At 42.8% G+C, this 230,686-nt stretch carries 200 protein-coding genes, 2 tRNA genes, 1 other RNA gene and 1 pseudogene (2 of these 204 running past the window's edge); 116 read left to right on the forward strand and 88 right to left on the reverse strand.

Annotated features, from left to right (window positions below; translation table 11 throughout):
* The 16 genes from MgSA37_RS10855 to MgSA37_RS10930 form a co-directional block, all read left to right on the forward strand.
* Positions 1–592: the 3' portion of a TlpA disulfide reductase family protein gene (locus MgSA37_RS10855; RefSeq protein WP_096351867.1), read on the forward strand. 554 nt of this gene lie to the left of the window's left edge; 592 of the gene's 1,146 nt are visible here — the last part of the coding sequence; its start codon lies beyond the left edge, outside the window; the stop codon is at positions 590–592.
* A gap of 173 nt (positions 593–765) precedes the next feature.
* On the forward strand, positions 766–1,605 hold the full coding sequence (locus MgSA37_RS10860; protein ID WP_157750532.1) for a DUF4974 domain-containing protein: 840 nt from the start codon (positions 766–768) through the stop codon (positions 1,603–1,605).
* An 88-nt stretch (positions 1,606–1,693) separates the two neighbouring features.
* A complete protein-coding gene (locus MgSA37_RS10865) occupies positions 1,694–5,032 on the forward strand; it encodes a SusC/RagA family TonB-linked outer membrane protein (RefSeq protein ID WP_096351870.1) in 3,339 nt (1,112 codons plus the stop codon).
* 10 nt (positions 5,033–5,042) lie between these two features.
* Positions 5,043–6,506, forward strand: a complete 1,464-nt coding sequence (locus MgSA37_RS10870; RefSeq protein WP_096351871.1) for a RagB/SusD family nutrient uptake outer membrane protein — start codon at positions 5,043–5,045, stop codon at positions 6,504–6,506.
* Between the two features lie 111 nt (positions 6,507–6,617).
* Complete coding sequence (locus MgSA37_RS10875) at positions 6,618–7,385, forward strand: DUF4397 domain-containing protein (RefSeq protein ID WP_096351873.1); 768 nt, start codon at positions 6,618–6,620, stop codon at positions 7,383–7,385.
* A 151-nt stretch (positions 7,386–7,536) separates the two neighbouring features.
* A complete protein-coding gene (locus tag MgSA37_RS10880) occupies positions 7,537–8,466 on the forward strand; it encodes an ABC transporter ATP-binding protein (protein WP_221199381.1) in 930 nt (309 codons plus the stop codon).
* A gap of 10 nt (positions 8,467–8,476) precedes the next feature.
* The gene (locus MgSA37_RS10885) at positions 8,477–9,172 is read left to right on the forward strand and encodes an ABC transporter permease (protein WP_096351876.1); all 696 of its coding nucleotides are present in this window, start codon (positions 8,477–8,479) and stop codon (positions 9,170–9,172) included.
* Positions 9,157–10,773, forward strand: a complete 1,617-nt coding sequence (locus tag MgSA37_RS10890; protein ID WP_096351877.1) for a GldG family protein — start codon at positions 9,157–9,159, stop codon at positions 10,771–10,773. The genes MgSA37_RS10885 and MgSA37_RS10890 overlap by 16 nt, the downstream gene beginning before the upstream one ends.
* Before the next feature lie 49 nt (positions 10,774–10,822).
* Positions 10,823–12,148: a MutS-related protein gene (locus MgSA37_RS10895; protein WP_096357411.1), complete on the forward strand. Its 1,326-nt coding sequence runs from the start codon at positions 10,823–10,825 to the stop codon at positions 12,146–12,148.
* Positions 12,149–12,186: 38 nt separating this feature from the next.
* Entirely contained in the window at positions 12,187–13,503 is a 1,317-nt protein-coding gene (locus MgSA37_RS10900; protein WP_096351879.1) for a MutS-related protein, read from the forward strand.
* A gap of 69 nt (positions 13,504–13,572) precedes the next feature.
* Positions 13,573–14,103 (forward strand): hypothetical protein, encoded by a 531-nt coding sequence (locus MgSA37_RS10905; protein WP_157750533.1) that lies wholly within the window; start codon positions 13,573–13,575, stop codon positions 14,101–14,103.
* Positions 14,104–14,436: 333 nt separating this feature from the next.
* Positions 14,437–17,247, forward strand: coding sequence for a M16 family metallopeptidase (locus MgSA37_RS10910; RefSeq protein WP_096351882.1), 2,811 nt, complete (start codon positions 14,437–14,439; stop codon positions 17,245–17,247).
* Positions 17,248–17,259: 12 nt separating this feature from the next.
* Entirely contained in the window at positions 17,260–18,222 is a 963-nt protein-coding gene (locus tag MgSA37_RS10915; protein WP_096351884.1) for an NAD-dependent epimerase/dehydratase family protein, read from the forward strand.
* Between the two features lie 647 nt (positions 18,223–18,869).
* The gene (locus MgSA37_RS10920; RefSeq protein WP_172885314.1) at positions 18,870–21,524 is read left to right on the forward strand and encodes an outer membrane beta-barrel protein; all 2,655 of its coding nucleotides are present in this window, start codon (positions 18,870–18,872) and stop codon (positions 21,522–21,524) included.
* Positions 21,525–21,570: 46 nt separating this feature from the next.
* On the forward strand, positions 21,571–22,164 hold the full coding sequence (locus MgSA37_RS10925) for a Crp/Fnr family transcriptional regulator (RefSeq protein ID WP_096351887.1): 594 nt from the start codon (positions 21,571–21,573) through the stop codon (positions 22,162–22,164).
* Positions 22,165–22,233: 69 nt separating this feature from the next.
* Positions 22,234–23,016: a sterol desaturase family protein gene (locus MgSA37_RS10930; RefSeq protein WP_096351889.1), complete on the forward strand. Its 783-nt coding sequence runs from the start codon at positions 22,234–22,236 to the stop codon at positions 23,014–23,016.
* A 14-nt stretch (positions 23,017–23,030) separates the two neighbouring features.
* Here the strand turns inward: MgSA37_RS10930 and MgSA37_RS10935 are convergent, their stop codons facing one another.
* Complete coding sequence (locus MgSA37_RS10935; RefSeq protein WP_096351890.1) at positions 23,031–23,498, reverse strand: Lrp/AsnC family transcriptional regulator; 468 nt, start codon at positions 23,496–23,498, stop codon at positions 23,031–23,033.
* A gap of 474 nt (positions 23,499–23,972) precedes the next feature.
* Between MgSA37_RS10935 and serC the strand changes: the two genes are divergently transcribed.
* From serC to MgSA37_RS10955, 4 genes are all read left to right on the forward strand, one after another.
* On the forward strand, positions 23,973–25,073 hold the full coding sequence (gene serC, locus MgSA37_RS10940; protein WP_096351892.1) for a 3-phosphoserine/phosphohydroxythreonine transaminase: 1,101 nt from the start codon (positions 23,973–23,975) through the stop codon (positions 25,071–25,073).
* A 13-nt stretch (positions 25,074–25,086) separates the two neighbouring features.
* A complete protein-coding gene (locus MgSA37_RS10945) occupies positions 25,087–26,253 on the forward strand; it encodes a DUF1015 family protein (protein WP_157750534.1) in 1,167 nt (388 codons plus the stop codon).
* Positions 26,250–27,233, forward strand: coding sequence for an NAD-dependent epimerase/dehydratase family protein (locus MgSA37_RS10950; RefSeq protein WP_096351896.1), 984 nt, complete (start codon positions 26,250–26,252; stop codon positions 27,231–27,233). The genes MgSA37_RS10945 and MgSA37_RS10950 overlap by 4 nt, the downstream gene beginning before the upstream one ends.
* Before the next feature lie 126 nt (positions 27,234–27,359).
* Complete coding sequence (locus tag MgSA37_RS10955; protein WP_096351898.1) at positions 27,360–28,205, forward strand: sigma-70 family RNA polymerase sigma factor; 846 nt, start codon at positions 27,360–27,362, stop codon at positions 28,203–28,205.
* A gap of 442 nt (positions 28,206–28,647) precedes the next feature.
* Here MgSA37_RS10955 and MgSA37_RS10960 read toward each other — a convergent pair whose 3' ends face one another.
* Positions 28,648–28,917, reverse strand: coding sequence for a hypothetical protein (locus MgSA37_RS10960; protein ID WP_096351900.1), 270 nt, complete (start codon positions 28,915–28,917; stop codon positions 28,648–28,650).
* Positions 28,918–29,569: 652 nt separating this feature from the next.
* Here MgSA37_RS10960 and MgSA37_RS29730 point away from each other — a divergent pair.
* Positions 29,570–29,764, forward strand: coding sequence for a GH36 C-terminal domain-containing protein (locus MgSA37_RS29730; RefSeq protein WP_096351902.1), 195 nt, complete (start codon positions 29,570–29,572; stop codon positions 29,762–29,764).
* A gap of 497 nt (positions 29,765–30,261) precedes the next feature.
* Positions 30,262–30,849, forward strand: coding sequence for an RNA polymerase sigma-70 factor (locus tag MgSA37_RS10970; protein ID WP_096351904.1), 588 nt, complete (start codon positions 30,262–30,264; stop codon positions 30,847–30,849).
* 181 nt (positions 30,850–31,030) lie between these two features.
* Here MgSA37_RS10970 and MgSA37_RS10975 read toward each other — a convergent pair whose 3' ends face one another.
* Both MgSA37_RS10975 and MgSA37_RS10980 read right to left on the reverse strand, forming a co-directional pair.
* Positions 31,031–31,450 (reverse strand): nuclear transport factor 2 family protein, encoded by a 420-nt coding sequence (locus tag MgSA37_RS10975; RefSeq protein ID WP_197706121.1) that lies wholly within the window; start codon positions 31,448–31,450, stop codon positions 31,031–31,033.
* 192 nt (positions 31,451–31,642) lie between these two features.
* Positions 31,643–32,539, reverse strand: coding sequence for an NmrA family NAD(P)-binding protein (locus MgSA37_RS10980; protein WP_096351908.1), 897 nt, complete (start codon positions 32,537–32,539; stop codon positions 31,643–31,645).
* Positions 32,540–32,634: 95 nt separating this feature from the next.
* On the opposite strand from MgSA37_RS10980, the gene MgSA37_RS10985 reads away from it, so the two are divergent.
* The 10 genes from MgSA37_RS10985 (at position 32,635) to MgSA37_RS28215 (ending at position 50,539) form a co-directional block, all read left to right on the forward strand.
* The gene (locus tag MgSA37_RS10985) at positions 32,635–32,988 is read left to right on the forward strand and encodes a winged helix-turn-helix transcriptional regulator (RefSeq protein ID WP_096351909.1); all 354 of its coding nucleotides are present in this window, start codon (positions 32,635–32,637) and stop codon (positions 32,986–32,988) included.
* A gap of 131 nt (positions 32,989–33,119) precedes the next feature.
* Complete coding sequence (locus tag MgSA37_RS10990) at positions 33,120–34,295, forward strand: FecR family protein (protein WP_157750535.1); 1,176 nt, start codon at positions 33,120–33,122, stop codon at positions 34,293–34,295.
* Between the two features lie 192 nt (positions 34,296–34,487).
* A complete protein-coding gene (locus tag MgSA37_RS10995; RefSeq protein ID WP_232010840.1) occupies positions 34,488–38,030 on the forward strand; it encodes a TonB-dependent receptor in 3,543 nt (1,180 codons plus the stop codon).
* A 21-nt stretch (positions 38,031–38,051) separates the two neighbouring features.
* Positions 38,052–39,959 carry a RagB/SusD family nutrient uptake outer membrane protein gene (locus MgSA37_RS11000; protein WP_096351912.1) on the forward strand — a complete coding sequence of 636 codons (1,908 nt, stop codon included), beginning with the start codon at positions 38,052–38,054 and terminating at the stop codon, positions 39,957–39,959.
* A 40-nt stretch (positions 39,960–39,999) separates the two neighbouring features.
* On the forward strand, positions 40,000–41,241 hold the full coding sequence (locus tag MgSA37_RS11005) for a DUF5000 domain-containing lipoprotein (protein ID WP_232010841.1): 1,242 nt from the start codon (positions 40,000–40,002) through the stop codon (positions 41,239–41,241).
* A gap of 27 nt (positions 41,242–41,268) precedes the next feature.
* Positions 41,269–42,513, forward strand: coding sequence for a DUF4998 domain-containing protein (locus MgSA37_RS11010; RefSeq protein WP_232010842.1), 1,245 nt, complete (start codon positions 41,269–41,271; stop codon positions 42,511–42,513).
* Positions 42,514–42,682: 169 nt separating this feature from the next.
* The gene (locus MgSA37_RS11015; protein ID WP_096351917.1) at positions 42,683–44,635 is read left to right on the forward strand and encodes a GDSL-type esterase/lipase family protein; all 1,953 of its coding nucleotides are present in this window, start codon (positions 42,683–42,685) and stop codon (positions 44,633–44,635) included.
* A gap of 31 nt (positions 44,636–44,666) precedes the next feature.
* Positions 44,667–47,003 carry a glycoside hydrolase family 95 protein gene (locus tag MgSA37_RS11020; protein WP_096351918.1) on the forward strand — a complete coding sequence of 779 codons (2,337 nt, stop codon included), beginning with the start codon at positions 44,667–44,669 and terminating at the stop codon, positions 47,001–47,003.
* A gap of 37 nt (positions 47,004–47,040) precedes the next feature.
* Positions 47,041–49,104 (forward strand): alpha-amylase family protein, encoded by a 2,064-nt coding sequence (locus tag MgSA37_RS11025; RefSeq protein WP_096351920.1) that lies wholly within the window; start codon positions 47,041–47,043, stop codon positions 49,102–49,104.
* Between the two features lie 958 nt (positions 49,105–50,062).
* On the forward strand, positions 50,063–50,539 hold the full coding sequence (locus MgSA37_RS28215) for a hypothetical protein (protein ID WP_157750536.1): 477 nt from the start codon (positions 50,063–50,065) through the stop codon (positions 50,537–50,539).
* On the opposite strand, the gene ssrA is transcribed toward MgSA37_RS28215, so the two are convergent.
* From ssrA to MgSA37_RS11045, 3 genes are all read right to left on the reverse strand, one after another.
* Positions 50,490–50,856, reverse strand: a transfer-messenger RNA (tmRNA) gene (gene ssrA / locus MgSA37_RS11035). The genes MgSA37_RS28215 and ssrA overlap by 50 nt on opposite strands.
* Before the next feature lie 60 nt (positions 50,857–50,916).
* Positions 50,917–52,152, reverse strand: a complete 1,236-nt coding sequence (locus MgSA37_RS11040; RefSeq protein WP_096351923.1) for a pyridoxal phosphate-dependent aminotransferase — start codon at positions 52,150–52,152, stop codon at positions 50,917–50,919.
* Between the two features lie 145 nt (positions 52,153–52,297).
* Entirely contained in the window at positions 52,298–52,714 is a 417-nt protein-coding gene (locus MgSA37_RS11045; protein ID WP_096351924.1) for a DUF1573 domain-containing protein, read from the reverse strand.
* A gap of 136 nt (positions 52,715–52,850) precedes the next feature.
* Between MgSA37_RS11045 and MgSA37_RS11050 the strand changes: the two genes are divergently transcribed.
* Both MgSA37_RS11050 and MgSA37_RS11055 read left to right on the forward strand, forming a co-directional pair.
* The gene (locus MgSA37_RS11050) at positions 52,851–55,283 is read left to right on the forward strand and encodes an alpha-ketoacid dehydrogenase subunit alpha/beta (RefSeq protein WP_096351926.1); all 2,433 of its coding nucleotides are present in this window, start codon (positions 52,851–52,853) and stop codon (positions 55,281–55,283) included.
* A gap of 384 nt (positions 55,284–55,667) precedes the next feature.
* Complete coding sequence (locus tag MgSA37_RS11055) at positions 55,668–56,465, forward strand: murein L,D-transpeptidase catalytic domain family protein (RefSeq protein ID WP_096351927.1); 798 nt, start codon at positions 55,668–55,670, stop codon at positions 56,463–56,465.
* Positions 56,466–56,511: 46 nt separating this feature from the next.
* On the opposite strand, the gene MgSA37_RS11060 is transcribed toward MgSA37_RS11055, so the two are convergent.
* Positions 56,512–58,068, reverse strand: a complete 1,557-nt coding sequence (locus tag MgSA37_RS11060) for a L,D-transpeptidase family protein (RefSeq protein WP_096351929.1) — start codon at positions 58,066–58,068, stop codon at positions 56,512–56,514.
* Positions 58,069–58,231: 163 nt separating this feature from the next.
* Here MgSA37_RS11060 and MgSA37_RS11065 point away from each other — a divergent pair, with 163 nt between their 5' ends.
* Together MgSA37_RS11065 and MgSA37_RS11070 are read left to right on the forward strand one after the other, a co-directional pair.
* Positions 58,232–59,233 (forward strand): glycosyl hydrolase, encoded by a 1,002-nt coding sequence (locus MgSA37_RS11065; protein WP_157750537.1) that lies wholly within the window; start codon positions 58,232–58,234, stop codon positions 59,231–59,233.
* On the forward strand, positions 59,230–59,742 hold the full coding sequence (locus MgSA37_RS11070) for a DinB family protein (RefSeq protein ID WP_096351932.1): 513 nt from the start codon (positions 59,230–59,232) through the stop codon (positions 59,740–59,742). The genes MgSA37_RS11065 and MgSA37_RS11070 overlap by 4 nt, the downstream gene beginning before the upstream one ends.
* Here MgSA37_RS11070 and MgSA37_RS11075 read toward each other — a convergent pair whose 3' ends face one another.
* Together MgSA37_RS11075 and MgSA37_RS11080 are read right to left on the reverse strand one after the other, a co-directional pair.
* Entirely contained in the window at positions 59,743–60,366 is a 624-nt protein-coding gene (locus MgSA37_RS11075; RefSeq protein WP_096351933.1) for an HAD family hydrolase, read from the reverse strand.
* A 319-nt stretch (positions 60,367–60,685) separates the two neighbouring features.
* The gene (locus tag MgSA37_RS11080; protein WP_096351935.1) at positions 60,686–61,423 is read right to left on the reverse strand and encodes a class I SAM-dependent methyltransferase; all 738 of its coding nucleotides are present in this window, start codon (positions 61,421–61,423) and stop codon (positions 60,686–60,688) included.
* Between the two features lie 177 nt (positions 61,424–61,600).
* Between MgSA37_RS11080 and MgSA37_RS11085 the strand changes: the two genes are divergently transcribed.
* The 15 genes from MgSA37_RS11085 to MgSA37_RS11155 all read left to right on the forward strand — a co-directional run bounded on the left by MgSA37_RS11085 (position 61,601) and on the right by MgSA37_RS11155 (position 77,697).
* Entirely contained in the window at positions 61,601–62,065 is a 465-nt protein-coding gene (locus MgSA37_RS11085) for a DUF1801 domain-containing protein (protein WP_096351936.1), read from the forward strand.
* Positions 62,066–62,080: 15 nt separating this feature from the next.
* Entirely contained in the window at positions 62,081–63,013 is a 933-nt protein-coding gene (locus MgSA37_RS11090) for a hypothetical protein (RefSeq protein ID WP_096351938.1), read from the forward strand.
* Between the two features lie 54 nt (positions 63,014–63,067).
* A complete protein-coding gene (locus MgSA37_RS11095) occupies positions 63,068–64,696 on the forward strand; it encodes an acyl-CoA carboxylase subunit beta (protein WP_096351939.1) in 1,629 nt (542 codons plus the stop codon).
* Positions 64,697–65,034: 338 nt separating this feature from the next.
* Positions 65,035–65,454 (forward strand): DUF3592 domain-containing protein, encoded by a 420-nt coding sequence (locus MgSA37_RS11100; protein WP_157750538.1) that lies wholly within the window; start codon positions 65,035–65,037, stop codon positions 65,452–65,454.
* A 93-nt stretch (positions 65,455–65,547) separates the two neighbouring features.
* Complete coding sequence (locus tag MgSA37_RS11105; protein WP_096351942.1) at positions 65,548–66,723, forward strand: dipeptidase; 1,176 nt, start codon at positions 65,548–65,550, stop codon at positions 66,721–66,723.
* Positions 66,724–66,753: 30 nt separating this feature from the next.
* Complete coding sequence (locus MgSA37_RS11110; protein ID WP_096351944.1) at positions 66,754–67,713, forward strand: hypothetical protein; 960 nt, start codon at positions 66,754–66,756, stop codon at positions 67,711–67,713.
* 83 nt (positions 67,714–67,796) lie between these two features.
* Positions 67,797–68,753, forward strand: a complete 957-nt coding sequence (gene trxB, locus MgSA37_RS11115) for a thioredoxin-disulfide reductase (RefSeq protein WP_096351945.1) — start codon at positions 67,797–67,799, stop codon at positions 68,751–68,753.
* A 186-nt stretch (positions 68,754–68,939) separates the two neighbouring features.
* The gene (locus MgSA37_RS11120) at positions 68,940–69,062 is read left to right on the forward strand and encodes a 30S ribosomal protein THX (protein ID WP_096351947.1); all 123 of its coding nucleotides are present in this window, start codon (positions 68,940–68,942) and stop codon (positions 69,060–69,062) included.
* A 135-nt stretch (positions 69,063–69,197) separates the two neighbouring features.
* Positions 69,198–71,504, forward strand: a complete 2,307-nt coding sequence (locus MgSA37_RS11125) for a family 20 glycosylhydrolase (RefSeq protein WP_096351948.1) — start codon at positions 69,198–69,200, stop codon at positions 71,502–71,504.
* Positions 71,505–71,511: 7 nt separating this feature from the next.
* The gene (locus MgSA37_RS11130) at positions 71,512–72,270 is read left to right on the forward strand and encodes a hypothetical protein (protein WP_096351950.1); all 759 of its coding nucleotides are present in this window, start codon (positions 71,512–71,514) and stop codon (positions 72,268–72,270) included.
* A gap of 139 nt (positions 72,271–72,409) precedes the next feature.
* Positions 72,410–74,461: a BatA domain-containing protein gene (locus MgSA37_RS11135; protein WP_096351951.1), complete on the forward strand. Its 2,052-nt coding sequence runs from the start codon at positions 72,410–72,412 to the stop codon at positions 74,459–74,461.
* Positions 74,462–74,493: 32 nt separating this feature from the next.
* Positions 74,494–75,744, forward strand: a complete 1,251-nt coding sequence (locus MgSA37_RS11140; RefSeq protein WP_096351953.1) for a dihydroorotase — start codon at positions 74,494–74,496, stop codon at positions 75,742–75,744.
* Positions 75,745–75,753: 9 nt separating this feature from the next.
* Positions 75,754–76,425: a hypothetical protein gene (locus MgSA37_RS11145; RefSeq protein ID WP_096351954.1), complete on the forward strand. Its 672-nt coding sequence runs from the start codon at positions 75,754–75,756 to the stop codon at positions 76,423–76,425.
* A gap of 11 nt (positions 76,426–76,436) precedes the next feature.
* Positions 76,437–77,036 carry a DUF4199 domain-containing protein gene (locus MgSA37_RS11150; protein WP_157750539.1) on the forward strand — a complete coding sequence of 200 codons (600 nt, stop codon included), beginning with the start codon at positions 76,437–76,439 and terminating at the stop codon, positions 77,034–77,036.
* 106 nt (positions 77,037–77,142) lie between these two features.
* Positions 77,143–77,697, forward strand: coding sequence for a DUF4199 domain-containing protein (locus MgSA37_RS11155; RefSeq protein ID WP_096351957.1), 555 nt, complete (start codon positions 77,143–77,145; stop codon positions 77,695–77,697).
* A 61-nt stretch (positions 77,698–77,758) separates the two neighbouring features.
* On the opposite strand, the gene MgSA37_RS11160 is transcribed toward MgSA37_RS11155, so the two are convergent.
* From MgSA37_RS11160 to MgSA37_RS11195, 8 genes are all read right to left on the reverse strand, one after another.
* Positions 77,759–78,190: a VOC family protein gene (locus MgSA37_RS11160; RefSeq protein WP_157750540.1), complete on the reverse strand. Its 432-nt coding sequence runs from the start codon at positions 78,188–78,190 to the stop codon at positions 77,759–77,761.
* A gap of 124 nt (positions 78,191–78,314) precedes the next feature.
* Positions 78,315–79,646: an RIP metalloprotease RseP gene (gene rseP / locus MgSA37_RS11165; RefSeq protein WP_096351960.1), complete on the reverse strand. Its 1,332-nt coding sequence runs from the start codon at positions 79,644–79,646 to the stop codon at positions 78,315–78,317.
* Between the two features lie 8 nt (positions 79,647–79,654).
* Positions 79,655–80,872 (reverse strand): 1-deoxy-D-xylulose-5-phosphate reductoisomerase, encoded by a 1,218-nt coding sequence (locus tag MgSA37_RS11170; RefSeq protein WP_221199382.1) that lies wholly within the window; start codon positions 80,870–80,872, stop codon positions 79,655–79,657.
* Between the two features lie 46 nt (positions 80,873–80,918).
* On the reverse strand, positions 80,919–81,296 hold the full coding sequence (locus MgSA37_RS11175; protein ID WP_096351962.1) for a four helix bundle protein: 378 nt from the start codon (positions 81,294–81,296) through the stop codon (positions 80,919–80,921).
* A gap of 44 nt (positions 81,297–81,340) precedes the next feature.
* On the reverse strand, positions 81,341–82,840 hold the full coding sequence (locus tag MgSA37_RS11180) for a GH3 auxin-responsive promoter family protein (RefSeq protein WP_096351963.1): 1,500 nt from the start codon (positions 82,838–82,840) through the stop codon (positions 81,341–81,343).
* 3 nt (positions 82,841–82,843) lie between these two features.
* The gene (locus MgSA37_RS11185) at positions 82,844–83,620 is read right to left on the reverse strand and encodes a hypothetical protein (protein WP_096351965.1); all 777 of its coding nucleotides are present in this window, start codon (positions 83,618–83,620) and stop codon (positions 82,844–82,846) included.
* On the reverse strand, positions 83,620–84,588 hold the full coding sequence (locus MgSA37_RS11190; RefSeq protein ID WP_096351966.1) for a glycosyltransferase: 969 nt from the start codon (positions 84,586–84,588) through the stop codon (positions 83,620–83,622). Before MgSA37_RS11190 ends, MgSA37_RS11185 begins: the two co-directional genes overlap by 1 nt.
* A 151-nt stretch (positions 84,589–84,739) precedes the next feature.
* On the reverse strand, positions 84,740–85,693 hold the full coding sequence (locus MgSA37_RS11195; RefSeq protein ID WP_096351968.1) for a glycosyltransferase family 2 protein: 954 nt from the start codon (positions 85,691–85,693) through the stop codon (positions 84,740–84,742).
* Between the two features lie 287 nt (positions 85,694–85,980).
* Between MgSA37_RS11195 and MgSA37_RS11200 the strand changes: the two genes are divergently transcribed.
* The 6 genes from MgSA37_RS11200 (at position 85,981) to MgSA37_RS11230 (ending at position 92,876) form a co-directional block, all read left to right on the forward strand.
* Complete coding sequence (locus MgSA37_RS11200) at positions 85,981–88,584, forward strand: M1 family metallopeptidase (RefSeq protein WP_172885315.1); 2,604 nt, start codon at positions 85,981–85,983, stop codon at positions 88,582–88,584.
* A 156-nt stretch (positions 88,585–88,740) separates the two neighbouring features.
* A complete protein-coding gene (locus tag MgSA37_RS11205) occupies positions 88,741–89,691 on the forward strand; it encodes an energy transducer TonB (protein ID WP_096351969.1) in 951 nt (316 codons plus the stop codon).
* 407 nt (positions 89,692–90,098) lie between these two features.
* Positions 90,099–90,758, forward strand: a complete 660-nt coding sequence (locus tag MgSA37_RS11215) for an energy transducer TonB (protein WP_096351972.1) — start codon at positions 90,099–90,101, stop codon at positions 90,756–90,758.
* 73 nt (positions 90,759–90,831) lie between these two features.
* Positions 90,832–91,881, forward strand: coding sequence for an energy transducer TonB (locus MgSA37_RS11220; protein WP_096351974.1), 1,050 nt, complete (start codon positions 90,832–90,834; stop codon positions 91,879–91,881).
* Between the two features lie 22 nt (positions 91,882–91,903).
* Positions 91,904–92,467 (forward strand): toxin-antitoxin system YwqK family antitoxin, encoded by a 564-nt coding sequence (locus MgSA37_RS11225; protein ID WP_096351976.1) that lies wholly within the window; start codon positions 91,904–91,906, stop codon positions 92,465–92,467.
* 112 nt (positions 92,468–92,579) lie between these two features.
* Positions 92,580–92,876, forward strand: a complete 297-nt coding sequence (locus tag MgSA37_RS11230; protein WP_096351977.1) for an energy transducer TonB — start codon at positions 92,580–92,582, stop codon at positions 92,874–92,876.
* Between the two features lie 70 nt (positions 92,877–92,946).
* Here MgSA37_RS11230 and mdh read toward each other — a convergent pair whose 3' ends face one another.
* On the reverse strand, positions 92,947–93,885 hold the full coding sequence (gene mdh / locus MgSA37_RS11235) for a malate dehydrogenase (protein ID WP_096351978.1): 939 nt from the start codon (positions 93,883–93,885) through the stop codon (positions 92,947–92,949).
* A gap of 471 nt (positions 93,886–94,356) precedes the next feature.
* On the opposite strand from mdh, the gene MgSA37_RS11240 reads away from it, so the two are divergent.
* Positions 94,357–95,367 (forward strand): glutamine synthetase beta-grasp domain-containing protein, encoded by a 1,011-nt coding sequence (locus MgSA37_RS11240; protein ID WP_096351980.1) that lies wholly within the window; start codon positions 94,357–94,359, stop codon positions 95,365–95,367.
* Positions 95,368–95,563: 196 nt separating this feature from the next.
* On the opposite strand, the gene MgSA37_RS11245 is transcribed toward MgSA37_RS11240, so the two are convergent.
* Positions 95,564–97,882 (reverse strand): S8/S53 family peptidase, encoded by a 2,319-nt coding sequence (locus tag MgSA37_RS11245; RefSeq protein WP_096351981.1) that lies wholly within the window; start codon positions 97,880–97,882, stop codon positions 95,564–95,566.
* Positions 97,883–98,164: 282 nt separating this feature from the next.
* Positions 98,165–98,560, reverse strand: a complete 396-nt coding sequence (locus MgSA37_RS11250) for a gamma-glutamylcyclotransferase family protein (RefSeq protein WP_096351983.1) — start codon at positions 98,558–98,560, stop codon at positions 98,165–98,167.
* A gap of 154 nt (positions 98,561–98,714) precedes the next feature.
* Here MgSA37_RS11250 and MgSA37_RS11255 point away from each other — a divergent pair, with 154 nt between their 5' ends.
* From MgSA37_RS11255 to MgSA37_RS11285, 7 genes are all read left to right on the forward strand, one after another.
* The gene (locus MgSA37_RS11255) at positions 98,715–100,073 is read left to right on the forward strand and encodes a glutamine synthetase family protein (protein ID WP_096351984.1); all 1,359 of its coding nucleotides are present in this window, start codon (positions 98,715–98,717) and stop codon (positions 100,071–100,073) included.
* A gap of 5 nt (positions 100,074–100,078) precedes the next feature.
* On the forward strand, positions 100,079–101,197 hold the full coding sequence (locus MgSA37_RS11260; RefSeq protein ID WP_232010843.1) for a hypothetical protein: 1,119 nt from the start codon (positions 100,079–100,081) through the stop codon (positions 101,195–101,197).
* A gap of 146 nt (positions 101,198–101,343) precedes the next feature.
* Positions 101,344–102,213, forward strand: a complete 870-nt coding sequence (locus MgSA37_RS11265) for a TIGR01459 family HAD-type hydrolase (protein WP_096351986.1) — start codon at positions 101,344–101,346, stop codon at positions 102,211–102,213.
* 134 nt (positions 102,214–102,347) lie between these two features.
* A complete protein-coding gene (locus tag MgSA37_RS11270) occupies positions 102,348–103,382 on the forward strand; it encodes a glycoside hydrolase 5 family protein (protein WP_197706122.1) in 1,035 nt (344 codons plus the stop codon).
* A gap of 19 nt (positions 103,383–103,401) precedes the next feature.
* Positions 103,402–104,577 carry an aldose epimerase family protein gene (locus tag MgSA37_RS11275; RefSeq protein WP_096351989.1) on the forward strand — a complete coding sequence of 392 codons (1,176 nt, stop codon included), beginning with the start codon at positions 103,402–103,404 and terminating at the stop codon, positions 104,575–104,577.
* Positions 104,578–104,636: 59 nt separating this feature from the next.
* Entirely contained in the window at positions 104,637–105,218 is a 582-nt protein-coding gene (locus MgSA37_RS11280; RefSeq protein ID WP_096351990.1) for a zeta toxin family protein, read from the forward strand.
* Positions 105,202–105,390 carry a hypothetical protein gene (locus MgSA37_RS11285; protein ID WP_096351992.1) on the forward strand — a complete coding sequence of 63 codons (189 nt, stop codon included), beginning with the start codon at positions 105,202–105,204 and terminating at the stop codon, positions 105,388–105,390. The genes MgSA37_RS11280 and MgSA37_RS11285 overlap by 17 nt, the downstream gene beginning before the upstream one ends.
* Before the next feature lie 2 nt (positions 105,391–105,392).
* On the opposite strand, the gene MgSA37_RS11290 is transcribed toward MgSA37_RS11285, so the two are convergent.
* Entirely contained in the window at positions 105,393–105,971 is a 579-nt protein-coding gene (locus MgSA37_RS11290) for a nucleotidyltransferase family protein (protein ID WP_096351993.1), read from the reverse strand.
* Positions 105,972–106,144: 173 nt separating this feature from the next.
* Here MgSA37_RS11290 and moaA point away from each other — a divergent pair, with 173 nt between their 5' ends.
* The 5 genes from moaA (at position 106,145) to MgSA37_RS11315 (ending at position 111,199) form a co-directional block, all read left to right on the forward strand.
* On the forward strand, positions 106,145–107,134 hold the full coding sequence (gene moaA / locus MgSA37_RS11295) for a GTP 3',8-cyclase MoaA (RefSeq protein WP_096351995.1): 990 nt from the start codon (positions 106,145–106,147) through the stop codon (positions 107,132–107,134).
* A gap of 18 nt (positions 107,135–107,152) precedes the next feature.
* Complete coding sequence (locus MgSA37_RS11300; protein ID WP_096351996.1) at positions 107,153–108,346, forward strand: molybdopterin molybdotransferase MoeA; 1,194 nt, start codon at positions 107,153–107,155, stop codon at positions 108,344–108,346.
* A 158-nt stretch (positions 108,347–108,504) separates the two neighbouring features.
* Positions 108,505–108,975 carry a cyclic pyranopterin monophosphate synthase MoaC gene (gene moaC / locus MgSA37_RS11305; protein ID WP_096351998.1) on the forward strand — a complete coding sequence of 157 codons (471 nt, stop codon included), beginning with the start codon at positions 108,505–108,507 and terminating at the stop codon, positions 108,973–108,975.
* Positions 108,956–110,125, forward strand: a complete 1,170-nt coding sequence (locus tag MgSA37_RS28795; protein WP_197706123.1) for an NTP transferase domain-containing protein — start codon at positions 108,956–108,958, stop codon at positions 110,123–110,125. Before moaC ends, MgSA37_RS28795 begins: the two co-directional genes overlap by 20 nt.
* A gap of 12 nt (positions 110,126–110,137) precedes the next feature.
* Positions 110,138–111,199 carry a HesA/MoeB/ThiF family protein gene (locus MgSA37_RS11315; RefSeq protein ID WP_096351999.1) on the forward strand — a complete coding sequence of 354 codons (1,062 nt, stop codon included), beginning with the start codon at positions 110,138–110,140 and terminating at the stop codon, positions 111,197–111,199.
* Here the strand turns inward: MgSA37_RS11315 and MgSA37_RS11320 are convergent, their stop codons facing one another.
* The 3 genes from MgSA37_RS11320 to MgSA37_RS11330 all read right to left on the reverse strand — a co-directional run bounded on the left by MgSA37_RS11320 (position 111,200) and on the right by MgSA37_RS11330 (position 113,121).
* Positions 111,200–111,814: a DUF998 domain-containing protein gene (locus tag MgSA37_RS11320; protein WP_096352001.1), complete on the reverse strand. Its 615-nt coding sequence runs from the start codon at positions 111,812–111,814 to the stop codon at positions 111,200–111,202.
* 237 nt (positions 111,815–112,051) lie between these two features.
* Positions 112,052–112,471, reverse strand: coding sequence for a molybdenum cofactor biosynthesis protein MoaE (locus MgSA37_RS11325; protein ID WP_096352002.1), 420 nt, complete (start codon positions 112,469–112,471; stop codon positions 112,052–112,054).
* Between the two features lie 407 nt (positions 112,472–112,878).
* Positions 112,879–113,121 (reverse strand): MoaD/ThiS family protein, encoded by a 243-nt coding sequence (locus tag MgSA37_RS11330; protein ID WP_096352004.1) that lies wholly within the window; start codon positions 113,119–113,121, stop codon positions 112,879–112,881.
* A 125-nt stretch (positions 113,122–113,246) separates the two neighbouring features.
* Here MgSA37_RS11330 and fdhD point away from each other — a divergent pair, with 125 nt between their 5' ends.
* The 12 genes from fdhD (at position 113,247) to MgSA37_RS11390 (ending at position 130,344) form a co-directional block, all read left to right on the forward strand.
* The gene (gene fdhD, locus MgSA37_RS11335) at positions 113,247–114,161 is read left to right on the forward strand and encodes a formate dehydrogenase accessory sulfurtransferase FdhD (RefSeq protein WP_232010844.1); all 915 of its coding nucleotides are present in this window, start codon (positions 113,247–113,249) and stop codon (positions 114,159–114,161) included.
* On the forward strand, positions 114,145–114,513 hold the full coding sequence (locus MgSA37_RS11340) for a DUF7009 family protein (protein ID WP_096352007.1): 369 nt from the start codon (positions 114,145–114,147) through the stop codon (positions 114,511–114,513). Before fdhD ends, MgSA37_RS11340 begins: the two co-directional genes overlap by 17 nt.
* A 300-nt stretch (positions 114,514–114,813) precedes the next feature.
* A complete protein-coding gene (locus MgSA37_RS11345) occupies positions 114,814–117,126 on the forward strand; it encodes an FdhF/YdeP family oxidoreductase (RefSeq protein ID WP_096352008.1) in 2,313 nt (770 codons plus the stop codon).
* Positions 117,127–117,453: 327 nt separating this feature from the next.
* A complete protein-coding gene (locus MgSA37_RS11350; protein WP_096352010.1) occupies positions 117,454–120,285 on the forward strand; it encodes a TonB-dependent receptor in 2,832 nt (943 codons plus the stop codon).
* 65 nt (positions 120,286–120,350) lie between these two features.
* Positions 120,351–121,787, forward strand: a complete 1,437-nt coding sequence (locus MgSA37_RS11355) for a hypothetical protein (protein WP_096352011.1) — start codon at positions 120,351–120,353, stop codon at positions 121,785–121,787.
* Between the two features lie 97 nt (positions 121,788–121,884).
* The gene (locus MgSA37_RS11360; protein WP_096352013.1) at positions 121,885–123,051 is read left to right on the forward strand and encodes a hypothetical protein; all 1,167 of its coding nucleotides are present in this window, start codon (positions 121,885–121,887) and stop codon (positions 123,049–123,051) included.
* Positions 123,052–123,413: 362 nt separating this feature from the next.
* On the forward strand, positions 123,414–124,274 hold the full coding sequence (locus tag MgSA37_RS11365; protein WP_096352014.1) for a fumarylacetoacetate hydrolase family protein: 861 nt from the start codon (positions 123,414–123,416) through the stop codon (positions 124,272–124,274).
* 1 nt (position 124,275) lies between these two features.
* Positions 124,276–125,508: a DUF6786 family protein gene (locus tag MgSA37_RS11370; protein ID WP_221199384.1), complete on the forward strand. Its 1,233-nt coding sequence runs from the start codon at positions 124,276–124,278 to the stop codon at positions 125,506–125,508.
* Positions 125,509–125,601: 93 nt separating this feature from the next.
* Entirely contained in the window at positions 125,602–126,876 is a 1,275-nt protein-coding gene (gene fucP / locus MgSA37_RS11375; protein WP_096352016.1) for an L-fucose:H+ symporter permease, read from the forward strand.
* Positions 126,877–127,097: 221 nt separating this feature from the next.
* Positions 127,098–127,886, forward strand: a complete 789-nt coding sequence (locus tag MgSA37_RS11380) for an L-fucose dehydrogenase (protein ID WP_096352017.1) — start codon at positions 127,098–127,100, stop codon at positions 127,884–127,886.
* A 352-nt stretch (positions 127,887–128,238) separates the two neighbouring features.
* Positions 128,239–129,072, forward strand: a complete 834-nt coding sequence (locus MgSA37_RS11385; RefSeq protein ID WP_096352019.1) for an amidohydrolase family protein — start codon at positions 128,239–128,241, stop codon at positions 129,070–129,072.
* A 108-nt stretch (positions 129,073–129,180) separates the two neighbouring features.
* Positions 129,181–130,344 (forward strand): glycoside hydrolase family 172 protein, encoded by a 1,164-nt coding sequence (locus MgSA37_RS11390; RefSeq protein ID WP_096352021.1) that lies wholly within the window; start codon positions 129,181–129,183, stop codon positions 130,342–130,344.
* Between the two features lie 186 nt (positions 130,345–130,530).
* Here MgSA37_RS11390 and MgSA37_RS11395 read toward each other — a convergent pair whose 3' ends face one another.
* Positions 130,531–132,663, reverse strand: coding sequence for a tetratricopeptide repeat protein (locus MgSA37_RS11395; protein ID WP_172885316.1), 2,133 nt, complete (start codon positions 132,661–132,663; stop codon positions 130,531–130,533).
* Positions 132,664–132,995: 332 nt separating this feature from the next.
* Complete coding sequence (locus MgSA37_RS11400; protein ID WP_096352024.1) at positions 132,996–136,115, reverse strand: tetratricopeptide repeat protein; 3,120 nt, start codon at positions 136,113–136,115, stop codon at positions 132,996–132,998.
* Between the two features lie 564 nt (positions 136,116–136,679).
* Between MgSA37_RS11400 and MgSA37_RS11405 the strand changes: the two genes are divergently transcribed.
* The gene (locus MgSA37_RS11405; RefSeq protein WP_096352025.1) at positions 136,680–137,321 is read left to right on the forward strand and encodes a redoxin domain-containing protein; all 642 of its coding nucleotides are present in this window, start codon (positions 136,680–136,682) and stop codon (positions 137,319–137,321) included.
* Positions 137,322–137,331: 10 nt separating this feature from the next.
* The gene (locus MgSA37_RS11410; protein ID WP_096352027.1) at positions 137,332–138,471 is read left to right on the forward strand and encodes a hypothetical protein; all 1,140 of its coding nucleotides are present in this window, start codon (positions 137,332–137,334) and stop codon (positions 138,469–138,471) included.
* Between the two features lie 201 nt (positions 138,472–138,672).
* Here the strand turns inward: MgSA37_RS11410 and MgSA37_RS11415 are convergent, their stop codons facing one another.
* Positions 138,673–139,794, reverse strand: a complete 1,122-nt coding sequence (locus MgSA37_RS11415) for a metallophosphoesterase family protein (RefSeq protein WP_096352029.1) — start codon at positions 139,792–139,794, stop codon at positions 138,673–138,675.
* Positions 139,795–140,702: 908 nt separating this feature from the next.
* Here MgSA37_RS11415 and MgSA37_RS11425 point away from each other — a divergent pair.
* The 3 genes from MgSA37_RS11425 to MgSA37_RS29515 all read left to right on the forward strand — a co-directional run bounded on the left by MgSA37_RS11425 (position 140,703) and on the right by MgSA37_RS29515 (position 142,547).
* A complete protein-coding gene (locus MgSA37_RS11425) occupies positions 140,703–141,788 on the forward strand; it encodes an aromatic ring-hydroxylating oxygenase subunit alpha (protein ID WP_096352032.1) in 1,086 nt (361 codons plus the stop codon).
* A gap of 223 nt (positions 141,789–142,011) precedes the next feature.
* Complete coding sequence (locus MgSA37_RS29510) at positions 142,012–142,317, forward strand: YceI family protein (RefSeq protein ID WP_317046637.1); 306 nt, start codon at positions 142,012–142,014, stop codon at positions 142,315–142,317.
* Positions 142,318–142,331: 14 nt separating this feature from the next.
* Positions 142,332–142,547 carry a YceI family protein gene (locus MgSA37_RS29515; protein ID WP_317046643.1) on the forward strand — a complete coding sequence of 72 codons (216 nt, stop codon included), beginning with the start codon at positions 142,332–142,334 and terminating at the stop codon, positions 142,545–142,547.
* A gap of 1 nt (position 142,548) precedes the next feature.
* On the opposite strand, the gene MgSA37_RS11435 is transcribed toward MgSA37_RS29515, so the two are convergent.
* Complete coding sequence (locus tag MgSA37_RS11435) at positions 142,549–142,791, reverse strand: hypothetical protein (protein WP_096352033.1); 243 nt, start codon at positions 142,789–142,791, stop codon at positions 142,549–142,551.
* Between MgSA37_RS11435 and MgSA37_RS11440 the strand changes: the two genes are divergently transcribed.
* The gene (locus tag MgSA37_RS11440) at positions 142,790–143,410 is read left to right on the forward strand and encodes an L-threonylcarbamoyladenylate synthase (protein ID WP_096352035.1); all 621 of its coding nucleotides are present in this window, start codon (positions 142,790–142,792) and stop codon (positions 143,408–143,410) included. The two genes, MgSA37_RS11435 and MgSA37_RS11440, sit on opposite strands and share 2 nt — an antisense overlap.
* A 63-nt stretch (positions 143,411–143,473) precedes the next feature.
* Here the strand turns inward: MgSA37_RS11440 and MgSA37_RS11445 are convergent, their stop codons facing one another.
* The 5 genes from MgSA37_RS11445 to trpD all read right to left on the reverse strand — a co-directional run bounded on the left by MgSA37_RS11445 (position 143,474) and on the right by trpD (position 149,361).
* Entirely contained in the window at positions 143,474–145,549 is a 2,076-nt protein-coding gene (locus tag MgSA37_RS11445; protein ID WP_096352036.1) for a response regulator, read from the reverse strand.
* Between the two features lie 102 nt (positions 145,550–145,651).
* Positions 145,652–146,422 carry a tryptophan synthase subunit alpha gene (gene trpA, locus MgSA37_RS11450; RefSeq protein ID WP_096357423.1) on the reverse strand — a complete coding sequence of 257 codons (771 nt, stop codon included), beginning with the start codon at positions 146,420–146,422 and terminating at the stop codon, positions 145,652–145,654.
* A gap of 141 nt (positions 146,423–146,563) precedes the next feature.
* A complete protein-coding gene (gene trpB, locus MgSA37_RS11455) occupies positions 146,564–147,745 on the reverse strand; it encodes a tryptophan synthase subunit beta (RefSeq protein ID WP_096352038.1) in 1,182 nt (393 codons plus the stop codon).
* Positions 147,729–148,370 carry a phosphoribosylanthranilate isomerase gene (locus MgSA37_RS11460; RefSeq protein WP_096352039.1) on the reverse strand — a complete coding sequence of 214 codons (642 nt, stop codon included), beginning with the start codon at positions 148,368–148,370 and terminating at the stop codon, positions 147,729–147,731. Before MgSA37_RS11460 ends, trpB begins: the two co-directional genes overlap by 17 nt.
* A gap of 1 nt (position 148,371) precedes the next feature.
* Positions 148,372–149,361 (reverse strand): anthranilate phosphoribosyltransferase, encoded by a 990-nt coding sequence (gene trpD / locus MgSA37_RS11465; RefSeq protein WP_096352041.1) that lies wholly within the window; start codon positions 149,359–149,361, stop codon positions 148,372–148,374.
* Between the two features lie 376 nt (positions 149,362–149,737).
* Between trpD and MgSA37_RS11470 the strand changes: the two genes are divergently transcribed.
* The 3 genes from MgSA37_RS11470 (at position 149,738) to MgSA37_RS11480 (ending at position 151,366) form a co-directional block, all read left to right on the forward strand.
* On the forward strand, positions 149,738–150,688 hold the full coding sequence (locus MgSA37_RS11470) for an ion channel (RefSeq protein ID WP_096352042.1): 951 nt from the start codon (positions 149,738–149,740) through the stop codon (positions 150,686–150,688).
* Positions 150,689–150,815: 127 nt separating this feature from the next.
* A complete protein-coding gene (locus MgSA37_RS29735) occupies positions 150,816–151,037 on the forward strand; it encodes a DUF433 domain-containing protein (RefSeq protein WP_096352044.1) in 222 nt (73 codons plus the stop codon).
* A complete protein-coding gene (locus MgSA37_RS11480) occupies positions 151,034–151,366 on the forward strand; it encodes a DUF5615 family PIN-like protein (protein ID WP_096352045.1) in 333 nt (110 codons plus the stop codon). The genes MgSA37_RS29735 and MgSA37_RS11480 overlap by 4 nt, the downstream gene beginning before the upstream one ends.
* Positions 151,367–151,392: 26 nt before the next feature.
* Here MgSA37_RS11480 and MgSA37_RS11485 read toward each other — a convergent pair whose 3' ends face one another.
* From MgSA37_RS11485 to recR, 5 genes are all read right to left on the reverse strand, one after another.
* Positions 151,393–152,208, reverse strand: a complete 816-nt coding sequence (locus tag MgSA37_RS11485; protein WP_096352047.1) for an SDR family oxidoreductase — start codon at positions 152,206–152,208, stop codon at positions 151,393–151,395.
* Positions 152,209–152,261: 53 nt separating this feature from the next.
* Positions 152,262–152,597: a type II toxin-antitoxin system RelE/ParE family toxin gene (locus MgSA37_RS11490; RefSeq protein ID WP_096352049.1), complete on the reverse strand. Its 336-nt coding sequence runs from the start codon at positions 152,595–152,597 to the stop codon at positions 152,262–152,264.
* Entirely contained in the window at positions 152,587–152,805 is a 219-nt protein-coding gene (locus tag MgSA37_RS11495) for a hypothetical protein (RefSeq protein WP_096352050.1), read from the reverse strand. Before MgSA37_RS11495 ends, MgSA37_RS11490 begins: the two co-directional genes overlap by 11 nt.
* A 121-nt stretch (positions 152,806–152,926) precedes the next feature.
* Complete coding sequence (locus MgSA37_RS11500; protein ID WP_096352052.1) at positions 152,927–153,763, reverse strand: glycosyltransferase family 2 protein; 837 nt, start codon at positions 153,761–153,763, stop codon at positions 152,927–152,929.
* Position 153,764: 1 nt separating this feature from the next.
* Positions 153,765–154,382, reverse strand: a complete 618-nt coding sequence (gene recR, locus MgSA37_RS11505; RefSeq protein ID WP_096352053.1) for a recombination mediator RecR — start codon at positions 154,380–154,382, stop codon at positions 153,765–153,767.
* A gap of 356 nt (positions 154,383–154,738) precedes the next feature.
* On the opposite strand from recR, the gene MgSA37_RS11510 reads away from it, so the two are divergent.
* Both MgSA37_RS11510 and MgSA37_RS11515 read left to right on the forward strand, forming a co-directional pair.
* The gene (locus MgSA37_RS11510) at positions 154,739–156,226 is read left to right on the forward strand and encodes a sodium:solute symporter (RefSeq protein ID WP_096352055.1); all 1,488 of its coding nucleotides are present in this window, start codon (positions 154,739–154,741) and stop codon (positions 156,224–156,226) included.
* Positions 156,227–156,275: 49 nt separating this feature from the next.
* The gene (locus MgSA37_RS11515; protein ID WP_096352056.1) at positions 156,276–156,983 is read left to right on the forward strand and encodes an LOG family protein; all 708 of its coding nucleotides are present in this window, start codon (positions 156,276–156,278) and stop codon (positions 156,981–156,983) included.
* 44 nt (positions 156,984–157,027) lie between these two features.
* Here the strand turns inward: MgSA37_RS11515 and MgSA37_RS29520 are convergent, their stop codons facing one another.
* Positions 157,028–158,980, reverse strand: a complete 1,953-nt coding sequence (locus MgSA37_RS29520; protein ID WP_096352058.1) for a TlpA family protein disulfide reductase — start codon at positions 158,978–158,980, stop codon at positions 157,028–157,030.
* Between the two features lie 93 nt (positions 158,981–159,073).
* Here MgSA37_RS29520 and MgSA37_RS11525 point away from each other — a divergent pair, with 93 nt between their 5' ends.
* Both MgSA37_RS11525 and MgSA37_RS11530 read left to right on the forward strand, forming a co-directional pair.
* Positions 159,074–160,285, forward strand: coding sequence for a TCR/Tet family MFS transporter (locus MgSA37_RS11525; RefSeq protein ID WP_096352059.1), 1,212 nt, complete (start codon positions 159,074–159,076; stop codon positions 160,283–160,285).
* Positions 160,286–160,416: 131 nt separating this feature from the next.
* Positions 160,417–161,631 (forward strand): TCR/Tet family MFS transporter, encoded by a 1,215-nt coding sequence (locus tag MgSA37_RS11530; protein ID WP_096352061.1) that lies wholly within the window; start codon positions 160,417–160,419, stop codon positions 161,629–161,631.
* Between the two features lie 35 nt (positions 161,632–161,666).
* Here the strand turns inward: MgSA37_RS11530 and MgSA37_RS11535 are convergent, their stop codons facing one another.
* Positions 161,667–162,257 carry a DUF502 domain-containing protein gene (locus MgSA37_RS11535; RefSeq protein WP_172885317.1) on the reverse strand — a complete coding sequence of 197 codons (591 nt, stop codon included), beginning with the start codon at positions 162,255–162,257 and terminating at the stop codon, positions 161,667–161,669.
* 336 nt (positions 162,258–162,593) lie between these two features.
* Here MgSA37_RS11535 and MgSA37_RS11540 point away from each other — a divergent pair, with 336 nt between their 5' ends.
* Positions 162,594–162,812 carry a hypothetical protein gene (locus MgSA37_RS11540; protein ID WP_096352064.1) on the forward strand — a complete coding sequence of 73 codons (219 nt, stop codon included), beginning with the start codon at positions 162,594–162,596 and terminating at the stop codon, positions 162,810–162,812.
* A 34-nt stretch (positions 162,813–162,846) separates the two neighbouring features.
* Here the strand turns inward: MgSA37_RS11540 and MgSA37_RS11545 are convergent, their stop codons facing one another.
* Positions 162,847–165,309: a bifunctional UDP-N-acetylmuramoyl-tripeptide:D-alanyl-D-alanine ligase/alanine racemase gene (locus MgSA37_RS11545; RefSeq protein ID WP_096352065.1), complete on the reverse strand. Its 2,463-nt coding sequence runs from the start codon at positions 165,307–165,309 to the stop codon at positions 162,847–162,849.
* 58 nt (positions 165,310–165,367) lie between these two features.
* Here MgSA37_RS11545 and MgSA37_RS11550 point away from each other — a divergent pair, with 58 nt between their 5' ends.
* The 4 genes from MgSA37_RS11550 (at position 165,368) to MgSA37_RS11565 (ending at position 166,831) form a co-directional block, all read left to right on the forward strand.
* A complete protein-coding gene (locus tag MgSA37_RS11550) occupies positions 165,368–165,850 on the forward strand; it encodes a regulatory protein RecX (protein WP_096352067.1) in 483 nt (160 codons plus the stop codon).
* A gap of 263 nt (positions 165,851–166,113) precedes the next feature.
* A tRNA-Gly gene (locus MgSA37_RS11555) sits at positions 166,114–166,186 on the forward strand.
* Between the two features lie 62 nt (positions 166,187–166,248).
* Positions 166,249–166,333: transfer RNA gene (locus MgSA37_RS11560), tRNA-Leu, on the forward strand.
* A 297-nt stretch (positions 166,334–166,630) separates the two neighbouring features.
* On the forward strand, positions 166,631–166,831 hold the full coding sequence (locus tag MgSA37_RS11565; protein WP_096352068.1) for a hypothetical protein: 201 nt from the start codon (positions 166,631–166,633) through the stop codon (positions 166,829–166,831).
* Positions 166,832–166,945: 114 nt separating this feature from the next.
* Here MgSA37_RS11565 and MgSA37_RS11570 read toward each other — a convergent pair whose 3' ends face one another.
* From MgSA37_RS11570 to MgSA37_RS11610, 9 genes are all read right to left on the reverse strand, one after another.
* Positions 166,946–167,275, reverse strand: a complete 330-nt coding sequence (locus MgSA37_RS11570; RefSeq protein WP_096352070.1) for a hypothetical protein — start codon at positions 167,273–167,275, stop codon at positions 166,946–166,948.
* Between the two features lie 333 nt (positions 167,276–167,608).
* Positions 167,609–167,899, reverse strand: a complete 291-nt coding sequence (locus tag MgSA37_RS11575; protein WP_096352071.1) for a hypothetical protein — start codon at positions 167,897–167,899, stop codon at positions 167,609–167,611.
* Positions 167,896–168,531 (reverse strand): hypothetical protein, encoded by a 636-nt coding sequence (locus MgSA37_RS11580; protein WP_096352073.1) that lies wholly within the window; start codon positions 168,529–168,531, stop codon positions 167,896–167,898. Before MgSA37_RS11580 ends, MgSA37_RS11575 begins: the two co-directional genes overlap by 4 nt.
* 145 nt (positions 168,532–168,676) lie before the next feature.
* Positions 168,677–169,147, reverse strand: coding sequence for a hypothetical protein (locus MgSA37_RS11585; RefSeq protein WP_096352074.1), 471 nt, complete (start codon positions 169,145–169,147; stop codon positions 168,677–168,679).
* Between the two features lie 234 nt (positions 169,148–169,381).
* Positions 169,382–170,470 carry an NHL repeat-containing protein gene (locus tag MgSA37_RS11590; protein WP_096352076.1) on the reverse strand — a complete coding sequence of 363 codons (1,089 nt, stop codon included), beginning with the start codon at positions 170,468–170,470 and terminating at the stop codon, positions 169,382–169,384.
* A gap of 168 nt (positions 170,471–170,638) precedes the next feature.
* Positions 170,639–171,472, reverse strand: coding sequence for a universal stress protein (locus MgSA37_RS11595; RefSeq protein ID WP_096352077.1), 834 nt, complete (start codon positions 171,470–171,472; stop codon positions 170,639–170,641).
* 114 nt (positions 171,473–171,586) lie between these two features.
* On the reverse strand, positions 171,587–172,495 hold the full coding sequence (locus MgSA37_RS11600) for a cation diffusion facilitator family transporter (protein WP_096352079.1): 909 nt from the start codon (positions 172,493–172,495) through the stop codon (positions 171,587–171,589).
* Between the two features lie 89 nt (positions 172,496–172,584).
* Positions 172,585–173,106 carry a lipocalin family protein gene (locus MgSA37_RS11605; RefSeq protein WP_096352080.1) on the reverse strand — a complete coding sequence of 174 codons (522 nt, stop codon included), beginning with the start codon at positions 173,104–173,106 and terminating at the stop codon, positions 172,585–172,587.
* An 18-nt stretch (positions 173,107–173,124) separates the two neighbouring features.
* Positions 173,125–173,370, reverse strand: coding sequence for a hypothetical protein (locus tag MgSA37_RS11610; RefSeq protein WP_157750542.1), 246 nt, complete (start codon positions 173,368–173,370; stop codon positions 173,125–173,127).
* Positions 173,371–173,526: 156 nt separating this feature from the next.
* On the opposite strand from MgSA37_RS11610, the gene MgSA37_RS11615 reads away from it, so the two are divergent.
* Complete coding sequence (locus tag MgSA37_RS11615) at positions 173,527–173,757, forward strand: hypothetical protein (RefSeq protein ID WP_157750543.1); 231 nt, start codon at positions 173,527–173,529, stop codon at positions 173,755–173,757.
* 123 nt (positions 173,758–173,880) lie between these two features.
* Entirely contained in the window at positions 173,881–175,224 is a 1,344-nt protein-coding gene (locus MgSA37_RS11620) for a polysaccharide deacetylase family protein (RefSeq protein ID WP_096352085.1), read from the forward strand.
* A gap of 4 nt (positions 175,225–175,228) precedes the next feature.
* Here the strand turns inward: MgSA37_RS11620 and MgSA37_RS11625 are convergent, their stop codons facing one another.
* Positions 175,229–176,254, reverse strand: a complete 1,026-nt coding sequence (locus MgSA37_RS11625; protein ID WP_096352086.1) for an acyl-CoA reductase — start codon at positions 176,252–176,254, stop codon at positions 175,229–175,231.
* A 100-nt stretch (positions 176,255–176,354) separates the two neighbouring features.
* Between MgSA37_RS11625 and MgSA37_RS11630 the strand changes: the two genes are divergently transcribed.
* Positions 176,355–176,708 carry a 4Fe-4S dicluster domain-containing protein gene (locus MgSA37_RS11630; RefSeq protein WP_096352088.1) on the forward strand — a complete coding sequence of 118 codons (354 nt, stop codon included), beginning with the start codon at positions 176,355–176,357 and terminating at the stop codon, positions 176,706–176,708.
* A 109-nt stretch (positions 176,709–176,817) separates the two neighbouring features.
* Positions 176,818–177,579, forward strand: a complete 762-nt coding sequence (locus MgSA37_RS11635; protein WP_096352090.1) for a C40 family peptidase — start codon at positions 176,818–176,820, stop codon at positions 177,577–177,579.
* Here the strand turns inward: MgSA37_RS11635 and MgSA37_RS11640 are convergent, their stop codons facing one another.
* From MgSA37_RS11640 to MgSA37_RS11710, 15 genes and pseudogenes are all read right to left on the reverse strand, one after another.
* Entirely contained in the window at positions 177,580–178,488 is a 909-nt protein-coding gene (locus tag MgSA37_RS11640; protein WP_096352091.1) for a WD40 repeat domain-containing protein, read from the reverse strand.
* Positions 178,489–178,575: 87 nt separating this feature from the next.
* Positions 178,576–179,178: pseudogene (gene hisIE, locus MgSA37_RS11645) on the reverse strand (bifunctional phosphoribosyl-AMP cyclohydrolase/phosphoribosyl-ATP diphosphatase HisIE); the annotation flags it as partial.
* Between the two features lie 94 nt (positions 179,179–179,272).
* A complete protein-coding gene (gene hisF / locus MgSA37_RS11650) occupies positions 179,273–180,049 on the reverse strand; it encodes an imidazole glycerol phosphate synthase subunit HisF (protein ID WP_096352094.1) in 777 nt (258 codons plus the stop codon).
* Positions 179,998–180,420, reverse strand: a complete 423-nt coding sequence (locus tag MgSA37_RS11655; protein WP_096352096.1) for an endonuclease domain-containing protein — start codon at positions 180,418–180,420, stop codon at positions 179,998–180,000. Before MgSA37_RS11655 ends, hisF begins: the two co-directional genes overlap by 52 nt.
* Positions 180,421–180,472: 52 nt before the next feature.
* Positions 180,473–181,222: a 1-(5-phosphoribosyl)-5-[(5-phosphoribosylamino)methylideneamino]imidazole-4-carboxamide isomerase gene (locus MgSA37_RS11660; protein ID WP_096352097.1), complete on the reverse strand. Its 750-nt coding sequence runs from the start codon at positions 181,220–181,222 to the stop codon at positions 180,473–180,475.
* Between the two features lie 4 nt (positions 181,223–181,226).
* Positions 181,227–181,817: an imidazole glycerol phosphate synthase subunit HisH gene (gene hisH / locus MgSA37_RS11665; protein WP_096352099.1), complete on the reverse strand. Its 591-nt coding sequence runs from the start codon at positions 181,815–181,817 to the stop codon at positions 181,227–181,229.
* Between the two features lie 80 nt (positions 181,818–181,897).
* Positions 181,898–183,049, reverse strand: coding sequence for a bifunctional histidinol-phosphatase/imidazoleglycerol-phosphate dehydratase HisB (hisB, locus tag MgSA37_RS11670; protein WP_096352100.1), 1,152 nt, complete (start codon positions 183,047–183,049; stop codon positions 181,898–181,900).
* Positions 183,046–184,146 carry a histidinol-phosphate transaminase gene (gene hisC / locus MgSA37_RS11675; RefSeq protein WP_096352102.1) on the reverse strand — a complete coding sequence of 367 codons (1,101 nt, stop codon included), beginning with the start codon at positions 184,144–184,146 and terminating at the stop codon, positions 183,046–183,048. Before hisC ends, hisB begins: the two co-directional genes overlap by 4 nt.
* A gap of 29 nt (positions 184,147–184,175) precedes the next feature.
* Positions 184,176–185,477: a histidinol dehydrogenase gene (hisD, locus tag MgSA37_RS11680; RefSeq protein WP_096352104.1), complete on the reverse strand. Its 1,302-nt coding sequence runs from the start codon at positions 185,475–185,477 to the stop codon at positions 184,176–184,178.
* An 86-nt stretch (positions 185,478–185,563) separates the two neighbouring features.
* Positions 185,564–186,415, reverse strand: a complete 852-nt coding sequence (hisG, locus tag MgSA37_RS11685) for an ATP phosphoribosyltransferase (RefSeq protein WP_096352105.1) — start codon at positions 186,413–186,415, stop codon at positions 185,564–185,566.
* Positions 186,416–186,681: 266 nt separating this feature from the next.
* A complete protein-coding gene (locus MgSA37_RS11690) occupies positions 186,682–187,929 on the reverse strand; it encodes a DUF2264 domain-containing protein (protein ID WP_096352107.1) in 1,248 nt (415 codons plus the stop codon).
* Positions 187,930–188,079: 150 nt separating this feature from the next.
* Positions 188,080–189,585, reverse strand: coding sequence for a hypothetical protein (locus tag MgSA37_RS11695; RefSeq protein ID WP_096352108.1), 1,506 nt, complete (start codon positions 189,583–189,585; stop codon positions 188,080–188,082).
* 148 nt (positions 189,586–189,733) lie between these two features.
* Positions 189,734–190,225, reverse strand: a complete 492-nt coding sequence (locus tag MgSA37_RS11700; protein WP_096352110.1) for a D-glycero-alpha-D-manno-heptose-1,7-bisphosphate 7-phosphatase — start codon at positions 190,223–190,225, stop codon at positions 189,734–189,736.
* A 157-nt stretch (positions 190,226–190,382) separates the two neighbouring features.
* Entirely contained in the window at positions 190,383–190,931 is a 549-nt protein-coding gene (locus MgSA37_RS11705; RefSeq protein WP_096352112.1) for a hypothetical protein, read from the reverse strand.
* Positions 190,932–191,121: 190 nt separating this feature from the next.
* Positions 191,122–191,319: a hypothetical protein gene (locus MgSA37_RS11710; RefSeq protein ID WP_096352114.1), complete on the reverse strand. Its 198-nt coding sequence runs from the start codon at positions 191,317–191,319 to the stop codon at positions 191,122–191,124.
* 236 nt (positions 191,320–191,555) lie between these two features.
* Here MgSA37_RS11710 and MgSA37_RS11715 point away from each other — a divergent pair, with 236 nt between their 5' ends.
* Positions 191,556–191,765 carry a hypothetical protein gene (locus tag MgSA37_RS11715; RefSeq protein ID WP_096352116.1) on the forward strand — a complete coding sequence of 70 codons (210 nt, stop codon included), beginning with the start codon at positions 191,556–191,558 and terminating at the stop codon, positions 191,763–191,765.
* Between the two features lie 137 nt (positions 191,766–191,902).
* On the opposite strand, the gene MgSA37_RS11720 is transcribed toward MgSA37_RS11715, so the two are convergent.
* Both MgSA37_RS11720 and MgSA37_RS11725 read right to left on the reverse strand, forming a co-directional pair.
* The gene (locus MgSA37_RS11720) at positions 191,903–192,664 is read right to left on the reverse strand and encodes an oxygenase MpaB family protein (RefSeq protein WP_096352117.1); all 762 of its coding nucleotides are present in this window, start codon (positions 192,662–192,664) and stop codon (positions 191,903–191,905) included.
* 73 nt (positions 192,665–192,737) lie between these two features.
* Complete coding sequence (locus tag MgSA37_RS11725; RefSeq protein WP_096357425.1) at positions 192,738–193,118, reverse strand: ribosomal maturation YjgA family protein; 381 nt, start codon at positions 193,116–193,118, stop codon at positions 192,738–192,740.
* A gap of 115 nt (positions 193,119–193,233) precedes the next feature.
* Between MgSA37_RS11725 and MgSA37_RS11730 the strand changes: the two genes are divergently transcribed.
* The gene (locus tag MgSA37_RS11730) at positions 193,234–193,713 is read left to right on the forward strand and encodes a hypothetical protein (protein ID WP_096352119.1); all 480 of its coding nucleotides are present in this window, start codon (positions 193,234–193,236) and stop codon (positions 193,711–193,713) included.
* Between the two features lie 32 nt (positions 193,714–193,745).
* Here MgSA37_RS11730 and MgSA37_RS11735 read toward each other — a convergent pair whose 3' ends face one another.
* From MgSA37_RS11735 to MgSA37_RS11750, 4 genes are all read right to left on the reverse strand, one after another.
* Positions 193,746–194,870 (reverse strand): C1 family peptidase, encoded by a 1,125-nt coding sequence (locus MgSA37_RS11735; protein ID WP_096352120.1) that lies wholly within the window; start codon positions 194,868–194,870, stop codon positions 193,746–193,748.
* An 83-nt stretch (positions 194,871–194,953) separates the two neighbouring features.
* On the reverse strand, positions 194,954–195,409 hold the full coding sequence (locus tag MgSA37_RS11740) for a MarR family winged helix-turn-helix transcriptional regulator (protein WP_096352122.1): 456 nt from the start codon (positions 195,407–195,409) through the stop codon (positions 194,954–194,956).
* A 100-nt stretch (positions 195,410–195,509) separates the two neighbouring features.
* Positions 195,510–198,077, reverse strand: coding sequence for a DUF5686 and carboxypeptidase-like regulatory domain-containing protein (locus MgSA37_RS11745; RefSeq protein WP_096357427.1), 2,568 nt, complete (start codon positions 198,075–198,077; stop codon positions 195,510–195,512).
* The gene (locus MgSA37_RS11750; RefSeq protein ID WP_096352123.1) at positions 198,074–198,484 is read right to left on the reverse strand and encodes a hypothetical protein; all 411 of its coding nucleotides are present in this window, start codon (positions 198,482–198,484) and stop codon (positions 198,074–198,076) included. Before MgSA37_RS11750 ends, MgSA37_RS11745 begins: the two co-directional genes overlap by 4 nt.
* Positions 198,485–198,806: 322 nt before the next feature.
* Here MgSA37_RS11750 and MgSA37_RS11755 point away from each other — a divergent pair, with 322 nt between their 5' ends.
* Together MgSA37_RS11755 and MgSA37_RS11760 are read left to right on the forward strand one after the other, a co-directional pair.
* Complete coding sequence (locus tag MgSA37_RS11755) at positions 198,807–200,132, forward strand: metallophosphoesterase (RefSeq protein ID WP_096352125.1); 1,326 nt, start codon at positions 198,807–198,809, stop codon at positions 200,130–200,132.
* A 178-nt stretch (positions 200,133–200,310) separates the two neighbouring features.
* Positions 200,311–201,228, forward strand: a complete 918-nt coding sequence (locus MgSA37_RS11760; protein ID WP_197706124.1) for a sugar phosphate isomerase/epimerase family protein — start codon at positions 200,311–200,313, stop codon at positions 201,226–201,228.
* 65 nt (positions 201,229–201,293) lie between these two features.
* Here MgSA37_RS11760 and MgSA37_RS11765 read toward each other — a convergent pair whose 3' ends face one another.
* From MgSA37_RS11765 to MgSA37_RS11775, 3 genes are all read right to left on the reverse strand, one after another.
* Positions 201,294–202,790 (reverse strand): M56 family metallopeptidase, encoded by a 1,497-nt coding sequence (locus tag MgSA37_RS11765; protein WP_096352128.1) that lies wholly within the window; start codon positions 202,788–202,790, stop codon positions 201,294–201,296.
* Positions 202,791–202,818: 28 nt separating this feature from the next.
* On the reverse strand, positions 202,819–203,157 hold the full coding sequence (locus tag MgSA37_RS11770; protein ID WP_096352129.1) for a BlaI/MecI/CopY family transcriptional regulator: 339 nt from the start codon (positions 203,155–203,157) through the stop codon (positions 202,819–202,821).
* Between the two features lie 131 nt (positions 203,158–203,288).
* Positions 203,289–204,344 (reverse strand): virginiamycin B lyase family protein, encoded by a 1,056-nt coding sequence (locus MgSA37_RS11775; protein WP_096352131.1) that lies wholly within the window; start codon positions 204,342–204,344, stop codon positions 203,289–203,291.
* 409 nt (positions 204,345–204,753) lie between these two features.
* Between MgSA37_RS11775 and MgSA37_RS11780 the strand changes: the two genes are divergently transcribed.
* From MgSA37_RS11780 to MgSA37_RS29390, 6 genes are all read left to right on the forward strand, one after another.
* Positions 204,754–205,002: a 4a-hydroxytetrahydrobiopterin dehydratase gene (locus tag MgSA37_RS11780; RefSeq protein WP_096352132.1), complete on the forward strand. Its 249-nt coding sequence runs from the start codon at positions 204,754–204,756 to the stop codon at positions 205,000–205,002.
* A 344-nt stretch (positions 205,003–205,346) separates the two neighbouring features.
* A complete protein-coding gene (pflB, locus tag MgSA37_RS11785; protein ID WP_096352134.1) occupies positions 205,347–207,581 on the forward strand; it encodes a formate C-acetyltransferase in 2,235 nt (744 codons plus the stop codon).
* A 76-nt stretch (positions 207,582–207,657) separates the two neighbouring features.
* Positions 207,658–208,443: a pyruvate formate-lyase-activating protein gene (gene pflA / locus MgSA37_RS11790; RefSeq protein WP_096352135.1), complete on the forward strand. Its 786-nt coding sequence runs from the start codon at positions 207,658–207,660 to the stop codon at positions 208,441–208,443.
* Between the two features lie 432 nt (positions 208,444–208,875).
* A complete protein-coding gene (gene mutS, locus MgSA37_RS11795) occupies positions 208,876–211,485 on the forward strand; it encodes a DNA mismatch repair protein MutS (protein ID WP_096352137.1) in 2,610 nt (869 codons plus the stop codon).
* A 201-nt stretch (positions 211,486–211,686) separates the two neighbouring features.
* A complete protein-coding gene (locus MgSA37_RS11800) occupies positions 211,687–212,253 on the forward strand; it encodes a C40 family peptidase (protein WP_096352138.1) in 567 nt (188 codons plus the stop codon).
* Positions 212,254–212,284: 31 nt separating this feature from the next.
* Positions 212,285–212,410, forward strand: a complete 126-nt coding sequence (locus MgSA37_RS29390) for a hypothetical protein (protein WP_260146635.1) — start codon at positions 212,285–212,287, stop codon at positions 212,408–212,410.
* A 14-nt stretch (positions 212,411–212,424) separates the two neighbouring features.
* On the opposite strand, the gene MgSA37_RS11805 is transcribed toward MgSA37_RS29390, so the two are convergent.
* From MgSA37_RS11805 to MgSA37_RS11815, 3 genes are read right to left on the reverse strand one after another with little or no spacing between them, the layout of a single operon-like run.
* Positions 212,425–214,335 (reverse strand): DUF3857 domain-containing protein, encoded by a 1,911-nt coding sequence (locus MgSA37_RS11805; protein WP_096352140.1) that lies wholly within the window; start codon positions 214,333–214,335, stop codon positions 212,425–212,427.
* Positions 214,332–216,350, reverse strand: a complete 2,019-nt coding sequence (locus tag MgSA37_RS11810; protein WP_096352142.1) for a transglutaminase domain-containing protein — start codon at positions 216,348–216,350, stop codon at positions 214,332–214,334. Before MgSA37_RS11810 ends, MgSA37_RS11805 begins: the two co-directional genes overlap by 4 nt.
* 12 nt (positions 216,351–216,362) lie before the next feature.
* Positions 216,363–218,345: a transglutaminase domain-containing protein gene (locus MgSA37_RS11815; RefSeq protein ID WP_096352143.1), complete on the reverse strand. Its 1,983-nt coding sequence runs from the start codon at positions 218,343–218,345 to the stop codon at positions 216,363–216,365.
* Positions 218,346–218,545: 200 nt separating this feature from the next.
* On the opposite strand from MgSA37_RS11815, the gene MgSA37_RS11820 reads away from it, so the two are divergent.
* A complete protein-coding gene (locus tag MgSA37_RS11820) occupies positions 218,546–219,586 on the forward strand; it encodes a 3'-5' exonuclease (RefSeq protein WP_096352145.1) in 1,041 nt (346 codons plus the stop codon).
* 162 nt (positions 219,587–219,748) lie between these two features.
* On the opposite strand, the gene queG is transcribed toward MgSA37_RS11820, so the two are convergent.
* Positions 219,749–220,681: a tRNA epoxyqueuosine(34) reductase QueG gene (gene queG, locus MgSA37_RS11825; RefSeq protein ID WP_096352146.1), complete on the reverse strand. Its 933-nt coding sequence runs from the start codon at positions 220,679–220,681 to the stop codon at positions 219,749–219,751.
* Between the two features lie 145 nt (positions 220,682–220,826).
* Between queG and MgSA37_RS11830 the strand changes: the two genes are divergently transcribed.
* Positions 220,827–221,192: a SpoIIAA family protein gene (locus MgSA37_RS11830; RefSeq protein WP_096352148.1), complete on the forward strand. Its 366-nt coding sequence runs from the start codon at positions 220,827–220,829 to the stop codon at positions 221,190–221,192.
* 29 nt (positions 221,193–221,221) lie between these two features.
* On the opposite strand, the gene MgSA37_RS11835 is transcribed toward MgSA37_RS11830, so the two are convergent.
* From MgSA37_RS11835 to MgSA37_RS11870, 8 genes are all read right to left on the reverse strand, one after another.
* Positions 221,222–221,701: a nuclear transport factor 2 family protein gene (locus MgSA37_RS11835; RefSeq protein ID WP_157750544.1), complete on the reverse strand. Its 480-nt coding sequence runs from the start codon at positions 221,699–221,701 to the stop codon at positions 221,222–221,224.
* 141 nt (positions 221,702–221,842) lie between these two features.
* Positions 221,843–222,625, reverse strand: a complete 783-nt coding sequence (locus MgSA37_RS11840) for a polysaccharide deacetylase family protein (RefSeq protein ID WP_096352151.1) — start codon at positions 222,623–222,625, stop codon at positions 221,843–221,845.
* Positions 222,626–222,829: 204 nt separating this feature from the next.
* On the reverse strand, positions 222,830–223,906 hold the full coding sequence (locus MgSA37_RS11845; RefSeq protein WP_096352153.1) for a Gfo/Idh/MocA family protein: 1,077 nt from the start codon (positions 223,904–223,906) through the stop codon (positions 222,830–222,832).
* 1 nt (position 223,907) lies between these two features.
* A complete protein-coding gene (locus MgSA37_RS11850; protein WP_096352154.1) occupies positions 223,908–226,085 on the reverse strand; it encodes a GH92 family glycosyl hydrolase in 2,178 nt (725 codons plus the stop codon).
* Between the two features lie 154 nt (positions 226,086–226,239).
* Positions 226,240–227,262: a Holliday junction branch migration DNA helicase RuvB gene (gene ruvB / locus MgSA37_RS11855; protein ID WP_096352156.1), complete on the reverse strand. Its 1,023-nt coding sequence runs from the start codon at positions 227,260–227,262 to the stop codon at positions 226,240–226,242.
* Between the two features lie 236 nt (positions 227,263–227,498).
* Entirely contained in the window at positions 227,499–228,230 is a 732-nt protein-coding gene (locus tag MgSA37_RS11860) for a polyprenol monophosphomannose synthase (RefSeq protein ID WP_096352158.1), read from the reverse strand.
* A gap of 116 nt (positions 228,231–228,346) precedes the next feature.
* Positions 228,347–229,840, reverse strand: coding sequence for a POT-type proton-dependent oligopeptide transporter (locus MgSA37_RS11865; protein ID WP_096352160.1), 1,494 nt, complete (start codon positions 229,838–229,840; stop codon positions 228,347–228,349).
* A 190-nt stretch (positions 229,841–230,030) separates the two neighbouring features.
* Positions 230,031–230,686, reverse strand: the 3' portion of a protein-coding gene (locus tag MgSA37_RS11870; protein ID WP_096352162.1) for a hypothetical protein. Its footprint extends 259 nt past the window's final position; 656 of the gene's 915 nt are visible here — the last part of the coding sequence; its start codon lies beyond the right edge, outside the window; the stop codon is at positions 230,031–230,033.

The raw sequence follows: 230,686 nt of genomic DNA on the forward strand, positions 1-230,686 counted from the left end.
GGATGCCTATATCGGCTTCCAGTTATTGATGGATAGAATTAATAATGAGTCATATCCCGACGCAACTTATTTGCAGGCTCAATTTTTAAAGCTTTCCAAAAATCTTCGTGAAAGCAAAGCCGGAGTAGCTTTTCAGCAACGCCTCGATGTGCTAAATGCAGTTGTGGTAGGCGCCATAGCACCTGATTTTACCCAGCCGGACACTACCGGAACGCTGGTGAAATTGTCATCGTTCAGAGGAAAATACGTATTGCTTGATTTTTGGGCATCATGGTGCGGCCCATGCCGTAATGAAAACCCCAATCTGGTAAAGGCTTATAACAACTTTAAGGAAAAGAAATTCACCATATTAAGCGTATCTCTTGATCAGCCGGGAAAAAAGGACAGTTGGCTGAATGCCATCCATGCCGATGGCCTTAAATGGAACCACGTATCCGACCTGAAATTCTGGAGCAATGACGCGGCGGTGTTGTATGGAGTGCGGGCTATCCCGCAAAATCTGTTGATTGATCCGGACGGAAATATTGTTGCCAAAAACATTTTCGGCGAGGAGCTGCAAAACAAACTGAAGGAGATTCTCGGCGGTATGTAACCTGGTTAAGCGGGCTGGCTGACAACTGGAATTTGATATACTTTTTATTGGAAAAGAAATGGAGTGATCTTTATTCTGAAGCACAGATAGAGCTTACCGTGAGATGATTTACCTTTTTTTACCTGATTAATTTAACTGAACTAATTGATTTAAACTAAAAAACCAAAATGCATATGAAAATTTTTAGACTCTTATTGTTTTTAATTTGTCAGCTCACGACTGTTTCGCTGCTTGCACAGCATATGAGGTTGGGGGTACAGGAGCAGCCACAACCGGCTACTATAACGCTGTCCTTGAAAAATGTGCCGCTTGAAACTGTTTTATCCCAAATCAAAAAACAGGCAGGGATCCGCTTTGTCTACACTAAGGATATATTAAAAATAGCCGGAAAGGTCTCCGTTCAGGCGGAAAAAGCAGATCTGGAAACCGTATTAAAACAGCTCTTTCATAATACCTCAATTAACTTTACCGTGTTCGGGAATACAGTAGAATTATCCACCAAAAAAAACGCGAACGTTAGTGGTAATGTACAACCCGATAATAGTTTTTTTTCAAAAGGCATTGCGCACGGTTTTGTATATACAACCGGGGGCGTAAGACTAAATGGCGCCGGTGTCATTATCAAGCGCTCTCATTCGGGAACGGTCACAAATACCAAACGCCTTGCCATGGTTGAGATCAGCCAGGTCAACGCTAAATATATTGAGCGGCAGCCCGTATCAAACCCCTTGTTGGCTTTGAAAGGTATCGTTCACGGGGTGCTGATACTCCCCGCAAGTGGTTATAGCAATGTCCCGGTAAAAGTAGAAATACGGGGAAGAAACTCAATTGACCCTGCATCAGCCTCCGATCCCTTATATATTATTGATGGTGTACCCCTCATCCAGGCAAACATTGGTGGGGTTCCGTCTTCAAACCACCGGGGAGGTTCCACCGGGCGTCAACAGGCCGGTATTTCCTTTCCGGGTGGAATATGGGAAAAGAAATGGAGTGATCTTTATGCTGAAGCGTAGATAGCGCTTGCCCGGAGATGATTTGTCTGTTTTTTACCTGGTTAATTTAACTGAACTAATTGATTTAAACTAAAAACCCTTGGTGCGTATGAAAATTTTTAGACTCTTATTATTTTTAATTTGCCTGCTAACAACCGGATCTCTGTTTGCGCAGCAACAGCAACAACCGATTACGCTGTCGTTGAAAAATGTGCCGCTTGAAACGGTATTGACACAAATAAAAAAGCAAACCGGCATTTCATTTTTTTACAGTAAAGAAATATTAATCAAAGCCGGTAAGGTATCTGTGCAGGTTGATAAAAAGGATTTGCAAACCACATTAACTACCTGCCTTCAAAATACGCCGGTTACGTATATGGTCGTCGGGAACATTATTGTGCTGGTTGATAAACATGCAAAAAAAAACGCCGATGGCACGCTGGAATTAAATGAAAATATGTTTTCCCAGGTCGCTGTGCATGGGTTTGTTTACAATCTGGCCGGGACGGGGCTCAACGGCGCCAGCGTAGTTATTAAACGCACGCACCTGGGAACCACGACCAACGCGAACGGCGAATTCTCACTTGGAGAAGTGCGCACCAATGATACTATCCGGGTAAGCTTTATTGGTTATGATGCCCAGGATGTGGCGGTTGCACAAGGTGAATTTAACATTAAGTTGAAGGAGACAAAAAACGAGCTGGATGCAGTGGAAGTTCAGGCTTACGGTACCACTACCAAACGCCTTGCCATGGGCGAGATCAGCCAGGTAAATGCCGCAGACATTGAGCGGCAGCCTGTATCAAACCCGCTCCTGGCCTTAAAAAGCATAGTACCCGGCTTATTGATAACGCCTACAACTGGTTTTGGCAACTCCCCCGTACGGGTGGAGATCCGGGGAAGAAATTCCATCGATCCTTCATCCATGTCTGATCCTTTGTATATCATTGACGGTATCCCCCTGGTCCAGACCTCCGCAGGCTTGGTAAACACGGGCTACCAAACCGGCGCCAATCTTCAGCAGGCGGGCATATCCTCGGGAATGAGCCCCTTTGCGGCCCTTAATCCCAACGATATCGAAAGTATTACGGTTCTTAAGGATGCCACAGCAACGGCCATGTATGGTTCCCGGGCCGGAAACGGGGTGATCATCATCACCACCAAAAGGGGTAAAGCCGGTAAGACGGTGGTTGATGTGACGGCCAGCCATGAGATCAACAGGACCATCGGGCACTATGATATGTTAAACACTACCCAATATTTGCAGATGCGCCGCGAGGCACTCAGGAATGACGGGCTTACCGCTTCCACAGCGACCGCACCTGATCTCACCTTATGGGACACTACCCGCAACGTCGACTGGCAAAAACAGCTCTGGAAGTCAACAAGCGGCTCCACCGTCAGGGCAACCATATCCGGCGGTAATGAACTCAGCACCTTCAGGGTCAGCGGCTCCTACCAGTCGTTACAGGATATATCACCTTTAACAAATCAAAATACCGACGCGAAGTCGAACATTGCCTTTAACTTCAGTCATCATAGCCCGGATCAGAAATTAACTGTCGACGTTTCCACCATATTCGGACATAATAAAATTAACCAAATATCCATCGGCGGGGCAACAACTATGGCACCTGATCTGCCGCCCATATTTGATAAAAACGGAAATCTGAATTATACTGACTGGAACGCCGCCGGAATTGGTTCATCATTCCCTTTCGGCTCCCTGCTTCAACCTTTTGTGACCAGTTCAGATCTGTTAAACGGCAGCCTCCGCCTGGGTTATCAGATTATCAAAGGGTTGAACGCAAATATTTCGGTAGGGTACAATCTTGGCCTAATGGATAACAGGGTTACCAATACCATCGCCTCTCAGAATCCGCTGTATAACCCTACCGCGTTGAGCGTATTTGGTAATAGCAGAACAGATGGATGGAACATTACCCCGCAGATAGACTACACGCGCTATATTGGCAAGGGAAAACTGACCGTGCTGGCCGGCGCTAACCTGAATAGTTCATCGGCGAGCGGTTTAAGTACTTACGCGTATGGGTATACGAGTGATGAGCTGATAAAATCTGTCAATAATGCACCTTTCGTCCAAAGTCAGCAGGGATATGCACAAAGCAAGTATGTTGATGTGCATGGCAGCCTCAATTATAACTGGGAAGGAAAATATATCGCCGAAGTTTCGGGCAACCGCGACGGTTCATCAAATTTTGGACCTGGCAGGGAGTTTGGATCATTCGGCGTAGCGGGGGTGAGTTGGGTGGCCTCGGAAGAACAGTGGCTTAAAAAATCATTGCCCTCATGGGTGAGCCTGCTAAAATTGAAGGTATCCTACGGAACCACCGGCAATTACCCGGGAGTGGCATATCAGTACCTTTCGCAATGGGCTAATAGCAGCTTCAGCGGAGGCAGCCCTTTATATACTTACAACGGCATAGTGCCGCAGGTGCCAATCCACGCCGTCAATCAGGACTACCGCTGGGAAACCGATAAAGAATTGAATACCGGTCTGGATATCGGCTTACTGGACGATAGGATCAGCCTGCATGCCGCCCTTTACCGCAAACGGACCAACGATCAGCTGGCTATGATTCCAACCCCTGCCTTTACCGGTTTTAACAATGTGGAGGGCAACTCGCAGGCAGAGGTTCAAAACAGCGGCGTAGAAATAGCGTTAAATGCCAGGATCGTGGATACCAAGGACTTTACCTGGTCTTCGGCCCTGAATTTCAGTCATAACGAAAATAAACTGCTCGCCTTCCCGGGAATACAGTACACCTCCTATTATACCACCCAAAAAGTGGGGTACTCCGTTAATGAGGTGTTCCTGTTACATTATCTGGGAGTTGATCCGCAAACAGGGCAGCGCAGCTACCAGGATTTAGGTGGTGGTGGCTACGTATCCTTAGGTGGCACCACGCCCCCCGGAGGACGTGGGGACAGCCGGAGTGTGGCTATTGACCTGAGCCCGAAATTTGAGACATCATGGGTGAATCGTTTTGCTTATAAAGGTTTTAGGCTTGATTTGCAATTTGCCTACCGCAAAATGATGGCGATGGAGCCGTATGCGTATCTTTTTCCCGGCTCATTTAATAATAACATACCCTTATCGATCTATAACAATCACTGGCAAAAACCAGGCGACATTAGCACCAATCCGCGCTTGACTACATTATATAGCGCAAATAGCGACAATGATTTTGCGCAATCTGACGGTGCTTATACCGATGGGTCTTACCTGCGTTTGCAAAATGTTGCCCTAAGTTATGCCCTGCCAGACAGACTGGCCAAAAAGATGGGCGTGCAGGGAATAAGTTTGATGGTCAGCATGGAGAATGTATTTACGATTACCAAATACCCTGGAATTGATCCGGAGCTGCCCTTTGGCAACCAGCCGCAAGCCAAGACTTTTAATGGCCAACTCACTTTAACTTTTTAAAAATCAAACGATGACAATAGATAGCTTAAAAACCAAAGTAATTTGTCTCCTCTGCTTTTTTGCCCTTACCGCACAAATGGCATGTAAAAAGCTGATAGAGGTTGATGAACCGATTAACACACTGACCACCACGGAGATCTTTTCTACCGATGCTACCGCCACTTCTGCGATGGCCGGCGTGTATTCGGCTATGATCAATGGTACCACCAGCGGGAGCGCGTCGGGTGGATTCCAGGAATTCAGCGCATGCCTTTCCACCCAGCTGGCAGGAATGTCCTCCGATGAGTTTAATACGACGAACGTGTTCGGATACAATTCCATGGCCAACTATAATACGAATCATTTGACGGCAGAAGATGCGGGATCATCTACAAGCTTATGGACTTCTGCCTATGATATTATTTACAAATCGAACTCGGTTATAGAGGGGGTGGCAGCATCGACGTCCGCTTCGCTGCATGATAACGTAAGAAAGGAGCTCACCGCCGAAGCAAAATTTGTCAGGGCTTTCTGCTATTTCTACCTGACTAACTTTTTTGGCGACGTCCCGATGGTGCTCACGGTCGATTTTAATAAAACAGAGAATTTGCCCAGAATGCCCCAGCAGCAGGTTTACCAGCAGATCATCTCAGATTTGACCGATGCGCAGGCCGTTATAGCTACGGACTACTCGGCCGGTAATGGTGAAAGGATCATACCCAATAAATGGGCAGCTACGCTGCTGCTGGCCCGCGTCTACCTGTACACCGGTAATTATTCCGGTGCATTCACTCAGAGTTCCGCTGTTATTAATAATTCTTTGTTCGGCTTGGAGCCTGATTTGAATAACGTGTTTTCGACTAACAGCAGGGAAGCCGTATGGCAGCTGAAGCAAACCATCACCGACTTATCATTAAAAAATGCAACGCCTGAAGGTTACACAACAGACTATACCCTTACAGCACAATTATCAGCCGCCTTTGAACCCGGCGATCAGCGCAAAGTTAAATGGGTGGACAGCACCGGCCTGGCATATTCCTCTTACCCCATACCCAATTCATACTATCCTCACAAATATATCATAGGCCAGTATAACGCCGATGCCAGCCAGCCTCCCCCGCAGTATTATATGGTGTTGCGTCTGGCAGAAGCCTATTTGATACGAGCAGAAGCAGAGGCTAATGGTGCAACCGGCGGCGCTGCATCAGCTATAGCAGATTTGAACGTGATACGGAACCGGGCCGGACTGCCGGATTTAAACAACAATTTAGCGCAGCAGCCGCTGAAAGACGCTGTAGCCAGGGAGCGTCAGGTGGAGCTATTTGCAGAATGGGGGCACCGCTGGTTCGACCTGAGAAGGACAGGGCAAGCGCACAGTGTATTGTCATCTATACCCGCCAAGCAACCCTGGGCCGGCGACTATCAACTGCTGTATCCGATCCCTTTGACTGAGATTAAATTCGATCATAACCTATCGCAAAATACTGGTTATTAACTTGTTGTAAAATTAAAAGGGACTGCAGGCAAAATAATGAAACACAACCACTTTAGTGCTAAAGGCTAGCGGGTGGCAGAAAGAATGACAACAATCTAAAATTTAAAGAATATGTGGAAAATATATTTTAATCTTTTTTCAATACTGGGGCTTTCACTGGTATTGGCTTCCTGCAAAAAGGAATTAACGAACCTTGGAAGCGGAACGTCATCGCTCACCATAGTTAACGCCGTTGTTGGCAATGACTATTTGCTGACAGATTTTAAGCGGGGTCAGTCAACTGGTAATTATCTCCCCCCAATGAATGGTATCCACTATGGCACCGCAACCTATTTTAACAGCTACAGCGGCCAGCAGCCACTGGCCCTATACCACTTACCGGATACAACTGCTACCAGCGCCCCGGTGTTCAAGCTTACGCTGGATTTACCAGTGAACACGATTCATACCCTGTTCCTGATGGGCACTCAAGGTGATCCGGATCAGTTATTGACCACCGACCAATTGCCGTACCACCCGGATTCGGATTCCACCATGGGAATCCGGTTCATCAATATTTCCAAGACCAGTCACCCGGTCAGCGTAAATATAGCGGGGCAGGCCAACGGCTCCGAGGCGACGGGCCTGGCTTATAAAAGCGTTACCCCATTTAAAAATTACAATGCAGGTTCGGCAATAAAAAGCTATACGTTCGAATTCCGCGACCAGGCTACCGGTGAATTGTTGGGCAGTTGCATTGTCGACGGGGTAAATAATGACGGTTCTTCGAGCTCGCCTAATATCCGGCGCTACAAAAACTTTACTATCGCATTGCTGGGAGCTCCCGGGGGAAATGCGCCTAACAGTGCCCTCATTATAAGCGAGGACATAGCTTTCTAATCAGGAAATGGCGCAGGTGAAAAAGGATTTTAACTCTTAGCAGCCCCGGAGCCCGAATATAGATGAATTTGGTTTTGGCCGTCTGCAGTTCGGGCGTTCCGGGGAATTTATTGCCAGTACAATAACAGTATATTTTAAATAATCAACGATAATGAACAGCATTTTAAAAATCGAACAGCTTTCGCACAAATACACCAGTAGCTGGGCCATACGCGATATCAATATGGAAATAGCCCAAAATGGTATCGTGGGTTTACTGGGGTCAAACGGGGCCGGAAAATCGACCACCATGAATATTATTTGCGGCGTATTGAACCACACCGAGGGGGACGTATATATCAATGGCTTTGATATCAGGACCCAGGCCGAATCAGCCAAAAAAGAGATCGGTTTTTTGCCACAGATTCCGCCCTTGTATACCGATCTCACCGTAGATGAATACCTGAGGTATTGCGCCGAATTGCGGTTTATTGAAAACGGTAAGATAAAAAGTGCGGTAGAAGAAGTAAAAGAACGCTGCGGCATAGCCCATTTCAGCAACCGGCTCATCCGCAATCTTTCGGGCGGTTACCGCCAGCGCGTAGGTATAGCGCAGGCCATTATCCATAAACCAAAACTGGTGGTGATGGACGAGCCAACCAACGGGCTTGACCCCAATCAACTGATAGAAGTGAGAAAACTGATCAAAGAAATTGCCCTTGATCATGCGGTGTTGTTATCCTCTCACATTTTATCAGAGATACATATCCTCTGTAAAGAGATCATCATGATTGAAGGCGGCAGGCTGGTGTTTGCTGATACCATGGATGCTTTTGATAATTATATGCCGTCGAACAGTTTAATGATGCGTATGGAAAACCCGCCGCCAATAGGCGATATCTTAAATATACAGGGGGTTACCCGGGCGGAATTGCTTACCGATAAACAGGTCAGGGTATATTTTGAAGGCGGTGAGGAAATAACGGAACGACTGGTAGTTGCAGGCGTACAGCAAAATTGGCAGCTTCGCGAGATCAGCCTTGAAAAGGGCCAGCTTGACGACATTTTCAAAACTTTATCGTCCCCCCAACCTAACTCATAAACTTAAAACAATGAAGATCATACTCAAAATCGCAAAAAACGAACTCCGAAACCTTTTTTACTCGCCGGTAGCCTGGTTTTTGGCTATTGCTTTGTTAGTGCAGTGCGCTATTTTTTATACGTCGATTGTTCATCAGGTTGCCGCCTGGCAAGATATACACTTGGCTAATAACCCGAGATTTAAAGATTTTAGAGTTGACACTACTTTTACAAAGGCCTTTTTCATAGCAGGGGACAGCATTTTTAATAGCGTATTGCAAAATTTGACCCTGTTTATTCCATTGCTTACGATGGGCCTGATTGGCCGCGAAGTGAATAACGGCACCATCAAGTTATTATATTCCTCGCCTATAAAGCTGCGTGCCATAGTTTTGGGGAAATACCTGGCTATAGTGATCTATAACCTGCTAATGGTAGCAATAGTCGGCATATTTATTGTATTGGGAGCGTTTAATATCCGATCGGCGGATATTGCATTGTTATTATCGGCCGAGCTGGCTTTTTTCCTGATGATATGTGCTTACGGGGCCATTGGTCTGTTTATGTCGAGCCTCACCACTTACCAGATCGTATCGGCCATGGGGACTTTTCTGTTCCTTTTTTATTCGCCCGTATTGGCGCCTTATGGCAGAAATATGATTTTATACGCGACCTTACCTGGTTTTTATCGATATCCGGACGAACCTCAAGAATGGTATTGGGGCTGATCACTACCAAAGACGTGTTCTACTTTTTACTCATTATTTTTATGTTCCTGAGCTTTACGCTTTTTAAACTAAAAGGCGAAAAGGAGTCAAAACCATGGTCGGCGAAAGCCCTGAGGTATATCACCGTAATTGTGGTATCCCTGTTGCTCGGTTATATTACCTCGCGCCCTGCCCTCGTAGGGTACTGGGATACAACAGCCCATAAAGAGAATACCATTGATCCGCGTATTCAAAATATGCTGAAGCAAATGGGTAATGAACCCCTGGAGGTAACACTTTATACCAACTTATTGGGTGCGCACGCCGGGCCTGGCTTGCCCGAAGGGCGCAATCCTTATTTAGACGCGCTATGGGAGCCATATCTGCGTTTTAAACCGGACATTACGTTTAAATACGTTTATTATTATGATTACGATGGGGCTTTGGACAATAATAATTTGTACAAAACTTATCCAAACAAAACAGAAAAGGAAGTAGCCGGGATAATGGCCGACTTGCTGGGGACAGATGTATCCATGTTTATGGGGCCCGACGAGATCCACAAAATAATTAACCCCGCCGCTGAACGTGCCCAGCTTTTTATGGCGGTTAAGTATAAGGGCCGTGTAGTTCATCTCCGTACCTTTGATGATGACGAATTTTGGCCTAATCAATCAGAAGTAGCTGCAGGCTTAAAACAGCTTATAAAAGGGGATAACCCAAAAGTTTACTACCTTACAGGCAACCTGGAGCGCAGTATTTATAAAACCGGCGAGCGGGAATATGAATTCCTTACTACAGCCCAACGCGTCCGCGAAGCATTGGTCAACAACGGGTTTGACCAGGATACGCTATCATTGGAAAATCATGATATTCCTGCTGATATTTCGGAGCTGGTGATTGCCGACCCTAAAACTGATTTAAGCCCTAAAACCCTGGGTAAGGTGCAGCAATATATCAACAACGGAGGTAATTTGCTGATTATCGGCGAACCCGGCAAGCAGGCTATGCTCAATCCGGTATTAAAACCGCTGGGCGTTCAGTTAAGGAGCGGTACACTGGTTGAGCTCAGCAAAAACGAAACACCCGATAAGATACAGCCGTATGCCACTGATGATGCCTTTGATCTGGGAGATATTAGGGTACTGCACCAGTTAAAACAAGAGCGAAAAGAGAAAAATTTTGACGATACATTGCCAATCATGATGCCGGGGGCGGCAGCTATTGCTTACGCTGCCAATGGCCCCTTTAAAGTTACCCCGTTGTATACAACTGTTAAACAACGAGACTGGCTTAAGGCAGGGCGGTTGGTAATTGACTCAGTGCCCCCGGTATTTAGCCCTCAGGAGGGAGATATCAAAGACTCCACCTTCGCTACCGTTGTTCAATTAACCAGGCAACTGAACCATAAACAACAGCGGATCATCGTATGCGGGGATGCAGATTTCTTAAGTAATATCAGGTATGACTCGTTCCATACCGTGCTATATAGCTGGCTGGACTACGGAAAATATCCGGTATACATTAATGCTCCTTATTACCACGATAACAAACTCACCATTACGGAGCCAACGGCGGCGTTTGAAAGAATATTTTTGTATGGATATTGCCTGGTGTGTTGATATTATTAGCCGCTATATTATTAATCAGACGCAAAAGAAAATAGAACCTATGTTTTTAAGTACAGACGAACAAACGATAGAAGACCTGGGGCTTTTTGGCAACCGTAATAACGGCGGGATCTATGATATTTACAATGCAGCAAATACAAGGGGCGGCGAAGCCATATTAAAAGATATGTTCCGCAACCCATTGTCTGACAGGGATGCGATCAATCAGCGCAGCAGCATTATTGAACATTTTGCCCGGATGAACATGGCCTTCCCATTCTCTGCCAGCTCATTTGACATGGCAGAGAAATATTTACTGGATAATGTAGAGCAATCAAAAGGGACCAACCAGCAAACCAGTATGCTCAGCGAAAAAGAGATGCTTAACGGGGTATCCGCCGTGATCGACATCTTGTGGACCGCAAAGACATTTATAGAAAACAGGGACGTGGCAAGTGTATTTGCCTATAAAACGGAACGCGACAGCATTGTCATGTTGCTCCGCGATGCTGCCTTTACACCGGCACTCAGGGAAAAGCCCCAGGGCAAATTGCCTTATTCAGCCATAACGGCTTATGATATTTTATTCAGGGTACGTGAGTACGACAAGATCAAAAAGCTGTTAAAACATATTTATACGCTGGATGTGTATTTGTCAGTAGCAAAAGTGGCCGTTAAAAGGAACTTCGTATTCCCCAGCGCCCTTGAAAAAGGCTCGTGTGAATTGGCCCTGGAAGATGTTTATCAACCCGAACTTAAAAAACCCGTTGGTAACTCCGTTTTCATAAGCCCACGGCAAAATATCATATTTTTAACCGGGGCCAATATGGCGGGCAAATCCACCTTTTTGCGTGCGGTAAGCACCGCGGTGTATGTGGCGCACATGGGCTTCCCGGTAGCAGCCAGGTCAATGGCGTTTTCAGTAATGGACGGCGTTTATACCACCATCAATTTACCCGATAAATTAGGCATCGGGGCCAGTCACTTCTATGTCGAGGTGCTGCGGGTGCGAAAAATGGCCACAGAGCTGAGCCATGGAAAATCATTGTTTATCGTATTTGATGAGCTATTCAGGGGCACCAATGTTAAAGACGCCCATGAAGCCACGGTTGCCGTTACCAATGCTTTTGCCGGAAAGAAAACCAGTATGTTCATTATTTCCTCGCATATCGTGGAGGCGGCCGAGCAGCTAAAACTAAAAAGCAATATCGGATTTCAATACCTCCCCACCATTATGAATGGTACCGTCCCTGAGTATACTTACACCCTGAGACAAGGCGTAACCGACGACCGGCACGGGATGATCATCATCAGGAATGAGGGAATACTGGACATCTTAAAAAACGGTCTTAAGAAAAAGGTGAAGCACTTAGATACAGTCAGCTAATCATTCAGCACATATTAGACAAAAACGAGGTAACAATTATGAGTTTTGGTATAGATAAACAAACCCTGGATGAACTTAACCTGCTGGGGAAATTCCGCAGCGGATCGGTTTACAGCCTGTTCAACCAGGTAAAGACAAGGGGCGGCGAACAGCTGCTTGACAGAATGTTTCGTACACCGCTGGAAGATGCACAAATAATCAATGAACGTACAGCCGTCTTCCGGTTTTTCCAGAAGGAGCAGCTCAGTTTTCCTGTTGATGCACAGCAGGTAAATTTGATGAGGGAGTATCTTGATTCCGGCGCAGGAAAAAATATAATAACGGTATTTACCGGTACGATTTTAACAAGAGTACTTTCCAGTTTAACACGCGATGAGCGGTACAAAAAAAACATCCAGGGTTTGCAGGCAGTGATTGTTGTAATGAACAGGTGCCACACCTTTTTAGAAGCGATGCCGCCGATTCCGGGGCCGTATTCCAACAGGATAATGGCTGTAAAAGAAATATTGGCGGATAAGCGGATAGAAAGGTTAAGGAGTATTGATATTTATAAATCATTGTCGCTTAGGACACTGATTTTTTATAATCACCTGATAAAAAGCAGTCTTTATAAAAAAGTAGAAGATCTATTATCCTTTATTTATGAACTTGATGTAAATATTAACGTCAGCGCGGTGGCAAGCAGCAAAGGCTTTGTATTTGCAAAGGCGCTGCAACCCGAAAAAAATGCACTATCAGCCACTGATCTTCGCCACCCCTGCGTAGAAAAGGCGATAGGTAACACCCTGCTGCTGGCAGAAGGAAGCAATGTGCTTTTTTTAACCGGGGCAAACATGGCCGGCAAATCCACCTTCATGAAATCCGTGGGTATCGGTTTCTACCTGGCCCATATTGGGTTCCCGGTGGCGGCGGCCAGTATGGAGTTTTCGGTCAGGGAAGGGCTTTATTCTTCGATCAACGTAGCGGACAATATTAACCTTGGCTACAGCCATTTTTACGCGGAGGTGGTAAGGGTAAAACAGGCCGCGGAGGCCGCCGCCAGCGGCAAACGGCTTTTGCTGATGTTCGACGAACTATTCAAGGGCACCAATGTGAAAGACGCCTACGACGGAACGCTTGCAGTAACAGAAGGCTTTGCCGAATACACCGATTGTCTGTTCATCGTTTCCACCCATATCATCGAAGTTGGCGAGGCATTAAAAAGCCGGGACAATATCAAATTTGGCTACATGCCGACGGTGATGGACGGATCGAGGCCCCGCTATACTTATAAGATGCAGGAAGGGATTACAGAAGACCGCCAGGGAATGATGATCATCCGGAACGAAGGTATTCTGGAGCTGATAGGTGACTGAAGAAGTGTTTTTTTAATAGTGCAGCGCCATAACAATTAATAATAATTAATTAACCCAAAAAATTATAATATGAGAAAGAATATATTAGAAACCATAGTTAAACTCAGTGCATTGATGATCATTTGTTTATTGACTTCAATGCGTTTGATCGAAAAAAAACCGGATTATTCCGGTACATGGAAACTTAATACAGCAAATACTAAGCTCGGCGGGTTACCTTCGACCGGAGTTGGTAAGCAATTGACCATAAAACAATATTCAGATAAATTGATCATCAAACGCTTGCTGGAGGTAAGGGGGCATAACGATTCAGGTGCAATTGACACGTTTAAATTTGATGCCAAAAAGGAGTCGGTTTCAGACATGTTTAAGCATCATATCGCTTATACAGGATGGTCCGACGATGGCAAGCAATTAGCAAAAATTCAATTTATTAAAACCAATATTAAAACTGAAAAGGGTGAAAATATAGCATCTGAACAAAAAGTAATGGTAACCTGGAGTCTATCTAAAGATGGCAAAACCTTAATTATTGATCAGGAAATTACACTTGGTAATTTAGCACGCTTTATAGTAAAGTTGGTTTACGACAAGCAATAAAACGGCAGCAGCATTTCAGAAAGGTATTAACTAACAGACAAATAAAAAAAGTTTAATTCGTGAATACTTCGCAGGCAGGATTTATTAATCAGTTTAAGCCCGGATTAGCTAACCGGAACTTAAAACCGCAGTGGATATCATTAGTATAATACCGGGAAAATTTCTTTAATCCATTACATTCTTAGTTATTATGAATAAATACCTGTTGTTTATTTGCGGGGCGTCCTATGCCTGGTTTTTGCCAGGTACAATACACGGTATCGCCGCCGGAAACCATTCAGAACACAAAGGTATCAATTAATAAATGACCACAATTTAACCATCAGATCAATAATGAACCTTATAAAACCATTCAAAATACTGCTGCTCTTTGCAGCATTGCCACTCGGCGTATTTGCACAAAACATTATCCCGCTCGACCCGGACGTGCGTACCGGTAAACTGCCTAACGGTTTTACTTATTTTATCCGCCACAATGAAGAGCCAAAGAACCGGGTACTGATGTACCTGGTTAATAAGGCCGGGTCCATACTGGAAGACGAGGATCAGCGTGGCCTGGCGCATTTTACGGAGCACATGAGCTTTAACGGCACAAAACATTTTCCGCACAACCAATTGGTAGATTACCTGCAAAAAGCAGGTGTCCGCTTTGGCGCCGACATCAATGCGTATACCAGTTTCGATGAAACTGTTTATCAGTTGCCGATCCCCTCTGATAATCCCAAGTTATTAAAAGGCGGCCTGGAGATCATGCGCGACTGGGCGCAGGAAGCACTGCTCGACCCCGCAGAAATTGATAAGGAACGCGGTGTGGTGCTGGAAGAAAAACGCCTCGGAAAAGGTGCGGGCGAACGAATGCGGACGGTATATTGGCCGGTCATCCTGCAGCAGTCCCGGTACGCAACGCGAATGCCGATAGGTTTAGATACCGTTTTGAATAACTTCAAGCGCCCGGTCATAGCACGTTTTTATCATGACTGGTACCGGCCCGATTTGCAGGCATTAATTATCGTCGGCGACATCGACGTTAACCAGGTAGAACAGTCTGTAAAAGCACAATTTTCAAACCTTAAAAACCCTGAGCACGAAAAAGCAAGACCCCAATTTACTGTACCGTTGACCGGGAAAAACCAATTTGTGGCCGTGACCGACAAGGAAATGACCTCTACGGTTATGGAAGTGATTATAAAGCACAAAGCGCCGCAGCTAAAAACGACAGATGATTTCCGCAATAACGTTATACAACTGCTATTTATGGAAATGTTAGGTGCACGTTACCTTGAACTATCGCGGTTGGCCGATCCGCCATTTGTTAATGGGGGAGCAGGCATTTCCGATTTTATCGGCGGCCTTGATTGCTATGATGCCAGTGTGGTAGCCAAACCAGGTGAGCTGGAAAAGGGCTTTAAAGCTGTCTGGCGCGAAACCGAAAGGGTGAAACGTTTCGGATTTACCGCAACTGAGCTCCAAAGGGCAAAAGCGGGCTTATTGACCAGCGTTGAATCATCCTATAAGGAACAAAACAAAACCAATTCTGAGTTTTATGTAAAACAGTACCAGGAATATTTTTTAAAGAATACCCCTGCACTGGGGATAGCCGCCAGTTACAAACTGGTCAAAAATTACCTGCCAGGGATCACATTAGCCGAGGTAAACAGGCTGACAGCTGAATATATTAGGGATACAGACCAGGATGTATTGATCGAGGCGCCTGATAAGGATAAAAACAGTCTCCCTGACGAAACTATTGTTAAGGCATGGCTAACCTCGGTAGCCAATGAAAAGCTGGAACCCTACAAAGACGAAGTAAGCACCCAGCCCTTGCTGGCGAACCAACCGCTTGCCGGTAAGATTGTGTCAACCGAAAGAAATAACGACCTTAAGTTTACGACAATTACCCTGAGCAATGGCGTTAAAGTCATCTTAAAACCAACCGATTTCAAAAACAATGAAATAATGTTTAATGCGTTTGCGCCGGGAGGTACCTCAATTTATGACGATGCGGATTTCGAAAGCGCCGCCGCCGCCGTCGGGCTGATTACTGCCGGGGGCGTGGGCAACTACGATGCCAACCAATTGCAAAAGTTTATGGCCGATAAGGAATCCGCAGTCAGCCCCTTTATTTCGGATCGCTCCCAGGGGATCAGCGGGAACACCACGCCAAAAGACCTGGAAACTGCATTGGCACTTACTTATGCCTATTTCACTGAACCGAGGAAGGATACGGCCATATTTAAAGGCATCATCGGGAAGAGCAGGGCGAATCTTGCCAACAGGTCGGACGATCCGGGGAGTGTTTTCAGTGACACCGTGAGCGCGGTGCTGAGTAACTATAACGTAAGGCGAACAGGCCCAACAATTGAAAAATTGAATCAGGTGAACCTGGACCGGGCTTATTCAATCTTTAAGGAACGGTTCTCCGACGCGGGTAATTTTACTTTTACCTTTGTCGGCAGTATTGATACCAATACCATTAAACCGCTATTAGAAAAATACCTCGGTTCCCTGCCATCAAGGGGCCTTCATGAACAGGCTAGAGACCTTGGTATCCATATTCCTCCGGGAAAAATCGAGAAAACCGTTTACAAGGGAAGTGAACCTCAGGCGAGCGTTATGCTGGTTTTTTCCGGAAAATATGATTATAGCCCTGAAAGCAATGTTTGCATGGATGCCTTAAAGGAGGCACTGGAGATACGCTTGCTGCAAAGATTGCGCGAGGACGAAAGCGGGGTATACACTCCCAGTGTTTCTAACGTGATCAGTAAATTTCCGCAATCCCGTTATGCATTTATGATCAGGTTCGGCTGTGCCCCGCAGAACGTGGATAAATTGGTGGCCTCCACCCTCGATGAGATCAATAAGCTCCGCACAGAAGGTCCGTTAAAAGAAAATGTTGACAAATGGAGGGCAGAGAGTAAAACAAGTATTGAACCGAATTTAAAGACCAACGGTTTCTGGCTTGGTTACATCAACGCCCAACTACAAAACCAGGACGATTTGGGGATCATTAACCATTACAGTGCTATACTGGATGAGGTAGGCCCGGGTGATGTAAAAACAATGGCCTTAAAATATTTAAGCGGCGATAATTTCATCAAAATTGAATTAAAGCCTGAAGCCGATAACAACACCCGCGGCAAATAGGGCCCTCAATAAATGGAAAAAAAAGAAATCAGCCTCGTGATTGGCTCCAACGGACAAATCGGAAAAGTACTGACTCCGGAATTGCGAAAAAGATATGGGGAAGAGGCCGTTCTTGCTGCTGATTTAGCAGCGTGCAATCCTGAATATTTAAAATCCGGGCCTTACTTTCAGTTGGATGTCATGGAAAAACTGGCCATTGTGGATTTAGTGACCCGCAACAAAATAACCACCATATACCATCTGGGAGAAATTCCCTTTGCCGGTGGTGAACGGAGTGTTGGAAATACCCTGAATTTTAATATATCCGGATTGGTAAATGTTTTGGATGTAGCGAAAATATTTAGTTTGAAGGTGTTTTGGCCAAGCAGCGTTGATGTATTTGGGCCAACCTCGCCAAAACAATCCTGCCCGCAGCATACTATTATCGAGCCAGCCACTTTATATGGAATTACTAAGGTTGCCGGAGAGCATCTTTGTAACTATTATTACGAGCAATACGGCGTAGATGTAAGAAGCCTTCGCTTTCCGGGGTTGATAAGCCACACTGGAAAGCAGGGCGGCAGAACAACTGATTATGCAATAGAAATGTATTACCATGCCTTAAAAAACGAGACATATAACTGTTTCCTAAAAAAGGAAACAACGTTGCCAATGATGTATATGCCTGATGCAATCCGGGCCATTTTGGAATTGATGGATGCAATGCCGGAGCAAGTAAAAATCAGAACAGCTTATAATGTTTCGGCTATGAGTTTTAGCCCTGACAATCTGATAGCAGCTATCACCGGCTATCTGCCCGGTTTTACTGTCAAATTTACACCCGATTACCGGCAAAGGCTCGCTGATAGGTGGCCGGCCAGCATAGATCACAAAGAGGCAGTTAACGATTGGGGCTGGCAGCCAAAATATGATCTGAAAGCAATGACCGAGGATGTGTTGTATATTATTGGCCAAAAAAATACTTATAATAAGTAATGAATACTGCGTCTGCTGTGTGTATTATTATATAGATATATAGATGTTTTTGAATTTGGTTCAATATTAGAAGACCATTAATAATGGTTATTTAAGTCCTTGATCCCTCCGTTCTTTATCTGTTTTTTTAAGTAGTTAATAAAAGAACAGTTAGTAGTTATACCCAAAAGACTTACCTCTTGAGGAAAGGTAAGCTTTTAAGTTTAATAATATGAATTTGTTAATTCAACGTGAAAGCCAGCCGTTTACCAGACGGCTGCTTTTTTTAAACATTACAGCTTAGATTATTTTTCATGGAGGGAAGGTAAAGTAACGGAATAGGGTAGAATATACATTGAGTTCGTTTATGGTTAAAACAGTTGCCCCGGAGACACCCGCGCGGGTAATAGCGGAAGTATTATAAAAATATGGAGTTTACGGATAGGTAAAGGCGTACCACCGTGAACGGTTATTGTGGGATATGAAAAAGGTATATAGACATAAGCAGTGACCAACGAACTGCGGCGGATCGTCATTGCCAGAAAATATATTGCCTAAATAAATTGGTAAAGTTCCGTAATGAGACGTATTGACAATTTAATAACAATTATATAACAAAGGCGGGCTGGGAAGTCAGCCATCTCCCCGATATGAAATACTTGTTTATTATGATATTACTTATAGAAGTTTCAAACGCTGCGATTGCCCAGTCTGCTATAACGCTTAAGGGCTTAATAACAGGGTCAGAAACAAAAAAAACTTTACCGAAAGCAAGCCTTCAGCTGGACCAAAATGGGCGGCGCCTGCTTAATACTGTAAGCAATGACACCGGTCGTTTCGCATTTAATGGCCTTCGGCCTGGAAAATACCAGGTAATCACGTCGTATTTAGGTTTCAAAAGCGATACCCAAAGTGTTGTCATTAAAAGGGATACCCAGGTTTTTATTTGCCTGCAAAGTGAAAGTAAACAATTAGGCGAGGTAAAGATCAAAGCGCCTATAACGCCAATGCGGATAAACGGGGATACTGTAAACTACAATGCACTGGCATTCCCGACGAAGCCTTACGCCACGGTTGAAGATCTGCTTAAAATATTGCCCGGTGTTGAAGTGGATAATGACGGGAATGTTACAGTTAATGGGCAGCGGGTAGAAAAGATTATGATTGGCGGCAGGGCGTTTTATATTGACGACCTGCGCAAAGGGACGCAGTCGTTGCCGGCGGATATTATAGCCCACGTCCAGGTGTTTGATAGCCAGAGTGATATAGCCAGGTTAACCGGGGTAAAAGATCTTAACCATACAAAAACGATCAACCTGGAACTGAAAGACGACAAAAAGAACGGATTCGCAGGTAAAGTTTATGGCGGCGCCGGGAATGATGGCGGCTATGCCGCCGGTGGTGACATTAACGGCATAAGCCCGTCCAGGTTGCTTTTTCTGGGAGCATCAGCTAATAATATCAATAACCAGTTTAACGGAACTGAAAATAATTTAAGGGGTGGCATTGCTGGCAAACAACAGTCGGCAGATCTTAACTTTAATTTCAGAGATGACTTTAATAAAAAGCTTACCCTGCAATTAACTGGTATGTATTCTGATGATCAAATCAACCAGTTGAATAGCTCAGATCAGCAGAATTTCTTAACAGATTCTTCGCAGTTGCAACAGCAGATTAATCAAACGAAAAGTAACCGGGCCATGCTCAATATCGGGATGAACCTTACCTATAAACCCAATGAGCATAATTACATCGTTTATAATTTTTACTACTTACCCACCAGGAGTTCGCAAAATAGCCAGAATTCCTCCGGGGTCACAACGCAAAAAGCGGATACTGCCTATACGGCAAGCCGCGGTAATAACGGCAATAGCAGTGTTTATAATGGGTATAGTGTTAATAATTCATTGATGATAATACATCAATTTTCGAAGACGGGCGGGTCGCTTACCCTGTCTTTTAACCAATCATCAGGTGTAAATAACCAGCAAACCCATATTGATAACCTGATTTATACGTTTAACCCGGCTATGACGGAAGTGACCGACCAAAAGCAATTTGACCCCGTCCGCAATGAAAATTATAATGCCTTAATACAATACTCGAAACCTTTGAGCAAGACCACTGGTTTCAATATTAACTATAACTGGAACGATGACGTCAATATGTCCAATCAGCGGGCTTATGGCTATAATCCTCAAAATGGTCTTTATGATATACCGGATACATTAACCACGAATAATTTTATGAATAAGACAAGCCGGCAGCAGTTAGTGGTGGGATTGGGGGGCGGTTCTTCAAAGTCTGGCTCAGTATTAAACTATACTGTCAGCTTAGCAGCCTTGGAGGCCAGTCAGCAGGATGACAACCTGGCTACCGGGGTGTCCTTGAACCGTACTTATATGAATTGGAACCCTCAGGCAACTTTCGCGTACCAGAATAAAGGCAGAATGTTAAGAATAACGTATTCGGGCCAAAGTAATTCGCCAACCATTCAACAGTTGAAGCCGCTTCCTGATTTAAGCAATCCCTATTTAGTTAATATAGGCAACCCGGCTCTCGGTCAGTCTTTCGATCATAATGTCAATGGCGAATATTTATTTGTAAACGCGGGCAATGCCACAAATTTTCAATTTGACTGGAACGCCGACCTGACCCAACACGCCATCACCGCATCTACTACTACCTTGCCCGGAGGCATCCGGCAGGTTACCTTTGTTAACATCAATGGGGTTTATCACATCAATGCCGGAGCAAGCTATGGTTTTCCGCTACTTAGCCCGGATAATGGCACCGCGAGTATTAAGGCTAACCTATTATACGGGCATGACAAGAGTATTTTGAATGGCGATGCGAACACTACGCAGCAGACTGGCGTCAACGGAGAGTTTAAAATAAACTACCACGCCGGGAAATGGCTGTTTATCGAAAGCGAGGCCTCTTTGAACTACACTGGCAATCATTATTCACTGCCAAATGTGGCTGCCAGTAAAACTTTACAGCAAAATTACGGCCTTGACATTAATGGTACATTGCCGTGGACGATAATGACCGGTTTGAAATTAAGCAGGCAATTTGACCACACCAAAGGCTTGCCTGATCAACAAAATAACCTGCTGACTGCATTTATTTCGAAAGGAATATTCAGGGGCGGTGCCGGACAACTGCGCTTATCAGGCCTTAACCTGCTTAATGCCAAGGCGGCGATCAATGAAGCTATCGGCTCTAATTATATCCTGATTTCCAGGACCAACATCCCTCAGCGGTTGCTATTGCTCAGCCTGGTTTATAATTTTAGTGAATTCTTTAAAGGCAAAGCATAGCACCAAACCTTTTATCCGGGAAACAAAATAACTTAAGAACGCCTATATGCTCAATGCAGCGGATATCAATTTCTATTTGTCTGTTTTTAGGTGGCTTGACCTTAAAGATATGATGGACCTGGCCAGGCTGGCCCATACCAAAGAACTTAAAGCAGGCGAGATTTATATTCAACCAGGTTCCACATCACAAAAACTGGCTTATATCAAAACCGGTCTTATCCGGACCTATAGCCTGAAGGAAAACGGCGATGAGGTGACGCTGATGTTACGCTGGGAAAACCAGTTTGTGGCCTCATTCGACAGTGTTATTCTGGCAAAACCATCGCGTTTTATTTACCAGGCGCTGGAGGCTACCACGCTGGTGGAAGTGGATTACCATAAGGCAAAACACATTATCGGTCAAAGCCCTGAGCTATCGGCTGCCAGCCATACATTTCTGCTGCATATGCTGGGCGACGCCATGGACAGGTTAGAAGGCTTTGTTTTGCTATCGCCCGAAGAGCGGTATTTAAAGCTGGTTCACGAAAAGCCGGATATCAACAACCGGGTACCAGATAAATACCTGGCCACCCTGTTAGGAATTGCTCCGGGTTCGCTCAGCCGCATTCGTAAAAGAATTGCGTTGCAACATAAGCGTTAATTAACCATTGTTAATTTTTGGGGTCGGGCAGTAGTTTAATTTTGTACCGTTAAACAAATCAAAGATCATATGCAGCAATCATCCGAAATATTTTTCCGCATTTTAGGAATCTCAACGCTCAGGTATTTTATCTTAGCCGGGATCCCTTTCATCGTATATTACCATTTAATCACTAAAAGAAAACACGCGGCGAAGATCCAGTACAGGCATGCTTCCCGGGGGGATTTTGCCAGGGAGATACTGCATTCGATGCAAACAACAATTGTTTTTACAGCAATTCTTTATCTTGTTGTCTATACACCGCTGAAGAAATTCACCCTTTTTTACGACGGTATTACAGACTATCCGTTATGGTGGTTGCTGGCGGGGCCAGTGCTGGCACTCCTGATACATGATACTTATTTTTACTGGATGCACAGGCTGCTCCATCACCGCAGGTTGTTTCGCTTTGCCCATTTGCTGCACCACAAGTCCACTAATCCATCACCATGGACATCTTATTCGTTCCACTTTATTGAAGCTTGTACCGAAGGAGCTGTTTTTCTGCTCATAGTGGTGGTCGTACCAATGCACCTTGTCAGTGTCACGATATTTGTCATCACAGCTTTCGTGATCAATGTTTATGGACATTTGGGTTACGAGATTGCCCCGCTATGGTTAAGGAATACTTTTGTTTTTGAAATTGTGAATACATCCGTATACCATAACATGCACCACAGTAAGTTCAAAGGAAACTACGGCTTGTATTTCAGGTTATGGGACAGGCTGATGGGAACCGAACACCCGGACTATGTAAAGGAATATGATGCCATTCAGCAAAGAAGACTAAATAATGACCCTGCTAATGAATAAATGATGCAGGTAATTTACCTGACATCAAATCTGGTTTCGCATTTTCCTTCCGACATGACAAAAAAGGTTTCAAAATGGGGTTTGCCAGGCAGCCTGGCAAGTTTTTTCATTAATATGCTGCTGTATTCAGCCATGTCATTAATGGCAACGCGCAACAGGAAGTCATAGGCGCCTGACATGTGGTAGCATTCTTTTACTTCGCCAAGTTTAATTGCCTCGGACATGAAACTAGTTAAACATTCCTCCGTGTGCTCTCCAAGCTTGGCCTGCACATAGCCGATGAGGCCGTATCCAACTTTTTTTGCATCGAGGATAGCTGTAAACCGTTTGATGTAACCATCTTCAACCATATGCTGTATACGCAGTTGTACAGGCGTTTCGGACAGACCTATTTGCGTGCCTATTTTTCTGCAGGATGTACGGCAATCATTTTGCAAGGCATTGAGGATGCCGATATCAAATTTGTCAAGTTTCTTTTTCATAGAAAATTAAAGTAGTAGAAAGATAGCCCCTGGCAGCACGATTCACTTCCCGGTTGACTTTGCTGGCCGTGATACCGGGGTCTCTCCGCAGTCTTAAAAGTTGACCTTTTGCATAGGGAGGAGTCAGCTTGTTTCTCAATTACAGGCTGATCCGATATTTTGAGGGATTTCAATATCTTAGTGTATTTAATACAATTTATTATGATTTTAAATGGTAGCACGAATTTACATATAAAATGCACAAAATATGAAAGAAGAAAAGGATTTTGCTGAAAAAAATAACACAAAAACCGATCTTGATAGTGTATCGAAATTGGTTATTTACCTGCGATTGCCATGTAATATCAGGTAAAATGGGTATTTCACCTGATATTTTGATTTTTTTTAGGCGAAAACACTAAATATATGATGCGGTATAGGCAATTATTCTAAAACATTGAACCTTTACAGTAGGTAGAATTACAAATTTTAGAGATGAAGAATTTGCATAAACACAATTTTGGAGCGGGCCCCTGTATCCTGCCGGAGGAGGTATTGGACAATGCCGCTGAGGCCGTAAAAAACTGGAGGCCTACGGGGCTGTCTATCCTTGAGATTTCCCATCGGTCGGCGGCATTTGAGGAAGTGGTAAAGGAAACGGAAAAGCTTGTGCGGGACTTGTTGCAGGTTCCGCATAATTATAGTATCCTTTTTTTACAGGGGGGCGCGAGCCTGCAGTTTTGCATGGTTGCGTTTAATTTTTTACACAACAGCGGCAAAGATGCTGTTTACCTGGATGCAGGATATTTTGGGCAGAAAGCAATCAAAGAAGCGCTGTTCTTTGGCCCTGTTAACGTGGCGGCATCTTCAAGGGGAGCCGGTTATACCCATATTCCAAAAGAATACAGTATTTCTGCTGATGCGGCCTATTTTCATTGTACGAGCAACAATACGATTGAGGGAACGGAAATGTTCAGGTTCCCTGAAACAGAAGTACCGGTAATCTGTGATATGTCGTCGGATATTTTCAGCAGGCCGATTGATATCAGCCAGTTCGATTTGATTTATGCGGGTGCCCAGAAAAACACCGGACCTGCGGGAATGACACTGGTTATAGCAAAAAACGATCTCCTTGACTCCGTAAAACATCCACTGCCTTCTATGCTGGATTATCGTGTTTACCGGGATAACGGTTCGATGTATAATACACCGCCGGTGTTTGCCATTTATGCAGCGATGCTCAATTTGCAATGGTTGAAAAACAAGGGCGGGTTAAAAACGATATCGCTGGAAAACAGAGCTAAAGCACAATTGCTTTACGATGAAATTGACCTCAATCCGCTGTTTTACGGAGCAGCCGAACGCTATGACCGTTCGCTGATGAATGTCACCTTCCGGATGCACGATCCCGGCAGGGAAGCGGATTTCCTTGCTTTCGCCGAACAAAATGGTATGGTTGGTATAAAGGGGTATCGTACAGTAGGCGGTTTTCGCGCATCGCTCTATAACGCACTGCCTTATGAAAGCGTGAGGGAACTGGTGAATTGTATGAAAGTTTATGCGGAAAAATACCATCGGCCGGCAATCCTGGTTTAATAAAACTTTATCTATGGCGATAATTAAACCCTTTAAACCGATCCGTCCCAATCCATTTTTTGTGGACCAGTTGGTATTTACAAAGCCTCAGGCAGAGTCTGTGTCGGGACACAGGGTACTACCATTAAAGACCCTTCTGGAAGAAAATGCAAGATTGAGGCCGGAGACCCCGGAAGGGCAGGAGCAGGCCTACCAGGATATCCGGGAGAACCTAAGGCTATTGCTGGCAGGTGGCCAGCTATGGGAGGAAAAAACGGCGGGATACTATGTCTACGAAGTGGTCCACAGGGGTTACCTGCAAACCGGTATCTGGGCGCTGACTGCCCTGACAACAGATGCTGTGCAGAACATCCGCCTGCATGAACTGACATTTGCCGATAGCGTGCGCCGGATCAGGAACTACAGGGAGCATACGGGCCTGGAGGGGAGCCCGATTTTGTTGGCTTATCCGGCTGTTCAGCATGTCAATGCGATGATAGAGCAGGTAAAAGCTGAACAGCCAAAATCCAGCCTGGGTAACCAGCATGGTCTTCACCGTCTGTGGAAGATTGAAGAGACGGGGATGCAACAAGCACTGGCAGACGCCTTCTCGAAAATCCCAACCGTATATCTTGCTGATGGACATCACCGGCTGGAAGCGGCTGCTTTATCGCCATTTAAACATATCTCGTCGCTGTATATGGGCTATGACCAGCTGAGGATTGAACCTTACGATCGCATTGTGATCCCCGACAGGGCTGTGAGTATTGTAGAGCTTTTCGGTTTTTTAAGAAACGATTTTTACCTGCAGGAAGTAACGGGGAATCTGCCGGTGCGCCCCCGCCATCCCGGCAATTTCGGGATGTGCATAAACGGCGAGTGGTATCATCTGAAGGCCAGAGATCATTCGGCTTTTGCTGACGCAGCAATATTGCAGGAGCGTGTGCTGGCTCCATTTTTTGGTATCAGTGACCCGAAAACAGACAGCCGTTTGAAATGCGCCGGTGGTGAAAAAGCGCTGGAGGAAATTGGTGCAATCTTCCAGGCGCACCCCGGGGCAATTGCTTTCACGCTTTGCCCATTATCGGTTGCCGAACTGGTCAGGGCAGCTGATGCAGGTCGGGTGTTGCCGCCAAAATCCACCTGGATCGTGCCAAAAATCCCTTATGGTTTGTTGATACATAACATTGAAAAAATATGAAAAAAGACAAAATACTGGTCATCGGCGCCTGCGGACAGATTGGCACCGAGTTGGTTGCCGCTCTTAGATACCAACATGGAAATGATAAAGTCATAGCAGCTGACAAGGCTACGGAGGCAGATATGGTACTTGATGTTTTAGAACATCAGGCACTCGAAACCGCCGTGAAAGAAAACAGTGTAACACAAATTTACCTGCTTGCGGCAATGCTATCTGCAAACGGTGAACAGAACGCAGACGGCGCCTGGAAATTGAATGTACAAAGCTTACTGTCCGTCTTAAAAATCGCCAGGGAACAAAAGCTTGATAAGGTGTTTTGGCCAAGCAGTATCGCCGTATTCGGCCCCGGGGCGCCAAAATACCATTGCCCCCAACACACACGAATTGAACCCAACACGGTTTATGGTATCAGCAAACGCGCGGGAGAATACTGGTGCAATTATTATTTTGAGAAGCATGGCGTCGATGTCCGGAGCATTCGCTTTCCGGGCCTGATCTCCTATACTGCTCCACCGGGTGGCGGGACAACGGACTACGCTGTGGATATATTCCATAAAGCGCTTGAAAAGCAGCGTTATACTTGTTTTTTGACAGAAGATAACTGCCTTCCAATGCTGTATATGCCCGATGCGATAAGGGCAACCCTGCAATTGATGGCAACACCGGCTGAGCAACTTACGATCAGGACCTCGTACAATATTGCCGGAATGAGTTTCGCACCGTGTGACCTGGCCGCAGCGATAAAAAAGCATATTCCTGAATTCAAGATCAGCTATGAACCCGATTACAGGAACGCCATTGCAAACAGCTGGCCGGCAAGTATCAGGGATGACCAGGCGAGAAAAGACTGGGGTTGGGAACCGCAATATGACATGGCAGGGATGGCAAAAGATATGCTGGAACAATTAAGAAGGATAAAAAAGACGGTCCAGTCGACGGTTATTGCTGCGCCGGTAAACTTCCCGGATTTTGTCGGCTGAACTGCCGGACAGTGAATGTTCTTCAGAAGAACCGAGCAAAGTGATCCTCCATTTATTTTTACTGAACGCAGGCAGGGACGACTCGGCTAGCGGGTTTCACCAGATCTGTTAAATATTTTATTAATGATGAGAAACCTTCAAATTACGCAGGCAATTACCAACCGGGAAAATAAATCTGTTGAATTTTATTTTACTGAGATTAGCAAGGAAGAATTAATAACAGCACAGGAAGAGGTTGTACTGGCACAAAAAATACGGAATGGTGACACGGCGGCGCTGGAAAAGCTGGTTAAAAGCAACCTTCGTTTCGTGGTTTCTGTTGCTAAAAAATACCAATATCAGGGATTGCCTCTTAGCGACCTGATCAATGAAGGTAATCTCGGCCTGATAAAAGCTGCCCATCGTTTTGACGAAACCAGAGGGTTCAAATTTATTTCTTTCGCCGTCTGGTGGATCAGGCAAAGTATTGTATTTGCTATTGCTGAAAATGCGCGTATGATCCGCTTGCCGTTGAATAAAGTTGGGGATATTACAAAAGTTAACAAAGCGATATCGAGGATCGAACAGGAAACACTAAGGGAACCTACCATTGAACAAATCGCCGGCTACCTCGGTGTGAAAGCCGACAAAGTCAGGGATGCGCTGTATTATGCGCCCTGGACGAGCTCAATTGACGCCACTTTTTGCGAGGAAGATGAATATTCGCTTTTGGATAAGCTACCCCTCGAAACAGATGCAGCAGATCACGTGCTTGTAGCGGAATCTGTTCAATATGAAATTGACCGTTTGCTTTGTGGACTAACGTCTAGAGAACGGGAAATTATTGAAATGACCTACGGTATGAAAGGCGGATTCGCCATGTCACCCATAGATATTTCAAAGAACATTGGGATGTGCGCCGAACGAATCCGCCAGATTAGGAACGCCGCCCTTGACAAACTTCGTAACAACGCAACTGTTTCAGCAAGATAACCGGCATTAGGATTTGTTCATTTAACGTGATTTGTATAAGAAAAAATCTTCTTCCCTTATTCCGAACTCAGGTTATTTAAGTTGTTTGAAGAAATCGAGATTCGTAAAAATGAAAAATACTGATATTGGGAAGCACTGTGCCATATGGTTGAAGTCCGATCCTTCTTGGATTCAAGGCGAACCCCAATCGGACTAAACTCGAACCGCTTGGCTAAAAGTATGAGAGTTTCGTCCGTAATTATCTAACGGGTTCGAGCCAGTTCTGGAGAGCCAGAGTGGGCAAGCACTTAAAACGGTCGCGTGCCCTTGTTTTTTTATCACGTAACTCATTGTTCATCATATAAATAAAAGAGTATAATTCAGACACAAAAGCGGTTCGATGGTGCAATTCTTCAAAAGTGATTTTTTTGGGGTACATCGAATCAATTATTTCTATTTTATTCTAAATTATTGATTGTGAGTAGATTACATCAAGTCGGGTCAATCGTTCGATTGCTTTAACCACAATTGGAACAATATCTTCTTTCTGCCTTTTCGCATTGATCGTTTCAGCAAGCTTTACTTCCAAAACTTCTAATTTATGCTCGTTTTCAGACTTGATGGTTTTGTAGTCACTCGCATCAATATCGCCATTGAGAAATAACTCCCGTGCCCTTGACAATTTTTCATTAAGCTTGTTGATCTCTTTTAATAACTCAGCGCGGCTATCCATTTGGCTGTTCTGATTATTGTAAGTGTCAGTTATAACCCTTGTAAACAGCTCCGCATGTTCGGGGGCTAATGATAAACTGTTTTAACTGATCTTCAAATACTTTGTTAACCTCTTCGGCTGTATACCTACAGCCACTGGCAGATGAACAATGGTAATAATAGTAATACCCTTTCCGGTCTTTTGAAGCAGGCCGCATAGCGTACGACTGTATTTAGAACAGCGTATAAAGCCCCTTAAAGGCAACATATCCGGCGATAGAACCTTTGTCTTAACTTCTTTCTCGTTGCCGTTTAAAACGTCCTGAACATCGTAAAACAAAGACTCTGAAATCAACGGTTCGGGTAAACCTTTCACCGTACGGACATCTTCATCCTTTTATTTTACGATCAATATTTTACCGCAATAAACAGGATTACGTATTGCGCAAAGGAAATTATTTCGCTTACTTTTCAGACCCATTTTGGCAGCCTTGTAAAATACTTCCGAGGAAGAATATAATCCTTTAGCCAGTTCCTAAAAAGCCCATTCCATAATTGTGGCCTGTGGGGAATTTAATGCGATATATTTCTAACCGGTTTCATCATGCCGGTTAAGGTAACCAAACGGGGGCCTGTGATATCCAGCGGCCTTCCTTTCCTGCTCTGAGTAAGCCATAAAAAGTCGGCTCAAAGGACTCGACCCTCTAAAGCGATACAAGTTAACAGAGGTTAATCTTTATCCCGGAAAATCGTGCGGTGTCAGTTTGCAAAGTGTCTATTCAGCCGATTTTTTGATGAAAGTTGGCTTTAATCCAGAAGTTGACACCGATCATACCAGTGTTGTTATTACCCTTCATGCCCTTGAGTAAGATTGATCTTTATGATTTAAGGATTACACAAATGTTTACTTATAATACCCAGCATTTTATATCCACTAAGTAACCAGTCTTGAAAAAAGTTCAACGAATATTTCTAAAAATATCCAATTAAAGGCCGGATCTAACTAAGTACTGCTTAAAATCAGTGAACCAGGCTCAAAGCTTGCCTTTTCCCGCCGTTGTGAAACCTCTTTAATCGTCTCAGCAATTCGCAAATAAGAGAAATAAACAAGGATTGTTTATAACAAACCTTGTTTATAAATTGCAACAATTCTCTAACAATTTGTATCCTTGTAAATTATATCTGAATAAAGATTCATTTCAGACGGACCTAATTTAATTTTGAGCTTATGAAAAAAAAATTACCCAAGTGGGCACTTTTTAAGTTCGGGGTGTTTTCTGTTGAAAATAATATATTTCCTTTCCCGGTATTAATCTTATCTTTTTCAATGGATTCTTTTCCTTTAAATGATTCGGTATAGGTATATATGTTGAATTACAACTTATATACCGACGATGAACTTGCATCTTTGCTAAAGGAGGATGATCAGGCAGCTTTTACCGAAATTTATAAGAGGTACTGGAAGAAGATGCTTTTAATAGCATGGAACCATAGCAATGATAAAGACGCATCAAAGGATATTGTTCATGAGATTTTTATTTCCTTGTGGGAACGGCGTCATCAGGTAGAAGTATTAAATCTTGCAGCTTTTTTAGTCACGTCGGTTAAATTCAGCATTTTTAAATACTACCAGCGCGAAAATCGCCGGGCGGAGCTTGCACGGCAGAATTACGAATTTAATGAGTTAACCAGCGATGAAGAGAAACTTGATGCCCTTTTCCTCCAGGAATATATTAACGGCATAGTAGAGGAAATGCCGGAGAAATGCCGGTTGGTTTTCCGTTATAGCCGCGAAATGGGAATGAAAAACAATGAGATTGCCAGCAAGATAAACATTACAGAAAAAGGCGTAGAGGCCAACCTCACAAGGGCCTTGAAAATTATCCGCTCCGAGCTTAAAAACTATGGCTGGATGATACTGATAATTCTTCAAATAGTTTATTTTCTTCTTTAACGGGCATATTTCCGTGTTCGTTTACCCCAATATTGTCATTATTCACAGTTTATCATACACTTTATTTATAAGTAATCATAAACTTTTTGATGACGATAATCTTGGGTGTCCAGTCCGTTTTTAAATAAAAAAGCAGAACTTCATTGAAATCCTGCTTACAGATAGGATATTGAGTTTAAGATCAATCCTTAGTCGAAGAAAGCATCACTGCCAGGGAATCCATGTAATCGCGCCAATGAACAATTTTCCGGTCATGAATGGTAATAATAGAGCAAAAGCGGTTGTCATAGAACTTTCCGGTGGAAGGTACAATGCCATGGACTTCGTACTCCAATATGATAACATTTTCCGGCCGCTGCACTTTGTACACGCCCAAATGATCCGCCGAATGCAGGACATTACTATATCCGCTGAACCAGTCCATATAGGCCCCGCGGCCCTCTATCTTGTTGGTAAAGCCCGGGAAATTGTACCGGAACTCAAATACGGCATCTTCGGCAACCGCGTCCCAAAAATGCGGACCATCCACCTCCCCTTGAAGGCCTTCCATAATAATGCTGAAAAACGGTTCAGCATTTTGGTTAATTAGTTTCTTTTCCATATACATAAATGCTTATTTTAATGCGTTTCTTAATTCTGCGGCAGCCTGCAGCACGGACGATTTTGTTGCAGCGAGGTGAGCGGGCGGGTTGCCATTAATAGTGTTTAATGTAAGTACTGAAATAAAAATGAATTGATTAGCTTTAATGATTTTATGCGTTTCATGATCGTTCGTTTTAAAAAATATACTTTATTAAGCAGCGCGGTATGCCGGAGCGAACACATTCTCGGCGAATAACTCTGCACTCGTCGGTGATGAATTCCAAGCAGTTCGCCGCTGGTAGTTCATGATGCCGTTTTTCAGGGATGTCTCCATGTTAACAATATCTTCGGCCACGTTTTCGGAGATGCCCTGGCTGATCATTCCCGCCTTGGCTTGTTCAACCGGAAATTGTACCAGCTGCAAATCCAGCTTCCCGATCGATCTGCCAATGATGCCGGTGATCTCGTTAAAAGAATAGTTCCTGTCACCGAGAATGGGCCTTACCACTTTGCCCTCAAAATCCAGGTTGGCCAGTTCCTTCGCGGCAACAACAGCGACATCGCTGGTTGCTACCATAGGTATCTGGTGATCTGTATCTGCCGTGGTACCATTGATTCCCATTTTTTTGATCAGGTTGATATTGAGCAATGCATTATCAAGGAAATAAGCCGAACGTAGGTGCATGACATTGACGTCCTTCAATTGATTCAGCTTCACTTCCTGTTCGGCAAGGCCGGCAATAATGCCGTTGCCTTCATGCAATTGCGCACCCGTGCTGCTCAGATTCACTACATATTGAATACCTGATCTTTTGATCGCCTCAATAGTAGCGTCGCCAACTTCCCTTTGGAACTCCCTGTAGTTGACCGCAGTAAAATTGGGTGGCAGTAATATAAAGGCGCTGTGGGCACCTTGAAATGCAGCAGTCAATAGATCAACATCGGTGATATCACCCGCAAGTAGTTCCGCCCTGGTCCCGCCGAACCTTTTTTCGAGGTCTTCCGACCTGGCAATTAATTTAACATAGTGTCCTTCCTTAATAAGGAGGTCTGCGATCTTACCGCCAACTTTGCCGGTAGCACCTAATACAACAATTGTCTTTTTCATGATTTTTTTTCTTTTTGTTGAGGCCAAATTTCTATATTTGATTTCATAATAACCAGTATATACTTATTTGTACTATAGTATCTAAAAAGAAAGTAATGAGAAAAACAACGTCAACTAACTTTTCTAACGAAGAAGCGCTGGCTGCTATTTGCCCCATGCACAATGTGATGCGGGTATTGGGTGGGCGCTGGAAGATCGCTCTATTGTACTTTATCCATCAGGGTCATCACCGGTTTGGTTTATTGCAAAAGAAAATGCCATTTATCACCACGAAAATGCTCAGCGCCCAGTTAAAAGAACTGGAGCGGGACGAACTGGTGAACCGTAAGATATATGCAGAAATGCCGCCACGGGTGGAATATTCATTGACCGAGAAAGGGCAAACCTTATTACCAGTATTGGAAGACCTTTATAGTTGGGGAGAGCAATACATCCCGGCCCAGGCATAAGAATCGCACAGCAATAAGACTACAGACGTGTATGATCAACTATGAATTTTAACAAATATTTAAAAAATATTCTAACAACCATGTAGGGTTAAGCCTTTCCTGTGGTACTCACCTGTATAAACCAACACCAATTGGACCAGGAACGTATTTACATCTTAATTCAGAAGTATCGGGATAATACTGCATCTGAAGCTGAAAAAGAGGAATTGTTAAAATGGTATCGCCTGACGGCATACCAGGATGCTGAATTTCCTGAAAGTGAGGACGCCGCAGGCGATTTTATGCTGTCTCGCCTTCATCGTGAAATAAATGCAACTGCCGGAAGTACCCACTACAAGAAGTGGTTAGCCGCCGCGGCTGTCCTGTTAATCGGCGGCGCATCATGGTTATTTGTTTCAAAATTTTCTGGTGGCGCAGACAAAACCAGCATTGCTTCAATACAGAAAAATGATATTGCCCCCGGTGGCAATAAGGCCATATTAACGCTTGCTGACGGTTCAAAAATATCATTAACCGATGCCGGGAAGGGAAAAATTGCAAGTCAGAGTGGTATTCAGATCACTAAATCAGCTAATGGCGAGTTGATCTATACCATAAAAGTATCCGGAAGCACCAATGCCATACCTGCCACGCCGGGCTTAAATCAACCAATCGCGTTTAATACGATTGAAACACCAAAGGGAGGACAATTCCAGGTGACTTTGCCTGATGGCTCAAAAGTGTGGCTCAACGCACTCTCATCTATTAAATTCCCGGTAAACTTTAATGCTGCGAAGGAACGCCGTGTTGAGTTAAAAGGAGAAGCATATTTTGAAGTTGTGCATAAGGCGATGCTTCCATTCAGGGTAGTAAGCGACAAACAGGTTGTGGAGGATATCGGAACACACTTTAACGTAAACGCTTACGGGGATGAATCAAACATAAAAACCAGCTTGTTGCAGGGCAAAGTTCGCATAACAACTGAAGGTAAAACTGCCGTCTTGATTCCGGGGCAGCAGGCCACTATCGCAAATGGCATCAAAGTTACCGAGGTAAATACCGATGAGGTAATCGCCTGGAAAAACGGCTATTTCAATTTTGATGATGAAAAATTGGAGAACATCATGAAGAGCGTAGCAAGATGGTATAATGTTGATGTTGTTTTTGAAGACGAAAGTTTAAAAAGAGAAACATTTGGTGCAATTACAACCCGTTTCGCCAATATTTCAACATTACTAAAAATTATGGAACAAACCGGCGACGCCAGGTTTAGTATCGAAGGGTCGACTATTAAAATAAGCAGGAGAAAATCACATCAGTCCCTCTGATTAAAAATCAATAATTAAACCAAATTAAACCCAATTAAATGATGAGAAACAGAGCAACCCCACCTTAGAAGATTGAGAAGAGGTTTATTTATAAAGCAGAGCAGGAGCACTCGCGATGCCCCTACTCTAATGGCTTATTTAAACCCAAATGCAATTGTCATAACATTTTTTACTTAAAAACAGCCTTAACAAATGTATAAAATTTTTACTATAAACATTTGTAAGCCTTCGGGCTACGCAAAGAAATTTCTTCGTATCATGAAGATTGCCACGTTTATCCTCTTTCTTGCCTTTATGCACGCAAGCGGAACAGTTTTTTCTCAGAAGATAACGTACAAAGCAGATGATGTCTCCTTAAAAAAGGTATTAACTGAAATTAATAAACAAACCGGGTATAACGTTTTCTGGTCGCCAAAAAGCATAGAAAACACGCACAAATTAAATGTAGATTTTCAAAACAACTCAGTCGAAGAGGCCCTGAATATCTGTTTAAAAGATTTCAAACTTACTTATACCATTGAAGGAAAAACCATCATTATTAAAGATGCATCAATTACCAATACCCCTGCAAATATCCCTTTAGCTTCAATTATAGCTGATATTACGATTACCGGAACAGTAAGAGACAATAAAGGTGCAACGATGCAGGGTGTAACTATTTCGGTAGTTGATAATCCTAAAGTGGGCACAGTCACCGATAATAACGGCAAGTTCATCTTAGACGTTAAAGACGGTGCGGTGATCAGGGTTTCTTTTATTGGCTTTTTTCCACAAACCTTTACGGTAAGCAAGGAGAATAAGCTATTTAATATTGTTTTGCTGGAAGATGTTAAACAGACGGAAGAAGTAGTGATCTCGGCCTATGGCAGAAAGCAGCGCAAGGAGGCTGTAGTCGGATCGGTAACAACGATAAGCCCCGCTGAATTGAAAATTCCGGCAAGTAACCTTACCAACGCCATAGCCGGGCAAGTTGCAGGTGTTATTGCCTACCAGCCAAGCGGCCAGCCGGGACAGGATAATGCACACTTTTTTATAAGGGGCGTAACCACATTTGGTTACAATAACACGCCGCTGATATTAATTGATAACGTTGAGCTTTCAACAGACGACCTGGCTCGTTTACAGGTAGATGACATTGCCAGTTTCTCGATATTGAAAGATGCCAGCGCTACTGCACTTTACGGGGCGAGGGGCGCTAACGGTGTTATCCTGGTTACCACCAAAGAAGGTAAAATCGGTAAAACCACTTTGAATTTCAGGTATGAGAATTCCATATCGCAATCAGCTCAAACATTAAAGCTGGCCGACCCTATTACCTACATGCGCCTTTTTAACGAGGCTACCACAACCCGCGACCCATTGGCACAGTTGCCTTTCTCACAAAACAAGATCGACAATACCATAGCTACGCTGGCAAATGCACCGGGTAGTAATCCCTACGTATATCCTGCAGTTGATTGGCTGAATATGCTGTTTAAAAAATCAACCGTCACACAAAGGGCGGATTTGAGCGTTAGCGGCGGAAATGAACTTGCGAGGTATTATGTTTCAGGGTCATACAGTATTGATCATGGTTTGTTAAGAGAAAACATACAGAATAATGTTGACAATAATGTAAATTTCAGGAACTACCAGATCCGTTCAAATGTTAATGTTAACCTTACCAAAACAACGGAGCTTATTGTTCGCCTGGAAGGCATGTTTAATGAGTATAACGGGCCCATCACTTCGGATGGTTCATTTCAAACTGATTTGTACAACATTGCAGTTCACACCAGCCCCGTATTATTCCCTGCGTACTTTCCGGCTGATTCGACCAACCGGCTAACCAAACATATTTTGTTCGGCAATTCCAGCGGCCCCGGAGGCAGTGCCAGTAATGATATACAGGATAATAACCCATACGCGGCCCTGTTGCGCGGACATAAAAATTCTTCCGAGTCCAGGCTGTCCGCTCAATTGGAACTTAATCAGAATTTAAGGTTCGTAACAGATGGCCTCGCGTTTCATGCTTTATTCCATATCAACAGGTTTTCGTATTGGGAGTCATCCGCTTCCTATTCGCCTTATTACTATAACGTAGCAAGTTACGACAAGACCAGCAATCAATACACGCTTGCCTGGTTAAACCCGCAAACTACCGGTAATAATATTGCAAGGGAATACTTATTATTGTCGCGCGACCCAAACACGGATAACCTTAACTCATTTGCTTTTTTACAGGGTATATTGAATTATGATAAGAAATTCGGGAATCACAGCGTCAGTGCGTCATTAATTTCTACCCAGCAGCAAACAACCTATTCCCAGGTTTCTGATCTCGAAGCTTCATTACCCTACCGTAATTTAACTGTCGCGGGCCGTGCTACCTACTCGTATAAGAGCCGCTATTTCCTTGAGTTTAACTTCGGATATAACGGAACGGAACGTTTCTCGGCGCAGCACAGGTTTGGCTTTTTCCCAACAATAGGCGGAGCATGGGTTATATCAAATGAAAAATGGTGGGATAACGCGTTAAGCAATGTGCTTCAACGGTTAAAATTGCGGGCAAGCTATGGTACTGTCGGGAATGACAATATCGGTTCACAACGATTTTATTATCAATCTAACGTAAATCTAAATGGCGGTAACCCGGCTACTTTTGGTACCAATAATGGATACACACGTAATGGCGTAACCATTTTAAATTATGCCAACCCGGATATTACCTGGGAAACATCGCGCCAGCTTAACCTGGGCCTTGAGTTCACTACTTTAAAGGATTTGAATATAGTAGCGGAGGTATATAAATACCATCGGTATAACATTTTACAAACACGTACATCAATACCGGCAACTATGGGCCTTGAGTCTAATATCGCAGCCAACCTTGGGACTGCAGATACAAAAGGTATTGATATACAAATGGATTATAAACACTCATTCGGCAAGAATTTTTGGTTACAGGGGCGCGGCAGCTTTACCTACGCCGAAAGTGTTTATGGCAATTATGAAGAGCCGCAATATAATGAGGCCTACCGTTATGAAACCGGGCAGCCAATTGGTCGCCAGTACGGATATGTTGCGGAGCGTTTGTTTGTTGATGATAATGAGGCCAGAAATTCACCAACTCAAATATTTTCAACAGGAGGCATCGCGCCGCAGGGCGGAGACATTAAATACCGCGATTTAAACGGCGATGGTAAGATTGATGGTGCAGATGAAACGTTTATCGGGTATCCAACGATTCCTGAAATTGTTTATGGGTATGGAGTATCTGCCGGGTATAAAAATTTCGACCTGTCTGCATATTTCCAGGGGCAGGCAAGGGTGTCATTCTTTATTGACCCTAACAGAGTTAGTCCATTTATCCAAAGCCCCGACCCTTATATTATTGGCAATACACAATTATTACAGGCATTTGCTGATAATCATTGGTCGGAAGATAATCAAAACCTTTACGCCGAGTACCCACGCCTTGGCGTAACCGGCAACCAGATAGAGAATAACCGCCAGAATAGCACCTGGTGGATGCGCGACGGAAGTTTTCTTCGCCTGAAATCATTGGAGGTTGGTTATACTTTGCCGAAGCTGATATCACAAAAATTGAATATCACAAAATGCCGCATCTATTTTAACGGATTGAACCTGTATACCTGGGCTCCCTTTAAATTATGGGACCCCGAGCTTGGGGGTAACGGATTTGCTTACCCCATACAGAAGGTCTTCAATATCGGCATAAACGCAACTTTATAGATTATTTTAATTAATAAAATCATGAGAAAATTTAAAAGTTTACTACTGGTTCTCCTGCTATTTTCAGGCGTATCGTGTAAAAAATACCTGAATGTTATTCCTGATGATACCGGGACGTTGGAATATGCTTTCCGTAACCGTAATGAAGCGGAGAATTATCTTTTTACCTGTTATACAACGTTACAACAGTTGTATGACCCGACAACGAATGCCGGATTTACCACCTCGGCCGAGATTATTTACCCTAATAACTTAACCCAGCATCCGATACAGGAAGAAGGTTTTGATTTGATTCGCGGAACGCAGACCAGCGCCAATGTGGGCCTTAATTATTGGGATGGCGAAAACGGCGGGGAATCTCTTTGGCGATCGATCCGCAGGTGTAACACTATGCTTGATAATATCAACCAACCGGTAGACCTTTCAGCCGCCGAAAAACAACGGTGGATAGCTGAAGTAAAGTTTTTGAAAGCCTATTACCATTATTACCTTTTGCGCTTATACGGACCAATCCCAATTGTTAAAACCAACCTTGATATAACCGCCAGTACTGACCAGGTTAGGGTTGCGCGTGCACCGGTTGATTCGGTATTCAGTTATATTGTTCAGTTGCTTGATGAGGCAGCGCCAAATCTGCCGCCGGTGATCACAAACAAGGCACAGGAACTGGGCCGTATAACTTCAGTTATAGCGCTGTCGGTTAAAGCCGAAGTTTTGGCAACGCAGGCCAGCCCGTTATTTAACGGCAATCCGGATTATGCCGGCGTAAAAAACAAGGACGGAACCTCACTGTTTTCAAGTACCTATGATGCTACCAAATGGCAAAAAGCAGCCGATGCTGCTAAAGTTGCCATCGACGCCTGCGCAGCAAACGGATTAAAGCTATATACCTTTAATGCCCCGGGAACTTTAGGCACGTTACCAGATTCATTGGTCAAAGTTTTAACTATACAAAACGCGGTAACTGAAAAATGGGATCAAAATGCTGAGCTGATATGGGCATTAAACGGGCCTTTCCCTGATCAGGGATATGCTACACCGAGGCTCACCCAAAAATCAGCTATTAATATATTCTCAAATCCGTCAACCTTTGCCGTACCGTTAAATACAGCAGAGCTTTTTTACACTGATAAAGGCGTCCCGCTTAACGAAGATAACACCTTTGATTATGCAGGCAGGTACGGTTTGCGGATTGGAGATAATGCCAGCCAGTTTTATGTTGCAAAGGGATACACAACTATCAACGAGCACTTTAATCGTGAGCCCAGGTTTTATGCAAACATCGCCTTTGATGGCGGTATTTGGTTTGGAAACGGAAAGACTACGATAAATGATATGTATCATGTTGAGGCTCGTGGTAATTCAGCATTGGCAGGTCCCAAAGATTTAAATACATTAAATATAACCGGCTACTGGCCCAAAAAATTAGCCAACTACCTTTCCGTTTATGACGACGGATTTGCACCGATTGATTATCACCTGCCCGTAATGCGGTTGGCTGGCTTGTATCTGTTATATGCCGAAGCGTTAAACGAAGTTAACGGACCTACTCCGGAAGCGATAGGGTACATCGACCAGGTAAGAGCACGTGCCGGATTGGGAGGCGTGGTTAGTTCATGGGCAACCTATTCAAAAAATCCGACGAAGCCTTCAACCAAAGATGGACTCAGAGCCATCATCCACCAGGAAAGACGAATAGAACTTTGTTTTGAAGCCCAAAGCGGATGGGACCTGCGCAGATGGAAAGAAATGCAGGGCGTATTAAGCACCCCACAGCAGGGCTGGAATATTTACCAGGCTGACCCGGGCAATTATTATACACCCCGTACAGTGGTAATACCAGTGTTCGGCCTTCAAAACTATCTGTGGCCTATTAAAGATAATGATCTGATCATTGATAATAACCTGGTTCAAAACCCTTATTGGTAGTAGCCAGGGAAGTCCGATTCATAAATTTTTAATAATTACAATGATGATGAAAATAAAAAGATATTTAAAACAGCTGTTACCGGTAATTCTGGTAATAATGATAGGGTTATTTGGTTCCTGTAAAAGAAACGACGGATTTAATGTACCTGTTTCTAACGACAAAACAAAACCGGATGTGGTTACTAATATAAAAGTTAAAAACCTTAACGGCGCGGCATATATAACTTATACGTTGCCTAATTCGCCTAACCTTTTATATGTTTTGGCACAATACAACATCAATGGCAAAACAGTTCGCCAAACCAAATCCAGCTATTATAACGATACTGTACTGGTAGAGGGTTTTGCCAAGAGCCAGGATTACCAGGTTACACTATGGTCAGTATCCCGTGCCAACATACAGTCCGACCCCATTACGGTAACTGTGCACCCCGATACTCCTTATTATTTACTTGCAAAACCTACTATTCAATTAGCTCCCGACTTTGGCGGAATTAATGTTAAAGGTATAGATCGCGGGAAAAAGGATTTGGGATTTATCCTGATAGCGTTCGATAATTCCACACAGGCACTTGAAGTTCAAGATCAGCATTACACAAATGCAGATACGATAAACTATTCGGTTAGGGGCTTTGCGGCAAATCCGAGAAAATTTGGCGTGTATGTTACCGATCAATTCGGCAATATTTCTGACACTACGGTAGTCAATCTTACACCAATATTTGAAACACTGCTTGATAAAAGCCAGTTCTCTATTTATAAACTACCAACCGACAGCCCTACTGCTTATGGTTGGGAAGTTCCCTATTTGTGGGACAATAAAACAGATGATTATTCCCCTGGCTGGCATACTGCTCCCGGCGGGCCGGCACCAATACAGTGTACGTTTAATTTAGGGGTATCGGCGCAGCTGAGTCGGTTTATCATGTGGGAGAGGCCGGATGAATATGCTTATTCTCATGGGAATCCAAAAGATTTCAGTATTTGGGGATCTGATAAGCCAGCTCCCCAGGATGCCTTGCTACCACAACTGGCGTCAGCCGGAACCGTCGTTGGTGATTGGGTGAATTTGGGTAATTATCACTATCCGGACCCGCCGTCAGGCCTTACGCCGGGCTTTACAAATGCAGCAGATAACACGTTTGTAAAGGCAGGAGTTAATTTTGATATCACCCCTGGTTCGCCTAAAGTACATTTCTTCCGTCTGCTGGTTCATGATACCTGGTCGGGCGGCGATTTTGCACACGTCATGGAATTTTCTATTTATGGAAACCCGCAATAACATTTATTAATGTTTAAATCAAGAAATATGAAAGTAGTTTTCAAAATATCGACTGTACTGGTGCTGATTGCGGCATTCGTCAGCTGCGTAAAAAGAGATACCGAGTTTAAGAATTTTTTAAACGGGAAAGAACTCGTATATCCCGGAGTCGTAAATAATCCAAATTACAAACCAGGTAATCTGCGGGCAGAATTGTTATGGAACCCGAGCCCCGACCCCAGTATAGTGAAGTATGTTATTTACTGGAATAACAAGGCTGATTCGCTTACTTACACATCATCAGACCATAATCCGGCTGACACTTTAAAGGTAATTATTCCAAATCTTAATGAGTATACCTATTCATTTACCGTATTCTCTTTTGATGCAAACGGTAATAAGTCTATCCCTAAAACTATTAATAATGTAAAAGTATATGGGCCAAACTATCAATCAGGTCTTGTAAACAGGCCATATAAGGTATCCAATCCTTATACCGTTGATGCGAGCGGAAATGTGACACTTAATTTTTACAAACTTGACACTGCAAGTGAGTCATTAAGTTTTGCCCACAATACTTCAACTACCATCAGGTACACAAACAGAAGTGGGCAGGCCACACAAAAAACATTTTACAGAGATAGCAGCGTTACTATAACAGATTTTAAAGGTGGGTCAGTTCTTGATTACCGATCAGCCTATGTACCGGTTGTTGGCGCTATTGATACCTTTAGTGTCAATAATTACACAGTTTTTCCGCAGATATTTGGTTATGCGCCTTGCGATAAATCAATATTCGCGAAAGTCAAACTTCCTAATGACATGAACCCGTACGAATGGGATACGGACATTGACAGATTATGGGACGGCAGCGTTGGCCCGCAAGGGTTTCCGAATATTTTCCACAGTGATGGCGCACATTCCTTACCACAAACCCTAACTTTTGATATGGGTAAAATTTATAATAGTGTAACCCAGATAGAAGAAACCGGGCGTAATTGCTGCCATAACCCTGATGATTTTGAAGTGTGGGGCATTGCTGACATTACCAACGCAGCAACCACGCTACAGCCAAACGATCCGGGTTGGACCAACGAAGCCATTTCAAAAGGGTGGAAACTGCTTAAAGAATGTAAAAGAACCGATGACGGACAAGCCGCACTTAAATTTAACCTGGATAATGTCAACATCCCGGTACGTTATATACGCATCAGGGTTATACACAACGCCGATGGAGAAGGCAGTTATACCAATATGAGTGAAATTACCATGTTTTATAATGTGCTTAATTAATTGATAAATAATTACAACTAAACCTTGTTATCAAGATACCAATAAGTCATTCTATTTGAATGGCTTGTTGGTTGTCTTTTGGGTTTCGGGCATTTTTACTTCAGGCATCATCCATAATGGATCGTCTGAGATGGTTTGCCTATTTTTATTGGAATAAATATTTAATTAAATGTCAAAAATCAAACAGGTTGTTTTTGCAGTATCAGTTACGTTTAGTTTTTTATTGGTTAAGGCGCAGGAAAAGCCGCAATCCGGTTTATGGAAAGGTTTTGAAAAAATAGCAGTTTCAATAGATGGTCATAATGCTTACTACGTAAAACCTGCTCATGCTTTGCCGGGAAACCCATGGGTTTGGAGAGCATCATTCCCCGACTGGCACACAGATATGGATAGCATTTTATTGACCAGGGGCTTTTATATTGCCTATATAAACGTTGACAACCAATACGGAAGCCCGCAATCATTACAGGTTTGGGATAAGTTTTATAATTATTTAATTACTAAAATGTCGTTTGCTCCAAAGGTCGCACTTGAGGCGGTAAGTAGGGGCGGGCTATATGCCTATGGCTGGGCAAAAAGAAATCCTGACAAAGTTAGCTGTGTTTATGCGGAAACGCCTGTATGCGATATTAAAAGCTGGCCTGGAGGCAAGGAAAAAGGTTTAGGAGATGCAGCTTTATGGAGCCAGATGAAAGCAGTATATCATTTTACAGAGGCACAGGCGATGGCCTATAACGATAACCCGGTTGATAACCTGGAAGGGCTGGCATCTTTCAGGGTACCTGTATTACATGTCATCGGGTTAAATGACAAACTGGCTCCACCTGCTGAAAATACTTACCTTTTTGCGCAGCGATATATAACCGCCGGGGGGCCGGTGAGCATTTACCCGGTCACCATCGGTCCGCAGGAATTGCAGGGCCATCATTTCCCGATTGACAGGCCTGCTTATTATGCCGACTTCATTATAAATAATTCTTTCCCGGTAAAAAAGGTATTGCCCTATGGTGACTACTATGAGAAAGCCGGCGCGCTGCCTAACTTTTATAAAGCTGTAACGACCCGTAAACAAGCTACTGTCACTTTTCTTGGCGGTTCTATTACCTATAACCCCGGCTGGCGGCAAAAGGTATGCCGGTATTTGGAAGAGCGTTTCCCTGATGTGAAGTTTCATTTTATTGCCGCCGGGATACCGTCGTTGGGAAGTCTTCCGCATGCTTTCAGGTTACAGCGCGATGTGCTGGATTCGGGTAAAACAGATCTAATGTTTGTGGAGGCCGCAGTAAATGACAGGGCAAACGGCACAGACAGCACTACCCAGGCACGTGCATTGGAAGGGATCATCAGGCATGCCAAAAAAAGCAACCCACAAATGGATATAGTGATGATGGCTTTTGCCGATCCTGATAAAACCAATGACTACAACAACAACGTCAAACCGGCCGAGATTAAAAATCACGAATTGTTAGCCCATTATTATAATCTTCCATTTATAAACCTCGCTAAAGAAGTAAGGGACAAAATGAACAATAAAGAGTTTACCTGGGCCGACGATTTTAAGGACCTTCATCCGGCTGTTTTCGGGCAGGAACTCTATTTTGCGACGATTAAAAGCTTGCTTCAGGATTGTTTTGATCACCAGGATATTGATGTAACCGGTCTTAAAACATCTTTACCCAAACCTTTGGATAAAGCAAGTTTTCAAAACGGGGAATATTACAATATTAAGAATGCGGTATATAAAAATGGATGGACGATTACTGACAGGTGGCAACCTTCGGATGGGCTGCCTACCCGCGAAGGCTTTGTAAATATCCCCGTACTAAGTTCAGGCACGCCGGGGGCTGAACTTTCATTGCCTTTCAGGGGAACAGCTATTGGAATAGCCATTGTCTCAGGTTCCGACGCAGGAATTATATCCTTTGCTATTGATAACCGGGAATTCAAAAGTATTGACCTGTATACACAATGGAGCGGCATGCTTCACTTGCCATGGTATTTGTTGCTTGGTAGTGATTTAAAAAAGGGGAATCACACCTTGAAGGTCAGGATAAGCGCACAAAAAAATACGGCAAGTAAAGGCAATGCCTGTAGGATAGTTAACTTTTTAGTTAACGAATAATCGATAAACTTTAATCACATAAATAAAAAATATGACCAGGAGATTTTTTCCATCACTAATAACATTATTATTTTTAACTAACCTATGCCTCGCGCAGCAGCAACCATTAAAATTATGGTATGACAAACCTGCACAGGTTTGGGAGGAGACTTTACCGTTGGGTAATGGCCGCCTTGGAATGATGCCCGACGGAGGCGTTACTAATGAGAATATTGTACTCAATGATATCACATTGTGGTCTGGCGCGCCGCAAGATGCCAATAATTACGATGCTTATAAAGCCTTGCCACAGATCCGCAAGCTGCTTGTTGAAGGGAAGAATGACGAAGCGCAGCAACTGATCAATAAAGACTTTGTTTGCAAAGGAAAAGGCGGCGGCAGTGTGCCGTTTGGATGTTACCAGGTGTTGGGTAACCTGAGCATAAATTTTAAATATAATGGTAGTGACAGCGCCGGGGTGAATTTTAAGAATTACGAACGCGAATTATCCTTAAATAAAGCAATTGCAAAATGCACCTACCAGGTAAATGGGGTGACTTTTACCCGAGAATATTTTACAAGTTTTGGCAATGATGTAAGTATTATAAAACTCACGGCAGACAAACCGGGGCAACTCAATTGTAATATTTCAATCAGCAGGCCGGAAAGAGGAACAGCTACCGTTAACGGCGACGAACTGGAATTGAGCGGTCAACTGGATAATGGTTTTGACGGAAAGGGGATGCAATACCTGGCAAGGGTAAAAGCAAAATTAAAAGGCGGAACTTTCAGTACATCCAGCAATACATTGGGAATAAAAGGAGCGACGGAAGCCATTATTTATATTTCGGCAGGTACAGATTTCAAGGAGAAATCATTTAAACAAAAAACTACTGCAATACTAAATGCTGCATTAAAAACCCCCTACGCTACAGAAAAACAACATCATATCACCAATTATCAAAAATTATTCAACAGAGTTAACCTCAGCCTCGGGACTACAAATAACATAAAGGAAACAACCGATAAAAGGCTTGTATCCTTCCATAAAGATCCATCTGCTGACAATGGTTTAGCAGTTTTATTTTTTCAATATGGGCGATATTTAAGCATTTGCAGTACCCGGGTGGGTTTGTTGCCGCCCAACCTGCAGGGACTATGGGCTAACCAGATCCAAACTCCCTGGAACGGCGATTACCATTTGGATATAAATGTGCAGATGAACCACTGGCCGCTGGAAGTTGCAAATCTTTCGGAGCTTAATTTGCCGCTGGTTGAACTGGTAAGGGGAATGATAAAGAACGGAGAAAAAACGGCCAAGGCTTATTACAACGCCGATGGCTGGGTGGCGCATGTAATCACCAATCCATGGCATTTTACCGAGCCGGGCGAAGAGGCATCATGGGGGATCTCTAAATCAGGATCAGGGTGGTTATGTAATAATATCTGGGAGCATTACACTTTTACCAATGATAAAAAATATCTGCTGAGTATCTATCCGATACTTAAAGGTTCGGCAGCGTTTTACAACAGTATTTTGGTAAAAGATCCGAAAACAGGCTGGCAGGTAACTTCACCGTCATCATCCCCGGAAAATTCATTTTACATGCCGAATGGGAAAACTTCAGCCATATGCATGGGGGCAACAGTTGATAACCAAATCATCAGGGAATTATTTAATAATTTGATCACCGCCTCAAAAATATTGGGCAAAGATGAAGCATTCAGGAACGAATTAAGTTCGAAATTGAAAGAACTACCTCCCGCCGGTGTTGTATCAAAAGACGGCCGCATCCAGGAATGGCTGGAAGATTACAGGGAAACAGAACTGCAGCATCGGCACATTGCACATTTATATGGCTTATATCCGGCGCCATTAATCACGCCGGATAAAACGCCGGCTCTGGCTGAAGCCGCGAAGAAAACTTTAGACGTGCGCGGTGATGATGGCCCGGGCTGGTCGATAGCCTATAAAATATTATTTTGGGCAAGGCTGCATGATGGTAACAGGGCATATAAACTCTACACCGATTTAATGAAGCCAACACTGCGAACTGATATTAACTATGGTTCGGGAGGCGGAATTTATGCCAACCTGCTTGATGCAGGCCCTCCGTTCCAGATTGATGGCAACTTTGGAGGAGCAGCCGGCATTTGTGAAATGCTGATTCAAAGCCATGAAGGTTATATTGATTTACTCCCGGCAATTCCTGACGCCTGGAAATCTCACGGGCTCGTGAAGGGGTTAAGAGCACGGGGAAACTTCACTGTTGATATGCAATGGAAAAATGGTAAAATAACAAGCTACAGGGTTACTTCTTCATCGCCCCGTAAAGTAAAAATAATGATTAATGGTGTACTAAAGGAAATAATGGCCATTAAGGCATAAACTACCTAAAAATAAAATCTTAAAATCGACGTGTTTTATGTTTAAATACTGCAGTTTATTTATCGCGGTGCTGTGTTTTATTGCCGTAGTGCCTGCTTACGCCCAAAAAAATAATGATAGACTTCACATTCCTTTTGGTAAAAATGGCTTAATCGTTTACAGTCTGAAAACGGGTCTGATAACTGTCTATAAAAACGATGTTCCCGTTTTCTCTAACGTGTATGCACAGGTTAAGGTTAATGATAAGCTCATTTCGTCAGAAAATTATGCAAACAGAATTTATACAAAAACAACCATAAATAATGGTTTTGGCAAAGGTGAGAAATACCTGGTTAAATTAACCGACCCTAATCTTCCTGAAATGGACCTGGTTTTTTATACTTATGCCAACAGGGAATATTTCCTTACGGAAACAATGGTAAAAGGACATAATTTGAAAACCAATTATATGGCGCCTTTTTGCGGCGACTTTTCTGGTATTACAGGTGATGCCAGAACCTTATTTGTTCCTTTTGACAATGATACCTTTATAAGTTACAATGCCAGGCCATTCAAGGATAAACTAAAAAATGTAAGTGCTGAAGTTGGTGCAGTTTATAATAACGCCAGCAGAAAGGGTTTTGTCGTAGGTTCAGTTGAACATGGCATATGGAAGACAGGAGTGCTTACAACCACACAAAAAGATAGTGCTAATTCAATAAGCGCCTGGGGCGGATATTCATCCGCGGAAGTTACCAGGGATAGCATTCCACACGGCATGCTCAATGGCGAATCATTAAAATCGCCGCTGGTATTTGTAGGTTGTTTTGACGATTGGAGGCAGGGACTTGAAGATTACGGTAAAGCAAACCGGATAGCAGACCCACCTTATATTTTTAACTGGACGGCTCCGACACCGGTTGGCTGGAATAGCTGGGGGGTGATACAGGACAAATTAACGTTTGAAAAGGCCACAAAAGTGGTTGATTTTTTTGCGGACAGCCTGGCCGCCTTCCGAACCGGGAACACCGCTTTTATTGATCTTGACTCCTATTGGGACAGCATGGTAAGCGGTGGAATGAAGGGCGACTTTTCAAAATTAAAAGAGTTTGCCGATTACTGTAAGAAGAGGGGCTTGCAGCCGGGTGTCTACTGGGCACCATTTACTGATTGGGGCTACAAGGGCGGAGGCGACCGGATTGCGGATGGAACCGATTATAAGTTTGGAGATATGTGGACAAAAGTAGCCGGAGGTTATCACGATCTTGATGGGGCGCGGGCCCTTGACCCTACACACCCGGGTACAAAAGCGCGAATCGCCAATATGATAAAAAAATTCAGGGAATGTGGTTTTAAGATGATAAAGATTGACTTTTTAGGGCATGCAGCCGTTGAATCAAGCCATTTTTATGACACAACGGTAACTACGGGTATGCAGGCTTATCGTAAAGGGATGGAGTTTTTGTTGGATCAGATGGATAACCAAATGCTGGTTTATGCGGCTATATCGCCCAGTCTGGCAACAGGAAGGTATGCCCATATGAGGAGGATTGCGTGTGATGCTTTCAAAAGTATAAATGATACGAAATACACGTTGAATAGCCTGAATTACGGCTGGTGGCAAACTTATTTATACAATTATATGGATGCTGATCAGGTGGTTTTATCTACAGAAAAAATTGGTGTAAACAGGGCCAGAATATTATCAGCCATAATAACGGGGACATTCATGACAGGAGATGATTTCTCTACAAACGGACATTGGTCTTCCGTGGCAAAATCGCTATATCAAAACCAGGAGCTACTTAAAATAATAAAACATGGTAAGGCGTTTGAACCTATAGAAGGCAATACAGGTACCAGCGCAACCGAAATGTTTGCAAGCAGAATTGGCAAAGATTTTTATCTGGCTGTTTTCAATTATTCAGATAAACCAAAGAAGTTTTTAATTGATCTTAAAAGATTAGGACTTCTGGTAAAACGGCAATACATCGTCAGTGAAATATTTAGGAATAATAAATCAGCAACAGGCTTGGATGTTGAGGCCGGAGATGCGGCATTATTTAAGTTTACATATCAAACCAGGACAAGTAAAATTCATAAACGAAATCCTCCCTTCTAAGGTATAAGGGTCGTAATATTTTTTTGAATGAATTTGGTCAAAAGCTATCCGGCTTGATTCATCTAATTTCAATTCTATTATTTAAATATTGTAGTCGAGGTTTAAAATAATATCCGACCGACCTTTTGCTTGAATTTCGTCACATTTAACCCTATTTCCAAAAAGAGACTATAATATTAAAAAAGGAGGCAAATGATAGGATTTCTCACTTTATTCAAATGACAAATAAAACACGCTACTAATTGGAGAATAGGGAGGCATTGACCATCTTATTCCGAAATGTCAGACTGGTTATTCCGTTACACTTTGAGCATGTTAACCTATTGAAGGTTAATTTGATCTATTTTTACAGTCGACACGATTCGGTGCTCAAGAGCGAACGGAATAGGCTGGTCAAGGCATCCGGAATATTCTACCTTATCGCTTACTTATGCCAGATAAATTGAATTTGATAAACTCACAAACACCAGGTACCCCGAAGGCAAAGAAATAAATCACACATTTGAGAAAGAATTTTAATTTTCAGATATACTCCAGTTTGCTCAACAAGCCTTTAATATCCTGCATTAGTTTCTCCCTGAACTCCTCCAGGTCTTCTTTGGTAATGATTTGTACTGCCATCATGTTTAATGCAGGACAAAGGTCGACAAAACATTTTTTAAAAGGGGTGGCTTTTGGGGTGCCACCCTCAAATTTTCAGGCGCTTTCTGCCAGCCTGATCCGGCCGTTGGTCTCAAAAATCCGATTCCCCAGCGCGCGCATATTGTTGCTGATCTTCCTTTTCGTCATGGCGGCTGGTATTATTATTACAAATGTAATGGCCGGGGCCATAATAGTATCAGCGCAAAAAAAGCACATGAGCAGTTCCTCGGGGCTTGTGAGTTGATGAGCTCGACAGCTAACGAGGTAGGAAAAAACCGTCGAAGGTATTGAACGTCACCACGCGGAGGGTCAGCGCATGTTAAAGGAAAAGAAGGCGCAGCTGGATAATTTGCAGGAGAAGCTATTTGCGGTAGAAGTGAAGTGGATCCATGATCAGATTTCGAAAGATACTTATGACCGCTGGTGCGGTAATTATAATGGGGAGATCAACTCTTTGAATGCAGAGATATTACGGCTTGGCAAGCAGGAAACGCATCTTTTCAACCTGCTTGACCGTAACCTTTCGTTGGCGACTGATATCAGGGCTATGTTTGAAAAAGCGGATACTGTCGCTAAACAGGAGTTCGTAAAATTGGGGTTCGATAACAATTTGTACTATGAGGAAGGGTATTTATCGAACCCCCCTACTATGCTGGGTATTTTGTCGCGTAATCACTTGAAAATGAGGAAAAAGGGCCTGCTTGCTTTCGAAAAAAAAGGGATTTCCAATCGGAAATCCCTTCAAGTGGAGCCGGAGGGATTCGAACCCTCGTCCAAACATGGTATAAGGTAAGCTTTCTACATGCTTAGCGCTGTTTAATTGTAGGGAAGGGGAAGGTCAGTTGCACACCTGTACCGTCTTCCTTAGGTGCTTTGTTTCGCCCGCTACGCGCACCTTAAGCGGGCTAGTTTCATCTTTCGATGCCCCGGTTGCCGGCCCGATGAAACGGAAAACCGGCGGGACAAAAGCTGGGTAATTCTAAATTAAGCAGCTAAGGCGTAGTTATTTTCGCCATTTGTGGTTTTGAGTGTTCAGATTATAGCGCTAATTCACCCAACGCGCTGCATGCTTACCTACTTATCTCCATCCTGTCAATTCCGGTCGACCCCATTTTGGTTAAGTCTAAAGTCTTGAGTCAAGAGTCTTAAGTCAAAACAAAGATACAAAAATTATACCGACTCATGACTACCTGCTAAAGACTTTGCACTTACCGTCCTGCCCGGGTATACCTTCAACCCTTCATCCAGGCAGATCATCGCTTTTTCGATATCATCAATATTTAAAACATATGCCAATCTAACTTCGTCAGTTCCCGCGCCCGGTGTGCTGTAAAAACCGGTAGCCGGCGCCATCATTACCGTTTGGTTGTTATAGCTGAAACTTTCCAGCATCCACTGGCAAAACTTATCGGCATCGTCAATAGGTAATTTGGCTACCACATAAAAGGCGCCGCCGGGGTTAGGGCAAAAAACGCCTTCCATATGATTAAGCGCTTCAACAATAGCATTGCGGCGATTTGTATATTCCTTGTTTACTTTCTCGAAATATTCATCAGGGGTATCCACTGCGGCTTCTCCTGCAATTTGTTCCACCATACCCGGGCTAAGCCTGGCCTGTGCAAACTTGAGGGCAGTCGCAATAACCGCTTTGTTTTTGGTGATCAGGCAGCCAAGGCGGGCGCCACAGGCACTGTACCGTTTGCTTACAGTGTCAAGCACGATCACATTTTCATCAAGCCCATCAAGGTGCATCGGCGAGGTGAAGCTGCGCCCGTCATAACAAAACTCACGATAGGCTTCGTCTGAATATAAGTACAGATCGTGCTTTAATGCCAAATCTTTCAATGCTTCCAGCTCTTCTTTTGAATAGAGATACCCTGTTGGGTTATTCGGGCTGCAGATCATGATCGCTTTTGTATTTGGGCCGATCAGTTTCTCAAATTCAGCGATAGGGGGCAGCGCAAAGCCGTTTTCTATATGCGACAAAATAGGTTTCACCTCGATGCCACCCTGGCAGGCAAAACCATTGTAATTGGCATAAAATGGCTCCGGGATGATCACCTCGTCGCCCGGATCGAGGCAGGACATCATGGCGATGGTGATTGCTTCAGATCCGCCGGTGGTCACAATTATATTTTCAGGGCTTATATTATAGCCCAGCTTATTGTAGTATTCAACTAATTTTTTGCGGTAGGATAAAGTACCTTCAGACGCAGTATAGGCCCAAACTTTAAAGTCGATACGCTTTATCGCGTTCAGCATACCTTCAGGCGTTGCAATATCCGGTTGCCCGATATTTAAGTGAAAAACCTTTTTACCATGCATCTTTGCCTTGTCGGCATATGGCGTTAACTTGCGTATTGGCGAAGCGGGCATTTGTTGACCTTTGTGCGAAATTTTTGGCATGGGGCAAAATTAGGTATTTTAGTCCGAAAGTTGGAAAAGTCCTGAAGTCTGTAATAAAAATGACACAAAACAAAAAAAAGACACAGTAAACCGTGTCTTTCAAAATATCTTTTAAAGTTTTCCCTGCCGGGGCAGGCGAGCCGTATTATTTACTTCCGCTGGCGGTAGCTGCCTTGGCAACAACTTCACCCACAATTATTAAATTTTTTACAGGTGTTTTTGAGTTTGAAGTGACCACGATAGTTTTGGTAAATGGCGCTGCATAGGCTGCATTATAGGTGATTTTGATGAACCCTGATTCGTTGTTTTTTACAGGGGTTTTGGTGTAATCAGCTATGGTACAACCGCATGTTGGCCTAACGTCAGTTAAGATCAAAGGTTCCTGGCCGATATTGGTGTAAGTAAAAACGGTAGTCACCGGTGTTCCCTGCGGAACTTTTCCGAAATCGTGTTTTTCTTCGTTGAATTTAAATTCAGCTTTTTGACTATCTTGTGCGCATGCAACAGAAGTTGTAAAGGCAAAGCCGATTACAACTGCGCAAATCATTAATATTTTTTTCATATGACTCATTTGATTTATACAAATATAAAAGGTTTAATGCAAACCAGAAAACTATTCGTTAATCTGAATGTTTTATATGTAGAATTGCCAATTACAAAATAGAATTGTATAATTTTACCGCATCAAAAAATTAAATATGCCCGAAACTGCTTTACATGCAAACAGCAAGGTTATTAATGCTGAGCTCAGTTTTGAAGATTTTAAAAAGATCGTTATCAACGATTACCGTATTGGCTTTGAAAGCCGCCAGGCCAGTTTAATTGGCCGCCGGGAGGTACTTACGGGCAAGGCCAAATTTGGCATATTCGGCGACGGCAAAGAAGTTGCCCAGTTGGCTATGGCTAAAGCTTTTAAAAAAGGCGACTGGCGGGCCGGTTACTATCGCGATCAGACATTTATGTTTGCTACAGGAATGAGCAACCTGCTGGAGTTTTTCGCCCAGTTGTATGCTTACCCTGATGTTGAAAAGGATCCTGCATCAGCCGGGAGACAAATGAATTGTCATTATGCCACACGCTTTGTAAATCCCGACGGCAGCTGGGTTAACCAGGCCGAAACCATGAACTGTTCTGCTGATATCTCCACTACCGGCGGTCATATGCCAAGGTTGCTCGGGTTAGCCTACGCATCCAAACTTTACAGGCAGAATAAAGATCTGGAGTATCTGAAAATGTTTTCCGTTAACGGGAATGAAGTAGCCTTTGGCACAATTGGCAATGGCTCCACCTCCGAAGGATTGTTTTTCGAAGCGTTTAATGCTGCAGGTGTCCTCCAGGTTCCGATGGCTATTTCTGTTTGGGATGATGCTTTTGCCATATCAGTACCGGCGAAACTGCAAACTACAAAGGAAGATATCTCTGAAATTTTGAAAGGATTTCAGCGGGAAGCGGATACCAACGGCTACGAAATATTTAAAGTTCGCGGCTGGGATTATGTTGCCCTTTGCGAAACCTATGAACGCGCCATAACAATTTGCAGGAATGACCATGTGCCCGTACTGATCCACGTTACCGAAATGACGCAGCCCCAGGGCCATTCAACCTCAGGCTCGCACGAAAGGTATAAAACCAAAGAACGGCTTGCCTGGGAAGATGAACATGATTGTTTGTTACAGATGCGGAAATGGATGATTGCTTCGGCAATTACTACTGAACCCGAAATGGACAATCTGGAAGCAAATGCCAAAAAATACGTAAGAGATTGCCAGCGCCAGGTTTGGAATGAGTTGTGTGACGGTATCCGTGCTGAGTTAAATGATGCAGCCCGGTTAATTGATAAACTTGCTGAACATTCGGCGGTGCAGGCAGCGTTAAATGATCTTGTTGCTGAGTTGCGCGAATGTGTTGATCCGGGACGAAGAGATGTTGTTGCGGCAATCCGCAAGGCACTCCGGCTTACCATAAAGGAAAACAGCCTGCAAAAACAACAGTTGGTCAACTGGCTTGAAGAAGAAAATGTTAAAAATGCGGCGCGCTACAATTCAAAGCTTTTCGGCGGGTCGCAATATTCGCCGCTGAACGTGGAGCACATTCCGGCACGTTATTATGAAGATTCAAAACATATTGATGGCCGCGAGGTTTTAAATGCTTGTTTCGAAGCCAATTTTGATCGTGATAAAACCATTGTTGCCTTTGGAGAGGATGTGGGCGCTATTGGTGATGTAAACCAGGGTTTTGCCGGCTTGCAGGGTAAATTCGGCGATTTACGGATAACCGATACTGGCATCCGCGAAGCTACAATTATAGGACAGGGGATAGGGTTGGCCATGAGGGGACTAAAACCGATTGCCGAGATTCAGTACCTCGATTACCTGCTGTATTCCATAAATGTTTTGAGCGATGACCTTGCAACGTTAAGCTACCGCACCTTCGGCGGGCAAAAGGCGCCGTTGATAGTACGCACACGCGGGCACCGCCTGGAGGGAATCTGGCACTCAGGATCGCCTTTAGGGCTTATCCTTAATTCAATGCGCGGGCTGCATATTTGCGTACCACGCGATATGACGCAGGCTGCCGGCATGTACAATGTGCTGCTACGCGGTGATGAACCGGCCCTGATGATCGAATGCCTGAACGGGTATCGTTTAAAGGAAAGACTTCCTGCAAATGTGGGCGAGTTTACCGTGCCACTGGGTAAGGCAGAGATATTGAAGCATGGAACCGATATCACTGTTATTTCATACGGATCAACCCTTAGGATAGTGATGGAGGCAGCAGGAGAGCTTGAGAAATTGGGTATTAATATTGAAGTGATTGACCCCCAGACTTTGTATCCTTTTGATTTAGATAATACTTGTGGTACTTCTTTAAAGAAAACAAGTAAGCTGCTTATTGTTGATGAAGACCTGCCGGGTGCGGCATCGGCATATATTTTGCAACGGGTACTTGAAGCGCAAAAGGGCTATTATTCGCTTGATGCGCAACCCCGTACCCTTTGCTCAAGGGAGCACCGCCCGCCATACGGATCGGATGGTGATTATTTTAGCAAGCCATCGTTGGATGATATCATTGAAGCAGTTTACACGCTGATGAATGAGTCGGACCCGCAAAAATATCCAACCATTTATTAACTGCAATCCTATTGAAATGAGTAACTAACCTGGTTATTTTATAAAAACAGAACAGCGTCCCGGTTTTTAACCGGGATTTTTTTTTGGATTATAATTGCTTTGAGATATTTTTCTTAGAAGTAAAAGTCAATGAATTGAAAATTTTAGACTTTTAAATATAATAATTCTCTTTTTTAAAAGTTATTAACATAACGATTTGTCATATTAAATAAAAGTAACTTTTAATAAGTTATATTTTATATTTCAAATTAAAAATTTAATTAAAAATAAATAGCTTCAAATTTCTAAAATTTAAATTTTAGGTGCGAACAGTGGAACCCTAATTCTACAAGTAACGTAAAAATGAATACTATTTAAAACTATTGATTTAACCCCCTATAAAAAATGAAAAAACATTTCGTTGGCTTGCTATGTATTTTATTGGTAATTGCAATTACATCTATAAGCTGGAAGCCGGCCAGCGCGTTTAAGGCGAAGAGCTATTCAGGAAAATATTCCGCCAAAACCTTTTCTGCAAGCGAATTGCTCGAAAAATATGTGGATAACATTTATGAATCGGCCGGCTTGGAAGAGTCAGGTTTAGCTTTCAACGTTTTTAAAAAGGCAATTACAGGTTTCCTTGATTTAAAGGCAACTGATAAGCTCCCTCAACAAAGTTCAGTGCTGACAGTGGTTGATTTTACCAAATCCAGCTGCGATAAACGGATGTGGATAATTGATGTAGTAAACAAGGCACTGATATTGCATACCTGGGTTGCGCATGGCACACGGAGCGGAGATGATATACCCAACCGCTTCTCTGACAGGATAGACTCAAAACAAAGCAGCTTAGGTTTTTTTGTAACAGATGATATTTATTATGGGCGTCATGGCCGCTCGCTAAAATTAGATGGCATGGACGCAGGGTTTAATTCAAATGCACGCACCAGGGAAATTGTGGTTCACGGTGCTGAATATGTAAACCCCGGAATTATTGAACATAAAGGCAGGCTTGGCCGCAGTTTTGGCTGCCCCGCTGTTTCAACCGATGTGATCGACCAGGTGATTGACACCATACAGGGCAAAACAGTATTGTTTATAAATGGTGACAGCAAAAAATATAGTTCGCGCTATCTTGATGAGCAAATGGCCGCCAGTTATATTTCATCAGATGCTGCAGGTAATATAATGGCAAGCCTTTAGCCGGTATTTTAAGAATATATAATAGAAAAAAATCCTGTAGCCCGGTTTAATGTGAACCTGGTTGCAGGATTTTTTGTAAATGGTCATATAATACAATATCCAGGCCATAAACATCATTCCTGAATTGTAGTTTACCATCTTCATCAGCCCAGCAGGTTACATAAGTTATATATACAGGCGTTTTTTTAGGCAGGTATATAGTAGTTGGGTCTGGGTTGTCCTGCCCCATATCATCAGATATTGTTTTAAATTGGTCGCCGTCTCCAAATAAATTTTGAGCAAGCCCTTTAGGATCACCCAAACGGATGCATCCATGGCTTATGGCCCTCATTTTTCTGTAAAATGCCGATTTTACGGGTGTATCATGGAGGTAAACATTACTTTTATTATTAAAAATAAACTTTATCAGGCCCAATGAATTGGATGAACCGGGTTTCTGTTTAAAATCATAAGGTAAATTTTCCTTTGTAATGTTAGTCCAGTCAATATCTTCCGGGTTATCTACCAGTTTATCGTCCTTGTAAACATCAATATTGTTGTTTTCAAGGTAAAATTTATCTTTGGCGGCCTGAACTATTATTTCCTTATTCGCAATGCTGCGGGGGATATTCCAAACCGGGTTTACTTCAACGCCATAAATTAAACTGTTTAGCAAAGGCGTTTCATGGTCGCCTGGTTTGTCCACCTTGCAGGTATCATCATAGGCTAACAGGGTGTTTTTGTTGTCAACGTTGCGGCCCTGCCCAACACAAACTTTCATTTTTAATACCGATTTTCCGCTGTCAGCTACGGTCAGCATGTAATCTGGTATATTTACTATTACGTATTTATCTTCAGAAGGCTTATTTCTCCAGCGCAACCTTTCCAGGTTAACCAGTATCATCCGTTTGCATTCTTCACCCGGGAAACCATTTTCCTCGTAGTTGTTTTTCAACGCCTTTTGGAGAGCGATATATTGCGGGTCTTTTGGCTGAACGGCCTCCAGGTAACTGTGCATATCGCCTATATGAAATACAGCCGACATCGTTGAATAATCAGGTCTTTTGGTTGCTGTATAATAGCGTTGGTAAATATACTTTGGGTTTATAACTCCATATTGTAATGCATTGGAGTAGTCTATCAATGAGTTGGCCGCGGATAGTTCCAGCGTCGCTATATCGCGATATGCTTCATCTATCGTTTTTACCTGGTTTTTGTTATCGAGTTTTTCAATAGCTGATTTGAGCTCATCTGCATGGAAAATTTCCGGGCTAAGGCCGTGTTCAGCAGCGTGCATCAAATAATCATCATATGCTTTTGAAAGGTCGCCATTAAATAAATGATTTAACACGAAAACCGGCTCATAATGATTACTGCCATACCAGCCGGAAATTACGCCTGCATGCGTAAGCTTTTGCTTTTCGGCATTAAATACCTGTTTAAAAACTACCTGGTAATCTTCCGGGGTGAAATCCTTGTATACTTTGTTATGTGTAATTTTATAAAGGATGTTAGCTGTTTCTGAACGCTTCTTTTTGCAACTCTGAAAAGTGATGATAAAGGCAAATAGCGCAGATAATATAAGAGGAGCGGCAACTTTCCTGGCCGCAAAAAATTTAATCATAATAGTTAATCGCGGTAAATATACGGCAATCCTGTTTTTCTTTTGCTATTACATCAAAATAGATTTTGCTACTTTTGAAAACATTACAGTCTCCTGATTTTTGAACATTTACCATATGAAGCTAAATAAGATTACAACAAAAAGGTTTTTAACTTTTGTTTTTGTGACAATATTGTTACCCTTTACTTGTGCCTTTGCACAAAAATATTCCCCTGTAAATCCATCCGCTTCAGACGGGGTGAAAAAAACACTGAAACTTTTGTACGATATAAAAGGTAAGTACATCCTGTCCGGACAACAGAATTACAACAGCGATCCCGATACATTTTCCGATAGTGCAAAAGCTATTACAGGAAAATATCCTGCAATCTGGGGTTCTGATTTTATCAATTGGGGCGATAAGGACCTGGGCCCGAAGATAGTTGAAGAGGCGATAAATAAATCTAAGGAGGGCTATTTGATCACCCTGATGTGGCACGAAGGAAAACCTACCGATAACCCGCCCTACGAGTTTTCGAAAAACGTAATTGCTAAAATGAGTGATGAGGATTGGAACCAGCTGGTTACACCGGGTACCGACTTAAATAAAAAATGGCTTGCCCAGATTGATGTAATAGCCGGCTATTTAAAGCAGTTGCGCGATGCAGGCGTTACCGTTTTATGGCGCCCGTATCACGAAATGAATGGTGTTTGGTTTTGGTGGGGTAATAAAAAAGGAGAGAACGGTATCACAAGGTTGTGGAAGATGATGTACGACAGGTATACCAATTATCACCATTTAAATAACCTGTTATGGGTTTGGGGAGCAAATGGGTTAAGAGATATTCCGTTTGATGAAGCCTACGATTACAAGGACTATTACCCCGGTGCTAAATATGTGGACGTTTTAGGCGCAGATGTTTATCATTTCGATTATGAACAAAGGGATTATAACGACTTGCTGCAACTGGCTAACGGAAAACCCATTGCGCTTACGGAAACCGGCGAATTGCCCAAACCCGAAATCTTAGGAGTTCAGCCACAATGGACATGGTTTATGGTGTGGACGAGCTGGCTTTGGACCGATAATACACGCGACAGGGTTAAACAAGTTTATAATATGCCGCGTACCCTTAGCCACGATGAACTGAAAGTAAAACTCGACTCATTAAAAATAAAAAAATGAGTGCAGCACCCGAGGTATGGCTGCGCGGTCCTTTAAATGATGTACCGGCTTTATTGCAGCCTGTTGCACACGCGCTACTTCAGGCAAGGGATGAAATTAACCAGTTAATGCATGGTTTCCCGGATAAGTTACTGTGGGAAAGACCAGTTGGGCTTGCCTCGCCTGGTTTTCACTTGCAGCATTTAACAGGTGTGCTCGACAGGCTTTTTACTTATGCAAAACAAGAGCAGCTTAGCCAAAGCCAATTGGCCTACCTGCAAGCAGAAGGAAAGCCCGTTGATAACTTAATTTATACTGATGACCTGGTAACTGCATTTAACGGGCAGGTTAATAAAGCCATTACGCAGCTGGAAAATACAACTGAAATTACGCTAACCGAAGCAAGAGGAGTGGGGAGGGCGATGCTGCCATCAACAGTGATAGGTCTGTACGTTCATGCTGCGGAGCATACCATGCGGCATACCGGCCAGTTGCTGGTTACAGTGAAAATCCTTCTGGAAAGAAGCTAATCAGTAAAGAACGTCCAGCACTTCTTTTAAACTAAAGGATTTAAAAGTTACGCTCGCTTCCGGATGTTTGTTTTCAGGATCGTATAAAAATGTTTCAATCCCGAGTTCTGTAGCAGCCCTGATCTCTGATTCGGGGTCATCGCCAATTACCAGTACTTCGCTTGTACTTAAATGATGCCTTTTTAAAATATCGGCAAAAACGTCTTTTTTAGTTTGGGTTGATAATTCGGGGTCAACAATGTGGATCTCGGCAAAATCTTGTTCAATATCCAGCATTTTAACTTTACTCCATTGCAGTTTTGTAAATCCGGTGGTCACCAGGAATTTTATTAATGGTGATGACCTGATCTGCGCATAGTCATCAAAGGGTTGCATGGGCAGCTCATAGGCTATTTCTTTTAACAAATCGTTGCCTTTATCCTTCAATGCATCACCGAAGTTATATTTATTTGCGACCAAATGATAGGGGCGGCGTGTCAGTTCATCCTTCGCGTCCAGTTTTACCTGTTCAGTTAAATGATCTGCTACATCTATTAAGTTAAATATTTCGCCAAAAAGGTTTCCCTGGATGGAACTAACGGGATATATCGTATTATCGAGGTCTAAAATTAAAGCTTTTTTCATTTGAGAGGTACAAACCTGACGAAGATACAACTTGTTCCTGATTTTCTTTTAACGCGTTGTTTGCATTTGATCCATTGACTAAAACGGGAAATACTAATGATACCTGAATATATAAAAGCCCGGTAAACTTTATCTACCGGGCAAATGCTATCTTATAATTGATGATTTTTAAAATGCGATAATCAGGATTCTTTAAAAGAATTAATAAACTTATTTATCCTGATTTTAAAGTGAACCTTGTACAAATACGCCGATAATAAAAAGATCATAAAATGGTTTCAGTTATTTAGTTAAACAAGCCTCGTGTTTTACACAAAATTCAATAGTTTTCCTTCGCGAATTTATTTTTAGTTACTGATCTGATAATATCAAACATGGCATGTATGGTAGCGCCGATCTCCCTGCCAAGGCTTCTTTTTGCCAATTGTTTATCGCAAATACTTTCATCCCATGGTTTTATAAAATGGTTTAAATAGTATTCATCCTGCGGGTTTACCAGGATCTCAATTTCGTCTTTCCACTCATAGTTTACGGTAAGTATGCCGGCATGTGTACGTTCCAGTATTTTAAATCCGATGGATGTTTTAGGCAGGTAGTAAAGAAAAACTTCGCCAAAATCCATCCATGGAGTAAACTTTAAAACTTCCTTATCATACAATACCAATTTGTCGTCAATGTCCTGTATTACCCAGCGGTGCGACTCTTTAGGTGCAATGTATTCCCCTAAAAGCGATGGGGTTTCCATATAACCCATTTTGGCCACGCGGGCTTGTTCTTTCACAAACTGGATAGGATCGTCCACGTGCTCCAATACGTGGCGGCAGATTACGTAATCAAATTCTTTATCTTTAAATGGCAGGTGCTCACCGTCTGCCTGTATGAATTTTTGTTTTTTATACAATTGAAGATCTCCTGAACGATGCGTATTATCATCAACATATTTATCTACAACGATATGGGCTCTTTTATCGGGATGGTTGCCGCCGCCTACTTCCAAAACATTATAACTCCTCTTAATAAGAAGGTCATCCATTGTTTTTGGGGTTCTGATCTTCATGTTATTTTATTGCTTTTCTAAAATTATTTAAGGGGGTTAAATTTTAAGAATGCACTCCCCGGCACTTTTATTTTTGTCCTTTAATGTTTTATACGGTAATTTTATAAATAAGATACAAATAACATGCAAAAATACTGGCGCATTGGGTTTTTCTAATGCAGCCCTAATCTTGTGCGTATGAGTAAAGAAGACGTTTGCGACCTGGTAAAGTTTATGCTGCCCTATCCTGACCATGTAAAGGCGGCCGCGTTATGGTTAAGAGACTTTGTTTGGGAGCTTTACCCGGATACTAACGAACTGATTTACGACAATTATAACGCAGTGGCATTTGGCTGGTCACCAACAGATAAGGCTGGTGATGTTTTTTGCAGCATAGCTATTTTTAAAGACCATGTTAACTTTGGCTTCAATCGCGGTTCCGAAATCCCGGATCGCAAAAAAATACTATCCGGCGATGCCAGCCTTTACCGCTATATTAAGGTGAAAAATAAAGATGATTTTCCGGAAGAAGATATTAAACAACTGCTGGCAATGGCTTATGAAAACGCCATTTCGCGCTTGAAACCTCAGAAAAAGGTTATAAAAGGCGAAACTATTGTGAAATCTATTTCGCCGGTAAAACGTCGTCCTGAGATTTTTTAAAACTATATTAGCAGGATGAAACCTTTACTATTCCTTTTTGGTTCCTTTTTCATTTCTTCATGGACATTTGCGCAAATCAGCCTGGATATTAATGGGAGAAATATCGCATTCTTTCGCCAGCTGGAAACCAATGCCAAAGGTGAATTGGTAAAGACCGATGTTGACTATGTAAGTGCTGACGGGACAGGGCAACCGGTCATCTATAAACGGATACAAAATGGTCTTCCGGACCTTTGGGTTTATTACTTCCCGTTAAAAAAAGATTCGTTGATTTCCTATGTCTTGTATGAGTGGCAAGACAAAGATGCAAAGGCACTTCCTTTGGAGGAATTGAAGCCCTATCTTTCAAAATACACTGAATTGCTTGGCATTGTAACTGCTAAATATGGAAAAAGCTTAAGTAAAGGCAATCTTGACGACCTGGCATTAATTGATACAAAAGGATTAACACGCAATGACACCTGGCGGGGTAATGACTATGATATTGAAATGTATATTACATTATCTAATTTGCATGTAGTACATGGAAATGTAAGCATAACTCCGACACATACAATCCGGCTGTATGTTCGTCGGCCAGGAATAAAATCGGAAACACCAGGGTTGACAAAAGAGAAAATAGCCAAACTGGATTCGCTTACCAAATTATTTTTGGCTGATGTATGCAGCGGAAAATGGGAGGATTCAAGAGTGTTTCTTAGCCCGCTGATAATTGGCCAGGTAAAAGATGAAAAATTGATAGCTTTAAAAGCCGCGATAAAAGATGATAAATGGGAGTTAAATATGTCAGGAGCGCAGTTAGCGTCTTCGGGTAAGGCCTATTCTAATTTACGATATGCAAGGCAGGGCGACACCAACACCCCGCCATTAGAATGGTTAAGCATAGTTTTTGACGATGATAATAAAATTATTGCGGTGCAGCCATTAACCAGGAGTGCTCGTCAATAATCTGTATAAAATTTTATATCTATCCTTACTATTAATTTTCTGCTGCATCCGGATATGGACATCGAATTCAATAAGAACGAAGACATCAACAAGCAATTGGTTTACGACCTGAACCTGCGCCTGAAAAAAATCTACCTGGGCGGTGGTGAAAAAGCAATCGCCAAACATAAAGAAAAAGGGAAGATGCTTGCGCGTGAGCGGGTAAATTATTTAATTGATGCCGGCAAACCATGGTTGGAGATGGGCGCTTTTGCCGGTGACGGCTTGTATGCCGAACATGGCGGCTGCCCATCCGGCGGCGTTGTTTGCGGCATCGGTTATGTATCAGGCAGGCAATGTGTTATTATAGCCAATGATGCCACCGTAAAAGCGGGCGCCTGGTTCCCCATCACTGCGAAAAAGAACCTGCGGGCCCAGGAAATAGCCATGGAAAACCGCCTGCCTGTGATTTATTTGGTCGATTCAGCCGGGGTTTATTTGCCTTTACAGGATGAGATTTTCCCGGATAAAGAACACTTTGGCCGCATTTTTCGCAATAATGCCATCATGAGTAGTATGGGCATCATCCAGATCTCGGCGATCATGGGGCCCTGCGTTGCAGGCGGCGCTTATTTGCCTATTATGAGCGATGAAGCGATGATCGTTGAAGGGACAGGTTCGGTGTTTTTAGCAGGTTCATATTTAGTAAAATCGGCGATTGGCGAGGATGTGGACAATGAAACTCTGGGCGGTGCAACTACGCAATGCGAAATCTCCGGCGTTACCGATTATAAACATCCGAATGATAAAGCCTGCCTTGATTCCATCAAAAATATTATGGGTATGGTGGGCGACTTTGTTAAAGCCGGGTTCGACCGCGTTAAACCTGCTGCACCGAAGCTCGACCCGAAAGATATTTATGGGCTTTTGCCGGATAACCGCGAGAAAGCTTATGATATGATGGAAATATTATTGCGCCTGCTGGATAATTCAGAATTTGAGGAATATAAAGCAGGGTATGGGCAATCAATCATTTGCGGCCTGGGCCGTGTGGATGGCTGGGCCGTAGGCATAGTAGCTAATGAACGCAAAGTGATCAAATCAAAAAAAGGCGAAATGCAGTTTGGCGGGGTCATCTATTCAGATTCGGCGGATAAAGCCACCCGGTTTATCATGAATTGTAACCAAAAGAAGATCCCGCTGGTTTTTTTACAGGATGTAACCGGTTTTATGGTGGGCAGCCGTGCCGAACATGGCGGCATTATAAAAGACGGCGCCAAAATGGTGAACGCAGTAGCCAATTCAGTGGTGCCTAAATTTACTTTTGTTATTGGCAACTCCTATGGCGCCGGTAATTATGCCATGTGCGGCAAGGCCTATGATCCCCGTTTAATCTACGCCTGGCCAAGTGCAAAAATAGCTGTAATGGGCGGCGGCTCCGCAGCAAAAACATTGGTGCAGATCCAGGCAGCGGGCTTAAAAGCCAGGGGCGAGGAAGTTGATGCCGCAAAAGAGGCACAGCTATTAAAGGAAACCACAGATAGATATAACAGCCAAACCACGCCTTTTTATGCGGCCGCCAGGCTTTGGGTAGATGGTATCATCGATCCGCTGGAAACGCGTAAGGTGATCTCGATGGGCATTGAAGCCGCCAACCATGCGCCGATTGAGAAGGCATTTAATGTGGGGATTATACAAACGTAGGGTGATGTGCGGATGTGCAGATTTCAGATGTGCAGATGTTGAAATAGATGTTGTAGAGACGCGATGACTCGCGTCTGCCCCATCATGTTGACTGAGATGAGGTACGAATTGTGACGTTTTATATTTCGTAAACCAAGGTCGTAGACGCGAAGCATCGCGTCTCTACACGACCCCAATAAAAAATCAGCGAAATCAAAAAAATCAATTTTAATCTGTGATTTTTATTTTCCTATCTTCAACTCATGAAAAGGGAGCTTGTTAGGTAAATCGCGAGTTGGTAAATGTTTTGTCTGAAGTACAAGTGCGATTTTACTCAAATGTTATCTAAATTTATTACGATGTCAAATGAAATTTTGGATCTACTAATTGCCGGTCTTGCAGGAATCGCACTAATAGCGTTCGGGAATTATAAACGCATCCAACGCACCCGGCTTATTGCTTCGGGTATCCGTACACAAGGCACTGTCTTAAGGTTAGAAGAATCTTTTCACGATCAAATAGCCACTTTTTATCCCGTTATCAGCTATACGACGTTGCAAAATGAAATTATAATTAAAACGTATGGCATCGGTGTTAGTAATAAAATATATAAGCCCGGAGACAGTATTAGCATAATTTATGATGCCGATAATAACAACGAATTTATAATTGACAATCAAATTGGTAAATTATTGGGCCCCGTGACGATTGCTGTCGGCGCAGCCATCATATTACTGACTTTGATTCAATATTTTTTGCACCCATTTATTTTGGTATAAAAAATGATATCTGCACTTCTGTTTAGCATTAAAATCAGCGAAATCAAAAAAATCAATTTTAATCTGTGATTTTTATTTTCCTATCTTCAACTCATGAAAAAACTCCTGCTGCTTCTGCCACTGCTGCTAATTCTAAAGGCTAACGCACAAACCCCAATGGAAATCCACCAGCGGGCTATTTTGGTAGATACCCATAACGATGTGCTCTCCAATGAACTGATCACTAAACTGGATGCAGGTAAATTACAAACTACCGGAAATTTTGATCTGGTGCGCGCCAAAGAGGGCGGCCTTGATGCCCAGGTGTTTTCCATCTGGTGCGGGCCGCAATATGGTAAGGGCACCGCCTTTAAATTTGCCAACCGCGAAATCGATTCGCTTTATGCGCTCATTTCCCGCTATCCCGGCAAAATAACATTGGTACGAAATTCAGCACAGCTATTGCAGGCGGTGAAAGAAAACAAAATGGCTGCGTTAATCGGTGTTGAAGGCGGCCACATGATAGAAGACCGGATGGATTATATCGACAGCCTTGCCAAACGGGGTATGTGCTATTTAACACTTACCTGGAATAACAGCACCTCATGGGCAAGTTCTGCAGCCGACGAAACTACCAACCGGGCGGGTTTGAAACATGTGGGCCTTACCGCCTATGGCAAACAGATCATCCATCATTTAAACGACCTGGGCGTAATGATCGACCTTTCGCACCCGGGCGAACAAACGTTTTATGACGTGCTGGCCACCACCACCAAACCGGTTATCGCCTCGCATAGCTGCTCCTACACGCTTGATCCTTTCAGGCGTAACTTAAAAGATGCGCAACTAAAGGCGCTGGCAAAAAATGGTGGCGTCGTGTTTGTAAACTTTTTCAGCGGCTTTGTTGACAGTACGTTTTTCGGAAAAAATGATGCGTTCCTGAAAAAATATAAAATTCAACTGGACTCCCTCACTAAAATATATCATGATGAAGATCTAGCAACAGATCAGCTTTTCGCCATGCACAAAACTGAATCTGACGCACTGCGTCCGCCCTTAAGTCTGCTGATCAAACACATCGATTACATTGCCAAATTGATCGGCGTTGACCACGTAGGCATAGGCTCTGATTTTGACGGCGCGCCATCCTACCCATTAGGGATGGATGATGTTCGGGATTATCCTAAGATCACCGCCGAACTTTTAAAGCTGGGGTATGCTGAAAGCGATGTTGATAAGATCCTTGGCGGTAATTTTTTGAGAGTATTGAAGGCAAATAAGGGAGAATAGTTATATTTACAGCGCCCTATTGCAATTCGCATGTCAAAGCTTTTCTTCGTATTATTTCTGTTAGTATTTGCTTCTTTTTTTGCTGAGGCCCAGCCGGGCAGGGTCTATCTTACCGGAAGCGGCGAAATAACTACCAATAAGCAACTTGCCACATCCTATGCTGAAATTACTCAATTAACCGGCGATTCCGCATGGATGGTAAAGCAATTTGATTTAAAGGGCGGTCCCTTGAGTGTGGGTTATTATAAGGATGCCCAAATGAGCATACCGCACGGTAAGTTTACTTATTATCATAGAGTAGCCAGCGGACCCGGATTTACATTTAATGGTAAACTGGTTGTTGATAGTGTCAATTGTGTGATGAGCTCGGGTTACTATATCAACGGCGCAAAAACAGGCGCCTGGTTGGATTATTTTAATAATGGCCCCAAAAAAACGCTTCGAACGTTCAAAGACAATCTGCTGGACGGGTTATATCAAACTTACAATGAGTCGGGCAATGTCGTAGTTGAGGGGTATTATGTGAATAATAAACGGGAAGGGGACTGGTGTATGCTTGCTTCAGATAGCACCGCTGTGTATACTGATATTTATAAACACGATAAGGTTTTAAAACACATTGAATACATGAACACAGTTGCCTATGAGAAATTGAACAAGAGTGCTACACCCAAATTCGATTTTGAAAAGTATATTTCACACATTGCGGGTTCCTATACTTACCAGATCAGCACCGGGCAATTAACGGTTTCTTTTACGGTGACCAAAGAAGGAGTGGCAATTAACCCCAAGGTAGTTACATCTTATGAACCCCGTTTTGATTATTTGATTTCCCAGGCGATCTTAAATTCACCAAAATGGACGCCGGCGCTGGTAAAAGGGCAACCCGTAGACCAGGTGCAATTTTATACCATCCATATTGTTAATTCAGCTATGCGGTTGGAATTGGACAATACCTATCACCTTCACAAAAATACAACCCGGCGTTAGGGGTATATACCTATCAATAATGTTTACTAATTTCTGACGTTATTACGGGGTTCTTTCGTAAATTTGCAATTTATTAATCCCCGATGTCTCAACCAAACGAACACGTTAAATGCCTCATTATAGGCTCAGGGCCGGCAGGTTATACTGCGGCCATTTATGCCTCACGCGCTGATCTGCACCCGGTAATGTATACCGGTTTAATTGCAGGTGGCCAGCTTACTCAAACTACTGAAGTAGAAAACTACCCCGGCTACCCCGATGGCGTTATGGGTGTAGAAATGATGGAAGATTTTCGCAAACAGGCCGAACGCCTGGGGACCGACATCCGCTATGGCTATGTAAGCTCAGTAGATTTTTCGAGTCTGCCGCATAAAGTGGTAGTTGACGAGACTAAAACTATTCTGGCTGACACCGTGATTATTTCAACCGGCGCTTCTGCCAAATGGCTGGGGCTTGATTCAGAACAAAAATACAGCGGCTTCGGTGTTTCGGCTTGCGCCGTTTGCGATGGTTTCTTTTTTAAGGGGCAGGATGTAGCCATCGTTGGCGCAGGAGATACCGCTGCAGAAGAAGCGACTTACCTGGCAAAACTGTGCCGTAAGGTGTATATGCTGGTACGCCGCGATGAATTCAGAGCCTCGAAAGCAATGGTGCACCGCGTTTTAAATACGCCTAATATTGAGCTTTTATACAATACCGAAACCAAAGAAATTATGGGCGACGGGCAAAGCGTGACCGGCGTAAACGTTTTCAATAACAAGACCAACGAAGAACGAACTTTAGATATCACCGGCTTTTTCGTGGCGATTGGTCATCAGCCTAATACCGAAATTTTCAGAGGCTGGATTCACATGGATGAAACCGGATATATTAAGACAAATCCCGGATCAACTACCACTAACGTTGAAGGTGTGTTTTGCTGCGGCGATGCCCAGGATCATATTTACCGCCAGGCGGTAACAGCTGCCGGTACAGGTTGTATGGCTGCTATTGACGCGGAACGTTACCTGGCGGCTAAAGAGCATGTGGTGACAGCGTAATTGGTTGATTAGTTGGATTGGGTTGGATAGGTTGATTACGGTGATTATACCTACTTACACTATTACAACCACTACAACAATTACAACCCGAAAACGCAAAAATAACTTTCGGTCTTCCGGACTTTGCTGACTTTCGGACTTTTTTTCGTATCATTGATAAAATACTATATATTCAATCATACTACCATGGGAAAAGGAGATAAAAAAACTAAAAAAGGCAAAATCGCAATGGGATCATACGGTAAAACCAGGCCCCACGATTTTAAAAAGGCAAAACCAGCTGCACCTGCCGTTGAAGAAGCGAAATAATAAAACAAGCCGTTCCGCAATTCCGGAGCGGCTTGTTTTATTATTGAACAGATTTTTTACAACCAAGCCTGTTAACTTTTCTGCAAAAATCTGTTAACTTCACCTCCTTATATTTTAACAGGTTCAATTGGTATCATGCTTAAAAAAACGTTTTTACTGCTTTGTTTAATAACAGCGGCATCTGCCGCTATAGTAAATGCCCAGGACAGTAACCCAAACCTCGGGATAATCCCTTCCCCGGTTTCCCTTAAAAAATCATCAGGCACTTTTGAAATCAATCAACGAACGCTGATCCTGGCCGATAGCCTCGATAATAAAGCGGTTCTATTCTTAACTGATTACCTGCAAAATAAAGCAATGCTGCATGTTCAGCTAAAGCATAATAATGGAGCCGCTACATCCAATAGCATAGTTCTTACCGCTGCAGGAACCGGTAATTTACCTTCCGATGGGTACCGTTTGACCATCACGCCACAACAAATAATTATTGCAGGAAAGGGCGCCGGTTTGTTTTACGGTATACAAACCCTGATTCAATTAATGCCTGAAGATAAGGCTGCGACATCCAAAATACCGTGTGCGCAGATTGAAGACTATCCCCGTTTTGCCTATCGGGGTATGATGCTGGATGTTTGCCGCCACTTCTTTTCGGTTGAATTTGTTAAAAAATATATCGACCTGATGGCGGCCTATAAACTCAATAACTTCCATTGGCATTTAACTGACGACCAGGGCTGGCGCATCGAAATAAAAAAATATCCCGGATTGACTCAAATCGCCAGCCAAAGAGCACAAACGGTTATCGGCAATTACCATGATCGTACCCCGCAACAATTTGACAATACGCCTTATGGCGGGTATTATACCCAGGACCAGATCCGCGAGGTAGTTAAATATGCCGCCGACAGGTATATCAATATCGTTCCTGAAATTGAAATGCCCGGACACTCTGAAGCGGCATTGGCTGCATATCCTGAATTAAGCTGTGATCCATCTTTGACTTATAAAGTGGCCGAAACCTGGGGCGTTTTTCATGACATCTATTGCCCTTCGGATAAGACCTTCAATTTTTTGCAGGATGTGCTGACCGAAGTAATGGACCTTTTCCCCGGCAAATACATTCATATTGGCGGTGACGAGGCGCCGAAGGACGTCTGGAAGAAATCGGAATATTGCCAGAAGCTTATGAAGCAGCTTGGTTTAAAAACTGAAGATGAACTGCAAAGCTACTTTATCCAGCGGATTGAAAAATTTGTAAACTCAAAAGGCCGAAGCATTATCGGCTGGGACGAAATACTGGAAGGCGGACTATCACCAAATGCCACCGTAATGAGCTGGCGCGGAGAAGAGGGGGGCATAAAAGCCGCCCAGCAGCACCATAACGTGATCATGACGCCCGGCAGCGGCGGGTTATATATCGACCAGCAGCAAAGCAAACAGAATTTGGAACCGCTAAGCATTGGCGGTTATGATCCTTTGAGTAAAATATACAGCTATAACCCAACACCAAATGAATTAACGGCCGATCAGCAGAAATTTATTATGGGTGTACAGGCTAATTTGTGGACGGAGTACATCCCCTATGAAATTAAGGCCGATTATATGATCCTGCCAAGATTGTTTGCCTTATCAGAAGTAGCCTGGAGCCCGCTTGCCAATAAAAACTTTAACGATTTCGCCAACACACGGCTGCCATCGCACCTGGCTAAGCTTGAAGCTGGTAAATTTGATTACCGGGTGCCAACAGCCATTGGTGGGCGTGATACCATTGTTTTTGGCACAAAACTGAATGTGAATTTAAAGCCATCTGTTGCAGGCGCTAAAGTATATTACACCATAGATGGCTATGACCCGCGCGAAACGGATATAGCCTATACCGCGCCGATGGCCTATGATGTTCCGCCTGATCAATACCGCGAGCTGAAAACAATTGTGATCACGCCAACGGGAAAAAGGAGCATCATTACGCGTGAAACTATGTACAACAAAATGCCACTTCCGGCCGTTAACTTTACAGGAACTGCCAAAGGGATGAAGTATACATTATTGACGGGTGAGTTTACAGCAATCGACCAGTTAAAAGGAGCGCCGGTAATAGATACCGGTAATGTTTTAACTTTCAATACTTCAGCATTCAAAAAAAACATAAAAGGATTTGGCGTTATTTATGAGGGCTTTATCCGGGTAGATGCGGATGGGGTATATGGTTTTTCACTGGTATCAGCAAACGGATCGCAATTAATGATAGATAACCAGCCAGTGGCAGATAACGACGGCAAACACAGCGTTTTTGAACAGGCTGGGGCCGTACCGTTATTAAAAGGTTTTCACCGGGTCACCGTTAAGTACTTTGACAGTGCAAATTCAGGCCTTTTAAGGGTAATGATGACCATTCCCGGAAAACCAAAAGGTGAAATATCACCGGATATGATGTTTAACTGACCAGGCAATGAAAAATACATGGCTTATTAATCTTACAAGTTTTGCCTGCTTAATTGTTAGCGGAATTTTAATATCTGGTTGCAACAATCAACCAAAACCAGCAATCGTAACCAATGCTACCCCGCCAAAGCCGGTTTTAATGGATCCGTTCCGTTACCATAAACTAATTGAAGTTTCTCCGGGCGAGGATTATGATATCTTGAGCTGGGGCAGGGGATCTTCAAAAGTGGGCGCATTCGAAATATTACATTCCGATTCGGCGGGTAACAAATACTCCACTACAACGGGAGACCTTGACGGCGCCATTGTTGATGTTTTTAATACAGATATGGACCTGGATGGCAATCCGGAGATCCTGATCCAGACAAAAACCAATGATACGCTGTATAATACCCATGTCTTTGCCTTTGAATTTACAAATGGAAAGGCGGATAAATTAGATTTTCCGAAGCTAACCGAACAACAAAAGCAAGGGTATAGGGGTAACGACAGCTTTTACGTTAAGGATGGCAAACTTGAACGGGAATTTCCTTTATACACAGGCAGCGGAAAATTGGCTAAGCCTACCGGTCAAAAACGGCAGCTGGAATACGGTATGCGCAATAACCAATTCAACGTGCATACGTTAAGCAAAGATTCCACGAAAGTAAGTCCTGTTGTTAAACCGGTGGTGAAACCACAAAGCACTGCTTCAAAACCAGTGAAACATACGACAGAGAAGAAGAAAAAGAAGAAACACAGAAGGCATCATAGTGATGAAGGGTAAGAAATTTACTATTTAGGGAATGTTAGGGGATAGATGACCATCTAACTTTACATGATGACGCAATTGTTCTTCCCAAATCAGCGAAATTCAAAAATCAACTTAAATCAGTGATCTAAAATTCGCACATTTGCACATCAATATGCATTTTCTATATCCTGCCTTTCTTTTTGCATTGTTAACGCTGGCTATCCCTGTATTGATCCATCTGTTCAATTTTCGCAGGTATCAAAAGGTATATTTCAGCAATGTGCAATTTCTGAAAGAGATCCAGGAGCAGCAATCCTCCCGCAGAAATCTGAAAGAGCGCCTGGTATTGGCAACCCGGCTGCTGGCATTAACTTTTTTGGTGCTGGCATTTGCAAAACCCTACATCCCCGGTGCCAACAACGCCGGTGCAGGTAAACAAAAAGCGATCAGTATTTTTGTGGATAATTCCTATTCAATGGAAACCCTAAACAGGGACGGCTCTTTGCTTGACGAGGCCAAAAAACGTGCAAAAGAAATTGCTTCAGCGTACAGTATAAATGATCGTTTTCAGTTGCTTACCCAGGATTTTGAAGGCAGGCACCAGCGTTTGTTAAGCCGCGATGAATTTAATGACGCTGTTGATACCGTAAAAATCAGCCCCCGAAGCCGCAGCTTTCAGCAGATTGTAAACAGGCAGCAAAGCCTTTTAGCTATGCACAAAGATAATCCCGGCATTTTGTTCGTTATATCCGATTTTCAAAAGAACATGTCAAATGGCAACGTTGTCAAAACAGATACCGGCTTAAGTGTTAACATGGTGCAGTTAAAGGCGAGTTCATTGCCAAACGTTGCAGTAGATTCGGTAGCCTTGTTAAGCGCCATCCACCGCCCCGGCGAAAGCGAAAAGCTGGTGGTACGGCTGCATAACTATGCGGCAGAAGCGGCTGCAAAGGTGCCTTTAAAGTTATTGATCAACGGCGCCCAAAAAGCGTTGGGTAGCTATAGTATAGCAGCACATGCAGTGCAATATGATACACTGGTTTTTTCGGGATTAAACGCCGGATGGCAACGGGCTGAAATATCATTACAGGATAACCCGGTTACCTTTGATAATCAGTTCTACTTTACTTTCGGCGTGAAACAGCAGATGCCTGTTTTACTGATAGACGGCGGTACTCCAAATCCGTTTTTAAAGGCTGTTTTTGCTGCTGATCCTTTTTTTAACGCAAAACGGGTGGCTGATGGAAATGTTGATTATGCATCCCTCGCTGATTATTCACTAATTATCTTAAGCGACATTAATGCAATTTCCACGGGTTTATCGCAGCAGTTAAAGGCTTTTGTGAATAAAGGTGGAACGTTATTGGTTTTTCCGTCAGTTGAGGCCGACCTGGCGAACTATAAAGATTTTCTTGAAAAGGTAAGTGCTGCTTATCCCGAAAAATTAATAACCGGCGATGCCAGGGTAAGCGGCCTCAACCTGAGCAACCAGGTTTTTAAAAACATTTTTGAAAATTTCCCGCAAAACCCCGATCTGCCTGGCGTAAAAAAATATTACCAGTTGAGTTCATCAGGTAACGCCCCTGAAAACTTAATGACCATGCCAGGCAAACAATCCTTCTGGTGTGGTTATACAAGTGGCAAGGGCAAGGTTTATGTTTCTGCAGTGGCGTTAAACGAAGATTTCAGCAATTTGCCGCGCCATGCTTTATTTGTGCCGGTAATGTTCAGGATTGCCCTGCTTAGCGGCCATGATCAGCCTTTGTTTTACACCCTTGGCAGGGATGAAATGATTGAAATTCCGCCGTTTCAAACCAACGAAAAACAAATGCTGAAATTGTTTAAAGCAAACCAAAGCATTATTCCTGAAACCAAACAAACAGAAGGGAGTACTTTGCTTTACATGGCCGACCAGTTACAGCAAACAGGAATATATGACCTGAATAAGCAGGACAGTACCGTAGCCGTACTCGCCTTCAATGATAACCGGAGTGAATCGGATTTAAGCTATTTGACCTCAGCAGAACTGGTAAAATTGGTGCCGCGGGCTAACCCGGTTTTGGAAGCCGGTAACGGGTCGTTAAAAAGTACATTAACAGAAACAAATTTCGGCTTACAATTATGGAAACTTTGTATAATTTTGGCATTGATTTTTCTGGGGCTCGAAATACTGCTGATCAGGTATTTTAAAACTGATAAGCCTCCTGTTTCACAACCGGTTTAATTGAATAAAACCCACCTTTTAAAATAGCGCAAATGAATTTGCTTATTAAATCCGCAACTATAATTGATCCCAACTCACCTTTTAATCAAAAAATTGCCGATGTTTTAATTGAAAAAGGCATTATAACACAGATAGCGCCTGAAATTGAAACCGACACCGAGATATTTGAAGCAGAGGGTAAATATATTTCTCCCGGTTTTTTTGACCTGAACTGTAACATTGGTGAGCCCGGCCTCGAAACCAAGGAAGATCTTTATACAGGTACAGAGGCGGCTGCGGCAGGTGGTTTTACGGGCATTGCTTTAATGCCGAATACGGTTCCACCAGTGCATTCAAAATCCGAGATCGAATATATTTTAAACCGGTCGAAGAAGAATTTGGTGGATGTGTACCCTTTGGGCGCTATCTCGCACAAAAGAGAAGGTAAGGACCTGGCCGAAATGTATGATATGTATCTCAGCGGCGCCAAAGCATTCAGCGATGGTAACAGGCCGGTACAGGATGCAGGATTAATGGAGCGCGCGTTATTGTACGCGCAGGGATTTGATGCGCTGATCTTCTCTTATCCCGAAGATACCGCCATAGCCGGCAAAGCCAAAGTGAACGAAGGGGAAGTGAGTACGTTGTTGGGCATGAAAGGCATACCCTCACTGGCCGAAGAGCTGATGATAGCACGTGACCTTTATTTGGCAGAATACACGGTTTCCAGGATTCACTTTAGCACCGTATCCACCACGCGTTCTGTTGAGCTGATCAGGGAAGCCAAACGCAGAGGGCTTGAAGTAACCTGCGACGTGGCAGCGCATCATTTGGTGCTTACTGATGAGGCTTTATTAGGTTTCGACAGCCAGTATAAGGTGAAGCCGCCTTTGCGTACCCGGGATGATGTGGATGCCTTGATTGCAGGCCTTAAAGACGGCACTATAGATGCTATTGTATCGCAACATACCCCGCACGAGGTAGAGTTTAAAAACGTTGAGCTGGAAGTGGCCGAATTTGGCAGCATTGGTTTGCAAACCGCGTTGCCGCTTGCTTTGAAGGCCGGACTCGACATCAGCCTTATCGTTGAAAAGATGGCTGTTAACCCGCGGAAGATTTTAAATGTAGATATACCCATTATCGCCGTGGGCAAAGAAGCCAATTTTGTACTTTTTGATGCAGATGAGGTTTGGGAATACAACAAAAAGAATAACAGGTCGAGATCATATAATTCTCCTTTTATTGGTCACAACTTAATAGGTAAAGTATTGTTAACCTGTAATAACAATCAAAGTTTTAAATAACATCGACCCATGACAGATCCAAAAGTAAAAATTGCAATAGAAGCGGCTTTGAACGCTTTTTCGAAATATAACAGTTTTGAGGCCACGCCTTTTACCACTGTTTTTTATGAAGTATTCGCATCCGACAAAGATTTTTTGACCAAATCCGGTATGCTCGACGAGGTATTTGACGATTACCCGCAGCTGGAGTCCCTCAGGGAAGTTTTTTTCGACCTGTTGCTGATCAATTTCTTTAGTGCGGACGTGATCAAGCTGGAAGAAGATTACCTTGATTCGCCCGAGTGGGAAGATATTGAAGAGCAAACGCTTGACAGGGGCACCGAATTGCTTAACCTGCTGCTATATTTAAATGAATGCCGTGATGAAGATATTGAGCCCGAACTGGAAGACTATCTGAAAGAGTTTTTACTGGTAGACGAAGATGAGTTCCAGGATGAATACCGTATTTACGAACCGGTGATCGCCAACCAGATATTGATTGAAAGCCCGGTAACGGAGATCAGTAAAGTTGCGATGGAATTGCCGGAAGATTCGGAACTAAAAGAAATGTTTTACCCGATGATGTGCTTTTTTCAAAATACCAACCCGTCAGTCGAAGAAAAGAACAACATTGCAGCCAATGCCGTGAACAAAGACTTTGACATGGCCGTATTGGAAATATTAACCTGTTTTGCTGAATAATAAAGAAGGTAGTGGACATTAATCTTGAACGCAAAATAAAGCTCAACGGTGTTAAAAACGGGCTGTTGCTTGGCATAGTTTATTCGGCGATAGAAATATTTTACTTTTATTATATCACAAAAATTGCCGGATCGGCTTTATTGCTGATTAGCGGCCGCGTGATTTTTCCTTTAGTATTACCAATTTTAGGTGTTATTTACTTTTGCCTTAAAAGCCGTAAACAGGCCGGCGGTTTCTGGACATTTAAACAGGCTACTACCGGAATATTCATTATGCTGTGCGTGGCCTATGTGGTTTATACACTGGGTGTAAGCCTGCTTTTTAATAAGGTTATTGAGCCAAATAATATTCAAAAAACGGAGGCAGCTGTTATTGAAAAGAAGATTGCTATTATGAAACAGGGCGGGGCGGCGCAAAAGGATATTGATGCCGCAATAGCTGATACAAAAAAAGACTTTGGGGAAGATAAACCGGCAAGCCTGTTTTATATCATCTTTGAAAATGCCATGGCTATCCTTTTCCTGTTCGTTTTCGCTATCCTGTTTGCTTCAATGATCCGGAATGCGGAGTATGTATCTGTCACTGATCCAAACCATACCCGGGCGGGTTGATTTTTAAGGTTGTGCGTTGCGCAGTTTGTCGAAATAATTCATGCAGAATATACATTAGTTGAATAAATAATATTTAACTTTATTTCACACTAAAACCAATTTCATAATGGAAAATTCAAAACCAAAACCGTTTGATATTGCTGTCAAATGGGCGGCGATTTACGTAATAGCTTCTATTGTACTTACTTACACCTGGCAGCTTTTAAATATCGACCCAAATACATCCGTAAAATACATCGGCTTTGTAATTTTTATAGTTTTTTTAATACTTACGCAAAAAGAGCAACGAGACAAGCAAGGTGGCTTTGTCACTTTCGGGGAGTCATTTGTTGCCGGCCTGCTTTATTCGATTGTTAGTGCTGTGGTCATTTCTGTTTTTACGTATTTGTATTTTGCCGTGTTAAGCCCGCAGATGTATGAAAAGGTATTGGATACTACAAAAGCAGGCCTGGTGGCAAAAGGGCTATCCAGCGACCAGATTGATCAAACTATGAGTATAATGAGTAAATACGGCGTTTTATTAGCAGCAGTTGGTAGCCTGTTTCTTATGGCTATTTTTGGAATCATTGTTTCCCTGATTGGTGCAGCGATTTTCAAAAAAGAACGTACTATTTTGGATATTGAACAAAGTTCAGATTCTTTTACCGACCCCGCTGTTTAGCCGATGGATCGATATCAAACAAAGCAGGCCGTTCATTTGAGCGGCCTGTTTTGTTTAATAGCTATCCTTTTTCTATTTGGTTAAACTCCAGTCGTTCCTTATCCGGCCCGAGGATGTTAAAGTATTTGCAGCCATGTTTCCAGAAGGGGAGGGACACCGGGGCATCTTCCAGTACCTTGATATGGCCATCGGCTTTTAGGGTTTTAAAAACAGCTTCAATATCATCCACATCAAAAGCGATATGGTCGATATGTCCGTCGTTGCGGCTTCTTATTCCATCAATTTGTTTGGCGGGCATCTGGTAAAGTTCAATGACGATCTCTTTATAACGTATCATGATACAGGTGCCTGTGCCCCCTTCAAAAGCAAATGGCGACTGCATTACATTCTCAAAACCAAAACGACTGTAAAACTTTTCGGATACAGCAATATCAGTTACCAGTATGCCCACGTGCTGCAATTTGTTAATAGTGATGTTTAAGCGTTCTTTCATTACGGGTTTATTTATGAAGGTAAAACTAAACTTTCCTTCATAAAAAAAGGCACGGATCATTCAGTGCCTTTTATTTTATAGGTTTAAGCTTTCGCCTTTTACCTTTAAGCTTTCACCTCCAACCTCAATGATTCTTCATCACTTGCTTCACAATATCATTCCCGAAAACAAAAACCATCAGCGAGATCAAAATCACAAAACCGACGATCTGGGCGCGTTCCAGGAATTTATCACTTAAGGGCTTGCCTTTTATCATTTCAATCACTAAAAATAAAGCATGGCCACCATCAAGCGCAGGGATGGGGAGTAAATTGGTTAAAGCCAATACCATCGATAAGAAGCCCACCAGGCTCCAAAAACGCAGCCAATCAATAGTTTGGCCAAAAAGGGTGGCTATTTTTACAGGCCCGCTTACAGCTTTGCTGAATTTAACATCGCCATTAAATACTTTTCCAATCCCTTTGGCATTATCACTGAACATACCGTAGGCTTTTGTAGCCCCAACCGGTAATGCGCCGAAGAACCCAAAGGTTAATTTTTTCTCTTTTGGAATATCAAGGTTCGGAATAAAACCTAAAATCCCATCCTTGTCTATTTGCGCGGGTTTTTGAATTAAGTTGCCATCCCGCTTGATTGACACCAGTACCTGTTTATTTTTATTTTGTGCAAGTTGTGCCTGCATTTCATCAAAAAAGGCGGTCTTATTATTGTTAATTGCTACAATGCTGTCGTTTTTTAACAATCCGGCTTTTTGCGCACCGCTACCAGGCGCAATAGATTCAACAGCGAATTTGGCGCGCGGTAATTTGCTGATAAACTGATCGATACCATCCGTCAGGTCGTTTAAAATAGAAGCAGGTACTCTTACATGTAATACCTGGCTTCCGCGTTGTACCGTAAGGTCGCTGTTTCCCAATATCACTTCGGTACTGGTCAGTTCGTCAAAACGGACAACTTTTCTTCCATTTATGGCGGTCACCTGATCGCCGGGCCTAAGCCCTATTTTCACGCCGATCTTACCCGGTACAATACCATATTTCAGGTCGGAATTAGGGATATATGACTCGCCATATTTAATGGTTAATATCCAGAAAATAAAAATACCAAGGATGATGTTTACTGTAACCCCGCCAAGCATAACAATTAAGCGCTGCCAGGCCGGTTTTGAACGGAATTCCCAGGGTTGCGGAGGGCCTGCTAATTGATCAGTATCCATCGATTCATCAATCATGCCTGCAATTTTAACATAACCACCCAGGGGCAGCCATCCTACGCCATATTCAACACCCTTGTAATTGAACTTAAAAAGGCTGAAACCCCAGGCGTCAAAAAATAAATAAAACTTTTCTACTTTGATGCCAAAAGCGCGGGCTGCAATAAAATGCCCGAATTCATGAAGAATTACCAGAATTGAAAGGCCAAGAATTAGTTGACCTACCATTATCACTATACCCATTAGTTATGTTATGTTAAAACTGTTGTGCCCTTTAACGGCATTTTTTTTATTAAATTTTGTGCAAAGATGCGTGTTTCTTTATCAGTATTCAAATAGTCTTCCAAAACAGGTCGTGCCACGAAGTTAATTTGTTGCATGCATTGTTCAATAACTTCGCTCATGCCTAAAAAACTGATCGTTTCACCTAAAAAACCGGCTACCGCTATTTCGTTTGCAGCGTTAATAATGCAGGGCATATTGCCGCCCTTCTTTAATGCAGCAAACGCTAAAGCTAAATTACGGAAAGTTTCAAGATCGGGTTTCTCAAATGTGAGTTCACTATAATTAATAAAGTCGAAACGTTTAAAATTGTTTTTTAATCTTGTTGGATAGGAGAGTGCGTACTGGATCGGCAATTTCATATCTGGTAAGCCCATCTGGGCCATGATAGCACCATCGTGAAATTGTACCATGGAATGAATGATCGACTGCGGATGAACGATTACATCGATCTGATCTGCATCAATATTAAACAACCACTTAGCTTCAATAACTTCCAGCCCCTTGTTCATTAATGAAGCTGAATCAATAGTGATTTTTGCCCCCATTACCCAATTAGGATGTTTTAGTGCATCGGCCCTTGATACATTATTTAAAAAGTCATGGGACTTACCCCTGAAAGGCCCTCCGGAAGCTGTCAGGATGATCTTTTCAACAGTGCTTGCCTGTTCTCCGGCAAGACATTGAAATATCGCGGAATGCTCCGAATCAACCGGTAATATCTTAACGCTATGTTTTTTAGCCAGCCCGGTTACCAGTTCGCCGGCAACCACCAGGGTTTCCTTATTTGCTAACGCGATGTCTTTGCCGGCTTTAATCGCAGCTATGGTGGGCTCCAGGCCAGCAAAACCAACCATTGCGGTTAATACAATATCAATATCAGGATGGGTTACGGTGTCATTAATGGCTTCGATGCCTGCCAATACTTTTACGTTTGTATTAATTAAAGCGTCCTTTACGTACTTGTATTTTGTTTTATCGCAAATGATCGCATACTCCGGCGCAAACTCAAGCGCCTGTTTAATCAGCAGGTCGGCATTGGAATTGGCTGTAAGCAAGAAAACGCCAAATAAGTCCGTATTCTCCCTAATCACATCTAGAGTTTGTGTCCCGATACTTCCGGTGCTGCCTAATATGGCTATTACCTTTTTATTGTCGTATTGTTTTATTGTTGTATTGTTTGTCAAGGTGATTTTGTTTTTTGCGTACAATTACCGTGATTATATTCGCAAACTATATCTTCAGGTGGTCATCAGTAAACTTAATTAATTGATGAATATCTCTCGGCAATTTTTCCATCAGCTCATTTAGCTCCGCAAAGAGTTGTTCTGAAACCAAATTTCTAATTTTTGCTTTATTAAGCCAATCGGTGCATTCCTTAACTGATCCTAAACTGTAATAGTAAAATTTAATCTTATCTTTTTTATGATACCGGCCAAATCCTTCAGCAATATTTGCAGAAATAGAATCAGCAGCGTTTACAAATTGTTTACCAATAGTATCTCTGGCAAAGTAATCCCATTTTATTACAATATCCCAAACTTTATTTGCAAATGAAAAACCAGAGTTATAGGAAGTCAGATCGTTTAATTGTAGAAATTTCTTTTCCATATTTTAAATTGTCAAAACAAAACAACAATATAACAATTTAGCAATCAAACAATATATTCCTTTAATTCTTCCGCTATTTTCCTGTCATTCGCTAACCTGGGCACCTTATTCTGCCCGCCCAGTTTTCCCTGCGAACGCATATAATTGATAAAGGTATCCTTTTTCAGGCTTTGGATAACCAAAGGTTGCAAAATGTTACCCTCTATCAGGTCAAAATAATAAATATTTTTCTTTTGTAGGGCTTTGTCCACCTTTGAAGCAAATACTACCAGGTTATCAGGGGCCTTGCCAAACTCTATAAACCACTCGTGATAGGGTAATTCTCCTTTTGGCGGGTTAACCTGCGGGGCAACGGTAAATTCAATCACATCCACTCCCTCTTCGTTAGCAACGCCCATTAACGCCTGTTCTACCTCTTCGCCGATGACATGCTCGCCAAATGCTGAGATGTAATGTTTGATGCGCCCGCTCACCACAATTTTATAAGGGTTTTTGGAAACGAACTTAACCGTATCTCCCAAACTATAACCCCACAACCCGGCGCTGGTGTTTAATATTAATGCGTAATTTCTGTCAAGTTCAATATCTTTCAGGCTGATTCGGGTGGGATTTTCATTAAAGAATTCATCGGCCGGGATAAATTCATAAAATATGCCTGAATCCACCATCAGCAATAAGCCTTTTTCCTTTTGCCTGTCCTGGAAAGCAATAAAACCTTCGGATGCCGGGTAGGTTTCTATCGTATCTATGCCGAAGCCTATACTTTCTTCCATCCGGCCGCGGTAGGGCTCATAATTTACGCCGCCATGTACGTACAGTTTGAAATTTGGGAAAATGTCTTTGATCTTTTTGTCGCCGCAAACGGCAGAGAGCCGGTCGAAATACATCTGGCACCAGGGCGGGATCCCCGAGATGAGGCGCATGTCCTCATTTCTTGTTTCAGCCACAATGGCATCAACCTTTTGCTCCCAGTCGTCCATACAATTTACTTCGTAACTGGGCAGGCGGTTTTTTTGCAGGTAGCCGGGTACATGGTGCGCCACTATGCCTGATAAGCGACCAACAGAGATGCCTGCTTTCTTCTCCAATACAGGGCTGCCCTGCAGGAAGATCATTTTACCGTCAACAAAATCCGCTTTACCTGTTTCGTAAATATAGCTCAGCAAAGCATTACGCGCAGCTTTAATATGCTCGGGCATGCTTTCTTTGGAGATGGGGATATATTTTACGCCTGATGTAGTGCCTGAAGTTTTTGCAAGGTATTCAGGCTTGCCGGGCCAAAGCACATTGGGTTCGCCCCTGGTTACGCGGTCAATGTAGGGGCGAAGATCTTCATAGTCATGTACGGGCACGTTTTTTTTAAAATCCTCGTAACTTTTGATAGATGCAAACTGATGGGCTTTGCCAAATTCGGTTATTTTTGCCTGTGTAACCAGGTACTCAAACGTTTTTTGCTGTAGTTCGACGGCATTAAAGCGAAGTTTGTTTAACCGGCGATTGATAAGCGCGGCAAAAGGTTTGCTGAGTGCAGCTTTTAGTCCCATAGGTTAAACGGCTTCGGTAACATCATCATCCACATCAAGGTGGCTAAAAACCAACTTGCGATAGGTAACCATAATAATTACCTGCACGATGGGGAATGCAATTACAAACCAAATATAAAAGGAAATTTTGAACAGAAAATCGAGATTATCTTTATTGGGTTTAAACAGGCTGAGTATCGAGACGATTGGAATTAAGGTTAATATCATAATGCCAACAATAATGACCCCGATAAATAATGTTTTGAAAAAATTATCTTTTGTGATGCCAAAGCTTTGTTTTAATGATTCAAATGGCTGGGAATCATCATCAACAATAAAACAAACACAGAATATTGACCTCACCAATAAAAACAGCACTAAAATCATCTCTAAAGTTTGTGCCAGGAATAAAAGGCCCTCGTAGTTTTCCAGGGGCCTGTTTACAAAAAACAGGATGACAACGAGCACCGTATAGGCGAAGGCAATGACCACAAAATTAAAAGTCATTTTAATGGATGGCAGGATGTCCTTCAGCGAAAATTCATAAAACTCCTTGTCCATTAACGTTAAAATCAATTTATAAAAACTTAATGCCAGGTAGGATTGTGTGATCATTTGTAAAAAAAACAGGATCAAAAGGTTGAGCAAGCTGTCTTCAACAGTAAGGAAAAGGGTAATGAAGTTAATAAACCCATACACAAATAAAGAAAGCACCGAATATATAATAAGAGTGACGAAGTTTTTCCTGAGAACCCCCCATGAAGCCTTTAAAGTATCAGCAATAGAAAAAGGATGGTACATTATGATATTTTTAATATTACCCGCTTGCAAAAATCCTGCATAAATCCAAATCCGTAGGCAATCAATAAGGTAAATGAAGCGATGATACTCAAAAATGCGATTTTAATTGATTTATTTTTCCACCAGGCATGAAAAAATACTAACAAAATATAACAGGCTAATATAAGGTTACTTAGCAGCCCTAAAGGGCGGTAAACAATGTTAGCCACTATTGTAAAAGCGAGGAAAAGGGTAAATGCCGCGGGAAAAAAATGAACCAGTTTTAAGCCCTTCGGGAAAAATTTGTAAACGTTGATCCTGGCCCTGCCAAAAAAATGCAGTTGTTTATAGAATTTTAAAAAGTTAGTACGGCGTTTATGGTAAACTTTCGCTTCAGGGATCAGTCCGATCTTAAAGCCCTGTGAATGAATGCGGATGCTGTATTCAATATCCTCGCCAAGGCGGGTAATGATAAAACCGCCTGCCTTTTCCCAAACCTGCCGGGATATGCCCATATTAAAGCTACGTGGATGGAATTGCCCTATGCTTTTTTTACTGCCGCGGGTACCGCCGGTGGTAAAAGGGGAGGTCATGGCATAACTGATAGCTTTTTGGATTGGGGTAAAGGAATGATGTGAATCATCGGGGCCGCCGTAGGCATCCAGGTAGTTTTTTGCCAGTGAATCGTTTACAATTTGCAGGTAGTCTTCGGGGATCAGGCAATCTGAGTCAAAAATTACAAAATAGTCGCCCTTAGCCCGTTCAAAACCAAAATTCCGGGTAAAGCCCTGGCCCTCGTTCTTCTTTACAAAATACTTAATGTTCAGCTGATCCGAAAAGCTTTTTACAATTTCCCCGGCATCCTCAATTGAACCATCCTCAATTACCAAAACCTCAAACTGCTTATAGGTTTGTTGGGTAAGTGTTTCCAGCAGTTCTTTGATCTCCTGCGGGCGGTTGTATAGAGGGATGATGATGGAAAAAAACATTTTTGTTTAGACGTGAGATGTGAGATATGAGATATGAGACATAACAAAAACGTGAGAATCAAGACTCAACATTAACCAGGCTTTTTTGCTAACAAAATTCAATTCAAATATTTTAAATCTCATATCTCAAATCTCACGTCTCATATCTAAATTAAATCACCTCTTCCACCTGGTACTTGTTTCTTTCGGGCGCGCTGCGTGAAACCAGTTCGGCAACAAAACCGGTTAAAAATAGCTGCGAGCCTAATATAATAGCCACCAGGGCTAAATAGAATAAGGGCTGTGCAGTTACATCACGCGTAACTTTTATGCCATGTGCTATGGCGTATAATTTATCCCAGATGATCCAGCATACCATTACCGTTCCTGCTAAAAAGCTTAAGGTACCCATAGTACCAAAAAAGTGCATCGGGCGTTTGCCGAATTTGCCGACAAAAAATATCGACATTAAATCAAGCAGCCCGTTGATGAAGCGGCTGATGCCGAATTTGGTTTTACCATATTTACGCGGCCGGTGCTCAACTATCTGTTCGCCTATTTTCACAAAACCGGCCCATTTGGCTATTACCGGGATATAACGGTGCATTTCGCCGTAAACCTCAATATTCTTCACCACCGCCTTGCGATAGGCTTTCAGCCCGCAGTTAAAATCGTGCAGGTTATGGATGCCGCTCATGCGGCGGGTGGCTGCGTTGTATATTTTTGTGGGGATAGTTTTGCTTAAAGGATCGTGCCGTTTTGCTTTCCAGCCTGAAATTAAATCATATTTTTCTTCAGTAATACGCCTGTAAAGTTCAGGGATCTCATCGGGGCTGTCCTGGAGGTCGGCGTCCATGGTAATCACTACCTCGCCTTCGGCAGCTTCAAACCCAACATTTAAAGCAGCTGATTTACCGTAGTTGCGCCTGAATTTGATGCCTTTTATAAAGGGATTGTTTTTATGCAACTTGCGGATCATTTCCCAGGAGCCATCGCTGCTGCCATCGTCAACCAGGATGATCTCATAGGTAAAACGGTTATTATCCATCACGCCACTTATCCATGAGGTAAGCTCGGGTAACGATTCTATTTCATCGTAAAGCGGTACTACAACTGATATGTCCATTGCTGCGCAAAAGTATAAAAAAGTTGATTAGGTTTATCGCGTTGATTAAGTTGAAATGTCATTTAGCCATTGTTCGCCAGAAATGGTCAGTGGGTTTAACGGTTTAAAGAGCAGCATTATTTTAATTATCCTTTTTACTGTAACGTTTTTATTTTTACTTCGTCAAAACAAATATTTATCTGTAGTATTATATATTTTGTTAAAAAAAATCAACCAGCCCTAATAACTTATTCAAACACAATCAACAAAATCCCTATCTTGCCTTTAAATTATCAAAAAATCCAACTATGAAATTTTTTAAAGTAAGCCTGTCACTTTTTTTATGCGCAGGTATTTTTACAGCAAATGCGCAAACTGACCAGGCGCCAACTAAATATGATCAGCACAAAGTATTTTCCCCTTTGTTTTACCCGGGTAATGGCAACGAGTTTAGAGAAGCTTCGGGCACCCCTGGGCCCAAATACTGGCAAAACCGTGCAGATTACAAACTAAACGTCACCCTGGATACCGCCAAACACCAGGTGAGCGGCACGGCACGGATTACTTATACCAATAACAGCCCCGACCCGCTGGGTTTTTTATGGCTGCAGGTAGAGCAAAATATTTATCGTGAAGATTCGCGCGGAGAAGCTACCAGCCCCGTTGAAGGTGGCCGCTTTAATAACAAAGTGTTTACCGACGGCGACCAGATCAAAGGCGTTTATGTGATCAAAAATGGTAAAGCTGAAAAAGTAGATTATGTAATTACGGATACCCGTATGCAGATCAAGCTAAATGACACGCTGCGTGCCGGTGGCAGCAAAATCGACCTGAAAATTGATTATGCTTTTGATGTACCGGAATATGGTACCGACCGCATGGGCCGCAAGCTCTATAAAAATGGCTGGGTGTATGAAATTGCCCAGTGGTACCCGCGTATGGAAGTTTATGACGATGTTACCGGCTGGAATGTGATCCCTTATATGGGCGCATCGGAGTTTTACCTGGAGTATGGTAATTTTGACTATACCGTAACTGCACCCGCCAGTATGGTGGTGGTAGGTTCAGGTGAATTACTTAACCCTGCTGAAGTTTTAACGCCAAAAATGATTGGCCGCCTGGCTGTTGCAAAGGGCAGCGACAAAACGGTAATGATAAAGGATTCCGTTGATTTGGCCAGCAAAGATTCATATCCTGCAAAAGCGAGCCTTACCTGGCATTTTTTCTGTAAAAACTCCCGCGATGTTAGCTGGGCCGCTTCGAAAGCATTTTTATGGGATGCCGCCAGGATCAACCTGCCAAGCGGGAAAAAAGCGTTGGCGCAATCAGTTTACCCTATTGAAAGCAAAGGCGAAAAAGCCTGGAGCCGGTCTACCGAATATGTAAAAGGCGCTATTGAATTATATTCAACCGAATGGTACGAATATACTTACCCGGTGGCAACCAACGTTGGCGGCATCGTTGGCGGTATGGAATACCCCGGTATTGTTTTTTGTTCGTCTGAGAGCCAGACAGGCGGGTTGTGGGAAGTAACCAACCACGAATTTGGCCATAACTGGTTCCCGATGATTGTTGGGTCGAACGAACGCAAATATGCGTGGATGGATGAAGGTTTTAACACCTTTATTAATAAGGTTGATACTAAAGTGTTTAATAAAGGCGAATATTATGACCCGCAGGACGCGCAAAAATTAGCGCAGGCCATGTTTAGCCCTGACGCCGACCCGATAATGAGCACGCCTGACGTGATACAGCCTAACTACCTTGGTTTTGCCGCTTATGAAAAACCTGCAATGGGTTTAACCATTTTGCGTGAACAGATCTTAGGCGAAGAGCGTTTTGATTATGCATTCCGTACCTATATAAAACGCTGGGCATTTAAACATCCTACCCCATGGGACTTTTTCCACTCGATGGATAATGCCGCGGGCGAAGACCTGAGCTGGTTCTGGAACGAGTGGTTTTTGACTACATCGAAACTGGATCAGTCGTTAAAAGCGATTGATTATGTGGGCAATGATCCTTCAAAAGGGGCATTGATCACCATTGAAAATCTTGAAGGCATGGCATTGCCGGTAACCATTTTTGTACAGGAAGATAACGGCAAAACCGGGACAGTGAAACTGCCTGCAGAGATCTGGCAGCGCGGCGGCACCTGGACCTTTGCCTATAAATCAACTTCGAAAATAACTTATGCGACGATAGACCCGGATCATGTTTTACCGGATGTTAATCCTGATAACAATTCGCTGGCGGGAAGCCCGATGCCCAAAGGCATAACAGCGGCTGCGGTTGTTAAAACGTACATAGACGCTATCGGCGGCGAGGAAAGAATAAAAGATATTAAAGACCTCACAACAAATTCAGAAGGAGTGATCCAGGGATTTCATATCCTGAGGGTAAATAAATATAAAACCCCTGGCAAGTTTTTACAGGATGTAACTGTGCCTGCGTTCAATAACTTTAATGCGGCCCATATCGTTATCATGGGTGATAGCGTGTCGCTCCAGCTTAACGGCCGTAAATCGCCATTGAGCAGCAAGTCTGAAAAAGGCGCTGTTATGGCACGGTATAAACTTTTCCCCGAACTGGATTTTAACAAACCGGGCTATACCTTGCAGCTGGATTCAGCTATAAAAGTTATTAACGGGCAGTTAGCTTATCTTATAACAGTTACCAACCCCGATGGCATCAGGGTTAAATATTATTACGACCAGAAAACTGGATTAAAAGTAAAACAGTTTACTGACGTGGTGAACAGCACCCGGATGGAATTTAAAGATTACCGCAACATTAATACCGGTGTTAAAATACCATTTGATGAAACCAGCAGCATTAACGGCGAGCCGATTGATTATAAACTATCAAGCGCTACTGCGAATACTGGTTTAGGAGATGATATATTTAAGTAGGCTTATGGTTCATGGATCATAGTTCATGAAAAGCATAATAAAAAACAGCCCGGCGCAAATGTGCCGGGTTGTTTGTTTTCCAGGCTATATGTTTTTTATACTTGGTTAATAATTTATAAAAGACGATAGTTATCTTCACCGGATAATTTATAATCCATGTTAAAACCTGCCTTTGCCGCATTTTTGTTCCTGTTTTTGTTTAATACAACTTTTGCACAAAAAAGGGACACGCTTATGTATGCCCTGAAATATCCAAATCAATTGGTTTCTACTAAAGACAGCGCCGATTTTTTCAGAATGTTGCTGCCTCCGGACACGACGGTCGATAAGAACCTGTATGTTGTACAGGAGTTTTATAAAAATGGAAAGCTCAAGTTAATAGGTGGGTCGTATACCAATGCAATGAATATGGTTTACCATAGGGGCATTATTTCTTATTTTCAAAACGGGCACAAAAAAATGATTGAAAACTATGAAGACGGAGAAAAATCCGGGTCGGAGGTGGCGTATTACCCAAACGGAAAAGTATATACTATTGAAATTTACACACCGGGTAAGGCGCCTATTTTGCAGCAATGCAATGATTCTACGGGTAAGGTGTTAACTGAAAATGGGAATGGAAAATGGATAGATTATTTCGATGATGAATTTAAAAAGAATTATGTTGAGGGCATGGTAAAGAATGGCCAAAAAGATGGCCGCTGGAATGGTGTGGTTAGGGATTCAGTGCCCTTTGTGTTTGTTTATAAGTTTAACAATGTGATTTCTTCGACTATGCCGACCAAAACAGGCGTTACTCACGTTGAAGTCGACGGACAATTTCCAGGTGGCCCGCAATCTTTTCACAGATTTATTAATCATTTCAAGCAATATCCTGAAGGCGCTAAAGAAGCTGGTATTAAAGGTGCTGTTAAAATTGGTTTTATTGTTGAAGGTGACGGCAGTCTCAGCAATTTCAGAGTGTTAGAAAGTTTGGGATATGGATGTGACGAAGAAGCCATAAGGGTTATAAAATCATCGCCCAAATGGAGACCGTATCAGTATGATGGAATGTTTTTGCGACACAATTATGTCGTATCGGTTGATTTTGGGCCAGAGGGTAACTAATCATTTTGGTATTTCTTCGACTCATTAACGTTAAACAAAAAAGTATATTTACCTTAACGCAAATTTTAAAAGTTCATGTTAAAACCGTTCCTTATTATAATAGTATATTTGCTTTTATTTAACACGGTAGTTGCACAAAAAAAAGACACAGCCGTATACTTTATAAAAAAATCCGGGTATCTTCAAAAAAATGCCCCCGGTGCTGATTTTATAATTATGATATCACCCCCTGATACCAGCGTTAATAAAAACCTGTATATGGTTAACACGTATTATCCAAGTGGGAAGATCAGGTACATCAGCAGTGCCACATCAAAAAAATTACAGCCGATCGATCCGAAATCACCCGGTTATGTGAAGCCTTTATTGCAGGGTCAATTTATTTCTTTTTTCAAAACGGGCATAAAATGCAGATCGCAAACTATGAAAACGGGGATTTGAGTGGCGATGAAACCGACTATTACCCCAATGGAAAGGTCTATTGTACAAAAACGCATATCAGCGATAAAAAAACAATATTTAATTCATGCCTGGATTCTACCGGGAAGGTTTTAGTTGAAAATGGCAATGGGAAATGGTTAAGTTTTGAAGATGAAAATTTTAAAAACTATTTTACAGGCGATGTTATTAATGGTTTGCCGGAGGGCGACTGGCAAGGCAAACGTAATGATACAATAAATACATTTGAGAAGTTTCAAAATGGCAAACTAAAATGTGCCGGAAGTATTGAAAGTTCGGGTCGCAGGGTATATTATAAAGTTGATGTCAATCCTGAATATCCTGGCGGCCTGGAGGGATTTTATAGGTTTTTGGGGACAACTATTCGATACCCTCCTGATGCACGTGATATGAATATCCAGGGCACCGTAGTTATAACCTTTATCGTTGATGAAAACGGTGTACTGGGTGGTCTTTTTGTCGCAAAAAGCCTTAGCCCGGATATAGATCAGGAGGCAATACGGGTTATATCACTTTCGCCAAAATGGAAGCCAGGAGTGTATGAGGGTAAGGCCGTGCCAGTTATGTATAGTGTCCCCATTGGCTTTACACTATCGAAAGAAAGATAAAACGAACTCAATTTCTAAACGCGCAGGTGTTTTTTATTAAATCAAGCACCCAAATGTTAAACGGTTTGTTTAAATGGCGTTTATTTTTGTTCATTTTAAACGGGAAGAGTATCTTAACCAAAATTTAAACTCCATGCTAAAACCTGCCTTTGTTGCACTGATTTGCTTTTTCCTTATAGATGCTGCATTAGCGCAAAAACGGGATACCACGGTTTATTATCTAAAGGCTGATGGCCGTCCTACTTCTATTGTTGATAGTGCCGATGTCATTATTACCTTTTTGTCTCCCGATACAAGTATCAACAAGGACCTGTTCATCGTTCAGGCCTATTATCCAAACGGAAAGATCAAGTATATCGCTAATTCCGAAACCAATAAACTAAAGCCGATTGATTCTGCAATACCCTATTATTTTAAGCCGAATCTTCAGGGGCAATATATCGCGTACTTCCAAAATGGGCATAAGAAACAAATAGCAACCTTTGAAAATGGTGAACAGGTGGGGGATGAAATATCCTATTATCCCAATGGAAAGTTCTTTTGTATGAAGCGTTGCATGAAAAATAACTATTTGTTAAAGAGTTGTGCAGATTCAACAGGCGCCGTTTTATCCGGGGATGGCAAGGGGAAATGGATTGATTTTAGCGATGATAGTTTCATGCATTACATGGCCGGAGATATTAAAGATGGATTTCGTGAAGGAAAATGGTTGGGTGTAAATAGTGACCTGGTGAAAGTGTTTTGCAATTATGTTGATAACAGGATAACGTCGTCGGGATATTACGATGAATCCGGGGCCGAAATATACAACCATGCTGAAGTCGCCCCTGAATTTCCCGGCGGCCAGCCTCAGTTGTTTGCGTATTTAGGAGGTATTATATTAAAGGCAGAACAGGCGCAGGGGTATCATGTGCGTGGCCGGGTTATTGTCAATTTTATCGTGGACGAATTAGGCAAACTCAATCATATTGCGGTTAAAGGGAAATTCGGCAGCGAAATTAGCGATGAATTAGCCACCCGGATACAGCGCTCGCCGAAATGGAAACCCGGAGCAATGAACGGCAAGCCCGTAAAGGTAAATTTCACTGTTGACTTTACTTTTAACGGCACCATGATTAACTGATAACAGAGGTAATATTTAAAGAATGATTAAAAAAATAGGACTTGTTGTACTATGTGTTTGCTTATGGTTCGTGGCTTCGGCGCAAAAACCAGATACCACAGTTTATTACCTTACAAACGATGGTCGTTTTGTGCCAGCGTTAAGTGACGCAGATTTTTTACTGCTGGTTTTGCCGCCAGATACTAATGTTGACAAGCATTTATTTGTTTTGCAGGAATATTATAAAAACGGAAAGCTGCGGATGATGGGCTATTCAAAAACAAAAACAATGGACCTGATGCCTGAAGGTTCACAAATAAGTTATTTCCCCAATGGACACCGGATGGTTATTAGCAATTATACAAACGGCGAACCCGTTGGCGATGTATTAGAGTACTACCCCAATGGAAAAATATATAACATAAAGAGTTATAAAAAGAGCGAGCGGCCTTTTTTGAAACAATGCTTTGATTCAACAGGAGTGATGCTGGCAGATTCAGGGAACGGGAAATGGATGAAATTTTCAAGCGAGGGATTTGGTAAAAACTATGTGGAAGGCCCGGTTAATAATGGAATAGACAGGCGAGTGGCGCGGGACAGAGAGTGATTCTTTATCAGTTGTTGAACAGTTCAAGGATGGAGTTATTGTTTCGTTAAAAACCTTCGATCGTTTTGGCAAAGAAATAATTTCACCTAAGATTTTTACTGTTGTTGAACAAATGCCTGAATTCCCGGGAGGGGCTGGCAATTTTGGTTTGTTTTTAAGTCGAAATATTCGTTACCCCATCTCCGCAAGGGATGGAAATTCGCAGGGTAAGGTAATCGTTGGATTTGTTATCGAAGTGGATGGTTCGTTATCAGATTTGAGGATTATTCAAGGAGCCGGAACAGATTTAAATGAGGAAGCTTTGCGGGTAATGAAATTAAGTCCCAAATGGCTTCCGGGCATGCAAAGCGGCCGTCCTGTCAGAGTTGCTTATAGTGTGCCGATAAATTTTACTTTAAGCAGAGAATAAGACTTCATGCAGAACGAAAAAGGCTTAACCAAAACGGTTAAGCCCTTATAATGTCAGCCTAATTCAAGCCTTAAATCACATTCGTGTCATAAAGCACCTGGTTCATATTCCGAACCGCTCCTGCGCTCTTATCAAATTCAGCCTGTTCAGCATCGCTTAGTTTGTATTCAACGATCCTTTCGAAGCCATTTTTGCCGAGGATAACCGGAACAACCAGCGAAATATCGCTTTGTCCGTATTCGCCGTCAAGGGCAACACCGCACGAAAGCAGTTTTTTCTGGTCGCGTACAATGGCCTCTACCATAAAAGCTGTACCTGCGCCTGGTGCGTACCATGCAGAGGTGCCGATCAGTTTGGTTAAGGTAGCGCCGCCAACCATTGTTGCTGCAACTATTTTATCTTGTTGTTCTTTGCTTAATAACTGCGTAACCGGTACACTGTTCCAGGTAGCGTGGTTGATCAACGGGATCATGGTGGTATCACCGTGACCGCCGATAACTACCGCGTTAAGGTCGGCAGGTGAGCAGCCTAATTCCTGGCTCAGGTAATATTTAAACCTTGCTGAATCCAGCGCACCGCCCATGCCTAAAATACGGTTTTTTGGCAGGCCCGAAGTTTTCAGGGTAAGGTAGTTCATGGTATCCATAGGGTTGGATACTACGATAATAATAGTGTTTGGCGAATACTTAAGGATATTTTCAGTAACGCTTTTTACAATGCCGGCATTGGTGCCGATCAGTTCTTCGCGTGTCATGCCGGGTTTACGCGGCAGGCCTGATGTAATTACCACTACTTCTGAGTCGGCTGTGGCAGCATAATCATTGGTAACACCTTTAATTTTGGTATCAAACTCCAACAGGGCAGCAGTCTGCATCATGTCGATCGCTTTACCTTCGGCAAAACCCTCGCGGATATCTAATAAGATCAATTCTTCGGCCAATTCTTTCCTGGCGATATTATCCGCACAGGTAGCGCCAACAGCCCCGGCGCCAACAACAGTTATCTTCATTTCAATTTATGGTTTGCAGATGGAAAATTAAACAGGCCCGAAGATAGAAATTTATATTTTTTTATATGTAAAAAATATGCAATAAGTGAGGGCGATCCTGGCTTTACGACCTGCGATTTCGGATTTGACAGCGAATTGAGCATCGCAAGTAAAAGTTTATGGCTGTTGTTTTTTATTGCAAACAGTTTTGGCGAAACAGGGATTGGAAATATTGTTTTTTTGAAATGATGTTAAATGAATTGTTCAGCTTTTCTTTTTTGGATTATTTTTTAAACATTAGTTATCATTATAATGTGTTATTTGCAATTTAATAGCCAATATTGTATCATAAACCAACGGAATTAAAAAAAATCATAAAATTTTCAACAAAATGTAATGAAATTTATAAAAATAATTTAAATTCGCCTCAATATTTTAAGATAACGGTTAAAAAAACAAAGATTAAACCAAAAATTATAAAATCATTAAACAATGGCAACTAAACTCGAGTACATTTGGCTTGATGGCTACAAACCCACACAAAGCCTGCGCAGCAAAACAAAAATAGTAAGTGATTTCGGCGGAACACTGGAAGAATGCCCTGATTGGAGCTTCGACGGTTCATCAACCGAGCAGGCACCAGGTGGTTCATCAGATTGCGTGTTGAGGCCTGTTTTTATTTGTAAAGATCCGGGAAGACTTGATGCTTACCTTGTAATGTGCGAAGTGCTTGATTCAACCGGCGTTGCTCATGAGTCAAATGGCCGTGCTACTATCCAGGATGACGATAACGATTTTTGGTTTGGATTTGAGCAGGAATATTTCCTTTGGGATCCTGAAACCAACAAGCCGCTTGGTTTCCCTGCCGGCGGTTACCCCGCGCCGCAAGGCCCTTACTACTGTTCGGTTGGCGCTAATAACGCATACGGCCGTGAAATCGTTGAAGAGCATCTGGACCTTTGCCTTGAAGCTGGCTTAAACGTTGAAGGTATCAACGCTGAAGTTGCTGCCGGACAATGGGAATTCCAGATCTTTGCTAAAGGCGCTAAAGAAGCGGGCGACCAGATTTGGGTTGCACGTTACCTGTTGGAAAGAGTTGGCGAAGCACATGGTGTTTCAATTAACTGGCATTGCAAACCATTAGGTCAGTTAGACTGGAATGGTTCAGGCATGCACGCTAACTTCTCAAACACTACTTTAAGAACTTGCGGCAGCAAAGACATTTACGACAAAATTTGCGAAGCTTTCCGTCCGGCGGTTGCTGAATGTATCGCTGTATATGGTGCTGATAATGATCAGCGTTTAACCGGTAAGCACGAAACTGCTTCCATCCATGATTATAGCTATGGCGTTTCTGACCGCGGTGCTTCTATCCGTATTCCTTTGTACACCGTACAAAAAGGCTGGAAAGGCTACCTGGAAGATCGTCGCCCTAACTCAGCTGCCGATCCGTACAAAGTTGCTGCGGTTATCATCAAAACTGTAAAGTCAGCTAAACTTTAAATTCCTAACTAAACTAATATGATTATGATTTCCCCCGGATGCAAATCCGGGGGTTTTTTGTTTGCAGGAAGAGATTTTATCAGCGACAATAAAATGGTGAAATCCTTTCACAAACACAAAAACCCCGGCAGCTTGCCAGGGTTTTGCGCTTTTAATAAGCATACTTTAATTCAGCTTTTATTGTTATGAGCCGGCATCAGTGTTTAATAATTATCTGTTGTTCAATAACCTCTGAGCCCTGTTTTACATGCAGGTAATACGTTCCATTACTAACATCGGCAGTATTTAATACAATATTTTTGCCTCCGCCCGTATTTTGGCCAGTTTTAATTATGGCTCCTTTAGCATTGTACAATTCAACCGAAAAAGCTGGCGTCGCCTGGATGTTGGCGATTGTGCCATCGGCCAAAGTTGCCATGGCTGGCGTATTGTTTTGAATAGTAAGCTGGTTAGATGCCGGGTTAGGGTAGGCCACTATGGCCGCGGGCGCCTTTCCACAGGGGCTATAAATAGTTACACCATCCGTGTGCGAGGTTTCGCCGCATTGGTCAGTGTAGGTTACAGCGATTCCGCCGCCGCCCGTTACCGAAACATAGGTACTTTGCGAGTAGGGGCTTTGGATGTTTATAACACCGTTTGGCGTGCCGTTAACCGTCCAATGCCAGTTGGTTGCCCCAGCCATGTTGGGTGTGGCAGATACGTACCAGGTTTGGTAATAGTTGCTGCAGGGGCCGCTCATCGTAGCCGAAATGGCGGTGCAGGCCGGATAGGTAGTGACAGCATAATTGGCTGTTAACGTGCCGGCATTACCGCCGGTAATTGTTGCAGTTACTGTAGCCCATCCCTGGCTTACTTTTGATATCGTAATGCTGCTGCCCGAAGTTGGAACGTTAACAACTCCGGTAGGGGAAACGGTCCATGCAACCGTAGCGCCGGTTGGTACAGGCGATACGGTCAATACAGATGTGTTACAAAACGCACTCACCCCGCTGATAACCGGCATCGAGGCTTGAATTGCAGCATAAGCATTTAACCTGCCCGATCCGAAATCTACGGTGCTCCCCATGGAGTAAGCGCTGTTGATAATATCGGTTCTAACCTGGGTTTCGGTTAAATTGGGGTTTATTTTTAACATTAAAGCCGCTACGCCGGCAGCCTGGGGACAAGCTGCAGAGGTGCCTCCGAAATTTGTCATGTAATTGGTTGTATTGAAACCATTGGCCCCCATCCTGTCAATGGTGTATACATCGCCGGTTAAATTAATATTTCCGCTCGGCGCTACCAAAGACGGGGAGTTAGGGCTGTAATTCCAGCGATTGCCGCTTTTATCAATTGCGCCAACGGCTATAACGCCACTTACGCTTGCGGGGTAGGCAACAGGAACGTTATTGGGTATATAATTTCCTGCAGCAAAAACGACTACCGAGCCTTTACCACCTCTGCCGCTTGTGCGTGCACTTGTAATAGCGCTGGTTATAACGTCTGCCGGAGCGCCACCGCCCCATGAACAGCTCAATACGTCGGCATTTCCCTGGGTTGCGGTCCATGCCCAATTGATACCGCTTGCAATATTACTTGATGTTTCGCCACCCACAAATATGTTAACAGGGATGATCAGAGCGGTTGGACAAATCCCCGCTATACCAATTGCATTGTCTTTTGTCGCGGCGATAATCCCGGCGCAAGCTTCACCGTGCCCGGCAGTTGAAGAGGCCGGCGCACCCAGGGACCCGGTTCCGGCTGCAATTAAAGGGGTGTATCCTGCCTGTACACGTGTACCTAAATCTTCGTGTGCCTCAACGCCATCATCAATTACGGCTACCCTGATTGTAGTATTCCCTGTAGGGATAGCCCAGGCGGGTTCAACATTAATATCTACGCCTGATGTTCCGCCTGTTTGCCCTGTATTTTTAAGGTAATATTGATTTGCATAATTAGGGTCGTTGGTTGATTGTTCCAGCTTTTCAATAAAATCAGGATGCGCCCATTCAACGAGGCCGCTTTCATACAATTTATTGGCCAGTGCAAAAACCTTTTTTAAATGAACCGGTGTAATATAGGTGACACCATATTGATCTGTGAAGTGTTTTTCCACTTCGCCTTTTCCGAAAAAGGTAATGATATTTTCCCTGGTTATTCCCGGTTTAAGCCGGCAAAGGATCACACCATTTGGTACAAACGGCACTTTTCCATAATTATAGGCGTATATTAATTCGTCAACTTTTATATTGTTTTTTAAAAACGAAGCGGACACATCGGTCAGGCTCATCTTTTTTGGGTACTTTACAAATAAGCGAACTGAATCAAAGTGATGCGCCGGGATAGCGGCGCCCGGTATTGTCTTAATAAAATTTATCGCTTTTACTTTGTCGTTGGCTACCGTGGTTTTAAGAACCACCGTGGACGAATCAACTGTCAGCAGGTTTTTTTTATTGGATGACCAATAATAATCATTTTGGCAATAAGCCTTAAAGCCAAATAATAAGATTAAAAGGAGAACAGAGATTTTACGCATGATGAATTTAGGTTAAAGGTTAAACAAAATTTAGGTTAATAGTTTGGTAAGATTCAGGTGTTATTACCGGGGTATCGTTTTATAAAGGTAAAAAAATATTGAAAATAAAAATATAATATTTGTTTTTTTTGGTTTGATAGTTGTTAACCATTAGGAATTTATTTATTTCAACGTAATTATTGGTTAACCTTGGATGGCTTTATTGTTTTCCAGCATAAGTTTATGCTTAATCAAAAAGAAATACCGGGATTAAAGCCGGCGCTTTTAACTTATTTTAGAAATTCAGAATGTATATCGTCCCGATATTATTTGTTTGAGTTCATTAATGGGTAGGTTGAAAAGATAACTCCAGCATTTGATGGTCGTTTTGGCAGTTTCTACCTCAATCAACTCCCTTACAAATAAATTAGGCTGCTGTTCATTTTCTCCAAATCCCTCGTATTCGTCCAGTATGTCAAGGGTCTCCTCTGGGGCATTCAATATAAAAATATCGCCATAAACAAACCACGCTTCATTTGGTTGGTAAATAGCGCCCGGATATTCGCCAAGATCATAGAGTTTGCCTTTAAATCTCCCCTTGCTATGGAAGACGCAGTTGTTTGAAAGATGGCGACCATATTTATTTTCGGTATCCAGCAATGTGCCGTAAACAAATAAAAAAGAGATGTTACCTTTCATTTAAATAAAATATTCTCAACAAATATAAAAGTTGCCCGTTTAAAAACTGGATAAGGCGCCAGGGGGCGGCCCGTTTTTAAGGTTGAATTTTTTATTATTTGATGCAATACATTTATCTTGCTTAAATTGCCGCCGGTTATTACGATAAAATACCATGAACGAAGACCAGATTATAGCCTATCTTAAAGAAAACGACATTCAAAAAATAAAATTCGCTTTTGCTGATATTGATGGCGTTTTGCGCGGTAAGGTGATCCATCATAAAAAGTTTATCGACGGCCTGCAACAGGGCTACGGTTTTTGTGATGTGGTTTTTGGCTGGGACAGCAGCGATACCTGTTATGATAATGTGCAGCTTACCGGCTGGCACACGGGTTACCCTGACAGGCCCTGCCGGATTGATTTGGATACCTTCAGAACGATCCCCTGGAATGAGGATATTCCATTTTTTCTGGGCGATTTTAAACAGGAAAACGGTGAAGATCTTCCGGCCTGCAGCCGCAGTTTGTTAAAAAAAATTGCTAAACAATGTGATGAAATGGGCCTTCACCCGGAGTTTGCGCAGGAATTTGAGTGGTTTAATTTTCGCGAAACGCCACAAAGCGTACAGGATAAAGGTTTTGCAGCTATGGAAACCCTTACCCCGGGGATGTTCGGCTATTCTATTTTACGGACGTCGATGGAGGATGATTTTTATAACGACCTGTTTAACCTGCTGATGGAATTCAACGTTCCGCTGGAAGGGCTGCATACAGAAACGGGGCCTGGCGTTTATGAAGCTGCCCTGATGCACGATCATGTACTTGCCGCGGCTGACAAAGCGGTATTGTTTAAAACCGCAACAAAGGAAATTGCCTACAAACACGGCATCATGGCCACGTTTATGGCAAAATGGAATGAAAACCTGCCGGGATGCAGCGGACATATTCATCAAAGTCTTTGGGATAAGGATCAAAATAAAAATCTTTTTTACAGTGCTGATGGTGAGCATAATATGAGCGAATTACACAGGCAGTATCTTGCCGGTCAGCTGTATTGCCTGCCTTATATCTTGCCCATGTACGCCCCAACTATAAATAGTTATAAACGCCTGGTTGAAGGCGCCTGGGCGCCAACCACGGTTTCATGGGGTGTAGATAACCGTACCACCGCACTGAGGGTTTTGCACCCATCTGAAGGATATACCCGGCTGGAGACACGCATCCCCGGCGCTGATACCAATCCATACCTGGCGATGGCGGCGGCATTGGCATCGGGCTTATATGGCATTAAACATCAACTCGAATTAAAAATACCTGCAACAAAAGGAAACGGCTATAAGGACAAAAGCAACGGCAGCCTTTCATCAAACCTTTTTGATGCCACAACTTTAATGAAGGATTCGGCATTACCAAAAGAACTCTTCGGCGAAGCGTTTGTTGAACATTTTACCCAAACCCGTTTTTGGGAATGCCGGCAATATGCCAAAAGCGTTACCGATTGGGAGTTGAAACGGTATTTTGAAATTATTTGATTATTGTGAACAAACTTATCGCTATAGAACCAGAAAATCCGATAAATCCACAGTTCCCTGTACGGGCCTCAAAGGTTCATACAAAAGTGGATTATAATTCAATCATCAAAAAAGCCTGGGAAGGTTATGATGATTCAAAAACGATAAAAGAAATTGTGGATATCAGCGCCATGGTGTCTACCAATCATGTTTTCCGCATTACATTTACGGATGACGATATTGTAATAGCCAAATTAAGCTATTTCGGGCATTACGAGCATTTTAAGGAAGATCACCGGATCATTCACAGTTTATCCAATAACCTGCTTTATCCCTTTGAAAACCTGCTGGCCAAATCGTTGCTAAAAAATAACCGGGTTTATATTTACCGGTACAAACAAGGTAAAACCGATGCCTGGGTGGTTTTTTATAACCCGACACGTATATTGGACCGCTTGCCGCGCAGGCTGGAAAATCATCACATCATAAAATTGGGACAGCAGGTAGGTAAGTTTCATAAGGCTTGCTCAAGAGTGAAAAATGTATTGCCAAAATCGTCCAAAACTTTAAGGACGGACATTGCGGCCCTGCAATACCAGCTGGAGGTAAACGAAAAAAATTTTGGCTCGGCCATGCAGGTTGATTTCCTGAAATACCATTGCGACCTGTTCTTCAAAAACCGGTCGAATTATAACATGAAATCGTTTGAGATCATTCCGGTTTTTATCGACTGGAATATCGGCAACTTCTCCGTAACCCCAAATCTTGAATTGTATTCCCGCTGGGATTATGACTGGTTCAGGATGAGTTACCGCGTGCTGGATTTTTATTTTTTCAGCAGGGTGGTGTCAGACGCAGGCGACCGTACAGTGTTCAGCTATTATATCAATACCATGAACGAGGACAGGTTTATCCTGTTTTTAAAAGAATACCATAAAGTTAACCCGCTTACTGCCGGTGAGATCAGGTTCTTAAAAGAGGCTTATCGTTTTTTTATATTAAATTACGTGATAAAAGACGGTAAGTATTTTTTTAATGAACAGTACGCCACAAAATTACAGTCCGAAGCTTTTGAAATATACCTGCCATCAGTAGACAGGGATTTTGATGCCGAACGAATAATTGAGGAATTAGGCTTGGGGTAGTGGTTAATTGAGTTGATCGGGTTAAGTGGTTGATTGAGTTAAGTATTCGAATCACCCTGATGTAATAACCTTTCAACAATTCTAAATTGTGTTAACTTAATCAACCTGATCAACTCAATCCAACTTAATCAACTAATAACTAACGCATGCACCGCATTGAAAACTTTAAGTCGATAATTGATAAATACGATATCATCTTTTTTGATGCTTTCGGGGTGATCAAAACCTACCAGGGGCTGGTGCCCGGCATCGAAAAGACGTTTGAATATCTTGAAGCTAAGGGCAAAGAATACTATATTGTAACGAATGATGCTTCGCGCAGTCCGGCACAACTGGCGGAAAGCTATCATCGTAACGGCCTTACCGCAATAACTCCGGAAAGGATCGTGTCATCAGGAATGCTCACTAAAGAATACTTAGACCTGAAAGTGCTCGACGGAATTGTCGCCTACCTTGGCACTGTAGATTCTGCACATTACATCGAATCGACAGGTTTGCACACTTTACCTGTAAGCGAAATCAATAACACCAACATCGATAAAGTGAATGCACTTATATTTCTGGATGATGAGGGTTTCCACTGGCAAACCGAACTCAACAAAGCAGTGAATATTCTCCGCAGAAGGACGATCCCTGTCATCGTTGCCAATACAGACCGTGCCTATCCACTATCGATAAACGAAGTTTCCATCGCAATAGGCGGTATTGCGTCTATGATAGAAAGCGTTGTTGGTAAGCAGTTTATCCGTTTCGGGAAGCCGGATTCGCAGATGTTTATGTTCGCTTATGACCTGATCCGCGAATACCGGCAGATCAGTAAAAAACAAATCGTGATGGTAGGGGATACCCTGCAAACGGATATTTTGGGCGGTAACAAATTTGGTTTAGACACCGTTTTGGTATTAACAGGTAATACCCTGGCTAAGGATGTGGATGCACGGATCACCTCAACGGGCATCATGCCCACCTATATTTGTGAAAATGCTGTGGTGAATTTGGGTGGCCTTGGGTTTTAAATAAATTATATTCAATTTTAAATTAATGTAATAGTTACATTTATTTTTCACACTTTTGAAATAACCAATTCATCGTTATTATAAACTGCCTGTTCATGCGATTGAAAAATTTAATACCTCTTTGCTTGTTATTTTTGACGATTTCCGTCATTTCGAACGCTCAAACTACAAACGGATCGGGGCTGACTGTTTGGTCGCCCGAAAAAGCCAACGCATGGTATGCGCGGCATAAATGGATCAATGGCGCTAATTTTACACCAAGTACTGCCATTAATCAACTGGAAATGTGGCAGGCAGATACCTTTGATCCGCAAACCATAGACAAGGAACTCGGCTACGCCGAAAATATTGGTTTTAACGCCATGCGGGTATTTTTACACAGCTTAGCCTGGAAAGAGGACCCCAAAGGATTTAAGCAGCGGGTTAACAAATATTTGACCATTGCCGATAAACATCACATCCAAACTATTTTTGTGTTTTTTGATGATTGCTGGAATGCGAACGCCAAACCCGGCAAACAACCTGAACCAAAACCCGGCATCCATAATTCAGGCTGGATGCAGGACCCGGGCAGGCCATTGGTTAAACCTGCCGACTATCTTGCATTAAAAGCTTATGTGGATGATATTTTAATCACTTTTAAACATGATAACCGCGTTTTATTGTGGGACCTTTACAATGAGCCGGGCAACAGCAATAAAAACTTTAAATCGGCGGTGTTGCTGACCAAAGTATTTGCCTGGGCACATGCGGTTAACCCGGATCAACCGGTAAGTTCAGGAATGTGGGACTGGAGTTTAGAAGACCTCAATAAAATTCAGTTTAAAAGTTCAGATGTGATCACTTATCACTGCTATGACAGTCCTGAAAGTCACCAACGGGTAATACAACTCTTAAAAATCAGCAACCGCCCAGTAATTTGCACCGAGTACATGGCCCGTTTACGGAACAGCACTTTTGAAAACACGATGCCCATATTGAAAAAGGAAAATGTTGGCGCCATAAACTGGGGCTTGGTGAGTGGTAAAACGAATACCATTTACGCCTGGGATACCCCAATGCCGGATGGATCGGAACCCAAAATATGGTTTCACGATGTTTTCAGAAGAGACGGGACGCCATTTAATCAAAAGGAGACAGACCTGATCAAACAACTTAACGGAAAATAATATTTTAACCTTAAAACCAATGAAAATGATATTTAAAAGCCATTTGTTACTCTTTTTACCTGTTTGTATTTTATCTTTGGCAGCTTGTAATCAACCGGCAAAACAATCTTCTACATCAACCATGACGGACAGCACAACCCAGGCAACCTTACCCGCAGCAAAAGGATTTGAACAAACAATAGACGGCAAACAAGCACATTATTATATTCTGAAAAATAAAAACGGTGTTCAGGCTTCGTTTACAAACTACGGCGCCCACCTGGTGGGGCTGCTTGTGCCTGATAAAGCAGGAAAGTTAACCGATGTGGTGGTTGGCTTTGATAGTATAGCAGGGTATAAAACATCCTTGTCTGCTTATTATGGTGCAACTATCGGCCGTTACGGTAACCGGATAGCCAAAGGGCATTTTGTGCTGGATGGCCGCCGGTACGATCTTTTTATCAACAATAAACCCAATACCCTGCATGGTGGCCAAAAAGGCTTTAACGATGTGGTATGGGATACCAAACAGGTTAGCGACACAGCCATTACCTTTAGCTATCTATCAAAAGATGGCGAAGAAGGTTATCCCGGTAACCTGGATTGTAAGGTTACTTTTGAGCTGACCAAAGACAATGCGATTAAAATCAGCTACGAAGCCACTACGGATAAAAATACCATCGTTAATTTAACCAACCATTCCTATTTTAACCTGAATGGGGCAGGCAGCGGTACAATTCTGGATCATATCGTACAGATGGATGCTTCCAATTACACACCAATTGACGCCACATCTATCCCGACAGGAAAAATTGAACCGGTTGCAGGTACACCTTTTGATTTTACCAAACCGGCAACCATCGGCAGCCGGATCAATGATAATAACGAACAGTTAAAAAACGGAACCGGGTACGATCATAATTTTGTTTTAGATAAACATGACCTGACTACCCCCATCGCTACAGCAACAGGTGATAAAAGCGGGATTGAGATGCAGGTATTTACTACCGAACCGGGTTTGCAGTTTTACAGCGGCAACTTTATGAAAGGCGGTAACACCATGCACGGCGGCGCGAAGGATGAACTCCGTACAGCTTTTGCCATGGAAACACAACATTATCCTGATTCTCCAAACAAACCGCAGTTCCCTTCAACAGAACTGAAGCCCGGAGAAACTTATAAAACGGTTACGATTTATAAGTTTTCGGCGAAATAATCTTGTTTAACCCTCTTCAAAATGGAGAGGGTTTTTTATATTACAGCTTAAGATAAAGTATGCCTCACTTATATATCATAGCAGGATGTAACGGCGCGGGCAAAACAACGGCAAGCTATACCATTTTACCCGAAATATTGGATTGCAGTGAATTTGTTAACGCCGATAATATCGCCGCAGGTATTTCGCCTTTTAATCCTGAGGGTGTGGCTATTGAGGCAGGAAGGATCATGCTGAAGCGGATTGACGAACTGTTAAATGAAGGGGTTGATTTTGCTTTTGAAACGACGCTTGCCACCAGAAGCTATGCCCCGTTCGTTAAAAAAGCACAGCGGCTGGGTTATGAAGTTACGTTAGTTTACTTTTGGCTCGATTCACCTCAAACAGCATATAACAGAGTTGCACAACGGGTAAGTGAAGGTGGGCATGATATACCCATAGATGTAATTAGGCGAAGGTATTATAGGGGAATTAAGAACTTGATTGAATTATATATTCCAATTTGCGATAAGTGGCTGGTGATGAATAATGTCGGCGTGCCGACTGAAGTTATTGCCAAGAACCACGAATTGGGAGTATCAATAATTAATAACGATATTTGGCAAACAATTTTAGAACAAAGCAATGATAGCTCAAACTAAAAATTCCGATTGGGACGAATTGTCTTTGAAAATAGTAACAGGTGTGAATAAAGCCCTACGTAAGATGGCTGAAAAATCGGCTGCAAATGATGGGAATCTGGTGATCAGCGATGGAAAAGGCAACGTTCAATCTGTTCCTGCTAAAGATGTTCTAAAAAATCTGCCTAAATAAACTCATTCCCGGTTTAGCTGCTCAAAATCTTCTATCGTATCAATATCCACACTTCCCAGCGGGAATAAAATTTTTATCACCTTATCAGGATACTTGCGGATTACCTTTTTTGCTCCTTCGGCGCCCTTCAGCAATAACAGTTCATTGAAATAAACGGCGTCGAATAACACGGGAGGTCCTGTAGTATTATTGTAACTACACGCCGTTATGCCTTGTTCTTCGTTAGCCATTATCAGGTGGTTAAGCAGGTAGGTATCGGTAAATGGCTGGTCGCAAAGCATCAGGATAACCGATTGGATATTTGGTTCGATTTTTAACAGACCTGATATTCCTGTGCGAATGGCGGAAGACATGCCTTCATCCCATTCAGGGTTATGAATAATGTTTATATCATAATTTTTTATGGTAGGTTCAATCACTGCAGCATTCCCGCCTAAAATAACCATAACAGGTTCGCAAACGGACGCGATGGCAGTTTCGATAGCCCGCTGCAACAGGGTTTTGCCTTTAAAAATAAGGTTTTGTTTTGGCTTTCCCAACCGGCTGGATGAACCTGCGGCGAGTATGATAATACCTGTCATTTAATTTTATCGGAAAGAATGATGATGTTTGGCAAAGATAAGATTGTAAAAAGAATGATAATGTGATAAAAAGTACAATTAAAAAACAATCTGCTAAATGTTAATATTTATTTTTACATAATAAATAAGCTTCGCCGGTAAATTCCGGTGGTTTGGATTAAAAGGGGGAATATTTGATAACGGATAATCACGGAAGAAAAGTAAACTATTTGCGGCTTGCCGTAACCGACAGGTGCAACTTGCGCTGTTTTTATTGTATGCCTGAGGAAGGATTGAACTGGCTGTCGCGCAGCGAACTCATGACTTACGAGGAAATGCTCCAAATATGTACTTTACTGGTTAAAATGGGTATCGAAAAGATCCGGATTACCGGTGGCGAACCTTTTGTACGTAAAGATATCATGAAGTTTTTGACTTCACTTTCAAAGTTAAAAGGGTTAAATGAACTTACTATAACAACTAACGGTGTATTAACCGCACCATATGTGCCCGAATTAAAAAAACTGGGTGTAAAGTCGGTTAACCTGAGCCTGGATACCCTTGATGCCGGCCGTTTTTTTGCCATTACCGGCAGGGATGAGTTTGCAAACGTGATGCAAACCATGGAGGAGTTGCTGAAATACGGTATTGAAGTAAAGTTGAATACCGTTGTAATGGAAGGTAAAAACATACAGGATATAATCCCGCTGGTTGAATTGACGAAAGAGTTGCCGGTAAGCGTCCGTTTTATTGAGGAAATGCCGTTTAACGGAGACGGGCATATTTACACTGGTTTAAAATGGAATTATGTGAGGATATTGGAAGAAATAAGCGGGGGCTTCCCGGGAATCAAAAAAGTGCCTGATCCTTTATATTCAACATCTTATAATTATCAAATTCCCGGTCACAAAGGCAATGCCGGCATTATTGCTGCTTACTCGCGCACTTTTTGCGGCACCTGCAACCGGGTTAGGATAACGCCTGTAGGCGAGTTGAAAACCTGTTTATATGATGACGGGCTTTTAAACATTAAGGACCTAATAAGGCAGCAAGCCGGCGAAAATGAAATAAAAGAAACCCTTTTTAATGTTTTTAATTCACGGGCAAAGGATGGTTGGGAAGCGGAACGGCTAAGGGTGGTGCATAAAGGGGTCCACGAATCTATGGCAACCATAGGGGGTTAATAATTTAATTACTGTTATATGATTACGGTAGAAGAAGCTGCAAAAATAGTTCTGGAACAGGCAACAGGTTACGGTGTTGAAATAGTTCCGTTTGAGCAATCCTTAGGCCGGGTTTTGGCCGAAGATATTAAGGCCGACCGGGATCTGCCGCCCTATAACCGGGTAACCATGGATGGTATTGCGATTAGTTTTGAGGCCATTGAAAACGGCATAAGTACTTTCCGGATTAAAGCTACCCAGGCTGCGGGCGATGAACCTGTGGATATTGAAGACCATGCCGAATGTGTTGAAATAATGACAGGTGCCATGCTGCCGGTGTCTACCGACACCGTGGTCAGGTATGAAGATCTTGAATTAAGAGCAGGCCTGGCCACCCTGGTTACCAATGGTATCCGTAAAGGGCAGAATATTCATTACAAAGGAAAAGATAAAAAGCAGGACGACCTTGTTGCCCAAACCGGCGCCATAGTTACGCCGGCCATCATCAGTTTAATAGCTTCAGTAGGTGAGAGCGAACTGAGGGTGAAGAAATTGCCGCGAGTAGTAATTCTTTCATCCGGTAACGAACTTGTTGACGTCGACCAGTCGCCGGGGCCGTTCCAGATCAGGAGATCAAATAACTATACCGTCCGGGCTGTGTTAAAGCAACATGGATTAGACGCGCAATTGCTGCACCTGCCGGATGACGAGGAGATCATAAAAAAACAATTAGCCATTTGCCTTGAAAATTATGATGTAATTATCCTGAGTGGCGGAGTGTCCATGGGGAAATTTGATCATATTCCCCGTGCTTTGGAAGCATTGAAAGTAAAACAACTTTTTCATAATGTAAAGCAGCGGCCCGGCAAGCCTTTTTGGTTTGGCAAGCACGAAAACGGTCAGTTGGTATTCGCATTCCCGGGAAATCCTGTCGCAACTTTTATGTGCCTGCACCGGTATTTTTTACCCTGGCTGCATAAGTCAGTCGGCGCTAAAGAAAAGCCGCAATTGCATGCCGTACTAAGCAACCGCGTGAGCTTTCACTTTCCCCTCAAGTATTTTTTACAGGTAAAACTGCATTATAATGAATATTGCCAGTTAATGGCCACGCCTGTAGAGGGGAACGGCTCCGGTGATTTTGCTAACCTGGCGGATACAGATGCATTTATGGAACTTCCGCTGGAAAAGAATGAGTTTAAAAGAGGGGAAGTGTTTAGTGTGTGGCCCTTCTGATTGTCTGAACTCGAATTTTATGAATTTTTAGAATTAATGGAATTTCAAGGGTCTGATAAAGATCAATCACACAATTCAGTAAATTCAATTAATTCGTGTAATTCGAGTTCTAACAATAAGCGGTGGAATAAAAAAAATCAGTAAAATCCAAAAAATAAATGCTCAGTCATATCGATACAAACGGTAATCCTACGATGGTAGACGTAACGGCCAAACAGGTTTCGCACCGAACCGCAACGGCGCGGAGCATAGTTTCTTTGCCGGATGAGGTGTTGGTACATTTAACCAACGGCGATCTTCAAACCAAAAAAGGTTCAGTATTTCAAACCGCGATCATCGCTGGGATAATGGCGGCAAAAAAAACCGGCGATTTGATCCCGCTTTGCCATCCGCTGGGTTTGGATAACTGTAATATCAGTATTAATGTAAATGAGGTTAATGAGGTAGTGATAGATTGCACTGCAAGTATTACCGCCAAAACCGGGGTTGAAATGGAAGCCCTGGTAGGCGCATCCATTGCAGCATTAACAGTTTATGATATGTGTAAGGCAATGAGCCATGATATCGTTATAAAAGAAACAAAACTGCTTGCGAAAACAGGAGGTAAACGTGATTTCAGAAGAGCATAACAAGGAGGGTAAAAAACACCAGAAACATGCGAAACTGGTAAGGCCGGCTTTTGGCAACTATGGCCGTAATGAATGGGCCATTGTTGGCGGGCCATGCACCACCATTAAGTTTTTGGCCGACCAGGTGATCAGCGCACTATCTCCTGATTACAAATGCGCCTATATTGATACTACCCACAACGACGATGTTACCCTAATGCCTGCTAAACTGGCAAATGGCGCCTTTTTTGAATACAACGACCAGGTTAACTATACCCAGCTCAATTATAATGGGCCATTTAACTCATTTAAGTTGCGGGAAACCTTTGCCGCGGCTGATTTGGTGCTGGCCAACGGTAACCATAACCCGGCGAAGGCACAGGTGGTGATCATTTATGAAAATAAAAAGGCCTCGCTTCAAAAAAGGGTTGAGCAGTTGAGTAATGTACAAATGATCCTGCTGGCAGATAACGCCGCAGAGCTATTTGATTTTATAAAAGAGGCAGTGCCTTATTGGAATGAATTGCCGGTTTACCGTTTGGATGAAACAGAAAAGATCGTTGATTTTTTTAGAAAACAACTGCATAAAGCAAAGCCAAAACTAAACGGACTGGTACTGGCCGGCGGTAAAAGCGAACGGATGGGATTTGATAAGGGATCGGTTAACTGGCATGGCAAGGAGCAGCGCTACCATATGGCAGATTTACTGAACCCTTTTTGCGAAGAGGTGTTTATATCCTGCCGCCCTGATCAGCAATTTGGCATTGTACCCCCATACTTAAGCCTGCCGGATACCTTTTTGGACCTTGGGCCATATGGTGCGATATTGTCTGCTTTCCGGGAAAGACCTGACGAAGCCTGGCTGGTGGTTGCGTGCGACCTGCCTTTATTGACGGAGAAATCATTAGGGCATTTGGTGGAAAACCGCAATGTTGCTACCAATGCCACGGCTTACCAGAGTAGTTTTAATGATTTTCCGGAACCATTGATCACCATTTGGGAGCCCAAAAGCTACCCCGTATTGCTGTCGTTCCTGGCGCAGGGGTATTCGTGTCCGCGTAAAGTTTTAATCAATAGTGATATCACCCTGTTAAATGCACCGGACCCGGAAGAGTTGACAAATGTAAATACCCCGGAAGAACTGGAAAAAGCAAAGCTTGCTTTGCAATAAATTGAGTGCGTTATGGAATTAGAATTTTTACGTTACAGTTGCCAGATAGCCCTGCCGGGCTTTTCTGAAGCTACACAGCTACGTTTACAGCATGCAAGGGTGCTGGTAGTTGGCGCCGGTGGATTGGGCTGCCCTGCGGCGCAGTACCTCGCCGCATCGGGTATCGGCACTTTAGGGATTGCTGATTTTGACGTGGTTTCAGTAAGTAACCTGCACCGGCAAATCTTGTTCGCGCCGGCTGATGCCGGCAAAAAGAAAGCGCCTTTAGCATGCGAACGTTTGCAGGCCCAAAACCCGGGAATTACTGTAATTGCACATGATATGCGGGTGACATCGCAAAATGTGATGGAACTGGTGAGCCAATATGACGTTATTGTTGACGGTACCGATAATTTTGACACGCGTTATTTATTGAATGACGCAGGCGTTTTGGCCGGTAAGCCCGTTGTGTACGGTGCTATTTACCAGTTTGAAGGGCAGGTTGCCGTTTGGAATATAAAAAACCAGAAAGGTACCCGGAGCCCTAATTACCGCGACCTTTTCCCCGAAGTGGATTCAACCCAAATACCCAATTGTGCCGAGGGAGGGGTAATACCAACGCTCGCCGGTATTATCGGTTGTATGCAGGCAAACGAGGTGATCAAATATATCACCGAAACAGGCGAACTGCTTGCCGGTAAAGTATTGATATTTGACGCGCAAACTATGCAGAGCCGCATCATTAAAATAGGGGAAGTTACCCATACCGCTATAAACAGGTTGAAAGAAACTATTTTTATTCCGACAGTATCGGTTGATGAACTAAAAAGTCAGATCGCCGCAAAATCAGTCAGGTTGGTGGATGTACGCACTGAACGGGAGCGTGACGAGTTTGATATTGGCGGAGAACATATTCCGCTGGACGAATTAGATGGTTATATAGATGGGGGGGATGAGACGGTGAATACCGTGTTTTATTGCGGTACCGGGAAAAGGAGCGGGGAGGCGGTAAAAGACATTATGAAAAAATACCCTGGCGCCCGTGTTTTTTCGCTGGATGGCGGGCTAAAGGCCTGGATAGAACAATGGGACTAATCAAACAGCCGCAGCCAACCGGCGGCCGCCCATCAATTTTGTGCTCAATACGAACAGCCATAAATTATACGGCAAAAATATAAATCGCTCAAACAGGCCGGGCCAATGGTGATAGGTAACGGCCAGCATGAACAGCGCCTTCAGCGCCATCGTCATACACGCGGCTACCAGCGAATAAACGATCCATCCCTTCCAGCTATTGGTTTTGTAAAACTGCCATGCAAACAGAAACAAAACGGCCAGTACCGAAATAAATACCATGATATTGCAAATTTGATGAAGTGGTTCATGTATAAATATCGCCAGGCCAATTAAACCGGTGCCCATAAGCAATTGAAATAAAACGATGTACCGCGCATTGGCGCTTTTAATGAGTTCTTTTGAGAGCCCGATGGTAAACAGCACGACCAAGACACCATACAGCAAAAAATTAACCTGTTGAAACCATCCGTTTTTTACCAGCTCCAGGCTGCTGATGGTATTGCGGAGCGCATCGAAGCCCTGGGTTAAAAATCCAAATACGGTATAAATCAATATAAATAAAATGCCCGAAAAGCCGCAGCAAAGCAACGCGACCTGTGTTAATGATTTTTTAAATGGCAGACCTTGGCTCATGTCGGTTTATATTCAGGTTTTGGCGATTTAAATATAAACATAAGATGGCTGAGAACGGAAAAAGTTACAGATAAGTCCGGAAGTCCGTAAAGTCCGGAAGTCCGAAAGAAGCTGTGCCTGATGTTTCGTAAAAAATACCTAAGCTATGTAGACGTTCATGGTTCATATGTCATGGCAGGAAGGTGGTGGCTTGTACCGGTCTTCCCAATCTCTAATCTCCAATTAACCAATCTCTAACTACGGATGCGCGGCTACCCAAACTTCGCCGTCTTCAAAAATCTCTTTTTTCCAGATCGGGACGGTTTGCTTAAGGGTATCGATGATATAGCGGCAGGCATCAAAGGCTGCGGCGCGGTGTGCGGCAGATACGGCAATAATGACCGGTACTTCGCCAACTTCAAGCACTCCGGTGCGGTGGTGGATAAGGGCTTTCTGTATGGGCCATTGCGCCGCGGCCTGTTTAATGATCTTTTCCATTTCGGCGATAGCCATAGGTTCATAAGCTTCAAACTCCAGCCGGATCACCCGCTTGCCTTTGGTGGCATTTCGTACGGTACCAATAAACACATCTATCCCGCCGCTCTCCGGCGACATTATCCAGTCGATACATGACTGGATGTTTAGTGGGGTGGGGGATATTTGGATTTGGGTGGACAATGAAAATGTTTTTTAATGACTACTGGCCAAATATAAAGTTTTAGTACAAGGCGCGCATGATGTTTATTGAAAATTAAACTGGAAGTTATGAGCCTCACAACAAAGTATAATTTTTTAATTAAATCATATTAAATTAAAAATCAAAAATATATGCCGATTATATCCATAAACACTTTATCATGTAAACTTTTAACCAACTTTACCATGTACTACAAAGTGCATTAATCAAATCATTCAAACAAAAGGAAAAAAGCTGGAAAAAAGAACCCGCTACTCTTAAGCCCCGCTGTATGTGTCGTCACCTACAGCTAGCTTCAAGGGAGCCGCGTGCTATCAGAAGGCGCGGGTACAAACTGCCTTAAAAGGCTATGCAAGTAGTTTGTGGGGACACAAACTACGGGAGGGTTTCATCCCCCGCTCACCGGCGGTATCACCGCAATCTCGTCGCGTTCGTGTATGGTGTCGCCGGGCAGGGCGTATTCATTATTAACGGCCAGCATGTAGGACTTTAATTGCTGCAGCTTTGGGTATTGCTGCTCAAGCAGGTATTGTAAATTATAAACGGTTGAATCGTTTGCCAGTTCGAGTGAGACAGAAGACCCTCCAAAAATATCCTTCGCAATGCCAAACGCCAGTACTTTAATCTTCATGATACTGCAAAATTAGGGCAAAAATGTTAATTACAGCTAATTTAAAACAACATTATGGGTTAAATGGTTAATTAAACTGGTTGGGTTGGGCAAGTTGAGTTGGAGCGGATTAAACTTCATCAACTATGCGACCCGATGAACTTTTAACCAAATTTCAATTATATTTGAATATGACCACCAAGTCTATCAAGCGGTTTAATATTACAAAAGTTAGCGGAGGCGCTGTCGCCGATACTTCGGACGCACTGGCTATTGAAGAGCCCCTGGAAATCAGGCTGGAATACGGCGAGGCGGAAAACAGGACTGTTAAAAACGTCTCCGTCACCATGCGTACGCCGGGCAACGATGCCGAACTTGCTGCCGGTTTCCTGTTTACCGAAGGGATTATTTCGTCCGGAGATGCTGTTTTGAATATCGAGCATTCCTTTATTTCATGCGCCGAAAACAAAGAGAATGTAGTGGTTGTGAAATTGAACGAAGGTGTCATTCCCAACCTCAATAACTCCGAACGTAATTTTTATACCAGCTCCAGTTGCGGCGTTTGTGGCAAAGGGTCAATTGATGCCATCAGAACCGTTAGTGGTTTTGTAAATAAAAAGGGCATCCCAAATACCATTGAGGCAGAAATGCTTTTTCGCCTGCCTGATGTTTTACGGTACTACCAGGATGCCTTTGCCAGCACCGGCGGGATCCACGCCTCGGGTTTGTTTAATTTGCAGGGTGAGTTAATGCTGTTACGCGAGGACGTGGGCAGGCACAATGCATTGGATAAGCTGATCGGCGCTGCCATTAATCAAAACTGGCTGCCGCTGGATAAACATATTTTACTTTTAAGCGGCAGGGCAAGTTTTGAGCTGGTGCAAAAGGCGGCTATGGCGGGGATAGCAATTATTGCTGCGGTTGGCGCACCCTCCAGCCTGGCCGTTGAACTGGCTGAAGAATTTAACATTACGCTTGCAGGTTTTTTACGAAACCAGCGTTTTAATATTTATACCGCGGCCCACCGCGTTTTACTACCCGCAAATGAAAATACGTATTAATGGCAATTCGGTCAGGTTCAGGCTTACCCGGTCGGATGTAAAACAACTGGCAGTTACGGGCAGGCTTGAAGAAAAAGTGAATTTTGGAGGAGCCCTGCTGTGCTACGCAATAAAACTGGGAAGCGGCAATGAATTAACGTCATCTTTTCAGAACAGTACCATTATCCTTTATATGCCTGAGCGCATGGTCGGCGAATTGGCGGATACTGACAAAGTAGGTTTCGAAAACCGCAACGGCGAATTGTATTTATTGGTTGAAAAGGACTTTACCTGCCTGGATAGTGTTTCGGAAGATCAGAGCGATAATTATCCCAATCCCTTAGCAAAGAATTTTTATGAAGAAGGAGACTGATTATATCTTTAACCTCTTTACGGCTTGCCGTAGAAACAGGGAAATCGCTTTTAAAATAAAGCAACCGGGAGGAGGCTCCCATGGAGCCATAATTTTCAATTTTATTTTTCTATAAACACGGGACTCCTCCGGAGTCTGATAGGTACGTTATTATGAGCTCCGGAGGAGCGGCCTGTTGATAGAAATTTGGAATCGTTTTTACGGCTCCATAGGAGCCTCCTCTTTAAAAGTGATTTCCCTGGCCATAGGGAGCGTTGAAGAGGTTTTTGATTATTAATTGTTATATACTCTCATTTATTTATGAGCAAAGCGATTGAACTTACCGCGGCAGAAAACCCGGAAGAGTTATTAAAACTAAAAGTTACTGAACCCAAAACCTGGGCGGCCGGCATTCCGGCTGTTTATGAAGCCGGGAAAGATGTGTTGAAAGAAGATGGGGTGATCCGCGGGTTGACGGCCTTGTTCCACATGAATAAAAAAGGCGGCTTTGATTGCTCCAGCTGTGCCTGGCCCGATCCGGATGACGACCGCAGCCCTATTGCGGAGTATTGTGAGAACGGCGCAAAAGCCCTGGCTGAAGAAGCTACTACCAAAAAATTGACTGCGGAATTTTTCGCTGCAAATTCTGTTGCTGACCTGGCTAAATTAAATGACTACGAGATCGGCAAAAAAGGCAGGATAGCCCAGCCGGTATATTTACCGAAGGGTGGTACGCATTACCAGGCGATTAGCTGGGAGGATGCTTTTAAGAAAATAGCGGCGCATTTAAATACACTGGAAACACCTGATGAGGCAGCTTTTTATACTTCAGGCCGCACCAGTAACGAGGCTTCGTTTATATACCAGCTGTTTGTGCGGGAGTACGGTACCAATAACCTGCCCGATTGCTCCAACATGTGCCACGAATCATCCGGCACGGCATTAAATGAAGTTATCGGTATTGGAAAAGGTACCGTAACACTCAATGATTTTTACGATACGGATGTGATCATCATCATGGGGCAAAACCCAGGTACCAATCACCCCAGGATGCTTACCGCGCTGGAAAAGGCGAAAAAGAACGGGGCAAAGATCATCGCCATTAACCCGCTGCGCGAAGCGGGGTTAATTGAATTTAAAAATCCGCAAACGGTAAAAGGCTTTTTGGGTTTCGGTACTACACTGGCAGATTTGTACCTGCAGGTAAAAATCAACGGCGACATGGCACTGGTAAAAGCGATTGAGAAATTGCTGTATGAAATGGAACTGGAAGAGCCGGGTAAAGTATTCGATCAAGCCTTTATCAAAAATACCACCTCTGGTTACGACGCGTTTATTGAACACCTGAAAAACTATGATACTGAAGAGCTTGCCGAACAAGCCGGAATTCCGTTACCACAGGTTAAGGAAGCAGCAGAAATGCTCAAAAATAAAAGCCGCATTATTATCTGCTGGGCCATGGGCATCACGCAGCATATAAACGGGGTAGATACCATCAAAGAGATGGTTAACCTTGTATTGCTTAAAGGCAGTATCGGCAAACCGGGGGCGGGGTTATGCCCGGTACGCGGGCATAGCAATGTGCAGGGCAACCGTACGATGCTGATATACGATAAACCAAACAAGAAACAACTGGATAAAATTAAGGAGGTTTTTGGTTTTGAACCACCCCGGCAAAATGGACTTGATGTTGTGGAATCCATTAAGGCCATGCACGAGGGCAAACTGAAGGTGTTTTTTGCAATGGGCGGTAATTTTTTATCGGCTACTCCGGATACTACTTACACGGCCGAAGCTCTGCGGAAAATGAAGTTAACGGTTCAGGTGTCAACCAAATTAAACCGCAGCCATTTTGTTCATGGTGAGGAGGCACTCATTTTGCCCACCTTATCCCGCAGTGATAAGGATATGGTGAATGGTGAAGCGCAATTTATCAGCTGCGAAAACTCGATGGGGGTAGTGCAGATGTCAAAAGGGATATTGGAACCCATATCCAGCGATCTTTTAAACGAAACACAAATTGTTTGCAAATTGGCAAAAGCCACCTTGGGCAGCAGAGCTGTGGTTGATTGGGATAAATATGCCAATAGCTATCACGAAGTGCGTAATGCCATCGAAAAGGTGATACCCGGCTTTGAGGATTATAATAGTAAGGTGGTAAAGCCCGGCGGCTTTTATTTACCTAATGCGCCCCGCGAAGGAAAGTTTGAAACAAGTAAAAACGACGGGAAAGCCATATTCTCCATCACAAATTTACCTGTGCATCAACTGGCAAATGATGAATACATAATGACCAGCATCCGCAGCCACGACCAGTTTAATACCACCATTTATGGGCTGGACGACAGGTACCGTGGTATCCACAACGAGCGGCGGGTTATCTTTATGAATGAGAACGATATACACAATGCCGGCCTTAATCCCGGTGATAAAGTAGACTTGTTTAATTACCATGGAGGCATCACGCGTGCCGCGCGGTTATTTATCGTGGTGCCTTATGATATCCGCGGAAGAAATACCGCTACCTATTACCCCGAAACTAACGTGCTGGTACCCATTGACAGCGTGGCTGAAGGAAGTAATACGCCAACATCAAAGCTCATCATCATAAAAATCAGAAAACACAGCAAGTAATAGGTGCACTTTAGCCAGGCAGGGAAATGCCCGGCACGCGGTATGGAGTGTTGCTTTTTTTGTAACAGGCTTGTTACCAATGATTAAATAATGTGCTCAGGGATTTATGGGCGTGAATTTTAAATAAAATTTATTTCATGTCCAAATAACTATCATCATCATATCATTTCATTTTAGTTAAGAAATCGTTTCTTGATATTACCCTGGATGACCTTTTTTACGAAGAATGTTAAGCAATTATTATCATTCGTTTAAGAAACTCCGGTAGCGCCAAAATTCAGAATTTCTTCAGATTTCATTAGGTTTCTTTGGGGAAATTACGATTTGATGAAGATTATTTTTACTATTTTAATTTCCTTTTTATTCTTTTCTGAGTCCTTTGCATCATCCGTTTCAGGCTATGTTTTTGATAAAAATGTTAACGAGCAATTGGTGGGTGCAACCATCATTGTAAAGCCCGGCACACACAGAACCTTTTCAAAATTAAACGGCAAATATTCGATCAATGATCTTGATCCGGGCGTATACTCATTTCATGTATCCTATATCGGGTATATTTCAATTGACACGACGATCAGCATCAAGGCAGAAGAAAACCTGAAAGTCAATTTTTACCTTTTGCCCAATACTTCCAGTTTAAATGCGGTGACGATAACCGCAAAAAGTAACAAAGAATCGGACCAATATGCAAAAAGGGCCGAACAGCGCGCAGATAACCTGGTGAATATTGTTTCGGCAAACTCAATAGCCATTTCGCCGGACATTACGGTCGCCAACGTGATGGCCCGGGTATCGGGCGTTTCAGTTCAGCGGGGAAATACGGGTGATGGCCAGTATGTGATCATCAGGGGTATGGACCCCAGGTACAGCACTACACTCATCAACGGCATAAAGATTCCCAGCCCGGACAATAAAGAGCGTTATGTACCGCTGGACATATTTCCTGCCGACCTTGTTGAACGAATAGAAGTTTATAAATCACTAACTCCGGATATGGAGGGTGATGCCTCTGGCGGCGTAGTAAATTTGATAATGAAAACGGCTCCCGATGGTTTGCGGATCGAGGGTAATGCAGGTGCCGGTTACAGTCAGATCTTCTCTGCCCGGCCGTTTGAAAGCTATAGCCGCGCAACGGTTAATGCGAAATCACCGGCCGAGATCATTGGCATCGGGCAGCCTGCATCTATCTCAGATTTTCCATACCAGAATTTGTTGACATCATCCAAAAAAACGCCTGTCAACAGCAACTTTAGCTTGACTGTCGGCGACAGGTTTTTAAATAATAAACTCGGGGTCATCTTCTCCGGTACCTATCAAAATACCTACGCAGGCAACAACACCGCGCGCCTGGTTGAAAACGCAACATTAACGCCCGCCAAGGGACCTGATGCACAGATGATCCAGGTTTTTCCGGACTATCTTACGCGGCAGTATTCGTCATTAACCAATAGGCTAGGCCTGATAACAACCATTGATTATAAATTCAATGCCGATAATTCCATCAGCCTGTTTGGAACTTATTTGCAGTTAAATGAAGACAGGGTACGTTTTACCAAAGACCTGCTTTTGGGCGACTATTCATACCAGGGTTATATTGGCGGGTTCGAACAACAGTTTGAAACACAAACCCGAACTGACCTGCAAGGCATATACAGTACCATGTTACAGGGTAACAATAAAATTGTTGGTGCTTTAACAACCGATTGGACGCTGGCCTATTCTGTTGCCAGCCAGGAATTGCCCGATATGGCAGCTTTTAACACCCTGCAATCTATTAACCCCAACAGCACAGGTACGGCTACATCGGTAACCTACGGCCCGCTGCAGGTAAGACCTGAAAACAGGCAATGGGAACACAATACAGATAAAGACCTATCGGCTTACCTTAATTTACACTATAAAACTGCTATAGCCGGCAATAAAACCCTGGTGAGTATTGGCGGAATGGTAAGGCATAAAACAAGGGATAATTTTGATAACGTTTATAACTTAAACTATGTTCCGGATGCCAACTCAACCTACGAGTTGTACACTTCCATCCCCGACGCTAAATTTCAGTTTCAGCCTGCAACAGATGCGCTGGGTAATGCAGCAAGTAACGGCGGCGTATACACGTTTACTGAAAATGTACAATCAGGTTATGGCGAAGCGAAATATTTTATTGGCGACCGCTTTGACGCTTTGTTTGGCGTAAGAGTTGAAAATACCTACCAGTCTTTCGTCTCCTCTCTGCCGGAAACCATTGCGGGAAAATCTGCTACGATTACTTATATGGATATTTTGCCGAGCATTAATTTGAAATATGCATTGTCAAAAAAGGCTAACCTAAGAGCCTCGTATTTTAAATCGATCCTGCGCCCGGCATTTTCAGATTTGGTGCCTTATGTAGATAACACCGGTTTTGGGCAGGACAACTTTCCGACTACCGGTAATCCGAATATCCAACACTCAAAAATTGATAATTACGATTTCAGGTACGAGCTATTTCCAAACGGGCTTGACCAGTTTATGGTAGGCGGGTTCTTTAAAACAATTGTTGATCCTATTGAATATGCGGTGGTTACCACAGGTTTTGCTGCAGGCTATACCTTATCGCCGGCAAACTTTGGCACCGCGCATAATTATGGTTTCGAAGCTGTTTTCCGCAAGTTTTTTGGCAGCATCGGTATAGCCGGAAATTATACTTATACCCACTCGCTGGTCAATTCAACCAAAATATTCCAGTACACCGACCCTGTCGACAATAGTTATCACAGTATCAATGTTAATCAGCCAAGGCCCTTGCAGGGGCAGGCGGCAAACGTTGCAAATGTGTCGTTGCTGTATAAAAACACTAAAAACGGGTTTGATGCACAGTTGGCGATGGTATACACCGGCGAGCGAATTGACCTCTTGTCATTATACAAAAACCTTGATAACTGGGAGCGCCCTACCGTTAACCTTGATTTTTCGGCACAGAAGGAATTTAACCAGCACTATATCATTTATGTAAAAGTAAATAACCTGTTAAATACACCTTATGAGCTGTTTGTAAAACAGCCTAACCAGGCGTACAGCGGCAACAGCAAACTGCCATTCCAGGAAAGCCCAAATTATGCTACAATCGAAAATGATAAATACTACGCCCGGTTTCTCATAGGCTTCAGGTTCAAATTCTAACAAATTATTAAATAACATACCAACAATTAAAAACAATTTTAAAAACCCCACTAAAACAATTTATTATGAAAAATTTAAAAATCGGATTTTACTTGCTTATGCTGGTTGCTTTGGCATCGTGCAGCAAGAAGGATAAGGTGGTTGTATCGAAACCACTGTACCAGGTAGGTAAAGCAGTGAGCTCATCAGCTCCGCTATCTGGTTCAATTAAAGGAACAATGATCGCTAACACTACTTATACTATTTCCGGCGATGTTACGGTTAATGCCGGCGATACACTGCTGATTCAGCAGGGTGTTAATATCAAAATATCAAATGGCGCAAACTTTATAGTAAAAGGTATTTTATTGAGCATCGGTACAAAAACTTCGCCTATCACAATTACCGATCCAACTAAAAACAAAACTACAGGCGCTTCTTCAGCTGCAACAGACCCTGCGTATGTTGGTGGCTGGGGTGGTATCTATTGCGATGTTACCTGCCCCCTGTTAGTAATAAAATGGACTCACCTTGATTTTGGTGGTGCTGGTTTATTGGCGCCTCCGTTTACCGGCCCCTCAACCGGCGATCAGTACATCGTTTACTGGCAAAACCCGCATGGCAGCTTTATCATGGAAGATTCGTGGATTTATGGCAGCCCTGATGATGCGATCAGGTTCTACGGCGGTACTGTGAATATCATGAGAAACACTCTTGAAAAATGCGGTGGTACAGGTGGCGACGGCTTTAACGCTAAAGGTGGTACCCAAGGTAACATGGCTTATAACCTGATCATTGGTGGTGCTACCAACGGTACAAAGTCTGCTAATGACCCTGGTACCCAGGCACAGCAAACCGAAATTGCCATGTTCAACAATACTTATGTAAACGGCGGTTTCAGGAACACAGGTACCTATGGCGCACGCAGCGGCTCAATAGAAGTTGAAAATAACTCGAGGGCTTTAGCCTATAACAACCTTATTGTTGATTGTAATTTTGGTGTTCGTATCGCTGGTGGTAACAATGTTACAGCCAAAGTATACCTGGCTGATACGCTGAGCCACAGCGATGGCCCGATCAAAAAAACTGCTTATGGTTACAACTTTTATTATGTTGATAACGTAGCAACAGCAGACCAGATCATACCAACAAATATTGCGCAAGCAGTGGTAACTCACCCAACCAACAACGGCATACCTAATATGGCTACTTTCTTAGGTGCTACGTACACCTTTGGTTTTGCGTATGATGGCACATCGTTAGTAGGTAAAAACAACCCGATGTTTGCTAATTACCCGCTTCCAAACGCGAATTTTGCTACACAGGCCTCTGTTGACGGTTTCGATTTTCACCTGAAATCAGGATCACCTGCTATTGGCATCGGTTACACCGGGTTTTCGCCAATCACCCAAACTGTTTACGGTACTATCCCTGTGGATCCTATTTTCGGCTCCAGCGGTATAACCGGCCCGGGTAAAGACGCAGGCTGCTACCAGTCTGACGGTACCGGTAACCAGCACTAATAACCGGTAAATATTAAAACCCCTTTTTGTGGCAATACTCCGGGCCGCAAAAAGGGGTTTTTTATTTAAACGTTTCATCATCTTTCACGCTACTTTTATGAAATTCATCCCCACTATATTTATTTTTTCAGTTGCAATAACAATTGCATCATGTACCAAAACACCAAAAAATGCCGGGGACAGTTCACCGGTTACACCGGTGGTTATTCCCGGTCCGCTGCCAAATACCATCGATAAAGCTGATACCCTTAAGGTGATGGCGTATAATGTGCTAAAATACGGCGATGGTTGCCAGGGCAGCATAGACACCTTAAATAAGTATTTGCAAACAATTATTGGTTACACACAGCCGGACCTGTTCAGTTTTGAAAAGATGGCGGCATTTGACCCTACACCCGGCGCCCCCTTCAACCTGGCGGAGGGCATCGTAAATAATGTCCTTAATTTGGTTTCACCGGGCAAGTATGCTTACGTAACGCCAACCAACACCGCGCGTGCCACCAATATGAATGCGCTGTTTTACAATAAGCAAAAACTGACCTTTGTAAAAACCGAAACACTGGAAGCCAACATAACCGATTTTGATCTTTATAAGCTCTATTACAACGATCCCAATATCAGCATCACACACGACACCACGTTTATTTATGTTGTGGTTAACCATACGCAATCGGGTTCTTCCAGCACATCGCGTGATGTACAGGTAAGGACCGAAATGCAAACCCTGCGATCGAAATTTGCATATTTGCCTAACCTGGTGAATATGGGCGATTTTAATACCCATAACAGTTACGAAGCGGGTTATCAATCGGTGATAAGTGCCGCTGATTCAACCACCCAAATGAGCGATCCGCCGTTTTATCCCGATAAGGCCATTGCCTACCCGGCAGCGTGGGAAAGCAATACCAGTTTGTTTGCGCCATACCTAACCACTACCACCAGGGCATTAGCCACCTTCCCGAATAGCTGTGGCACAGGCGATGGTGCAAAATCATGGTACGATCATATTTTTATTTCGCCATGGCTGGTTAAGGGTAGCAACTACATACAATATGTGCCCAATTCGTATACAACAGCAGGTAATGACGGGCACCGTACCGGAGTTGATATTAACAGCACAACACCGGTGGTCAATACGTCGGCACCGGTGGCTGTGTTGAACGCCTTGTTCCGGTTTTCTGATAAATACCCCATCACCATAAAGCTACTGGTAAAAGCAAACCGCAATGCCTACAGCATCGCCGACCCCAAGGAAAGAAATTAGTGAATAGATTTTTTCAGTTAAAGCGGCTGTCTCAAAAGTCTATGAAATGAAAAGCAAACAAAATAATATTCGGACCTCGTGTCCTTTGGGAATTCTTCGTGTCCTGTGGTTTGTTTTTTACCACGAAGGGCACTAAGAAAAAACACTATGGTCACAAAGACCTAACTGTTCAAAATATAATTTGGTGACATTTTACATTGAAAGACTTTTGACACAGCCTCTTTTTATTTAGGTGCGGGGTAAATATTTTGTTGTAATAGGATTATAATAAACAGAAAAAGTAAATTGCAGCTGAAATCTTGGTTTTATGGCGCAACGTCAAAACGAAGAGCCAATTATTACTTACTGTTTTTTACTATTGTATGCAATTATACCATACCCAAAGCGGCGCCCTGCTGGCTTATGAGTCGAAATTTTACCTGATAGATGAACCCTGGGATGCCCTGATCAACAGGGATGGCCTTGAAAGCTATTTATTGAATAAAATTCAAACCGGCCAGCCGGCTGCAGCTGATGACCAGGCGCAATGGCTGATGGAAGATGCACTTTTTCCACCGATCGGCAACCAGGAAGTTTGGGCGGCAGGGGTAACCTATTTAAAAAGCCGTGATGCGCGTATGGAGGAATCCCAAAGCTCCGGCGCGGCCAGTTTGTACGACAGGGTATATGACGCTGAACGGCCGGAATTGTTTTTTAAGGCGATGGCTTCACGCGTTTCAGGGCATAAGCAAGTAGTTTATATTCGTAAAGATTCGGCTTGGAATGTCCCTGAACCCGAGTTGACGTTATTCATCAACTCCCATGGCAACATACAGGGCTATACCTGTGGAAATGATATGAGTTCGAGAAGTATTGAGGGCGAGAACGCGCTTTATCTGCCGCAGGCAAAAATATACGAAAAAAGCGCGGGTTTGGGGCCATGTTTGTATGTCACTTCAAAACCTGTCAGCGGCGAAACCAGGATAAATATGCTGATTAAAAGGGGAAACGTAGAGGTATATGAAGATTTGACCAAAGTATCACAGATCAAACGTTCATTTACTGAACTTACCGGCTATTTATTCAGGGAGATGGATTTTCCGAACGGCTGTTTCCTGATGACCGGCACCTGCCTGGTGCCTTCCGCTGATTTTACCCTGCAGGAAGGCGATGTAGTAGAGATCAGCATCGACGGCATCGGCACTTTAATTAATACCATAGGCATCAACCCAAAACATAAGTAAAATGAAAGGTATCCAACTCGTGTTAATAGCTTCTGCTATTTTGTTGTTAAACTCCTGCGAACAAAAAGAGCCGTCTGCAGCGAAGTTTGAGAGCGAATATCCCAAAGGTACCTTTGGCTACGACCTGGATTTTTTGAAGCAAAACGACAGCGTGGTGGTTTTAAACAGCAAGGACGGCAATGCGCAGATCATCGTCTCGCCCAAATACCAGGCAAAAGTTTTTACGTCGACCGCAGACGGCAAAAACGGGAAAAGCTTTGGGTGGATCAATTATAAAACTTTTGCCCAAAAATCACTGGATGCGCATATGAATGCCTACGGGGGCGAAGACAGGTTATGGATAGGGCCGGAGGGCAGCAGATTTGCCGTGTTTTTTAAGCCGCATACCAAAATGGAATTTGCGTACTGGCATACCCCAACGGCGTTCGACTTTGAAAACTGGCGCTTAACCGCAAATACCGACAAAAGTGCATCGTTAACCAAAACAACAAGGGTAATGAATTACCAGGGAGTAATGTTGAATATGAACATTATAAGGGACATTGCCATGATGGAACCTGCCGATGAAAAGAAATTACTGGGTATAGATTTTGATGAGAAAATAAAATCAGTGGCATTCAGTACCTCCAATACAATTATCAATACCAGCGCTTTTCAATGGGATAAAAACACCGGCGCGCCCTGTTTATGGAGTTTGGATATGTTTACGCCCTCTGCCAAAACGGTAATTGTTGTGCCTTATGCTAACGATGCAACGGGTAAAATAGCTACAACTGATTATTTTGGGCAGATCCCTCCCGACAGGGTAAAATACAATAACGGCATTTTGGTATTTAAGGCGGACGGAAAGTCGCGCGGAAAACTGGGCATGCCGCCGGGCCGCACAAAGAAAATAGCCGGCAGCTATGACGCAGAAAATAATGTGCTCACCATTGCCCAATTTGACGTTGACCCCAAAGCCACCTACCTCAACCAGGAGTGGCGGACCGATCGCGATCCTTTTGCAGGCGATGCAGTAAATGCCTATAACGACGGCCCGCTGGCGAATGGAACGCAAATGGGGCCGTTTTACGAAATAGAAAGTGTATCGCAGGCAGCCTTTTTAAAACCAGGTGAAGGGTTGACCCATAAGCATAGTGTATTCCATTTTACAGGCGATAAAAGTGAATTGAACCAGATTTCGTTAAAAACTTTAGGAATTTCGCTGCAGGATATACAAGCTGCATTTAAATAATTATCTTCATGGCGCCAATTAAAGGTTAAAGTGACAGGTAAAATCCTAAAGCGGAAACCGGTATTTAAATTATAAACTTGTTAACTCTGTTTCATGACGACGAAAAAAAAGACCTTTATTGCGTTAGTGTTGGTTACCTCCTTGTTTTTTATTTGGGGATTTGCGCTGAACCTAAATCCAATTTTGATAAAACACCTTAAAAAAGCTTGCCAGCTCACACTTTTTCAGTCTTCACTGGTGGATTCGGCCTCCTATACTGCTTATTTTCTTTTGGCGATACCAGCTGCGCGGTTTATGAAAAGATTCGGCTATAAAGGCGGTATACTCCTTGGTCTTTTGCTTTTTGCAACGGGCGCAATTCTTTTTTATCCTGCAGCTGAAGTAAGGAGTTTTGTTTTTTTCCTGATAGCGCTTTTTATCCTTTTTTCGGGGGCAGCATTTCTGGAAACAGCGGCAAATCCGTATATCACTTGTTTGGGAGAGCCTGAAGGTGCTGAGCGGCGGATTAATTTCTCTCAATCATTTAATGGCCTGGCGGCATCAATTGCCCCCCTGTTTGGCGGCATAGTAATATTGTCCGGTGTCGAGCTAACTAAAGAGCAATACGCGAAGATGTCCAATTCTGAACTAACGCATTATTTAAATAAAGAAGCGTCCTCCGTTGAATTGCCTTATCTTATTATAGGATTGGTAGTGTTAGTAGTGGCATTCTTAGTTTATAAAGCCCATCTGCCAGAGATAACCGAAACAGATACCGCTGAAGAAACTGGAAAGTCCCTGGGGCGCCAGATTTGGGAATTATTGGGCATTAAACAATTACGATCAGGCGTTATTGCCCAGTTTTTTTATGTTGGCGCACAGGCGGGTATATGGGGGCTTTTTGGTTTCTTCTGTAATAAACTCGCGCATATGCCCGAAAAAACGGCTGCTACGTACCTTACCGTTGCCACCTTCGCGTTTATGCTGGGGCGTTTTAGCGGTAGTTATCTGATGCGATTTTTTAACCCTGTTAAGCTTTTGGCAACGTATGCCGTTATTAACAACGTGCTTTTGATTTCGGTATTTTTTCTCGATGGTATGTTATCAGTTTTTACGCTTATCCTGATTTCATTTTTTATGTCAATCATGTTCCCAACTATTTTTTCATTAAGTATCCGTGGGCTTGGGGCGCGCACCAAACTTGGTTCGTCTTTGGTGATCATGGCTATTTTCGGCGGGGCTATTATTCCTCCAATTATGGCAAGGATATTTGATGAATCGAATATCCATTTTGCTTACCTGGTACCGATTATTTGCTTTGCTTATATTTTCTATTTTGCTTCAAGTAATCTTAAAGTTAAAAAATTAGAGATGGTGGCGGCGCATTAAAAGTATGGCGGGAATGCATGGCGGGGGAATCTCCCGGTCATTGCTTCGCCCGACCACCCTTTCTACCGCTGGCGGTAAAAAGGGTTAAGATTGATTTTTAAATAATAAATAATTTTTTCACCCTCTATTTTGCCTGCTAAAGAGAGGGTCGACAAGCGAAGCGATGTCGGGGTGAGTTGACACGATGCCGGAAGTGAAACGGAGTTTATCAAATTAAGATTATGGATTTACAATTAAAAAATAAAGTAATTATAGTTACCGGTGGCGCCAAAGGGATAGGCGAGGGCATTGTAAAAGTATTGGCTAAAGAAGGCGCTATCCCGGTGGTAATCGGCCGTAACGGGGCTGATAATTTAAAATGTGTACATGCAATTGAAGCAGAGGGCGGAAAAGCATCGCACGTTATAGCTGAACTAATGGATCCTGCCGAATGTGAGAAGGCCGTGCAGCAGGTTGTTGAAAAATACGGTCGCATTGATGGGCTGGTAAACAATGCAGGGGTAAATGACGGCGTAGGGCTGGAAAGTGGCAATTATGAAAGATTTATCGCATCATTACATAAAAATGTGGTGCATTATTACCTGATGGCGCATTTTGCCTTGCCTGAATTGAAAAAATCAAAAGGGGCGATATTGAATATTACCTCCAAAACCGCAGATACAGGGCAGGGAAATACGTCAGCTTACGCAGCTGCCAATGGTGGCCGTAATGCGCTAACCCGCGAATGGGCTGTTGAATTGCTCAAATACGGCATCAGGGTAAATGCTATTGTGGTTGCCGAATGCTGGACACCCCTTTATGAAAACTGGATAAAAACCCTGCCGGACCCGCAGGGGAAATTAAAAGAAATTGAAGCCAAAATACCCCTTGGCAGCAGGATGACGACCTCGGAAGAAATTGCCAATACAGCTGCATTTTTATTGTCGGAGCGTTCAAGCCATACAACGGGCCAGTTGGTTTACGTAGATGGAGGATATGTTCATCTGGATAGGGCGCTGGCTAACGCATGATTGGTTGATTAAGTTGGTAAGGTCACTAGTGTCATGTCATTAATAAGTTGACGTTCGGGCTTTATCAGCACGCTTACAAAATACCCGGAGGAGGTTATCTAAAATAGTGTAAACCCTGTTTTAATAAATAAGCACATAAATATCTTATTATCAAGAATTTATAAAATGTAAACCCTCAAATGTGTAAACCTTTTGTAAACCCTTTTTGTGCATTTTGGGTTCAATCAACTTGCTGATTGATGATGAGGAAATTGATGGTTGACACGACACCAGTTGATTGTATTGATGTTAAATTGCTATATTGTAACCTGTTTTAAACTTAATCAACCATCCAACTTAGTCAACTAATTCTATGATCAAAATAGATTCCCATCAGCATTTCTGGAAATTTGACCCGGTTAGGGATAGCTGGATTGGGGATAATATGTCGGCAATTCAACGGGATTTTATGCCCGGTGATTTGAAACCCGTTCTTGATAAATTCGGTATCGATGGCTGTGTGGCCGTTCAGGCGGATCAAAGTGAGGCAGAAACAGAATTTTTGCTTGATCTTGCCGGGAAACACGATTTTATAAAAGGCGTGGTGGGTTGGGTAGACCTTAGGGCCGCTGATGCCGGCAAACGTATTGAACATTACAGCAAATTTGAAAAGCTAAAGGGTTTTCGCCACGTGCTGCAGGGCGAAACAGACAGGGCACTGATGCTTAATCCGCAGTTTATGGATGGTGTGCGCGCGCTTAAAAGACATGACCTTGCCTACGATATATTGATCTTTCCTGATCAGCTGGGCTATACCCATGAGTTTGTGAAGAAATTTGAGGGGACCCGTTTTGTGGTTGACCATATTGCCAAACCGGATATCAAAAACAAAAACATGGATAAGTGGGAAATGGGCATAAGGGCATTGGGCAGGCATGAAAATGTTTATTGTAAGATCTCCGGCATGATTACCGAGGCCGACTGGTACGATTGGGTGCTGCTTGATTTTAAACCTTACCTTGATGTTGTTTTTGAAACATTTGGTGCCGGCCGGGTAATGTTTGGCTCCGACTGGCCGGTATGTAATGTGGCTGGCGGTTACCAGCAAATGCTTTCGGTAGTTAAGAATTATATTGCCAAATTATCAGCCGATGAACAGGCCAGGTTTTGGGGACTGAATGCTGCGGAGTTTTATAAATTAAAATGAGGTGAAAGCTGAAAGGTAAAAGGCGAAAGGTAGAACGAAATAGCTGAAAGGTAAAAGGTACGAGAAAAGATTCAGCGCTAGCATTTTTAAACGATTAATATAATCAAAATGAAAAGATCAGTTTTATGTATGTTGATGACTGCTTTTGTAGTTTTATCAGTTCAGGCACAGGAAAAATTCAATGGTTTGGGTGTTAACCTGGGGAACCTTTACCGGATGTCGGACGCGAAAACGCGTTCCATCAGCCCTGAAAACTTTAACGGTGAAAAGGGTAAAGGTGGCATGGCCACTACCGGCACAGGGGCAGGCCCCTCAAAAGAGTTGGGCCAGGGATGGAAAGTGAGTCCCAGCGTAGTAATTAAAAAACATACTACCTACACCGTTGCCGAAATCGACGGATCAGGCGCCGTACAGCATATCTGGATGACACCGACAGGCAATTGGCGCTATTCAATTCTTCGTTTTTATTGGGATGATGAAACAACACCATCGGTTGAGGTACCTGTTGGCGATTTCTTCTGCATGGGTTGGGGTAAATATGCACAGGTAAATTCACTGGCGGTTGCGGTTAACCCCGGTAGTGGTTTAAATTGTTACTGGCCTATGCCTTTCCGCAAGAAATGCCGGATCACCATGGAGAATATTGATAATGAAGATATGGTTTTATATTACCAGGTAGATTATACCTTAACTGACGTACCCAAAGATGCAGGCTATTTTCACGCCCAGTTCCGCAGGGTAAACCCTTTGCCATTTAAAAAAGATTATGTGTTGGTGGATAGTATTAAAGGCAAAGGCCAGTATGTGGGTACCTATTTAGCCTATGGCTCCAATAAAAACGGATGGTGGGGCGAAGGGGAAATCAAATTTTTTATGGATGGCGACACCCAATTTCCAACCATTAATGGTACCGGTACGGAGGATTATTTTAATGGCGCTTATGATTTTGACAGCATGCATAAAAAAGCCGACGGCACGGAAAGTAGTGAATTTACCGAATTTTGTAGCCCCTATAGCGGTTTGCCGCAGGTGATCCGTGGTGATGGCCACTATGGCATCGCCCAGCGCTTTGGCCTGTACCGCTGGCACATCGCCGATCCGATCCGTTTTGAAAAGGACCTGAAAGTTACGATACAGGATTTGGGCTGGCATTCAGATGGGCGTTATATGCCGCTTCAGGATGATATTGCCTCTGTTGTATTCTGGTACCAGAGTGAACCGCATGGGGCCTTCCCGGTATTCCCGACGAAGGACCAGCTCGAAGTGAATTAACATCCATTGTCATTTCGACGAGGAACGAGGAGAAATCTTCACCTCCATGCCCGCTGGTGCATATCGCCCGTTTAAGATTTCTCTCTTCGAAATGACAAAAAGGCTAATATTACTCTCAAATACTCCTTTTCAAAGTAAAAATAACCTGAATGGCAAAGTAAAATACCTGAATGATTTTAACGAAAGCTATTTGCTATATCTTTTTACGGCGTCTACCGCATCTGTTGAGCCAAGGGCAAGGGCCTTGCCCAGGTCGGCACCGGCACTTTTATCGCTTTGCTCAATTTTGGCAAGGCCACGGTAATACCAGGCTTCCTCGTTATTGGGGTTTAGGCTGATGGCAATATCAAAATCCTTTAAAGCCCCGTTATAGTCCTTCAGGTTCATTTTTGCCCTGGCGCGCAAAATATAATTGGCGGGTTCCTTAGGGCTAAGTTTAATAGCCCGATAAAAATCCAGGCGCATTGCCTGCGTATCGGCAGTAAAGCTTTCAGCAAGCCCTCTATAGGCATACGTTTTTATATTATCGGGGTTGATAAGTAAAACGCTGATATAATCATAAACAGCACCGATGTAATTTTTTCGGATCATTTTTAAATTCGCCCGGTAAAAATAGGCGTCGTCATTATTTTGGTCCCTGGTAATGGCTTTTTCAAGGTCGCTTTCGGCCGCATCATATTTTTTAAGCCTGATCTCGGCGTTAGCGATATTTGCGTAGGTTAACGACCGCATATTGGTGTCAACCAATGATGCCCGGTTAAATTGGGCAATGGCCCCTTTATAGTCGCCCATGTCGCACATCACTTCGCCGCGTGCTATGTAAAACTTGCCGTTTTTTGTGGCAGGAGTAATAACCCTGTTAAAAAACAGTAAGGCTTCTGCGTATTGGTGGTCAGCAGTTAGCTCTTTGCCAAGCCTTAGTTGCGCTTCCTGATTTTTAGGGTCAAATTCCAGTTGCTTTTTAAAATCTGCTAAGGCGCCTTTCCGGTCGCCCATTTTGCTTTTTACCTTTGCCCTGGCGGGGTAGGCGTATGAGTAACCGCTGTACAAATTAATGGCTTCATCAAGGTCAGCAAGTGCGCCGGTATAGTCAGCCAGTTCTGCCCTTACTTCGCCGCGACCGGTAAACGCTTCCGTGTTTTTTGAATTCATTTGTATGGCCGTGTTATAATCAGCCAGCGCACCGGCGGTGTCCTGCAGTGCGGTTTTTGCTTTTGCGCGGGTTACGTAGGCATAACCATCATGGTCAGCATCGTACAACACTGCCGAGTCACCATCTGTTTTAGCCCTTCTGTAATCTTTAATTGAAATCCTGAGGTCTCCCCGGTTTTGATAAGCTCTTGAAAATTCAGGGTTCAGCGTTATCGCTCTGGCATAATCGTTTAAAGCGGCGGTAGTATCATTGCGTTTATTTTCAGAGATTCCCCGGTATAAATACAATTCGGCATTTGTTGGGTCTGCCGCTATTGCTTTGTTAAAATTTTGAATCGCATCTTTATTATCCTCCGCATTTCCTGCTGCTTTTGCCATATAATAAAAACCGTTGGCCATATTGGGTTTTAGCGTCAGGGCTCTTTTATAGTCCTGCATAGCCTCTTTATATTGATGGAGGTTGGTTTTGATATTGCCCCGGTAAAAAATAGCTTCGGCATTTGTGGGGTTCATGCTGATGGTTTTATCATAATCTGCAATCGCTCCTGTATAATCCCCAATGGTGCCTTTTGAGTTTGCCCGGTAGTAATAAACGTCGGCATTGTTGGGGTTAAGCTTCAGCGCATGCGAATAATCTTCAATTGCGCCCTTGTTATCATTTAAGTTCGCCCTGGCAACCCCCCGGTATTCATATAGCTCAGGGCTATTCGGACTGATGACTATTGCCTTGCTGAAATCTTCCACAGCTGCCATGTACGCTCCCGAATTAATTTTTGCATTTGCACGGTAATGGTACATATCCGCTGTTTTTAAACCGAGGTCTATCGCTTTGTTAAAATCATTTATCGCACCGGCATAATCCTTAAGGTTGCTGTATGCATTTGCCCGGTAAGAATAAACCTCTGCGTTATTGGGTTCGGCGCTTAAAACTTTGGTGAAATCGCTTATTGCGCTGGCGTAATCGTTGATATTGGTGTAGGCGTTGCCACGGTATTGGTATGCCTTTATATTGTTGTTGGTTGAACTGATCACCTTTGTAAAATCGGCAATTGCTTCGTTATATGCTTTATGTTTTGCTTTTTCGTTGGCGCGGGTCATTACCTGATCGGCCGTTTGCGCCAGCGAGATGAAGGGCAAAAAAGATAGGATCACTAAAAGTATCTTCATAACTTTACGAACATCAATTACAGGCAAAAAAGGCGTTAATTGTTTTAGTGTCATTCTTAAATTATGACGCATTTGTCCTCCAAAAACATTTTACATCCCGATCCGGAGAAATATTAAACCAAACCCGGAGAGTAAAATCAATCCCAAAAAAGGAATTGCCAACCCAATAATGGCGTCTACAGTTTTAATACGAAGATTTGGGTGGAATTGTTTTGTTATTAAATAGTTAATTAAAGTTGCGGGGCAGAATTGTATGATAGGTTTTAGGGTGAATGATTTTAATAGTAGCGATGGGTTTTAAAACCCATCGCTATAAAAATGAGATGCAGTTATTACCTGCAATATTTTTTGACAGCATCCGGCGCTTCTTTAGAACCGAGGTCGAGCGCTTTGCGTAAGTCCGCGCATCCGCTGCCGTCGTTTTGGTTTATTTTGGCCATGCCCCTGTTAAACCATCCATCCGGGTTGTTGGGGTTTAAGGTAATCGCGGTGTTAAAATCTTTCATGGCGCCGGCCTGATCCTGCAAGTTAACTTTTGCCTTGCCGCGTAAAATAAAGTTATTTTCGTTTTTAGGGCTCAGCTTAATTGCTTCTTCAAAATCTGTACGCATATTCGCCGTATCACGAAGGTAGCTTTCCGCAAGGCCCCGATAGGCATAGGTTTTTACATTGTCAGGATTGATCAGGAGTACGCTAACGTAATCAAAATCAGCACCCTGGTAATTTTTTTGCCCCATCTTTAAATTCGCTCTTGAAAAGAAAGCTTCATCATTATTTTCATCGTAGTAAATGCCTTTATCAAAATTTTTGCTGGCGGCAATGGTATCTTTTAAGGTAATATAGATATTACCCGTATAAATATAAGCATCCGAAATAACGGGTTTAAGCTTGCCCATAGCGCGGTAAATGCGTTTAATGCCCGAGGCGGTGTCGGCATCCGGCACGTAAGTGCTTCTGAGCGCAGCATAGTTTGGAGAGGTAACGATTGTCGTTTTAATTTTTCGAAATTCATCAACCATGGCTGTAAGGTCATTAACCGTTGTTGTATCTCTGCCTATAACTTCATTGAATTGGGCAAAGGCTTTTTGGGTTTCACCTTCGCCGCCCAATGCAACACCGCGAAGTACATAAACTTCATCGTTTTTGTTGTTATTGGCGATAAGGCGGTCGTACAATTTTAATGCATCAGCATATTTCTTTTCGGCTAACAGCGCCTTCCCGAGCTTTAAATTGCCCTCTTCGTTCTTTGGCTCAAAAACCAGCAGTTTGCGGTAATCCTGGATTGCGCCGGCATTGTCACCGATGGCAATCTTCAGGTCGCCGCGGTAAAGGTAGGCGTAGGTGTTAGCAGGGTTTATTTCAATAGCTTTATCGAGGTCGGCCTGCGCTTCAACATATTTTAAGGTGAGAAATTCCAAATGCCCCCTGCCTGAATAGCCATCGCTGTTTTTTGGATTCTCTTTGATTGCTGCGTTAAAATCTGTTAAGGCACTGTCCAGTCTTTTTAAACCAATTTCAGCATCGGCACGGGTAATATAGCCATAGCCATCCTTGTTTTTGTTGTACAGGATGGAGGTGTCCGCATCAAGCAGGGCACTGCTGTAATTTTTTAACGAGAGGTAAATTTCGGCACGGTGCTGGTAAGCCTCCGAATATTCACGTTTATATTTGATAGCGTGGTTAATATCATCTAATGCACCCAGGGTATCATCGAGCCTGTTCCGGGCAAGCCCGCGGTATAAATATAGTTCGGCGTTTTCGGGCGACTTAACAATAGCCTTATCAAAATACTCGAGCGCCTTTTTAAGCTCCCCGGCATCGCTTGCCGCTTTGCCCAAATAATAATAGGCATTCTGCAGATTTGGGTTGATCTCTATCGCTTTATCAAAATCTGAGATCGCACCATCAAAATCATTTAATTTGGTTTTGGCGTTTCCGCGATACAGGTAAGCTTCGGCATGTTTAGGGTCCATGACGATACTTTTATTATAGTCGTTCAGCGCGTTTTCGAACTCACCGGCCGAAGCTTCGGAATTCGCTTTGTAATAATAGATCTCTGCATCATCAGGATTAAGTTGCACAGCAATTTTAAAGTCAGCTATCGAAGCATGGTAATCGTTTGAATTGGAATAGGCAACACCGCGGTATTTATATAGCTCTGCGTCTTTTGGGGTTAGTTTTATGGCAATGGTAAAATCGGCTATTGCACCCTCAAAATCAGCTGAATTACTTTTGGCGTTGGCCCTGTAATGGTAAAGCTCGGCGTGGTTAAAGCCCAGCTGCAATGCTTTGTCGTAATTGATGATAGCATTTGGATAGTCCTTTATCTCGGCATCGGCGTTTCCAAGGTAATAATATACTTTGGCATCATTAGGGTTCAGCTTTATGGCTGCTTCAAAGTCGGCTTCTGCACCCTGCGTATCGTTTGATTTTGCTTTAGCAACACCGCGTGATAATAATATTTCGGCGTTATCAGGCGTCAATGCGGTGGCAGCATCATAATCCTTAATAGCGTTTACATAATCTCCCGCATTGCTTTCGGCATTTCCCCTGTAATGGTATAAATCTGCCATTTTAAAATTGCACACACCCGCTGATGCTGTATTGCAGGGGCCGGCATTTTCAAGTGGTTTTACCGTGCCTTTTTTATTGCAATCTTCAAAAGCCGTATTATAGTCGGCAATGGCCTCGTTATATTTTTTGATGTTACTTAGCGCGTTAGCTCTGTAATAGTAAACGTCGGCATTGTCTTTATCCAGGTCCAGCGCTATTTTATAATCACTGATGGACTGGCTGTAGTAACCAGCATTGGCCCTTGTAACCCCCCGGTATTCATATAAATGGATTTTTGCGGAAGCCAGGCTTTGATTCATTTTTGTATACCGTACAGTTTTATTGTAATCAATAATTGCCCTGTCATAATCCTTCATCGCGCCTTCATAGTCAAACAGGTTGCTTTTTGCGCCTGCTATGGCATAATAAATTTCCCATCCACGTTTACCCAACTTAACGGCCATATTGTAATCATCAAGAGCGCTCCTGTAATCTTTAAGGTTGTTTTTAGCATTGGCCATATAATAGTAGGCCAGCGGGTTATGCCTGTCAATGGCAACAACCTGGGTATAATCGCTTACGGCATCTTTAAAATTACAGATATTGCCATAGGCGTTTGCGCGGTAAAAATAGGCCTTTGTAAAACGATGATCGAGTTCAATTACTTTTGAAAAATCACTGATGGCCTCATTGTATTTGTTGATGTTGGCATAGGCGTTTCCGCGATAAAGATACGCCCAGATGTTTTTGTCGTTTTGTTGTATAGCGATATTGAAGTCGGAGATAGCTTCAGCATATTTTTTCTTGCCTGATTCCTCATTACCTTTTTTTAGATAATTAGTTTTTTGGGCGATCGCCAGGCAAGGTAACAATGAAAGTATGATAAATAGTCTTTTCATAATTCTTATTAATATCAATTATTGGCAATAAATAAGCCAATTTTTCTGATTCATTCGATATATAGGATGCTGTTACCAGTTAGAGGCTTCTTTTCTCCGTCAATATAAACAAACAAACAAATATTTAAGTTAATACCCTCCGATTGTATCCAAAAATGCCCTGACAGCATGGTAAACAGGTGCAGTTGAAGTGAGGTTCAAAATTTCAAATATTCTTAATTTTTAAAAACAGGGCATAAAAGCCTCAATTTTGGGTTATATAATCCCCGATAATATGCTTTAAATTTATGAAGAGCTGGTTATAATGACTGCCCAAAGTTGTTAACATCATGTGAATAGGAAAAAAAATATAAAAAATCTATAAAGTATATAGATAAAGTAGTATTTTTGTTTCATCAATGTTATTCAAATGTTAAACGGACTTTTATTTATGCCTGTTCGAATGTATGTTACCCTCCCGGGTTGCATTGCAGGCAACGCCTGTTGTTGCCGATAATGCGTTAATAATTATTCAACAGCCATTTCGACTTTCATCTTATTTAATTATCATCAATATTTTAATTTATGTTAACATCAACAGACAAATTCCCTTATTTTGAATTGCTTGAAATAGTAGCTGAATTTGACTTATCCTATAAGCCATACCAGCCATTAAAACCATTAAAAGCCGGTAATTTTATTACGGGTTTGACGTTAAAAACAGATCAGTTAAGATGGCAGCGGTTTTATGGCGGGGCAGAAACATTTGGGCCGGTTGTATTGAGGCAATTATTAAATAAGCCACTGGTTATCAGTTTCTATTCCAGGCATTGGAAGGGTAACGGGCTCGGCCAGTTGACCAGGTTAAATGATCTTCAAAATGAAATAAAAGCCAGCGGGGGCAATTTACTGATCATAAATGCCGGTAATGATGAAGACCTGGCAAAAACTGCCTGGGAAAATGATTTGTCATTGAATTTCTATTTTGATGAAAATCATGAAATAGCTGAATTGTTCGGTGTATATTCGGAAAATTATCCTGTTTGGAACCGGTTTTCGGGCATTGATGTTAATGTGCCCCTTTTGGCCACCTATGTGATCGACCAGTTTAAACAGGTTGTTTATGCCGATGTAGACATGGATTTAACCGGCTCCTTTTCGGCGAATGGTATTATTGCAGCAGTTTATGAATCGGCCCTGCTCCGGAACAATAAAAAGTCTGCCTAATGATTTAAAAATGAAATTAACCGTAATCCGGGTATTAACTTTCAGCCTCTTTTTTATAACTATCGGGCAACAATTGTCTGCCCAGGGTAAGCAGGGTTATTTATTAGCATCGGTTAAAATAAGCCCTTCGGCAAACGCATCTTATCCAGCCTCTCCAGCCATTGCAAAGGATAATGATGAATTAAAAGTTCTTGCTGATCTTGAAAATAGCTTCAACAAAAAACCCAGTCGTAAATTGCTGCTGTCGTTTTTGCGCGAACTTAATAATAAACCGGACATTGATGCCAGGCAGCGTGGCTCGAAATTAAACCTGCACCTGGCGCGCTTATTTGCCAAATTGCGGCTGTATCCATTGGTAATGAAATGCTATTTTAAAAACAATGTGCCCGGAGATGATATTTACCGGAAGGGTTATTTTATAAAGCAGCATGTTGCCGGGAGTGATTCGGTTAAAATGATGAATGATAGCCTGGATAATACAGGCTTGCTCGCTATTAACAGCCGTGATAGCATTTTACTAAAAACCGACAGCGGTTTTTACAATCACGACGGAAAGAACATCCAATCGGCGCCTGTAGAAAGTGTGGATATTATCAATCCCTTTGAGGATGGCAAAACAGGAGTGAAGTACGCGCTGCTGGTGCACATACAACAACCCAAATCGGGCAGGCCAAAAATATTTATCCGGTTAAATAAAGTGGGGCATACCTTTATCACGCTGATCAAGTATAATTCCGATTCGACCTATGTAGCCAGGACCTTTGGCTTTTATCCTGATAAGGAAAGCTTTTTATCCGCTACGCCTATCTTCCCATCAGCCGATCCGCTATTTAAAAACGACGAAAGGCATGACTTTGATGAAGTGGTTGGCAAATTCATTTCGAAAAGGAGGTTTCAGAAAATATTGCAGCTGGTTAAACAGTATAACAGCCACCCTTATAACCTTAACAATAACAACTGCACTGACTTTGGGTTGGATGCCGCTACTATTGGCGGAATAAATATTTTAGATACTTACGGCAAATGGCCGCTCGGTCGTGGCAATAACCCGGCAAAAGCGGGCATGAGCGTGTTAGAGGGAAAAGTGGTGAATTCGGATACCGAAGATGGGGGGCTGTTTATTTACAACGATGTGATTGAGGATAAATAGTTTCCTTAGCCTAAATTAAGATAAGCACGTTTGTTCGCCTCACCCCGACCCTCTCCAAAGGAGAGGGAGCCAATAACGAGGGTATGACGGCGAAAATCTAACATTTTGCATCGAAGTCCTCTCCTTTGGAGAGGATGAGTGAGGGCTTTGCCGTTTAGGTGAGGCGAAACGGAATGATAGAGCTAAGAGATTATTTCGAACTCAGGTTAAATTGACGATAAACGAATCATATATCGCAGCGGGCAAACCTTTGCCGCTATCGTCCGCTGTGTAATAATCGCCTTTTAGGGTAAAATCTGCAGCTGTCTTTTCTATCGTAATCTTCAGGAAGCCATGGGTTTCATCGCAATATTTTTCCAGTAATACATCATCCAGTAATTTGCTCTGATCCGGAAAAGCGGGGTCGCCGGGTTGGGCTATTCTGTGAAGATCGGCATAGCCGCCCGCGCCTGCCACGATAAAGGGAACTGTTTTCCCATTTGGATATTGCTTGCTGAACCGCTGGTAATTGTGTACATGCCCGCTGAAAACTATGTCGGGCCATACATCCGCCTCGCTAAATGCCGTATTCAGGAAAAGCTGCATGGGTAAGCTGGAGCCGTGGTTGGTATCGGCAGAGTAGGCCGAATGGTGCAGGCAAACGATCAGCGCTTTGCCAGAACGTTCAGCCCCGGCAGCTTTGAGCTCGTTAACAAACCATTCCTTTTGCACCGGTGTAATCGTTCCGAACCTGGGCACATTGCCGTAAAGGGCGATAATATTGGCCAGCGGTGTTTTTAAAGTATAATAAACGTTGGGTTGGATATTGCTTTTGCGGCCCGAATCGCCCGAAAAAGTTAATGGCCTTGAAGCGGTATCACAAAATACTTTTACAAAGGTATCCAGGCTGTTGGGGTGTTTTTCGTCGAAGGGGTCGATGTCCGCATCATGGTTTCCCGGTATGGCAAAAATTGGGTTAGGGTAATTGCGGTAGGGCTCGAAAAACTGCGGCTCATATTCTTCCGCCTGCCCGAAATTATAAACCACATCGCCAAGGTGAAAGAAAAACTGCGGGCGATCTTCTTCCGCTGCAATGGCATTACATTGACTGATCATTTCATTAGCTATCCGGTGTTTAAAAACAGGGGACACCAAACCGCCGGTATCACCGGCCATATGGAATACCATTTTATGGGCGGGTAATTCCGGCAGCACCTCCCTGATATTTAAATGGTACGGAAATTTACCGGTAGGCTGGGGCAGGGGTTGGAATTTTTCCTGGTCGTCAAGCGCAGCGGTTTTAAATACGGGCCTTGAACGTTTATTAGCGGCAGATGATGGCATGTAAGAGCGAACAATTGTTATGTTGCAAATATAACCTTAGTGGACGGTTTGGGATGGAGAAGTTTTGAAAAGATGTGGGGAAGATGGTGACCCCCATTATTTTATTTAGCCATTGCAGCAGTCAAGCGACACGCTTGACTCGGCGAGGGGAGACGCACTGTCTATAATAATATAACTAATGCGTAGGAGATTTTATAATTTCAATTATTTGTCTTGTTGCTATCTTAGATAAAGTTAAAACAATTCTATTATCAAATGATAGATTATCACAATGCAAACTTGTGGTTATAGATCCGGTCATATTTTGTTGATTATCAAAAAGAAGCATTCCAAAATCCGAAGTGAAACAATTGGGATCGGTTTGTTTAAAGGAGGCGCTGTTTAACAATATGCTTATGATCCGGCGTGTAGAAGTACTATTTAATTTCTTTTTTAATTTAAAGCAAGGTTCTATTTTATTCGATAAAATAATTTGTACATCTTTTTTATCTAAGCAATCAGGTGAATCACGATTACATTCATAAATGCTTATCAATTTTGTGCGTTTCAATATTTCCTGGTCTTTCGGGTTCAATAGTTGGCCGAAGCAGGAATTGCTGAATGCAATAATTACCAATACTAATAAAACGGGTTTCATAGTTATTTTTAAGGTAAAGTATAATAAATCTTTATCAGGGCCAAAACTCTGGAAGTGATGCTGTATCGAATCGGGGGCATTTTGCTTCGTTATCGGTTTAATCAAAAGTAGTATAAAATATTTCACCGCATTAACCGGAATTTACCACTTTATTGCCTTATACTTCAGAAGCGATTTACTATCCATAGTTTAATTATTGGTATAATTAATAGGTAATTTCACCCCATTTAGGTAATTTACATCCCTGTTTTTTACCCAAATAACAAACGCTATGCCCGATTTTTTTGTTGATCCCAATATTGCCCGAGCCCAAACGATTGATGCTGCTTTTTATACCAGTGCCGAAGTTTTTGAGGCCTGTAAGGAAAAAATATTTGCACCAACCTGGCAGTTTATCGGTGATGAAGACCTGGTAAGGGAAAGTGGCGATGTTTACCCTTTTACATTGCTGCCCGGTTGCCTGGATGAACCTTTGTTGCTAACGCGGGATAAGGCAGGGAAGATAAACCTGGTGTCGAACGTATGCACTCACCGGGGGAACCTGGTTGCCGAAAAGGCCTGTAAGTTAAATGATCTGAAATGCCGCTATCACGGGCGCAAATTCAACCTCGATGGTAAGTTTTTGTCGATGCCGGAATTTAAAGAGGTAGAAAATTTCCCTACGGCAGCTGACAATTTACCGAAGCTGGAGCTGTTTAAATGGGGTAAATTACTGTTCACCTCTGTCTCCCCGCAATACCCGCAGGAAATGTTTTTCAGGGATATGATAGAAAGAGTAAGTTGGCTCCCGCTGGATGAATTTGAATTTAAACCTGAACTATCCCGCGTGTTTAATGTAAAAGCTAACTGGGCGCTCTATTGCGAAAATTACCTGGAGGGCTTTCATATCCCCTTTGTACACGCCGGCCTGAACGCGGTAATTGATTACGGGGAATACGCAACTGAATTATTTTTTCCCTATTCAAGTCTTCAACTGGGGCTAGCCCGCAGCCATGAGGATTGTTTCGATCTTCCGCGCGATTCACCTGATCATGGGAAAAACGTAGCCGCCTATTACTTTTGGGTGTTCCCCAACATGATGTTCAATTTTTATCCCTGGGGCCTTTCAGTTAACGTGGTAGAGCCGGTATCCGCAGGGGAGTGCAGGGTGAAGTTCTTTTCGTACGCGCAGGATGCTTCTAAATTGGGTAAAGGGGCCGGCGCCGCGCTGGATAAGGTGGAGGCTGAGGATGAAGAGATTGTGGAAAATGTTCAGAAAGGTGTGCGCTCAAGGTTTTATAAACACGGCCGGTATTCTGTCAACAGGGAGCAGGGTACCCATCATTTTCACAGGATACTGACGGAGTTTATGGGGTGAGTGTGAGTGTCCGAAAGTCCGGAAAGCCCGAAAAGATACACACCGGTTTATTTTCGTTGTCGTTATAATTTAATTGGTTTTCCTGCTAACAAAAGCCGGCATCAGTGGTTAAACATATAAGCATCTGTCGGGGAAATGTAATATTACAATTTCCATATACATGTTTAAACATCTATTTGGTAAATTTGTTCTCAAATAAAAACAATCAAAAAAAAATAAGATCATGGCAACCATAACAAAATGGGTAATCGACCCAATGCATTCAGAAGTTCAGTTTAAAGTAAAACATTTGGTTATTTCAACAGTAACCGGTTCATTTAAAAGCTTTGAAGGCACAGCTGAAGCAGAAGGAGATACCTTTGAAAACGCAAATATTGAGTTCGCTCTTAATGTTGACAGCATTGATACCAACCAGGTGCAAAGAGACGGGCATTTGAAATCAGCTGAGTTTTTTGACGCTGAAAAATATCCGCAAATCACCTTTAAATCAACTTCCTTCAAAATAAAGGTGGTAGTGATTATGAACTGACCGGCGACCTTACTATTAAAGATGTTACCAAACCAGTTACTTTAGCTGTAGAGTTTGGCGGTTCGGCCGATGATTTTTATGGCAATACCAAAGCTGGTTTTGAAATTACCGGTAAAATTAACCGCAAAGAGTTTGGCTTAACCTGGGATGGCGTTACCGAAGCCGGCTCGATTGTTGTTGGCGAAGACATAAAACTGATCATCAACGTTCAGTTTGCAAAAGTGAAATAAGTTAATTTCGGATTTCGACTGGCTGCCGCAGGCGGGGAATTTCGAATTCGGATTTATTATTTTGTAAATAGAAAGCCGGGATAGCTATTTTAAGCATTAAAATAGCTATCCCGCTTATTTTTTCTTCTCCTTTTCGTTCGAATAAGGGTATTTTTGCACCTGACTGGTAATTCTCAATTTCTTTTAAATCCGAAATTGTAATTCCCTGCCTGCGGCAGGCAGGCGACATCCGAAATAACATCATGCTTATAAAAATATATCCTGAAAACCCTAATCCGAAGGCAATTGAACAGGTCGTTGAGGTTCTCCGCAAGGGCGGCCTGATTATTTATCCTACCGATACCGTGTATGGTCTCGGCTGTGATATTACCAATCACCGGGCTATCGAGGCGATCTGCAAGATCAGGAACATCAAACCGGAGAAAGCCAATTTTTCATTTATTTGTTACGACCTGAGCCATATATCTGATTATATCAAGCCAATTGATAACACTACGTTCAGGGTGCTTAAAAAGGCATTACCGGGGCCGTTTACATTTATATTTAATGCCAGCCATAACGTACCAAAATTGCTTAGCTCAAACAAAAAGACAGTGGGTATAAGGGTGCCTGATAATAATATAGCCCGCGAAATTGTAAAAGCACTGGGCAACCCGATCCTTTCCACCTCGATAAAAGACGATGACGAGATTATCGAATATTCAACAGATCCGGAATTGATCCACGAAAAATATGAGAACCTGGTCGACGTGGTCATTGATGGTGGGTATGGAGAAAATATACCGTCAACAGTGGTTGATTGTACCGAAGGTGACTTTGAGATTATCCGCGAAGGAAAAGGTGAGCTGGACTTGTTTCTGTAATTAACACGGATTTCCCAAATAGAAACGGATTCCCGTCAAAGAATGCGTTCTGCTGGTCTGGCGCTAAGTTTCCCGGACCTTACTTTTTAAAAGTCTGAATATCTTTTGATATAATTCTTTGGTATCGAAAGGCTTTGAAATAAAATCATTCATTCCTATTTCAATACAGCGCTCATATTCGCCTTTAAAGGTATGCGCCGACATGGCAATAATCGGAATATCTTTTTTGTAACCTGAAAGTGAACGGATTTTTTGTGTTGCTTCATAACCATCCATTTCTGGCATTTGTAAATCCATCAGGATAATATCGAAATCGTTACCCTCGTGTTTAGCGATGGCGATTAAGCCGTTTTCGGCCAGTTCTGTTGAAAATCCCTGGTTTTTAAGCACTTTTATGACCAGCATCTGGTTGATCAGGTTGTCTTCCGCTACCAGCACCCGTATGCCATCGCCCCTTGGGATTATTGATTCAGGTTTTTCACCACCGGTGGTTCCAGCCTGGTGTATATACTTCAAAAAAGATAACCGAAAGTGAAAATCAGATCCAAAACCCGGCTTGCTGCTAACAAATAGTTCGCCATTTTGCAACGTGATCAGCTGTTTTACAATACTTAACCCCAGCCCCGACCCACCGAATTTGCGTGCGGTATCATTTGTTGCCTGTTCAAAGCTTTCAAATATTTTGTCCTGCTTTTCAATAGGGATCCCTATGCCGGTGTCTTTAATACCAAAGTCGATCAAAACCTTTTCTTCAGTTTCTTGAAGGCAGATAGCCGATATGGTTATTTGGCCTTTTTGGGTAAATTTTATTGCATTTGAAACAAGGTTCAGCAGAATCTGGCTTAACCTGACGGAATCTCCGAGGATGATCTCAGGTATTTTATCATCAATTGAATATTTTATAAAGATGCCCTTTTGCTTTGACTTTGCTTCCATCATCAGGATGGTCGTGTAAATGATCTCCCGTGGTTTAATTGGCACAATTTCAAAGGTGATCTTTCCGGCCTCCATTCTCGAAAAGTCCAGGATATCGTCTAAAATAACTAACAAGTCATCACCCGACCTGATGATGATCCGGATATATTCCTGCTGTTCCTTATCGAGGAGCGTTTCTTCCAGGAGTTTTGCAAAACCAAGTATGGCATTCATCGGGGTCCTGATCTCGTGGCTCATTTTAGCCAAAAAGAGCTGTTTTGTTTTTTCGGAAGACTCAGCCTTTTCCTTTTCTTTTATCAGGCTTTCCTCTGTGTCCTTAAGTTCGCGGATGTCATTTATATTATGTTCAATGGTGTCGGTCATCTGGTTGAACGAAGTGGCCAGCATGCCGATTTCATCGCGGGAGTAAACTTTTACCCTTGTATGCAGTAAGCCCCGGCTGATAAGCGTTGCCCCTTCAATGATCGCCTTAATGCCTTTTTCGATACCACGGCTTACCGAGATGGTTATCAATATACTGGTCGTTCCAATGGTGAGGGATAAGGTAAGTAGTAGCCGTAACACAATGTTTTCCAGCCAGCGGGAACCTTCGCCAAGGGTAAATGAAAATTCGTCCTCCAGTTTGGTGAATTTTCTGTTAAGCGTTTCTGATTGTGCCAATATTTTGTCAATCTCCTGTTGTGAAGCTGTATTTGAGCTAATCATAGCGTGAAGCTCATTACTTAAAGCGATCAGCTGCTCCATGTTCTTTTCAGCCTCGCCCCAGGCTATAATTGCTTTATGGAGATAGGAAATATTATGAAAACGAAGGATGAGGCTGATCATGCCATCTACATCTTCGGGATTGTTGCGCCCTTCAATGAAACCCTCCCTGGCGATGAAGAGATCCGGGTTTGTTTTTTGTAGTTCAATGCGGGTTTTATTATCACCTACGGGTACCTTCAGAAAGCCCTGGAAAGTCTTGTAGTCTTTTTCATCATGTGAGTGGGCATAAATAAACAAGCTGTAAACGGCATCTTTTTGCGCTTTTGACCACAAGCCTTCGCCATTTACAAATGCTCTTACAGAGGAAAGTGTTCCAATGGCAAACCATAGTGTGCAAAGTTCAATCGTAACCAGCACTGCCATTATACCAACGGTGAAGTATAACTTCCTGGATATCGGGATATCCCCAAACTTTTTTTGCAAAAACGAAATCACCATCGTAATAAGGAATATATATTCCTTATTACGGAACTAAAAAATAAAAGGTTGCAATAAAAAGCAACCAATTGTTTTTTAATGTTTTATTTTATTATCCGGATATTAAAACCGTATGGATTTTACAAATGCAGGTATTTGATCAAGATAGTGGTCCGCATACAGCAGCTTTACAAAAGCGCTGCCTACAATTGCCCCGCTGGCATATTCACAAGCTTTGGTAAACGATTCATTGTTTGAGATCCCAAAACCAATAATAGCCGGATTGTTTAAGTTCATGGCTTTTATCCGTTTGTAATAATCCTCGATATTAACCGAAACATGCAAATTTCCACCGGTAATGGATGAGGAGGAAAGCAGGTAAATAAAACTGTTGCTCAGTTCATCAATTTTCCGGATGCGGTCCTCTGATGTTTGGGGGGTAACCAGGAAAATATTGCTAAGTCCGTTTGCTTTAAAATATGTAGCATAAAGGTTTTCGTATTCATACATCGGCAAATCGGGAACGATAATACCATCAACGCCAACTTCTGCTGCTTTTTTGCAAAAGTTTTCAACCCCGTATTGTACGATCGGGTTTACATAACCCATTAAAAGAATCGGGATAGAAACCCGTTTACGCAGATCTTTCAACTGCTCAAATAGCAGGTGCAGGGTCATGCCGTTTTCCAGCGCTTTTTCTGAACTGTGCTGGATGGTCGGCCCGTCAGCAACAGGGTCGGAGTAAGGGAAGCCGATCTCCAGGAAATCAACGCCAGCCTTTTCCAATGCTTCTGCAATATCAAGGGTAGTGTTTAGCCCGGGGTAACCGGCGGTATAATAGATGGATAAAAGATTATCCTTTTTTTTGTTGAAAAGTGCGTTTAAGCGGTTCATGAGGTGGTTTATAGTTGATGGTTCATATTTCATGGAAAAATTATATGAAATACGATAACATACCAGTTAATTATTGATTGATGGTTCACGCCTCATGGTTTGCAGCTCACAATGAACTATAAACCATGATCTACGAACTAATTAGTATCCAAAATATTTAATATAGGTATCCAAATCCTTGTCGCCGCGGCCTGAAATGCAGATCACCACATTATCATCTGCCTTAAACTTCATATACTCGAGATAAGCGAGCGCATGAGCAGTTTCGATTGCCGGGATAATACCTTCCAGCTGGCAGCATAACAAGCCCGCCTGTAAAGCTTCCTCATCAGTGATGCTAACATATTCGGCACGGTGAATTTTATACAGGTAAGCATGCTGCGGGCCAATGCCCGGATAATCAAGCCCGGCCGAAATAGAATATGGCTCCACTACCTGCCCGTCGTCCGTTTGCATCAGGATGGTACGGCTGCCATGTAAAACACCTTCCCGGCCTAAAAAGGTTGTTGCTGCTGAATGACCGCTGTTCACCCCTTTGCCTGCAGCTTCCACAGCTACCAGTTTTACGGCTTCGTCATCCAAAAAATGATAAAACATGCCCATGGCATTGCTGCCGCCGCCCACGCAGGCCATCACATATTCGGGCAATTCCTTGCCGGTATGCTCAAACAACTGTTTTTTTGTTTCGAGGGAAATAATAGATTGAAAGCGGGCCACCATATCCGGGTAAGGGTAGGGGCCAACTACCGAACCTATGATGTAGTGGGTATCAACCGGGTTGGCTATCCAGTCGCGCAGTGCTTCATTGGTGGCATCTTTCAGCGTTTTACTGCCTGATTTTGCAGGCACAACAGTAGCACCGAGCATTTTCATGCGCGATACATTTGGCGCCTGGCGGGCCATGTCTATTTCGCCCATGTATACCACGCACTCAATACCCATAAGGGCGCAAACGGTAGCTGTTGCAACGCCATGCTGACCGGCGCCGGTTTCGGCAATGATGCGCTTTTTACCCAAACGCTTTGCCAGCAATATCTGGCCGATAGCGTTATTGATTTTGTGCGAGCCGGTATGGTTCAGGTCTTCACGTTTAAAGAAGATATTGGCGCCGTATTTTTCGGAATATCTTTTGGCATGATACAGCGGCGATGGCCGGCCGACGTAATCCTTTAACAGCTGGTTGAATTCTGCTTTAAAATCATCATCGTTGATGATATTTAAATACTCGTTGCGCAACTCCTCCACATTGGGGTACAACATCTCGGGGATATAAGCTCCGCCAAAATCGCCATAATAACCCTGTTCATTAACTCCGTAGTTCATTTATAGGTTTTTGTTTAATGATGTCAAATGCTTTTGCTAATTTACTGATATCCTTTATACCCGGCTCGATTTCGAATTTGCTGTTCAGATCCACACCGTAGAATTGAGGATGACAAATATTTTTCACTTCTTCGATGTTTTCAAGCGATAAACCCCCGCTTAAAAAGAAAGGGATCTCCAGTTTGTAGCCATCTAATATGTTCCAGTTAAAAGTTTTTCCCGAACCGCCATGCATTGGCGTTTTTGTATCGAACAGGAAAAAGTCAACACTGTTTTTAAATTCATCCAGCCGGCTAAAATCAAAATCTTCATTTACGCCGAAAGCCTTTAATACTGTAACTTTTCCTTTAAAATAACCGGCAAAATCGGGTGTTTCGTCACCGTGCAATTGAATGGCATCAAAATGATATTGATCGATCAGTTCGCTTACTTTTTCTTTGCTTTCGTTAACAAAAACAGCGGTTTTATTGATATAGGATGGTACCTGGCTTAACGCGTCCAAAGTCAATCCATTAATAAACCTTGGCGACGGTCCATAAAAAATAAAGCCAGCGTAGTCGGGGTTCAAAGCAGCAACAGCTTTGATGTTCCCAGGAACCTTTAAACCGCATACTTTTATCTTCATTTTAGTTCTCCACCAAAGTTTTAAAGCTTTTTAAAGCCTTCTTGCTTACTAACGCTTCTTCAGCCTCATAAAAACTATCCGCAAATGTTTTTTCAGGGTGGATGGTTTTTATTGCCAGCGCTGCATTGCACAAAACTACATTTTGCTGCGCAGCCGTAGCGTCTGCATTCAATACCGCTAAAAATATAGCTGCTGAGTCGCTGATGCTGCTTCCGCCTAAAATATCTTTTGGGCTTAGTTTTTCAAAACCCAGGGCTTCTATACTGTTGATCTTTTCGCCATCGGCAGAAAAGGTTTTAAAATCGCAGGTTAGCGATACTTCGTCATAGCCCTCCAGAGCGTTCAGGATAGTATATCGTTTATCTGATTTCTGGTACAGATAGGCATAGATCCTCGCCAGCTCCAGGTTAAATACGCCTACCAGCTGGTTTTTAGGCCTGGCGGGATTTACCAGCGGCCCGAGCATATTAAAAAATGTTTTTACACCCAGTTCCCGGCGGATAGGGGCCACGGTTTTCATGGCCGGGTGAAACAAGGGGGCATGTAAAAAGCAAATATTAGCTTTGTCTATATTGCTCTTTAGGGTATCGGTATCATTGGTAAATTTTGCGCCTAAAAACTCCATTACGTTGGAGGAGCCGCATCCCGAAGATACACCGTAATTACCGTGTTTGGCAACTTTGTAGCCGGCGCCAGCAACTACAAACGAGGCCAGGGTTGATATATTGAAGGTGTCTTTTCCGTCACCGCCGGTGCCGCACAGGTCAATTACTTCGCCGGCTTCCAATTCAATTGGCAGGCACAGCTCCAGCATTGCGTCGCGGAAACCTTCCAGTTCATTCACCGTAATGCTGCGCATGCAATAGGCCGTCATAAATGCCGCCATTTGCGAATTGTTGTATTTACCCTGTGCAATGGCCGTCAAAATTTCTTTTGATTGCCCGTGTGAAAAGGTTTTGTGTTCAAAAAGATGATTTAATATCTGTTTCATAAGCCCCCCAACCTCCGCCTATTGGCGGAGGAGTTTTATAGTGTTATATTTATTTACCCACCTTTTTATTCCCCCTTTAGGGTATTAGGGGGCCAAAAAAGAAGGGTTACCATTACTGGCAACCCTTCTGAATATCTTTAAAAAACAAAAATGGAATTGCCTTACGATTACTCGTTAAGCCACCACCAATTATTGTTTAATGTTTTCATTAATGTTTTATGGCACAAATATGGAGATTTTTTTTCTAAAAGCAAGCAGAATGATATTTTTACGTGATAAGCTGATTAAATTTAAAAAATGCCCGTTTAATAAGATGTAATATATTTGGACAAACTTAATCAACTACCCGATCCATCAGCATGACCAACCCCGTAAAATGGCTATACGTAAAAGAAAAATAAATCCGGAAGATGACCTTGGCTTCGGCCCACAACCAGTGATTAAAAACCAACAGCTGATCAATAAAGACGGCAGCCCTAATGTAAAAAGGGTGGGCCTGCCTTTTTTTAATACGGCTAATAATTATCATACGCTAATTACCATGAGCTGGACAAAGTTCTGGATAATGGTGATAAGCGGTTACGCCATTTTAAATGTAATATTTGCGCTTATTTACATGTCGTTCGGGGCTGGAAGTTTGGACGGAAGTTCAGGCAATACCGCATTCAACCATTTTTGGGACGCTTTCTTTTTTTCGGCACAAACTATTTCAACAGTAGGGTATGGGCACATCAGCCCAAGGGGAATGGCTGCCAATAGTGTAGCAGCATTGGAATCGATGATGGGCCTGCTTGCGTTTGCGTTGGCTACGGGCTTATTATATGGGCGTTTCTCAAGGCCATCGGCCCAGATCATTTACAGCAAGAACATTTTAGTGGCGCCGTATCTCGAAAACAGTAAAGGTATTATGTTCCGCCTGGCGAATTTACGCAGGAATATTTTGATCGACCTGGAGATTGAGATCATCTTCTCCTTCAATGAAAATGTAGACGGCAAAGTGATGAGACGTTTTTATCCCCTTGAAGTGGAACGGCGCAAGGTGAGCGTATTGACGATGAATTGGACAATAGTACATCCGCTGAACGAAAACAGCCCGTTGGTTGATATGACAAAAGAAGACCTTGAAAAATCGGAAGCAGGGTTTGCCATATTGCTTCGGGCGTTTGATGATGCTTTTTCGCAAACGGTTCACTCCCGTACCAGTTATCAATACCACGAAATAGTTTGGGGCGCCAAGTTTAAACCTGTTTTTGACCGGGATGAAGAGGGTAGGATTGTACTGGATTTGAGTAAGATCAGTGACCATGAAATGGTGGCAGGTATATAGTCGATGGAATATTATTCATTACCGATAAGTATAAATTTAACAGGACACGCCAATGAATAAGCAGATCAGCTGTTTCCACAAATTAAAACCGTTTTACCTTATTTAGATTAATTGGTATATTAGCATAATGAATTATACTCAATATATTGAAATTAATCCTGAGAAGCGATTTGGGAAGCCTATTATTATCGGTACCAGAATATCAGTATATGATGTGTTGAGCTGGTTATCTGAAGGGCTGTCTGTAAGTGATATTATTTTAGATTTTCCGGAATTAACTGAGAACCAAATAAAAGCTTGTTTGTCGTATGCTGCGGACAAAGAACATAAATTAAGAGTCGTTTCGTGAAAATACTTCTTGATCAGAATATTTCGTTTAGAGTCGTCTCGCTTCTATCTGATGTTTTTGGGCACGTAAAGCAAGTCAAACAGCTTAACTTGGTCGATGCTTCTGACCTTGAAATCTGGAATTACGCTTTCAAAAATGATTTTACAATTGTGACATTTGACAGCGACTTTATTGACCTTGCAACTTTAAAAGGAACTCCTCCTAAAGTCGTTTGGTTGCGTTTTGGCAATTCATCAAACCTTAAAATTGCTAATAAATTACTTTCTAAATCAACCGAAATAAAGGAGTTTGTTTTAAATTCTGAGATATCCTTTTTGGAAATTGACTAGTAAAAAACTGGACTATCGTAGATATTCTATTTTAGTAACGAATTTTTCTCTTTTGCAATAGTATTATAAACCAGTTTGTCCAATAAGCCCGGTAAAATCTTGCTTAAAAAAACAGTTAGTTTACCCTGTCCTGTCATAATGAGGGTTCGGGCCCGGTTCTCCACACCATCTGCAATAATTTTGGCGGCTTCATCTGATGTCATCATTTTTTCTTCGTGCAGGGTACTTTCGCCCTGTTGTTGCCCGCTTTGATCTAATGCTGTATTTCGGATATTGGATGCCGTAAAACCGGGACAGGCGGTAATAATATTGACGCCTGTTTTAAGGTTTTCAACTCTCAATGCATCCAGGAAGCCATTCATTGCAAATTTTGAGGCAGAATAGCCCGTACGGCCCGGTAAACCTTTATAACCAGCAATGGAGGAAACGCCGACAATGGTTCCCTTTGTTTTTAAAATTTCGGGCAGGGCGTATTTGGTGCAATATACTGTCCCCCAAAAGTTTACATCCATAACGGCTTTTAAAACTTTAACATCGGCGTCGTTAAACAAGGCCCGCATAGAGATCCCTGCATTATTGATCAGCACATCAATTTTGCCGAAAGTAACGAGTGTTTGTTTGATCAAATGATCGCAATCTTCTTCATTGGTCACATCACATTGGACAGCTACTGCTTTTATACCGTATTCTTTTTCAAGGCTTTGTGCAAGCTCGCATAAAGTAACAAATTGCCGGGCGCCTAAAACAAGGTTAGCACCGCGTTTGGCAAATTCTGTAGCAAGTGATTTTCCGATGCCAGATGATGCGCCGGTGATGATGACGATTTTATCGTTAAGTTTCATGAATGGAAAATATTGGTTTAACTATGGCTTTAGCTCATAGTATTGAGGAAGTTTTATTCGTTAATATTTAAATGTTTGATAATAGATTTTAACGCCTTATCATCAATTGAATCAAGTTCAGCTTTGTCGTAAATTGTGAGCAGGTAAATTTCTTTGTTTTTCGTTATTACGTATGTTATAACTCTCGCGCCGCCGCTTTTTCCTTTGCCTTTACTTTTTATTGCTACCCTGACTTTATAGGTATTGCTTCCTAATGGAGAACCCAATTCCGGGTGTTTTAACAAATCTTCATTTATTGCTGCAAGTTCAGATCGAAGTGAAGGATACTTTTTTATAAGCCTTTTTGCTTCCTTTTTAAACTTTTCAGTCGGAATAATACTATAACTCATTAAGAAAATCAGTTAAGGTTTGTTTTTTAACCTTCGAGTTTTTTAATGAAGCTATTTCTTCAAAAGCCTCTGTTAAATCTGATTTAAGCTTTAAGGTTTGTTCGTACTTTTTTAGTTTAGCCAGTACTTTTTCCCAATCTGTTAAAGATAACTGGACAGCCTGGGGCTTGCCGTCACTATCGCTTAGATATTGAAGTGCTAGTTTCATTTATCAAATTTAAGAAATTTATTATTTCTTCATTCTTCCATTTGATCTTTTCCTTAGAATTATCAGGCAGACGTAAATTATTTTGGAATGTTTTATAATGGTCAGAAATAAGAATAAACTGCTATCCTTTAACTTCATACGAATGCTGGAACAATGCAGGGATGCCATCCACTTTTATTTGTGGCAGCCTGATCAAATATTTAACGGCGAAGATGATCATCGCGCCATAAAAATACTTGATATAACTCCAGCTAAATTTTGGTATTTGCTGCCTTTCGTAATTAATGATATAAGTCTTGGGGAAATAATAGTTTTTAAAGCCGGCTAACCTGATGCGGTATGACAGATCGATATTATGACCATACATCAAAAAGCGTTCATCAAACAAACCAGCTTCGTTTAAGGCCGACCGCCGTAACAACATGAAATCACTGCTGAGGATGTCAATTTCTGATATTTGAAATTCTTCCACCCAATCCTTACGGTTGCGGTCATACAAACGCGTTTTACTCAGGTGACGGGCGAAGCCGATCAACCTAAGGAAAGTGGCCCAGGTTTTATCCAGGCCATGGATCGATTCCGGTAAAAAGCGTCCCTGCGGACTGAGCATCCGAACGCTAAGTCCTCCTGTATCGGGATGCTCATCCATAAAAGCGCAAGCCTTCTGCAACGAGTCTTTGCCGCAAATTGTATCCGCACTGACCAGTAAAATATACTCTCCACTTGCCCTGTCTATAGCCTGGTTATTTGCCCTGCCTGTTCCCTGGCTGGCTTTGTTGCAAATAAGTGTGATGTCCGGGTATTGATCCTGCAACAATTCCATAGAATGATCTGTTGAAGCATCATCAACTATAATTAACTCGTAATCAATGTTTTTACAAGCATAAATTAAGGAGTTTAATGCTTGCCGAAGCAATGTGCCGGCATTGTTATTAACTACAATTACAGATAGCTTCATGTTACTTCGATAGTGAATTGATATACGGAACACGTGTAGCAATAGATCTCCCTAAAGTGATCTCATCTACGTACTCCAATTCACCTCCAAAAGCTATGCCACGGGCGATAGTTGAAATAGTTATATTGTAATTTTTTAGTCTTTTATGCAAATAAAACAAAGTAGTATCACCTTCCATCGTTGCACTCAGGGCGAAAATAACTTCCTGCACCTCATTGGTCTTTAAGCGTTCAACTAATGAGTCCACCTCCAGGTCTGAAGGGCCAATGCCATCCATCGGCGAGATCAATCCGCCAAGAACGTGATATACCCCGTTATATTGATTGGTGTTTTCAATAGCCATTACATCGCGGGTATCTTCCACCACACAAATCAGGCTATGGTCGCGTTTAGGTGAAGCACAGATCTGGCAAACCGGGTGGTCTGAAATGTTCAGGCAGACCTGGCAAAACTGAATTTCATTCCGTAACTTGCTGATGGCCTTACTAAACCGATCAACATCCTGTACATCCTGGTTTAATAGGTGCAAAACCAGCCGCAGGGCAGTTTTTTGGCCCACGCCCGGTAGTTTTGAAAATTCAGCTACAGCATCTTCCAGTAATTTGGATGAAAAGTTCATTGTTCAAAGATAGTTATTAGTCCGAAAGTCCGGAAGTCCGAAAAGCCCGGAAGATTTTTTTGTGGGGAAGTTAAATTAAAGCGTTAAATAGTTTTTGTTTGATAACTTGCACGCAATAAGTTTTCCTTTGCCAAACATAAAAGTTGTGGGTTGCCTATATTTGGCTCAAAAGCGAAATTTGATAACCGGGGAAAATTTCGCTAAAATTTATTCATTATGTGAAGAGATTTTAGTTATGATAAATGGACTGAAAAACGCATTAAAATAGGTCGAGGTTTAAAAGGAGTGAAATATGATTAACTTTAGGAAAATCAATCTTTCGGACTTTCGGACTTCCCGACTTTCGGACTAAATATATGTCTCCAGCAATACTACTTACATTCATTATCGGCTACTTTTTGGTATTGCTGGTTATTTCCTGGCTAACGTCAAGGAAGTCATCCAGTAATGATACCTTCTTCATTGCCAATCGCAATTCAAAATGGTATTTGGTAGCATTTGGGATGATAGGAACCGCCTTGAGTGGCGTGACCTTTATTTCCGTGCCAGGCAAAGTTGGCGCACCAACCGGCGATCAGTTTGAATATTTCCAGTTTGTGTTGGGTAATGCCGCAGGCTTTATCATTATAGCCACCGTATTGCTGCCACTGTATTATCGCTTAAAATTAACATCGATATATAGTTATATTGAGGGCGCTTTAGGCGTTTGGAGCTATAAAACAGCTGCGGGTATTTTCCTGATCAGCCGGATCATAGGTTCCGCGTTCCGCCTTTACCTGGTGGTTATCGTTCTGCAAAAATTTATTTTCGATAGTTATCACATTCCCTTTGCGGTAACCGGGTTAATATGCCTGGTGCTGATATGGTCATACACCTTTAAAGGCGGCTTAAAGACCATTATTATTACGGACAGCCTGCAAACCTTGTTTTTGGTGTCGTCGGTTTTTTTATCTATTTATTTTATCTGCCAGAGTCTTCACCTCAGCATATTCCAGGCCGCAGAAGCGATTAAGACCAGCAGTTATTCAAAGATTTTCTTTTTCAGCAACTTTATAGGCAGTAAGTTCCATTTTGTAAAAGCATTTTTAGGAGGGTTGTTCATTACGGTGGCGATGACGGGCCTCGACCAGGACCTGATGCAAAAAAACCTCAGCCTAAAAAATATCCGCGAAGCAAAAAAGAACATGTTCAGCTTCACCGCAGTTTTTGTGGTGATCAACATTTTCTTTTTAAGCGTCGGCGCCCTGCTTTGGATCTACGCCAATAAATACGGTATCAAGGTCGAAAAAACAGATTACCTGTACCCAACCATCGCCCTTAAGTATTTGGGGCTGGTGCCGGCTATGGTATTTATGCTGGGCTTAACCGCAGCGACCTTCGCCACCACAGATTCTGCTTTGACTGCATTAACCACTTCATTTTGTGTTGATTTTTTAGGGTTTGACAAAAGGGAAGTAACAAACAGCAAAAAGATGGTAAGCACCCGGCATTTTGTGCATATCGCGTTCTCCGGTGCAATGTTTTTAACCATTATTATTTTTAATGCCATTAATGATGGGGCAGTGGTGAACGCCATATTTAAGGTGGCATCCTATACTTACGGGCCATTGCTGGGTTTGTACTCTTTCGGGCTGTTTGCAGGCAAACGCCAGGTTAAGGATAAACTGGTGCCATTTATTTGTGTGGTTTCGCCGGCGATATGTTATTACCTGAGTATCAATTCAGCTAAATTGCTGGGTGGTTATGTTTTTGATAACGAACTGATCCTTTTTAACGGCATGATTACCTTTGCCGGCTTATTTATTACATCATCTTCAAAAACAAAAGCAGCTATAATTCCTTAAACTCTATTTGACTCAATAATTCACTAAATCACTAATTCAATAATTAAACATGACCGGTGAAGAAAAAATAAGACAAGCATTTGAAAACAAAAACTGGCAGGAAATAAAAGTTACAGATTCCTGGCAGATCTTTAAAATAATGGCCGAATTTGTTGAAGGCTTTGAGAAGCTGGCAAAAATAGGCCCCTGTGTTTCCATATTCGGTTCGGCACGTACACATAATGATAATCCGTACTATAAATTAGCGGAAGATACTGCCCGCATTCTTACAGAACGTGGATATGGCGTAATATCAGGCGGCGGGCCGGGTATTATGGAGGCAGCCAACAAAGGCGCTTACGAAGCGGGTGGTAAGTCGGTAGGTTTAAACATCGAGCTGCCCTTCGAACAATTTCATAACAAGTATATCGACAGGGATAAAATAATGGAATTCGACTACTTTTTTGTGCGAAAAGTAATGTTCATGAAGTATTCGCAGGGCTTTATCGTGCTGCCGGGTGGTTTTGGAACGATGGACGAATCATTTGAAGCAATCACGCTGATCCAAACAGGAAAGATCGCGAGGTTCCCCATTGTATTTGTTGGGATCGACTATTGGAAGGGGTTATTTAACTGGGTAGAGGAAAAAATGCTGGCCCAGGAGCATAATATACACCCGGATGACCTGAACCTTTACCGTCTGGTTGACACCGCCGAAGAAGCAGCCGGGCATATCTTTAAGTTTTATGAGAAATATGTGTTAAAACCGAATTTTTAAGCATAAAGATAAGCCCGGCAATACCGGGCTTATCTTTATGCTTATTATTTATTCAGGCTTGTTTTTTGGGTAGGCGGTAAGGCTGCTTCGGGATTACCGGCCATCTCCACCATATTGGCTACTTCATCTACCAGTTTTTCAGGCGTGCCCGAATAGCCCACATATTTAAAACGGATGTGTCCGTTTTTGTCGATGATGAATTTAGTTGGAATGCCTTCAACTCCGAATGAACCAACAACCTTTGATTGGCGTCCGTCACTCCCTTTTTCGTCAATTAAAACGTTGAAAACGTATTTATTATCTGCAATAAACTTTTTAACACCGGTTATAAAGTCGTCACCATTCTCCCATGTATCCACAAATAAAAATATAACGTTGGGGTCATCCTTATATTTATTTACCGCCATCTGCATTCCGGGTAGTGAAGCCTTGCATGGTCCGCACCAGGTGGCCCAGAAATCTACAATTACTACTTTACCTTTCAGATCGCTTAATGAATAACTTTTACCGTTCAGGTCCTTTAAATTAAAAAGTGGTGCAGGCTGATCTATCATGGTTTTGGCCAGTTCTTCACGGGCTTTCATTTTTGAAGCGCTTTCTAATGAGGCGATATATTTTTCGTAGCCATCATCTTTTCCGTTGGTTTTTATATATAAAGTCTTTAACGCTGCCTTTATATCAGCGGAACCCTGTCCTGCTTTTACCGCTGCTTCAGCAGCATCTTTCGCTTTATCATTTTGACCCAGCCCAACCAGTATCTGAATGTAGTTGCCGTAAATATCCGGGTCGATGGTTTTGCTGTGATCAACAACAGGCTGTTCATATTTTAGTGCTTCTTCAAACTTGCTTTGTTTTGCCAATATAAACGCATAGGTATCGGCATCCATATCGTAGATATACGCATAATTTTTTTTCAGTTGTGCCAGCGAGGCAAACGGCTCTGGTTGCAGATTGTTAAGTTTATCCCGTACGATGTCAAGCGATTCTTTTGATAAAGCTTGCGCCTCATCCATTTTTTCGCCTTTTTTCGCCAATTCGTAAGCAACATTATTTAGTTCACCTTGTAGGTTAAATTTATTTATAACCTGGCTTTCGTATTTACGGAAATTAAAGGTGTCGGCAATGTCAAGGTAAGCTGAGGCCAGTTGCAGCCTGAAATTATCCATGTTGTTAGCTTTTTCAGTTTTATTATCTGGATATTTTTCAACGTAAACATGGTATATGGAGTCTTTTTTTGCAGGTTCCTTTTCTTTATAAAAGGCGGTGGCTAACTCATTTTTTACCAGGGTACCGTTTGGGAATTTAACCCGCATAATTGCACCAAGCGAGTCAGCGCTGGTTTGTTTTTTTAATTCCCTCAACAGGGTTGCTGCCAGCTCAAGATCTTCTTCGTTGCTGCTTTTTTCTAAATCCGCTACTTTTTTTTCAACAGGTACTTTATAGTCCGGCAACCGGGCAACTATTGTATAATAAGCGTATACATAGTCTTTGTTGCCATTAGGATATAAGGTGAACTCTTTGTTAAAAAGTCGTGTTCCTTCACTAGCATCGCTTTTGATTTTTGCATAATAATTTTCAATTGTTGGAAGAAACATCTGCCCATTCATCGCATAAGCACCTTCAATCGGTTGCTTGTCTTTATAGATCAGGTAGATATACCCTTTGTCATTGTTGTTTTCCACATCGGCTCCGCTACTGATCTTCACAAAAAATGCTAAAGTGCCTGAAGGGACTACAAAATCGCCGGTTAACAACTTTCCAGTTGCTTTTAAGTCTACGTCAGTTACCGGAAATTTGTCGTTATCCAAAAAATAAACTGACGCTGCAATATCATTTTTACCACCAACTACTGTTCCTGTTGGATCATAGGTAATCGATATTTTTTCACCGGCTGTTGGAAAATCTGTTGATAATTTCAAATGTGAATCAGTTTGCGCAAATGCACAATTGAGCGCCAGCATTGCCGGCATCAATAATAAGGTTTTAAGGCTTTTCATGTCAACTAAAATTTTAGTTAAATATAGTGAACTTTTAACAAATGCAATTTAAAATTAAAAAATTATTGAAGTATAATTTTTTAATTTGCAGTTATGATTAAACCTAAAGGCCAGGCCGCATTAGGCTTTATTTTTGTTACCATTTTTATTGATGTGATGGGGTTTGGCATTATTATACCCGTTCTGCCGGATTTAATTAAACATTTAATTAATGGCGATGTGAGTGATGCCGCCGGGTATGCAGGGTGGCTGCTCGCCGCTTATGCCGGAATGCAATTTTTTTGTGCTCCTGTTATTGGCAACTTAAGCGACAAGTTTGGCCGGAGGCCGGTTCTTCTTTGTTCGTTGCTTGGGTTTAGTATCGACTACGCATTTTCAGCCTTTGCACCAACCATTGGATGGTTATTTGTTGGCCGTATTATAGCAGGTATAACCGGAGCCAGCTTTACAACAGCTAATGCTTACATAGCCGACATCAGTACGCCGGAAAAAAGAGCTGCCAATTTCGGGCTGGTTGGGGTTGCTTTTGGCATTGGCTTTATACTTGGGCCCGCCCTTGGCGGCCTGCTCGGAAAATATAATCCTCATTATCCGTTTATTGCTGCGTCCGCTTTGGCTTTGCTTAATGCAGCGTATGGCTATTTTATACTCCCTGAATCGTTAGCAATAGAGAACCGAAGGCCATTTGAACTAAAAAGAGCTAATCCTTTTGGTACACTCATCCAACTTAAAAAGTATAAATCTGTGATAGATTTAGCCTTATCATTGTTCCTGGTCTATTTTGCAGTTCAGGCGGTGCAAAGCGTCTGGACGTATTATACAATCCAGAAATTTCATTGGAGCAACGATATTGTTGGGTATTCACTTGCGTTTGTAGGATTGATGATAGCGATAGTACAAGGCGTCCTGATTAGAATCATCTTGCCAAAGTTGGGAAATGAGCGGAGTATCTGGATTGGCCTGCTTTTATATGCGGTTGGTCTTGCCTTTTTTGCATTTGCTTCAAAAGGATGGATGATGTTTGTTATTTTGGTTCCATATTGCCTTGGTGGTATTGCCGGGCCTGCATTGCAGGGATACATGAGCAATAGCGTGCCTGCAAACGAACAGGGCGAATTGCAGGGCGGCTTAACCAGCCTGATCAGCATCAGCTCAATCTTCGGTCCGCTGGTAATGACGGAATCTTTTTATTATTTTACCAAGCCAAATCCGTTTTTTCAATTCCCCGGGGCGCCATTTGTATTAGGCGCCGTATTAATGCTTTTAAGCGCCCTATTGGCTATAAGGAGTTTTAAAAGGAATTAAATTAGTTAATTAAGTTGGATTAAGTTGATTTAGTGAGTATGTTGCGTTGATTGATCATCAATCAACACATAAAAAAATATTAGTACTTATTCAACGCAATCTAACTTAATCAATTCAATCAACTAATAAATATGTCCAAACCGAAACAATCAGCAGCATTAGGATTTATATTTATTACCATTTTTATTGATGTGCTCGGTTTAGGTATTATTATTCCGGTGCTGCCGAAGTTATTGCAGGTATTAGGGCATATCGATGTGAATAAAGCATCTGAATATATTGGCTGGCTAACTTTTGTATACGCTTCTATGCAGTTGATATTTGCCAGTATAATGGGTAACCTTAGCGACAGGTACGGGCGCCGTCCAATTTTATTGATCTCGTTATTTGGTTTTGGGTTAGATTATATAGTAATGGCCTTTGCACCAACAATAGCGTGGTTATTTGTTGGGCGGTTTATAGCAGGCGTTTGCGGCGCCAGTACTTCCACCGCCACCGCTTATATTGCCGATGTGAGTACCGGAGATAAAAGAGCCGCTAATTTTGGCCTGGTTGGTGCAGCCTCGGCAATCGGGCTGATAGTCGGCATAGCTTTAGGTGCGTTTCTTTTTGTTATTAATATCAGGTTGCCTTTTATAGCCGCCGGAGGTTTCGCCTTTGCAAATGGCCTGTTCGGCTTGTTCGTGTTACCTGAATCATTGGCTAAAGAAAACCGGAGAAAATTTGAGTGGAGCAGGGCCAACCCGTTATTATCATTACAAAGGATTTATAAAAAACAACCAACACTCGCCACCTTGCTAAGCGCTACCGCTATAGTTTATATAGGCCAAAAAGCCGTAGAGTATTTGCTGTCGACTTTCATTTACGAGAAATTTAACTGGACCCCGGCAAGCGTTGGCTACTTAGGGCTATTTATCGGGCTGGTATTGTTCGGTATACAGGGAGGTTTGATCCGGTACACGGTTCCTAAATTTGGCCAGCAGAAGAATATTATTGCCGGCCTGATATTTTACGCCCTGGGTTTACTGCTGATAGCGATAGCAGGCAAAGGCTGGATGCTTTATTTGTGTATGATCCCTTATTGCCTTGGCGGCTTATCCGGGCCGGCTTTACAGGGTTTAGCCAGCGAAAAGGTGGCTAAAAATGAACAGGGCGAATTACAGGGCGCATTTGCGATATTGAACAGCATCAGCCTCATCATCGGTCCGCTGGTATTCAGCTATGTGTTTTTCTTTTTTACCAAAAAAGGATCAGCGGTATATTACCCGGGTGCGCCTTATCTTTTAGGAGCAGTATTGATGCTTATCAGTACTTTTATTGCCATAAAAAGTTTTAAACGGGCCTGATTTTGCTATAAAATAAGGTAGTGGCAACCTCAATTTTAGATGCCGCTTACACCACCGGATATTACAAACTTCATCATATCTGCCGCACTTCTATCAATTGGTTTTACCTTGTCGGCTGATATGATGACCACCTGGCCGGCAAACGAGTAGGAGAAGGGGAAATATACCGCCACATCGCCAGGTAAATTTAGTTTAGTGAGGTCTCGCTGTACCATAAAGCCTATCTTTTTTAAACCAAATTCATTTACTTCAACAATAACAGGTTCATTGAATTTTTTTTCCTCTCCCACAAAAGCCTCAGTTAGGTCCTTGATTGATGAATACAGGAATTTAAAAAGGGGTAACCGGTTAAGCCAGCGGTTAAACCAGCGTTTGATGGGTTCGGTTACTACGTTAGTTACCAATATGCCCGCAATTAAAATGAGCACTAAAACATTTAAAATGCCCAGGCCGGGAATGTAAACAGGTTTGCCTTTGGCGTCGGTCAATAATACACCGCTTAGGTTAAGCGCGTTATCAATACTTTTTACTGCCCAAAAAATTAATAGGAAAGCCGCTCCAAGCGGTACAACAATTAACAGCCCTTTAATAAAGTAATTTAAAAGGGCGCCAAATAACTTTTTCATGATGAACCAATTTCTGCTTATAAAAACTGTTATCGGTTATTGTAAATGATTAACAATTTTTATTTTATCCATGTAAATATAAGGCACTATCCGGGACTATTTTGCAGTAGCATGTTTTTTCTTTTTTTGAGCAATTGATGCCCCCGGTAATAGTAAATATTTCCACAACAATCAATCGGTTGTTGTAAATAACAACCCCGTGCGCTTTACGCTTTCCATTATCAATCGTTGAATTGCTTGGCACTATCATTGTATGTTAACGTTGCCGGGGCCACGATGATCGGGAGGGAACCAGTTCAATGAATTTAGTATTTACATCTTCCAATTTTAATAAACATGATATTATTTTTTAGCCGTTATTTTTGCACCCTTGTTGGCTTTGCCATCATTTTATTGATGTTGTACAAAGCCTTCTCTAACCTTGATGATTTTCAGCCGTTAACCGCTATCGAATATTCGGTGCCGGCGATAATTTTTATCGGTATTGCATACAGGTCGTATCCAAAAGCGGGAAGGGAACCAAATCAAGCCCGAAAAAGACAATTAAACTCCTGAACTGTATTATTTTCAGTATATTATGGATTGATTATTATTCATAAAAGTACACTCTTTTTACACGCTGGGAAATATTGGTTAAAATTTCATAGGGTATGGTGCCGATTTGTTCCGCGAGTGCCTCAATACGTTGCTGTTCGTTAAAAACAATCACCTCGTCGCCTTCTTTTACATCAATATCACTCACATCAAGCATGCACATATCCATCGTAATATTGCCAACGGTGGGCACAAGTGTTCCTTTTACCAGCATCTTGCCTACGCCGTTGCCAAATGCGCGCAAATAGCCGTCGGCATAACCAATCCGTACGGTGGCTATCTTTCCATTGTTACCAAGTTTGCCGCTCCTGTTATAACTTATGGTATCTCCGTTCGTAATGTTTTTTACCTGCGATACGCTCGTTTTTAAACTGGCTATAGGTTGCAATCCGTTTTCGGTCGCCGGCGTTGCGGCATCTATACCATAAAGCCCAATACCAAGCCTTACCATATCATACTGCGCATTTGGCCACCTTACTATGCCCGAAGTATTGCAAAGGTGCCTGATCACTTTATAACCCAGTGCTTTTTCAATCAGCTTAAATGCTTTTTCAAAATTACGCACCTGGGTTTTAGTGAATTCATCGTGCTCCGCAGCATCGCTGGCCACCAAATGAGAAAATACCGACCTGATGTTTACATACCTGTTCTCTTCGAGCAAGTCGCAAAGGGTTTCCACCTCAAAATTTTCAAAGCCCAGGCGGTGCATGCCGGTGTCAATTTTCAGGTGTACGGGGTAATCCAACACGTTTTGTTGCCGGGCATATTTGATGTAATCGTCAAACAGACCAAAACTATAGATCACTGGCTCCAGGTTATATTCAGTCAGTTTGTCAAAAGCGGAAGCTTCCGGGTTAAGTACCATCACCGGCAGGGTGATACCGGTTTTACGCAAGGCAACGCCTTCGTCAATATAGGCTACTGCAAGGTAATCAACCTTGTTGTACTGCAGGATATTGGCCACCTCAAAAGTGCCGCTGCCGTAAGAGAATGCTTTCACCATGGCCATTACCTTTACACCCGGCTTTAATTTGCTTCGGTAAAAATTAAGGTTATTAACCATGGCATTCAGGTTGATTTCCATTACCGTTTCGTGCGCCTTTTGCACCAGTGCACGGCTTATACTTTCGAACTCAAAACTCCGCGAACCTTTTATCAGGATGGTTTCCTCTTTAAAATTAAGGGCGCGGAGATGCTGCAGCATCGATGGCGTATCCGGGTAAAAGTGTTTAACAGGTATATCAAAATCTTCCTGGTATTTGCTGAGCGCTTTGCCTACACCAACAAATTTATCCACATGCTTCGCCTTTATCATTTCGGCCACCTGTTTATACAGCACATCTGGCTGTAAGCCCGACTGGAAGATATCAGACAAGATCAATGTTTTTTTGGTATGCTGATTTTGCTGGTTCAAAAAATTCAAGGCAATTTCCAGCGATTGAACATCCGAGTTATAGGAATCATCTATTACCGAACAATCATTGATGCCTGTTTTTAATTCAAGCCGCATGCTTACCGGGTTAAGGTGTTCAATCCTGTCGTCTGTTTCTGCTGCCGAATAGCCCATCGCCAGCATTACGGCCCAGCAAACAATCGCATTCTCAACTGAGGCTCCATCCATAAAGGGAATAAGGCATTCAATTTCGTCCCCCTTGTACCTCGCCCTTAAATAAGTATTCCGTTTGATAACCGTTTCGCTGAAAACGTACAGGTCTGCCTGTTTAAATTTGGTGCTCCAGGTAAAGCAATCTTTTACGGAGATATCTTCTTTAAAATCCATCAACTGCTCGTAGTTATGGATCAGCAGGCGACAGTTTTTAAAAAGCAGCAGCTTTTCTTTTACTTTTTCATCGCGGCTTGCAAAACCTTCGTCATGGGCGGTACCGATATGCGTTAGTACGCCAATGGATGGCCGGATGATAGTTTCAAGCCTTACCATCTCGTTGCGGGTGGAGATCCCGGCTTCGAAAATTCCAAGGTTGTTTTTTACGTTGATCTGCCATACCGAAAGTGGCACGCCTATTTGCGAGTTATAACTTTTAGGGTTGCGTACAATGTTTTTATCTGTGCACAGCAACTGGTAAAGCCATTCCTTAACAATGGTTTTGCCGTTACTGCCCGTTATGCCTATAACGTCAAGGTTGAAACTGCTGCGGTGATGCGCCGCCAACGTTTGCAAAGCCTGCAGCACGTCGGTTACGATCAAAAAGTTGGCCTCCGGCATTATCAGTTGCGGGCCTTCTTTAACAACAAAATTGCGTACCCCGGCAGCATAAGCTTCAGCAATAAATTCATGTCCGTTGCGGCGGCCGCTCAACGCAAAAAACAAGCCTTCGGCGGCATTGCCTATCCGCCGGCTGTCGGTGATCAACGAACTGATGTTATACTCTTTTACAATATTGCCGCCGGCCTTAATGATCTGCTGAATTGCCGAAATAGGGTATTGATTACTGGACATGGTACGAATTTGCTTATATTTCTGCCAATAGAAGAATTTTTAACGAATTTTGGTTTTGATGGAAGAGGCGAAAACGAAAATAATTTTAGACGAAAAGGCTGCTTATACCAAAGCCGAACATTTTTGCGCCTACCAGGAACGTGCCCAGCAGGAGGTGAGGGATAAACTATATGAGTACGGCCTGCATCAAAACGCGGTTGAAAATATCGTCAGTACGCTGATCACCGAGGGGTTTATTAATGAGGAGCGTTTTGCCAATGCCTACGCAAGGGGTAAATTTAACCAGAAAGGGTGGGGAAAGATCAAAATTAAACAAGGGCTTAAGTTTAAAAAAGTGCCCGATGTTTTGATAAAAAAAGCACTGCTGGGCATACCTTATGACGATTATATCCGGATGCTGCAAAAGGTATTAACCAAAAAAGCCGCCCAGGTTACCGAAAAAAATGCCTATAAGCGAAAGTATAAATTACAGCAATACGCGTTAAGCAGGGGGTATGAGGGGGATATTATTGCCGATATTTTGAAAGAAATGGTTGATTAAATTGATTTATTGGGATTAAGTCGATGGCTTTTTTAACTTTTTTGAAGCGTATTGTAAATAATTGAAAATATTTATTGTTTTTTTTATTCCCCTAAGGTTTTTATTTACAATAACTTAATCAACCAGATCTAACCCGATAAGCAGCTCACTCATCACAAAAACAAAAAAAAGTAAAATTACCCCTTGCAGAATATTCATTTCTGGCTATATTTGCACTCCGCTAAGCGAAAAAGAAATTTTAACAAAGCGGAGTTCTTAAAATTGCGAAAGTAGCTCAGTTGGTAGAGCACGACCTTGCCAAGGTCGGGGTCGCGAGTTCGAATCTCGTCTTTCGCTCAAATCCCTTCCACAAGAAGGGATTTATTGTTAAAAGGTTTAATTACCTTTAATGGAACCATGCTCAGATGGTGGAACTGGTAGACACGCAGGACTTAAAATCCTGTTCCCGTAAACGGAGTGCGGGTTCGATTCCCGCTCTGAGTACAAAGCCCCGCCAGGGGCTTTGTTGTTTTATGACTATCTGATTTCCGACGGATTTTCAGTTTAGTGTTCCATTTTTTCACGGAACAAATGGAACGTTGTGGAACATGCTTATTATCAATGTGTTTCATGTTATACAGATTTCACTATTTGACTAAGTTGCTGATAATCAGCATATATTAAAAAGGCTCTTTCAACGAAATTGCTGCAATTAGCTGATTATCAAATGTTTCTTATTTCAGGGGAAAAGCATAAAGTGTAAACGTATTTCAGGATTAGGCAGGCCGCACCATCCTGGCCATGATGCAGCACTTTGAAATTCCGCCCGGCACCGTTCTCCCCGGCGAAATGGCGTACGAAGTTTGGGCCGATGAGCAGGACAGTATCCACATCCGCAAAACCGAAGATTTGGCGCCCGAAGCGGATAACCCCAATATTATGGTGATAAAATGTTTCGGGGTTTTGAGGTTGGGGAGAATTGAACTATCAGCGATGCACTAGGTACACGGCCCCGAACGCTGCCGCAAGCCTCCCGCTTGTGGCCCGCCGACAGGTAATGAACAATTATTTACGCCTGATAGCCTAATTCAGCCTTTTTTTAATTTTTGAAAATATTTACCGGCTATTTATCGCGTGTTTAGCCCGCAAAGTGGCTACATAGCATGCGGGCCACAAGCCGGGAGGCTTGCGGCAGCGAAAAAATTGCTTGCGGTAGCGGGGGCCCGCTTTATAGATTTTCAGCGGCTTATTGTAAACACTCCAGGTAATGCTGTTCACCCCGCCATTTCCGGTAATACCCGAGTAGGCATCATAGATCAGGTTGCCCAAAACATCGTAACGGTAATTGGTGGTATTGGTCTGGTTACGCAGGTCGAGGTTATAACCGCTGCTGCTCACCGCATCATGGATATAGTTGAGCCGGTTGTTTTTCAGCTTGCCGCTCACTAAGGGATAATAATAGGTAAGGCTGTCAATCGTTGGCGAGGCTCCGTTTCGCCCGTAGGATATTGGGCAACCAAAGTAGATGTTTAAAAAAAAAGGTTTAATGATCGCTCATTCTTTTAGAAAGACAAACAAATTTATATCAACAACAGTTTTGTAACACAACATAAAGGTTCAGGCAGTTAGAGGCTTTCTAAACTACAAAAATAAGCGGGTGGCCCTTAACACCATCCGCTTTTCCTGTTTTTTATTTTATGCCGTAAAAATTATACCTAATTTTCAGTGCTTTATGGCTTTATCAACTATTTTGTAACACCACCCATTCCCAATGCTTCCTTAGGTCGCATTATTCTTTTGACTGATGGCCCTCAAAACAGCTGCGGTTCTGTCAAAATCAACATACGTGCAAAATCTTTCCGAATCGTTAGTCAGCAGTATCAAAGAGTCGATATCGTCCTTCAATGACCCAAGAATGGCTGGTGTTTGTTCAAATGACTCCCATCTGTCTGACGGTATGTACCAATAAAAATCAGTTTCAAGTTCAATCTGATCTATATTTTCATATTCTAGTTTGTCAATAATCCTGGAAAAAATCATTTTCAAATCACTCTTACTAATAGTACTCATGGCTTTTGCTTTTGTTGTATCGCTGAATTAACTTTCTCTAACTCTTTTTCTTGTTTAGCTATTTGTTTCTCTAGATCTTCAGCTCTCCCCAATGCTCGCTTTAATAAGACTTCTTCACTCGGATTGTCAGCGGTCATTTGTGCGATTTTTGCTGGGCTTGAGTTGGCAATCGGATCTTTCAAAAATTCTCTAAGTTTTTGAAGATGCTCGGTTATTAAATTTTCAAAAGATGATTTTGTTTTGAGCAATTCTTCTGTCGATTTGCTAAGATAAACATTTGTTTTAATACTGCTTTTTACTGCTTGTATTTCGGTTGATTTACTCGAATTTAATAGCTCTTCTGCTGACCGAAAAAGCACCTTCGTTTCGGCTTCCAGTTCACGACCAACGATTTCCGCAGCTTCAACCTCTTCACCAAGTGGCACTATTGCAGAGCCCAATACAATACCCGTTTTTAAATTAAAAGCAAGAACCTTTGCGCTACCACCAACTATTTTCGCATTTGCTTGTATATTATTGTTATGATTAAGTTTGTTTTTAACAGCTTCTGGTATCTTTTCGTTGTCATACCCCATCTGACCAGTTTGTATTGCGTGTTTCTCTTCGATAACCCCGCCTGTCCAAGTTTGCAACTTCCGTCTCTGCAGGGTCTATCGCAGACGACCCTGCGCTGTAGGATGATGGTAGAACAGTCAAATCCCGGCAATCTTAAGTTGATGGTCATATTTCCTGCGTATACGTCAAAAAGAGAAGGCATCAATTAGCAATGCCTATGTTTTACATTGGTTGTTTTATGCCATCCAGGTATTTATTAAAATCAAACTTCCCACAATTAACATCGTTCGTAAATTGCCGCACAGATTTATTTATTAGTTCGATTTTATAAGGGTCGTGAATTAGCCCGAATACTTGTCCATTTTTGTCAATAGCAATATAATTTCCGTCTTCCAGGTCCTTAATCTGGTAGTAAAATTTTCCATCGATTTCAAATTCACTTAGGTCATCAAGCGTTAATTTATCTGACGACAATCCCTTAACCAGTTTTTCAATTTTACTATCGTTTGCAAACTTTTTCATGTCTTTTTCAAGCATTGAAAGATCAAACCGGAAGGTTTTAAACTTTAAAATATTCTTTTCAATTCCAAATCCGATCCAAAGTCCGCGGTGAACGGTGATAGTGAGGGGGTATTTATTTTCGCCCTCTATAACAATGATGTTTTTAAGTTCAAACGGTTTTTCCCGGGTCATTGACTTATCTGACTGTGACGGGTCAAAACCAATGTGATAGTGATGTCCTTTCAAAGAAAAGTTAACACCGAATCTCCTATAAAGTCCTTTGTGAAGGCCATCTGATAAAAACCGGAATTCAGTTGGTAGCTGTTGAAAAAGAGTATCAAAAAAAACGAACGCTTTCCCTTTAATTTTCCAACTTGTCTTTTTGAATAGGGTAAACATTTTGACGGCTGTTATTGATTGGTGGTGTTATTTGCTGATCTTCAGGATCATGTTATAGCCGTAGTCAGCCACGTACACATTGCCAGCAACATCAAGCGCTATGCCATAGGGCCCCTTAAATAATTTGCTGGCGGTTGTGCCTGTAACGCCCAGCGTTGTTACAACACCCGCCGGGGTAATTTCGCGTACGATGTTATTGCCATAGTCGGCTACATAAACATTGCCTGAAGCATCAACCGCAACACCGGTAGGGCCGTTAAACGATGCCTTTGTGCCGGTGGCATTGTCGGCGCCACGGGCTCCGCTGCCTGCAAAAGTGCTTACCACACCGGCAGGGCTTATCTCGCGGATCAGGTTATTGCCTTCGTCGGCTACGTAAACATTCCCCGCAGCATCAACAGCAACGCCTGTTGGCTGGTTGAAGGTAGCAGAAGTATCAGCGCCATTGTTTGCACCGGCCGAGTCTTTTCCTGCCAATGTTGTTACCATACCCGTATTGCTGATTTTGCGGATCAGGTTATTGCCATAGTCGGCCACGTAAACGTTGCCTGTAGCATCAACAGCCACTCCCTGCGGGTAATTAAATGAAGCGCCCGCAGCAGGGCCATTGGCGTTACCCCGGGCGCCGCTGCCTGCTAAAGTAGTAACCACCCCGGCCGGGCTAATCTTGCGTATCAACTGGTTAATGTTATCTGCTACATAAATATTTCCGGCAACATCAACAGCCACACCGGTGGGTTGGTTAAATAATGCATAGGTACCTGTGCCGTTGGCAAAGCCTTCGGTGCTGCCGGCAAAAGTGGTTACTGCGGCCGTCGGGCTGATTTTACGGATAAGATTATTGCGGAAGTCCGCCACATAAACATTCCCGGCAGCATCCACGGCGACACCGGTAGGTTGGTAAAAAGTGGCATAAGCACCTGTGCTGTTTATCGATCCCTGGGCGCCGCTGCCTGCTAAAGTACTTACGCTTACTGCAGAAGAAGCGGGCACTTTGTTAAATTCAAGTTCGTTACCGCAGGCAGCGATAAAAAGTGCAACTATCGCCAGTAAAAAAAAGCTATTTTTAATGGAGGCGGGATGATGTGGATTTGCGTTTAAGTTTTTTAAAGGCATTGCTGATGGGGTTGAGCCTGGTCTAACTCTTCCCAAAGATAATATACAATTGCCAATTGTGAAACCGGTTTATTCATTAATCGCCTGCTAATTTAATTAAAATTACCCACCCGGATTAAAAGTTAATCCGGGGGTAATGTTTACAACCAGGTTCAGGATCGAATAGTATTATCCCGGGAAAACCAATACCGGGATGTTATTGTCTTTTAATACACTTTTACTTTTGCTGCCGATCAATAATTCTTCCATCAAATAGTGTTTGTGATGTACCATGGCTATCAGGCTGGCATTTACATCTTCAGCAAACTCATTTAACTGCCTTGCAATATTTTTGCGCGGGAAAGTGATTACCGATAGTTTTGAATAGTTGATATGCTCTTTGGTTTTAGCCAGGTAGCTATCCGCCACCATATCATTCTTGTCGGTAAAATGGGTGACGATGATTTGCGCACCGTCGTCATTAGCCAAACGTGTCAGAAACCTGGTAACATCTTTATAGTCGGCAACAAGATCATTAGCAAATACAATGGTTTTAAGCCGGTGATACCTGAAGTTTTGGGGTACAAATATAACAGGGCAGGGGGCATCGTCCATGATATTGCCGGTATCACTGCCGTTAATTAAATGGGATAAAGTATTGCCGCTTTTTGATCCTGTTATAATCAGGTCGATATTTTCATTAACAGCTAATTGCTTAACATTCAGGCCTAAATTATACCCGGCTTCGTCTAATAGGGTAATGGAGGGTATGTATGTCCGCGGCTCCAGGTGCTGTTGTAAATTAAATTGAAGTTTTTTTAATTCATCCATGTTTTCATCCACCATGGTTGTAAAATCCTCATATAGCCATGCGCCCGATTCGGGGACGTTTAAAGCACGTACTTTCTCAAATGAATGGTACAGGATCAGGTCGGCATTAAAATGTTGCGCCATCCTTAAGGCATAAAGTGCTGCGTTTTCAGCCTTTTTCGAAAAATCAGTCAATACAAGTATCTTTTTCATTTCACCGGGATTTGCGAACAAAATTGGAGTATCCGGTTCATTGATAAAATGACGGCAGTCATAATTTAAGTTGATTTTGGATAATAAATGGGATCTGATTAAGTTGCCATGCTTTTATTGCAAGCCATCGGCCGCTACAGGTTCAATAAAGATCTGTTTGATGCGGGGGAATTCCTTTTTAATCGTTTTGGTGATTCTTTCTATAGCGTCAGTAATCTGGTGGGTGGTCAGGTCGTCTTTAAAAACGGTATTTAACTGCAGGATCACTTCTTCGGGGGCAAGGTACATCGAGAAATGCTTTTTAACTTTTACCACCGACCCGTCGCTTTCCGTAAGGGCCACTATGCGCCGGATTGTTTTCCGGCTCGTGGTTTCGCCCATTAAAAGGCTTTTACTCTCATTTACCAATATCAGCGAAATAATGATCAGCATCACGCCAATGGCCATGGAAGCCATGCCATCGATATGCGGGTTATGGTAATAACGCCCGATAGCGATGCCGGCAAAGGCAATAACCAGGCCCGCTACGTCGCCTGCGTCACCCAGCAGGGTAATAAATGTAGAAGGATCCTTGCTGTCTTTTATGGCTCTCCAGAAAGACCGTTTGCCCCGCTCGACATTAAAAACCTTTAATACATTATAAAGCGAAATACAGGTAAACAGGAAAGCGGTTAACAAAACGCCGTAGTTCCAGGCGGGGCTGCCTTCAAACACAGGATGCTGAAAATGGTAGTAACCTTCGTAAAAGGAAACACAGCCGCCTACAATGAAAATGATCAGCGATACGATAAAAGACCAGAAATACAATTCCCTGCCGTAGCCAAAAGGTCTTTCTTTATCAGGTAATTTCTTACTGATTTTAACGCCCCATATCAGTAATAACTGGCTGCTTGCGTCGATAATGGAATGGATCCCTTCAGCAATCATTGCGGCGCTGCCTGTAAAAGCGGCTGCTATGAATTTCGACAATGCGATCAATAAGTCGGCTGCCAGAGAAATATAAATAAATGACCTTGACTCCATTGAACGTTGTTTTGAAAGGTGCGGTTTTTACCCAAATTTAGTTAACAATAATTAAACCCGGGTGTTAGGCCTTGCAGGCATTTTTTGCCTTAATTACAGCTTTGATCAGTGGTAACCAGTTTTTTAAGGTCGAAGCCCTTGCTGGCGGCAAGCTCAGTGAGCTTGCGATAGGTAGCCTCATCCATTTTGGGTTTGCGGCTCAATATCCAAAGATATTTGCGGTTGGGGTGGCCAACCATCGCATAACTATAATCGGGGGCAAGCGCAATTATCCAGTATTTACCGCTAAAGGGCCAAAAAAACGATACGCTGAGTTTGGCGTTGGTCCGTTTATCTTTAACCACTGCTTTGCCGTTCGCGGTTGTGGTTTTGCCATTTCTATTGCAGGTGTTTTTTACGGCGATGTCCCCATTGCTTTTGAGGCTGTATTGGGCGATGGTGCAGGTGCAGCCCTTTTCAAAAAACTGCGGAAATGCGGCTATTTCGTACCATTTTCCCAGGTATTTTTGCAGATCGACATGGCCGACGGTTTCAAGGGGCTTGTTTTGCGCCCGTAAAGAAAAAATGGGAATAGATAGAAAAGCCAGGAAAGCGAGCAGTTGTTTTTTCATGAGGTTGATATAAATTTGTTATAGTTTAAAAAAACCAAGTTCATCTTTTGTTTTGTCGGCATAACCCCATTCTTCATTTTCTTTCAATTCGGGGTATTTCACCCTGGTGTCTTTTAAAATGCAGGCCACCATCCAAACAATAAAAAAGGGTGACACAATGTATAAATAAGGTACCAGTATAAATAATAAACCAGTATTTATCAAAATAATATAAATTACCAGGTACGCTGTCATTACAAAGATTGATTTTTTTGCGCTGAGCATAATTTTAATATTAAATCCGATAAATAAACAGCTTGAAATATAAATATGTTTCAAGGGCCCGAATAAATATTAACTAAATAATAGCGATTTGTAAAAATGGCAGGTTTAAAACCTAATAGCCCCGGTGTTGTTATCATTAACAACAATATGTCAACTATGAAAAACATAATTCTGATTACTTCATTTGCTTTCGGCTTAGGTTTGTTCGCATCGTGTTCTGGCAACAATACCTCCAAAAACTCAAAGGATACGGTGATCAACACCTATAAAATACCTAAGGATACTTCGAAAGCGGATACCAGCAAGGTTAACAGCGCCGACAATACCGCAACGGGCGGAGCCGGTAATACCGTAGATACCGTAAAACCCGGTAAAGAGAAGAAGTAAATACCTGTTAACGTGCTGATATTTGCGTTTTTGGATTTATAACAGATATAATACACAAAGGGTGCCTTGTAGGTTTTTTAAAAAAATTATATTTGGTTTCTAATCTGAGTTAAACCAGCCAGGATGAAACCTTTATTTATTGCTCTTATGATTTGTGTATGTACCGTTATGGCCAAAGGCCAGCCAGTCGCCGGTCAAACCACGGTTACTGAATGGCAATATGGTAAAAACGGGGCTGTTTCAATAACTTATGATGATGGCTCATATAACCAATTTAAATATGCGCTGCCGGTAATGCAAAGGCTTGGTTTGCCCGCTACCTTTTTTGTTATTACAGGCGGTATCCCGGGCTCAAAATATCACGGGCGTTTCATTGGCAGGCCCGTAAATACTATTATTGCCGAATCGGCAACTATACCAACAACTGCACAAAACTTTTTTGAAAGATGCTCAGCAGCGGGTTATTTGGGCTATAAGGGAACTATTACTTATCACACCAGAGCCGCAGGCCTTTACGACGATGGAAAAACAGAACAGGCATTTCAACTGATGGATGAGTTGTATGCCAAAGTCAGGCATGGCGACTTTCAACCCGGTTATCAACCCTGCGATGAGGTATTGCAGGAAAAAGGATCGACATGGGAAGATTTCAGGAGGGATGCAGCCAAAGGCTATGAGTTTGCAAGCCATTCCATTACCCATGCTGGTATGCCGGGACTTGACTCTGCAAATATTGTTTATGAACTGACGAAAAGCAAGGAAGAGATCAGGAACCAGATGGGCGAAAAATATACCTTTTCGGCCGAGGTGCCTTATGGTTACGAAAATGCAAGGGTAATGAGCATAGCGTATAAAATTTACCCCGCATTACGTAACCGCATGCCCGAAGCCTGGTTAACTGAGCTTGACCGTCCAAGTAAAAAGACACCGGCAGTTAATGATAGGGATTATGTACAATGGCAGCGCGAGATCAATACCAGGGCGCCATTACCACTCATGAAGGCGTGGGTGGATACCGCTGTTGCCCGCAAAGATACCTGGCTGGTGCTGGTAATTCATGGCGTAGAGGGGCTTGGTTACGAGGCAAGGCCGGTTTCTTTACTGGATACTTATTTTCAATACATCAAAAGCTTTAATGATAAATTATGGGTAGCCACTTTTGGCGATGTAACCAAATACATGCGGGAGCGGGAAGCCTGTACCGTTCAAAGTAAAATAATTAATGGTAAGGTAAAAATAACTCTTAGTCAGTCGCTCGATAAAAAAATGTACTATTTGCCCTTAACGCTTAAAACCTACGTGCCCGCCGGTTGGAAAAAGGTAAATGTCAGGCAAGGCAAAAGAGTGCAGTCAGTAAGTACAATGAAAGACGAAAAGGGGAGGTACCTGCTTTACCAGGCCGCTTTGGACAGTGCGCCAATAACTCTGTCCGGATTTCAGTATTTTCCCCCGCAGGCTATCGAATGATCCATCAATTATTCGTCAAAAACGCCATCGTATCCACCCCGTCAGCATAATCCCACAACGCAGGTTGCTGGCTTTGGCCAAAATTAACCACCTGGTTATTTACTTCCAATGGAATTGCGCTAACTATACATTGGATCCGGTCGCTTTCTTCAACCAGTTTTGATTTTGCTTCTTCAAGATCATCGTAATATTCAAAATACAATACGCCGAGCGGAGAGGCCAGGCGGGTATCTTCTTTTAAAAGCAAAAAGTTGTTATCCAGGTGTCTGTCGCTGTTGACCAGGTAAATTGATTTGTTATAAAAATAATTGTTGTTGTATTTGTTATGGTTGATGATGTCGTTATAAACTTCTATCGATTCAAAAAAGAAATTGAAGTTATAACCTTTTGGTACCAGTAATTTGGATACATTACGGCAGCCTAATCCAAAATAATCAAATATATCGTGGCCAAGCTGGTACAATTGTTCGGCAGTTTCATCACCGCGTAATACCGCAACGCTGCTCCTGTTTTTACGGATGATGTTGGGTACTTTGCCAAAATAATATTCAAAATAACGTGAGGTGTTATTGCTGCCGGTGGCAATAACGGCGTCAAAGTCAGTCAGCCTTTCTACAAAACTGTATTGCTCTTTAAAATGAGGTTCTATGGTGGCTAATATCTCCAGAATGCATTTTATAAGGCGGGCATCCTGTGATGATGCTTTAATCAGTGCATAATTGCCGGAGATCAAAACACACAGTACATCATGAAAGCCAACCAACGGGATATTGCCTGCCAGGATCAGCCCCACTTTTTTTCCGGAACCGGTATTTTCAACAGAATAATTATCCAACCACGTGCTGAGGTCTCTTTCATTTAACATTAACCCAATGGCTTTTACCGCATGTAAAACACTATTGACGGTAAACCAGGCGTTGTAATGATGTTCCGTTTCGATGATGGCAAGCAGGTTTTCATCAGGGGTAATTAACCTGGCGCCAAGATTAGAAAAAATATTTATGAGCTGTGATTTGTTAAATTTTGACATATATATGGTATGTATTTCGCCTCACAAAACCTTTTTTTGTTATATTTGCAAGCCTTTAATAAAAGGCAAAGTTAATCGAGAATATAAGATATAGAGAACTATGGCGATTAAAATCACCGACGAATGTATAAATTGCGGAGCTTGTGAGCCCGAATGCCCCAATAATGCTATTTATGATGCAGGCGCAGCATGGCGCTTTTCGGATGGAACAGGGTTAAAAGGGTTGATAGATTTTGGTGATGGCAATACATTAAATGCCGAAGAAACACAAGCTGCACTTTCGGATGATATTTACTATATTGTGCCAGATAAATGTACTGAATGTGTAGGTTTTCATGACGAACCGCAGTGCGCAGCCGTTTGCCCGGTTGATTGCTGTGTGGATGACGAGGATGTACGTGAAACAAAAGAGGAGCTGTTGGCAAAAAAGGAATGGCTCCATTTGAATGAATAACCAATTATAAGATATTAAGATAAGAAGGGGAGGTGAATTTTGTTTGCCTTCCCTTTTTTGTTTCTTGCAACTTTAAAAATTAAGCTTTCGTAAACAGGCCTACTTTTCTATGGAATACGGAATTTGTAATCTTTCTATTATCCCCTTACGGGCCGAGCCGAGTGACAGGAGCGAACAAGTATCGCAGGTGTTGTTTGGTGAGATCTTTGAGATAAAAGAATGGAAGGATAACTGGGTTCAAATCATAACGTCATTTGATAATTATTCCGGATGGATAGGCAGGCTGCAATTTATTATGCTTGGCCACCTGGCATATAAAAGATTTAAACAGACGCCGTCACCCCTTACTTACAGACCAGTTACCCAAGCCTGGAAAATTGCTAACAACAGCATCCTTTATTTGCCGGCAGGCAGTTCGCTTGCATTTTTGGAAGGTACTACCTGCCGTATTGGAACCGAACAATTTGAAATAATAGGGGAGATAGGCGAAACCGAGAACCTGGTGCTTACGGCTACATCGTTTTTAAATGCACCGTATTTGTGGGGTGGGCGTACCCATTTCGGCATTGATTGCTCGGGCTTTACGCAGGCCGTTTTTAAATTACAGGGAATTAACTTATTGCGCGATGCCGGTATGCAGGCTGAGCAGGGTTATACCGTGACCTCGCTGCATGATACCCGCCTGGGCGACCTCGCTTTTTTTGATAATACCGAAGGAAAAGTGGTACATGTGGGCATTATGCTCAACAATGAGAAAATTATCCATGCCTCGGGCAAGGTAAAAATTGATGCCATCGATGAAAAAGGCATTTATTCTGAAGAATTAAAGCGTTATACCCATAAGCTTTGCACTATTAAAAGGATGTTTTAACTAATTCACACTGATTTCCCAGACAATTATTTTTTTATCGTCCCCGGCTGAAATAAGCCGGTTGCCGTTCCACACAATCTTGTTGATGGATAGCTGGTGGCTTTCAAAGCCTTTTTCCCTGCTGATGGTTTTGTACAGCTTAAAATCATCGGCACCCCATATCTTAATGCTTTTATCCATGCTTGCAGTAGCAAAATAAGGAAGCGTTGGGTGGAAAGCGATGGCGTTTACTGCAAACAAATGGGCCGGGATATTAGTAACGAGTTCGTAGGTGCGGATATCCCAAATTTTTAACTGAGCATCACGGCTACCGGATATAAGGTATTCGCCTCCGGGGAAATATTTCACGGAGAAAACCGCCATCGTGTGCCCTAAAAGGGCTTTGGTAACGGTATAGTCTGAAAGATCGTACAGATAAATGTGATTATTCCGGCAGCCAAAAGCAACGTTTTTTTCATCCGGTGATATGCTGATGCTTCTTATGGTATCGTGGGAAACGGTAATAACATGCAGTAATTCCAATGTTTCCAGGCTCCAAACGGAGACTGTTCCATCTTCTGAAGCTACCAGTAATTCTTGTTTTCCTGCCACTGACTTGATATCAAATACCGGCTTTTGATGGTGCTTCAGCGTTTTAACTAGCTGTTGTTTGATGAAATCAAAAACCAGCACATCACCATTGCGTAATCCGGCAAATAGTAAGGGAAAGCCAGCCGGGCCATGTATGGCATAAACAGACGCATTTACAGGGAACATCACTTTTATAAAGGCGTTGTTCTTCAGGCTCCATTCCACTAAGCCCTTATCATTTCCACCGCTGAATAATATGCCGGGCTTTTGAGAAAGCTCAAGCGTGAAAATCGGGTTGCCGTGCCCGGTGAGTTCTGCCGTTTTTTGTACTGAGATCATTGGTTAAGTCCATGGTCCATGGTCCATGGTCCATAGCCAAACTGTCCAAAACCATGGACTATCGACTATGGACTATGGACTTAAGACTTATTTATGTCTTTCCTCCAAATTCAACGCGATACGTTCCAGATTAAGGCCCTTTTCGCGCAATAAAACAATGAGGTGAAAAACCAGGTCGGATGCTTCATTGATTAAATCGGTTTCAGTTTCGGCTAAAGCGGCAATTACAGTTTCAACCCCTTCTTCACCAACCTTTTGCGCTATCTTATTTAAACCTTTTGCCTGCAGTTTATTTACGTACGAACCTTCTTTTGGATTTGTGTACCGGTCGGCCACAATATTTTCCAGCTGGAAAATGAAGTTCTGGTTGTAATCAGTTTTAAAGCAACTGCGTGAGCCGGTATGGCACGTTGGGCCGATGGGGTCTACCTTGATCAGCAGCGTATCGTTGTCACAATCCAAATGGATATTCTTTACATGCAGGAAATTGCCGCTGGTTTCGCCTTTTGTCCACAACCGGTTTTTCGACCGCGAAAAGAAGGTTACAATATTTTCATCGACGGTTTTATCAAAAGCCTCCTGGTTCATATAGCCCAGCATCAGCACTTCCAATGTTTGCCAGTCCTGTATAATAACAGGTACTAATCCGTCTGTTTTGTTAAAATCTATATTCATTGTATTTTTTTCTACCTTTTCCCTGTTATTTGTGTCCCCACAAACAACGGCTCAAAAACCTGCCTGCGAGGACACAGACAGCGGGTTAAAATTAGTTTTTTAGCTCACCCTACCGGGGAGTGTTTGGAGGCGCCACTTCTCTTACCTCAATTTGGTGTTGTTTCAAAATCTTTTTCAAATCCGGTATCAATATCTCTCCGTAATGAAATACCGAAGCTGCCAGGGCTGCATCCACATTGCTTTGTTCAAAAACATCCACAAAATGCTGCACGTTTCCGGCGCCGCCTGAAGCAATCACAGGGATATTCACCGCATCGTTCACCTGCTTTAAAAATATATTGTCAAAGCCAGCTTTGGTGCCGTCATGATCCATCGACGTGAGTAATATTTCACCAGCCCCGCGGCTTTCTGCCTCCAGGATCCAATCCATGGTTTCTTTTTCGGTAGGTAAACGGCCGCCATTAAGGTGCACTATGTTTTTGCCGTTCATCACCCGGGTATCCACTGCGATTACCACAAATTGAACGCCGAAAGCCTTTGCCAGTTCGTCTATCAACGCCGGGTTGCGTACCGCTGCCGAGTTGATGGAGATCTTGTCAGCCCCGGCGTTCAGCAAGGCATCGGCATCGGCAATTTCGTTTATGCCACCGCCTATTGTAAAAGGGATATTGATCTGCCTTGCAACAGATTTTACCAGTTCAACCATAGTCTTGCGGCGTTCAACAGTAGCGGTAATGTCCAGAAACACCAGTTCATCAGCACCTTGCCTCGAATAATTCCAGGCCAGTTCAACAGGGTCGCCCGCGTCACGCAGGGCAACGAAGTTTACGCCTTTTACCGTGCGGCCATCTTTAACATCAAGGCAGGGAATAATTCGCTTTGCCAGCCCCCCCGCCCCCTAAAGGGGAAGCTTATCGCTTGGTTAATTGTGTTCAATACTTTTTCTAATTGATTAAAAATCTCTTCATTTTTAAAACGAAGAACTTTTATGCCATCATTTTCTATATTAAGTTGTCGTTCTAAATCATGGTTAGCTATCTCTGGAATATTATGATTGCTGCCATCAACTTCGATAATGAGTTTGTGTTGATGACAGTAAAAATCAGCAATATAAATACCTAATGGATGCTGCCTTCTGAATTTTGCACCAAGTTGACTTCCCTTCAAATGCCCCCATAATGTCATCTCAGCCGGAGTCATATTATTCCGAAGGGCGGCAGCGTTCTTAAATATTAAATCACTTGCACCCAAAAACATTTGTTTTTCATGCTTAACTATCGCTCCCCCTTTTAGGGGGCTAGGGGCTGCACTATATGCTTATCAGAGATTCCAAATTCCAATTTTTTATTTCTTCTATGGTAATGTGCCCTTCATAAATCGCTTTTCCCACCACACACGACTCAACTTTTAAGCGATTCAGCTTTTCAATATCATCCATCGAGCTTACGCCACCTGAGGCAATCAATTTTATGAACGGAGAATGGTCAAGCAGTTTTTCGTACAATTCAATACCTGCGCCACCTAATTTGCCATCTTTGCCAATGTCGGTACATAAAAACCGGAAGAAGCCGAGCGCCAAACATTTGTCAACATAATCCATTAGCTTAATGGGTGAGCTTTCCATCCACCCGGAATATTTGATCACTTCGTCCAGCACGTCAATGGCTATTACCACCTGGTCGGAACATTTATCGCGGCCGCAAATTTCTTTGCTTAATTCGGGCAGAAACGAAGGGTTGGTAAGTGCTTGCGTGCCAACAATTACGCGGTAAACACCAGCGTCAATCAGTTCTTTTACCTTATCAATACTACGGATACCGCCCCCATATTGCACCTTCATGTCTGTTTTTTTGATCACATCAAAAAGATACTGCTGGTTGCTGAAATCGTTTTTGGCGCCGTTGAGGTCGATGATATGGATCATATTGGTGCCGTAGGATTGGTACTTTTCGATCATTTCCTCCAGGGAAACATCATAGTTTGTAACCTGTTTATAATCACCCTCACGCAGGCGGACGACTTTTTTATCCAATATATCTATTGCAGGAATAATATACATGTCTTTATAAATTTGAAAAGTTTTTTAGTAACGTTTCCCCATAAGCACCAGATTTTTCGGGGTGGAATTGAACACCATAGAAATTATCCCGCCAAATTGATGCCGAAAATTTGTTAATATATGTTGTTGATGCTAAAGTATATGCCTTATTATACTCAATAAAGTATGAATGTACGAAGTAAAAGTGTGAACCCGCCGGAATATTTTCAAATAAGGGGTTTTCCTTTTCCGGAAATACCTGGTTCCAGCCGGTATGTGGTACCTTAAATTCAGTATTTCCGTCGAACTTTAAAGTGTTTATAGGGAAGATACCCAGCATATTAGCATCGCCCTCTTCAGAGTGTGCAGTTAACAATTGCATCCCTACACAAATCCCTAATGTTGGTTTTTTAAGCGCTTTTATTTCAGGAACAAGACCGGTATGTTCCAGCTTTGCCATAGCCGCACCGGCATGGCCTACGCCAGGAATAATATAGCGGTCATATCGCTCAAAATCTTCTTCCTTATTGATCATTCCATAGGGAATTCCCAGCCGCTCAAGGGCTGCAGTGAGGGAGAAAATATTCCCGGCGCCGTATGTGATTATACCAATCATTAGTTTGCAGTTTGTGGTTTGCAGTTTGCAGCAGATCCATTTGCATTAAATTCTGCAAACTGCCTGCTTAAAACTGCAAACTATAATAAACCCTTCGTACTCGGTAACACCATCTTATTCACATCTCTTTTCACCGCCATTTTAATGGCTTTGGCGAAAGCTTTAAATATAGCTTCAATTTTATGATGTTCATTTTCGCCTTCGGCTTTGATGTTTAAATTGCATTTGGCTGCGTCAGAAAATGATTTAAAAAAATGAAAGAACATTTCTGTCGGCATTTCGCCTATTTTTTCTCTTTTAAATACTGCATCCCACACGATCCAGTTCCGGCCGCCAAAATCAAGGGCCACCTGCGCCAGGCAATCATCCATCGGCAGGCAAAAGCCATAGCGTTCTATCCCTTTTTTGTTGCCAAGTGCGGCGCCAAAAACTTCGCCTAAGGCAATGCCGGTATCTTCAATGGTATGGTGCTCGTCGATGTGCAGGTCGCCGTTGGCGGTTATTTCCAGGTCGATGTTGCCGTGGCGCGCGATCTGGTCGAGCATGTGGTCAAAAAAGTGAAGACCTGTGGATACTTTAGCTTCTCCTGTACCATCCAGGTTAATTTTGATGTAGATGTCCGTCTCTTTGGTTGCACGCCTATGCTCAACAACCCGTTCGCCCAGCTTTAAAAACTCATAGATCTTTTCCCAATCAGTAGTTTCCAGCGCGACGGTGCTTTTAACTTTATGTTCTTCTTCCGGCCCGCTGAATTCATGGCCGCCCAGGTTTGAATGATTATTCAGCCAGATGGCTTTTGCACCTAAATTATAACCTAAAAGCACATCATTTTTCCTGTCGCCGATGGTATAGGAGCCTTTGAGGTCGTACTTTTCGGCATCAAAATATTGGGTCAGCAAACCGGTAGCAGGTTTGCGGGTTGGGGCATTCTCTGCAGGAAAAGTCCTGTCGATACAAAAGTTTGAAAAAACAGCACCTTCATTTTTAAAGGTTTGCACTATAAAATTATGTACAGGCCAAAATGTATCTTCAGGATAGCTTGCTGTGCCTAACCCATCCTGGTTGGTTACCATTACCAGTTCGTAATCAAGTTCTTTGGCAATTTTTGGCAGATATTGCAATGCGCCCGGATAAAATTCCAGTTTGGCAAATGAATCGATCTGTTCATCGGGCGTTTCATTGATCATGGTGCCGTCGCGGTCAACAAACAGTATTTTTTGCAATTTGCTCATTTATAGTCTTGTAAAGTATTTAACAATATTTCGTTTTCTGCCGGTGTGCCAACCGTAACCCGCAAACATCCGGCACATAATTCAACTTTCGAACGGTCGCGCACAATGATCCCCTGTTGGACAAGGAAGTTGTAGATCCCTTTTGGATCAGTTGTTTTTACGAGGATAAAGTTAGCGTCCGACGGGTAAATATCTTCCACAAATTCAAAATCCTTCAGGCCTAAAACCAGCTTGTCGCGCTGGATCAAAGTTTCTTTTATCCAGGCGTTTACCTGTTCAATATTCGCCAGCGCTTGCAGTGCAAGTTGCTGCGAGGCTTCATTAACATTATAAGGAGGTTTTACCTTATTCATCACTTCGATGATCTCTTCACTCGCGAAGGCCATCCCAACGCGCAGCCCCGCCAGCCCCCATGCTTTTGAAAGTGTTTGCAAAACCACCAGGTTGCCGTATTCGGTTAATTCCTGGATAAACGAACGTTGCCTGCTGAAATTGATATAAGCTTCATCAACCACCACCAGTCCTTCAAAATTTGCCAGCAGCGTTTCCACATCCGCCCGGTTGATGGAATTACCGGTAGGGTTATTGGGCGAGCAGACAAAGATCATTTTGGTGTGTTTGTCAATCGCTTCGGCAATGCCCTCCAGGTTCAGCTGGAAATCAGGGGTTAGGGGCACGTTACGTATCGCCACATCATTTATGTTGGCCGATACCTGGTACATACCATAAGTAGGTGGCACCAGGATCACATTATCCACACCGGGATTGCAAAAGCTGCGGTAGAGGATATCAATGGCCTCGTCGCTGCCGTTACCTAAAAATATGTTACGGATGGGTACGCCTTTAATAGCGCTCAAGCTTTTTTTTACTTCAATTTGCAACGGATCAGGGTAACGGTTGTAGGATTGTTCCAACGGCGAGCCAAAGGCATTTTCATTGGCATCCAAAAAAACGCTTGCCTCGCCCTGGTATTCATCGCGGGCGGATGAATAGGGGACGAGCCGTTTGATATTCTCTCTAAGCAGGCCCCCCAGCCCCCTAAAGGGGGAGTTGCCGTTTTTGTCACTATAATATTGTTTATTTTCTTCTTCTTTCATCTTAGTAATCTTTAGGACGTAACTCTCCGCTATTTAGCGGAGGTTTGGGGGCTTAATCTCACACTTACCGCATTTTTATGCGCATGCAGGCCTTCCAGCTCTGCCAAAATTTCTACGCTCGGCCCGATGTTTTTTATGCCATCGGGCGTAATATGCTGAAAAGTGATCTTCTTCACAAACGAATCCACCGATACACCCGAATATGCCCTTGAATAAGAACTGGTAGGCAAAGTATGATTAGTTCCGGAAGCATAATCACCTGCACTTTCAGGCGTTAAATTACCCAGGAAAACTGATCCGGCGTTAATGATGTTTGCTGTGTGTAGTTGCCAGTTTGCTGTGGAAAGTATTAAGTGCTCTGGTGCATAAGCGTTGCTGAATTGCATAGCCTCATCCAAAGTATTGGTTATAACAATGTATGAGTTATCCAAAGCTTGTTTAACGATTTCGGCCCTTGGCAAAACAGGTACTTGTTTCTCTACTTGTGCTAAAACTTCTTCCGCAATTTTTTGTGAGGTGCAAACCAGGATGGCCTGGCTATCGATGCCGTGCTCTGCCTGAGCCAGCAGATCCGCCGCAACATAAGCCGGGTTGCAGGACTCATCAGCTATCACCAACACTTCAGACGGGCCGGCCGGCATATCAATAGCGGTGGTGGTAGTGGATTGTACAATGGTTTTTGCCCTGGTGACAAACTGGTTGCCGGGGCCGAAGATCTTATCCACTTTGGCAACGGTTTCCGTACCGTAAGCCATAGCGGCGATAGCCTGTGCGCCGCCTGCCAGGTAGATTTTATCAACCCCCAGCAATAAAGCTACATATGCTATAAAGGCATTTACTTTGCCGTTTTTTTGCGGAGGCGAGCAAACCACGATCTCGTGACAGCCTGCTATCCTTGCCGGGATGCCGAGCATCAAAAAAGTGCTTGGTAAAACTGCTGATCCGCCAGGAATGTATAAACCTACTTTTTCAATCGGCCGCATTTCGCGCCAGCAGCTAACGCCGGGCATGGTTTCCACCTTATCTTCCGCCTTTACCTGTGCAGCGTGAAATTTATAGATGTTATTGTAAGCTATTTCCAGCGCGGCTTTTTGTTCGGCAGTAACGGCTGAAGCAATGGTTTCCAGCTCTTCTTTATCAAGATAAAGTTTCTCCAGTTCAACTTTATCAAACTTTAAGGCAAAATCAAGCAGGGCGCTGTCGCCATGCTCTTTTACCTTTGTGATAACATTCTCAACGATACCCCTGATCTCATTCGCCGGGTCAATATTACGCTGAACGAGTGATTGAATATCAGATTTGCTTAAATCGGAATAATTATATGTCTTCATGCCCCCAAACCCCCTAAAGGGGTGTTACGTCCTAAAATTTATTTCTCTTTATCGAAACCCTTTCCTCCCCCTTTAGGGGGCGGGGGCTAAAGTATTATCTTCTCAATCGGCATTACTACTATGCCCTGTGCGCCCGCTTGTTTCAGCTGGCTTATTTTGTCCCAAAAGTCACGCTCGGGGATAACCGTATGAACCGCTACCCAGTTCTCCTCTGCCAAAGGTACAACCGATGGGCTTTTAACACCCGGTAAAAGGTTAATGATTGCAGATAAATTATCTGAATGAACATTCAATACCACATACTTGGTCTCTTTAGCCCTTAATACCGACTGGATCCGCTGGATCAATTCTTTTACCAGTTCTTCGTTTTCACTGCCTTTTCGGCCAATTAACACCGCTTCTGACGACATCACATCGGCAAAAGGCACCAGTCCGTTGCTTTTTAAAGTACCACCGGTGGATACCAGATCGCAGATGGCATCGCTGAGCCCAAGGCCCGGTGAGATCTCTACCGAACCGGAAATGGTACGGATATCTGCTTGAATATTTTTTTCTTTCAGGAATTTGCCGAGGATGACAGGATAGGTGGTGGCGATGGCTTTGCCGTTAAGCTGGTCGAGGTGCTGGATGCTGTTGTTATTGGGTACTGCAATTTTTAAACTGCATTTTCCGAAGCCCAGGCGCTGCAGGTAGCTTACTTCTACTTCTGTTTCCCGGATTACGTTTTCGCCTACAATACCCAGGTCGGCAATACCGTCCTGCACATATTCGGGGATGTCGTCATCGCGCAGAAACAGTATTTCGAGCGGAAAATTAGATACGGGGGAGATAAGCGAGCTCTTGTAGTTTTCGAAGCTAAGGCCGCAATTTTTTAATAATTCAACGGATTTTTCGTTGAGCCGGCCAGATTTCTGGATGGCTATTTTAAGTGTTTTCACTGATTAAAATTAAGAAACTAAAAGGAAAAGAATGAACCGGGGTTGTTATTTCGCGTAGAAACATACATTATCTGATCACCACATGGTGGTGATGGTGCAATGACAGATGATGTTGTTTGTAACCGTTCATTTTGTGTTTATAGGGGCTTAAAATATTGAGCCCTTACGGATTGATTGCGCAAATATAGAGAGTTGTTTGTAATATCAAAATAAAAAATGAGATGATATTTTTAATATTGTTAAAGTGAAAACGCCGTCACTTGTTTTCAGGAGCTATGGTCGGCAGGCAGATCAATTCCGGCTGTTAATTTTCTCGCTGTCCAATCTTCATCAGGTGCGTTCCAAAACGGGTCTGATTCCGGCAAGCCTAATGGCAATAAAATAGCTGAAGATAAATATAAACTGCCTGTAGAAATATAACCTTCGGCCAGGGATGGCTGGTGTCCGTAAAGGCCGATCCTTAGCCATCCTTCATTGTCAAATATGTCCCCGGTTTCGGTAAATTTGTTAATAACTGCCGTTAGCCCGCAGCGAACTTGTACGGGTTTAAGTTGTGCCGGCAATTGCTGCCGAAAGGCCATGTTTGCCAAATGATGAAATGCGCCTGTTCGATAGGTGATCGAACGGCCAATTATCGGATAGCCGCCGTCATCCGTAATTAAACGCTCCTGGATAATGGCATATCTTAAATTATGCTCCAATACTTTTGCCCGGATCGGCTCGTATGAAGGATCTTTTGCTGATACGATCTTTAAAATAGCATACAAAAAAGGGTGAATTACGAAACTATTGTAATAATCCCAATGAAATTCGGGGCCATCACCGTACATGCCATCACCTTTATACCATTCCTCGTGCCTGTTGACGGCATACTTTATCCTTTCTGCATCGAAGGGCTCATTTATAGTAATAAAAAACGCCTCGATCATCGCTGCAAATAATAACCAGTTGTTTTCGGGTGGTTTGATAACATGGGTTTTTCTTAAGGCGAGGATCACCATTTGTTGCGTTCCGCTATCTAATCTTTGCCATAATTTTGGGCAGCGGATGAGGGCATAAGCAAAAAACGACGCATCAACCAATGGCTGCCCGCCTTCATCGCCCCAGTTCATATAATCTTTTGCGGTGGGGTTTACCGCATTGCTAATGCTTTTTATGGAGAGTTGAAAGTATTTGTCGTGCAGTCGTTTTTCTTCAGCGTCCAAATGATCAGCCTGCAGCCATGGCGCTATACCCGACAGCAAACGCCCAAAAGCTTCCAGATGGCTGTATTTTGCCCTGTCTTTAACTTGCGAAGGTGTTGCTGTTTCAACCGGCATTTTTTCTTTAAGCTGATCGGCGGCCAGCGCTGTTAAAACCGGGGTGGCTAATTTTTCGAGATAGTTGAGCCAAAGTTTTCGGGTATTTATTGCATGAGGATGAGAAGCGGGCGGCGTATCTGCCGAAATTGGTGGTAATACCAACGGCGATAAGCTAAGCATTCCGGCATTTTGCAGAAATTTTCTTCTTTTCATAGTAGTTAACTCAGGATAAACTCACAAATGGACGCAATGCAATGGCGGTAATGTGCGCCGGGATTGACTCACCCGGTCATCGCTACGCTCGACCTGCCCTCTCTTTTGCGGGCAAAAAAGAGGGCGAAAAGGTGGATTTTATAGTTTTTATTACTTCCCGTCACAATAATAAATCTCACCTTGTTTGGCTGCGCCGATTTTCACCAGTTTTTTGTTTTTCATGATATCTGGTAAACTTACCAGTTCTGAATTGTACAAATTATCAAACCAGATCAGGTAAAATTGTTTATGCGCATAGAATTTTTGCACATCTTTACTGAAAAACTTATGGGGGATCAGTTCCGATGACATCCCCGTAAATAAATAAACCGCCTCGTTGGCATCGCTAAAGATGGGTACGCCTGGTTTATAAATGTTTTTATGCTGTTTTAAATAAACCACAAATTCCGATTTATTCCAGTCATCATCACTGTAGCCGGGTACGCCGTAATCGCCCTCATCATCATAGCGCTCGTAGTCGGCCTGGTAAGTGGAGTATTCAAAAGCCATCATTAGTATTATTGCTACGCCTGCCAATACATATTTTGCTTTTGATTTGATAAGGTTCAACATATCCGGTACCCAATACGTGCAGGCTATTAAAAGCGGGATGAACATAGGTGATAACAGGCGGCTGTTGATGCGCTCAAATCGCTGGATACTTGCCCAGACGAGGATGAACATTCCGTAAACAATGGTGAACGCAATTACAATATTCTCGTAGCTGTTGATCTTTCCTTTAAAGGCTTTCCATAATAAAACAGCTATCAGTGCAAGCAATACTATAGATGCTATTAAAATGGCAAATGGATACGCCTTGTTGCTGAGGGCACCCCAATCAACAATCACGGTACCGATGTAATACAGGTTGTCTTTAAAAGGCGTAATAGAAGGTTCGCGGGTACCGGTACTCAGCCCTGTTGCGGTGCTGTTTAATATCAGGTTGGCCACCAAAAGTGAAATGGATATAAAACCATAAAACAGGATATGGCCAACCTTTTTTTTCCACCAGGGCAGGTGGTCATCCAGCAAAAGCATTAAGCCCCCGGCGCCAATGATGGTAATACCAACATAACGGGTGATGCAAGCGATTGCGGTAATAATGGCCACCCAAAGCAGTGATTTTAAAGTATGCGTTTGCATATACCGCCAGTAGGCGATAATGAAAAGCATGATCTCCAGGATGAACAAGGTCTCCGACCACAGGTAGGTATAAATCTCCAGCAAACCCGGGCTTAAAATAATGGCGCCAAGGATGAGCCATTTATAGATCCTTGAATGGGCTACGAATTTAGACATGATCCAGCCGGTGGTAAATATTACAGCGGCAAAAAGGGTAGCATCAATCATAGCGCCGGCCCTGATCGGGTCGGCACCGGTAATAAATTGAATAGCACCCAGGAAGAACGGGTAAAAAACCGGGAAAAAAGTGAGCGGTGTTTTATTAAAGGTGATCAGCGAAAGATGCGATTGTATGTTTGTCGCCGTACTGGCATACATGATCGAATCGGGCGAAATACCCACGCCGCTGTAAGCGGTGTACAGGTAAATGGCATAAAAACCAATGCAGGCTGCTATAAATGAATCGAGATTATTTAAATAGCGGGATGGTTTCATGGGGAATGTTGTAAAGTTGAAATGTTTGAATGTTGTAACGTTACAATGTTATTAAAAATTTCGATTGTTTTGGTTTCGAAAGTCATAGCCCAACTTGTTAATTTTTAACATTACAACCTTACAACTTTTCAACAATCTTCCCCAACAACTACACAATCATCCCCAAAACCTCGCTCAATGGTTGGTCGCTGTCAACCAAAATTCCGTTTACCCCAGCTGCTGTGGCGGCTGTCATGTCCCGTTCACGGTCGCCGATAAAGTACGATTTGGATGGATCGAGATTGTATTTTTCGATGCCCCGCAGTAACAATCCTGGTTTTGGTTTGCGGCAATCGCAATCGCCGGTAAAATCGGGATGATGGGGGCAATAGAATATATCTGTAAATTCAACGCCATGTTCGCTGTACACTTTTTTTAATTGGCGGTGCATTTTTGCCAGTTCATCCTCACTGTACCAGCCTTTCGCCAGGCCGCCCTGGTTGGTGGCTACAATCAGTAAATAGCCTTTATCCTGTAATGTTTTTAGGGCACTAAAATTATTAAGAACCTCAAAATCCTCAACCCGGCAAACATAGTCGCCCATTTCACGGTTTAATACGCCGTCGCGGTCTAAAAAAACAGCTTTATTTTTTTCTGGCATTTATAAATTTTTGGCAAAGGTAACAATTTTGAAAAATAGGGGCATTGGCGTTGCTGCAATACCGTTTATGGGATTATTTACCAGTGTTAAAATAAAAAATCCGGGATCAAATTTATGTTTTTGATCCCGGATTAATATCATTGAATTAACCTCCTGGCTAATTGCTGCTAAAAGTATAAGGCATACTGTTAAATGCGCCGTCGAGAACTTTATTAATCGTGATCGAGATTAAATTGCCGCTCCCATCGTAATTATATTTCCGGGTAACAAGTGAAAATGTTCCGGTTACCACCTTTTTAACTGAATCAATTGCGGTAAATACTACCGTTCCTGAGCCTGCTCCAACGGTGCCCTGTTCAACAAATCCAGCACTCCCTTTGGTGTAAAAAGCAAATTGGTGCAACTGGGCACTATCTGCATTAAACGTATACAACGGGAACCCGGGCGTATTGCTGGAGCTCGGTATATTTACAGAAATAGTAACTTCTTTATTGTTTGCTATACCAGAGCAGGTGAAAACTTTAGTTTTTGCAGCCGAGTTGTAGGTGATAGCCGCTTGCGTAGTATCGGCGCTCCAGGTTGAATCGTTAATAATGGCATACATGGTGTTGGTAGAGGCCGCATAAGCTGTGTAGGTGTCTTTTTTACATTTTTGCAGTAACAGAACTGCTAATAACAAAGTAATAATAAGTGAAAGTTTCTTCATATATGATTGTTTAGCAAAAGAACGACTTTTACCTTAGATTAATATAACAGGTATTGGTTTTTTTACACAATTTAACATTTGGGAGGTGAGTAGTGAGTTGTGAAAAATGAATAGAAGGAGAATGTGCGGGCTACTTAATCCATTTTATTTTTTTTCACCACTCACTATTTACTCCTCACCATTCACCGCCTTACTTGAAATACGACAGCGGTATCTCCTTCCACATGCCGCCGGAAAGTCCGCCGGTAAGCAATTCGTAGATGAGGTATAATGGCCAAAAAATGTAACCAAGTAATAAAAGGATGAGGTTATGGTTATAGTACCAGTTTATCATTAGTGCATAAATACCCAATATCAGGTAAAGGATACTCGAATCTCTGTTTTTCATTTCAAATTATTTAATGCGGTTAAACTAATACTAATTGGTAATAATACCAAATGTTTGAAGCCTGGCGGATATTAAAATCATGTTAATAACAAATATCTGATCAATGTTGTTTGTTAAGCATAAATATATAACTTGCCCCATGTTTATGTTAGTTTATGCTTCATAAATTTCACAATAAAAAACAAATTATAAAAACAAATTACCCCCCAATTGGGTTAACTTAAAAAAAACTTATCATGGCAACAACAAACGGAATTACTGCTTATTCAGTAAAAACAAAAACAAAGAATGTACCAATGATCGATCCTGTTATCGATATCAAGTCAGGAAGGTACATTGCAACAGGAACAGATGCAGCAGGCAACAAAATGGCAGCCATAATGGGTAAAGCAGCCGCCGAAGAACATATCGCAAACGGCAACGCTAAAAAAGGCTCTGGCTGGTAGTTTCTTCGGGGCCAAAGGTTAATGACGAAGATTACTCTTTCTATTTTACCTTCCTGAATTAATTGATTATCCCGGTTTTAATGTAATTGGCTGTTTTACAGTTATGTTATGTTTGAACCGGGATTCTTTTTTTAAGCTTAGTTTACATCAAGCTGCGAAATACGGATTTTATAAGCAACCGGAAGTAAGGCGCTTTTTAAGGTATTGTCAAGCTTTATAATGCGGAATAGCTTATAAAATTGCAGCAGCGCAATAAGCCAATATTTGTTTTTCAGGCCTAATAAATAGCTTACCCGTGGAGGCGCCAGCTGAAATTGCACCTGTTTTAAAATGGTATACCGGGTAACGCCAAGGTGTTTTTTATACTGGTGATAAAGATCAATAGTAAACTCACTTTTGACGAGGTTTTCCGCTAAATGCTTATCCCTTGACACTGCCCAGTGGCGATAATCAGCAGGCAGACCTGCCAGTTGCATCCGGTTTCCTACGCGAAGAAAAACCTCAAAAACTTCATTTTTTTCTGCTTGTGTCAGCTTCCTTTCCAATAACTCATACGAACGGACCGAATAATCAATTAACAGGTATAATACATCCCGGTAAGCCCAATCCGGTATTTTATCATGTCTTTTTTTTTCCACATCCTGGTGAATAGCGGTTATACGGTCAATAGCCGCGAGCGCTTTTTGCTCTTCCGAGAAAATGATCTGGCCCGCGTATTCAACTGTGGAGAACAGACGGGCAAGAGGATCTGCCGGTAACCGGCCTGTGAAGTATAGCCAGTCAACCGCTTTGTTTAACGCGAACTCCGCAGCGGCTCCGGCGAATATAAAAAGAACGGTATCGGCCTTACCCCAGATCTTCCGGACGATTGAATTCTGATCAACAAAATATTTTTCCATAAAAAAATTAAAGCGTTAGACGTGAAACATCGCGTCTCTACAAATTCGTTACAAAATCATTTTTATACGTTTTCTAAAACTTTTTAAGGCTTAGTCGCAGATTCTCCACAACAATAATCAAAACGATGCCCAGCGTATACACCACCATATCCATAAACGAAAAGGAGGTACCCATCAATATTTTTGCCAGCTTTGAATTTTGTAAACCCAAAACCCTTGCCAAATGAAAATATTGGGAGAACTCAACACAATAAGCAAATAGCAGAACCCCACCGGCGGTAAGCAGCACCGGCAGATTGAAAAAGCTTCTTACAATGCAATAAATCAGCATCACCACCAAAAAATCACCGCCATAAGGCCGGATGAAGCTGTCATGCACGTATAGTGCAATGATAAATTCAGTTATGAATAGGAGAAAAGTTGCAATAAAATAGCCAATATGGAATTTTATCATATTAAAAGTACTTTGCATCGCAAAGTAAAAAATAATAAATTAAAACCACAAATAATAGGAAATCAATTACTCTTTTTATTTTAATAATTGTAGTTTCGATTTTTATAAAATAGCTATGTACAACCAAACCAGCACAATCAATCCTAAAAGCCTGATAAAAACCACCATTATTATTCACCTCGCATTGCTGATAGGCCAGGTTTTATTTGGCGCGGTCGTTTTTGCCATTACACCAAACCCGGTGTTTAATTTGAAACCAGGAAACGACGTGTTTTTTTATGTATTGATTTTATTGGTCGGGCTTGGCATATTTTTGGGCGGTTTTTTATTTAAACAACAATTGGCAAATGCGGCTGAAAAAACAAATTTGAAGGATAAGCTGGGCGTTTATCAAACCGCCTTTATCGTTAGGGCTGCGTTAAGTGAGGGCGCATCTATGTTTGGTATTGTTTGCACCATGATTACCAGTAATTTATTTTACCTGGCAATTGTGGGCATCAATATCCTTTTCTTTATATCGATCAGGCCCACACGTGATAAAATTGAGGAGGCCCTCAACCTGGATTACAACGAAAAAGCAGCCATTGACGAATAATTTTATTCGATTACTGTTTTTTGCGGCCGTTATTATAATGGCCTTCCCGGCTTGCTGCTTGCCAGCGATAAATATTTTGGATCCAGCGCTTTTTTGGGAACGGTAATACTTATTGTATTGATGCCGAAGTAATTTACAGAGATATAGTCGTACCCCTTAAAAGGCGTGTCGCCAACGGAATCTTTCAAAATGAAAAACAATTTACCGTTTTGGCTTTTAGCGATGCCGACAACGTGGATGAGATGATCATCCTGGGTTACCAGTGTTTCAAATAATTGCTGGCGCAGTTGCTGGTTAAAATCCATTTCGGTGGTATCGGCGTTGGCAACATTTGAAAATCTTTTATCTTCAAACAAGGCATAGCCACTGTGATGGCAGTTCCAGCCATTATTGGTTACGTCCATATCAACCACCAGCGGAAAGCCTTTAACAATGGTTTTGCTGGCTATGCTGATCATCTCTTCTAAGGGTACATTCAGATAAGGCTCAGACATTAAAAAGTTATCAGGGATCTCGAGCGCGAAATTCTGGTAAAAGGGGTGGTGGGTAAAGGATGTTATGGTGACATAGTCATCCGGGTTAAATTTCAACACCTCTTTTTCAAAAGTCAGCGGTGTATATGTCTTTCCCTGCCATGTGAATTTTTCAGGCGGAGTGCCGGCAATGGCGTCGTGTTTTTTGATGAAGCCGGTAAGCCAGTTGGGATCTATCGGTTTGGTTTTCAAAACCGAGTCGAGGTATTTTTTTAGTACCTCATCCAGTTGAACCGTGGAACTTTCCGAAAATTTAACTGCATTATCACGCCCGTAAAATTCAGCGGGTATAGCACCATATTTTTGGATCCCGAATAAGGCATCATGCGATAATCCACCAGCCTCGAACAGGGTGGTGCCGTTTGATAATATATAGCGTTTTGCTTTCTCGATATAAAGGTTGCGGGCGGTAAACAATTCCGAGAGGTCGATGTCTTTACGGTCGTTTATGATAGCGCCCGATTCAATCATCGAGGTAGTTGAAAACGACCAGCAGGTATTGGTATTTCCCTGGTATTTAACTGTGCCGGCCGGGATTTGCTTTATGGTGGCAGGAACACTTTTTTGAGCGAACGCGCAGTTAACAGAAATTAATATTGCAAGGGTTGTGAAAAACTTTGTCATGTTTGGTTTTAGCCTTATTTAAAAGCTAAAAGTAAACATAAAATCCAATTGAGGAATAATGCGATTGAAAATGGATGCACTATTTAAGCGGGCAGGCAGCTTTGTTTTTCGTGAAATTCCACCAGTTTTAACAACACATCAATAGCTATTTCGTAATTTTTTGCACCGACGAGCTTTTTATATTGATCCTCCAGCTGGTAGATCTGCGTTTTGATATAATGGTAATATTTCTCACCGTCCGGGGTATAATGAAGTATCACCGAACGGGCATCTGCAGCGCTCTTTTCGCTTCTGACCATATTTATTTCTTCAAGCTCTTTGATGATCTTGCTGGTAGCCTGCTTGGTAACGTTTAATTTTTCTGCAAGCTCGTTGTTCGAGATCCCGTTTTGGCCGATACTCATAAAAACCGGCAGGTGCGCATGGTTAAAACCCGGGTAGTGCACGCGGCACAGCTTTTTTTCGTTCCAGTCGTCCATGAAACGTTTTAACAAGTAGATAAGTTTAATTGTAAACCTCTGTGAATTTTCGGTTTCCATGATCTTTTTTATTAAAACCTTGTTTAATCAGCCTTTTTAAATAATCTGTGTTACTTTATATAAAACATTAAAATAGTCAACTTGGTTTACAAATGTATTATTAAAAGTCGAACTTAACGCGTGCCCTGATGCCCCATTTGGATACCTCCGGGTTATCCAGGTAAGTAAAGCGCCTAACCAAATCAACCCTGATCAACCTGAAAATATTTCCTATGCCGAAGCTGCCTTCCATATACGGCCCGTTATTTAGCGTATAGGTAACCGGTAATCCTGTGGTGCTGTTGATGGGGTACTTCAATAACAACGGGTCGTTAGCCGGATTGTTTTCGCTCCTTACACCACCCCATAGTCCTTTAAAATCGATGATCTCGCGCAGTTTTAATTTCTTCAGCAAGGGTACTTTATTGAAAAAGAACCCGTTGAAATTATGATCGATATTGATGCTGGCATAATGGTCGCTCACAAACTCCTGGAAATTCATCAGGTTGTAGGAATCCAACTGCAACGAATAGGTTTGATTGGCATGGTGGATATCCATCAGCGGGAACGGCACTTTGCCAAAAATATAGTTCCCCTCAACAATCACATCAGAATAGCCCAACTGCGACAGGTAAAAGCGTTTGGTGATGTTGCCGGTTAAGTTTTGGTAATTATACTGTCCTCCAAAAAAATTCTTAACACCCTGGTTATATCTTAGCGTAAAAATAGGGTAGCGGTCAACAATGGGTACCCTGTAAATTTTACCTTGGTAAAAAGTTTCGTGCGGGGCATACCGTAACTCAAGGGAAAGCTCGGTAGTTTTTACCGTATTGATATTATTTACGTTATTGCCAATTACATTCTGAAAATACAAAGCGCCGGCCGGGCTTTGTCCCCAATTTTTAAAACCCACCTTATAGGAAAAATGGTTATCGTATTCATGCACATAATCCAAACGGAAAATATTGTTATACAGCCACATATCGTTTTCGCCGCGTTTAAATGATAGCAGGAAATTGTCTTCCTGCACAAACTGCAGCTCCTGGCCGGGGATCTTGGTGTCGTGCTGGAAGCTGGCCCTGATATAATTTTGCGGGAATGAGTAGATAGATTTGTTGTTGAGTGAATAAGTTGAGCTTAAAAAATATTTAAACCGTTCGTCCTTTGTGCCATAGGCGCCATAGGTTTCAAAGTAATAGCGCTTGCTTAATTCTGGTGTCGAGCGGCCGCCCAAACGAACGCGGAAGCCTTCCACCGGGTTAAAGCTATAAAAAGTACTGGCCGGTCCGGTTTCAAATGCACCGAAGTTTTTGTAACCTGCCAGGCCCAATGTAACCCAATCCATGGTGCGCTTTACTGAGGCTATAGTTTGCAGGCTGTCGATATTTTTATAGATGCCTGCTTTTTCGGGCGCCAGAGTATCCGGGCGGTTTGCCTCCCAGTAATGATTATCCTTGTTTTCTGAATTAGCGGCAAATACCTGCTCAGGGCCGTCATAAGTTGGTTTAGGACGGGGGCTGTTCATCAAAAAACTATCGATGATCACTTTACGCTCGCCGAACATGCCCCCGCCCTTATTTTTATTCAGCGCAAATTCCATTTTTAAATCGCTTTGGCTTAAATGATATTTACCGTCACCATTCTTTTCGAACGACAGGATGGTTTGCATCTGGCGCACAAAATTCAGGTTGATGTGCTTGTTTACCGTTAAAACCGCTTTCTCAACAGCATAATTGCCATCCATGGTTACATAAAGTTTGCCGGCAAAAAGCAGATCATTGGTATTTCGCGGGGTAAAGCTTAATTCAATTAACTGCGGCGACTGATCCTTCAGCGTATCAGTAATAAAAAACTTATAAAAATCAGGAGAATGGTCGGCAATAGGGCTCAGCAATTGGTTGGTTACCAGCTGGATATTGTTGTCGTATATATCAATATTTTGATACAAACGGTTAAAGTAGGAAGAAAGGCCCTGGTTATCAATAAAACTTTCATCGTATTTAACCTGTTTGTTGGCTTCAATTACCTGTTTTTTGGCATAGGGCGATTTGCGGTAATAGTTTTGCGAAAGTTTCTCTTCCATATAAATAGGGAGGAGAATTTTGCCGCCAATGGCTGTTGAATCCTGCTCACGGAACAGGAACTGGTAATTTTTAAAGATGCGTTTGTTTTTGAATTTGTCTGAAAGGTTGCTCAGGTAAAAATTCAACAGTTCGTACTGGCGGTACTCTGCATAATCATAACTTTCGAGACGGTTTTTTTCTTTATGGTCGATCACCTGGCGGATCAGTTCAACCGCGGGGTTATTTTTGTTGCGGTATTTTGGTTTCTTACCCGATTTTACCACCACTTCGTTCAATAACTGCCGGTCTTCGGTTAACGCGATATTTATGGTTTGCTCTTTGCCGGGTTCAACGGATTTTATTTCGGTTTTAAAACCTACATATGTAATACGTATTTGTGTGTAGTTGCTATTTGAAACCAGTCGGTATTTGCCCTGGTTATCGCTGGAGGCGCCCTGTTTCCCGCCAACGAACGTTACTGTTACAAAAGGCAGGGTTTCTTTTGTTTTGGCGTCGGTAATAGTGCCATGAACCAGGGTTTGGCCATACAGGCCCTGCGCTGCGGCAAAAAAGAACGACACTAATAAAATTGGTTTATATAAAATTATAGTAAATAGTTTTTTCATTGTAAACATAGTTTAAATGGTGTGCCGGGCTGGCTGTAATCAGGACAATTGGTCCTGGTATTCTTTTTTCCAAAATATCGCCCGGCTATATATTCAGGAAAACTTACGACAAAACCTGCTGCAAGGATTACCCAGGTGTGCAGGGTGAGTACCAGGAATTCCATATTGATATTTGGCCCGAGAAGGTTGTGCTTTAAGCCTTCGATAGATGCGTTGAACAGGTAAGCGCTGATAGATTTGGCCCTTAACTTATAATCAGTTGATTTAAAGTTTAAAAGCCATGTTTTAAAGTCCGTTTTCCACCGGAAAGCACTTGCCAGGTTTTTTAAACCCGTAAGTTGTGCATAGTTATCAGCTTTTTTGATGAAGCTGATCAGTATTTCCTGTGTGATATAGACGATATTCATATTTTTTATTTGACAGTACAAATGTAAACCAAGTTGACTATATTGGTCAACTGAATTTACCAATTTGACAATCATATAACATCTTTGTGACAAAAGAATGAAGATTATATACTGCCTTTAATGAGTAGGCGATCAGGAAGCGGAAATATTTTAATGGTTGAAAAAAATTACTTTTGAGGGGTAACTACGGGCTTATTATATCGTCTTGTTTCATTGACCAAAAAGCGATGTAATTAATTTGACCCTTATTGGCCTTTTTTATAGAATATAATCCTGAAATTTATTGCCTGTACCTTAAGGGCTGCTACTAAACACATATCGAATGAATTTCATAAAAAAGCATTTTCCTGCGCTTGGGCTTGGTTTCCTCGTCTTATCAGCCACAGTTTTATCTTTTACCCGCATTTCAGGAACAACAGCAAAAGCTCCGTTAACACAAAAATGTTTGATCGTATCTGATATTCACTTTAATCCTTTTTATGGCACTACGGTGGGCGACAGCGTTTTAAAAAAGAAGCTGGAAAACGCGTCGTTTGCGGAATGGAAACAATATTTTGAAGGGTTTGCGCCGCAGATGGCCATCAATAGTAACCTGCTATTTAAAGATGCCAATTACGGGGTGTTGCAATCTGCTTTGTTTAATATGAAAAAACGGCTGCCCGATCCGGCTTTTATCCTTATCGCGGGCGATTTTATCTGGCACGGCGCCACCCCGGCTGATTCGGTGCTGAAAAAGAAATGCATCCTGTTTATTGCGGGGTTATTAAAGGAGTATTTTCCGAATGCATTGATCATCCCGGCGATGGGCAATAACGATACTTACGGACAGGACTATGCCCTGCAGGATTCTAAATTTTTAAATGATTTTGCCAGCGCCTGGGAGCCGAACTTGCCCGGGCCTTCGGCTGATTCGTTAAAGGCCAGGGGGTATTACACTGCCGAAACGGGCAATTTGAGGCTGGTGGTGATCAATACCGCATCTTTAAATTTGGGCAGCAATTATAAACCACAGGCCGATGCGATGCTCAAATGGTTGGATAATAACCTGGCCAATGCCAACGGCAAAAACGTATGGATATTGATGCACATCCCGCCGGGAATCAACGCCTTTAACAAAAAGAACTTCTGGAATGTAGCGTCTTCCGATGCATTTGTCCACACTATCGTAAAACATGCCGCATCGGTTAAACTCATTATTGGCAGCCATGTACATTTGAATGATTTTAAGGTGGTGTATGATAATGCCAGGATGCCGAAGCCGGTGGCTTTGATGCGGATTGTACCTTCGATATGCTCTAATCATGGTAATAACCCATCGTTTGAAGTGGCTGAATTTAATACGGCTACCGGGAATATTGTCAATGAAACCAACTGGTACCTTAACCTTGCGACTATCCCGAAGGATAAAGAAACGCAGCAACTTACCTGGACAGATACATTGAATACTGCAAAATCCCTTGAAATGAAAGGCCTTAGCGCCGTAGATTTTTCAAAACTGATCGATCATATTAAGGCTGATAAAACCGGGCAAATGATCAAGCATTATGCAGATTTTTATGATGTGGGGACAAAAGCGGACAGCGCGATTTTTATCAATCACGCCACTTATATGAATTATTTAAAAGCGGATTCGTTGAGGGAGAAATAGATCTGGTGTGTGTGATTCCTGCCAAGAGGAGAATTTACACACCCCCGCCCCCTCTCAAGAGGGGAACCCGGCGCACTGTGGCCTTTTTAAAGCCCAGCCTGTGCGATTCCCCTCTTGAGAGGGGTGGAGGGGTGTGTTAGTGGTATGTCTGTTTCTGGTAATTTTTATATAAACATTTATGATGAACACCTATTCACGCCGCCAATTTCTGCAAACCTCGTCACTGCTGGCAGCAGGGGCGGCAATAGCATCCTCATTCAAGCTCAAAAAGGAAAAACCGCTGCTGTCTTTTTCAACTTTGGGCTGTCCCGATTGGTCGTTTAACCAAATCATTGATTTTGCTGCCCAACATGGCTACGATGGCATCGAGCTGCGCGGCATCCGGCGTGAAATGGACCTTACCAAAGTAAAAGAATTAAGTACCGACGAAAACAGGCGGCAAACTTTACAGCAAATGAAGGACAAGGGCCTGCGCTTTGCCGACCTGGGCTCTTCCGCAATGATGCATATTGCCGATCCTGCTGAAAGAGGGAAAAATTTAGACGAAGGCCGCCGCTTTATCGACCTGGCGCAGCAACTGGAATGCCCTTTTGTACGCGTCTTCCCTAATACCTTCCCGAAAGACGGGGACAAAGCCGCTGCCACAGACCTGATGGTGAAAGGCCTGCTGGAACTGGCCGACCATGCCAAAGGGAGCAAGGTAAGTGTATTGGTTGAATCGCATGGCGACCTGGTAAAAATAGCCGGCCTTGAAACCGTGTTGAAAGCCGCCAAACACCCCAACACCGGCATGATCTGGGACGTGTGCAACATGTGGGCCATCACCAAAGAACCGCCTGCCGAAGCCTATAAAGCTTTACACCCCTATATCAGGCATACGCATATAAAAGACGGAAAAATTGCCGGCAACGATGTGCATTATGTGCTGTTAGGGCAGGGGGAAGTGCCCATTTTTGAAGCAATTGACGCCCTGCGGAACGGGGGATACAAAGGCTTTTACAGCTTTGAATGGGAAAAACTATGGCATCCTGAAATTGGGGAACCCGATGTGGCCATAGCGGATTATGCGAGGGTGATGAGAGCGCATTTTGGGTAATTATTTGGCTGAATTTATTTTTAGGACGCGTCTTTTAATCCAAGGCGCGCCCGGCTATCTTGACATCAGGATTTAAAGTGAAAAAGCATCATACTGTTATTACGGTTTGCAATCGCTTGCTTGCGATAGCTTTTGTAATAGGCTAAAGTCATTAACTCTACCTGGTAATGAAATCCGTCGTTTTTAACCGCCTTATCCGTTAGTCTGCTAAAAAAAATCTGGTTAATGTTTTTAGGGTTGATGTTTTGTAATTCAGCATTTTTAATGCGTTTGCCGTTTAACCAAATTCCATATGTGCCAGCGTCAGCCCATGTGGCCAGGTCATGCGCACTTACGACCGATCCATGTGCTGGTGCTGGCGGGTAATCAAAAATGATTGTTCTGTATTTTTGCTGCGCCAAACTCATGTGTTGGAACAGGTATTCCATGCGTTCTTCCTCAGGCTTAGTTATACTCTTGCTTACGTCAAGGCGCCGGGTGGTGTATTTCGTTTCATAAGCTTCGTATTCGGCCATTTCACTTGCCGAAATACCATTAATGGTACTCGGATATTTTCGCCCGTCAAAATGTACCATTACGCCGCCGTTGTTTGATTTACTTGCAATTGGTTGGTTGCTATCCTTTGATTTTGCTGAATCGACAGGCTTGTTATTACTTGTTGGTTGCTGTGCAATTGTTTTGTTACAAAATAGTATAAATGCACCGGCGATAACCGGGATTACTGTGAGCCGGATAGCCCAGGCCGAAGCTGCGGAAGTGTGTTTGGTCATCATCATTAATCGTTTTTTGGTTATGGAATAGTTAAACTCACTGGTGATACTTAAGCCAGGGAGTAGCGAGGCTTTACTTAGCAATAATTTCTGGTACCTGCTGATATTGCCGGAACTGCGAAGTGCAGCCGCATCAGCAATAAATTCATGGTTGAGTTGAATAGCCCGGCGGAAAAAGAAAAAAAATGGGTTAAACCAGAAGACAGCCTGGACCAGACTGATGAAGATTACATCAATGGAGTGATATTGAACTGCGTGGGCCATTTCATGGTCAATTACGCCTTGTTCGATCTTATTTTGATAATAGTATTTTTTATTTAAAAAGATATGGCCTAAAAAGGTGTGAGGAACGACGTCCTTGTCGGTAAGTACCAGCCAGGCTTCACCATATCGCTGTTTATCCTGATGCCTGAATTCTTTAATAATAAAAAATAGATTGATGAAAAACCGCAAAAGCAGCAACATAGCTACTATACAGTAGATAACTGCGGCGTAATAGCCATAATTAATTTGCGATTTACCAGGGGTGATGGTTGCTTGAGTTTTTGTTTCTGCTGTTAGTGCACTATTAACGTTAACGATTTGCTGCTGTACAGCAGCAAATGACGGCATTTCGGGTGTTGTTCTCTCGTTTTGATGAACAATAATCAATGGTACCGTTAACGAAAATAAAATACTCAGCAGCAGATAAGCCCTGTTAAAATTAAACAGGTTGGTGTTTTTGAGCAGCAGCTGATAAACCATTAATAGCATGCCCGAACAAAGTGTCGAGTTGATTACCCAGTTAATCATTTGTTTTTGCGTTTAATTTCGGTTTCTATTATTTTTTTAGCTCTTCCAGTTCTTTGGCTGACAGATCAGTCTCTTTGGTGAAGAATGACGCGAATTGCATAGCCGAACTGCCAAAGAAATTATTGATAAGGCCTTTTACCTGCTTTGAAAAATAGGCGGATTTTTTAACCAGCGGAAAATATTGCCGGCTATTGCCCATTAATTCATAGCCCACAAAACCCTTATTCTGCATGCGTTTTAATAAAGTTGCAATAGTAGTAGTGGCTGGTTTGGGATCAGGGTAGCTTTCAATAAGGTCTTTCATGAATACGCGGTCGCGGTCCCATATCATTTCCATTAACTGTTCTTCGGCATCGGTTAATTTCATCTGCTCTATAAGTTTAGAATATACTCTACAAATGTAGAGTATAAAATTGCAATTCCAAATTTTTCTCAAAAAAAAACGAACGTCACCCGTGCAGGCAATGTTCGTTTTAAAATGAAGGAAAAGGTCTCTCCTTATACCAACTTTATCTTCCCCAACTTATCCGTCATCATTTCGGTAAACCAAAGGTTGCCATCATGGTCGGGCCGGATGCGGTGCATCATGGACATTTTGCTGGGGATGGTATGCATCACAAAGGGAATGCCCGAAAGGTCGTCGCCCTGCAGCTGCCTGATCGATTTATCAAACATGATGATATAATCATACCCTGCCGGGGTAGGGTTGGCAGCATCAACATAAACCTGCACCCACAGGTTGCCATCCGGATCGAAGGAAAGCGAAGCCAGGATATCGTTTTTTCGTAATGCAGGCACACGGTATTCGGTCATATTACCATTCATGTCAATTTTGCCAATTTTTACGCCCGCTTCTTCGGTAAACCACATAAACGGCTCGCATTGGTCGGGGATCACGGCAATAGGGCGGCTGTTTGCTGTGGGGATCTTATATTCGTTCACCACGCCGTCTTTTGATATGTTAAGGATCATGCTGCCCAATAGTTCGGTACCCCAGATCCCGCCATCGGCGCCGGCCGAAAGAAATATGGGCAGGGCGGCCAGTGTGTTCAGTTGAAAATGTTCAACTGATCTGTCTTTTTTTATCCGGCCTATGGTACTGGTGCGTTTGCCCGTAAACCAGATGGTTTCGCCATCGGCGTCAAGGCCAATACCATGCGGGGCCGTATTGATGACGGTTGGATGTGCACCGGCCGTATATATTTGCACGTCAATCTGTTCCACTATATTCCCGTTATCATCCAGCCGGGCTATTATGCCAATAAATTCAAGCGAAACCCAAAGCTGGTTGTGTTTATCAATTAACAGGCCATGGGGGCCGCTGTCGTCCGGCATTTTATAATAGGTAAGCAGCTTTCCGCTATAGTCGAATTTGGCGATGCGGTGCATGTTTTGCCCGGTAACAAAAATAAAATCCTTGCTGATCACCAGCTCGTGGGTCGATCCTGGCAGTGTGTCGCCGGGCCAATTCAGGCTGTATTCGGTAATTATTCCAAGGGTTGAGGGGTTGGTGGTGGTAGGCGCATTGGGCATGCCGGGCATATTCATATCCATGTTTTTAAGGGTTTGGTTTTATTGGTTAGGTTAAAAGGTTTGTTGATAAGGTTGTTAAATTTGACAACTAAGTTAATGTTAATCCATAAAATATTTCTTTTAAGATTTAAAAATCGCTAAAAGATGATTTTATAAGGATATCGTAGAGACGCGATGCATCGCGTCTTTGCCCTTCTAAGCAATTACACGCCTGTCAGCAGGAGACGCGAAGCATCGCGTCTCTACGGCGTTTGCGAATGAATTTTAATGATTTGCGATAAATTTACGGGCGTTCGGGTCTGAGACGCAAAATATTGCGTCTCTACGATGAATAAAACCGGGACGCATTTTAGCCGATACGTTAAAATCAGAACAAAAAGCGGATATTTTGTTTATTAATAGGAACAGGCTTTTTTAAATTATTATCATCATGTGGAACGAAACCAATAACAAATTATACCGCGCTTTTGAATTCAAGGATTTTTCGGAAGCCTTTGCATTTATGACGAGGGTGGCCCTGATCGCCGAAAAAATCGACCATCACCCCACCTGGACAAATACCTGGAACAAAGTTGAAATTTGGCTAAACACCCACGATGCAGGCGATATGGTGACCGAAAAGGACAGGGAACTGGCGAAGCGGATAGATCAAGTCCTGAGTCTTAAGTCAGGAGTCTAAAGTCTCACCAGCGGCTTGTAGTTTGCAATTAATTTTAGGTTAGAAATTTATTGCTATTGTGCTCCGGCGCGCAGATCTCTGCTTTTTTACAGAATTTTTAATGCCGAAAAATGAGTTTAATTCCATTGTTAGCCCGGATTTTAAGGCCATCGCACGGCCCGGCAAGTATTAAAATTATAAATATGTTAAATATCTGTTTTTATATACCTGAAAATTATGATTTTTTTTAAATACTTTAATTTTTACAGCCATAATTAAAAAAATCTCTGATCATATTATAATGTGATTTTGCGCACTTTTTGTAGTACAAGCCCACCATAGCTTTGAGGTATAAAATTTATGAAATGAAAACAGAAGAAACAACTATCCCATTTATTCCGGGTGCATGGAATTCAACCATTAATGTTTATGATTTTGTTATAAAAAATATAACTCCCTATACCGGCGATGCATCGTTCCTTGCCGGTCCTTCAGCAAAAACAACCAGGCTGTGGGACGCCTGCAAAACAGTGCTGTTAAAAGAACGCGAAAATGGTGGTGTTTTGGCTATTGATACCGAAACTATATCTAACATTACCGCATTCGGTCCTGGCTATATCAAACAGGACGATGAAGTAATTGTTGGCCTGCAGACAGACCAACTGCTGAAAAGGGCAATGAAGCCTTTCGGAGGGATCAAGCTTGTTGAATCAGCGTTGAGCGAACATGGTATGAAAATTTCTCCTAAGGTTCATGAAATTTTCAACTACGCTAAAAATCACAACGAATCAGTATTTAAAGCCTATGACAGCGAGATCCGTGCTTTCCGCTCACACCACGTTTTAACCGGCCTGCCCGACAACTATGCACGTGGCCGCATTATCGGCGACTTCCGCAGGATGGCTTTATATGGCGTTGACCAATTGATCAACTTTAAGAAAGCCGACCTGCAAAGGGTTGACGGCGAAATGACCGACCATAAAGTTCGTTTACGTGAGGAGATCAGCGAACAGATCAATGCCTTAAAAGCAATGGTGGAAATGGCCGCCGCTTATGGCTTTGATTTAAAAAAGCCGGCAGAAAATGCAGCTGAAGCCGTTCAGTGGTTGTATTTTGCTTACCTGTCTGCAGTTAAAGAGCAGGACGGTGCTGCCATGTCATTGGGTAACGTGGCCTCTTTCCTTGATATTTTTATTGAAAGGGATATAAAGGCAGGTGTATTGAATGAAGAAGGCGCACAGGAACTGATCGACCAGTTTGTAATGAAATTACGCGTGATCCGCCACTTACGCCCGGCTTCGTATGACGAGATCTTCGGCGGCGATCCTACCTGGGTAACCGAAGCCTTAGGCGGTTTCTTAAACGACGGCCGTACCAAGGTTACCCGTACTACTTTCCGTTTTTTACAAACGCTGTATAATTTAGGGGCATCTCCTGAGCCAAACTTAACTGTACTATGGTCTGATAACCTGCCAGAAGGCTTTAAAGAGTTCTGCGCAAAGGTTTCTATTGATACCTCTTCAATCCAGTACGAAAATGACGACCTGATGCGTACCACCAGGGGTAGCGATGATTACGGAATTGCCTGCTGCGTTTCGTACCAGAAAGTGGGTAAATCCATCCAGCACTTTGGTGCAAGGGCCAACCTGCCAAAAGTTTTATTGCTGGCATTAAACGGCGGCCGCGAAGAACAGGAAGGAGTGAAAGTTTTAAAAGAGATTCCTGAACTGCCTGAAGGTGTTTTGGATTACGACCTGGTACTTGATGTGTTTAAACGCAGTTTATCGGACCTGGCCAGGGTATATGCCAAAGCCATGTATATTATCCATTATATGCATGATAAGTACTACTACGAACGCGCCCAGATGGCGCTGATAGATACTGACCCGCATGTGGATATCGCCTACGGCGCAGCCGGGATCTCTATTATTGCCGACTCATTGGCGGCCATTAAATACGCCAGGGTAACACCGGTTAGAAACGAAAAGGGCCTGACTGTTGAATTTAAAATAGAAGGGGAATATCCTCAATACGGTAATGATGATGATCGCGTTGACAATATAGCTGTAGAAATAACTAAGTTTTTTGTTACTGAACTTCGCAAGCATGTGGCTTATAAAAATGCTACGCCTACTTTGTCATTACTTACCATCACTTCAAATGTAATGTATGGTACCAATACCGGCGCCACACCTGACGGAAGGAAAAAAGGGGAAGCTTTTGCACCCGGGGCCAACCCCATGCACGGGCGTGACAGCAGCGGCGCTATAGCCTCCTTAAATTCTGTTTGTAAACTGGATTATAACGATGTACAGGATGGTATTTCAAATACCTTTACCATGGTGCCAAAATCATTGGGTTACACACCGGAAGAACAGGTAACCAACCTGGTGAACACGTTGAACGGGTACTTTAAACAAGGTGGTTTCCATTTGAATGTGAATATTTTGAACAGGGAAACCCTGCTCGACGCCTATGATCACCCCGAAAATTACCCGCAGTTAACCATCCGCGTTTCCGGATACGCTGTGAATTTTGTAAGGCTTTCAAAAGAACACCAGATGGAAGTAATTACCCGTACTTTCCATGAATGTATGTAGTTGCTAAATTAAAATGTATATTTATAGGAGCCGGGCTGCAAAACAGCCCGGCTTTTTTTAAGCAAAAGGATAACTTATGATATATTTCCCTTTACAGGATATTGAAGCTGCGAAATTAAATATTGATGACCCGGATCATCTGCGGATCCATTCGCTGGAAACATTCGGCACGCATGACGGCCCCGGCGTAAGGATGGTGGTTTTTGTACAGGGCTGCCAGTTTCGCTGCGTGTATTGCCATAACCCCGATTCGATTGACGTTAAAGGCGGTATGCTGGTTGAAATAAGCGAACTGGTAAAGCGGGCCGTACAGCAAAAAAATTACTTTGGCGCCGAAGGCGGCGTCACCGTTTCGGGCGGCGAGCCTTTGCTGCAGAGAAGTAAACTCATCACATTTTTTAAACTGCTGCATGAACAGGGCATCAATACCTGCCTGGATAGCAATGGCAGGCTGAACAATGCCGAAGTGCACGAACTGCTGGAATATACCGATATATTATTGCTGGATGTGAAGCACATCAACGATGAATGGCACCATAAACTAACCGGTTTATCCAACAAAACCACGCTTGAACTGGCCGCTTACCGCGAGTCGACCGGGCGGCCGATGTGGCTGCGTTACGTATTGGTTCCGGGATGGACGGACCAGCCGGAATATATTGAAGAGTGGTGCCGCCATTTTACCAATTACAAAACCGTTGAGCGGGTTGAAATAATAAGCTTTCACCAGATGGGACGCCATAAATGGGATAGCATGGGGATGATCTATCCGCTCATCGACACCCCGGTGCCCACCCGCGAGCAAAGGCACCAGGTAAAGGCGATTTTTAAAAAATACTTTAAGAATATAGCGCTCAAATAGTTTCCCGAGGGCAATCGCTTTTTAAATAAAGCAACCGGGAGGAGGCTCCCCTGGAGCCATACTTTTCAATTTTATTTTTCTATAAACACGGGACTCCTACGGAGTCTGACAGGCACGTTAACATTAGCTCCGGAGGAGCGGCCTGTTTATAGAAAAATCGAATTTGTTTTTAAGGCTCCAAAGGAGCCTCCTCTTTAAAAGCGATAGCCCTGGTAGTTTCCCGGTAGGTCGAAATTTAGTCAGCTCGGGAAGTGCAATATTTCGGACAGAGTAATCCACAAAACAATCATTTTTCCACAAAGCGGTTATAAACGGCTTAACGCATTAACTTTACCGTTTGGTTGGGGGCGAAGTTGGAGTGATTGTAATTGTTTAAAAGGTAAACAATTACGACCCTTACAACTTTTACAACCCTTTTAACTAAACAGAAAATTGGCAAAGGAAACCGGGAAAGAAACACCCTTAATGCAGCAGTACAACCAGGTAAAGGCCAAATATCCTGGCGCCTTATTGCTTTTTCGCGTGGGTGATTTTTATGAAACCTTTGGCGAGGATGCGATAAAAACAGCGGGAATATTAGGGATTGTGCTTACCCGAAGGGCAAATGGGGCTGCTACGCATATCGAGCTGGCGGGTTTTCCGCACCATTCCCTGGATACTTATTTACCAAAATTGGTTAGGGCAGGGCAGCGGGTGGCGATCTGCGACCAGCTGGAAGACCCCAAGGCTACCAAAACTATTGTAAAGCGCGGGGTGACGGAACTGGTTACACCGGGTGTAGCCATCAACGACAATATTCTTCACCAAAAAAGCAACAACTACCTGGCATCGCTGCATTTTGATAAAAACAGCATCGGGGTAGCGTTTATAGATATCAGCACCGGGGAATTTTTAACAGCGCAGGGCAGCAGCAGCTATATTGATAAACTGCTGCAAAGTTATTCGCCAAGCGAGGTGATCTATACCAAAAGCCGCCGGCATGATTTTAAAGAACTGTTTGGCGACCGCTTTTATACTTACACCCTTGATGAATGGCCCTACAGCGGCGATTACGCCAATGAGGTGCTGCTGAAACACTTTGGAGTAAAATCATTAAAAGGTTTCGGGATCGATAAGCTGAGCCTGGGCATCGTAGCCGCGGGCGTGGCGCTGCATTACCTTAATGAGACCGAACACCGCAACCTGCAGCATATTTCGGCCATCAGCAGGATAGAGGAGGACCGCTACCTCTGGCTCGACCGTTACAGTGTGCGTAACCTGGAACTGGTGGGCTCGGCTAATGAAAATGCGCATACCCTGGTAGAAGTGCTTGATCAAACCTGCTCGCCGATGGGCGCACGTTTGCTGAGGCGCTGGATCGTGATGCCGTTAAAGGAGATCAAACCGATCAACGACAGGCTGAATGTGGTGGAATTCCTGATTGAACAGGAAGAATTACGTGAAAGCCTGAAACAAAATATCCGCCTGATAGGCGATTTGGAGCGATTGATCTCAAAAATTGGCCTGCTGAAGGCCAACCCCCGCGAGGTTTGCCAGCTGAAAAAAGCGCTGAATGCCATTGGCCTGATCAAAAAGCAGGGCGAAACATCGCCAAGCCTGCCTTTGCAGGCCATCAGCGCGCAGCTTAATCCCTGCACGCTGATTTGCGAAAAGATTGAAAAAGAGCTGAGCGCCGAACCACCTGTGATGCTGGTAAAAGGTGGCGTAATGAACGAAGGGATAAATGAAGAGCTTGACCGCCTGCGGAAGATCGCTTTTGGGGGCAAAGGATATTTACTGGAGATCCAGAAGCGGGAGGCGGAAACAACCGGCATCCCCTCTTTAAAAGTATCCTTCAACAATGTGTTTGGGTATTATTTGGAAGTTACTCATAGTCATCGGGATAAGGTGCCTTCAGAATGGATCCGGAAGCAAACTTTGGTGAATGCCGAACGCTATATTACTCCTGAATTAAAAGAATACGAAGAGCAGATATTAGGCGCCGAAGAAAAGATCCTGGCATTGGAAACAAAACTCTATAATGATTTGGTGTATTCGCTGGCTGAGTATATTAAACCAATACAATTGAACGCTCAATTGATTGCCAGGCTGGATGTATTGTTGAATTTTGGCACCATCGCCATCAAAAATTATTACGTAAAACCGGAAGTAAACGACAGCCGCTTAATTGACATCAAAGGCGGGCGGCACCCGGTGATTGAAAAAACACTACCCCTGGGCGAAGAGTATATCACCAATGATGTTTACCTCGACTCGGAAACACAGCAGATCATTATCATCACAGGGCCCAATATGGCCGGTAAATCGGCTTTGCTGCGGCAAACCGGGCTCATTGTACTGATGGCCCAGATGGGGTGCTTTGTGCCTGCCAAAGCGGCCTCTATAGGGCTGGTGGACAAGATCTTTACCCGTGTGGGGGCATCGGATAACTTGTCGTCGGGTGAATCTACCTTTATGGTGGAGATGAATGAAACAGCAAGTATCCTCAATAACTTGTCTGACAGGAGCTTGATCCTGCTGGATGAGATAGGGAGGGGCACAAGCACTTATGACGGGATCTCCATCGCATGGTCAATTGCCGAATTTTTGCATAACCAGCCGCAAGCCCGGGCCAAAACACTGTTTGCCACTCACTACCATGAGTTGAACGAACTGAGCAATAGCTTCAGTCGCATCAAAAATTTCAATGTATCGGTAAAAGAGATCGGCCACCAGATCATCTTCCTGCGCAAGCTGGTGCCCGGCGGCAGCGAACATAGTTTCGGGATCCATGTGGCCAAACTGGCCGGGATGCCGCAAAAAGTATTGAGCCGCGCCAACGAGATCCTCAAAAAACTGGAAGCCGAGCGGACAGGGGGGGAGCACATTAAAGAAAGTATCCGCAAAGTGCAGAAACAGGCCGTACAGATGCAGATGTTCTCCATAGATGACCCCGTTTTAGTTAAAATTCGTGATACGCTAAATAACCTTGATGTAAATACCTTAACGCCGGTTGAAGCCCTGATGAAGCTGGATGAGATACAAAGGGTGATTAAAGGGTAAGAGGATTTACGATTTTAGAATTACGATTTTTTATTTCGGAATTCGGAATTTCGATTTCGGAATTAAAAACTGGATTAAGGATTCTTTCACCGCTTTCTTTCGGACTTTACCGACTTTACTGACTTCCGGACTTCCTCTCATGTTAACATGTTAAAAACCTTTATGTAACCTTTTGGGGTGTTTAGCCGTATTTTTAGGCGGATGAAAAAAACGCTTTACCTTTTTTGCATTTTGCTGGCTTTTACTGCGGTATTGACCTCTTGTCATTCGCGCAGGGCAGCTATGCGCGGCGAACCGGGCGAGGTGGTAAAGCCGCAGCTTAGCGTTGCTGAAAAATATTCGGCGATAATGGGGGTGGAGAAAAGTGATATCCAAAACGGCAGGCTTTATGAATTTATTGACGATTGGATGGGCACGCCTTACCATTTCGGAGGGCAGGATAAAAGCGGTGTTGATTGTTCGGGCCTGGCGCAATTGCTTGAATCGCAGGTTTTTGGTGTGGAGATCCCGCGCTCAACCGGCGAACAGATCAATGTTATTAAACGCAAGTATGAAGAAGAACTGGTTGAAGGCGACCTGATATTTTTTGATTACGACGGCAAAAAATTCAGCCATGTGGGCGTTTACCTGCAGAACGGCTATTTTGTTCATGCCAGCTCAACAAAAGGGGTAACCATCACCCGGTTGCATGATCCTTATACCTATAAATATTTTTCGCGCTGCGGCTCTGTCATTGCGCAGGACCCAAATTCAGCGCCGGGTAAATAATCAGGCATAATTTTGTTAACTTTGCCTCATCATGGCAGACGAAAAAGACAAATACAGTTTCTGGACAAAATATAAACGTTTCGCAGGTAACGAAATTCTGCTCTATGTGATTATGATCATAGGCATCATCCTCGGCCTCATCATTTTCAGCAAATAGTTGCTGCGGCAATTTTAACTTTTTACCAAACTAACGGTATATTCATCTGCATCCACCACATCCTGGAAAAAGTCGACCAGGTCCTGATACGTTTCTTTGCTATACGTGCCGTCAAATAACTGGAATTTACGCCTGTAGGTAAGCTGGTTACCTTTAAGTTCCATCGTGGCGGTAAATTTTCCAAACGGTTTGTCAAGCTTTACATTTAAGGGTTCTTTCTCCAGGTGGTAACCGGGCGGGATCGTGTAGGTTATGTCGTCAAGATCTGTATATCCGCGATTAATACAAACGTCATTCATTCGGTTGGGTACCTGCCTTGGCGGCTCTTCTATCCGGTTAACAGAATTGATCATAAAAAAGCATTTGCCATCGGTTAGGGAGGCGTAATCCCGTGCGCTAAGCTTAATACTCTCGGTTGTAAAAGGCCTAAAGCTTTTATCCTGTTTTAAATCAAGGCCAAGGATATCCATGTTATTTATCGGGTAGATCTTTTGGATTATTTTATACTGCTCCTTTACGGGCTCATTAACGATTTCATCCCGGTTATCATAATTGGCCCCGTAAAAAGTGGTGGTCATCGCTCCGGATAACCCGCCATCACCATTGATTACAAAGTCAGCTTTGCGCTTTTCCAGGTCGTCATCTACGGAGTACTTTGGGGTGTGCAGCAGTTTGCCGCCTTCGGGGGTACAGGCTAAAACATTGCGGTCGTCGGTAAAATCCCCCAGGTATCCAAAAGGTATGGTTTGGCTGGTGCAATCGGCCCATGTGGTATCGTTTTTAAACGGGATACATAAAATAATATGATCTCCCTGGTCCATACTGGCAAAATCATTCAATAAATTCACTTTGTACCTTCTGCCTGATTTTACAACACAATACCATGAGTCGATATTCACGGCCTTCAGCAAAGCCTGGGTATAATTTACCAGCGCTTTGCAGTCACCATAGTTTTGCTGATCTACATCTGAAGCCAAAAAAGGCTGATTTCCCCCAATCCCCACCTGTACGCTTACATAGTGGGTTTTACCCTGCATGAATTCATAAATTTTTTTTGCTTTTAATTTGGGGTCAGCGATGTCTTTGGTTAATTCCTGCACATGTTCTTTCGTGCCTGCAGGCAGTTCAGTGCGGCTGGCCAGCAGTTTATCATATTCCCATTTGCCCAGCGTTTTCCAATCTGTGAATGAACCGTCCAGCCCATAATACCTGAATTTTTCGGGCGCCACCTGCACGTAAGGAATTACATTTTTATAATATGGGCTAAAAGGCTCGGTTTTAGCGGCTTTTAAATTACTCACGCTCCAGCTATACGTATTAGTTTCCGCTTTTTTCTCAATCTTTATCAAATTATTGTGGAAGTTATTTTCTTTATACCTGATGTTAAAACCTTTGTCGCAGGTGAATGTAAATGAACTTTTCTGAACAGCAATACCATAGCCCGGTACCGGTTCCCATTGGGGAAAAGCAAGGGATTGTTTTAATTTCATTTCGTATTCATACACAACGGTGTATGGATACTGGCTGACGGCCGGCTTGTAATATTTAATTTTATCATCAAGAAAGAGTGAAAAGCCATCCCAGGCGCTTTGTTTTTCAAAATCGCCTTCAGAAAACTTATTAATCGGCTTCCCAAACTCATTTAATATCATGCCTTTAACCGATTTAATGACCCTGCTTTTGTCGTATTCAAGGACAATTTCTGCATCTTCGTCGCCATTTTTATTTAAAACTGTTATGGCCGATTTCACCTGCACAATGGTATTATCCAGGCTCTCTACCCTGACACTCAATTGCTGATCCCTGATCACTGTACTAGCATGGGCAAGCAGCTCCTTTGGGATCAGGCTTGCATCATAATTATCCTGGGCGCCGGCGTATAAAAAACCTGTCAGCAGGCATATCATAAGTAATACAGGTTTCATGATTTTTTCTTAAATAAAATTTCTGCTTTTTCTGACTGGATAATCTTGTTGTAAAATTCTTTAAGGTATGGATATTCATTCACGTCGTAAACGGGTTTATTAAATTGGATGATATGTGAAAATGTAAAAGAGTGATCACCAGGCTCGTAATTCGTAATAAACTTACCCCCGTTGCCTGGCATGGCTATACCCGTTACGGGCGGCGGCGTTGCCACCGTATATTGTTCAGGCAGATGTATGGTTAATGTTAACCTTTCGTCAGAGGGCATACCCATGTCAACCGGGTAGGTTCGCTCAGCCAGTTTGAAAGGGTTAACATCTATTTTATTCCAAAAAAACGGGTTGAATGCCAGGTCATTTGCGCCGGTAGCCTTATTAAACAAGTCGATTTCAAGGTCATATTTTTCAATAAGCGGCTTGTCCAGGCTGTCAACGTCGGTGATCTCGGCTTTAAGCACTTTTATTTTTGAAGATTTGCTCTTGAAATCGTCAATATAATCAGCTGTTGAGTTGAATTTATTGATGGCTGATCTTTTTTCATAGGCATCGTACCCGGTTGAATAGATAATAGCTGTTCCCTTTAATTTACCATCTTCACCCAAAGTAAAATCAAGCGTGCGCGTGCTCTTTTCTTTCTGTTGCAAATTTAAATCCATCCATTCCGAAGGCCCATCCATACTAAAAACCCGGCCGCGGCCATTTAAGCAGCGCATGGGCAGCATACCAAAGGGTAGCAAAGGGTCGGTGGCATCCAGCAGGTAGGTTTGGTTATTTATGTCGACACGTGCTATTAAATAGTCAAAATCATTAACAACCGGGTAAAGAGAATTTACTTTGCCATGCTCGCGGGTTGATATTAATACGGCTTTTGCGTTAAAGCCTGCGGCGTTTAGCGCATTGATGAGCGAGAAATTAATATCTGCATCGTTGCCGGTATGTTTGTCAATAGCGGTTGCGATGCCTTCATCGCTATATTTTCCCCGCCGCCCGTTGTACTTAAAAAGCTGTTTTACATAGCTGTATATTGCTTTTGCTTTTTCAAGGTCATCAGTTTTGCCAATAGTTACGGGCACCAAACGATCTTTAAACAAGGCGGTCTTTTTCAACTGCGATCCAAAATACAAGTACTTTTTAAGGCCCAGATCCACATCCTTCCATTCTTTATTCACGTTTACCTTTACAAACGTGTAGGGGTTGGTTTCTTCAGCCAGTTCGAAGTTTATCGTCGAGAAAAAGTCCCTGGCAGAAGTCATATAGTCTTCCTTTATAAAAGCAGGCACATCACTCATTCCAAAAATAAGTTTCGAACAATCAACGCTTGTACTTACCCTGCCATCGCCGCTCCCGCCCCCATCTACAGAAAAACAGTTTCGTTCTACAGATGAAGTGTTTTTTGCCAGCTTTAACCCGCCCTTTAGCGAAACATTGTACCGCCAGTAAGCCGGAATGTGCGCTTCAAATTCCGAATATATTTTGGGGATAAAATCCTGGAACTGCCATGGATGAAAATTTTCAAGGTATGGCGAAAACATGCGGTACCGGTATTCAATAACACAACCATTTTTCATTGCCGGCATTGCAAATTTATATACCATTACATTTTTGTTTTCTTTTTCAGCATATACCTTGTTTTTTTCAAGCTCGGCTTTCTGTGTTGCTCCATTGTTATCGGTATAATAAGTAACGCCTGTTAATTCCTCAATGGTTTCGTAGGAATCGGCGTCCTCGTTATAATTGTATACCGGCAGCTCCACCGTGCCACTGTCAAATCCTTTGTTATCAAATATTTTTATCTTAACATGGTACTCAAAAACCAGTTTTATTCGTTCCCCGGTAACCACTTCAATGCTTGCCAGGCCATGTTCCCGTAGTACAACTGCATGCGCCGAAGTATCTTTCGGATACGATTTCATATCCATTTCTTCATCCGAAATGGCTCCGTATGGAAAATCCTGCGCTTTTAAAAGGTTGTTTAAGCAAAGCAGGGCAAAAAGGATAAGTAAGTTTTTTTTCATGACAGTAAAGGTTTATTTCTTCTTGAATACCATTTCTGCTTTTTCTGACTGGATGATATTGTTATACAATTCTTTCAGGTAGGGGTATTCCTGCGAACTGTAAATAGATTTATTGAGCTGGATAATATGCGAAAAAGTAAATGTATTGTCGTCTGAGGCCTGGAAGTCCGTTAAAAACCGACCACCGTTATTGGGCAACGCAATCCCTACGGCTTTTGGCGGATTATCCACAACATATTGTGCCGGTAAGTGCATAAGTAAAGTAGTCCTGTAATCGCCGGGCATTCCCCTGTCAACCGGGTACGAGCGTTCGGTAAGTTTATAGGGATTGGTTGTCATCCGGTCTAAGAAAAATGGATTAAAGGTTAAACTGCCAGCGCCCATCTTGTTATAAATATTGATCTCCACCTCGTATTTTTCCACAACCGGCTTATCTAAACTATCCAGGTTAGTGATCTCGGACTTAAGTATTTTTAATTTGGGGAATTTGCCTGCAATATCTTCAACATATTCATCTGTTGTATTAAATTTTTTAATAGCCACTCTTTTTTTATAGGCTTCATAACCTATCGAATAATTTGTAATAGTGCCTTTAATTTTGCCGTCATCCTGCAAAGTAAGATCCATCATGCTGGTGCTGGTTTCTTTTTGCGGGAGGTTTAAATCTATCCAGTAGGAGGGTTTATCCAGGCTAAAAACGCGCCCCCTGTCATTCAGGCATTTTAAAGGTAACATACCGAAGGGCATCAAAGGATCGGTGGCATCAAGCAGATAGCTTTTATCGCCAATGTTTGCTTTGGCAATAATATAATTAAATTTGTTTACAGCCGGGTAAAGGTCATTCAGCAAACCATTATCGCGTGTGGATAGCAATACAGCTTCGGTGTTTATGCCGGCGCCATTCAGCGCGATGATCAAAGACATATTGATATCACCAACACTCCCGGTATGTGATTCGAAAGCTTTTTTAACGCCATCGCTTCCATTGCCGATATATTCATTCCATTTATACCATTTTTGCAAATACGCATAAATTGCTTTTGCTTTTTCCAGATCGTCCGTCTTGCCGGCATAGACGGGTAAAATCCTGTCTTTAAGCAAATCTTTGTGCTTTAGCTGCCCGCCAAAAGCAAAGCTGGATTTCAAGAGATAATCAATATCCTTCCATTCTTTTGTCTCTTTAACCACAGTGCCCGTGTAGGGGTTGGTAAATTCCACTAGGTCAAACGAAAGTTCTGAAAGATAATTCTTTGGCGACGTCATATCGTCCTCTTCAATAAAAGCCGGAATATCGCTCATCGCATAAATAATATCCGAACAATCGCTGGCTGCCCCGTGGGTTGAAAAACAGCCCGTTAAAACTGAAGAAGTGTTTTTTGTGAGTTTTAAAAAGCCCCTTAACGACGCATTATAATTAAAGTGACCGGGTATAACTGCTTCGAATTCGGAATAAACCTTCGGTATATCACTTTGAAATGCCCAGGGATGAAATTCATAAAGATGAATCCCTATCGGCGAAACCAATCGGTAGGTATACTCAATTACACAGCCATCCACTAATGCGGGCAGGGTAAATTTAAAGGTGCTTTGGTATTTATCATCCCTTGATGTATAAACTTTTTTGGGATCAAACTCGGCTTTTTGTATGCTGCCATCGCTGCCTGCAAAATAAGTGGTACCCGTTACTTTTTCAACTTCATCAGAATTTTCATCGTTGTTTTGGAGGGAGACCATCTTTGTAGCTTCGTCGAATCCTTTATTGTCAAAAATTTTTATTTTAACATGGTACTCAAACATTATTTTAAGGTTATCATCATTTGCCACAACAATCTGCGCTTTGCCGTATTCGCGCAAAACCACGGCGTGCGCCGAGGTATCTTTGGCGTACTTTTTCATGTTAAGCTCATCGGTTGAAATCTGGCCGTAAGGGAAATCCTGCGCGGCGGCAAGTTGTGCAAAGCAAAAAGAAAGCACCAGGATAAGGAAGGTTCTCATTAATTTAATTCAATTTAGGAGGGGTTAAAATGATGGTACAATTAAATAAATTAAAATGGTATTAAAAATTTATTGTACAAATTCTTTTTATGACTTTTGCGGCATTGAAACGGGGCAAAAGAAGCCTGGTGATAAATAGAGTGCATATTTAAAAAATTTGGCGTAAATTCCAACCGGTAATAAAAACAAATACCCTTCTGATGAAATTAAACTTAAAGCGGCCGTTGGCTTTTTTTGATCTTGAAACTACAGGTACCAATATCGGTTCCGATCGTATTGTTGAAATATCAGTGATTAAACTTTTTCCTGATGGCAGCGAAGAGGTAAAAACCTGGCGGATCAATCCCGGTATGCCCATCCCGCTTGAATCATCATTGGTACATGGTATTTATGATGAGGATATTAAAGATGAACCGCTATTTAAGGAGGTTGGTCAATCCGTTGCTGAGTTTATTGCCGACAGCGACCTGGCGGGCTATAATTCAAATAAGTTTGATATCCCAGTGCTGATGGAGGAGTTTTTGAGGTCCAGGATTCCGTTTGACCTGGAAGGACGTCATTTTGTGGATGTTCAGAATATATTTCACCAGATGGAACAGCGTACGTTGAAGGCTGCCTACCAGTTTTATTGCGATAAACCGATCATCAATGCCCACTCGGCCGAGGCCGATACCCGCGCTACCATGGAAGTATTGATTGCGCAGGTTGCCCGCTACGAAAACACCGAATGGGAAGATAAAAAAGGTAACAAACAGGTTCCGGTTGTTAATGATATTGAGGCCTTACATAAGTTTACCAACCTTAACCGCCCCGTTGATTTTGCAGGCCGGATGGTTTTTAATGATGACGGCGAGGAGATCTTTAATTTTGGTAAACACAAAGGGAAAACGGTGGAGGAAGTTTTCAGGATAGAACCAAGTTATTATTCGTGGATGATGCAGGGCGACTTCCCGCTTTATACCAAACGGAAACTGGAAGAGATCTACAACCGCTGGAATGCAAAGAAAGTTGCTGAAAGGCAACCTAAACCTGTGCAGCAAAAGCAGCCTGAACAAACTGCTGCGGTTACTGAAAACAAAGCACCCGTTAAAACCGAAACGGCGAATAAACCATATTCCCCTAAACTAAACTACAACAACGCGCCTGAACGCAAACCCTTTAAACCCAAAGACGAAACACCGGCCAAACCTGTAAACGAGGACATGCTGAAAATGCTGGCGGATAAGTTCAAAAAGGGTTAATTAGTGATTGGAGGTTAGAGATGAGTTGTTGGAAGGTTGTAATGTTGGGAGGTTAGAGAGTTGAGGTAGTGCTCAAATAATTTTATCTGTTAAATCAAATTCAGGAATAAAGAAAATTTGACTCAGAACTTCCGGCTAAAGACTTTTGGCCTGACCCGGGGCTTAGCTTTTCAGAAAATCAATATTTCTTTTTAACCCTTTAAATTTAGTCCTTTTTACTGCCGAATTTTTAAAGACCTTTTGGAAAACATCTTCCGTAATTTCTTCCCAGTCTTTTTTGTTTAATTCAAGCAATTGTGGTTTGGGTTTAAAGGCCGGCTCGGTATGTAATACCGAAAACTTATTCCAGGGGCAAACATCCTGGCAAACGTCGCAACCAAACATCCAGTTATCCATTTTTCCCTGAAATGCGGGGGGGAGCTCATTTTTAAGTTCGATGGTCAGGTACGAGATGCACCGGCTGCCATCTACAATATAAGGGGCAACAATGGCTTCAGTAGGGCAGGCATCAATACAAGCAGTACAGGTACCACAATGGTCGGCCGCGGGGGCAATATCGTAATTGAGGTCAAGATCAATGATCAGTTCGGCCAGGAAGAAAAAAGAGCCGACCCGTTTGTTGATCAGGTTGGTGTTTTTACCGATCCAGCCCAGCCCTGCTTTTTTCGCCCATACTTTATCCAATACCGGGGCTGAATCAACAAATGCCCGGCCGTTTACCTCGCCTATTTGCTCCCGGATAATGGTCAATAACTCCTTTAGTTTCTCTTTTATAACATAATGATAATCATCACCATAAGCATATTTAGATATTTTAGGGCTTAAGGGATCTGCCTGCCGCACCTCGGTGAAATAGTTGAGGCCGAGGGATATTACAGACCTGGCACCATCAACCAATAAACGGGGGTCAAGGCGTTTGTCGAAATGGTTTTCCATGTAATGCATTTCGCCCTGCATTCCTTTTTTTAACCAGGCTTCCAGCCGCGGCGCTTCATCTTCCAAAAAATCAGCTTTTGAAATTCCGCAGAACAAAAAGCCAAGTTTTTGGGCTTCTTTTTTTATAAGCGAACTATAAACTGTACTCTTTTGCGGCATCATTACAAATATATTGATTATCAGTACTTGAAATAGTAATAATATCAGCTATTTATTAACTAATAGTGAAATAATAATACAAAAATTCACTTTAATTTAAATAGCGGTTCAATTGTTGTAGTTGTGTTGATTGACAATTTTAAATATGCTTCAGCTCATCAATAATTTACCGCCTCATGTTGCAGGGTTACATGCATTTGCCAATGTTGCTGAAACTGAATATAAAGATTCATTGATACCGTTGATAGAGAACGTGCTTAAAAAAAGCAAACGTATTAATTTTGTGCTGGTGCTCGAAACGGATATCGTCAATTTCGCTTCGGGTATTTGGTGCGGAAATTTAAAAATAGGGTTAAAGTATTTTTTTAAATGGAATAAAATTGCCATCGTAACCGATCAACAAAAGGTTTTGGGGTATAGCGATCTTTTTAAATACATGGTACCCGGGAAGTTTAGAAATTTTAGGATAGATCAAATCGACCAGGCGATCCGGTGGGTGTCTATAAAATAACCGGGTTGTTTATTTTGTAGAAAAAAAAGCTAATGCTGATCAAAAAAGCCAACCTGGCGTAAAAAAGCTACCTGGTCGAAATAATCGGTTTCTTTAATGATCTTGTCGCCTTTTATTGTAAAAACAGCGCAGTAATCCAGCATATATTTTTTATCTTTCATATATGCGGGTGTATTTGCTTCCGGCATAGATAAAGTGCCGCTCACCGTATATTCGGCTACAATATATTCGCCTGCATTAATGATATGGTTTACTTTGTATAAAAGGTCGGGCGTTGATGCAAAATACCGGGTGTAAATTTCAGAAATCCCTGCTTTGCCGGTTTTAGCGCCTTCCCAGTTGGGAGAGTACACTTTGGCGCTGTCGGCATATTCTGCTGCAATAGCTTTAACATCGTGTTTGCTTAATGCTTCAAAATGCCGGGAGATTACACCAATCGATTGAGAATAGGCACAATCAGCAACTGCTTGCAGGATCAGTGCGATAATTATAATGCGTTTTGATTTCATGGCGAATGAATGAAAAGTCTCCATAAATATAAGCCATAACTGCACTAAAATAAAAAATGCTGAATTTCGGGTACTGACGTTTAATCAGTATCCGAAATTCAGCATTTGATATTCAAACCGCTCCCTTTAGGGAGCAGGGCGCTAGAAGCTGTGCCTTACACTATTGCTAAAGGTTTTGGTTGTCCAGTACCCGCTATCCAGGATGCGCCTTACGGTCATTAAAGGCATTTCCGGGTCGCGTTTGTCAGCTAATTGGAACGCCAGCTTAAATCCATGTTTTTTTACTTCCGGCAAAACAGGTTTTTTCCATACGCCAAACGGATAGGCGAAATAATCAATCTTTTTGCCGGTTATTTCTTCCAGCTTTTTGGTTGGTTTTTCAATTTGTACCACCCAGTCATCCTTCTTAGGATTAGGATCATGTTTATAGCGGTCAACCCGGTGATGGTCCCAGGTATGGGCAGCAATAACGTTTCCCTCGTCTGACAGCTGTTTAATTTGTTCTTTGGTCATATAGTGCGGGCGACCTATGGAGACAGTCATTACAAAAAACACACCTTTAAAGCCATATTTTTTTAGCTCCGGGCGCGCAATGGTAAACTGATCAAGGTCGGTATCATCAAAAGTGAGCATAATAGGCTTGCTGGGTAATGCTGTACCTTTTGTAAGATAATCATACAACTGATCGGGCAGAATAGTGTGATAGCCGCTATCAGCAAGCATTTTGATGTGTTGTTTAAATGCGGCTATTGGGATGATATAGTCTTTTGATGTTTTGGAGTCCTTTGGCGTCCAGTCGCGAATCTGGTGATAGCAAACAATTGGAACCTGTTTGCGGGCCATAATGGCAGCACTGTTTCCTTGTGCGAACGATGCTAAGCCTAAAAAACAAAGAATGGTGGCAGAAAAAAGTTGTTTTATCATAATTTATCAGATGAAATTTTGAAGTTGGCAAATGTAATGATTTTGCTTTTGGATAATAAAGAGAGATTCAGGTTTAAAGTTTGAAATAATTTAATATTCATCAGCCCAGGCTGCGTTTATAGCGCAGACGAAATACGCACCAACCAGCATCGTAATTACGGGGTGTTCCTGTTATTCAGTGAACACCCCGTAATTACGGTTCAGCTATAAAACTATTCTTTTACCCTCATTAATTGATCGTTTGGCAGCATCCAGTATCTGCATCACTATCATGTTATAATTTAATGACGATTGATCGTCGTTCCCGCTGATCTGGCCGCGTAATACAGCCGTTAAATAAATAATCGGGTCGTTAACAGGAGCGGGGAGCGGCGAAGCAGTTTTTGCGCCTTTTATGTTCTCACGCATTCTGCTTATAATGCTTTTTCCGTCCAGGGCATGCAGGTAACCTGTCTCACCAAATATTTCCATGTCCTTGATGCTAAAAGGCCAGTTCCACGATGCTTCTATCTGCCCGCTGGCGGTAGGATATTCTACCAGTATGGTGGCGTCATCCTCTACCTTTGGATAAATTTCCGGTTTGTAATGATGGGCGATCGCAGTTACTGCAATCGGCTTTTGGCCGTGCATAAACCAGGTCATCAGGTCGGCGCCATAGCAGCCAAAGTCGTTTAACGGGCCCGCTCCGTTCAATACCGGGTCGGTTAACCAGCTTAAAAACTCCTTGCTGCAGCCAATTTCCTTTGGGCCCTGGTGCCCGTCGTGCACCACCATCTTCCTGATCTTGCCTATGCTGTCTGCCGCAATCGTATTGTAGTTGGCCAGATTTGACGCGTACCAGGTAGTCTCGTAATTAACAAGTACCCTTATTTTATATTGATTTGCCAGCGCTTCTATCCGTTTTGCCTGCGCCAGTGTAGCTGCCAGCGGTTTTTCAACCATCACAGGTATGTGCAGGGGGGCGCATATTTCAACAATATCCACGTGGTTGGCAACCGCGTTATAGCCCAATACTGCATCGGGCTTTTTCAGCAGGATCATCTGTTTAAGATCCGTGAAAAACAGTGAATCGGGCAGGTGATAAAGCTTGCCATATTTTACCCATAACTCTTTGTTCGGTTCGGCAATGCCCACAATATCAACTGTGCCGTCTTTATACCGGCTCAATATGCCATGCGCATGGTCATGGTTTAAACCGGCCACGCATACCCGGATCGGCCCTTGGGCTGAAACCGTAAAGCCCGCTAAAACCAGTAATAAAGCTGAAAGAAATGTTTTCATTTTATTTTTCGTTTGATAATGAATACGGTGAATCGGCATTTTTGCTACCCCTTATTTTATTGGGGGTTGAGGACATGCCAAAGTTAATAACGGCACCCTGCAGCAGCATTTTATGGCTCAACCAGTTTAAATCATAAGGTTTGCCATTTACGCTCATGCTTTTTACATAGAAATTGCTGTCGCTGTTATCAGGGGCGTTAATGATCACTTTTTTGCCGTTCTCCAGGTTCACGGTTATCTTTTTAAACAAAGGTGCACCAAGGGCATATTGGTCACTTGCAGGGCATACTGAATAGAATCCCAATGCCGAAAAAACATACCATGCAGAAGTTTGACCGTTATCCTCGTCGCCGCAATAGCCATCTGGCGCCGCAAAGTATAGTTTGTTCATCACGTCACGCACATGGTATTGCGTTTTCCAGGGCTGGCCGGCGTAGTCGTACAAATAAAGCATGTGTTGTATAGGTTGGTTACCATGGGCGTACTGTCCCATATTTACAATTTGCATTTCGCGGATCTCATGAATTACTTCGCCATAGTAACTGTCATCAAATATTGGCGGAAGGGTAAAAACAGAATCCAGTTTCGCCACAAATTGTGTTTTGCCACCCATCAGGTTGATTAAACCTTGCATATCATGAAAAACTCCCCATGAATAATGCCAGCTATTGCCCTCTGTAAAAGCATCGCCCCATTTAAAGGGGTTAAAAGGGGTTTCAAAACTACCATCCTTATTTTTGCCGCGCATTAAGCCTGTCGACGGGTCAAACAGGTTACGGTAATTCATGCTCCTTTTTTTATAGATCTCAATTTCCGATGCAGGTTTATGAAGCGCTTTGCCTAACTGGTATATCGCAAAATCATCATAGGCATATTCCAGCGTGCGGGCGGCATTTTCGTCGATCTTTACATCATAAGGTACGTAGCCCAATTTATTATAATATTCAACGCCTTTACGGCCGGTGCCGCGCGGGCCCTCGTTATTTGCACCATGGATCAAAGCCTGGTAAAGCGTTTCAATATCATAACCACGCCCGCCTTTAAGGTAAGCTTCTGCGACAACAGATGCAGAGTTATTGCCGATCATCACATCCGAGTATCCGGGGCTCGACCATTCAGGCAACCAGCCGCCTTCCTTGTAATCATTTACCAGGCCTTCCTGCATCTCCTTAACAATACCCGGGAAAACCAGGTTTAAGAATGGATAGAGCCCCCTGAAAGTGTCCCAGAAGCCTGTGCCGCCAAACATATAGCCCGGCATTGCAGTGCCGGTATATGGACTGTAATGCACCATTTTGTTATTTGCATCAAATTCGTATAGTTTATTGGGGAAAAAAACCATGCGGTACAGGCACGAATAAAATGTACGCTGCTGGTCAATCGTACCGCCTTCAACTACTACGTGGTTCAAGGTTTTGTTCCACACCTCTTTGGCTTTTTGCGCGGTAATGTTAAAGCTATCGTTGCCCTGTTCTCTTTTTAAATTGAGTTCGGCCTGCTCTATACTTATGAATGACGATGCCACCCGTAAATGTACCTGTTCGCCCTTTGCAGTTTTAAAACCAATTACCGCCAGCGCGTGTTTGGCATGCAGCGACAAAGAATCGGTCAAAGTGCTGTCGCTGTAAGTTTGGGCGATGCTAATGGGCTTATCAGCATAAATAACAAAATAGTCCTTAAAGTTTTTTAAAGGGCCGCGTGCAAATTTGGTAGAGTAGCCGATGATCTTATTTTCACCGGGGATTACTTTTACCCAGGATCCACGGTCAAAGGCGTCAACAATGATGTACGAACTGTCACTCTTTGGGAAAGTAAGCCTGAATTGTGCCGTACGGTCAGTTGGCGTAATTTCAGTTGTAATATCATGGTCGGCAAGGTAAACGCTGTAATAATAAGGCTTCACCGTTTCTGCCTTATGCGAGAACCAGCTGGCGCGGCCATTTTGCGATACTTTTAAATGTCCTGTAACAGGCATGATGGCAAACTGTCCGTAGTCATTCATCCAGGGCGATGGCTGGTGAGTTTGTTTAAAGCCGTTAATCTTATTGGCGGCATAGGTATATTGCCAGCCGTCGCCCATTTTTCCGGTTTGCGCAGTCCAGGTGTTCATACCCCAGGGCAAAGCAATTGCAGGGTAGGTGTTACCATTTGAAAGATCGTATTTGGAGTCGGTGCCCATTAGGGGGTTTACCAGGTCGGCCGGGTCAGGCGTTTTTTTGTTGGTTGCGAAAAAGTTTGGATTGAAATAAATAAAGACGCAAGGAGAAGTAATTTTTTCATTGAATAAAATATAGAAGTTGGAGTAGGGCCACTTTCAGATGGCTTTGTTATGATTAAAATAAAGATGGGTTACTTCCCAGTTTAATTTTTCCTAAATGTTTATAAGCTACTTCGGTGACTTCACGACCGCGCGCAGTACGCATCAGAAAGCCTTCCTGTATTAAAAAAGGTTCGTAAACTTCTTCAATAGTACCTTCGTCTTCACCTACCGCTGTGGCAATAGTTTTTAAGCCTACAGGGCCACCTTTAAATTTGTCAATAATAGTGGTCAGGATCTTATTATCCATTTCGTCAAGGCCGTGTTCATCAACGTTCAGGGCATTCAAAGCATACTTGGCAATAGCGGTGTCAATATTACCGTCACCCTTTATTTGAGCGAAATCACGGGTACGGCGTAACAGCGCGTTGGCTATACGTGGGGTACCCCGGCTACGGCGGGCTATTTCATAGGCTCCTTCATCTGTTATAGGAGTTTTTAAAATAGATGAGGAACGCAGCACAATGGTGGTTAATAATTTTGCGTCGTAATATTCCAGTCGTGAATTGATGCCAAACCTGGCCCGCAAAGGGGCGGTCAATAAGCCGGAGCGTGTTGTTGCTCCAACCAGTGTAAACGGATTAAGAGAGATTTGAACTGAACGGGCGTTCGGGCCGCTCTCCAGCATGATATCTATCTTGAAATCCTCCATTGCGGAGTACAGGTACTCTTCAACCAGCGGGCTTAAACGGTGGATCTCGTCAATAAATAAGATATCGCCTGTCTCCAGGTTGGTTAGTAAACCGGCAAGGTCACCCGGTTTATCCAGTACCGGGCCCGAAGTGATTTTAATGCCCACGCCCATTTCATTTGCGATGATATAGGAGAGGGTGGTTTTACCTAATCCGGGAGGACCGTGCAGCAGCACATGGTCAAGCGCCTCGCCGCGCTGGCGGGCCGCCTGTACAAATATTTTTAAATTGGCTAATATTTTATGCTGGCCGGTAAAGTCTTCAAAAGCCTGTGGACGTAAAACTTTTTCAATGTCACGTTCAGCAGGAGAGAGACGTTCACGGTCAGGATCGAGGTGCTCATTCATGCGGCGTTAGTGATTAGAGATTGGAGACCAGAGATTAGTTTGTTTTGGTTCGACATAGCAATTAGCGCATGAAATTTAAAGATGATACGTAAAATGTGCACATTTCAAACTTACGAAGTTTAACTCGATTTTTATATTTTATGGGCCTAGTTGAGGGCTTTGCCGTTTTAAAACTTCGTAAGTTTTCTTCCGCAAAAATGTCCAATCTCTAATCTCTAATCTCTAACCTCTAATCACTATCCCTCAGGATACTTTCTGAATATAGAATTTACCCTCATCTGGATCACCCCAAAAAAAGCCTCCCTGAAAATGCTTGTCGACATTTTTGAGGTGCCAAGGGTGCGGTCAGTAAAGATGATTGGTACTTCAACCAGTTTAAATCCATGTTTGATGGTGGTATATTTCATTTCGATCTGGAAAGCATAGCCCACAAATTTGATTTTATCCAGGTTGATTGTTTCTAATACTCTCCGTTTATAACACATAAAACCGGCTGTAGCATCCTGAATTTCAATCCCGGTTATAAAACGAACATAAACCGAGGCGAAATAGCTCATCAAAACCCGGCTCATGGGCCAGTTAACTACATTAACCCCATTGATATACCGGGAGCCGATGGCAGCATCTGCCCCCTTGGCACAGGCTTCGTATAATTTTAGCAGATCATCCGGATTGTGTGAAAAATCAGCGTCCATCTCAAAAATATAATCGTATTGCCTGGCAATGGCCCATTTGAAACCATGAATATAAGCTGTTCCCAAACCCTGTTTACCAGCCCGCTCTTCTATAAAAAGCTTTTCGGGGTATTCAAGTTGCAACTGTTTAACTATATTCTGGGTGCCATCAGGCGACCCGTCGTCGATGACCAGTACGTGAAAATCATGAGGAAGCGTAAATACTTTGCGGATCATCCGTTCTATATTTTCTTTCTCGTTGTAGGTTGGTATAATTACGATGCTATCCGGCACTTATATTAAATTGGAGTAAACAGGCGGCAAAAATAATTTATTTTAACCTGCATTTAAAATAAAAAAGCAGTAAAGTAATTGTTACTAAACTGCTTTTTTGTTAACGATAAAATTAGCTATAAATTGTTTGTATCTGCAATTACCTGGTTGTCAACATACGGGTCGGTAATGTAGTTGCGCTCCTTCAGCCGTGGCGAAATAATTAAAAAAGCCACTACAAACACCATGATAAATATGACGAAGAACCACTCGTAGTTTGCGCCCTTAAGATTATGCGCCCACCATCCGCCATTTTCGATCAAACCGTTAACACTGGCGGTAATCAAATTGCCAAACGATACTACCAGGAACCAGATCCCCGTCATGGTGCTTTTCATCGATTTTGGTGAGTGTGTGTAAGCATACTCTAAACCTGTAATCGAAACCATCACTTCAGCAGCGGAAAGTATCATAAAAGCTAGTACCTGCCACCAAATTGACGGCGTACCGCCGTGCTCGATGCTGTTGTGTGTGAAACCGATTACGACAAATGATAAAGCTGTTAAAATTAAGCCAGTGCCGAGTCTGCGCAACGGAGTGGTTTTTAGTCCAATTTTATCGAAAAATGGATATATTCCATAATTAAATAGCACGATAAATATCATTAGGAAAATCGTATTAACCGTTGATACTGAACCCGGATCAATGACGAATGAAGTAAAGCCAAGATTGATATTGCGGTCTGAATGAGCAGCATAAAGTGTCCATTCTGAAAGGCATTGGTCCCAAACCGCCCAAAATGCCAGGGCGAAAAAGAAGACTGCCATTACGCGGTAAACAGCTTTCATGCCCTCCACCTTTTCAGGATCAAACGGGCCTTTGGCAACGTCAAGTAACGATTCGCCCGGTTTGCGTTTCCCCATGTGGGTTAACGCATAAAATGTTATAAATACCAGGTTATTGCGGTTAACGCCTTGTGGTGGAACCTTTACGTATCGTTTGCGACCCATAAAAAATATCAGGGTAGCCAGCGCCATCAATATACCAGGGATGCCGAACGCTAGTTTTGGCCCATATAGCCTATAAGTGGTTGGAATAATAATAGTTGATAACATTGAGCCGGCATTGATGCTAAAATAGAACCAGCCGTAAACTTTGGAAAGCAGGTCCTGGTTGGTGGCATCAAACTGGTCGCCTACGTTGGCTGATACGCAGGATTTTATACCACCAGCGCCAATAGCAACTACCAGCATACCGATTTCAAAGCCGCCAAGGCTGGCGTCGAACATCGATAATAAAAGATGTCCAAGGCAATACACCATCGAGATATATAAGATGAGTTTGTATTTGCCTGTAAACCAGTCGGCCACCATGCCGCCCACAAATGGCAGTGCATAGGCTACCATTACAAACAAGTGGTTTAGTTTATTGGCATGTGCATCTGCTTGCTGGGATAATGCTGCGCTACCCGTAGGGTTAAAAAACTGTTTTACCAAAAATAGCGTCAGTATGGAACGCATCCCGTAAAAACTAAAGCGCTCAGCAGCTTCGTTACCAATAATAAAGGGGACAGCTTTGGGAAACCTGGATTTTTTTGGGACAGCTTCAGCTGCCAAAGTTGTTTCAGACATAGATTGAGGTCAGTTAAATAATTTGACTAAAATACTACAATTCCCGTAAATCAAAATTAAATTCGGATATGCTTTTACAGCGGGTGCAAATATTTGGCATTTATTACAATAGGCGGTGGGTAATTGGGATGCTAAATTATTGGAAGTTAAAACATTGAAATTGAAAGATTCTCAGTGTTAAATTTTCGCCTTAATCTTTCTTTTGGGGTGTAGCTTTATCAATTTCGGCCTGTTTCTTAGGGTCATTATATTCAGCGTCATGCGCGCTGGGCACATTTCTCATATCAAGGTTATCAACATAAACCCAACGGCCATTCTTTTCCTTATAGCCGTCATAGGTCATATCAGGGCCATAGCTATCGTGCTGGTCTTTCATTTTAGGGTCAGGGGGAGCAAGGTGGTCAAAAACGATGAGGTTTTGTTCAGGCACATAGCGCAGCAACAATGATGCCTGCCGCGTGTATTCAAAAACTACCCGCTTTCGGGTTTTTCCGTTACCGTCAAAAACAGGCATGCCCAAAACAGGCTTCTGGTCGTTAAACGATAGCACCTCGATCACCCGTTTTGTTGATTTTACATTATTGCCTTTCCAACCCAGCAATACATAATAGAGTTTTGGTGTATAAACAGGGACGATCCGGTAATACTCCGCCCCGAACCACCTGCGGTTATCAGTGACAGAATCCTCGGGGTTTTTAAGGTCGGGGGTGGCGTCATTTAAAGGATACATCAATAATTTACCGCCTGTGTTGATTTGGATCGTTCCATAAAAGCGGTAACTTCCATCGGCAGCTTCTACCGGCCAGCTGATGATGCGGAACCGGTTATCGGGTGAGTTGATAATGC

This window comes from Mucilaginibacter gotjawali, from assembly GCF_002355435.1.
Taxonomy (GTDB): Bacteria; Bacteroidota; Bacteroidia; order Sphingobacteriales; family Sphingobacteriaceae; genus Mucilaginibacter; species Mucilaginibacter gotjawali.

Coding starts and splice junctions, on each gene's coding strand:
- MgSA37_RS11400 (WP_096352024.1), bottom strand. CDS start 136,115: ATGAAAAGACTATTTATCATACTTTCATTGTTACCTTGCCTGGCGATC.
- MgSA37_RS11215 (WP_096351972.1), top strand. CDS start 90,099: ATGCAGATCGCAAACTATGAAAACGGGGATTTGAGTGGCGATGAAACC.
- MgSA37_RS11510 (WP_096352055.1), top strand. CDS start 154,739: ATGTCTCCAGCAATACTACTTACATTCATTATCGGCTACTTTTTGGTA.
- hisC (WP_096352102.1), bottom strand. CDS start 184,146: ATGAAAGAAGAAGAAAATAAACAATATTATAGTGACAAAAACGGCAAC.
- trpD (WP_096352041.1), bottom strand. CDS start 149,361: ATGAAACAGATATTAAATCATCTTTTTGAACACAAAACCTTTTCACAC.
- MgSA37_RS11315 (WP_096351999.1), top strand. CDS start 110,138: ATGGAATTAGAATTTTTACGTTACAGTTGCCAGATAGCCCTGCCGGGC.
- MgSA37_RS11155 (WP_096351957.1), top strand. CDS start 77,143: ATGGAAAATTCAAAACCAAAACCGTTTGATATTGCTGTCAAATGGGCG.
- pflA (WP_096352135.1), top strand. CDS start 207,658: ATGATATATTTCCCTTTACAGGATATTGAAGCTGCGAAATTAAATATT.
- MgSA37_RS11585 (WP_096352074.1), bottom strand. CDS start 169,147: ATGACCCGGGAAAAACCGTTTGAACTTAAAAACATCATTGTTATAGAG.
- MgSA37_RS11715 (WP_096352116.1), top strand. CDS start 191,556: ATGGCAACAACAAACGGAATTACTGCTTATTCAGTAAAAACAAAAACA.
- MgSA37_RS11435 (WP_096352033.1), bottom strand. CDS start 142,791: ATGATGTTATTTCGGATGTCGCCTGCCTGCCGCAGGCAGGGAATTACA.
- MgSA37_RS11850 (WP_096352154.1), bottom strand. CDS start 226,085: ATGGGCACCGACTCCAAATACGATCTTTCAAATGGTAACACCTACCCT.
- MgSA37_RS11220 (WP_096351974.1), top strand. CDS start 90,832: ATGGCGTTTATTTTTGTTCATTTTAAACGGGAAGAGTATCTTAACCAA.
- MgSA37_RS11090 (WP_096351938.1), top strand. CDS start 62,081: ATGAAACCTTTACTATTCCTTTTTGGTTCCTTTTTCATTTCTTCATGG.
- MgSA37_RS11060 (WP_096351929.1), bottom strand. CDS start 58,068: ATGATTAAATTTTTTGCGGCCAGGAAAGTTGCCGCTCCTCTTATATTA.
- MgSA37_RS10900 (WP_096351879.1), top strand. CDS start 12,187: ATGAGTTTTGGTATAGATAAACAAACCCTGGATGAACTTAACCTGCTG.
- MgSA37_RS11385 (WP_096352019.1), top strand. CDS start 128,239: ATGATCAAAATAGATTCCCATCAGCATTTCTGGAAATTTGACCCGGTT.
- MgSA37_RS11200 (WP_172885315.1), top strand. CDS start 85,981: ATGAAATTTTTTAAAGTAAGCCTGTCACTTTTTTTATGCGCAGGTATT.
- MgSA37_RS11530 (WP_096352061.1), top strand. CDS start 160,417: ATGTCCAAACCGAAACAATCAGCAGCATTAGGATTTATATTTATTACC.
- hisB (WP_096352100.1), bottom strand. CDS start 183,049: ATGAGCAAATTGCAAAAAATACTGTTTGTTGACCGCGACGGCACCATG.
- MgSA37_RS11725 (WP_096357425.1), bottom strand. CDS start 193,118: ATGATAAAATTCCATATTGGCTATTTTATTGCAACTTTTCTCCTATTC.
- MgSA37_RS11085 (WP_096351936.1), top strand. CDS start 61,601: ATGAGTAAAGAAGACGTTTGCGACCTGGTAAAGTTTATGCTGCCCTAT.
- MgSA37_RS11055 (WP_096351927.1), top strand. CDS start 55,668: ATGAAAAAACATTTCGTTGGCTTGCTATGTATTTTATTGGTAATTGCA.
- MgSA37_RS11425 (WP_096352032.1), top strand. CDS start 140,703: ATGCCCGATTTTTTTGTTGATCCCAATATTGCCCGAGCCCAAACGATT.
- MgSA37_RS11345 (WP_096352008.1), top strand. CDS start 114,814: ATGAGCAAAGCGATTGAACTTACCGCGGCAGAAAACCCGGAAGAGTTA.
- MgSA37_RS11255 (WP_096351984.1), top strand. CDS start 98,715: ATGAACGAAGACCAGATTATAGCCTATCTTAAAGAAAACGACATTCAA.
- MgSA37_RS11050 (WP_096351926.1), top strand. CDS start 52,851: ATGCCCGAAACTGCTTTACATGCAAACAGCAAGGTTATTAATGCTGAG.
- MgSA37_RS11040 (WP_096351923.1), bottom strand. CDS start 52,152: ATGCCAAAAATTTCGCACAAAGGTCAACAAATGCCCGCTTCGCCAATA.
- MgSA37_RS11250 (WP_096351983.1), bottom strand. CDS start 98,560: ATGAAAGGTAACATCTCTTTTTTATTTGTTTACGGCACATTGCTGGAT.
- MgSA37_RS11660 (WP_096352097.1), bottom strand. CDS start 181,222: ATGTATATTATTCCTGCAATAGATATATTGGATAAAAAAGTCGTCCGC.
- MgSA37_RS11810 (WP_096352142.1), bottom strand. CDS start 216,350: ATGAAAAAAAACTTACTTATCCTTTTTGCCCTGCTTTGCTTAAACAAC.
- MgSA37_RS11750 (WP_096352123.1), bottom strand. CDS start 198,484: ATGAATATCGTCTATATCACACAGGAAATACTGATCAGCTTCATCAAA.
- MgSA37_RS11175 (WP_096351962.1), bottom strand. CDS start 81,296: ATGGAAAAGAAATTTCTACAATTAAACGATCTGACTTCCTATAACTCT.
- MgSA37_RS11590 (WP_096352076.1), bottom strand. CDS start 170,470: ATGCCTTTAAAAAACTTAAACGCAAATCCACATCATCCCGCCTCCATT.
- MgSA37_RS11280 (WP_096351990.1), top strand. CDS start 104,637: ATGCCTCACTTATATATCATAGCAGGATGTAACGGCGCGGGCAAAACA.
- MgSA37_RS11620 (WP_096352085.1), top strand. CDS start 173,881: ATGAAACCTTTATTTATTGCTCTTATGATTTGTGTATGTACCGTTATG.
- MgSA37_RS11495 (WP_096352050.1), bottom strand. CDS start 152,805: ATGAAACTAGCACTTCAATATCTAAGCGATAGTGACGGCAAGCCCCAG.
- MgSA37_RS11190 (WP_096351966.1), bottom strand. CDS start 84,588: ATGTTTTTTTCCATCATCATCCCTCTATACAACCGCCCGCAGGAGATC.
- mdh (WP_096351978.1), bottom strand. CDS start 93,885: ATGAAGATAACTGTTGTTGGCGCCGGGGCTGTTGGCGCTACCTGTGCG.
- MgSA37_RS11265 (WP_096351986.1), top strand. CDS start 101,344: ATGCACCGCATTGAAAACTTTAAGTCGATAATTGATAAATACGATATC.
- MgSA37_RS11705 (WP_096352112.1), bottom strand. CDS start 190,931: ATGAAGAAACTTTCACTTATTATTACTTTGTTATTAGCAGTTCTGTTA.
- MgSA37_RS28215 (WP_157750536.1), top strand. CDS start 50,063: ATGTTAAAGGAAAAGAAGGCGCAGCTGGATAATTTGCAGGAGAAGCTA.
- MgSA37_RS11025 (WP_096351920.1), top strand. CDS start 47,041: ATGTTTAAATACTGCAGTTTATTTATCGCGGTGCTGTGTTTTATTGCC.
- MgSA37_RS11605 (WP_096352080.1), bottom strand. CDS start 173,106: ATGAAAAAACAACTGCTCGCTTTCCTGGCTTTTCTATCTATTCCCATT.
- MgSA37_RS11515 (WP_096352056.1), top strand. CDS start 156,276: ATGACCGGTGAAGAAAAAATAAGACAAGCATTTGAAAACAAAAACTGG.
- MgSA37_RS11205 (WP_096351969.1), top strand. CDS start 88,741: ATGTTAAAACCTGCCTTTGCCGCATTTTTGTTCCTGTTTTTGTTTAAT.
- hisD (WP_096352104.1), bottom strand. CDS start 185,477: ATGAAGACATATAATTATTCCGATTTAAGCAAATCTGATATTCAATCA.
- MgSA37_RS11195 (WP_096351968.1), bottom strand. CDS start 85,693: ATGGACATATCAGTTGTAGTACCGCTTTACGATGAAATAGAATCGTTA.
- MgSA37_RS11290 (WP_096351993.1), bottom strand. CDS start 105,971: ATGACAGGTATTATCATACTCGCCGCAGGTTCATCCAGCCGGTTGGGA.
- MgSA37_RS10875 (WP_096351873.1), top strand. CDS start 6,618: ATGTGGAAAATATATTTTAATCTTTTTTCAATACTGGGGCTTTCACTG.
- MgSA37_RS11780 (WP_096352132.1), top strand. CDS start 204,754: ATGTGGAACGAAACCAATAACAAATTATACCGCGCTTTTGAATTCAAG.
- MgSA37_RS11445 (WP_096352036.1), bottom strand. CDS start 145,549: ATGGTGATTTCGTTTTTGCAAAAAAAGTTTGGGGATATCCCGATATCC.
- MgSA37_RS11145 (WP_096351954.1), top strand. CDS start 75,754: ATGACAGATCCAAAAGTAAAAATTGCAATAGAAGCGGCTTTGAACGCT.
- MgSA37_RS11740 (WP_096352122.1), bottom strand. CDS start 195,409: ATGGAAACCGAAAATTCACAGAGGTTTACAATTAAACTTATCTACTTG.
- MgSA37_RS11695 (WP_096352108.1), bottom strand. CDS start 189,585: ATGAAACCATCCCGCTATTTAAATAATCTCGATTCATTTATAGCAGCC.
- MgSA37_RS11730 (WP_096352119.1), top strand. CDS start 193,234: ATGTACAACCAAACCAGCACAATCAATCCTAAAAGCCTGATAAAAACC.
- MgSA37_RS11770 (WP_096352129.1), bottom strand. CDS start 203,157: ATGAAATTAACCGATGCCGAAGAACAGTTAATGGAAATGATATGGGAC.
- MgSA37_RS10980 (WP_096351908.1), bottom strand. CDS start 32,539: ATGAAAAAGACAATTGTTGTATTAGGTGCTACCGGCAAAGTTGGCGGT.
- MgSA37_RS11815 (WP_096352143.1), bottom strand. CDS start 218,345: ATGAGAACCTTCCTTATCCTGGTGCTTTCTTTTTGCTTTGCACAACTT.
- MgSA37_RS10925 (WP_096351887.1), top strand. CDS start 21,571: ATGCTCAATGCAGCGGATATCAATTTCTATTTGTCTGTTTTTAGGTGG.
- fdhD (WP_232010844.1), top strand. CDS start 113,247: ATGCGACCCGATGAACTTTTAACCAAATTTCAATTATATTTGAATATG.
- serC (WP_096351892.1), top strand. CDS start 23,973: ATGAAGAATTTGCATAAACACAATTTTGGAGCGGGCCCCTGTATCCTG.
- MgSA37_RS11070 (WP_096351932.1), top strand. CDS start 59,230: ATGAGTGCAGCACCCGAGGTATGGCTGCGCGGTCCTTTAAATGATGTA.
- MgSA37_RS11410 (WP_096352027.1), top strand. CDS start 137,332: ATGAAATTAACCGTAATCCGGGTATTAACTTTCAGCCTCTTTTTTATA.
- MgSA37_RS10865 (WP_096351870.1), top strand. CDS start 1,694: ATGAAAATTTTTAGACTCTTATTATTTTTAATTTGCCTGCTAACAACC.
- MgSA37_RS10935 (WP_096351890.1), bottom strand. CDS start 23,498: ATGAAAAAGAAACTTGACAAATTTGATATCGGCATCCTCAATGCCTTG.
- hisH (WP_096352099.1), bottom strand. CDS start 181,817: ATGATTGGTATAATCACATACGGCGCCGGGAATATTTTCTCCCTCACT.
- MgSA37_RS11275 (WP_096351989.1), top strand. CDS start 103,402: ATGAAAATGATATTTAAAAGCCATTTGTTACTCTTTTTACCTGTTTGT.
- MgSA37_RS11635 (WP_096352090.1), top strand. CDS start 176,818: ATGGAATACGGAATTTGTAATCTTTCTATTATCCCCTTACGGGCCGAG.
- MgSA37_RS11240 (WP_096351980.1), top strand. CDS start 94,357: ATGGCAACTAAACTCGAGTACATTTGGCTTGATGGCTACAAACCCACA.
- queG (WP_096352146.1), bottom strand. CDS start 220,681: ATGCCGCAAAAGAGTACAGTTTATAGTTCGCTTATAAAAAAAGAAGCC.
- MgSA37_RS11110 (WP_096351944.1), top strand. CDS start 66,754: ATGTCAAAGCTTTTCTTCGTATTATTTCTGTTAGTATTTGCTTCTTTT.
- MgSA37_RS29735 (WP_096352044.1), top strand. CDS start 150,816: ATGAATTATACTCAATATATTGAAATTAATCCTGAGAAGCGATTTGGG.
- MgSA37_RS11365 (WP_096352014.1), top strand. CDS start 123,414: ATGCAATTATACCATACCCAAAGCGGCGCCCTGCTGGCTTATGAGTCG.
- MgSA37_RS11230 (WP_096351977.1), top strand. CDS start 92,580: ATGCCTGAATTCCCGGGAGGGGCTGGCAATTTTGGTTTGTTTTTAAGT.
- MgSA37_RS11160 (WP_157750540.1), bottom strand. CDS start 78,190: ATGAAAGAACGCTTAAACATCACTATTAACAAATTGCAGCACGTGGGC.
- MgSA37_RS11015 (WP_096351917.1), top strand. CDS start 42,683: ATGTCAAAAATCAAACAGGTTGTTTTTGCAGTATCAGTTACGTTTAGT.
- MgSA37_RS11595 (WP_096352077.1), bottom strand. CDS start 171,472: ATGAAAAAGATACTTGTATTGACTGATTTTTCGAAAAAGGCTGAAAAC.
- MgSA37_RS11180 (WP_096351963.1), bottom strand. CDS start 82,840: ATGGGACTAAAAGCTGCACTCAGCAAACCTTTTGCCGCGCTTATCAAT.
- MgSA37_RS11640 (WP_096352091.1), bottom strand. CDS start 178,488: ATGATCTCAGTACAAAAAACGGCAGAACTCACCGGGCACGGCAACCCG.
- MgSA37_RS11125 (WP_096351948.1), top strand. CDS start 69,198: ATGCTTAAAAAAACGTTTTTACTGCTTTGTTTAATAACAGCGGCATCT.
- MgSA37_RS11710 (WP_096352114.1), bottom strand. CDS start 191,319: ATGAAAAACAGAGATTCGAGTATCCTTTACCTGATATTGGGTATTTAT.
- MgSA37_RS10920 (WP_172885314.1), top strand. CDS start 18,870: ATGATATTACTTATAGAAGTTTCAAACGCTGCGATTGCCCAGTCTGCT.
- MgSA37_RS10880 (WP_221199381.1), top strand. CDS start 7,537: ATGAACAGCATTTTAAAAATCGAACAGCTTTCGCACAAATACACCAGT.
- MgSA37_RS11225 (WP_096351976.1), top strand. CDS start 91,904: ATGATTAAAAAAATAGGACTTGTTGTACTATGTGTTTGCTTATGGTTC.
- MgSA37_RS10945 (WP_157750534.1), top strand. CDS start 25,087: ATGGCGATAATTAAACCCTTTAAACCGATCCGTCCCAATCCATTTTTT.
- MgSA37_RS11865 (WP_096352160.1), bottom strand. CDS start 229,840: ATGTCTGAAACAACTTTGGCAGCTGAAGCTGTCCCAAAAAAATCCAGG.
- MgSA37_RS11130 (WP_096351950.1), top strand. CDS start 71,512: ATGAAAAATACATGGCTTATTAATCTTACAAGTTTTGCCTGCTTAATT.
- moaC (WP_096351998.1), top strand. CDS start 108,505: ATGCTCAGTCATATCGATACAAACGGTAATCCTACGATGGTAGACGTA.
- trpB (WP_096352038.1), bottom strand. CDS start 147,745: ATGAACTACGGAGTTAATGAACAGGGTTATTATGGCGATTTTGGCGGA.
- MgSA37_RS11185 (WP_096351965.1), bottom strand. CDS start 83,620: ATGTACCATCCTTTTTCTATTGCTGATACTTTAAAGGCTTCATGGGGG.
- MgSA37_RS11390 (WP_096352021.1), top strand. CDS start 129,181: ATGAAAAGATCAGTTTTATGTATGTTGATGACTGCTTTTGTAGTTTTA.
- MgSA37_RS11755 (WP_096352125.1), top strand. CDS start 198,807: ATGAATTTCATAAAAAAGCATTTTCCTGCGCTTGGGCTTGGTTTCCTC.
- MgSA37_RS11690 (WP_096352107.1), bottom strand. CDS start 187,929: ATGAAAAGAAGAAAATTTCTGCAAAATGCCGGAATGCTTAGCTTATCG.
- MgSA37_RS10860 (WP_157750532.1), top strand. CDS start 766: ATGAAAATTTTTAGACTCTTATTGTTTTTAATTTGTCAGCTCACGACT.
- MgSA37_RS11840 (WP_096352151.1), bottom strand. CDS start 222,625: ATGATAAAACAACTTTTTTCTGCCACCATTCTTTGTTTTTTAGGCTTA.
- MgSA37_RS29520 (WP_096352058.1), bottom strand. CDS start 158,980: ATGAAAAGCCTTAAAACCTTATTATTGATGCCGGCAATGCTGGCGCTC.
- MgSA37_RS29390 (WP_260146635.1), top strand. CDS start 212,285: ATGGCAGACGAAAAAGACAAATACAGTTTCTGGACAAAATATAAACGT.
- MgSA37_RS11565 (WP_096352068.1), top strand. CDS start 166,631: ATGATGCAGCACTTTGAAATTCCGCCCGGCACCGTTCTCCCCGGCGAA.
- MgSA37_RS11355 (WP_096352011.1), top strand. CDS start 120,351: ATGAAAAATTTAAAAATCGGATTTTACTTGCTTATGCTGGTTGCTTTG.
- MgSA37_RS11000 (WP_096351912.1), top strand. CDS start 38,052: ATGAGAAAATTTAAAAGTTTACTACTGGTTCTCCTGCTATTTTCAGGC.
- MgSA37_RS10910 (WP_096351882.1), top strand. CDS start 14,437: ATGAACCTTATAAAACCATTCAAAATACTGCTGCTCTTTGCAGCATTG.
- MgSA37_RS11630 (WP_096352088.1), top strand. CDS start 176,355: ATGGCGATTAAAATCACCGACGAATGTATAAATTGCGGAGCTTGTGAG.
- MgSA37_RS10950 (WP_096351896.1), top strand. CDS start 26,250: ATGAAAAAAGACAAAATACTGGTCATCGGCGCCTGCGGACAGATTGGC.
- fucP (WP_096352016.1), top strand. CDS start 125,602: ATGACGACGAAAAAAAAGACCTTTATTGCGTTAGTGTTGGTTACCTCC.
- MgSA37_RS10985 (WP_096351909.1), top strand. CDS start 32,635: ATGAGAAAAACAACGTCAACTAACTTTTCTAACGAAGAAGCGCTGGCT.
- MgSA37_RS11625 (WP_096352086.1), bottom strand. CDS start 176,254: ATGTCAAAATTTAACAAATCACAGCTCATAAATATTTTTTCTAATCTT.
- MgSA37_RS11405 (WP_096352025.1), top strand. CDS start 136,680: ATGTTAACATCAACAGACAAATTCCCTTATTTTGAATTGCTTGAAATA.
- MgSA37_RS11765 (WP_096352128.1), bottom strand. CDS start 202,790: ATGATTAACTGGGTAATCAACTCGACACTTTGTTCGGGCATGCTATTA.
- MgSA37_RS11610 (WP_157750542.1), bottom strand. CDS start 173,370: ATGCTCAGCGCAAAAAAATCAATCTTTGTAATGACAGCGTACCTGGTA.
- rseP (WP_096351960.1), bottom strand. CDS start 79,646: ATGGGTATAGTGATAATGGTAGGTCAACTAATTCTTGGCCTTTCAATT.
- MgSA37_RS11720 (WP_096352117.1), bottom strand. CDS start 192,664: ATGGAAAAATATTTTGTTGATCAGAATTCAATCGTCCGGAAGATCTGG.
- MgSA37_RS11830 (WP_096352148.1), top strand. CDS start 220,827: ATGCTTCAGCTCATCAATAATTTACCGCCTCATGTTGCAGGGTTACAT.
- MgSA37_RS11020 (WP_096351918.1), top strand. CDS start 44,667: ATGACCAGGAGATTTTTTCCATCACTAATAACATTATTATTTTTAACT.
- MgSA37_RS11460 (WP_096352039.1), bottom strand. CDS start 148,370: ATGAAGATAAAAGTATGCGGTTTAAAGGTTCCTGGGAACATCAAAGCT.
- MgSA37_RS11415 (WP_096352029.1), bottom strand. CDS start 139,794: ATGCCATCATCTGCCGCTAATAAACGTTCAAGGCCCGTATTTAAAACC.
- MgSA37_RS11655 (WP_096352096.1), bottom strand. CDS start 180,420: ATGTTTTTGGGTGCAAGTGATTTAATATTTAAGAACGCTGCCGCCCTT.
- MgSA37_RS10960 (WP_096351900.1), bottom strand. CDS start 28,917: ATGGATAGCCGCGCTGAGTTATTAAAAGAGATCAACAAGCTTAATGAA.
- ruvB (WP_096352156.1), bottom strand. CDS start 227,262: ATGAATGAGCACCTCGATCCTGACCGTGAACGTCTCTCTCCTGCTGAA.
- MgSA37_RS10995 (WP_232010840.1), top strand. CDS start 34,488: ATGTATAAAATTTTTACTATAAACATTTGTAAGCCTTCGGGCTACGCA.
- MgSA37_RS11575 (WP_096352071.1), bottom strand. CDS start 167,899: ATGAGTACTATTAGTAAGAGTGATTTGAAAATGATTTTTTCCAGGATT.
- MgSA37_RS11745 (WP_096357427.1), bottom strand. CDS start 198,077: ATGAAAAAACTATTTACTATAATTTTATATAAACCAATTTTATTAGTG.
- trpA (WP_096357423.1), bottom strand. CDS start 146,422: ATGAACCGCTTAAACGCACTTTTCAACAAAAAAAAGGATAATCTTTTA.
- MgSA37_RS11535 (WP_172885317.1), bottom strand. CDS start 162,257: ATGAAAAAGTTATTTGGCGCCCTTTTAAATTACTTTATTAAAGGGCTG.
- MgSA37_RS11330 (WP_096352004.1), bottom strand. CDS start 113,121: ATGAAGATTAAAGTACTGGCGTTTGGCATTGCGAAGGATATTTTTGGA.
- MgSA37_RS11735 (WP_096352120.1), bottom strand. CDS start 194,870: ATGACAAAGTTTTTCACAACCCTTGCAATATTAATTTCTGTTAACTGC.
- MgSA37_RS11140 (WP_096351953.1), top strand. CDS start 74,494: ATGAATTTGCTTATTAAATCCGCAACTATAATTGATCCCAACTCACCT.
- MgSA37_RS11550 (WP_096352067.1), top strand. CDS start 165,368: ATGGAAGAGGCGAAAACGAAAATAATTTTAGACGAAAAGGCTGCTTAT.
- MgSA37_RS11440 (WP_096352035.1), top strand. CDS start 142,790: ATGCTTATAAAAATATATCCTGAAAACCCTAATCCGAAGGCAATTGAA.
- MgSA37_RS11845 (WP_096352153.1), bottom strand. CDS start 223,906: ATGAAAACATTTCTTTCAGCTTTATTACTGGTTTTAGCGGGCTTTACG.
- MgSA37_RS10885 (WP_096351876.1), top strand. CDS start 8,477: ATGAAGATCATACTCAAAATCGCAAAAAACGAACTCCGAAACCTTTTT.
- MgSA37_RS11615 (WP_157750543.1), top strand. CDS start 173,527: ATGAAAAACATAATTCTGATTACTTCATTTGCTTTCGGCTTAGGTTTG.
- MgSA37_RS11120 (WP_096351947.1), top strand. CDS start 68,940: ATGGGAAAAGGAGATAAAAAAACTAAAAAAGGCAAAATCGCAATGGGA.
- MgSA37_RS10970 (WP_096351904.1), top strand. CDS start 30,262: ATGTTGAATTACAACTTATATACCGACGATGAACTTGCATCTTTGCTA.
- MgSA37_RS10930 (WP_096351889.1), top strand. CDS start 22,234: ATGCAGCAATCATCCGAAATATTTTTCCGCATTTTAGGAATCTCAACG.
- MgSA37_RS11105 (WP_096351942.1), top strand. CDS start 65,548: ATGAAAAAACTCCTGCTGCTTCTGCCACTGCTGCTAATTCTAAAGGCT.
- MgSA37_RS10895 (WP_096357411.1), top strand. CDS start 10,823: ATGTTTTTAAGTACAGACGAACAAACGATAGAAGACCTGGGGCTTTTT.
- pflB (WP_096352134.1), top strand. CDS start 205,347: ATGAAAACAGAAGAAACAACTATCCCATTTATTCCGGGTGCATGGAAT.
- MgSA37_RS11545 (WP_096352065.1), bottom strand. CDS start 165,309: ATGTCCAGTAATCAATACCCTATTTCGGCAATTCAGCAGATCATTAAG.
- MgSA37_RS11300 (WP_096351996.1), top strand. CDS start 107,153: ATGATTACGGTAGAAGAAGCTGCAAAAATAGTTCTGGAACAGGCAACA.
- MgSA37_RS10870 (WP_096351871.1), top strand. CDS start 5,043: ATGACAATAGATAGCTTAAAAACCAAAGTAATTTGTCTCCTCTGCTTT.
- MgSA37_RS11700 (WP_096352110.1), bottom strand. CDS start 190,225: ATGCCAGAAAAAAATAAAGCTGTTTTTTTAGACCGCGACGGCGTATTA.
- MgSA37_RS11395 (WP_172885316.1), bottom strand. CDS start 132,663: ATGAAGATACTTTTAGTGATCCTATCTTTTTTGCCCTTCATCTCGCTG.
- MgSA37_RS11285 (WP_096351992.1), top strand. CDS start 105,202: ATGATAGCTCAAACTAAAAATTCCGATTGGGACGAATTGTCTTTGAAA.
- MgSA37_RS11005 (WP_232010841.1), top strand. CDS start 40,000: ATGATGATGAAAATAAAAAGATATTTAAAACAGCTGTTACCGGTAATT.
- MgSA37_RS11340 (WP_096352007.1), top strand. CDS start 114,145: ATGAAAATACGTATTAATGGCAATTCGGTCAGGTTCAGGCTTACCCGG.
- MgSA37_RS11075 (WP_096351933.1), bottom strand. CDS start 60,366: ATGAAAAAAGCTTTAATTTTAGACCTCGATAATACGATATATCCCGTT.
- MgSA37_RS29510 (WP_317046637.1), top strand. CDS start 142,012: ATGGCAACCATAACAAAATGGGTAATCGACCCAATGCATTCAGAAGTT.
- MgSA37_RS11080 (WP_096351935.1), bottom strand. CDS start 61,423: ATGAAGATCAGAACCCCAAAAACAATGGATGACCTTCTTATTAAGAGG.
- MgSA37_RS11835 (WP_157750544.1), bottom strand. CDS start 221,701: ATGAAATCAAAACGCATTATAATTATCGCACTGATCCTGCAAGCAGTT.
- MgSA37_RS11540 (WP_096352064.1), top strand. CDS start 162,594: ATGATATTATTTTTTAGCCGTTATTTTTGCACCCTTGTTGGCTTTGCC.
- MgSA37_RS11370 (WP_221199384.1), top strand. CDS start 124,276: ATGAAAGGTATCCAACTCGTGTTAATAGCTTCTGCTATTTTGTTGTTA.
- trxB (WP_096351945.1), top strand. CDS start 67,797: ATGTCTCAACCAAACGAACACGTTAAATGCCTCATTATAGGCTCAGGG.
- MgSA37_RS11245 (WP_096351981.1), bottom strand. CDS start 97,882: ATGCGTAAAATCTCTGTTCTCCTTTTAATCTTATTATTTGGCTTTAAG.
- MgSA37_RS11320 (WP_096352001.1), bottom strand. CDS start 111,814: ATGAGCCAAGGTCTGCCATTTAAAAAATCATTAACACAGGTCGCGTTG.
- MgSA37_RS11500 (WP_096352052.1), bottom strand. CDS start 153,763: ATGAAGCTATCTGTAATTGTAGTTAATAACAATGCCGGCACATTGCTT.
- MgSA37_RS11135 (WP_096351951.1), top strand. CDS start 72,410: ATGCATTTTCTATATCCTGCCTTTCTTTTTGCATTGTTAACGCTGGCT.
- MgSA37_RS11800 (WP_096352138.1), top strand. CDS start 211,687: ATGAAAAAAACGCTTTACCTTTTTTGCATTTTGCTGGCTTTTACTGCG.
- MgSA37_RS11805 (WP_096352140.1), bottom strand. CDS start 214,335: ATGAAACCTGTATTACTTATGATATGCCTGCTGACAGGTTTTTTATAC.
- MgSA37_RS11820 (WP_096352145.1), top strand. CDS start 218,546: ATGAAATTAAACTTAAAGCGGCCGTTGGCTTTTTTTGATCTTGAAACT.
- MgSA37_RS11360 (WP_096352013.1), top strand. CDS start 121,885: ATGAAATTCATCCCCACTATATTTATTTTTTCAGTTGCAATAACAATT.
- MgSA37_RS11095 (WP_096351939.1), top strand. CDS start 63,068: ATGGACATCGAATTCAATAAGAACGAAGACATCAACAAGCAATTGGTT.
- MgSA37_RS11470 (WP_096352042.1), top strand. CDS start 149,738: ATGGCTATACGTAAAAGAAAAATAAATCCGGAAGATGACCTTGGCTTC.
- MgSA37_RS11525 (WP_096352059.1), top strand. CDS start 159,074: ATGATTAAACCTAAAGGCCAGGCCGCATTAGGCTTTATTTTTGTTACC.
- MgSA37_RS10905 (WP_157750533.1), top strand. CDS start 13,573: ATGAGAAAGAATATATTAGAAACCATAGTTAAACTCAGTGCATTGATG.
- MgSA37_RS11100 (WP_157750538.1), top strand. CDS start 65,035: ATGTCAAATGAAATTTTGGATCTACTAATTGCCGGTCTTGCAGGAATC.
- MgSA37_RS11600 (WP_096352079.1), bottom strand. CDS start 172,495: ATGGAGTCAAGGTCATTTATTTATATTTCTCTGGCAGCCGACTTATTG.
- MgSA37_RS11380 (WP_096352017.1), top strand. CDS start 127,098: ATGGATTTACAATTAAAAAATAAAGTAATTATAGTTACCGGTGGCGCC.
- MgSA37_RS11760 (WP_197706124.1), top strand. CDS start 200,311: ATGATGAACACCTATTCACGCCGCCAATTTCTGCAAACCTCGTCACTG.
- MgSA37_RS11490 (WP_096352049.1), bottom strand. CDS start 152,597: ATGAGTTATAGTATTATTCCGACTGAAAAGTTTAAAAAGGAAGCAAAA.
- MgSA37_RS10915 (WP_096351884.1), top strand. CDS start 17,260: ATGGAAAAAAAAGAAATCAGCCTCGTGATTGGCTCCAACGGACAAATC.
- MgSA37_RS10890 (WP_096351877.1), top strand. CDS start 9,157: ATGGTATTGGGGCTGATCACTACCAAAGACGTGTTCTACTTTTTACTC.
- MgSA37_RS10955 (WP_096351898.1), top strand. CDS start 27,360: ATGAGAAACCTTCAAATTACGCAGGCAATTACCAACCGGGAAAATAAA.
- MgSA37_RS11350 (WP_096352010.1), top strand. CDS start 117,454: ATGAAGATTATTTTTACTATTTTAATTTCCTTTTTATTCTTTTCTGAG.
- MgSA37_RS11485 (WP_096352047.1), bottom strand. CDS start 152,208: ATGAAACTTAACGATAAAATCGTCATCATCACCGGCGCATCATCTGGC.
- MgSA37_RS10975 (WP_197706121.1), bottom strand. CDS start 31,450: ATGGAAAAGAAACTAATTAACCAAAATGCTGAACCGTTTTTCAGCATT.
- MgSA37_RS11010 (WP_232010842.1), top strand. CDS start 41,269: ATGAAAGTAGTTTTCAAAATATCGACTGTACTGGTGCTGATTGCGGCA.
- MgSA37_RS11045 (WP_096351924.1), bottom strand. CDS start 52,714: ATGAAAAAAATATTAATGATTTGCGCAGTTGTAATCGGCTTTGCCTTT.
- MgSA37_RS11775 (WP_096352131.1), bottom strand. CDS start 204,344: ATGGATATGAATATGCCCGGCATGCCCAATGCGCCTACCACCACCAAC.
- recR (WP_096352053.1), bottom strand. CDS start 154,382: ATGAACTTTTCATCCAAATTACTGGAAGATGCTGTAGCTGAATTTTCA.